The 220,769-nt window shown below is 71.9% G+C and carries 226 protein-coding genes, 4 tRNA genes, 2 pseudogenes and 1 riboswitch (2 of these 233 cut by a window edge); of the genes and pseudogenes, 103 read left to right on the top strand and 129 right to left on the bottom strand.

Going from position 1 to position 220,769, the window contains the following annotated elements; translation table 11 throughout:
* From ACEN8D_RS17260 to ACEN8D_RS17240, 5 genes are all read right to left on the bottom strand, one after another.
* Positions 1-162, bottom strand: partial view of a carbohydrate ABC transporter permease gene (locus tag ACEN8D_RS17260; protein ID WP_070418381.1) — the 5' end (the start) only. 678 nt of this gene lie to the left of the window's left edge; the window shows 162 of its 840 coding nt (coding positions 1-162); it begins with the start codon at positions 160-162; the stop codon falls past the left edge of the window.
* Positions 155-1,150, bottom strand: a complete 996-nt coding sequence (locus ACEN8D_RS17255; protein WP_092386365.1) for a carbohydrate ABC transporter permease — start codon at positions 1,148-1,150, stop codon at positions 155-157. Before ACEN8D_RS17255 ends, ACEN8D_RS17260 begins: the two co-directional genes overlap by 8 nt.
* A gap of 216 nt (positions 1,151-1,366) precedes the next feature.
* The gene (locus ACEN8D_RS17250; protein ID WP_070418380.1) at positions 1,367-2,668 is read right to left on the bottom strand and encodes an ABC transporter substrate-binding protein; all 1,302 of its coding nucleotides are present in this window, start codon (positions 2,666-2,668) and stop codon (positions 1,367-1,369) included.
* Between the two features lie 92 nt (positions 2,669-2,760).
* Positions 2,761-3,918 carry a Gfo/Idh/MocA family protein gene (locus ACEN8D_RS17245; protein ID WP_413398450.1) on the bottom strand — a complete coding sequence of 386 codons (1,158 nt, stop codon included), beginning with the start codon at positions 3,916-3,918 and terminating at the stop codon, positions 2,761-2,763.
* Positions 3,915-4,661, bottom strand: coding sequence for a sugar phosphate isomerase/epimerase family protein (locus tag ACEN8D_RS17240; protein WP_092386363.1), 747 nt, complete (start codon positions 4,659-4,661; stop codon positions 3,915-3,917). The genes ACEN8D_RS17245 and ACEN8D_RS17240 overlap by 4 nt, the downstream gene beginning before the upstream one ends.
* Positions 4,662-4,806: 145 nt before the next feature.
* On the opposite strand from ACEN8D_RS17240, the gene ACEN8D_RS17235 reads away from it, so the two are divergent.
* Together ACEN8D_RS17235 and ACEN8D_RS17230 are read left to right on the top strand one after the other, a co-directional pair.
* A complete protein-coding gene (locus tag ACEN8D_RS17235; protein WP_071302604.1) occupies positions 4,807-6,018 on the top strand; it encodes an ROK family transcriptional regulator in 1,212 nt (403 codons plus the stop codon).
* Between the two features lie 110 nt (positions 6,019-6,128).
* Positions 6,129-6,818 carry a YqaJ viral recombinase family protein gene (locus ACEN8D_RS17230; protein ID WP_413398449.1) on the top strand — a complete coding sequence of 230 codons (690 nt, stop codon included), beginning with the start codon at positions 6,129-6,131 and terminating at the stop codon, positions 6,816-6,818.
* Here ACEN8D_RS17230 and ACEN8D_RS17225 read toward each other — a convergent pair.
* From ACEN8D_RS17225 to ACEN8D_RS17200, 6 genes are all read right to left on the bottom strand, one after another.
* Positions 6,815-7,423 (bottom strand): Pr6Pr family membrane protein, encoded by a 609-nt coding sequence (locus ACEN8D_RS17225; RefSeq protein ID WP_413398448.1) that lies wholly within the window; start codon positions 7,421-7,423, stop codon positions 6,815-6,817. The two genes, ACEN8D_RS17230 and ACEN8D_RS17225, sit on opposite strands and share 4 nt — an antisense overlap.
* Before the next feature lie 85 nt (positions 7,424-7,508).
* Positions 7,509-8,198, bottom strand: a complete 690-nt coding sequence (gene rplA, locus ACEN8D_RS17220; protein WP_070418374.1) for a 50S ribosomal protein L1 — start codon at positions 8,196-8,198, stop codon at positions 7,509-7,511.
* An 88-nt stretch (positions 8,199-8,286) separates the two neighbouring features.
* Positions 8,287-8,718 carry a 50S ribosomal protein L11 gene (gene rplK, locus ACEN8D_RS17215; protein WP_022906459.1) on the bottom strand — a complete coding sequence of 144 codons (432 nt, stop codon included), beginning with the start codon at positions 8,716-8,718 and terminating at the stop codon, positions 8,287-8,289.
* A 142-nt stretch (positions 8,719-8,860) separates the two neighbouring features.
* Positions 8,861-9,910 carry a transcription termination/antitermination protein NusG gene (nusG, locus tag ACEN8D_RS17210; RefSeq protein ID WP_413398447.1) on the bottom strand — a complete coding sequence of 350 codons (1,050 nt, stop codon included), beginning with the start codon at positions 9,908-9,910 and terminating at the stop codon, positions 8,861-8,863.
* A gap of 119 nt (positions 9,911-10,029) precedes the next feature.
* The gene (gene secE, locus ACEN8D_RS17205) at positions 10,030-10,293 is read right to left on the bottom strand and encodes a preprotein translocase subunit SecE (protein ID WP_370871658.1); all 264 of its coding nucleotides are present in this window, start codon (positions 10,291-10,293) and stop codon (positions 10,030-10,032) included.
* A gap of 35 nt (positions 10,294-10,328) precedes the next feature.
* A tRNA-Trp gene (locus tag ACEN8D_RS17200) sits at positions 10,329-10,401 on the bottom strand.
* Positions 10,402-10,582: 181 nt separating this feature from the next.
* Between ACEN8D_RS17200 and ACEN8D_RS17195 the strand changes: the two genes are divergently transcribed.
* On the top strand, positions 10,583-11,764 hold the full coding sequence (locus ACEN8D_RS17195) for a pyridoxal phosphate-dependent aminotransferase (protein WP_413398451.1): 1,182 nt from the start codon (positions 10,583-10,585) through the stop codon (positions 11,762-11,764).
* A gap of 76 nt (positions 11,765-11,840) precedes the next feature.
* Here the strand turns inward: ACEN8D_RS17195 and ACEN8D_RS17190 are convergent, their stop codons facing one another.
* The 3 genes from ACEN8D_RS17190 to ACEN8D_RS17180 are packed head-to-tail and all read right to left on the bottom strand — an operon-like array spanning position 11,841 to position 13,743.
* Positions 11,841-12,869: a UDP-N-acetylmuramate dehydrogenase gene (locus ACEN8D_RS17190; RefSeq protein ID WP_413461473.1), complete on the bottom strand. Its 1,029-nt coding sequence runs from the start codon at positions 12,867-12,869 to the stop codon at positions 11,841-11,843.
* 2 nt (positions 12,870-12,871) lie between these two features.
* A complete protein-coding gene (locus ACEN8D_RS17185) occupies positions 12,872-13,297 on the bottom strand; it encodes a MaoC/PaaZ C-terminal domain-containing protein (protein ID WP_071296734.1) in 426 nt (141 codons plus the stop codon).
* The gene (locus tag ACEN8D_RS17180) at positions 13,294-13,743 is read right to left on the bottom strand and encodes a MaoC family dehydratase N-terminal domain-containing protein (RefSeq protein ID WP_083295268.1); all 450 of its coding nucleotides are present in this window, start codon (positions 13,741-13,743) and stop codon (positions 13,294-13,296) included. Before ACEN8D_RS17180 ends, ACEN8D_RS17185 begins: the two co-directional genes overlap by 4 nt.
* Positions 13,744-13,860: 117 nt before the next feature.
* Between ACEN8D_RS17180 and ACEN8D_RS17175 the strand changes: the two genes are divergently transcribed.
* Positions 13,861-14,232: a hypothetical protein gene (locus tag ACEN8D_RS17175; RefSeq protein ID WP_413398445.1), complete on the top strand. Its 372-nt coding sequence runs from the start codon at positions 13,861-13,863 to the stop codon at positions 14,230-14,232.
* 721 nt (positions 14,233-14,953) lie between these two features.
* On the opposite strand, the gene ACEN8D_RS17170 is transcribed toward ACEN8D_RS17175, so the two are convergent.
* The 6 genes from ACEN8D_RS17170 to ACEN8D_RS17145 form a co-directional block, all read right to left on the bottom strand.
* Positions 14,954-15,027: transfer RNA gene (locus ACEN8D_RS17170), tRNA-Met, on the bottom strand.
* 32 nt (positions 15,028-15,059) lie between these two features.
* Positions 15,060-15,131 (bottom strand) — tRNA-Thr (locus ACEN8D_RS17165).
* A 91-nt stretch (positions 15,132-15,222) separates the two neighbouring features.
* Positions 15,223-15,891, bottom strand: a complete 669-nt coding sequence (locus tag ACEN8D_RS17160; protein ID WP_495601083.1) for a M23 family metallopeptidase — start codon at positions 15,889-15,891, stop codon at positions 15,223-15,225.
* Positions 15,888-16,475, bottom strand: coding sequence for a hypothetical protein (locus ACEN8D_RS17155; protein WP_495601082.1), 588 nt, complete (start codon positions 16,473-16,475; stop codon positions 15,888-15,890). The genes ACEN8D_RS17160 and ACEN8D_RS17155 overlap by 4 nt, the downstream gene beginning before the upstream one ends.
* 113 nt (positions 16,476-16,588) lie before the next feature.
* Positions 16,589-17,410, bottom strand: a complete 822-nt coding sequence (locus tag ACEN8D_RS17150; protein ID WP_413399820.1) for an inositol monophosphatase family protein — start codon at positions 17,408-17,410, stop codon at positions 16,589-16,591.
* Positions 17,411-17,467: 57 nt separating this feature from the next.
* Positions 17,468-17,552 (bottom strand) — tRNA-Tyr (locus ACEN8D_RS17145).
* A 139-nt stretch (positions 17,553-17,691) separates the two neighbouring features.
* On the opposite strand from ACEN8D_RS17145, the gene ACEN8D_RS17140 reads away from it, so the two are divergent.
* On the top strand, positions 17,692-18,180 hold the full coding sequence (locus tag ACEN8D_RS17140; RefSeq protein WP_069712130.1) for a YajQ family cyclic di-GMP-binding protein: 489 nt from the start codon (positions 17,692-17,694) through the stop codon (positions 18,178-18,180).
* A 16-nt stretch (positions 18,181-18,196) separates the two neighbouring features.
* The gene (cls, locus tag ACEN8D_RS17135; protein WP_070418368.1) at positions 18,197-19,657 is read left to right on the top strand and encodes a cardiolipin synthase; all 1,461 of its coding nucleotides are present in this window, start codon (positions 18,197-18,199) and stop codon (positions 19,655-19,657) included.
* Positions 19,658-19,832: 175 nt separating this feature from the next.
* Here the strand turns inward: cls and ACEN8D_RS17130 are convergent, their stop codons facing one another.
* From ACEN8D_RS17130 to ACEN8D_RS17115, 4 genes are all read right to left on the bottom strand, one after another.
* Positions 19,833-20,951, bottom strand: coding sequence for a heparan-alpha-glucosaminide N-acetyltransferase domain-containing protein (locus ACEN8D_RS17130; RefSeq protein WP_413399990.1), 1,119 nt, complete (start codon positions 20,949-20,951; stop codon positions 19,833-19,835).
* 19 nt (positions 20,952-20,970) lie between these two features.
* The gene (locus tag ACEN8D_RS17125; RefSeq protein ID WP_309780034.1) at positions 20,971-22,353 is read right to left on the bottom strand and encodes an FAD-dependent oxidoreductase; all 1,383 of its coding nucleotides are present in this window, start codon (positions 22,351-22,353) and stop codon (positions 20,971-20,973) included.
* Between the two features lie 82 nt (positions 22,354-22,435).
* Positions 22,436-23,515: a polyprenyl synthetase family protein gene (locus ACEN8D_RS17120; RefSeq protein WP_070418365.1), complete on the bottom strand. Its 1,080-nt coding sequence runs from the start codon at positions 23,513-23,515 to the stop codon at positions 22,436-22,438.
* A 33-nt stretch (positions 23,516-23,548) separates the two neighbouring features.
* The gene (locus ACEN8D_RS17115) at positions 23,549-24,340 is read right to left on the bottom strand and encodes a demethylmenaquinone methyltransferase (RefSeq protein WP_070419487.1); all 792 of its coding nucleotides are present in this window, start codon (positions 24,338-24,340) and stop codon (positions 23,549-23,551) included.
* A 59-nt stretch (positions 24,341-24,399) separates the two neighbouring features.
* Between ACEN8D_RS17115 and ACEN8D_RS17110 the strand changes: the two genes are divergently transcribed.
* On the top strand, positions 24,400-25,659 hold the full coding sequence (locus tag ACEN8D_RS17110; RefSeq protein WP_309780035.1) for an isochorismate synthase: 1,260 nt from the start codon (positions 24,400-24,402) through the stop codon (positions 25,657-25,659).
* Positions 25,660-25,715: 56 nt separating this feature from the next.
* Here ACEN8D_RS17110 and menD read toward each other — a convergent pair whose 3' ends face one another.
* Entirely contained in the window at positions 25,716-27,464 is a 1,749-nt protein-coding gene (menD, locus tag ACEN8D_RS17105; protein ID WP_309780457.1) for a 2-succinyl-5-enolpyruvyl-6-hydroxy-3-cyclohexene-1-carboxylic-acid synthase, read from the bottom strand.
* Positions 27,457-27,855 (bottom strand): PLDc N-terminal domain-containing protein, encoded by a 399-nt coding sequence (locus tag ACEN8D_RS17100; RefSeq protein WP_071296707.1) that lies wholly within the window; start codon positions 27,853-27,855, stop codon positions 27,457-27,459. The genes menD and ACEN8D_RS17100 overlap by 8 nt, the downstream gene beginning before the upstream one ends.
* 65 nt (positions 27,856-27,920) lie before the next feature.
* Here ACEN8D_RS17100 and ACEN8D_RS17095 point away from each other — a divergent pair, with 65 nt between their 5' ends.
* Entirely contained in the window at positions 27,921-28,247 is a 327-nt protein-coding gene (locus ACEN8D_RS17095; RefSeq protein WP_071296706.1) for a DUF4229 domain-containing protein, read from the top strand.
* 9 nt (positions 28,248-28,256) lie between these two features.
* Here the strand turns inward: ACEN8D_RS17095 and ACEN8D_RS17090 are convergent, their stop codons facing one another.
* The 4 genes from ACEN8D_RS17090 to ACEN8D_RS17075 all read right to left on the bottom strand — a co-directional run bounded on the left by ACEN8D_RS17090 (position 28,257) and on the right by ACEN8D_RS17075 (position 31,804).
* Entirely contained in the window at positions 28,257-29,252 is a 996-nt protein-coding gene (locus tag ACEN8D_RS17090; protein ID WP_254790973.1) for a 1,4-dihydroxy-2-naphthoate polyprenyltransferase, read from the bottom strand.
* 86 nt (positions 29,253-29,338) lie between these two features.
* A complete protein-coding gene (locus ACEN8D_RS17085) occupies positions 29,339-30,475 on the bottom strand; it encodes an AMP-binding protein (protein WP_495601081.1) in 1,137 nt (378 codons plus the stop codon).
* Complete coding sequence (locus ACEN8D_RS17080; protein ID WP_070418360.1) at positions 30,475-31,404, bottom strand: 1,4-dihydroxy-2-naphthoyl-CoA synthase; 930 nt, start codon at positions 31,402-31,404, stop codon at positions 30,475-30,477. The genes ACEN8D_RS17085 and ACEN8D_RS17080 overlap by 1 nt, the downstream gene beginning before the upstream one ends.
* Before the next feature lie 22 nt (positions 31,405-31,426).
* On the bottom strand, positions 31,427-31,804 hold the full coding sequence (locus ACEN8D_RS17075; protein WP_139219799.1) for a hypothetical protein: 378 nt from the start codon (positions 31,802-31,804) through the stop codon (positions 31,427-31,429).
* A 306-nt stretch (positions 31,805-32,110) separates the two neighbouring features.
* Here ACEN8D_RS17075 and ACEN8D_RS17070 point away from each other — a divergent pair, with 306 nt between their 5' ends.
* Positions 32,111-33,088, top strand: a complete 978-nt coding sequence (locus tag ACEN8D_RS17070) for an o-succinylbenzoate synthase (protein WP_495601080.1) — start codon at positions 32,111-32,113, stop codon at positions 33,086-33,088.
* Between the two features lie 274 nt (positions 33,089-33,362).
* On the opposite strand, the gene ccsB is transcribed toward ACEN8D_RS17070, so the two are convergent.
* From ccsB to ACEN8D_RS17040, 6 genes are all read right to left on the bottom strand, one after another.
* Positions 33,363-34,349: a c-type cytochrome biogenesis protein CcsB gene (gene ccsB, locus ACEN8D_RS17065; protein WP_071296730.1), complete on the bottom strand. Its 987-nt coding sequence runs from the start codon at positions 34,347-34,349 to the stop codon at positions 33,363-33,365.
* A gap of 5 nt (positions 34,350-34,354) precedes the next feature.
* On the bottom strand, positions 34,355-36,046 hold the full coding sequence (gene resB / locus ACEN8D_RS17060; protein WP_261647093.1) for a cytochrome c biogenesis protein ResB: 1,692 nt from the start codon (positions 36,044-36,046) through the stop codon (positions 34,355-34,357).
* Complete coding sequence (locus tag ACEN8D_RS17055) at positions 36,030-36,728, bottom strand: cytochrome c biogenesis CcdA family protein (RefSeq protein ID WP_071296728.1); 699 nt, start codon at positions 36,726-36,728, stop codon at positions 36,030-36,032. Before ACEN8D_RS17055 ends, resB begins: the two co-directional genes overlap by 17 nt.
* 45 nt (positions 36,729-36,773) lie before the next feature.
* Positions 36,774-37,391 carry a TlpA family protein disulfide reductase gene (locus ACEN8D_RS17050; protein ID WP_083403531.1) on the bottom strand — a complete coding sequence of 206 codons (618 nt, stop codon included), beginning with the start codon at positions 37,389-37,391 and terminating at the stop codon, positions 36,774-36,776.
* Positions 37,388-38,044, bottom strand: a complete 657-nt coding sequence (locus tag ACEN8D_RS17045; RefSeq protein WP_092386333.1) for a histidine phosphatase family protein — start codon at positions 38,042-38,044, stop codon at positions 37,388-37,390. Before ACEN8D_RS17045 ends, ACEN8D_RS17050 begins: the two co-directional genes overlap by 4 nt.
* A 68-nt stretch (positions 38,045-38,112) precedes the next feature.
* Entirely contained in the window at positions 38,113-39,603 is a 1,491-nt protein-coding gene (locus ACEN8D_RS17040; RefSeq protein ID WP_413398673.1) for a SulP family inorganic anion transporter, read from the bottom strand.
* Positions 39,604-39,656: 53 nt separating this feature from the next.
* Here ACEN8D_RS17040 and ACEN8D_RS17035 point away from each other — a divergent pair, with 53 nt between their 5' ends.
* Complete coding sequence (locus tag ACEN8D_RS17035) at positions 39,657-40,031, top strand: MerR family transcriptional regulator (protein ID WP_413398674.1); 375 nt, start codon at positions 39,657-39,659, stop codon at positions 40,029-40,031.
* 229 nt (positions 40,032-40,260) lie between these two features.
* A complete protein-coding gene (aspS, locus tag ACEN8D_RS17030) occupies positions 40,261-41,601 on the top strand; it encodes an aspartate--tRNA(Asn) ligase (protein WP_309780043.1) in 1,341 nt (446 codons plus the stop codon).
* A gap of 80 nt (positions 41,602-41,681) precedes the next feature.
* Here aspS and ACEN8D_RS17025 read toward each other — a convergent pair whose 3' ends face one another.
* The 5 genes from ACEN8D_RS17025 to ACEN8D_RS17005 all read right to left on the bottom strand — a co-directional run bounded on the left by ACEN8D_RS17025 (position 41,682) and on the right by ACEN8D_RS17005 (position 43,307).
* Positions 41,682-41,975 (bottom strand): Dabb family protein, encoded by a 294-nt coding sequence (locus ACEN8D_RS17025; protein WP_229086360.1) that lies wholly within the window; start codon positions 41,973-41,975, stop codon positions 41,682-41,684.
* Positions 41,972-42,226, bottom strand: coding sequence for a glutaredoxin family protein (locus ACEN8D_RS17020; protein WP_071296698.1), 255 nt, complete (start codon positions 42,224-42,226; stop codon positions 41,972-41,974). The genes ACEN8D_RS17025 and ACEN8D_RS17020 overlap by 4 nt, the downstream gene beginning before the upstream one ends.
* 72 nt (positions 42,227-42,298) lie before the next feature.
* On the bottom strand, positions 42,299-42,397 hold the full coding sequence (locus tag ACEN8D_RS17015; protein WP_003792170.1) for a 30S ribosomal protein bS22: 99 nt from the start codon (positions 42,395-42,397) through the stop codon (positions 42,299-42,301).
* A 118-nt stretch (positions 42,398-42,515) separates the two neighbouring features.
* The gene (locus ACEN8D_RS17010) at positions 42,516-42,710 is read right to left on the bottom strand and encodes a helix-turn-helix domain-containing protein (protein WP_022902482.1); all 195 of its coding nucleotides are present in this window, start codon (positions 42,708-42,710) and stop codon (positions 42,516-42,518) included.
* 81 nt (positions 42,711-42,791) lie between these two features.
* Positions 42,792-43,307 (bottom strand): ArsR/SmtB family transcription factor, encoded by a 516-nt coding sequence (locus ACEN8D_RS17005; RefSeq protein ID WP_309886360.1) that lies wholly within the window; start codon positions 43,305-43,307, stop codon positions 42,792-42,794.
* 72 nt (positions 43,308-43,379) lie between these two features.
* Here ACEN8D_RS17005 and ACEN8D_RS17000 point away from each other — a divergent pair, with 72 nt between their 5' ends.
* Positions 43,380-44,813, top strand: a complete 1,434-nt coding sequence (locus tag ACEN8D_RS17000) for a TrkH family potassium uptake protein (RefSeq protein ID WP_413398672.1) — start codon at positions 43,380-43,382, stop codon at positions 44,811-44,813.
* Positions 44,806-45,498: a potassium channel family protein gene (locus tag ACEN8D_RS16995; RefSeq protein WP_175473676.1), complete on the top strand. Its 693-nt coding sequence runs from the start codon at positions 44,806-44,808 to the stop codon at positions 45,496-45,498. Before ACEN8D_RS17000 ends, ACEN8D_RS16995 begins: the two co-directional genes overlap by 8 nt.
* A gap of 60 nt (positions 45,499-45,558) precedes the next feature.
* On the opposite strand, the gene ACEN8D_RS16990 is transcribed toward ACEN8D_RS16995, so the two are convergent.
* Complete coding sequence (locus ACEN8D_RS16990) at positions 45,559-46,146, bottom strand: TetR/AcrR family transcriptional regulator (protein ID WP_413461432.1); 588 nt, start codon at positions 46,144-46,146, stop codon at positions 45,559-45,561.
* Positions 46,147-46,197: 51 nt separating this feature from the next.
* Here ACEN8D_RS16990 and ACEN8D_RS16985 point away from each other — a divergent pair.
* Positions 46,198-47,433 (top strand): annotated as a pseudogene (locus ACEN8D_RS16985) (MFS transporter); the annotation flags it as partial.
* Between the two features lie 196 nt (positions 47,434-47,629).
* Here ACEN8D_RS16985 and proC read toward each other — a convergent pair.
* Entirely contained in the window at positions 47,630-48,460 is an 831-nt protein-coding gene (gene proC / locus ACEN8D_RS16980) for a pyrroline-5-carboxylate reductase (protein ID WP_413399702.1), read from the bottom strand.
* 64 nt (positions 48,461-48,524) lie between these two features.
* Between proC and ACEN8D_RS16975 the strand changes: the two genes are divergently transcribed.
* Positions 48,525-49,481, top strand: a complete 957-nt coding sequence (locus ACEN8D_RS16975) for a cation diffusion facilitator family transporter (RefSeq protein ID WP_309780047.1) — start codon at positions 48,525-48,527, stop codon at positions 49,479-49,481.
* A 48-nt stretch (positions 49,482-49,529) separates the two neighbouring features.
* Positions 49,530-49,907 (top strand): hypothetical protein, encoded by a 378-nt coding sequence (locus ACEN8D_RS16970; protein ID WP_071296693.1) that lies wholly within the window; start codon positions 49,530-49,532, stop codon positions 49,905-49,907.
* A 10-nt stretch (positions 49,908-49,917) separates the two neighbouring features.
* Here the strand turns inward: ACEN8D_RS16970 and ACEN8D_RS16965 are convergent, their stop codons facing one another.
* Positions 49,918-50,349, bottom strand: a complete 432-nt coding sequence (locus ACEN8D_RS16965) for a nucleoside deaminase (RefSeq protein ID WP_413461433.1) — start codon at positions 50,347-50,349, stop codon at positions 49,918-49,920.
* Between the two features lie 76 nt (positions 50,350-50,425).
* On the opposite strand from ACEN8D_RS16965, the gene upp reads away from it, so the two are divergent.
* The 5 genes from upp (at position 50,426) to ACEN8D_RS16940 (ending at position 55,887) form a co-directional block, all read left to right on the top strand.
* A complete protein-coding gene (gene upp / locus ACEN8D_RS16960) occupies positions 50,426-51,061 on the top strand; it encodes a uracil phosphoribosyltransferase (RefSeq protein ID WP_070418346.1) in 636 nt (211 codons plus the stop codon).
* Positions 51,062-51,533: 472 nt separating this feature from the next.
* Positions 51,534-52,304: a winged helix-turn-helix domain-containing protein gene (locus ACEN8D_RS16955; protein WP_070418345.1), complete on the top strand. Its 771-nt coding sequence runs from the start codon at positions 51,534-51,536 to the stop codon at positions 52,302-52,304.
* 282 nt (positions 52,305-52,586) lie between these two features.
* Positions 52,587-53,099, top strand: coding sequence for a MarR family winged helix-turn-helix transcriptional regulator (locus tag ACEN8D_RS16950; RefSeq protein WP_413399652.1), 513 nt, complete (start codon positions 52,587-52,589; stop codon positions 53,097-53,099).
* The gene (locus tag ACEN8D_RS16945; RefSeq protein WP_413399651.1) at positions 53,096-54,445 is read left to right on the top strand and encodes a cryptochrome/photolyase family protein; all 1,350 of its coding nucleotides are present in this window, start codon (positions 53,096-53,098) and stop codon (positions 54,443-54,445) included. Before ACEN8D_RS16950 ends, ACEN8D_RS16945 begins: the two co-directional genes overlap by 4 nt.
* Positions 54,442-55,887 (top strand): serine hydrolase domain-containing protein, encoded by a 1,446-nt coding sequence (locus ACEN8D_RS16940; protein WP_413461802.1) that lies wholly within the window; start codon positions 54,442-54,444, stop codon positions 55,885-55,887. Before ACEN8D_RS16945 ends, ACEN8D_RS16940 begins: the two co-directional genes overlap by 4 nt.
* A 51-nt stretch (positions 55,888-55,938) precedes the next feature.
* Here ACEN8D_RS16940 and ACEN8D_RS16935 read toward each other — a convergent pair whose 3' ends face one another.
* Positions 55,939-56,913: a carbohydrate kinase family protein gene (locus ACEN8D_RS16935; RefSeq protein WP_495601079.1), complete on the bottom strand. Its 975-nt coding sequence runs from the start codon at positions 56,911-56,913 to the stop codon at positions 55,939-55,941.
* Between the two features lie 161 nt (positions 56,914-57,074).
* Between ACEN8D_RS16935 and ACEN8D_RS16930 the strand changes: the two genes are divergently transcribed.
* Positions 57,075-57,650 (top strand): TetR/AcrR family transcriptional regulator, encoded by a 576-nt coding sequence (locus ACEN8D_RS16930; protein ID WP_309780054.1) that lies wholly within the window; start codon positions 57,075-57,077, stop codon positions 57,648-57,650.
* 100 nt (positions 57,651-57,750) lie between these two features.
* Here the strand turns inward: ACEN8D_RS16930 and ACEN8D_RS16925 are convergent, their stop codons facing one another.
* From ACEN8D_RS16925 to ACEN8D_RS16905, 5 genes are all read right to left on the bottom strand, one after another.
* On the bottom strand, positions 57,751-58,365 hold the full coding sequence (locus ACEN8D_RS16925) for a superoxide dismutase (protein ID WP_070418340.1): 615 nt from the start codon (positions 58,363-58,365) through the stop codon (positions 57,751-57,753).
* 44 nt (positions 58,366-58,409) lie between these two features.
* Positions 58,410-58,919 carry a flavin reductase family protein gene (locus ACEN8D_RS16920; protein ID WP_070418339.1) on the bottom strand — a complete coding sequence of 170 codons (510 nt, stop codon included), beginning with the start codon at positions 58,917-58,919 and terminating at the stop codon, positions 58,410-58,412.
* Between the two features lie 254 nt (positions 58,920-59,173).
* Positions 59,174-60,697, bottom strand: a complete 1,524-nt coding sequence (locus ACEN8D_RS16915; protein WP_413461623.1) for an MFS transporter — start codon at positions 60,695-60,697, stop codon at positions 59,174-59,176.
* A gap of 220 nt (positions 60,698-60,917) precedes the next feature.
* The gene (locus ACEN8D_RS16910) at positions 60,918-61,940 is read right to left on the bottom strand and encodes a LacI family DNA-binding transcriptional regulator (protein ID WP_071296384.1); all 1,023 of its coding nucleotides are present in this window, start codon (positions 61,938-61,940) and stop codon (positions 60,918-60,920) included.
* Positions 61,919-63,979 (bottom strand): aldo/keto reductase, encoded by a 2,061-nt coding sequence (locus ACEN8D_RS16905; RefSeq protein ID WP_413461731.1) that lies wholly within the window; start codon positions 63,977-63,979, stop codon positions 61,919-61,921. The genes ACEN8D_RS16910 and ACEN8D_RS16905 overlap by 22 nt, the downstream gene beginning before the upstream one ends.
* 183 nt (positions 63,980-64,162) lie before the next feature.
* Here ACEN8D_RS16905 and ACEN8D_RS16900 point away from each other — a divergent pair, with 183 nt between their 5' ends.
* The 5 genes from ACEN8D_RS16900 to ACEN8D_RS16880 all read left to right on the top strand — a co-directional run bounded on the left by ACEN8D_RS16900 (position 64,163) and on the right by ACEN8D_RS16880 (position 68,389).
* Positions 64,163-65,464 carry an ABC transporter substrate-binding protein gene (locus ACEN8D_RS16900; protein ID WP_070418335.1) on the top strand — a complete coding sequence of 434 codons (1,302 nt, stop codon included), beginning with the start codon at positions 64,163-64,165 and terminating at the stop codon, positions 65,462-65,464.
* On the top strand, positions 65,461-66,501 hold the full coding sequence (locus tag ACEN8D_RS16895; RefSeq protein ID WP_413399490.1) for a carbohydrate ABC transporter permease: 1,041 nt from the start codon (positions 65,461-65,463) through the stop codon (positions 66,499-66,501). The genes ACEN8D_RS16900 and ACEN8D_RS16895 overlap by 4 nt, the downstream gene beginning before the upstream one ends.
* On the top strand, positions 66,498-67,421 hold the full coding sequence (locus tag ACEN8D_RS16890) for a carbohydrate ABC transporter permease (protein ID WP_083295259.1): 924 nt from the start codon (positions 66,498-66,500) through the stop codon (positions 67,419-67,421). The genes ACEN8D_RS16895 and ACEN8D_RS16890 overlap by 4 nt, the downstream gene beginning before the upstream one ends.
* A gap of 182 nt (positions 67,422-67,603) precedes the next feature.
* Positions 67,604-68,152 (top strand): TetR/AcrR family transcriptional regulator, encoded by a 549-nt coding sequence (locus ACEN8D_RS16885; RefSeq protein ID WP_070418334.1) that lies wholly within the window; start codon positions 67,604-67,606, stop codon positions 68,150-68,152.
* A 66-nt stretch (positions 68,153-68,218) separates the two neighbouring features.
* Positions 68,219-68,389 (top strand): hypothetical protein, encoded by a 171-nt coding sequence (locus tag ACEN8D_RS16880; protein ID WP_156794867.1) that lies wholly within the window; start codon positions 68,219-68,221, stop codon positions 68,387-68,389.
* Between the two features lie 181 nt (positions 68,390-68,570).
* Here ACEN8D_RS16880 and ribH read toward each other — a convergent pair whose 3' ends face one another.
* The 7 genes from ribH to ACEN8D_RS16845 form a co-directional block, all read right to left on the bottom strand.
* Positions 68,571-69,050, bottom strand: a complete 480-nt coding sequence (gene ribH / locus ACEN8D_RS16875; protein ID WP_413461638.1) for a 6,7-dimethyl-8-ribityllumazine synthase — start codon at positions 69,048-69,050, stop codon at positions 68,571-68,573.
* On the bottom strand, positions 69,047-69,763 hold the full coding sequence (gene ribB / locus ACEN8D_RS16870) for a 3,4-dihydroxy-2-butanone-4-phosphate synthase (RefSeq protein WP_092386299.1): 717 nt from the start codon (positions 69,761-69,763) through the stop codon (positions 69,047-69,049). The genes ribH and ribB overlap by 4 nt, the downstream gene beginning before the upstream one ends.
* The gene (locus ACEN8D_RS16865; protein WP_413399330.1) at positions 69,763-70,464 is read right to left on the bottom strand and encodes a riboflavin synthase; all 702 of its coding nucleotides are present in this window, start codon (positions 70,462-70,464) and stop codon (positions 69,763-69,765) included. The genes ribB and ACEN8D_RS16865 overlap by 1 nt, the downstream gene beginning before the upstream one ends.
* A gap of 91 nt (positions 70,465-70,555) precedes the next feature.
* Positions 70,556-70,690, bottom strand: a riboswitch (FMN riboswitch).
* Between the two features lie 197 nt (positions 70,691-70,887).
* Entirely contained in the window at positions 70,888-73,311 is a 2,424-nt protein-coding gene (locus ACEN8D_RS16860; protein WP_413461637.1) for a bifunctional lysylphosphatidylglycerol flippase/synthetase MprF, read from the bottom strand.
* Positions 73,308-74,621: an alpha/beta hydrolase gene (locus ACEN8D_RS16855; protein ID WP_413399859.1), complete on the bottom strand. Its 1,314-nt coding sequence runs from the start codon at positions 74,619-74,621 to the stop codon at positions 73,308-73,310. Before ACEN8D_RS16855 ends, ACEN8D_RS16860 begins: the two co-directional genes overlap by 4 nt.
* 173 nt (positions 74,622-74,794) lie before the next feature.
* Complete coding sequence (locus ACEN8D_RS16850) at positions 74,795-76,624, bottom strand: beta strand repeat-containing protein (protein WP_495601078.1); 1,830 nt, start codon at positions 76,622-76,624, stop codon at positions 74,795-74,797.
* Between the two features lie 90 nt (positions 76,625-76,714).
* Positions 76,715-78,061, bottom strand: coding sequence for a hypothetical protein (locus ACEN8D_RS16845; RefSeq protein ID WP_495601077.1), 1,347 nt, complete (start codon positions 78,059-78,061; stop codon positions 76,715-76,717).
* A gap of 111 nt (positions 78,062-78,172) precedes the next feature.
* On the opposite strand from ACEN8D_RS16845, the gene ACEN8D_RS16840 reads away from it, so the two are divergent.
* The gene (locus ACEN8D_RS16840) at positions 78,173-78,604 is read left to right on the top strand and encodes a GNAT family N-acetyltransferase (RefSeq protein ID WP_070418328.1); all 432 of its coding nucleotides are present in this window, start codon (positions 78,173-78,175) and stop codon (positions 78,602-78,604) included.
* Position 78,605: 1 nt separating this feature from the next.
* On the opposite strand, the gene ACEN8D_RS16835 is transcribed toward ACEN8D_RS16840, so the two are convergent.
* Together ACEN8D_RS16835 and ACEN8D_RS16830 are read right to left on the bottom strand one after the other, a co-directional pair.
* Positions 78,606-79,133 carry an Lrp/AsnC family transcriptional regulator gene (locus ACEN8D_RS16835; RefSeq protein ID WP_070418327.1) on the bottom strand — a complete coding sequence of 176 codons (528 nt, stop codon included), beginning with the start codon at positions 79,131-79,133 and terminating at the stop codon, positions 78,606-78,608.
* Between the two features lie 9 nt (positions 79,134-79,142).
* Positions 79,143-79,709 carry a TetR/AcrR family transcriptional regulator gene (locus ACEN8D_RS16830; RefSeq protein ID WP_071296392.1) on the bottom strand — a complete coding sequence of 189 codons (567 nt, stop codon included), beginning with the start codon at positions 79,707-79,709 and terminating at the stop codon, positions 79,143-79,145.
* 110 nt (positions 79,710-79,819) lie between these two features.
* Between ACEN8D_RS16830 and ACEN8D_RS16825 the strand changes: the two genes are divergently transcribed.
* Both ACEN8D_RS16825 and ACEN8D_RS16820 read left to right on the top strand, forming a co-directional pair.
* Positions 79,820-81,295 carry an MFS transporter gene (locus ACEN8D_RS16825; protein ID WP_413399332.1) on the top strand — a complete coding sequence of 492 codons (1,476 nt, stop codon included), beginning with the start codon at positions 79,820-79,822 and terminating at the stop codon, positions 81,293-81,295.
* Between the two features lie 316 nt (positions 81,296-81,611).
* Positions 81,612-82,022 (top strand): phage holin family protein, encoded by a 411-nt coding sequence (locus ACEN8D_RS16820; RefSeq protein ID WP_413399413.1) that lies wholly within the window; start codon positions 81,612-81,614, stop codon positions 82,020-82,022.
* Here the strand turns inward: ACEN8D_RS16820 and ACEN8D_RS16815 are convergent, their stop codons facing one another.
* Together ACEN8D_RS16815 and ACEN8D_RS16810 are read right to left on the bottom strand one after the other, a co-directional pair.
* Complete coding sequence (locus ACEN8D_RS16815; protein WP_071296394.1) at positions 82,023-82,529, bottom strand: hypothetical protein; 507 nt, start codon at positions 82,527-82,529, stop codon at positions 82,023-82,025.
* A 37-nt stretch (positions 82,530-82,566) separates the two neighbouring features.
* Complete coding sequence (locus tag ACEN8D_RS16810) at positions 82,567-82,956, bottom strand: DUF5997 family protein (RefSeq protein ID WP_070418322.1); 390 nt, start codon at positions 82,954-82,956, stop codon at positions 82,567-82,569.
* A 33-nt stretch (positions 82,957-82,989) separates the two neighbouring features.
* On the opposite strand from ACEN8D_RS16810, the gene ACEN8D_RS16805 reads away from it, so the two are divergent.
* Both ACEN8D_RS16805 and ACEN8D_RS16800 read left to right on the top strand, forming a co-directional pair.
* Positions 82,990-83,751: a LysR family transcriptional regulator substrate-binding protein gene (locus ACEN8D_RS16805; protein WP_413399414.1), complete on the top strand. Its 762-nt coding sequence runs from the start codon at positions 82,990-82,992 to the stop codon at positions 83,749-83,751.
* Positions 83,748-84,218, top strand: a complete 471-nt coding sequence (locus tag ACEN8D_RS16800; protein ID WP_413399415.1) for a GNAT family N-acetyltransferase — start codon at positions 83,748-83,750, stop codon at positions 84,216-84,218. Before ACEN8D_RS16805 ends, ACEN8D_RS16800 begins: the two co-directional genes overlap by 4 nt.
* A gap of 1 nt (position 84,219) precedes the next feature.
* Here the strand turns inward: ACEN8D_RS16800 and ACEN8D_RS16795 are convergent, their stop codons facing one another.
* From ACEN8D_RS16795 to ACEN8D_RS16785, 3 genes are read right to left on the bottom strand one after another with little or no spacing between them, the layout of a single operon-like run.
* Positions 84,220-85,029 (bottom strand): DJ-1/PfpI family protein, encoded by an 810-nt coding sequence (locus ACEN8D_RS16795; RefSeq protein WP_229086308.1) that lies wholly within the window; start codon positions 85,027-85,029, stop codon positions 84,220-84,222.
* A 38-nt stretch (positions 85,030-85,067) separates the two neighbouring features.
* Positions 85,068-85,685: a DNA-3-methyladenine glycosylase I gene (locus ACEN8D_RS16790; protein WP_413399416.1), complete on the bottom strand. Its 618-nt coding sequence runs from the start codon at positions 85,683-85,685 to the stop codon at positions 85,068-85,070.
* A 52-nt stretch (positions 85,686-85,737) separates the two neighbouring features.
* Positions 85,738-86,154, bottom strand: a complete 417-nt coding sequence (locus ACEN8D_RS16785; protein WP_413399417.1) for a VOC family protein — start codon at positions 86,152-86,154, stop codon at positions 85,738-85,740.
* A gap of 96 nt (positions 86,155-86,250) precedes the next feature.
* On the opposite strand from ACEN8D_RS16785, the gene ACEN8D_RS16780 reads away from it, so the two are divergent.
* The gene (locus tag ACEN8D_RS16780; RefSeq protein ID WP_402736695.1) at positions 86,251-86,781 is read left to right on the top strand and encodes a DUF3800 domain-containing protein; all 531 of its coding nucleotides are present in this window, start codon (positions 86,251-86,253) and stop codon (positions 86,779-86,781) included.
* A gap of 196 nt (positions 86,782-86,977) precedes the next feature.
* On the opposite strand, the gene ACEN8D_RS16775 is transcribed toward ACEN8D_RS16780, so the two are convergent.
* The gene (locus ACEN8D_RS16775) at positions 86,978-87,307 is read right to left on the bottom strand and encodes a hypothetical protein (protein ID WP_071294543.1); all 330 of its coding nucleotides are present in this window, start codon (positions 87,305-87,307) and stop codon (positions 86,978-86,980) included.
* Positions 87,308-87,337: 30 nt separating this feature from the next.
* Positions 87,338-89,008, bottom strand: coding sequence for a sodium:solute symporter family protein (locus ACEN8D_RS16770; RefSeq protein ID WP_071294544.1), 1,671 nt, complete (start codon positions 89,006-89,008; stop codon positions 87,338-87,340).
* Between the two features lie 139 nt (positions 89,009-89,147).
* Here ACEN8D_RS16770 and aroQ point away from each other — a divergent pair, with 139 nt between their 5' ends.
* Positions 89,148-89,591 carry a type II 3-dehydroquinate dehydratase gene (aroQ, locus tag ACEN8D_RS16765; protein ID WP_070418316.1) on the top strand — a complete coding sequence of 148 codons (444 nt, stop codon included), beginning with the start codon at positions 89,148-89,150 and terminating at the stop codon, positions 89,589-89,591.
* 96 nt (positions 89,592-89,687) lie between these two features.
* Positions 89,688-90,740, top strand: a complete 1,053-nt coding sequence (locus ACEN8D_RS16760) for a Gfo/Idh/MocA family oxidoreductase (RefSeq protein ID WP_413398953.1) — start codon at positions 89,688-89,690, stop codon at positions 90,738-90,740.
* Between the two features lie 35 nt (positions 90,741-90,775).
* Here the strand turns inward: ACEN8D_RS16760 and ACEN8D_RS16755 are convergent, their stop codons facing one another.
* On the bottom strand, positions 90,776-91,372 hold the full coding sequence (locus ACEN8D_RS16755; RefSeq protein ID WP_309886340.1) for an NAD(P)H-dependent oxidoreductase: 597 nt from the start codon (positions 91,370-91,372) through the stop codon (positions 90,776-90,778).
* A gap of 88 nt (positions 91,373-91,460) precedes the next feature.
* On the opposite strand from ACEN8D_RS16755, the gene ACEN8D_RS16750 reads away from it, so the two are divergent.
* Positions 91,461-91,922 (top strand): MSMEG_6728 family protein, encoded by a 462-nt coding sequence (locus ACEN8D_RS16750; protein WP_413398954.1) that lies wholly within the window; start codon positions 91,461-91,463, stop codon positions 91,920-91,922.
* Positions 91,923-91,943: 21 nt separating this feature from the next.
* On the opposite strand, the gene ACEN8D_RS16745 is transcribed toward ACEN8D_RS16750, so the two are convergent.
* The 7 genes from ACEN8D_RS16745 to ACEN8D_RS16715 all read right to left on the bottom strand — a co-directional run bounded on the left by ACEN8D_RS16745 (position 91,944) and on the right by ACEN8D_RS16715 (position 98,467).
* Entirely contained in the window at positions 91,944-92,234 is a 291-nt protein-coding gene (locus ACEN8D_RS16745; RefSeq protein WP_413398955.1) for a hypothetical protein, read from the bottom strand.
* A 245-nt stretch (positions 92,235-92,479) separates the two neighbouring features.
* Entirely contained in the window at positions 92,480-92,746 is a 267-nt protein-coding gene (locus ACEN8D_RS16740) for a hypothetical protein (protein WP_070418313.1), read from the bottom strand.
* 90 nt (positions 92,747-92,836) lie between these two features.
* Positions 92,837-93,976, bottom strand: coding sequence for a cysteine desulfurase family protein (locus ACEN8D_RS16735; RefSeq protein WP_413398956.1), 1,140 nt, complete (start codon positions 93,974-93,976; stop codon positions 92,837-92,839).
* Between the two features lies 1 nt (position 93,977).
* On the bottom strand, positions 93,978-94,862 hold the full coding sequence (nadC, locus tag ACEN8D_RS16730; protein ID WP_070418311.1) for a carboxylating nicotinate-nucleotide diphosphorylase: 885 nt from the start codon (positions 94,860-94,862) through the stop codon (positions 93,978-93,980).
* Positions 94,859-96,478 carry an L-aspartate oxidase gene (gene nadB / locus ACEN8D_RS16725; protein ID WP_495601076.1) on the bottom strand — a complete coding sequence of 540 codons (1,620 nt, stop codon included), beginning with the start codon at positions 96,476-96,478 and terminating at the stop codon, positions 94,859-94,861. The genes nadC and nadB overlap by 4 nt, the downstream gene beginning before the upstream one ends.
* A 2-nt stretch (positions 96,479-96,480) precedes the next feature.
* Entirely contained in the window at positions 96,481-97,752 is a 1,272-nt protein-coding gene (nadA, locus tag ACEN8D_RS16720; RefSeq protein ID WP_071294552.1) for a quinolinate synthase NadA, read from the bottom strand.
* A gap of 16 nt (positions 97,753-97,768) precedes the next feature.
* On the bottom strand, positions 97,769-98,467 hold the full coding sequence (locus ACEN8D_RS16715; protein WP_070418308.1) for an NUDIX hydrolase: 699 nt from the start codon (positions 98,465-98,467) through the stop codon (positions 97,769-97,771).
* A 122-nt stretch (positions 98,468-98,589) separates the two neighbouring features.
* On the opposite strand from ACEN8D_RS16715, the gene ACEN8D_RS16710 reads away from it, so the two are divergent.
* The 3 genes from ACEN8D_RS16710 to ACEN8D_RS16700 all read left to right on the top strand — a co-directional run bounded on the left by ACEN8D_RS16710 (position 98,590) and on the right by ACEN8D_RS16700 (position 101,751).
* Entirely contained in the window at positions 98,590-98,853 is a 264-nt protein-coding gene (locus ACEN8D_RS16710; RefSeq protein WP_083403155.1) for an acylphosphatase, read from the top strand.
* A gap of 128 nt (positions 98,854-98,981) precedes the next feature.
* Entirely contained in the window at positions 98,982-100,460 is a 1,479-nt protein-coding gene (locus ACEN8D_RS16705; protein WP_083295252.1) for an MDR family MFS transporter, read from the top strand.
* A gap of 43 nt (positions 100,461-100,503) precedes the next feature.
* Positions 100,504-101,751: a D-arabinono-1,4-lactone oxidase gene (locus tag ACEN8D_RS16700; protein ID WP_413399559.1), complete on the top strand. Its 1,248-nt coding sequence runs from the start codon at positions 100,504-100,506 to the stop codon at positions 101,749-101,751.
* Positions 101,752-101,801: 50 nt separating this feature from the next.
* On the opposite strand, the gene ACEN8D_RS16695 is transcribed toward ACEN8D_RS16700, so the two are convergent.
* Positions 101,802-102,290 carry a 2'-5' RNA ligase family protein gene (locus ACEN8D_RS16695; RefSeq protein WP_413399558.1) on the bottom strand — a complete coding sequence of 163 codons (489 nt, stop codon included), beginning with the start codon at positions 102,288-102,290 and terminating at the stop codon, positions 101,802-101,804.
* Positions 102,291-102,433: 143 nt separating this feature from the next.
* On the opposite strand from ACEN8D_RS16695, the gene ACEN8D_RS16690 reads away from it, so the two are divergent.
* Genes ACEN8D_RS16690 through ACEN8D_RS16680 form a run of 3 tightly spaced genes read left to right on the top strand, consistent with a single transcriptional unit; the run spans position 102,434 to position 105,092 of the window.
* Complete coding sequence (locus tag ACEN8D_RS16690) at positions 102,434-103,384, top strand: MetQ/NlpA family ABC transporter substrate-binding protein (RefSeq protein ID WP_071294556.1); 951 nt, start codon at positions 102,434-102,436, stop codon at positions 103,382-103,384.
* Positions 103,384-104,424 carry a methionine ABC transporter ATP-binding protein gene (locus ACEN8D_RS16685; RefSeq protein ID WP_071294557.1) on the top strand — a complete coding sequence of 347 codons (1,041 nt, stop codon included), beginning with the start codon at positions 103,384-103,386 and terminating at the stop codon, positions 104,422-104,424. Before ACEN8D_RS16690 ends, ACEN8D_RS16685 begins: the two co-directional genes overlap by 1 nt.
* Entirely contained in the window at positions 104,421-105,092 is a 672-nt protein-coding gene (locus tag ACEN8D_RS16680; protein ID WP_217642545.1) for a methionine ABC transporter permease, read from the top strand. The genes ACEN8D_RS16685 and ACEN8D_RS16680 overlap by 4 nt, the downstream gene beginning before the upstream one ends.
* 358 nt (positions 105,093-105,450) lie before the next feature.
* Here ACEN8D_RS16680 and ACEN8D_RS16675 read toward each other — a convergent pair whose 3' ends face one another.
* Positions 105,451-106,227 carry an endonuclease/exonuclease/phosphatase family protein gene (locus ACEN8D_RS16675; RefSeq protein WP_083403156.1) on the bottom strand — a complete coding sequence of 259 codons (777 nt, stop codon included), beginning with the start codon at positions 106,225-106,227 and terminating at the stop codon, positions 105,451-105,453.
* 134 nt (positions 106,228-106,361) lie between these two features.
* Entirely contained in the window at positions 106,362-107,765 is a 1,404-nt protein-coding gene (locus tag ACEN8D_RS16670) for an MFS transporter (RefSeq protein WP_413399458.1), read from the bottom strand.
* 156 nt (positions 107,766-107,921) lie between these two features.
* Between ACEN8D_RS16670 and ACEN8D_RS16665 the strand changes: the two genes are divergently transcribed.
* The 5 genes from ACEN8D_RS16665 to ACEN8D_RS16645 are packed head-to-tail and all read left to right on the top strand — an operon-like array spanning position 107,922 to position 113,251.
* Entirely contained in the window at positions 107,922-109,145 is a 1,224-nt protein-coding gene (locus tag ACEN8D_RS16665; RefSeq protein ID WP_413399457.1) for an alanine racemase, read from the top strand.
* The gene (locus ACEN8D_RS16660; protein WP_413399456.1) at positions 109,145-109,987 is read left to right on the top strand and encodes an IclR family transcriptional regulator; all 843 of its coding nucleotides are present in this window, start codon (positions 109,145-109,147) and stop codon (positions 109,985-109,987) included. The genes ACEN8D_RS16665 and ACEN8D_RS16660 overlap by 1 nt, the downstream gene beginning before the upstream one ends.
* Positions 109,984-110,961 (top strand): sugar kinase, encoded by a 978-nt coding sequence (locus ACEN8D_RS16655; protein ID WP_229086882.1) that lies wholly within the window; start codon positions 109,984-109,986, stop codon positions 110,959-110,961. Before ACEN8D_RS16660 ends, ACEN8D_RS16655 begins: the two co-directional genes overlap by 4 nt.
* 17 nt (positions 110,962-110,978) lie before the next feature.
* A complete protein-coding gene (locus ACEN8D_RS16650) occupies positions 110,979-111,641 on the top strand; it encodes a bifunctional 4-hydroxy-2-oxoglutarate aldolase/2-dehydro-3-deoxy-phosphogluconate aldolase (protein ID WP_413461725.1) in 663 nt (220 codons plus the stop codon).
* Complete coding sequence (locus ACEN8D_RS16645) at positions 111,638-113,251, top strand: N-acyl-D-amino-acid deacylase family protein (RefSeq protein ID WP_413461726.1); 1,614 nt, start codon at positions 111,638-111,640, stop codon at positions 113,249-113,251. Before ACEN8D_RS16650 ends, ACEN8D_RS16645 begins: the two co-directional genes overlap by 4 nt.
* Before the next feature lie 47 nt (positions 113,252-113,298).
* On the opposite strand, the gene ACEN8D_RS16640 is transcribed toward ACEN8D_RS16645, so the two are convergent.
* The gene (locus tag ACEN8D_RS16640) at positions 113,299-113,688 is read right to left on the bottom strand and encodes a RidA family protein (protein ID WP_070418297.1); all 390 of its coding nucleotides are present in this window, start codon (positions 113,686-113,688) and stop codon (positions 113,299-113,301) included.
* Positions 113,689-113,937: 249 nt separating this feature from the next.
* Between ACEN8D_RS16640 and ACEN8D_RS16635 the strand changes: the two genes are divergently transcribed.
* Positions 113,938-115,182 (top strand): putative hexosyltransferase, encoded by a 1,245-nt coding sequence (locus ACEN8D_RS16635; protein ID WP_413399850.1) that lies wholly within the window; start codon positions 113,938-113,940, stop codon positions 115,180-115,182.
* A gap of 69 nt (positions 115,183-115,251) precedes the next feature.
* Here the strand turns inward: ACEN8D_RS16635 and ACEN8D_RS16630 are convergent, their stop codons facing one another.
* From ACEN8D_RS16630 to ACEN8D_RS16620, 3 genes are all read right to left on the bottom strand, one after another.
* The gene (locus tag ACEN8D_RS16630) at positions 115,252-115,743 is read right to left on the bottom strand and encodes a pyridoxamine 5'-phosphate oxidase family protein (protein WP_070418296.1); all 492 of its coding nucleotides are present in this window, start codon (positions 115,741-115,743) and stop codon (positions 115,252-115,254) included.
* Between the two features lie 348 nt (positions 115,744-116,091).
* Positions 116,092-116,715, bottom strand: coding sequence for a hypothetical protein (locus ACEN8D_RS16625; RefSeq protein ID WP_495601075.1), 624 nt, complete (start codon positions 116,713-116,715; stop codon positions 116,092-116,094).
* A 144-nt stretch (positions 116,716-116,859) separates the two neighbouring features.
* Positions 116,860-117,969, bottom strand: a complete 1,110-nt coding sequence (locus ACEN8D_RS16620; protein ID WP_083295248.1) for an LLM class flavin-dependent oxidoreductase — start codon at positions 117,967-117,969, stop codon at positions 116,860-116,862.
* A gap of 110 nt (positions 117,970-118,079) precedes the next feature.
* On the opposite strand from ACEN8D_RS16620, the gene ACEN8D_RS16615 reads away from it, so the two are divergent.
* Positions 118,080-118,988 (top strand): SDR family oxidoreductase, encoded by a 909-nt coding sequence (locus ACEN8D_RS16615; RefSeq protein WP_402716562.1) that lies wholly within the window; start codon positions 118,080-118,082, stop codon positions 118,986-118,988.
* A 48-nt stretch (positions 118,989-119,036) separates the two neighbouring features.
* Here ACEN8D_RS16615 and ACEN8D_RS16610 read toward each other — a convergent pair whose 3' ends face one another.
* Together ACEN8D_RS16610 and ACEN8D_RS16605 are read right to left on the bottom strand one after the other, a co-directional pair.
* Positions 119,037-119,747: an SGNH/GDSL hydrolase family protein gene (locus tag ACEN8D_RS16610; RefSeq protein ID WP_229086890.1), complete on the bottom strand. Its 711-nt coding sequence runs from the start codon at positions 119,745-119,747 to the stop codon at positions 119,037-119,039.
* Between the two features lie 59 nt (positions 119,748-119,806).
* Positions 119,807-120,595 carry an NRDE family protein gene (locus ACEN8D_RS16605; RefSeq protein ID WP_336697538.1) on the bottom strand — a complete coding sequence of 263 codons (789 nt, stop codon included), beginning with the start codon at positions 120,593-120,595 and terminating at the stop codon, positions 119,807-119,809.
* Between the two features lie 65 nt (positions 120,596-120,660).
* Between ACEN8D_RS16605 and ACEN8D_RS16600 the strand changes: the two genes are divergently transcribed.
* The 8 genes from ACEN8D_RS16600 (at position 120,661) to ACEN8D_RS16565 (ending at position 127,535) form a co-directional block, all read left to right on the top strand.
* Positions 120,661-122,007, top strand: a complete 1,347-nt coding sequence (locus ACEN8D_RS16600) for a bifunctional phosphopantothenoylcysteine decarboxylase/phosphopantothenate synthase (protein ID WP_495601247.1) — start codon at positions 120,661-120,663, stop codon at positions 122,005-122,007.
* Positions 122,008-122,066: 59 nt separating this feature from the next.
* The gene (locus ACEN8D_RS16595) at positions 122,067-122,465 is read left to right on the top strand and encodes a DoxX family protein (RefSeq protein ID WP_071294565.1); all 399 of its coding nucleotides are present in this window, start codon (positions 122,067-122,069) and stop codon (positions 122,463-122,465) included.
* Positions 122,462-123,307 (top strand): DUF2071 domain-containing protein, encoded by an 846-nt coding sequence (locus tag ACEN8D_RS16590; RefSeq protein ID WP_413399840.1) that lies wholly within the window; start codon positions 122,462-122,464, stop codon positions 123,305-123,307. Before ACEN8D_RS16595 ends, ACEN8D_RS16590 begins: the two co-directional genes overlap by 4 nt.
* The gene (locus ACEN8D_RS16585; RefSeq protein ID WP_092386230.1) at positions 123,304-123,768 is read left to right on the top strand and encodes a DUF1810 domain-containing protein; all 465 of its coding nucleotides are present in this window, start codon (positions 123,304-123,306) and stop codon (positions 123,766-123,768) included. The genes ACEN8D_RS16590 and ACEN8D_RS16585 overlap by 4 nt, the downstream gene beginning before the upstream one ends.
* 108 nt (positions 123,769-123,876) lie before the next feature.
* The gene (locus ACEN8D_RS16580) at positions 123,877-124,527 is read left to right on the top strand and encodes a GntR family transcriptional regulator (RefSeq protein WP_071294568.1); all 651 of its coding nucleotides are present in this window, start codon (positions 123,877-123,879) and stop codon (positions 124,525-124,527) included.
* Between the two features lie 175 nt (positions 124,528-124,702).
* Positions 124,703-125,164 (top strand): MarR family winged helix-turn-helix transcriptional regulator, encoded by a 462-nt coding sequence (locus ACEN8D_RS16575; RefSeq protein WP_070418288.1) that lies wholly within the window; start codon positions 124,703-124,705, stop codon positions 125,162-125,164.
* Between the two features lie 284 nt (positions 125,165-125,448).
* The gene (locus ACEN8D_RS16570; RefSeq protein WP_402716559.1) at positions 125,449-126,312 is read left to right on the top strand and encodes an aggregation-promoting factor C-terminal-like domain-containing protein; all 864 of its coding nucleotides are present in this window, start codon (positions 125,449-125,451) and stop codon (positions 126,310-126,312) included.
* A 74-nt stretch (positions 126,313-126,386) separates the two neighbouring features.
* A complete protein-coding gene (locus ACEN8D_RS16565; protein WP_229086900.1) occupies positions 126,387-127,535 on the top strand; it encodes a low temperature requirement protein A in 1,149 nt (382 codons plus the stop codon).
* Positions 127,536-127,636: 101 nt separating this feature from the next.
* Here ACEN8D_RS16565 and ACEN8D_RS16560 read toward each other — a convergent pair whose 3' ends face one another.
* Genes ACEN8D_RS16560 through ACEN8D_RS16545 form a run of 4 tightly spaced genes read right to left on the bottom strand, consistent with a single transcriptional unit; the run spans position 127,637 to position 129,343 of the window.
* Positions 127,637-127,945 (bottom strand): hypothetical protein, encoded by a 309-nt coding sequence (locus ACEN8D_RS16560; RefSeq protein ID WP_070418287.1) that lies wholly within the window; start codon positions 127,943-127,945, stop codon positions 127,637-127,639.
* A complete protein-coding gene (locus tag ACEN8D_RS16555; protein ID WP_071302884.1) occupies positions 127,942-128,574 on the bottom strand; it encodes an Asp23/Gls24 family envelope stress response protein in 633 nt (210 codons plus the stop codon). Before ACEN8D_RS16555 ends, ACEN8D_RS16560 begins: the two co-directional genes overlap by 4 nt.
* Positions 128,571-129,125 carry an RNA polymerase sigma factor gene (locus tag ACEN8D_RS16550; protein ID WP_413398914.1) on the bottom strand — a complete coding sequence of 185 codons (555 nt, stop codon included), beginning with the start codon at positions 129,123-129,125 and terminating at the stop codon, positions 128,571-128,573. Before ACEN8D_RS16550 ends, ACEN8D_RS16555 begins: the two co-directional genes overlap by 4 nt.
* A 56-nt stretch (positions 129,126-129,181) precedes the next feature.
* Entirely contained in the window at positions 129,182-129,343 is a 162-nt protein-coding gene (locus tag ACEN8D_RS16545) for a hypothetical protein (RefSeq protein ID WP_175473682.1), read from the bottom strand.
* Positions 129,344-129,439: 96 nt separating this feature from the next.
* On the opposite strand from ACEN8D_RS16545, the gene ACEN8D_RS16540 reads away from it, so the two are divergent.
* Positions 129,440-130,108: an MOSC domain-containing protein gene (locus ACEN8D_RS16540; RefSeq protein ID WP_413398913.1), complete on the top strand. Its 669-nt coding sequence runs from the start codon at positions 129,440-129,442 to the stop codon at positions 130,106-130,108.
* Positions 130,109-130,133: 25 nt separating this feature from the next.
* Here the strand turns inward: ACEN8D_RS16540 and ACEN8D_RS16535 are convergent, their stop codons facing one another.
* On the bottom strand, positions 130,134-130,517 hold the full coding sequence (locus ACEN8D_RS16535) for an MmcQ/YjbR family DNA-binding protein (RefSeq protein ID WP_071294602.1): 384 nt from the start codon (positions 130,515-130,517) through the stop codon (positions 130,134-130,136).
* 83 nt (positions 130,518-130,600) lie between these two features.
* Here ACEN8D_RS16535 and ACEN8D_RS16530 point away from each other — a divergent pair, with 83 nt between their 5' ends.
* The gene (locus ACEN8D_RS16530; protein WP_413398912.1) at positions 130,601-130,900 is read left to right on the top strand and encodes an excalibur calcium-binding domain-containing protein; all 300 of its coding nucleotides are present in this window, start codon (positions 130,601-130,603) and stop codon (positions 130,898-130,900) included.
* A 10-nt stretch (positions 130,901-130,910) separates the two neighbouring features.
* On the opposite strand, the gene epsC is transcribed toward ACEN8D_RS16530, so the two are convergent.
* Together epsC and cysK are read right to left on the bottom strand one after the other, a co-directional pair.
* On the bottom strand, positions 130,911-131,495 hold the full coding sequence (gene epsC / locus ACEN8D_RS16525; protein ID WP_229086908.1) for a serine O-acetyltransferase EpsC: 585 nt from the start codon (positions 131,493-131,495) through the stop codon (positions 130,911-130,913).
* Entirely contained in the window at positions 131,492-132,430 is a 939-nt protein-coding gene (gene cysK, locus ACEN8D_RS16520) for a cysteine synthase A (RefSeq protein ID WP_413398911.1), read from the bottom strand. The genes epsC and cysK overlap by 4 nt, the downstream gene beginning before the upstream one ends.
* A gap of 194 nt (positions 132,431-132,624) precedes the next feature.
* Here cysK and ACEN8D_RS16515 point away from each other — a divergent pair, with 194 nt between their 5' ends.
* A complete protein-coding gene (locus tag ACEN8D_RS16515) occupies positions 132,625-133,296 on the top strand; it encodes a DUF899 family protein (protein WP_413398909.1) in 672 nt (223 codons plus the stop codon).
* A gap of 12 nt (positions 133,297-133,308) precedes the next feature.
* On the opposite strand, the gene ACEN8D_RS16510 is transcribed toward ACEN8D_RS16515, so the two are convergent.
* Entirely contained in the window at positions 133,309-134,346 is a 1,038-nt protein-coding gene (locus ACEN8D_RS16510) for a dipeptidase (RefSeq protein ID WP_413398908.1), read from the bottom strand.
* 44 nt (positions 134,347-134,390) lie between these two features.
* Here ACEN8D_RS16510 and ACEN8D_RS16505 point away from each other — a divergent pair, with 44 nt between their 5' ends.
* Together ACEN8D_RS16505 and ACEN8D_RS16500 are read left to right on the top strand one after the other, a co-directional pair.
* A complete protein-coding gene (locus tag ACEN8D_RS16505) occupies positions 134,391-134,966 on the top strand; it encodes a GNAT family N-acetyltransferase (protein WP_413398907.1) in 576 nt (191 codons plus the stop codon).
* Positions 134,963-135,490, top strand: coding sequence for an SRPBCC family protein (locus ACEN8D_RS16500; protein WP_413461292.1), 528 nt, complete (start codon positions 134,963-134,965; stop codon positions 135,488-135,490). The genes ACEN8D_RS16505 and ACEN8D_RS16500 overlap by 4 nt, the downstream gene beginning before the upstream one ends.
* Here the strand turns inward: ACEN8D_RS16500 and ACEN8D_RS16495 are convergent.
* The 7 genes from ACEN8D_RS16495 to ACEN8D_RS16465 all read right to left on the bottom strand — a co-directional run bounded on the left by ACEN8D_RS16495 (position 135,457) and on the right by ACEN8D_RS16465 (position 143,482).
* Positions 135,457-136,290: a MurR/RpiR family transcriptional regulator gene (locus ACEN8D_RS16495; protein WP_070418280.1), complete on the bottom strand. Its 834-nt coding sequence runs from the start codon at positions 136,288-136,290 to the stop codon at positions 135,457-135,459. The two genes, ACEN8D_RS16500 and ACEN8D_RS16495, sit on opposite strands and share 34 nt — an antisense overlap.
* On the bottom strand, positions 136,287-137,546 hold the full coding sequence (locus tag ACEN8D_RS16490; protein ID WP_413461293.1) for an allantoate amidohydrolase: 1,260 nt from the start codon (positions 137,544-137,546) through the stop codon (positions 136,287-136,289). The genes ACEN8D_RS16495 and ACEN8D_RS16490 overlap by 4 nt, the downstream gene beginning before the upstream one ends.
* On the bottom strand, positions 137,543-138,784 hold the full coding sequence (locus ACEN8D_RS16485) for a pyridoxal-phosphate-dependent aminotransferase family protein (RefSeq protein WP_413461294.1): 1,242 nt from the start codon (positions 138,782-138,784) through the stop codon (positions 137,543-137,545). Before ACEN8D_RS16485 ends, ACEN8D_RS16490 begins: the two co-directional genes overlap by 4 nt.
* A gap of 43 nt (positions 138,785-138,827) precedes the next feature.
* On the bottom strand, positions 138,828-140,225 hold the full coding sequence (gene allB, locus ACEN8D_RS16480) for an allantoinase AllB (RefSeq protein WP_413461295.1): 1,398 nt from the start codon (positions 140,223-140,225) through the stop codon (positions 138,828-138,830).
* Positions 140,222-140,986, bottom strand: a complete 765-nt coding sequence (locus tag ACEN8D_RS16475; RefSeq protein ID WP_413398927.1) for an aspartate/glutamate racemase family protein — start codon at positions 140,984-140,986, stop codon at positions 140,222-140,224. The genes allB and ACEN8D_RS16475 overlap by 4 nt, the downstream gene beginning before the upstream one ends.
* 49 nt (positions 140,987-141,035) lie before the next feature.
* A complete protein-coding gene (locus ACEN8D_RS16470; protein WP_413398926.1) occupies positions 141,036-142,595 on the bottom strand; it encodes an NCS1 family nucleobase:cation symporter-1 in 1,560 nt (519 codons plus the stop codon).
* Positions 142,596-142,762: 167 nt separating this feature from the next.
* Positions 142,763-143,482 carry a VIT1/CCC1 transporter family protein gene (locus ACEN8D_RS16465; protein ID WP_413461296.1) on the bottom strand — a complete coding sequence of 240 codons (720 nt, stop codon included), beginning with the start codon at positions 143,480-143,482 and terminating at the stop codon, positions 142,763-142,765.
* A 179-nt stretch (positions 143,483-143,661) separates the two neighbouring features.
* Here ACEN8D_RS16465 and ACEN8D_RS16460 point away from each other — a divergent pair, with 179 nt between their 5' ends.
* On the top strand, positions 143,662-144,243 hold the full coding sequence (locus ACEN8D_RS16460) for a VOC family protein (RefSeq protein ID WP_413398924.1): 582 nt from the start codon (positions 143,662-143,664) through the stop codon (positions 144,241-144,243).
* Between the two features lie 4 nt (positions 144,244-144,247).
* Here ACEN8D_RS16460 and ACEN8D_RS16455 read toward each other — a convergent pair whose 3' ends face one another.
* The 9 genes from ACEN8D_RS16455 to ACEN8D_RS16415 all read right to left on the bottom strand — a co-directional run bounded on the left by ACEN8D_RS16455 (position 144,248) and on the right by ACEN8D_RS16415 (position 153,536).
* Positions 144,248-144,793, bottom strand: coding sequence for a GNAT family N-acetyltransferase (locus tag ACEN8D_RS16455; protein WP_413398923.1), 546 nt, complete (start codon positions 144,791-144,793; stop codon positions 144,248-144,250).
* A 4-nt stretch (positions 144,794-144,797) separates the two neighbouring features.
* Positions 144,798-146,201 (bottom strand): LLM class flavin-dependent oxidoreductase, encoded by a 1,404-nt coding sequence (locus tag ACEN8D_RS16450; RefSeq protein ID WP_413398922.1) that lies wholly within the window; start codon positions 146,199-146,201, stop codon positions 144,798-144,800.
* Between the two features lie 124 nt (positions 146,202-146,325).
* Complete coding sequence (sufU, locus tag ACEN8D_RS16445; RefSeq protein WP_092386206.1) at positions 146,326-146,775, bottom strand: Fe-S cluster assembly sulfur transfer protein SufU; 450 nt, start codon at positions 146,773-146,775, stop codon at positions 146,326-146,328.
* Complete coding sequence (locus ACEN8D_RS16440) at positions 146,772-148,064, bottom strand: SufS family cysteine desulfurase (protein WP_413461299.1); 1,293 nt, start codon at positions 148,062-148,064, stop codon at positions 146,772-146,774. Before ACEN8D_RS16440 ends, sufU begins: the two co-directional genes overlap by 4 nt.
* Before the next feature lie 121 nt (positions 148,065-148,185).
* Complete coding sequence (locus ACEN8D_RS16435) at positions 148,186-148,398, bottom strand: antitoxin (RefSeq protein ID WP_413398921.1); 213 nt, start codon at positions 148,396-148,398, stop codon at positions 148,186-148,188.
* Positions 148,399-148,495: 97 nt separating this feature from the next.
* Positions 148,496-149,788: a chloride channel protein gene (locus tag ACEN8D_RS16430; protein WP_495601074.1), complete on the bottom strand. Its 1,293-nt coding sequence runs from the start codon at positions 149,786-149,788 to the stop codon at positions 148,496-148,498.
* A gap of 98 nt (positions 149,789-149,886) precedes the next feature.
* On the bottom strand, positions 149,887-152,100 hold the full coding sequence (locus tag ACEN8D_RS16425; protein WP_495601073.1) for an alpha-galactosidase: 2,214 nt from the start codon (positions 152,098-152,100) through the stop codon (positions 149,887-149,889).
* Positions 152,101-152,181: 81 nt separating this feature from the next.
* Positions 152,182-153,165 carry a magnesium and cobalt transport protein CorA gene (locus ACEN8D_RS16420; RefSeq protein WP_413400276.1) on the bottom strand — a complete coding sequence of 328 codons (984 nt, stop codon included), beginning with the start codon at positions 153,163-153,165 and terminating at the stop codon, positions 152,182-152,184.
* Entirely contained in the window at positions 153,150-153,536 is a 387-nt protein-coding gene (locus ACEN8D_RS16415; RefSeq protein ID WP_495601072.1) for a hypothetical protein, read from the bottom strand. Before ACEN8D_RS16415 ends, ACEN8D_RS16420 begins: the two co-directional genes overlap by 16 nt.
* On the opposite strand from ACEN8D_RS16415, the pseudogene ACEN8D_RS16410 reads away from it, so the two are divergent.
* A pseudogene (locus ACEN8D_RS16410) lies at positions 153,451-154,023 on the top strand (TspO-related membrane protein); the annotation flags it as partial. The gene ACEN8D_RS16415 and the pseudogene ACEN8D_RS16410 sit on opposite strands and share 86 nt — an antisense overlap.
* Before the next feature lie 283 nt (positions 154,024-154,306).
* Here ACEN8D_RS16410 and ald read toward each other — a convergent pair.
* From ald to ACEN8D_RS16390, 4 genes are all read right to left on the bottom strand, one after another.
* On the bottom strand, positions 154,307-155,407 hold the full coding sequence (ald, locus tag ACEN8D_RS16405) for an alanine dehydrogenase (RefSeq protein WP_495601071.1): 1,101 nt from the start codon (positions 155,405-155,407) through the stop codon (positions 154,307-154,309).
* Positions 155,408-155,527: 120 nt separating this feature from the next.
* Positions 155,528-156,916, bottom strand: coding sequence for an FAD-binding oxidoreductase (locus tag ACEN8D_RS16400; protein WP_413399243.1), 1,389 nt, complete (start codon positions 156,914-156,916; stop codon positions 155,528-155,530).
* A 9-nt stretch (positions 156,917-156,925) separates the two neighbouring features.
* A complete protein-coding gene (locus ACEN8D_RS16395) occupies positions 156,926-157,912 on the bottom strand; it encodes an AraC family transcriptional regulator (RefSeq protein ID WP_413399244.1) in 987 nt (328 codons plus the stop codon).
* A 50-nt stretch (positions 157,913-157,962) separates the two neighbouring features.
* Positions 157,963-158,925, bottom strand: coding sequence for a sugar-binding transcriptional regulator (locus ACEN8D_RS16390; protein ID WP_022905765.1), 963 nt, complete (start codon positions 158,923-158,925; stop codon positions 157,963-157,965).
* A gap of 180 nt (positions 158,926-159,105) precedes the next feature.
* On the opposite strand from ACEN8D_RS16390, the gene ACEN8D_RS16385 reads away from it, so the two are divergent.
* On the top strand, positions 159,106-160,848 hold the full coding sequence (locus ACEN8D_RS16385; protein WP_309886304.1) for a glycerol-3-phosphate dehydrogenase/oxidase: 1,743 nt from the start codon (positions 159,106-159,108) through the stop codon (positions 160,846-160,848).
* 73 nt (positions 160,849-160,921) lie between these two features.
* Here ACEN8D_RS16385 and ACEN8D_RS16380 read toward each other — a convergent pair whose 3' ends face one another.
* Together ACEN8D_RS16380 and ykgO are read right to left on the bottom strand one after the other, a co-directional pair.
* Positions 160,922-161,578, bottom strand: a complete 657-nt coding sequence (locus tag ACEN8D_RS16380; protein ID WP_309886303.1) for a histidine phosphatase family protein — start codon at positions 161,576-161,578, stop codon at positions 160,922-160,924.
* 28 nt (positions 161,579-161,606) lie between these two features.
* The gene (ykgO, locus tag ACEN8D_RS16375) at positions 161,607-161,729 is read right to left on the bottom strand and encodes a type B 50S ribosomal protein L36 (protein ID WP_022905672.1); all 123 of its coding nucleotides are present in this window, start codon (positions 161,727-161,729) and stop codon (positions 161,607-161,609) included.
* 61 nt (positions 161,730-161,790) lie between these two features.
* Here ykgO and ACEN8D_RS16370 point away from each other — a divergent pair, with 61 nt between their 5' ends.
* Together ACEN8D_RS16370 and ACEN8D_RS16365 are read left to right on the top strand one after the other, a co-directional pair.
* Positions 161,791-162,813, top strand: coding sequence for a GTP-binding protein (locus ACEN8D_RS16370; protein ID WP_309886302.1), 1,023 nt, complete (start codon positions 161,791-161,793; stop codon positions 162,811-162,813).
* Between the two features lie 196 nt (positions 162,814-163,009).
* A complete protein-coding gene (locus tag ACEN8D_RS16365; RefSeq protein WP_309780133.1) occupies positions 163,010-163,534 on the top strand; it encodes a DinB family protein in 525 nt (174 codons plus the stop codon).
* A 72-nt stretch (positions 163,535-163,606) separates the two neighbouring features.
* On the opposite strand, the gene ACEN8D_RS16360 is transcribed toward ACEN8D_RS16365, so the two are convergent.
* The gene (locus ACEN8D_RS16360; RefSeq protein WP_070418254.1) at positions 163,607-164,569 is read right to left on the bottom strand and encodes a sugar-binding transcriptional regulator; all 963 of its coding nucleotides are present in this window, start codon (positions 164,567-164,569) and stop codon (positions 163,607-163,609) included.
* A 25-nt stretch (positions 164,570-164,594) separates the two neighbouring features.
* Positions 164,595-165,401 carry a GolD/DthD family dehydrogenase gene (locus ACEN8D_RS16355; RefSeq protein ID WP_413461431.1) on the bottom strand — a complete coding sequence of 269 codons (807 nt, stop codon included), beginning with the start codon at positions 165,399-165,401 and terminating at the stop codon, positions 164,595-164,597.
* 105 nt (positions 165,402-165,506) lie between these two features.
* Here ACEN8D_RS16355 and ACEN8D_RS16350 point away from each other — a divergent pair, with 105 nt between their 5' ends.
* From ACEN8D_RS16350 to ACEN8D_RS16335, 4 genes are all read left to right on the top strand, one after another.
* The gene (locus ACEN8D_RS16350; protein WP_309886300.1) at positions 165,507-166,643 is read left to right on the top strand and encodes a zinc-binding dehydrogenase; all 1,137 of its coding nucleotides are present in this window, start codon (positions 165,507-165,509) and stop codon (positions 166,641-166,643) included.
* 28 nt (positions 166,644-166,671) lie between these two features.
* Complete coding sequence (locus tag ACEN8D_RS16345) at positions 166,672-167,985, top strand: MFS transporter (protein ID WP_413399934.1); 1,314 nt, start codon at positions 166,672-166,674, stop codon at positions 167,983-167,985.
* 71 nt (positions 167,986-168,056) lie between these two features.
* Entirely contained in the window at positions 168,057-169,799 is a 1,743-nt protein-coding gene (locus ACEN8D_RS16340) for a dihydroxyacetone kinase family protein (protein WP_413398574.1), read from the top strand.
* Entirely contained in the window at positions 169,796-170,296 is a 501-nt protein-coding gene (locus ACEN8D_RS16335; RefSeq protein WP_413398572.1) for a ribose-5-phosphate isomerase, read from the top strand. The genes ACEN8D_RS16340 and ACEN8D_RS16335 overlap by 4 nt, the downstream gene beginning before the upstream one ends.
* 93 nt (positions 170,297-170,389) lie before the next feature.
* Here the strand turns inward: ACEN8D_RS16335 and ACEN8D_RS16330 are convergent, their stop codons facing one another.
* Positions 170,390-171,859 carry an FGGY-family carbohydrate kinase gene (locus tag ACEN8D_RS16330; protein WP_413398571.1) on the bottom strand — a complete coding sequence of 490 codons (1,470 nt, stop codon included), beginning with the start codon at positions 171,857-171,859 and terminating at the stop codon, positions 170,390-170,392.
* 122 nt (positions 171,860-171,981) lie between these two features.
* Between ACEN8D_RS16330 and ACEN8D_RS16325 the strand changes: the two genes are divergently transcribed.
* The 3 genes from ACEN8D_RS16325 to ACEN8D_RS16315 are packed head-to-tail and all read left to right on the top strand — an operon-like array spanning position 171,982 to position 174,876.
* Positions 171,982-173,052 carry a LolA family protein gene (locus tag ACEN8D_RS16325; protein WP_413398570.1) on the top strand — a complete coding sequence of 357 codons (1,071 nt, stop codon included), beginning with the start codon at positions 171,982-171,984 and terminating at the stop codon, positions 173,050-173,052.
* The gene (locus ACEN8D_RS16320; protein ID WP_413398569.1) at positions 173,049-173,999 is read left to right on the top strand and encodes an ABC transporter ATP-binding protein; all 951 of its coding nucleotides are present in this window, start codon (positions 173,049-173,051) and stop codon (positions 173,997-173,999) included. The genes ACEN8D_RS16325 and ACEN8D_RS16320 overlap by 4 nt, the downstream gene beginning before the upstream one ends.
* Positions 173,986-174,876, top strand: coding sequence for an ABC transporter permease (locus tag ACEN8D_RS16315; protein ID WP_413398568.1), 891 nt, complete (start codon positions 173,986-173,988; stop codon positions 174,874-174,876). The genes ACEN8D_RS16320 and ACEN8D_RS16315 overlap by 14 nt, the downstream gene beginning before the upstream one ends.
* Here ACEN8D_RS16315 and ACEN8D_RS16310 read toward each other — a convergent pair.
* The 4 genes from ACEN8D_RS16310 to ACEN8D_RS16295 all read right to left on the bottom strand — a co-directional run bounded on the left by ACEN8D_RS16310 (position 174,873) and on the right by ACEN8D_RS16295 (position 178,803).
* Positions 174,873-175,934, bottom strand: coding sequence for an NADP-dependent oxidoreductase (locus ACEN8D_RS16310; RefSeq protein ID WP_413398567.1), 1,062 nt, complete (start codon positions 175,932-175,934; stop codon positions 174,873-174,875). The two genes, ACEN8D_RS16315 and ACEN8D_RS16310, sit on opposite strands and share 4 nt — an antisense overlap.
* A 147-nt stretch (positions 175,935-176,081) precedes the next feature.
* The gene (locus ACEN8D_RS16305) at positions 176,082-176,996 is read right to left on the bottom strand and encodes a metallophosphoesterase (protein WP_413398566.1); all 915 of its coding nucleotides are present in this window, start codon (positions 176,994-176,996) and stop codon (positions 176,082-176,084) included.
* A 50-nt stretch (positions 176,997-177,046) separates the two neighbouring features.
* Positions 177,047-177,385: an L-rhamnose mutarotase gene (locus tag ACEN8D_RS16300; protein ID WP_413398564.1), complete on the bottom strand. Its 339-nt coding sequence runs from the start codon at positions 177,383-177,385 to the stop codon at positions 177,047-177,049.
* A 56-nt stretch (positions 177,386-177,441) separates the two neighbouring features.
* Positions 177,442-178,803: an MFS transporter gene (locus tag ACEN8D_RS16295; RefSeq protein ID WP_309780147.1), complete on the bottom strand. Its 1,362-nt coding sequence runs from the start codon at positions 178,801-178,803 to the stop codon at positions 177,442-177,444.
* A gap of 123 nt (positions 178,804-178,926) precedes the next feature.
* On the opposite strand from ACEN8D_RS16295, the gene ACEN8D_RS16290 reads away from it, so the two are divergent.
* The 10 genes from ACEN8D_RS16290 to ACEN8D_RS16245 all read left to right on the top strand — a co-directional run bounded on the left by ACEN8D_RS16290 (position 178,927) and on the right by ACEN8D_RS16245 (position 193,728).
* On the top strand, positions 178,927-179,937 hold the full coding sequence (locus ACEN8D_RS16290) for a LacI family DNA-binding transcriptional regulator (protein WP_413398561.1): 1,011 nt from the start codon (positions 178,927-178,929) through the stop codon (positions 179,935-179,937).
* A 352-nt stretch (positions 179,938-180,289) separates the two neighbouring features.
* A complete protein-coding gene (locus tag ACEN8D_RS16285; RefSeq protein WP_309780149.1) occupies positions 180,290-181,384 on the top strand; it encodes a LacI family DNA-binding transcriptional regulator in 1,095 nt (364 codons plus the stop codon).
* A 423-nt stretch (positions 181,385-181,807) separates the two neighbouring features.
* Positions 181,808-183,136, top strand: a complete 1,329-nt coding sequence (locus ACEN8D_RS16280; protein WP_413399409.1) for an ABC transporter substrate-binding protein — start codon at positions 181,808-181,810, stop codon at positions 183,134-183,136.
* Positions 183,137-183,140: 4 nt separating this feature from the next.
* On the top strand, positions 183,141-184,070 hold the full coding sequence (locus ACEN8D_RS16275; protein ID WP_309780152.1) for a carbohydrate ABC transporter permease: 930 nt from the start codon (positions 183,141-183,143) through the stop codon (positions 184,068-184,070).
* A 5-nt stretch (positions 184,071-184,075) separates the two neighbouring features.
* Positions 184,076-184,942 (top strand): carbohydrate ABC transporter permease, encoded by an 867-nt coding sequence (locus tag ACEN8D_RS16270; RefSeq protein WP_413399411.1) that lies wholly within the window; start codon positions 184,076-184,078, stop codon positions 184,940-184,942.
* 121 nt (positions 184,943-185,063) lie between these two features.
* Positions 185,064-187,379 (top strand): family 78 glycoside hydrolase catalytic domain, encoded by a 2,316-nt coding sequence (locus ACEN8D_RS16265; protein ID WP_413461755.1) that lies wholly within the window; start codon positions 185,064-185,066, stop codon positions 187,377-187,379.
* Positions 187,380-187,645: 266 nt separating this feature from the next.
* The gene (rhaI, locus tag ACEN8D_RS16260; RefSeq protein ID WP_413398784.1) at positions 187,646-188,815 is read left to right on the top strand and encodes an L-rhamnose isomerase; all 1,170 of its coding nucleotides are present in this window, start codon (positions 187,646-187,648) and stop codon (positions 188,813-188,815) included.
* Positions 188,816-188,820: 5 nt separating this feature from the next.
* Entirely contained in the window at positions 188,821-190,908 is a 2,088-nt protein-coding gene (locus tag ACEN8D_RS16255) for a bifunctional aldolase/short-chain dehydrogenase (protein ID WP_413398783.1), read from the top strand.
* A gap of 22 nt (positions 190,909-190,930) precedes the next feature.
* Positions 190,931-192,406: a rhamnulokinase gene (locus ACEN8D_RS16250; protein ID WP_413398782.1), complete on the top strand. Its 1,476-nt coding sequence runs from the start codon at positions 190,931-190,933 to the stop codon at positions 192,404-192,406.
* A 128-nt stretch (positions 192,407-192,534) separates the two neighbouring features.
* Positions 192,535-193,728: an alpha-hydroxy acid oxidase gene (locus ACEN8D_RS16245; protein ID WP_309886476.1), complete on the top strand. Its 1,194-nt coding sequence runs from the start codon at positions 192,535-192,537 to the stop codon at positions 193,726-193,728.
* 43 nt (positions 193,729-193,771) lie between these two features.
* Here the strand turns inward: ACEN8D_RS16245 and ACEN8D_RS16240 are convergent, their stop codons facing one another.
* Positions 193,772-195,937 (bottom strand): hypothetical protein, encoded by a 2,166-nt coding sequence (locus ACEN8D_RS16240; protein ID WP_413398781.1) that lies wholly within the window; start codon positions 195,935-195,937, stop codon positions 193,772-193,774.
* 350 nt (positions 195,938-196,287) lie between these two features.
* Here ACEN8D_RS16240 and ACEN8D_RS16235 point away from each other — a divergent pair, with 350 nt between their 5' ends.
* A complete protein-coding gene (locus ACEN8D_RS16235; RefSeq protein WP_413398780.1) occupies positions 196,288-196,701 on the top strand; it encodes a hypothetical protein in 414 nt (137 codons plus the stop codon).
* Positions 196,702-196,757: 56 nt separating this feature from the next.
* Here the strand turns inward: ACEN8D_RS16235 and ACEN8D_RS16230 are convergent, their stop codons facing one another.
* Genes ACEN8D_RS16230 through ACEN8D_RS16220 form a run of 3 tightly spaced genes read right to left on the bottom strand, consistent with a single transcriptional unit; the run spans position 196,758 to position 198,790 of the window.
* On the bottom strand, positions 196,758-197,546 hold the full coding sequence (locus ACEN8D_RS16230; protein WP_413398779.1) for a hypothetical protein: 789 nt from the start codon (positions 197,544-197,546) through the stop codon (positions 196,758-196,760).
* A complete protein-coding gene (locus tag ACEN8D_RS16225) occupies positions 197,536-198,075 on the bottom strand; it encodes an RNA polymerase sigma factor (RefSeq protein ID WP_413398778.1) in 540 nt (179 codons plus the stop codon). Before ACEN8D_RS16225 ends, ACEN8D_RS16230 begins: the two co-directional genes overlap by 11 nt.
* 43 nt (positions 198,076-198,118) lie before the next feature.
* Positions 198,119-198,790: an ROK family protein gene (locus ACEN8D_RS16220; protein ID WP_413461368.1), complete on the bottom strand. Its 672-nt coding sequence runs from the start codon at positions 198,788-198,790 to the stop codon at positions 198,119-198,121.
* A 638-nt stretch (positions 198,791-199,428) separates the two neighbouring features.
* On the opposite strand from ACEN8D_RS16220, the gene ACEN8D_RS16215 reads away from it, so the two are divergent.
* Genes ACEN8D_RS16215 through ACEN8D_RS16200 form a run of 4 tightly spaced genes read left to right on the top strand, consistent with a single transcriptional unit; the run spans position 199,429 to position 204,317 of the window.
* Positions 199,429-200,727, top strand: a complete 1,299-nt coding sequence (locus tag ACEN8D_RS16215; protein ID WP_309886280.1) for an ABC transporter substrate-binding protein — start codon at positions 199,429-199,431, stop codon at positions 200,725-200,727.
* 10 nt (positions 200,728-200,737) lie between these two features.
* The gene (locus tag ACEN8D_RS16210) at positions 200,738-201,706 is read left to right on the top strand and encodes a carbohydrate ABC transporter permease (protein ID WP_413399517.1); all 969 of its coding nucleotides are present in this window, start codon (positions 200,738-200,740) and stop codon (positions 201,704-201,706) included.
* The gene (locus ACEN8D_RS16205; RefSeq protein ID WP_413399518.1) at positions 201,706-202,611 is read left to right on the top strand and encodes a carbohydrate ABC transporter permease; all 906 of its coding nucleotides are present in this window, start codon (positions 201,706-201,708) and stop codon (positions 202,609-202,611) included. Before ACEN8D_RS16210 ends, ACEN8D_RS16205 begins: the two co-directional genes overlap by 1 nt.
* 35 nt (positions 202,612-202,646) lie before the next feature.
* On the top strand, positions 202,647-204,317 hold the full coding sequence (locus ACEN8D_RS16200) for a glycoside hydrolase family 13 protein (protein ID WP_413461369.1): 1,671 nt from the start codon (positions 202,647-202,649) through the stop codon (positions 204,315-204,317).
* Between the two features lie 101 nt (positions 204,318-204,418).
* Here ACEN8D_RS16200 and ACEN8D_RS16195 read toward each other — a convergent pair whose 3' ends face one another.
* Positions 204,419-205,084 (bottom strand): DUF6518 family protein, encoded by a 666-nt coding sequence (locus ACEN8D_RS16195; RefSeq protein WP_413398933.1) that lies wholly within the window; start codon positions 205,082-205,084, stop codon positions 204,419-204,421.
* A gap of 57 nt (positions 205,085-205,141) precedes the next feature.
* Between ACEN8D_RS16195 and ACEN8D_RS16190 the strand changes: the two genes are divergently transcribed.
* On the top strand, positions 205,142-206,089 hold the full coding sequence (locus ACEN8D_RS16190; protein ID WP_413398934.1) for an ABC transporter ATP-binding protein: 948 nt from the start codon (positions 205,142-205,144) through the stop codon (positions 206,087-206,089).
* Positions 206,086-207,306 (top strand): ABC transporter permease, encoded by a 1,221-nt coding sequence (locus tag ACEN8D_RS16185; RefSeq protein ID WP_413398935.1) that lies wholly within the window; start codon positions 206,086-206,088, stop codon positions 207,304-207,306. Before ACEN8D_RS16190 ends, ACEN8D_RS16185 begins: the two co-directional genes overlap by 4 nt.
* Positions 207,307-207,319: 13 nt before the next feature.
* On the opposite strand, the gene ACEN8D_RS16180 is transcribed toward ACEN8D_RS16185, so the two are convergent.
* Positions 207,320-207,952, bottom strand: coding sequence for a TetR/AcrR family transcriptional regulator (locus tag ACEN8D_RS16180; RefSeq protein ID WP_070418224.1), 633 nt, complete (start codon positions 207,950-207,952; stop codon positions 207,320-207,322).
* A gap of 56 nt (positions 207,953-208,008) precedes the next feature.
* Entirely contained in the window at positions 208,009-208,674 is a 666-nt protein-coding gene (gene pnuC / locus ACEN8D_RS16175; RefSeq protein ID WP_413398936.1) for a nicotinamide riboside transporter PnuC, read from the bottom strand.
* Between the two features lie 345 nt (positions 208,675-209,019).
* Between pnuC and ACEN8D_RS16170 the strand changes: the two genes are divergently transcribed.
* The 5 genes from ACEN8D_RS16170 to ACEN8D_RS16150 all read left to right on the top strand — a co-directional run bounded on the left by ACEN8D_RS16170 (position 209,020) and on the right by ACEN8D_RS16150 (position 212,366).
* Positions 209,020-209,574 (top strand): alternate-type signal peptide domain-containing protein, encoded by a 555-nt coding sequence (locus tag ACEN8D_RS16170; protein WP_070419449.1) that lies wholly within the window; start codon positions 209,020-209,022, stop codon positions 209,572-209,574.
* Between the two features lie 135 nt (positions 209,575-209,709).
* Positions 209,710-210,306 carry a TasA family protein gene (locus tag ACEN8D_RS16165; protein WP_413398937.1) on the top strand — a complete coding sequence of 199 codons (597 nt, stop codon included), beginning with the start codon at positions 209,710-209,712 and terminating at the stop codon, positions 210,304-210,306.
* A complete protein-coding gene (locus ACEN8D_RS16160; protein ID WP_413398938.1) occupies positions 210,303-211,196 on the top strand; it encodes a hypothetical protein in 894 nt (297 codons plus the stop codon). The genes ACEN8D_RS16165 and ACEN8D_RS16160 overlap by 4 nt, the downstream gene beginning before the upstream one ends.
* On the top strand, positions 211,193-211,837 hold the full coding sequence (locus tag ACEN8D_RS16155) for a signal peptidase I (RefSeq protein WP_495601070.1): 645 nt from the start codon (positions 211,193-211,195) through the stop codon (positions 211,835-211,837). The genes ACEN8D_RS16160 and ACEN8D_RS16155 overlap by 4 nt, the downstream gene beginning before the upstream one ends.
* Position 211,838: 1 nt before the next feature.
* On the top strand, positions 211,839-212,366 hold the full coding sequence (locus tag ACEN8D_RS16150; RefSeq protein WP_413399766.1) for a hypothetical protein: 528 nt from the start codon (positions 211,839-211,841) through the stop codon (positions 212,364-212,366).
* Between the two features lie 159 nt (positions 212,367-212,525).
* Here the strand turns inward: ACEN8D_RS16150 and ACEN8D_RS16145 are convergent, their stop codons facing one another.
* Complete coding sequence (locus ACEN8D_RS16145; protein WP_413399767.1) at positions 212,526-213,395, bottom strand: SDR family oxidoreductase; 870 nt, start codon at positions 213,393-213,395, stop codon at positions 212,526-212,528.
* 164 nt (positions 213,396-213,559) lie between these two features.
* Here ACEN8D_RS16145 and ACEN8D_RS16140 point away from each other — a divergent pair, with 164 nt between their 5' ends.
* A complete protein-coding gene (locus tag ACEN8D_RS16140) occupies positions 213,560-215,083 on the top strand; it encodes a cryptochrome/photolyase family protein (RefSeq protein ID WP_413399768.1) in 1,524 nt (507 codons plus the stop codon).
* A gap of 51 nt (positions 215,084-215,134) precedes the next feature.
* Here ACEN8D_RS16140 and ACEN8D_RS16135 read toward each other — a convergent pair whose 3' ends face one another.
* Complete coding sequence (locus ACEN8D_RS16135) at positions 215,135-216,064, bottom strand: NADP-dependent oxidoreductase (protein WP_413461469.1); 930 nt, start codon at positions 216,062-216,064, stop codon at positions 215,135-215,137.
* Between the two features lie 90 nt (positions 216,065-216,154).
* On the opposite strand from ACEN8D_RS16135, the gene ACEN8D_RS16130 reads away from it, so the two are divergent.
* From ACEN8D_RS16130 to ACEN8D_RS16105, 6 genes are all read left to right on the top strand, one after another.
* On the top strand, positions 216,155-216,649 hold the full coding sequence (locus ACEN8D_RS16130) for a MarR family winged helix-turn-helix transcriptional regulator (protein WP_413461468.1): 495 nt from the start codon (positions 216,155-216,157) through the stop codon (positions 216,647-216,649).
* 119 nt (positions 216,650-216,768) lie between these two features.
* The gene (locus ACEN8D_RS16125; RefSeq protein ID WP_413461467.1) at positions 216,769-218,088 is read left to right on the top strand and encodes a GNAT family N-acetyltransferase; all 1,320 of its coding nucleotides are present in this window, start codon (positions 216,769-216,771) and stop codon (positions 218,086-218,088) included.
* Complete coding sequence (locus tag ACEN8D_RS16120) at positions 218,088-218,543, top strand: DUF2087 domain-containing protein (protein ID WP_413461466.1); 456 nt, start codon at positions 218,088-218,090, stop codon at positions 218,541-218,543. Before ACEN8D_RS16125 ends, ACEN8D_RS16120 begins: the two co-directional genes overlap by 1 nt.
* 201 nt (positions 218,544-218,744) lie before the next feature.
* On the top strand, positions 218,745-219,704 hold the full coding sequence (locus ACEN8D_RS16115) for a prenyltransferase/squalene oxidase repeat-containing protein (RefSeq protein WP_413400132.1): 960 nt from the start codon (positions 218,745-218,747) through the stop codon (positions 219,702-219,704).
* A gap of 99 nt (positions 219,705-219,803) precedes the next feature.
* Positions 219,804-220,052: a hypothetical protein gene (locus ACEN8D_RS16110; RefSeq protein ID WP_413400131.1), complete on the top strand. Its 249-nt coding sequence runs from the start codon at positions 219,804-219,806 to the stop codon at positions 220,050-220,052.
* 29 nt (positions 220,053-220,081) lie between these two features.
* Positions 220,082-220,769: the 5' portion of a DUF4129 domain-containing protein gene (locus tag ACEN8D_RS16105; protein WP_413461465.1), read on the top strand. 101 nt of this gene lie beyond the right edge of the window; only the first 688 of its 789 coding nucleotides appear in the window; it begins with the start codon at positions 220,082-220,084; its stop codon lies beyond the right edge, outside the window.

Raw genomic sequence — 220,769 nt, 5'->3', positions numbered from 1 at the left:
CTGGATGGTGATGTTCGTCGGGATCCACGTGAAGTCGTTCTGCACGTCACCGAGCGGCTTGATGGCCGTCGTGATCATCACGTAGAGCGGGACGACCGTGAACAGGGTCAGGACGACCAGGGTCACGACCTTGAAGGACTTGGCGCCGAATGTCTCACGCACGGACGGACCTCCGGTTGGTCACGGCGAGGTAGATGCCGGTGACGATGAGCAGGAAGATGAGGAGCAGGACGCTCATCGCGGCACCGGAGCCGAAGTTCCAGGTGATGAAGGACGCGTTGTAGATGTGGAAGCTCAACAGGTCCGCCGCCGGGGGCTGGGCGGTCGAGCCGAACAGCACGAACGGTGTGTTGAAGTCGTTGAACGTCCAGAGGAACATCACGAGCACGAGCGTCACGTTGACCGGGCGCACCATCGGCAGCGTGATCGAGCGCCACTGCCGGAAGGGCTTCGCGCCGTCGACCGAGGCGGCCTCGTACACGTCGTTCGGCACGGACTGCAGGCCGGCCATGAGCATGAGGAACGCGAACGGCCAGGTCTTCCAGATCGCCACGACGACGACCGAGACGAAGGCGTTCGAGCCGATCAGCCAGAACGGCCCGGTGCCGTTGAACAGGTGCAGCTGGTCCACGAGGATGTGGTTGATCGCACCCGAGTCACGCTGGAACATGAACTTCCAGGTGATGATGCCGGCGTACATCGGCAGCGCGTACGGCACGAGGAAGAGCGTGCGGAACAGACCGCGCCCCTTGAACGGCTTCTGCAGCGCGACCGCGGCGGCCATGCCGAAGGTCCACGAGAGCCCGACCACGAGGACCGTGAAGCCGCACGTGATGAGGAACGAGTTCAGGACGCCCTTGCCGATCGCCTGGTCGAAGTCGATGACGACCGAGTAGTTGCGCAGCCCCGCGAACGGTGCGGCACCCCAGTTGGCGATGAAGTACTTGGTGAGCTGGATGAACGAGATCCAGATGCCGGTGAGCATCGGCACGATGTGGATCAGCAGCTCGAAGAGGATGGCGGGCGCGACGAGCGCGTAGGGCAGCCAGTGTCCCTTGCGCTTCCGACCGGGCGGACGGCCCGACGTGGTCGGGCCCTTCGTGTGGGTCAGGTCGATGCGCTCGGAGTCGGGCAGGACCGAGGTGGACATGAGCGGGGGCCTTTCGGCAGGAGGGGGATCGGGTGCTTCGCGCGGACCGTGGCAGCGGTCGGGAGGCGCGGCATGCGTGAGCCGATCGGCTCACCCCCGGCGTGTGGCCGGGTGCGGAACCGCAGGTCGCGGGCTCGACGTGGGCGGGGCCGTGGACCTGAGGGGTGGAGGCCCGGGGCGCGTCCTTGCGGACGCGACCCGGGCCTCCTGGGCGGATCAACCAGCGGCCTGGGACACCTGGTCCTGGGCGGTCTGGAGCGCCGACTTGATGTCGCTGTCCGAGACGGTGGAACCGGTCGCGATCTTGGCGAACATGTCGTTCATCGCCTTGCCGACCGTGGACTCGAACTGGTCCTCGGCGGGCACCAGCGGGAGCGGCTTCGCCTTGTTGTTGTAGATGTCGAGGAACGTCTTCGTCTGCTCGTCGGTGACCGAGTCAGCAGCCGCGGCGAGCACCGGCAGCGCCGAGTACGGCTTGTCGAGCGTCGTCTGCGTGTCCGCGCTCGTCATGTACTTGACGAACTTGAGCGCGCCGTCCTTGTTCTTCGTGTTCTTGAAGATCGACAGGTTGATGCCGGCCGGGAAGGACGCGATGTCCTGACCGTCAGCGGTGGTCGGGAACGGCACGACGCCGAACTCGTCCGTCTTCATGCCCTGCGACGTGATGGTCGCGTTCGCGTTGTTCTGCGTGAGCATCATCGCGGCCTTGCCGTTCGCGAAGTCCGAGACGGCCTGGGTGCCGTTGTCGTACTGCGCGTTCGACGGGTTGACGACCTTGTCGGACTGCATCAGGTCGAGGTAGCGCTTGATGCCGTCGACGTTCGCCTTCTGGGTGAAGGTCGGCTTGCCGTCCTTGTCGAACCACTCGCCGCCGTTCTGGGCGGAGGTGATGAACGCGAAGTGCGAGTTCTCGGTGTACGAGCCACCGGCGATGGTGAAGCCGTACTTGTCACCCGAGGTGAGCTTCTTCGCGTCGGCGGTGAGGTCCTCCCACGTGGTCGGCGCTTCGATGCCGGCGTCCGAGAACATCTTCTTGTTGTAGTACAGGCCGTAGGCGAGGCCGTAGAGCGGGACGCTCGTGACGGTCTTGCCGGGCGCGCCACCGGTCGAGAGTGCGACCTTGCCGAACTTGTCGGACCCGCCAATCGCCTTCATCTCCGAGTCACCGAACTCCTGGAAGGCGCCGGTGGCCTGGAGCGAGGTCGCCCAGGTGTTGCCGATGTTGACGACGTCCGGGCCCTGGCCCGAGGTGACGGCGGTCTGGATCTTGTTCTGCAGGTCGTTCCAGCCGATGACCTGGAGGTCGACCTTGATCCCGGTCTCCTTGGTGAACTTCTTGAGGACGGGGGTCAGCACCTCCTTGTCGTTCTGGAGCGACGTGCCCTGGTTGGACGCCCAGTAGGTGAGCGTCTTGGAGTCGCCGGACGAACCGGAGCCTCCGGAGGAGCAGGCTGCGAGGCCGGTCACGGTGAGTGCCGCGGCCGCGGTGATGGCCAGTGCGCGGATGGCAGTGCGCATGACTCTCTACTTTCTCGTCGTTGAGATGGTGCAGGGGGTGGTACTGGTCGTGCTGTCGGGTGCTGCTGTGTGTGCGGTGCCGCTCCGGCCGGTCAGGCCAGGGTCGACGCCGCGGGGTCCCAGCCCTCGGGGAGGGTCGGGGAGGGTGCGACGGTGCTCTCCACGAGCACCGCCTCACCACGTTCGGCTGCCTCGGCGATGGAGACCATCACGTCGAGGACGTGGAAGGCGAGGGCACCGGGGACCCGGTTCTCTTCTCCTGCACGGAGCGAGCGGGCCAGGTCGACCACGCCGGTGCCGCGCGAGTAGGTGGACCCCACGGCGGGGATCGTCTCGGGTTCCTCGGAACCGAGTGCGTACAGCTCGGTGTCGCCGTCGAAGTTGTTCGGGTCGGGGAACACGACCGTGCCGGTCTCGCCCGCGATCTCGACGAAGCCGGTGCGGCCGCGGTCGGACTCGAACGAGAAGACGCTCTGCGCGCTGCCGCCGTTCTCGAACTCGATGAGGGCCGAGTGGTTCGTCGGGACCTCGACCGGGAACTCGGTGCCCGCCTTCGGGCCGGAGCCGATGGTGCGGGTCGCGCGGGACTTCGACGCGGTCGCGGTGACCTTCTTCACCGGGCCGAACGCCTGCACGAGGGTCGTGATGTAGTACGGGCCGATGTCGAACAGCGGGCCGGCGCCGTACGCGAAGAGGAACTCGGGGCTCGGGTGCCACGACTCCGGGCCGGGGCTCTGGAAGAGCGTCAGGCCGTTGAGCGGGGTGCCGATGCGACCGTCGCGGACGGTGCGCAGCGCGGTCTGGAGCCCGGCGCCGAGGAACGTGTCCGGGGCGACGCTGACGGTCTTGCCGGCGGCACGGGCGGCGTCGCGCAGCTCGGCGGCGCTCGCACGGTCGAGGGCGTAGGGCTTCTCGCCCCAGACGTGCTTGCCGGCGGCGAGGGCCTGCAGGGCGACCTCGACGTGGGCGGCCGGGATCGTCAGGTTGACGACGATCTCGATGTCGTCGTTCGCGAGGAGCTCCTCGACCGTGCCGGATCCGGCGACGCCCCACTTCTCCGCCTGGGCTGCTGCGCGGGGCAGGTCGATGTCGGCGATGAAGTGCACCGTCACGTCGGGGAAGACCGTGAGGTTCGAGAGGTACTGGTCCGAGATGACCCCGGCGCCGATGACGCCGACGCCGACCGGGCCGGTGCGGGTGGTCTCGGTGGCGTCGACCTGCGTGTCGGTCGCGGTGGTGGTGTCGGTCATGCGCGGGCCCCCTCGAGGAACGTGTAGGAGTCGGTGACGGCCTGGAAGACGTCGCCCTCGTGGTCGTCGAGCTCGACGACGTGCAGCGCGTCCGGCGCCGCGGCGATGATCTCGCGGATCGGCATGACACCGTTGCCCACGGCGACCTGCTTCTTGTCGTCGTGCGAACCGTCGCCGTCCTTGACGTGCAGGAACTGGACCTTGTCGCCGTACTTGCCGATGATCGCCACCGGGTCGTCGCCGCCGACCTTCACCCAGTAGGTGTCGAGTTCGAGCACGACGTCGTCGGACAGCGCGTCGGCGAAGACCTCGTAGGCGGAGACGCCGTCGATGCGGTTCGAGAACTCGAACGCGTGGTTGTGGTAGCCGAGAGTGAGACCGTGGTCCGCTGCGCGCGGCGCGAGGGCGCTCAGCTCGCGGGCGATGGCCTCGACGTCCTCGCGGGTGGTCCAGCGGGCCTCGTCGATGTGCGGGTCGATCAGGGTCGTGAGGCCGACGGTGACGCTCGCGTGGAAGATCTGCTCGAGGTCCTGCTCGCCGGCGTCGAGGAGTCGGGCGTGACCGCTCGGGCTCTGCAGTCCGGCCGCGGCGAGGGCATCGCGCAGCGCCTCGGCACGGTCGACGAAGCCGAAGGCCTCGACGTTCGTGTAGCCGATGTCGGCGATGCGCTGCAGCGTGCCGGGCAGATCGGCAGCGAGGGCGTCGCGGACTGTGTAGAGCTGGACCGAGAGCGGTTGGGTCACCAGGGGTTCTCCTCGTCGAGATGGTGTGGTCGACGTCGACCGAGCGTCACACTATGACCACTTTTGTCGGCGGTCAAGCAGAAGTTCGTGGTTCTTCGACGAACTTCGTTGCGTGGCGCGTTCGATGTGTGCTTCACTCCCCCACATGGTCGACTTGAACCGGACGGCAGCGTCGCCTCCGGTCGGGACGAGCGAGCTCTTCCAGATCCTCCGCGACGGCGTGCCGCGGACCCGGGCCGAGCTCGCCAGCCTGACGGGACTCGCGCGCTCCACGATCGGCGTGCGCCTCGATGCCCTCATCGAGGTCGGGCTCGTCGGACCCGTGGACACCGCGGCGTCCACGGGCGGACGCCCGCCTGCGCAGGTGGCGCTCATGCCCCGCGCACGCCTGGTCATCGCCGCCGACCTCGGGGCCTCCCACGGCCGCGTCGCCGTCACCGACCTCGTCGCCGAGCCGCTCGCCACCCGCGAGGCACGCATCGACATCGCTGCCGGCCCGGTCCCCACCCTGACGTGGCTCGTCGAGACGATCGACGCGCTCCTCGACGAGGTCGGCCGCGCCCGGGACGACGTCATCGCGATCGGCATCGGCGTCCCGGGGCCGGTCGAGTTCTCCACCGGACGCCCCGCGAACCCGCCGATCATGCCGGGCTGGGACGGCTTCGACGTGCCGGGATGGCTGCGCGCGCACATCGCCGCCCACGTCCTGCTCGACAACGACGTGAACATCGCGGCCCTCGGGGAGCGCGAGCACGGCTGGCCCGGCGTCGACCACCTGCTCTTCGTCAAGGTCGCCACCGGCATCGGCTCCGGGATCGTCTCGGACGGCGAGCTCCAGCGCGGCGCGCAGGGCACCGCGGGTGACATCGGTCACGTCCGGGTCTCGAGCGCCGGCGACGTGCCGTGCCACTGCGGGAACACCGGGTGCCTCGAGGCCGTCGCCTCCGGTCCGGCCATCGCCCGACGACTCCGCGCGAAGGGGCACGACGTGCACTCCAGCGCGGACGTCCTCGAACTCGTCAACCGCTCGGACCTCGACGCCATCCAGGCGGTGCGCCAGGCCGGACGTGACATCGGCGAGGTCCTCGCCACGTGCGTCTCGCTCATGAACCCGTCGGTCATCGCGCTCGGCGGATCGATCACGCAGGCCGGGGAGCACCTCCTCGCCGGGGTCCGCGAGGTCGTCTACTCCCGCTCCATGCCCCTCGCCACGGAACACCTGGTGATCGCGCAGTCGCGGGCCGGGTCGCTCGCGGCGCTCCAGGGCGCGGCGGCGCTCGCCATCGGGTACGCGCTCTCCCCCGCGGGGGTCGACGAGCTGGTGACGTTCGCCGAGGGGCGCCAGCTGGTCTCCTGACCGGTGCGTCGCGTCCGTGCGTCCGCCGGTGCGTCTGCCGGTGCGTCGCGTCCGTGGGTCCGCCGGTGCGTCGGTTTCGTCTCGTCGGTGCGTGGGGAGACAATCGTCGGGTGACGATCGTGCAGCCCACCCTGTGGGGCGACCTGGACCCCGGCCTGGAGGCGCAACCCGCCCCCGGCACGCCGACGTCGGGACCCGTTGCGCACGACGCGTTCACCGCGCTCCGCGGGCACACCGAGCGCATCGTCGCGCACTCCTCCGACCGCGTCGCGTGGCTCCGCGCCCGCGCCATGGGCATCACCGCCACCGACGTCGCCCGGCTCGCCTCGCTGCGCGCCGTCGACGCGGTCGTCACCGACAAGCGGTACGGCTCGCGGTTCTCCGGCAACTCGTACACGGAGCACGGCAAGGAACGCGAACCGGTCATCGCCGCCTGGGTCGCCGCGACGCACGGCATCCAGCCGTCCGCACACCTGTTCCACGCCGCCACCAACCGCGCCCACCTCGCGACCCCGGACGGCGTCGGCGTCGACGGTTCGTCGCGGGTCGTCCTCGCCGAGATCAAGACCACCGGCAAGGGCTGGCGGAGCATCCCCCGGCACTACCTCCGCCAGATCTGGTGGCAGCAGTACGTGCTCGGTGCCGACCGCACCCTGTTCGTCTGGGAACGCCACGACGGCTTCGTGCCGGTCGCCGACGAGCCCGAGTGCCGGTGGGTCGACCGCGACGACGACCAGATCCGCGGGCTGATCCAGCTCGCCGACCTCGTGCTCGACCGGCTGCGCGACTTCCGGAGCTAGACCTTCACGATCCGCAGGCGACTCATCCCGATGACGAGCACGCCGAGCAGGACGATCGACACCGCCACCCCGAGGCAGTAGAGCGCCACGACGCCGTAGCCCAGGTCGGGGTTCAGGAACGGGTACGGCACCCATCCGTCCGTCGCGCCGCGGACCAGCACCACGATCGTCCAGATGGCCGGGTAGACGAGGAACCACCACACGTGGCGGAGCAGGAGCTTCGACCGGTCGGAGAACAGCAGCCAGTCCAGCACCGCGTACGCGGGGAGGACCTTGTGCAGGATGTCGTTCGACCACTGCACGTTCGCCGACACGTCGACCCCGGTGAGCAGGGTGTTGTAGACGATCCCCGTCGTCGCGATGTACACCGTCGCGGCGCCGCGGAACAGACTCACGCGCAGGTCCCCGCGCTTCCGGCGGGCCGCCGCGACGAGGGTCACGGCGAAGGCCAACGCGATGATGATGTTCGACTGGATCGTGAAGTAGCCGAAGAAGTTCCACGGGTTGTAGCTCGGGAGCTTCGAGCTGACCAGCCACTGCCCGACGATGGCGGCCACGACGGCGATGACCGCGAGCAGCCGGAGCGAGTTCACGAGGGTGCGCACCAGGCCACGCTACCGGCACACCGCGCCGGGTACGCGAAAGGACCCGCACCGGGAGCGGTGCGGGTCCTTCACTGGGTCAGATGACTCAGATGCTGTTGACGTCGAGCGGGATGCCCGGGCCGAAGGTCGTCGAGACGGCGCCCTTCATGATGTAGCGGCCCTTCGAGGCGCTCGGCTTGAGGCGGTTGATCTCCTCGAGCGCGGTCGAGATGTTCTCGTCGAGCTGCTCCGGCGTGAACGAGGCCTTGCCGACGACGAAGTGCACGTTGGCGTGCTTGTCGACGCGGAACTCGATCTTGCCGCCCTTGATGTCGTTGACGGCCTGCGCCACGTTCGGGGTCACGGTGCCGGTCTTCGGGTTCGGCATGAGGCCACGCGGGCCGAGCACCTTACCGAGACGACCGACCTTGCCCATGAGCTCCGGCGTCGCGACGGCGGAGTCGAAGGCGGTGTAGCCCTCGGCGACCTTCGCGATGAGCTCGTCGCCACCGACCTCGTCGGCGCCGGCGGCGATGGCGGCCTCAGCCGCTGCGCCGACCGCGAAGACGATGACGCGGGCGGTCTTGCCCGTGCCGTGCGGCAGGATGACCGTGCCACGGACCATCTGGTCCGCCTTGCGCGGGTCGACACCGAGCTTCAGGGCGACCTCGACGGTGGAGTCGGTCTTGGTGGAACCGGTCTCCTTCGCGAGGGCGACTGCCTCGGTGGGGGTGTAGAACTTGTCGGCCTCGATCTTCGCGGCCGCGGCCTGGTAGGCCTTGGACTTCTTCGCCATGGTGTTCTCCTTGGGAGCTACGTGGTTGACGAGCCGGCGCGGCTCTCCCACGGAAGGGTGTTCGGTTGTGTGCCTGAGCAGGTGGGGCTTACGCCTCGACCGTGATGCCCATCGAGCGAGCGGTACCGGCGATGATCTTCGCGGCCTGCTCGATGTCGTTGGCGTTCAGGTCGGCCTGCTTGGTCTCGGCGATCTGACGGACCTGGTCCATCGAGATCTTCGCGACCTTGACCGTGTGCGGGGTGGCGGAACCCTTCTGCACACCCGCGGCCTTCTTGATCAGCTCTGCCGCCGGCGGGGTCTTGAGGACGAACGTGAACGAACGGTCCTCGTAGACGGTGATCTCGACCGGCACGACGTTGCCACGCTGCGACTCGGTCGCCGCGTTGTACGCCTTGCAGAACTCCATGATGTTGACGCCGTGCTGACCGAGCGCCGGACCGATCGGCGGGGCCGGGTTGGCGGCGCCCGCGTTGATCTGCAGCTTGATCAGGCCCGTGACCTTCTTCTTCGGTGCCATGACTTGTCTTCCTCCTGGAATCGAACGCACGGGGATCCGTGCACTCTCCCGCTGGCCCGGCCGTTCCGGACCGCGGTGAAGCCCCGCACGCACGAAGCGTGCGGGGCCAAACTCGTTGAGTCTACCCGATGATCGGGGTGGACTACAGCTTGGTGACCTGGTCGAAGCTGAGCTCGACCGGGGTCTCGCGCTCGAACAGCGAGACGAGGACCGTGAGCTTGCCGCTCTCCGGCTTGATCTCGGAGATCGACCCCGGCAGACCCGCGAACGAGCCTTCCTTGATGGTGATCGTCTCGCCGATCTCGAAGTCGACCTCGGCCGCCGGCTGGGACTGTGCGCCGCCGGAGCCCTTCGCGCCACCCTTGGTCGGAGCGGCCTCGGCCACCTGGACCAGGGACTTCAGCATGCCGAACGCCTCGTCGAAGCGGAGCGGCGTCGGGTTGTGGGCGTTGCCGACGAAGCCGGTGACACCCGGGGTGTGCCGGACGACGGACCACGAGTCCTCGTTGAGGTCCATGCGGACGAGCACGTACGAGGGGATCCGGACGCGGGTGACCAGCTTGCGCTGCCCGTTCTTGATCTCGACGACGTCCTCCATCGGGACCTCGACCTGGTAGATGTAGTCCTCCATCGACATCGAGACCATGCGGTTCTCGATGTTCGACTTCACGCGGCGCTCGAAGCCCGCGTAGGAGTGGATGACGTACCACTTGCCCGGCTTCATCCGCAGCTCGGCCTTGAAGGCCTCGTACGGGTCGACCTCGGCCTCTTCTTCGGCTTCTTCAGCGTCGAGGGCCTCGTCGGCGGCGAGCGTCGCGTTGGCCTCGGCCGCGGTCTCCTCTTCCAGCTCGACCTCTTCTTCGTCCTCGACTGCCTCGACGGCGGCCTCGGCCTCGTGGGCGGTGTCGATCTCGAGCGCGTCGTCCACGACGGCGTCGGCCTCGGGGTCGCGCGACTCGGCCAGCGCGGTGAGCGCCTCGTCGATGCCGGCGTCGACGGTGCCATCGTCGGGCTCGTCGCTCAGGCCGAGGGACTCGTCGTTCTCGTCCTCGATCTCGATGGCTCGCTCTTCGGCGGACTCGGCCGAACGCTCCTCGCCGGTCTCGACGTCGCCTTCCTGGTTCTCCTCGACTTCGGAGGACTGCTCGGCAGCCGTGGCGAGGTCGATGTCGTCGCGGGAGTTGTCAGACACTGTCGAATCTTTCCGTTCGGTGATGCGGATCGGGTTGGCGGGCGGATCGGTTCACGACCGGCGCCGTCTCGGGCGACCGTACTCCTGTCCGCGAGCGGTCAGGACAGCCGGTGTCCGGCTCAGGCCGTCGGCCCGTTGCCGAACACGTACCCGACGCCGAGTCCGAACACGAAGTCGAGGACCGACACCAGGATCATCATCACGACGACGAAGACCAGGACGACGCCCGTGTAGCTGAAGAGCTCCTTGCGGGTCGGCGTGACCACCTTGCGGAGCTCGCCGAGGACCTGACGGATGAAGAGCACGATGGCAGCGAACGGACCACGGCGCTCGGCCCGGTCCTGCTTCGCCTTGGCGACGACGTCATCCGCCGTCGTCTCCATGTCTTTGCTCGCCAACTTCTACCCTTCCAGATGTGCAGGGCGGACAGGACTCGAACCTGCAACCTGCGGTTTTGGAGACCGCTGCTCTACCAATTGAGCCACCGCCCTTCGGACACGGTTCGTCACCGATCCGTGTTCCGGTGGTCGAGTGTACGGGAGTCCGTCACACGGTGTCCACTTGACGGATGCTCCGGCGTGCCGCGCCGGTAGGCTGGGCCCCGTGAGCACCGAAGCCCCAGGCCCCGAGTCCACCGCCCACCCCGCTGCCGCGACCACCGATCGGCCGCGCATCGCGTCCCGCATCGCCGCGATCGCCGAGTCCGCGACGCTCAAGGTCGATGCGAAGGCCAAGGCGCTCAAGGCCGCCGGTCGCCCGGTCATCTCGTTCGCCGCGGGCGAGCCGGACTTCGCCACGCCGCAGCACGTCGTCGACGCCGCCGTGCAGGCAGCGCAGGACCCGAAGAACCACCGGTACACGCCCGCGACCGGCCTGCCCGAGCTCAAGCAGGCGATCGCCGAGAAGACCGCCCGCGAGTCCGGCATCACCGTCGACCCCGCCCGGGTGATCGTCACGAACGGCGGCAAGCAGGCCGTCTACCAGGCGTTCCAGACGATCGTGGACGACGGCGACGAGGTCCTCCTGCCGGCGCCGTACTGGACCACCTACCCCGAGGCCATCCGGCTCGCCGGGGGCGTCCCCGTCGACGTCTTCGCCGGCAGCGACCAGGACTACCTCGTCACGGTCGACCAGCTCGAGGCCGCCCGCACCCCGAAGACCAAGGCGCTGCTGTTCTGCTCGCCGTCGAACCCGACCGGCTCGGTGTACACCGCCGAGCAGACGAAGGCCATCGGCGAGTGGGCGCTCGAGCACGGCATCTGGGTCATCAGCGACGAGATCTACCAGGACCTCGTGTACGACGGCGTGCGGTTCACCGGCATCCTCGAGGCGGTCCCGGCCCTCGCCGACACGACGATCCTCGTCAACGGCGTCGCGAAGACGTACGCGATGACCGGGTGGCGTGTCGGGTGGTTCATCGGACCGTCCGACGCGGTCAAGGCGGCGTCGAACCTGCAGTCGCACCTGTCGAGCAACGTGTCGAACGTGTCGCAGCGCGCCGCGATCGCCGCGCTGACCGGCCCGCAGGAACCCGTCACGACCATGCGCGAGGCCTTCGACCGCCGTCGTCAGGCGATCGTCGCGGGTCTGAACGCGATCCCGGGCTTCGTCACGCCGACCCCGCACGGCGCCTTCTACGTCTACCCCGACGTCACGGCGCTCCTCGGCCGCGAGTGGGCCGGCTCGACTCCGACCACGACGCTCGAGCTCGCCGACCTCATCCTCGAGCACGCCGAGGTCGCGGTCGTCCCTGGTGAGGCGTTCGGCCCCTCCGGCTACCTCCGCCTGTCGTACGCGCTCGGTGACGACGACATCGCCGAGGGCGTCGCGCGGCTCGCGAAGTTCTTCGCGTAGTCACCCGTTGATGCAGAACGGCCCACCTCGTCGAGGTGGGCCGTTCCGCGTCGCGGGCCAGGAGGCGCGGCTCGGCTCAGGCGAGCAGGTCGCCCACCACGACGGGTTCCGGCACGAGCGAGACACCGAAGCGGTTCAGGACGGTCACCTGGACGTAGCGGGCGAGTTCGGCCACCTGGGCGGCGGTCGCTCCCCCGCGGTTCGTCAGCGCGAGCGTGTGCTTCGACGAGATCGCGGCGCGGGACCCGGGGACGGCGTACCCGCGGTGGACGCCGGCGTGCTCGATGAGCCACGCGGCGCTGAGCTTGACGTCGTCGCCCGCCGGCCAGCGCGGCGCCTCGGCCGGCAGGGTCTCGGCGAAGGCGGCGGACACGATCGGGTTCGTGAAGAACGACCCCGCGCTCCACGTGTCGTGGTCGTCCGCGTCGAGGACCATGCCCTTGGACCCCCGGAGCCGCAGGACCTCGGACCGCACCGTCGCCGGCTCGACGAACGCCCCGAGCTCGACGCCGAGCGACCCGGCGAGCTGGGCGTAGCGGACCGGGACCCCGGCGCCCCGGACGGTGCCGAGCCGGAACTCGACCGTCAGCACGGCACCGCGCCGTCCGTGCTTGAGGGTCGAGGTTCGGTAGCCGAGCGCCAGCTCGGCCGCTGGGACCCACGCGCGCTTCCCCGTCGACGCGTCGAGGAACTCGATCCGGGTGAGCACGTCGGACAGCTCGACCCCGTAGGCGCCGATGTTCTGCACGGGGGCGGCGCCGACGGTACCCGGGATGCCGCTCAGCGCCTCCAGGCCCGTCCACCCGTTCTCGACCGTCGTGGCGACGAACGCGTCCCACGGCTCGCCGGCCGCGACGCGGACGGTGACGGTGACGCCGTCCGCGTCGTGCTCGATGCCCGTCGTGCGCACGAGCACGACGGTGCCGTCGAAGCCGTCGTCGGCGACGAGCAGGTTGCTGCCGCCACCGAGGACCAGCCACTCGTCGTCGTCCCACGCCGCGGTGACGTGCGCGACGAGCTCGTCGGTGGTCGACGCCGTGAGCAGCCGCGCCGCGGGACCACCGACGCGCAGCGTCGTGAGGTCGGCGAGCACCGGCTCCGTCACGGTCAGCGGAACGCCACCGTGACCTGCGCCTTGCCGAGCACGGTCTGCCCAGCGGCGGTCACGGTGAGGTCGATGCGCTGCGGACGGCCGTCGTCGTCGACGGTGCCGACCTTGGCGACGACGCCGACGGTGGCGCCCTGCTCCGGGTCGACGACCACGGGGCGGGTGAACCGGACGCCGTAGCGGACCACCCAGCCGCGGTCGCCGAGCCACTCGGAGACTGGCTGCACAGCCAGTCCCATCGTGAGCATGCCGTGCGCCAGGACACCGGGCAGGCCGACGGAGGCGGCGACGTCGTCGCGGTAGTGGATCGGGTTGAAGTCGCCGGACGCGCCGGCGTAGCGGACGAGCGAGTCGCGGGTGATGTGGACCTCGCGCTCGGCGACGACGGTGCCGACCTCGAGCGCGGTCACGGGTGCGGTGGTCATGCGTCGTCTCCTCGGACCACGAGGGTGGAGGTCGCCGTGACGACGTGCTCCCCCGCGGCGTCGTTCATCGTGCTCTCGGCGGTGACCATGGCGTTGCCGCCGAGGGTCTTCACGCTCGTCACGGTCAGGGTCGCGGTGAGTTCGTCCCCGGCGACGATCGGTCGCTCGTAGGCGAAGGCCTGCTCGCCGTGGACCACACGGGAGAAGTCGATGCCGGCGTCGGGCTCGGCGAGGAGCTGGGCCAGCGTTGCTTCCTGCACGACGACCGCGAAGGTCGGCGGGGCGACGACGTCGTCGTAGCCGGCGGCGCGGGCGGCCTCGGGCTCGTGGTGGATCGGGTTCGTCGCGAACACGGCGCGGGAGAACTCGCGCACCTTCTCGCGACCGACCAGGTAGGGCTGGGCCGGCGGGAACGTCCTGCCGACGAGCTCGGGGTTCACAGACACGTCCGGCAGTCTAGCGACGCCCGCTCGGGGGGCCTGTGTTCATGAGTATGCATCGGCTATGCTGACCCGACGCGGTTCGGGGGAACCGACACCGATCTCCGGGGATGGGGAGGAACGATGGACCACACGACAGAGTTCGCCGTGCACACGGGCGACCGCTGCACCGCGATGGAGGCCGCCGGCGCCGCACTGCAGCGGGCGGGGCACCACGTCGAGTCGACGGGCGGGACGCTCACCGCGACGACCGGCAACCGAGTGCTCACGATCCTGCTCGGGGCGCTCGTGCACCCGTCGCGGGAGTTCCGGCGGTACGAGCTCTCGACGACCGTCACGGGGACGTCGACCACGATCACGCTGCGGCACTCCGGGCACGGCACCGCGGTGTCGGGCGGGGAGATCGGTGCGAAGCGGCGGCACGATGCCGGGCGCAGCACGGCCGCGGTGATCGAGCGGGCGCTCCGTCAGGCGGGCGTGCTCAGCGCGCGGTAGCGCGCCGCGCGGGGGCGGCGCGGGGGGCGCGGGGGGGGCGCGGGGGGCGCGGGGCGGCGCGGGGGCGCGGGACGCGCCGCGGGCCGGGCGGGCCGGGCCGCCGGGCCGGCGGGCGCCTGCGGCCGGGCGCGAGCGCGTCGCCGGGCGCGGGCGCTGGCCGCACAACGCAAGTCGCTGCGAACCGCGTCTTCGCACGGTTCGGCGGGACTTGCGTTGTGCGCACGCACCCGGCGCTGCCGGCGCCCGGCGCTGCCGGCGCCCGGCGCTGCCGGCGCCCGGCGCGCGGCGCGCGGCGGCCGGGAACCAACCACGGAAACGACACGGAACCAGGTCCTGGGGCCGGTTCGACGTCGGGAACGTGGTTCGACGCAGCCCGCGGACCGCGACGGCGAGCGGTCGCCCGCGCCGGCACGCGCGCCGCACAACGCAAGGCACGGCGAACCGCGCACTCCCCAGGTTCGGGGCGACTTGCGTTGTGCGCAGGCACCCGACGCCGCGGGCGGGGCGGCCGCGGGCGGGGCGGCGCGTGCGCGGGCGCGGGGACGAACCACGGGAACGACACGGAACCAGGTCGTGGGGCCGGTTCGACGTCGGGAACGTGGTTCGACGCCGCAGCCCACACCGAGGCACCGACGCCGACGCGCCGACGCACACGCAAGACGCGCGCACGACACCGCCCGAGAACGACGAAAGCCCGGCGAACGGATCGCCGGGCTTGCGGTAGCGAGGGCGGGACTTGAACCCGCGACCCCACGATTATGAGTCGTGTGCTCTAACCAACTGAGCTACCCCGCCAAGGATCCGGCACGACTACCGCACCGGGTCGGAGCCCCGAGTCAGGATTGAACTGACGACCCCTTCCTTACCATGGAAGTGCTCTACCACTGAGCTATCGGGGCATGTGCCGCTCGGCGGCACCACACGAGGATAGCAGACCCGCGACGGTGGTCAGGAACCGGCCGTGACGCCCGGGCGTGCCGCGTGGAACCGCTAGTTCGCGTTGGCCTCGAGCCACGCCAGCGGGTCCACCGGGACACCGTCGACGTGCACCTCGAGGTGCAGGTGCGGACCGGTCGAGTTGCCGGTGCTGCCGACCAGACCGAGCTCGTCGCCGACCTCGACCTGCTGGCCCTTGACGACCTTGAAGGAGTTGTCCTCCATGTGGCCGTAGACGCTGACGAACTGCTTGCCGTCGACGTCGTGCTCGACCCAGACGTCGTTGCCGAAGCCGCCGTCGTTCGCCTGCACCTTGAGGACGGTGCCGGCGGCGATGACCCGGATCGGCGTGCCCTCACCCGGAGCGAAGTCGACGCCCATGTGGTTCGTCGAGCAGAAGGAGCATCCCTCGACCTGGCGTCCGCCGAACCCGGAGGTGATCGGCACACCGGTCAGGAACGGCCACTGGATCGTGCCGTTCGGGTCGTTCGTGAAGCTCGAGGAGTCGACGTTCTTGTACTGCGTCGCCGAGGACACCGAGTACTGGTCGCGGTTCGTCTCGGCGTCGGTCGCGCCGGCACCGACGCTGAGGGACTGCGTGTCACCCGAGGCCGTCGCCCGCGCCGACGTCGAGCCGGGCTCGGGGGTGTACAGCGCCTGTGCGGGCAGCGAGGTCGACACGACGAGCCCCGCGACGAACAGCAGCGCGCCGACGGCCGTCACCCGCGAGGCCGCCCGACGGAACGACGCACCCTGCGACCCCCGCGCGGCACGCGGCGCGACCGCGGCGACCGGAGTCCCTGCAGCGGGAGCCGTGCGAGCGATGTGGCGCGTGGCCCGGTCGGCCTGCACGGGGCGGTGACGGCACGCCCGGTCCGACGGGACGCCGGCACCTGCCCGAGGACACGGCGCACGGACGGCGCGGCCGACGTGGGGGCCGTGACCGCCGGGGCAGCAGCCACGACCGGCGACGAGGGCGCCGGCGGCGTCACGGGCGATGCGGTCGCCGCGGGCATCGCGGGCGAGGCCGGCGCGAGGTCGATGGGCGACACCGGCGCGGCCGGGGTCGCGGGTGTCCCCGGGCTCACCAGGTCGTCGAAGGTCGCGTCACCGAGGGCGGCCCGGGAGGCGCGGCTCGTCTCCGCCACGGCCGTCGCGTGCTCGACGCGCTCCGGTGCTCCCCCGGAGGACGCCGTCGCCGCCGCGCGTTCCGCCTCGATGCGGGCCCGTCGGGTCAGGTGGACGACCGGTGCGGGAGCGTCCGCGGAGCCGTCGGTGTGCACGGGCGTGAGGGGAGCGTGGGGCATGTGTTCGGCGTGGATCCTGATCGGGGCGAGACGCGCTCGTTGGTAACGAGCAGATAACGGGACCCGAGCACGCTAGCAGGAGCGTCCGGGAGACGCCAGTCCTCGGGATGTCCTCACCCGGCGAGCACGGCCTCCTCGAGGCGCCGTAGCAGGCCCTCGAGCTCGTCCGCCACCGCGGGTGCGGCGAAGAGGAACGACCGCGTGCCGCCGGCCTCCCAGATCCGGGTCTCGGCGCCGGCCTCACGGGCGACGATCGACCCGGCGGCCATGTCCCACGGGTTGATCCCGCGCTCGTAGTAGGCGTCCACGGTGCCGACCCCCACCGCGCAGCAGTCCAGCGAGGCCGCTCCCCCACGGCGGATGTCGCGGACCTCACCGATGAGTCCGGCGAGCACCGCGACCTGCTGCCGGCGGCGCTCGGCGGTGTACCCGAAGCCGGTGGCGACGAGCGTCTCGGCGAGCGAGGCCGGCGTCCCGACGTGCAGCGGCACCCCGTCGCGCGTGGCACCCTCGCCGGCGGCAGCGCGGAACACGACGCCGGTCGCGGGCTGGACGACCACGCCGGCGATCGGCTCCCACGAGGTCGGGTCGGCCGGCCCGCGCACCACGCCGATGCTCACGCCGTACTCGGCGCTGCCGTAGAGGTAGTTGACCGTGCCGTCGATCGGGTCGACCACCCACGTGATGCCCGAGGTCCCCGCGCCGGTGCCGGACTCCTCACCGAAGAACGCGTCGTCCGGCCGGGCCTCGGCGATCCGGGCCCGGACGAGTGCCTCGACCTCGCGGTCGGCAGCCGTGACCACGTCGACGATGCTCGACTTCCGGTCGGCGACCTCGACCCCCTCGACCCGTCGGCGTGCGGCGAGCGCTGCTGCCTCTCGGGCGATGGACTCGGCGAGGTCGGCGAACTGGACGGCGGTGAGGTCGGAGGGCATGCGTCCATCCTCGCGGAAACGGAACGGCCCCGTCCGATGAGGACGGGGCCGTTCCGTTGGTGGCAAGTGAGGGATTCGAACCCCCGAAGGCTACGCCGGCTGATTTACAGTCAGATCCCTTTGGCCGCTTGGGTAACTTGCCATGTGCGCACCCGGCTCGTGTAGTCACCAACCGAAGGCGCGCATGAAAGCATAGCCGATCCGAGACGGTGCTCGTGACCACCGTGGGCCGATCCACGGGTGCCGAACCGCGCCTCCCGTCCGCCGTTAGGCTGTCCCGCATGGCAGACAGTTCCTTCGACGTGGTCAGCAAGGTCGACAAGATGGAGGCGGAGAACGCCCTCAACCAGGCCGCCAAGGAGATCGAGCAGCGGTACGACTTCAAGGGCGCCGACGCATCGATCGCGTTCAGCGGTGAGGACGTCCTCATCAAGGCGAACTCGGAAGAGCGCGCGAAGGCCGTCCTCGACGTCCTGCAGAGCAAGGCGATCAAGCGGAACATCAGCCTCAAGAGCCTCGACGCGGGCGACCCGTACCCGTCGGGCAAGGAGTACCGCATCGAGGTGAAGTTCAAGAACGGCATCGAGCAGGACGTGGCGAAGAAGATCGGCGCGTTCCTCCGGGCCAACGCCCCGAAGACCGTGAAGAACCAGATCCAGGGCGACGAACTGCGCGTCTCCTCGAAGAGCCGCGACGACCTGCAGAACACGATCCAGCTCCTCAAGGGTGAAGAGTTCGACGTGCCGCTGCAGTTCATCAACTTCCGCTGACGCGCCGCCCGCCGCTGTGGAGCACTGGCTCACCGTCGCGATCACGGTCTTCCTGGTCCTGCTGGACCTGGCGATCCGCGTCTTCTCGATCATCTACGTCCCGATCAACCGGAAGCCGCAGACCGCGACGGCCTGGCTGCTGGCGATCTTCCTCATCCCCTACATCGGGTTCATCGTCTTCCTCGTCATCGGGTCGACGAAGCTCCCGCACGCCCGGCGTGAGAAGCAGACCGAGATCAACGCGTACATCCTCGAGCAGACCGAGGGGATCGAGCGCGTCCGTCGCGACCACCCGTGGCCGGCGTGGCTGGACAGCATCACCCGCCTGAACCGCGAACTCGGCGCCATGCCCCTGGTGGGCGGCAACTCCGCGGAGCTCTACCCCGACTACGACGAGTCGATCGCCGAGATGACCCGCGCGATCGACGGCTCGCGGCGGTTCGTGCACGTCGAGTTCTACATCGCGACCCTCGACGACACCACGCGGCCGTTCTTCGAGGCGCTCGCCCGCGCCCAGGCCCGCGGGGTCACCGTCCGGGTCCTGCTCGACCACTGGGCGAGCCGCGGCTACCCGGGGTACAAGGACACCCTCGCGTTCATGGACCGCGCGGGCATCGAGTGGCACCTCATGCTCCCGCTGCTGCCGCTGCAGGGGAAGTTCCAGCGCCCGGACCTCCGCAACCACCGGAAGATCGTGGTCATCGACGGGTCGATCGCGTTCACCGGGTCGCAGAACCTCATCGACAAGTCCTACGACCTGAAGTCCCACATCGACAAGGGCATGCAGTACAAGGACCTCTTCGCGCGGTTCGAGGGTCCCGTCGTCGCCGGCCTCAACGCCCTGTTCGTGACCGACTGGTACAGCGAGACCGACGAGCTGCTCCTCCGCGAGAGCGACCCCGTCCAGCGGGCCGACCGTGGTGACGCACTGGACTGCCAGGTCGTCCCGTCCGGCCCCGGGTTCGACGGCGAGAACAACCTGCGCCTCTTCAACGCCCTGCTCTACTCGGCCCAGCAGAAGGTGTCGATCACCTCGCCGTACTTCGTCCCCGACGACTCCATGCTCTACGCCATCACGACCACGGCGCAGCGCGGGGTCGAGGTCGAGCTGTTCGTCGGCGAGATGGGCGACCACGCGATGACGTGGCACGCGCAGCGCTCCTACTACGAGGGGCTGCTCCGGGCCGGCGTGAAGATCTGGCTGTACCGGGCGCCGACGATCCTGCACGCGAAGCACTTCACGATCGACGACGACGTGGCGGTGATCGGGTCGAGCAACATGGACATGCGGTCGTTCAGCCTCAACCTCGAGGTCTCCGTGATGGTCCGCGGCAGCCGCTTCGTCGATGCGCTGCGCGAGGTCCAGGACGCCTACAAGGAGCACAGCTTCGAGTTGACGCTCGACGCGTGGGTGGAGCGGCCGCGTCGGTCGCAGGTGCTCGACAACGTCGCGCGGCTCACGGCGGCGCTGCAGTAGCGGCCGGCCCAGGAGGCGCGGGTCGCGACCGGCGGGCAGGTGCTGACGGCGGGTGGTCGCGCGGGCGCGGGTGCGCGACGGCGGTGCCGCGCGCGCGGGTGCACGGGCACGGGCACGGGCACGGGCACGGGTGCGCGGGCACGGGTGTACGGGTGCGTGCGCGCGACGGCTGCGGTCAGCGCGGGTCCGGCACCAGGCGGGTGAGCCGGGCCGTCACGCGCTCGAGCGGTCCCCGCCCGAGGAACCACCTCCAGAGCATCGCGAACACGATCGACCCCAGCGCGAACCAGCCCCACGCCGCCGCCGAGTCCGGGTACGTCGGCAGCGCCGCGAGCACGACGAGGTGCCCCGCGTAGACCGTGAGCGGCATCGACCCCACGGCGGCCAACGGGTACCCGATGCGTCGGACGACCTCGCCCCGCCCGTCGAACACCAGCGTGCAGAGCGCGATGACGGCGACGGCCACCCCCGCGGTCCCCACGACGTCGACGATCGACGAGGAGTGGTCCCGCGGCGACAGGAACAGCTGCGCCGTGGCCTCGGCGGCGGTGCTCCCCTCGCCCGCGTACGGCACGCCGGGGAACGCGAACCCGGCGTCGGCGGGTACCGGCGCGACCGCGTTGCCGACGAGGTAGGCGAGGGCGGCGACCACCGCGCCGGACGCGAGGAGGACCACCTGGGTGCGCCGTCCCTCCAGTCCGGCACGGGCGATCGCGAGACCGACCAGCACGTACGCCAGGAAGGTGACCACGGGGTAGACGAGGCCGAGCTGGACCTCCCATATGCCGGCGTCCGCGTAGAGCGGGACGATGCCGAGGGCGACGACGGGCGACAGCACGGCGCACGCCGCAGCGAGGACCAGCAGCCAGCGCGCACGGACCCGGAGCACCGGGATCGCCAGCAGGAACAGCACGCCGTACGTCGGGAGGATGACGTAGACCGGGGTCTGCAGCGCCATGAGCAGCAAGCCGACCGCGACCACGACGAGCGCGCGGATCGCGAGCCGGCCACGGACCCGACCGATCCGCGGCGGGCCGGGCGGCGACGTCCGACCGCTCGTCAGACCGATCGAGACGCCGGCGAGCACCGCGAAGAGCGACGACGACCGGCCGTGGGCGACGGCGGCCCAGGTGCCGGGATCGGACCAGTCGACCTGGTCGGCGATGCCCCCGACGTGGGTCGCCATCATGCCGAGCAGCGCCAGCGCACGGGCGACATCGACGCCCTCGAGCCGGACCCCGGAGACGGACACGCCCCGCAGCGCGGTGGGCGGTGCGGGGCGTGCGGTCGTCATGGCGTTCGCGGGCTGCCGGTCAGCTCGTCGCCGAGCCCGTGCGGGCGTCGACCCGGCCGAGGGACACGTCGACCATGTCCTCGCGCGGGACGACCTTGATGCGCTCGCGGCCCTCGGCCTCGCCGAGGGCGAGCTCGTGGGTGTCGAGGTTGTGCCAACCGTCGAGGTCGGTGTACTCGACTCCGCGCTCGGCGAGCAGGGCCGGGATCGCCCCCTCGGACGGGTCGGCCGGGGTCCACCAGCTCGCCTGGTCGTTCACGATGTGCTGGACGGTCTCCATCGCGTCGGACTTGGTGTGGCCGATGAGCCCGACGGGGCCGCGCTTGATCCAGCCCGTCGCGTAGACGCCCGGGATCTGCTGGTTGTCGTCGTCGAGGACCTGGCCCTCGTGGTTCGGGATGACGCCGTGGCGCTCGTCGAACGGGACGCCGGGCAACGGCGAGCCGAAGTACCCGACCGCGCGGTAGGCGGCCTGGATCGGGATCTCGCGGATCTCCCCGGTGCCCTCGACGCCGCCCTGGCCGTTCGGCCGCGTGCGCTCGTACCGGATGGCGGTGAGCTTGCCGTCCTCGCCGACGAACTCGAGGGGCTTCGCGTAGAAGTGCAGGTGCAGTCGGCGGCTCGCCTGGCCGGTCTCACGGGTGCGCCACTGCTCGAGGACGCGGTTCATCACCATGACCTGCTTGTTCGTGGCGATGGCGGTCATCGAGGCCTCGTCGTGGTCGAAGTCCTCGTCGTAGACGATCATGTCGACGTCGCGGAGCTCGCCGAGCTCGCGGAGCTCGAGCGGGGTGAACTTCACCTGCGCCGGGCCGCGGCGGCCGAACACGTGCACGTCGGTGACCGGGGACGCCTTGAGCCCCTCGTACACGTTCGCGGGGATCTCGGTCGGCAGCAGGTCGTCGGCGTGCTTCGCGAGGATGCGCGAGACGTCGAGGGCGACGTTGCCGTTGCCGATCACCGCGACGCTCTCGGCCTCGAGCGGCCAGGTGCGCGGGACGTCGGGGTGGCCGTCGAACCAGCTGACGAACTCGGCGGCGCCGTACGACCCGTCGAGCTCGACACCGGGGACGTCGAGGTCGGCGTCCTTGATCGCACCCGTCGAGAACACGACCGCGTGGTAGTGCTGCCGGAGGTCGTCGAGGGTGATGTCCTCGCCGAAGCGGACGTTGCCGAACAGCCGCACGACACCGCGGTCGAGCACGTCGCGCAGCGCGTTGACGATGCCCTTGATGCGCGGGTGGTCCGGGGCGACGCCGTAGCGGACCAGGCCGTAGGGGGCGGGCAGCTGCTCGAACAGGTCGATCGACACGTCGTGGCCGTGGGCCTCGCGCAGCAGGATGTCGGCGGCGTAGATGCCGGCGGGGCCTGCGCCGACGATGGCGACTCGGAGGGTGGGCACTGATCGTCTCCAGTTCGTTCGGGTGGGGTGCTCCCGAGGGGGTTCGAGGGGCGGGACCGTCGGTCTCCGCGGCGGTCCGGCGCTAGCGGCTGCGTTCGACGACGGACTCGGCGAAGCGGACGAGTGCCCGCTTGACGGTGCCGTCCGGCAGGGGTGCGAGGGCGTCGACGGCGTCCGTCGCCCAGCGGACCGCGACGGCACGGGTCGCGGCGGTCGCCTCGTGCTCGCGCAGGGCGGCCACGGCGGACTGGTACGGCGCCGAGTCGACGACGTCGTCCGGTGCGGCGTTCACGTCGCGCTCGATGCGCCCGAGCAGGTCCACCGCGTCGGGGGCACCGGTCGCGGCGAGGCGCTTGAGCTGCAGCAGCGGCAGGGTGTCGACGCCGGCGCGCAGGTCGTTGCCGGCGATCTTGCCGGTCTTGGCCTTCGCGGGGGCGAGGTCGATCACGTCGTCGACGAGCTGGAAGGCCACGCCGACCTTCTCGCCGAACGTGCCGACGGCGTCGAGGTACGTGCGGTCGGCGCCCGAGAACATCACGCCGGCACGGGCAGCCGTCGCGATGAGCGAGCCGGTCTTGTCGCTGAGCACCTGGATGTAGTGCTCGACCGGGTCGTCCTCGGGCTGGGGGCCCGTCGTCTCGTGGAGCTGCCCCATGCAGAGCCGCTGGAAGGTCTCCGCCTGCATCCGGATGCCCTCGGTGCCGAGGTCGGCCGTGATGAGGCTGGCGCGCGCGAACAGCAGGTCGCCGGTGAGGATCGCCACGTTGTTGCCGTAGGTCACGTGGGCCGCGGGGACACCGCGTCGGACGGGCGCTTCGTCCATGACGTCGTCGTGGTAGAGCGACGCCAGGTGGGTCGTCTCGATGCTCACGGCGGCCTTCACGACCGCGTCGGTCACTCCGTCACCGAGCTGCGCGATGAGGAGCGTGAGCGTCGGCCGGATCCGCTTGCCCCCGGCCGACAGCAGGTACCGGCTCGTGGTGTCGGCGAGGGTGTCGGTGGAGCGCATGGCTTCCTCGAGCCCCTGCTCGACGAGCTCGAGGCCGTCGTCGACCGCGGCGATGAACCGGCGTTCCGCGGGCGTGGCGAACAGTCGCTCGCCGATGCCCAGCGATGCGCGGAGACTCGGTGCGCGACGTGCGACCGGGACGCTCGGATTCAAGTGCTGCTCCGTGTTCGGGGGTGGAGGGACCGGTCAGGCGTCGGTGGGGTCGACGCTCGGCTGCTCACCGGTGTGCTGGTGCTCGCGACGGGCCTTGGCACGCCGGGCGACGGACTCGCGGACCTCGCCCGCGACGGGCTTGCGACCGCGGTGCAGTGCGACGATACCCGCCGTGAGGTTCCGGTAGGCGACGACCGAGAACCCGACGCCGCGCAGCCACTGGCTGAGGACCTGCTGGTCGGGCCACGCCTCGATCGACTCGGCGAGGTAGCGGTAGGCCGCCGGGTTGCTGCTGGACAGCCGTGCCACGCCCGGGAGCACGCGCTTGAGGTACGTGCCGTAGCCGAAGCGGAGCAGGGCGAGCGGCGGCGTGGAGAACTCGCAGATGACGACACGACCGCCGGGCTTGAGGACCCGGAGCATCTCGCCGAGCGCCTGCATCGGGTCGTTCACGTTGCGCAGCCCGAACGAGATCGAGACGGCGTCGAAGGTGTCGTCGTCGAAGGGCAGCTGCTCGGCGTCGCCCTCGACGAAGGTGATCTCGGGGTGGCGTTCCCGGCCGACGGCGATCATGCCCGCGGAGAGGTCGAGCGCCGTGACCTCGGCACCCTTCTTCGCGAAGGCCGCCGCGCTCGTGCCCGTCCCCGCGGCGATGTCCAACACCTTCTCGCCGGGCTGGGGGTCGACCGCGCGGACCGTCGCGACACGCCACAGCGGAGCGTTGCCCGCCGAGAGGATGTCGTTCGTGAGGTCGTACTTCGCGGCGACGTCGTCGAACATGGCCGCCACCTCGTCCGGCCGCTTGTTCAGGTCCGCTCTGCTCACCCACAACATCCTAGAGGTCGTGCCCGGACGTTCCCCGCGCGGCGCGTACGATCTGTGGGGTGACCCGAACCACCACGGCGGCCCCACCGCTGACGGTCTCGACCCGGATCCTCGACGACCCGGGCGCCGTCCTCCGCCACACCCTCCGGGACAGCCCGCTCGCGTTCGTCCGCAACGGCGACGGGATCGTCGGCATCGGCGAGGCCGTGCGGTGGACGTTCACCGGCCCGGACCGGATGCGCGAGGCCTCGGCGGCCTGGCGGTCCCTGGTCCGCGACGCCGTGGTCGACGACCCCGTGCAGCTGCGCGGCACCGGGCTCGTCGCGTTCGGCTCGTTCGCGTTCGCCGACGACTCGACCGAGACGAGCGTGCTGATCGTCCCGCGCGTCGTGATCGGCCGCCGCCGCGGGAAGGCCTGGCTCACCGCCGTCGACACCACGCTCGACCCCGAACCCCTCACCTTCACGCGCACGTCGGTCCCGGTGCCGCGCGTCGGTCCGCACGTGTCCGTCGCGCTCCGTCCCGGTGCCATCGACGAGGACGCCTACGCCGCCACGGTCGCCGACGCCGTCCGGCGGATCACCGCCGGCGACGCCGAGAAGGTGGTGCTCGCGCGGGACCTCGTCGGGACCCTCCCCGACGGCGCCGACCAGCGAGCGATCCTGCTCGACCTCGCCGAGGCGTACCCGCAGTGCGTCACGTTCGCCGTCGACGGGATCGTCGGGGCGACGCCGGAGACCCTCGCCCGGACCGACGGCACCCGGCTCTCGGCGCGCGTGCTCGCGGGCAGTGCGGCGCGCGGGACCGACCCGGTGTCCGACCGCGCCGCCGCCGAGGCCCTCGCCGCGAGCGCGAAGGACGTCGAGGAGCACGGCTTCGCCATCCAGAGCCTGCTGGCCGCGCTCGCCCCGATCGCGTCCGACCTCCGCGCCGACCCGGAGCCGTTCCGGTTGCAGCTGCCGAACCTGTGGCACCTCGCGACCGACGTCCAGGCGACGCTGCCCGTCGGCACGACCTCGCTCGACGTCGCCGACGCCCTGCACCCGACCGCCGCGGTCGCGGGGACCCCGACCGACGTCGCCGTCCGGCTCGTCTCCGAGCTCGAGGGCGTCGACCGCGGGCGCTACGCCGGGCCGGTCGGGTGGCTCGGGGCGAACGGGGACGGTGAGTGGATGCTCGCGTTGCGGAGCGCGCGGATCACCGACGACGGCACCGTGCGGGCGTGGGCCGGCGCGGGCATCGTGGCCGGGTCCGACCCGGCGCGCGAGGTCGCCGAGACCGCCCTGAAGTTCCGTCCGGTCACCGACGCGCTCGCCTAGTCGACGGCCAGGAGGCGCGGTGCCGGCCCGGCGCGCCGGCAGCGGCCCGGTGCCGCTCAGTCGGCCAGCGGCACCTCGATGACGACGCGCTCGGCCGGGTCCGTCAGGACCCGCTCGAGGTCGCCCCAGGTCGCCGCGCGCCGGTACTCCCAGCCGAGCCCGGTCACCACCGGCTCGACGTCGACGTGCTGCGGCGTCGTCATCATGCGGCGCATGTCGGCCTCCGGTGTCGTCGCCGCGACCTCGAGCCCCCGGAAGATCGCTCCCCCGCCGTCGTTCCCGACGATGACCTGCACGCGGTGCGGGTGCTCCTCGGTGCCGGCCACGAGCGCCCCGAGGTCGTGCAGGAACGTGAGGTCGCCGAGCAGGACGCGTGTCGTGCCGACCGAGGCCGTGGAACGCTCGAGCGCGGCGGCGATCCCGAGCGCGGTCGAGATCGTCCCGTCGATGCCCGCGAGCCCGCGGTTCGCGTGCACGCGGATCGCCTTGCCCGCGACGTGCCCGTCGGCCACCCGGATGATCTGCGAGGCGCCGAGCACGAGGCGGTCGTGCGGCCAGGTCGCACCCCAGACGGCGTCCGCGAGCATCGTGCGGTCGACGGCGCGGCGGCGGAGCGCCACCTCGTCGCGGAGGAACTTGTTGCGCTCGGCGCGGTCGCTGGAGCGCTTCGCATCGAGGTCGGGGCCGGCGTCGCCACCGCCGAGCAGCGCGCGGCTCGTGGCGACCCACCGGCCGACCCAGGCGCGGTGCTCCGGCCGGGTGCGGCCCGTCACGCGGACGTCCGACACGAAGGTGGTCGCGGCGTCGGGCCGGGAGGCGCGGGCCGGGTCGTAGGGATCGGCTCCCGGTCCGCGGACCACGATCGTCTCGACGTCGGCGCGCTGGAGCAGGGCGGGGACCTCGCGGCTGAGGGTCGGGTGGCCGAGCACGACGGTGCGGCGGACCGCGCCGCCGAAGTCCGGGTCGCGCAGGAGCTCCCGGTAGGTGACGACCAGGTTCCGCCCGAACCGCGCACCACTCGACACCTCGGCGAGCAACGGCGCACCGAGCTCCCAGGCGATCCGCTCGGCGTCCGCCCCCGCGTCGTGTCCCGCGATGACGACCGTCGCGGGCTCGTCGTCCGGCGCGAGGTCGACGACCGGCAGACCGGAGTACACCCGCCGGGTGGCGAACGCGAGGTCGACCTCGTCGTCGGGCACCGGCTGGACCGCACCCGCGCCGAGCCCGGCGGACAGGGGTTCGCGGAACGCGACGTTGAGCTGCACCGGCCCGGGCTGCCCCGTGTGGCCGGCGGCCGCGGCGACGACTTCGCGCACGAGTTCCCGGACGGTGTCGGCGGTGTCGGCGTCGACACCGTGCGCGGTGGGCGCCTCGACGTCGCGGACGACGGCGACGGCCGGCCCGAAGAGCCCGGGCTGCACCGTGGTCTGGTTGCTGCCGATGCCGCGGAGCTCGTCGGGGCGGTCCGCGCTGACGACGATCATCGGCACACCGGAGTGGTGCGCTTCGAGCACGGCGGGGTGCAGGTTGGCGACCGCGGTGCCCGAGGTGGTCACGACCGCGGCGGGCCGACCGGACTCGACGGCGAGCCCGAGCGCGAAGAAGCCGGCGGTGCGCTCGTCGAGCCGGACGTGCACGCTGATGCCGCCCGCGCGCTCGACGGCGACGGCAGCGAGGGCGAGCGCCTGCGACCGGGAGCCGGGGCTCACCACGACGTCGGTCACACCGGCCCGGGCGAGCTCGGTCAGGAGCGCGACGGCGAAGTCGGTCGCCGGGCTACCGGAACCGGCCGAGCCGTCAGCGATCGGTGCGGCCGTCGTCGTCGCGGTGCTGGTCGCGGCGGTCTCGGTCGGCGCGTCGTTCTCGTTCGCGGAACTGCTGTTCGAGGTCTCGGAGGGTCTCGTCGTCCTGGTCCTTGTCCGTGCGGTGCTGCTCGGGGCCGCTGGGGCCGCCGAGGAAGTCCGGGTCGTCTTCGGGACCACGGTACCCGGAGCCACCGCCGGGACGGGTCGCCGGTGCCCGGCCGAGGACGAACCAGAGGACGCCGCCGAGCACGGGGAGCACGATCACGAGGAGGACCCACACGCCACGGCTGAGGGAACGGACACGCTCGCGGGGCATCGTGGCGCAGTCGATGGCCGCGTAGACCGTGAACGCCACGGCGGCCACGACGACGATCAGCCACAGTCGGATCATGGCCGGGAGTCTAGGTCGGCAGCCTGTGGGGTCCCTGCCGGTTGCGCATCCGTAGACTTGCGCAGGTGAAAGCGTGGCTCGTGTACACCCTGGCCCGCCTCGGCATCTTCGCCGCGGCGCTGGCACTGCTCCTGCTCCTGACGCCGATGCCCGGCTACTGGGCGACGATCGTCGCCGCGCTCGTGGCGCTGCTCATCTCGTACATCGCCCTGCCGAAGCTGCGCGGTCGCGTCACCGAGAGCCTGGCGAACCGTCGACCGGCGCCCGAGCACGACGTCGACACCGACTTCGAGGACGACTTCGTCGACGCGGCTGACAGCGACTCCCCGGTCGAGCAGCCGGTCTCCGACGCCGACCGCCACGCAGCGCGCCGCGAGCACCGCGACGACTGACCCGCCGGGCTACGGCTGGACGGCGAGCGTGATGCCGAGCACGACGCCGAACACGAGCGACGCGAACGACGACAGCTGGAGCGCCGTGATGAGTTCCCGCGGCTTCCGTGACGAGACGCCGATCGCGAGTGCCGGCAGCGCCAGCAGCAGCGAGAAGTACGTGAACCCGGTGCGGAAGTAGAGCAGCACGAACCAGAGCAGCACCACGTACGGCAGCATCAGGAACAGGCCGTAGAGCACCCGGGCGACCGGCCGTCCGACCACGACCGCGAGGGTGCGCTTGCCCGCGAGTCGGTCCTCGTCGATGTCGCGGATGTTGTTCACCATGAGCACCGCACAGGCGAAGAACCCGGCGGCGATCGCAGCGGCCCACCCGCTCGGGGTGACCCGGTCGATGAGGACGAACTGCGTGCCGAGGACGGCGACGAGTCCGAAGAACACGAACACGAAGACCTCGCCGAGGGCGTTGTACCCGTACGGCTTCTTGCCGCCGGTGTAGAACCACGCCGCGACGATGGCGGCAGCACCCACGAGCAGGAGCCACCACAGCTGGGTGAGCACCACGATGACGATGCCGGCGACGGCTGCGAGCCCGAAGAACGTCAGCGCGACGGTCAGCACGGTGCGGGGCTTCGCGAGCCCGGCTCCGGTGAGACGGGCCGGCCCGACGCGGAACTCGTCCGTGCCGCGCACCCCGTCGGAGTAGTCGTTGCTGTAGTTCACACCGATCTGCAGGAACAGCGCGACGAGCAGCGCCAGGATCGCGATGGGCAGGTGGTGACCCTTCGCGAGCCAGTCGCCGAAGTCACCGGCCTCACCGCTGTCCACGAACCCGACCGTCGTGCCCATCACGACGGGGACGACGCCGAGCGTCAGGGTGCGCAGGCGCGCCCCGCCGATCCAGTCGCCCGCGGTCGCACGGCGCTTCGTGCGCTGCGGTGCCGCGGCCTTGGCCGGGTTGCCGGAGCGGTTCCTGGACCGGTTCGTGTTCTTCGTGCGTGCCACGACCGTCCATCGTATCCGCGTCCGCCGTGCGTCCGGGACGTCGGCCCAGGAGGAACGGATCGCGATCGGCGGTCGACCCGCGTCCGTCAGGCGGTCGGGTCGGCGATCGCGCGGATCGCCCGGCGGTCCGGCTTGCCGGTCACGAGCATCGGGAGCCGCTCGACGACGACCACGTCGGCCGGCCGTGCGGCCCGCCCGAGGGCGTCGCCGACCGCGGCGCGGACCACGTCGAGGTCGAGCGGACGGTCGGTCACGACGACCGGGACCTCGCCCCACTCCCCCGACGCCCGGCGCGTGACGACCGCACCCTCCTGCCCGTCGAGCCCGCGGACGATCCGTTCGACGGCGCCGAGCGGGACCTTCTCGCCGCCCGAGATCACGACGTCGTCGAGCCGGCCGAGCACCCGCACGACACCGTCGACGACCTCGGCGGCGTCGCCCGTGCGGTACCAGCGGTGTCCGTCGCGCTCGGTGAAGGTCGCCGCCGTGCGGTCGGGGTCGTCCAGGTAGCCCTCGGCGAGCATGGGCCCGGACAGGAACAGCTCGCCGTCCACGAGCTCGGTGCGGACGGTGCCGAACGGGACGCCGTCGTAGACGCACCCGCCGCTCGTCTCGCTCGCGCCGTAGGTCGTCACGATCCGGACGCCGGCGGCGCGGGCCCGGTCACGGAGCGGTGCCGGGGTCGCCTGCCCGCCGACGAGCACGGCGTCGAACCCGGCGAGGGCACGGGTGGCCCGCTCGTCGTCGAGCACGCGGGCGAGCTGCACCGGGACGAGCGAGGTGTAGCGCCGCGGGGCCCCGGGACCGGTGACGAGCCGGTCGGCCGCGTCGGCGAACGCCCCCGCGTCGAAGTGCCCGGGAGCGACGACGACGGGCTCCGTCCCCGCGGTGATCGACCGGGTCAGGACGTTGAGCCCCGCGATGTAGTGCATCGGCAACGCGAGCACCCAGCCGCCGGGGCCCCCGAGTGCCGCGTCCGCCGCAGCGGCACCGGCGAGGAGCGCCTCCGACGAGAGCGCCACGCGCTTGCCGGTGCCGGTGGACCCGCTCGTCTCGACGACCAGGGCGACCCGCTGCGGGACGGTGGCCGGAGCAGGTGTCGGCAGCGCCGGGGCGCCGTCCGCGACCGGGAGCAGGGCGGGGCCGCCGGCGAGTGCCGCCTCCAGGCCCCGCAGCACGACCGACGGGTCCGACGTGCCGGTCGCGACCAGCGGACGGGCCATCAGTAGTGCCAGGGGAAGGACGTCCACTCGGGCGCGCGCTTCTCGAGGAAGGAGTCACGACCCTCGACCGCCTCGTCGGTGCCGTAGGCGAGCCTGGTGGCCTCACCGGCGAACACCTGCTGGCCGACCATGCCGTCGTCGACCGCGTTGAAGGCGTACTTGAGCATCCGGATCGCCGTCGGGGACTTGCCGAGCACGATCTCGCCCCAGCGGATCGCCTCGCGCTCGAGGTCCTCGTGCGGGACGACGGCGTTCACGGCGCCCATCTCGTACGCGCGCTGCGCCGAGTACTCCTGCGCGAGGAAGAAGACCTCACGCGCGAACTTCTGGCCGATCTGCTTGGCGTAGTAGGCGCTGCCGTACCCGCCGTCGAACGACCCCACGTCGGCGTCGGTCTGCTTGAACCTGCCGTGCTCGGCGCTCGCGATGGTGAGGTCGCAGATCGCGTGCAGCGAGTGGCCCCCACCCGCCGCCCACCCCGGGACGACGGCGATGACGACCTTCGGCATCATCCGGATGAGCCGCTGGACCTCGAGGATGTGCAGCCGCCCCATCGACGCCTGCGCCGCTGCCGGGTCGACACCCTCGGGCGGGGCGCCCTCGTCACCGACGTACTGGTAGCCGCTCCGGCCGCGGATGCGCTGGTCGCCGCCGGAGCAGAACGCCCAGCCGCCGTCCTTCGGGCTCGGTCCGTTGCCGGTGAGGAGCACGACGCCGACACGCGGGTCCTGCCGGGCGTCGTCGAGCGCGCGGTACAGCTCGTCGACGGTGCGCGGACGGAAGGCGTTCCGCACCTCGGGCCGGTCGAACGCGACCCGGACGATCCCGTGGGAGACGTGCTTGTGGTACGTGATGTCGGTGAACTGCTCCGCGATCGGAGCCGCGGTCCAGACGTCGGGGTCGAACAGGTCGGAGACGGGAGCAGCCATGCTCCAACGCTACCGCTGCGTGCTACAGCCCCGCGCCGTCCGTCGCGGCCGAACCGCCCATGTCGGTCAGCAGCTCGGGGGCGACGATCACGAGCAGCACGATGAGGATCACCGGGTTCGCGAAGAACGCCACGACGACCCCGACGGCGCCGTACCAGCGGCCGAACGACCCCACCGCTGCCACGAACCCGAGCACCGCGGCGATGAGCGTGAGGAAGACCACCACGAAGCAGATGCCGAAGGCGAAGTCGGTGTCGCCGCCCATGAAGACGGCGAAGGCGCTGGCGTCGACCGCGGCGGAGACGACCGCGAGCCCCAGGGCGATCTTGCCGACCACCGGGTTGCGCTTCTTGCGCCCCTTCTGGGCTTCCTGCCGGACGTCGACGGTGTTCCGCTGCATGAGCCGGGCGAACTCGCCCGTGTCGCGACCGGGGGCCTGCGCACGCGCACTCGGAGACTGCGCACGCGCGCCCGGGGCCTGCGCACGCGCCGAGGACGGTGCTGCGGATCGCTGCGACGCGCGCTGCTGCGGTTCCGGCGCCACAGGTCCTCCCTCGTCCTCGGTGCTGGTGCTGGTGTGCCGACCGTGGCCGACGTTCGTGCTGGGGTGCCGACCGTGGCCGACCGATGCAGACTAGTGCGCTGCCCTGGCGGTCCGCTCCGAGGAACCGTGGGGTGCCCTGGGTGCTCCTGGGATGATGGCCAGGTGCTCCCCGACCTCGACGATCTCCTCTCCGACGCACACGTGGTGGCGCTGCCCATGCGGGTGCGGTTCCGCGGCATCACGGTGCGCGAGGCCCTCGTCCTGCGCGGTCCGGCCGGGTGGACCGAGTTCTCCCCGTTCGTCGAGTACGACGACGCCGAGGCCGCCGCGTGGCTCCGGGCCGCGGTCGACTTCGGCTGGACGACGCACGAGCCCGCCGCGGACAGCGTCCCCGTGAACGCCACCGTGCCGGCGATCGCTCCGGACGGCGTCGCGGACCTCCTCGCGCGGTACCCGGGCTGCACGACCGCCAAGGTGAAGGTCGCCGAACCCGGCACCACGATCGACGACGACGTGGCCCGCGTCGCCGAGGTCCGACGGGTTATGGGCCCCTCCGCCGCGGTCCGCGTGGACGCGAACGGGCTCTGGAGCGTCGACTCCGCCGCAGAGGCCCTCGAGCGCCTCGCCCCGTTCGACCTGCAGTACGCCGAGCAGCCGTGCCGCACGGTGCCGGAACTCGCCGAGCTCCGGCTGCGGACCGCCGGACTCGGCGTGCCGATCGCCGCGGACGAGAGCGTCCGCAAGGCCTCGGACCCGCTCGCCGTCGCCCGGGCCGGTGCCGCCGACGTCCTCGTCGTGAAGGCGCAGCCCCTCGGCGGCATCACCGCCGCGCGTGCGGTCGTCGCCGACGCCGGGCTCCCCTGCGTGGTGTCGAGCGCGCTCGACACGTCGGTCGGGCTGGGGATGGGGGCGTTCCTCGCGGCCGAGGCGATTTCGCCCGGGTACGCCGCGGGGCTCGGCACCGCGGCGATGTTCACGTCGGACGTGTCGGCGGCGCCGCTGCTGCCGGTGGACGGGCGGGTGCCGGTGCGGCGGGTCGAGGTCGACCGGGACCTGCTCGAGCGGAACGCGGCGTCGCCGGAGCGTGCCGCGTGGTGGCTCGCGCGGCTCGAGCGGGTGCACGCGCTCCTCGCCGGCTGACCGCCCGCCCGGGCGCACGGCCGGCCCGGTCGCACGACCTGCCGCTCGCGTTCGCCGAGGTCGCACGTTCGGTCGCTCCGACGCGCGCCGGGCGACGGATTGCGCGACCTCGCGCTCGCGCCTGGGCTCGCGCCTGGGCTCGCACCGGGGCTCGGGCCTCGGGCTCGCGCCTCGGACTCGCGCCGACGACGGACGGGAGGCGCGGTGCCAGCTGGCACCGCGCCTCCCGTCCGGTGGTGGTCGCGACCTGGGCCGCATCAGCGACCCGTCCGGATCAGAGTCCGGAGTAGCTGTGCAGGCCCTTGAAGAACACGTTCACGACCGAGAAGTTGAACATCACCGCGGCGAAGCCGATGAGGGCCAGCCACGACGACCGCGCGCCACGCCACCCGCGGGTCGCACGCGCGTGGATGTACCCGGCGTAGACCACCCAGATGATGAAGGTCCAGACCTCCTTCGTGTCCCACCCCCAGTAGCGACCCCAGGCGCGCTCGGCCCAGATCGCACCGGCGATGAGCGTGAAGGTCCAGAGGACGAACCCGACGAGCAGGACACGGTAGGTGAGGACCTCGAGCCGGTCGGCGTCCGGCAGCGTCTCCATGAAGCGGAGCTTGCCCGAGGCGGTCCGACCCTGGCGGTAGGTCTGCACGAGCTGCGCCACGGCGAGTCCGGCACCCAGGGCGAAGAAGCCCGTGCCGGCGATGGCGACGAAGACGTGGATGACGAGCCAGTACGACTGCAGCGCGGGCTGCAGCGGCACGACGGGCACCCAGTAGTTCACGGTCGCGATGCCGAGCAGGATGATCGTCAGGCCGGTGATGAAGACGCCGAGGAACTTCAGGTTCTGCCAGAACTGCACGAGCAGGAAGATCAGGGTGATCAGCGCCGTGCCGGTCAGGGAGAACTCGAACATGTTGCCCCACGGCACGCGGTCGGCCGCGATCCCGCGCAGGACGACGGACGCGACGTGCAGCACGAGCGCGAGGATCGTCATCGCCATGCCGACCCGCTCGAACTTCGTCCCGCGGCGCCCGGCTCGTTCGTCGGTGACGGCGACCTGCTCGAGGACGACGGTGCCGCCCTGGACGGTCGCGACGGTCCGCTCCGCGCCGGCGGCGGGTGCCGCAGCGGCGTCGGACGCAGCCGTCACGTTGCCGGCCCGCTTCGCCATGTCGAGGGCGAACGCGATGAACGCGATGACGTAGACCGCCATGGCGGAGTACGTCAGCACGACCGAGTAGGTCGCGAGGTTCGTGGTCATGTCGTTCACTGGGGCATCCTAACTCCGAGGTCCGACGTGTGGCGCTTGGCGATGTCCGCCACGGCCCGTTCGAGGTTCGGGTCCTCGCCGCGTGCGAGGCCCGCGTACTCGAGGTCGTAGCCCGGCTCGGCGTCGGCGCTGCCGTCGCGGCGCGGCACGACCTTCACCCACACGCGACGGCGCGGGACGAAGAGCGACGTGAGGAGCCCGAGGACGGACAGCACGGCGAACCCGCCGACCCACAGCTGCGACGGGTCGTGGTGGACGTCGAGCGAGACGTAGCGCTTCACCCCGTCGAACGTGATCGACCCCGCGCCGTCCGGCAGGGTCTTGGTCTGCCCGGGCTTCAGCTCGACGCTGGCGGTCTTGGACTGGCGGCCCGCGATCTGCTGCAGGCCGCTGGTGTCGAGCGTGTAGACGCTCTGCGGGACGCCGTCGTCGAGCCCGAGGTCACCCGTGTAGACCTGCAGGGTCAGCAGCGGGTTCTGGTCGTCCGGGTAGGCGCTCGCGTACGCGCCGGTCGAGAGCTTCGACGCCGTCGGGTAGAAGAACCCGACCATGCCGAGCTGGTCCGGCAGCGCGTCCGGCACCTTGATGACGCCGGTCGACGTGTAGTTCGCGTCCTCGGGGAGGAACGGCACGGTGTCCTGGAACGCCACGTTGCCGTCGCCGTCGCGCACGGTGACGTCCATCGCGTAGCCGTTGCCGAGGAGGTAGACGTTGGTGCCGCCGACGCTCACCGGGTCGTTGACGCCGAGTCGGCTCGTCTGCTTGGAGCCGCCCTTCTCCTGCGTCGTGACCGTCGCCGAGTAGTCGAGCGCCTGGCCGAGGGCGTCGAGGTTCCGCTCCTCGTACTTGGTGACGAACTTGTCGAGCGTGAAGTTGTAGCCCTTGAGGTCGCTCTGCTGGAACCAGCGACCGGGGTTGAACGAGTCGTACGAGCCGAGCACGTTCGAGAACGTCTGGCCCTCGACGAGGAGCCGCTGACCGGTGTACCCGAACCCGCCGCCGACACCGACCGCGAGCAGCACGCCCACGAGCGCCGCGTGGAACACCAGGTTGCCGGTCTCGCGCAGGTAGCCGCGCTCGGCGCTCACCGAGTCGCCGAAGCGTTCGACGCGGTAGCCGGAGCGCTTGAGGATCGCCATCGCGCGGGTGACCGCGTGCTCCGGCGTGACGCCCTCGCCGTCGACGGCGACCGAGCGGTAGCCGGCCAGACGGCTCAGGCGGACCGGGGTCTTCGGGGGTCGGGTGCGCAGCGCCTGCCAGTGGTGCTTCGTGCGCGGGACGATGCAGCCGATCAGGGAGACGAAGAGCAGCAGGTAGATCGCCGAGAACCACACCGACGTGTAGGTGTCGAAGACCTGCAGCTTGTCGAGGACCGGGAAGAGCTGCGGGTGGTCGGCCTTGTACTGGACGACGCCGTTCGGGTCGGCCGTGCGCTGCGGGACCAGGGACCCCGGGATCGCCGCGAGTGCCAGCAGCATGAGGAGGAACAGCGCCGTGCGCATGCTCGTGAGCTGCCGCCAGAAGAAGCGGAGGTACCCGACGGCCCCGAGCTTCGGCTGGTTGACGCCGGAGTCGCCCGACCCGCCTGCTGCCGTCTCCGGGCCGGATCCGTCGACGTGGTCCGACGGTCGCTGCGGGTCCGCCGAGGTGTCGGTGGAGTCGATGTCGGGGTCAGACTGCGGGGACAAAGGTCTGGATCACCGCCCCGACGCTCGACATGACGGCCGACCAGATGCCGGTGACCATGAGCAGACCGATGACGATCAGGATCGCTCCTCCGATGATGTTGACGATGCGCATGTGGCGCTTCACGGCGCGGATCGCGCCCGTGGCCCAGCCGGCGCCGAGCGCGACGAGGACGAACGGGACGCCGAGGCCGAGGCAGTACGCGACACCGAGCCACATGCCCTGCCAGGCGCTGCCGGACTGGACGCTGAGCAGGTTGATCGCCGCGAGGGTCGGGCCGAGGCAGGGCGTCCAGCCGAGCCCGAACACGATGCCCAGCAGGGGCGCACCGACCAGGCCGGTCGCGGGCGTCCACCCGGGCTTGATCGTGCGCTGCAGGAAGGTGAAGCGGCCGACGAAGACGAGACCCATCGCGATGACGACGACGCCGAGGATCTGCGTGATGAGGTCACGCCACCGGACGAGCCAGAACCCGAGCGCGCCGAAGACCGTCGTGTACGCCACGAACACCGCGGTGAAGCCGAGGATGAACAGCAGCACCCCGAGCACCACGCGTCCGCGGCGCTGTCCACCCTCGGCGACGCCGCCGACGTAGCCGAGGTAGCCCGGCACGAGGGGCAGCACGCACGGGGACAGGAACGACACGAGCCCGGCGAGTGCCGCGACGGGGAGCGCCACGGCCATCTGCCCGCTGAGGATCGCGTCGGCGAAGGGGTTGCTGGACACGGGTCAGGAAGCCTTGCCCGACAACTCGTCGGAGACGAGCGTGTTCAGGATGCCCGGGCCGTCGACCGCACCGAGGACGCGGGCGGCGACGCGGCCCTGCTTGTCGAGCACGATCGTGGCGGGCACGGCGTTCGGGGCGATCTGCCCGGAGAGCGCGAGCTGCATCGCGCCGGTCTTCTGGTCGAGCACCGTCGGGTAGTCGACCTTGAAGGTGCGCTCGAACGCCTCGGCGGTGGCCTGCTCGTCACGGACGTTGACGCCGATGAACTGGACGTCGTCGTCGGCGAACTGGTCGTGGACCGTGTTGAGGTACTTCGCCTCGGCGCGGCACGGCGGGCAGCCGGCGTACCAGAAGTTGAGGACGACGACCTTGCCCTTGAGCTCCTTCGACGACAGGGTCTCGCCGTCGATGTCCTTCGCCTCGAAGTCGACCGCGTCGGTGCGCTTGTCGGCGGCGACCTCGGTCACGGCGCCGTCACCGGAGATGTAGTTCTGGGTCGTGCCGCTGCCGTACTGCTTCGACAGCGAGTCGTTGTCGGACGAGCACCCCGTCAGGACGAGGGCGGCGGTCACCGCCGTCGCCGCGAGCACCGCGAACCGCTTGCTCCTGCTGGTGATCACACTGCTCCTTCGTCGATGGCGGTCGCGCGCAGGGCCTGCGCCGGGTCCGCGTACCCGACTTCGGTGAACCGACCGGACGAGGTGGCGGGTACACGCTCGACGGTGGTGATGCTGGAGAGGTCGCAGCGTCGCTTGCGCGGGTCGTGCCAGAGCTGCTCGCCGGCGAGACGGCGGTGCACCATCCAGATCGGCAGCTGGTGGCTGACGAGGACGACGTCACCGTCGTCGACGCTCTCCCACGCCGTGGCGATCGCCGCGAGCATCCGGTTCGCGATGGACTCGTACGCCTCACCCCAGCTCGGCCGGAACGGGTTCGCGATCCAGGGCCACTCGGCCGGGCGTCCGAGCGAACGCTTGGTGAAGCCCGGGGGCTGCCCCTCGTATCGGTTGGTCGGCTCGATGAGCCGCTCGTCGAGGGCGACCTCGAGCCCGAAGGCCTCGGACCAGGGCGCCGCGGACTCCTGCGTGCGCTGCAACGGCGAGGCCACGATCCGCCGGACGTCGACGCCGGCGTCCTTCCACGCGGTCGCGGAGGCGAGGGCCATCTGCTTGCCGAGGTCGCTCAACCCGAAGCCGGGGAGCCGCCCGTAGAGGACACGGTCCGGGTTGTGCACCTCGCCGTGACGGACGAGGTGGATTCGGGACGCGGGCATGGGTTCCAGTGTAGGTCGCTCAGGGGTTCCCACCGCCCGCACAGGGGATTCACCGGATGCGGAACCACTCAGCCCAGTTCGCCGGAGAGCCGCCCGTGGAGCGCCGTGGACCCGGTGTCGAGGTGCACCACCTCGACCGTCGACCCGTGCTTGGCGAAGCGCTGCTCGACCCCGTCGAGGGCCGCGACCGTGCTGGCGTCGAACACGTGCGCGTCGGACATGTCGATGACGACGTGCTCGGGGTCCTCGGCGTAGGAGAAGCGGGTGACGAGGTCGTTCGACGAGGCGAAGAACAGCGCCCCGCGGACCCGGTAGCGGACCGTGTGCTCGTCGACGACCTCACGCGCGACGGTCACCACGTGGGCGGCTCGGCGGGCGAAGACGAGCGCGGCGACGACCACCCCGACGAGCACGCCGGTCGCGAGGTTGTCCGTGGCGACGACGACCACGACGGTGATCACCATCACCGCGGTCTCGCCGAGGGGCATCCGCCGGAGCGTGCGGGGGCGGATGCTGTGCCAGTCGAAGGTGGCGACGCAGACCATGATCATCACGGCGGTGAGCGCGGCCATCGGGATCTCGGCCACGAGGTCGTGCAGGACGATCGTCAGCACGAGCACCGACGCTCCGGCGGCGAACGTGGAGATGCGCGTCCGGGCCCCGGCCGTCTTCACGTTGATGACGGTCTGGCCGATCATCGCGCAGCCACCGGTGCCGCCGAAGAAGGCCGACGCGACGTTCGCGATGCCCTGGCCCCACGACTCCCGCCACTTGCTCGAACCGGTCTCGGTGATCGAGTCGACGAGCTGCGCGGTGAGGAGCGTCTCGATGAGCCCGACGATCGCGACGCCGAACGCGTACGGCGCGATGGTCTGCAGCGTGTCCAGCGAGAACGGCGTGGTGATGCCGCTGAACCCGGGCAGCGCGCTCGGCAGCGCACCCTCGTCGCCGACCGTGGGCACGGCGACGCCGAACAGGATCGTGATCGCGGTGATCACGACGACGGCGACGAGCGGTGCCGGGACCGCCTTCGTGACGAACGGGAACCCGATGATGACGGCGACGCCGAGCGCCGTCAGCGCCCAGACCACCGCCGGCACGTCCGGACCGAACAGGTTCGGCAGCTGCGCGGTGAAGATCAGGATGGCGAGGGCGTTCACGAACGCGACGTTCACGCTGCGCGGGATGAACCGCATCAGCCGGGCGACCCCGAGGAAGCCGAGCACGATCTGGATGAGGCCGCCGAGAACGATCGTCGGGACGAGGTACGCGATCCCGTGGTCGCGCACGAGCGGGGCGATCACGAGCGCCACGGACCCGGCAGCGGCGGAGATCATCGCCGGACGGCCGCCCACGATCGAGATCACGACGGCGATGACGACGCTCGAGAAGAGCCCCACCGCCGGGTCCACGCCGGCGACGACCGAGAAGGAGATCGCCTCGGGGATGAGGGCGAGCGCGGTGACGATCCCGGCGAGGACCTCGCGCGTGAGGAGGCGGGGCGAACGCAGGGCGCTGAGGACGCTCGGAGCGGTGGGAGCGTGGGTGGTCACGGACATCGCCCTGAACTCTACCCTCACGTGAGGGTAGAGTCGTCCCCGTGAGCACCACGATGCACATCGGCGAACTGGCCGACCGCGCCGGGATGTCCCTCCGCACGATCCGGCACTACGACGAGGTCGGGCTGCTCGTGCCGAGCGGACGGACGACCGGCGGGTTCCGCGTCTACACGGAACAGGACCTCGAACGGCTGCTCGTGATCCGGCGGATGAAGCCGCTCGGGTTCACGCTGGACGAGATGGCCGAGCTGCTCCGGGTCGTCGACGGTCTGGCCGCGAAGGAGCCCGCGGACGCGCCAGCGCTGGCCGCACGGCTCGACGAGTTCCTCGTGGACGCGCGGGCGCGGCACGCGAAGCTCGTCGAGCGGGCGGGCATGGCCGAGGAGTTCATCGGGACACTCGGCACCCTGCGCGCTTCACTCCCGTAATAACTCCCCCCGCCGCGGGCGGCCGGGCCGCGAGCCCCTCGACCCTTGCCGTCGTGCGGGGCCTCCCTCCAGCTCGCGACCCGGCCACGTCAGGAACGCTACGGAGCCATCGGACCTGGCCCGCGCCTCCAGGCCCACCCTGTGGACGATGCCGGACGCCAGCCGACCTGTGGAGGGACGAACGCACCCGACGACGGCGCCCGAGGCGCAACCGGTAGACTCGACCACCGTGATCGAACGCACCCGCATCGCCGACCTCGCCGCACGCCCCGACGGCCCCGTCTCCGTCGCCGGATGGGTGGAGACCGTCCGAGACCAGAAGAAGGTGCAGTTCGTCGTCCTCCGTGACGAGTCCGGCGCCGCACAGCTCGTCAACCCCGCCACGCGCGAAGCGGTCGAGGGCGACGACGCCTCCGCCGCCGCACTCGCGACGACCGAGGCGATCTCCGGCCTCGCGCACGGCACCTTCGTGCACGTGCAGGGCACCCTGAAGCACGACGAGCGCGTCAAGCTCGGCGGGCTCGAGGTCAAGGTCGGCGACCTGACCGTCATCAGCGCCGCCATCCCGGAGACGCCGATCGCGGACGACTCCTCGCTCGACAAGCGCCTCGACTGGCGTTTCCTCGACCTGCGCAACCGCAAGCAGAACCTCATCTTCCGCATCCAGACGACGATGGAGCACGCGTTCCGCACGTACTGGGTCGAGCGCGACTACATCGAGATCCACACCCCGAAGCTGATGGCCTCGGCGTCCGAGTCGCGTGCCGAGCTCTTCCAGCTCGAGTACTTCGAGACGACGGCGTACCTCGCGCAGTCGCCCCAGAACTTCAAGCAGATGGCGCAGCCGGCCGGCTTCGGCGCGGTCTTCGAGATCGCCGACGCCTTCCGTGCGGACCCGTCGTTCACGAGCCGCCACGCGACCGAGTTCACGAGCGTCGACGCCGAGATCTCGTGGGTCGAGTCGCACGAGGACGTCATGGCCATGCACGAGGAGCTCCTCGTCGCCGGCTTCACCGCCGTCAAGGAGAAGTACGGCGCCGAGATCGAAGCGGTCTTCGGCTTCGAGTTCGTCGTCCCGACCGCACCCTTCCCGCGCGTGACCCTGGCCGAGGCCCGGAAGATCGTCGCCGACAGCGGCTACGAGGTCGTCCGCGCCGACGGTGACCTCGACCCCGAGGGCGAGCGCCGCGTGAGCGCCTGGGCGAAGGAGACGCATGGTTCGGAGTTCGTCTTCGTCACCGACTACGACGCGTCGATCCGCCCCTACTACCACATGCGTCACGCCGACGACCCGACGCTCACGAACAGCTACGACCTGCTGTTCAACGGTGCCGAGATCTCGACCGGTGCACAGCGCGAGCACCGTGTCGACACCCTGACGGCACAGGCCGTCGAGAAGGGCCTCGACCCCGAGGAGCTCGGCTGGTACCTCGACTTCTTCCGCTACGGCGTGCCGCCGCACGGCGGGTTCGGCATGGGCCTGGCGCGCGTGCTCATGCTCGCGCTGCACGAGCCGTCCATCCGCGAGGTCACGTACCTGTTCCGCGGCCCGACGCGCCTCACCCCGTAGTCACCCGCTGCACGGAGAACGGCCCCTGTCCGAGGACGGGGGCCGTTCTGCGTGCGCCGGAGCGGGCCAGGAGGCGCGGCTCAGCTCTCCCAGTCGATGGCCGCCCGCCCCGTCACCAGGCCGCGGATCTCCGCTGCCGCGGCCTGGTGCTGCGGGTGCACCTGGTACTCGTCGAGGCCGGCGAGGTCGTCGAAGGTCGCCACGACGGCGACGTCCTGGTTCTTCCCCGGGTAGGCGACGTTCTCGACGACCTGCAGGGAACGGATCGAGCCGACGGTGCCGATCAGCCCGACGAGGAGCTCGCGGATCCGCTCGACGGACTGAGCGCGGTCGAGGTCCTCGCGCAGGGTCCAGGAGACGACGTGGTGGATCATGCGCGGGCCTCGGCCTTCTCGAGGGCACGGTGGAGCCGGTCGGCGTCGACGTGCCAGTTGCTGTGGACACGCCCGTCGACCAGGACGACCGGGATGTCCTCCGCGTACTCCAGGCGGAGGGCGTCGTCGTCGAGGATGGACAGCTCCTGCAGGGTCGTCCCCGGGTGTTCGGCCACGACGCGTTCGACGACCGGTCGGGCGTCGTCGCAGAGGTGGCAGCCGGGTTTGGTCAGCAGGGTCACGGCGGGCATGGGACCACCATATCCGCCCCCGGAAACGCGAAAGCCCCGGCGAACCGGGGCATGACGCTGCAGGCTCGGGGCCTACTTCTTGTTGCGACGCTGGTGGCGCGTCTTGCGAAGCAGCTTGCGGTGCTTCTTCTTCGCCATGCGCTTGCGACGCTTCTTGATGACAGAACCCATACGGACCTCACTCGGACTGATGTTGTGTGGACACCGGGCCAACGAGACCGCGGAAAAACAACCCCGCCGAGTCTAGCGGAGGCCTGACGCGATGTCGAACGGGCCGGTTCGGACCCGCCTAGCCGACGTCGGCGATGCCACCGCGCAGGACGTCCGCGACGGCGGACTCCGGGACGCGGAAGGACCGGCCGAAGCGGATGGCGGGGAGTTCCCCCGCGTGGACCATGCGGTAGACGGTCATCTTGGAGACGCGCATCATCTCGGCGACCTCAGCGACGGTGAGGAAGCGCACGTCGTCGAAACTGCCGGTCATGGTCCGCCTTCGGGAATCGGTGTGACCTGTGTGGTCACTGGCAACTGTAGGGGCGGGTGCGACCCGGTGTCCAGGTCCCGTTCAGTCCTCGTCGCCCCGACGCGTGAAGCGCTTCCGGCTGCGGTCGACGACCCGTTCCCAGCCCTGCTGCGCGCCGGACAGCGCCGCGGTCGCGCGGTAGGAGGCCTCGGCCATCACGCGGCCGAGCTCGGTGCCGACCTCGACCGTGGCCTTGCCCGCCGTGCCGGAGCGTCGGACCGAGACCGGTTGCCCGTCGAGCGTCCACGCCGTCGTGGCCGGGGTGCCGTCGGCGTCCACCGCGCCGGTGAACGGGAGGACCCACTCCTCGATGCCGAGGAGTGGCTCCGGGTCGAGGCGGTAGTAGCGGTGCTGCCCCTCTTCGCGGCTCGTCACGAGGCCGATGTCGCGGAGCACGCGCAGGTGCTTCGACACGGTCGGCTGGCTGACGCCGAGGCGTTCCACGAGCTGGCCGACGCTGAGCTCGCCGCCGGTGACGTCCGAGCCGTACGCGGACAGGAGCGTCCCGAGCAGCTCACGCCTGGTGGGGTCCGCCACGACGCTGAAGATGTCGGCCATGGGGCAAGGCTAGCCGGGGCGTCACGGATGTACCATGACGAACCGTCCCGCCCATGTCCACGGAGGCATACGATGCTCGACCGACACGAGCCGCCGTCCCGCTCGGCGGGAGCGCTCCGTCGACGGCCGTCCCGTTTCGGCACCGCCCTCCGCTCGTCGCCGTCCCGCTTGGCGATCGTCGTCTTCGTGGCGCTGATCTTCGTCTTCACGAGCCTGTTCATGACGCCGTGGGCCGCGGCGGACGGGCGCTCGACGCACTTCGCGGACGCCCTCTTCACCGCGGCGTCGGTGGTCTGCGTCACCGGGCTCGCCACCGTGGACATGGCGACGCACTGGTCGGTGTTCGGCAAGACCCTCGTGGTGATCGGCACGCAGATCGGGGCCGTGGGCGTCCTGACGTTCGCCTCGATCCTCGGCCTCTTCGTCACCCGGAAGCTCGGACTCCGCGCGAAGCTCATGGCGGCCGGCGACTCGAACCCCCTGCGGACCCACCACGGCGCCGTGCCCGAGGGCCAGGCCGTCCGTCTCGGCGAGGTCGGCACCCTGCTCGCGACGGTCGCGGTGAGCACCCTGTCGATCGAGATCGTCCTCGGGCTCCTCCTGTTGCCGTCCGTGCTCATCGCCGGGATGCCCTTCTGGACGGCGGTCGGGGACTCCTTCTACTACGCGGCGATGGCGTTCACGAACACCGGCTTCGCGCCGAACGCCAGCGGACTCACCCCGTTCGCGCACGACTACTGGTTCCTCTCGCTGCTCATGGTCGGCGTGGTCGCGGGCTCGATCGGCTTCCCGGTGATCCGTGCCCTGACGAAGCAGCTCCGCACGCCGCGCCGCTGGCCGATCCACGTCAAGCTCACGCTCGCGACGAGCGCGGTCCTGCTCGTCGGCGGCGCGGCCGTGTACATCGCGCTCGAGGCATCGAACCCGACCACCTTCGGCGAGGAGGGCGCTGGTCGCACGGCGTTCCAGGCCCTCTTCCTCTCCACGATGACCCGGTCCGGCGGCTTCTCCCTCGTCGACTTCGACCAGCTGAACGGGTCGAGCCTGCTCGTCACGGACATGCTCATGTTCATCGGCGGCGGCTCGGCCTCGACCGCCGGCGGCATCAAGGTCACGACGCTCGCGGTCCTGTTCCTCGCCGCCGTCGCCGAGGCGCGCGGGCGCCAGAGCATGGAGGCGTTCGGCCGGCGCATCCCGAGCGACGTCCTGCGCGTGGCCGTGGCGGTCGTGCTCTGGGGCGCCACCATCGTGGCCGTCGCGACCGTCGTGCTCCTGCAGATCACCCACGAGTCCCTCGACCGCGTGCTGTTCGAGGTCATCTCGGCGTTCGCGACGTGCGGGCTGTCCTCCGGGGTGTCCGCGAACCTGCCCGAGTCCGGCAAGTACGTGCTCGCGGCGACGATGTTCCTGGGCCGTGTCGGTACAGTGACCATCGCCGCTGCACTGGCCGCCAGCCAGAGCCGGCAACTGTTCCGCCGTCCCGAGGAGAGGCCGATCGTTGGCTGACCGCAACCGTCCGCACCCGCTCGGCGCCGTCAGCCACGATGCTCCGGTGCTCGTCATCGGCCTCGGACGGTTCGGTGCCGCCACCGCCGGGCAGCTCGAGCGGCAGGACCGCGAGGTCCTCGTCGTCGACACCGACGCCGGCCTCGTGCAGAAGTGGTCGGACCGCGTCACGCACGCGGTGCAGGCGGACGCGACCGACATCGACGCCCTGCGGCAGATCGGTGCGCAGGACTTCCCGATCGCCGTCGTCGGGACCGGCAGCGACCTCGAGTCCAGCGTGCTCATCACCGCGAACCTCGTCGACCTCGGCATCCCGCAGATCTGGGCGAAGGCGATCAGCAGGTCGCACGGCACGATCCTGTCCCGGATCGGCGCGAACCACGTCGTCTACCCCGAGCGCGAGGCCGGCGAGCGCACCGCACACCTGGTGTCCGGCCGGATGCTCGACTTCATCGAGTTCGACGACGACTTCGCCGTGGTCAAGATGTTCCCGCCGGCGTCGGTCCGCGGCAAGGACCTGGCGACCACGGTGATCCGCACGCGCTTCGGCCTGACCGTGCTCGGCATCAAGACCCCCGGCGAGGCCTTCGTCCCGGCGACGCCGGAGAGCGTGATCGGCCAGAACGACGTCATCATCGTCTCGGGGACCGAGAGCGCGCTGGAACGGTTCGCCGCCCTGGAGTGAGGACGGGACGGACAGGAGGCGCGGGGCGGGCCCGCACCGTCCCTCCAGTCCGTCAGCCGGTCACGTCGCGGACGCGACGCCGTCCCGGAGTGCGCGGAAGAGCCGTTCCAGCCCGGCGCGGTGCGCCGTGACGACGGTGTCCTCGTCCTCCCCCGCGAGGACGGCCCGTGCCGTCCCGACGAAGACCGTGGCGTAGCCGGCGACGAAGAGGGCTGCGAGGAGTCGGTCGCCGACGGCGTCCCCGAGCGCGCGCTGCGCCCCGGCCACGAGCTCGAGCGCGCGCGACTGCAGGGCGGACGAGCCGGCGACCGTCCGGAAGAACGCGTGCGCGCCGGGCGCCAGCCCGGAGACCGGCGCGCGCTCGTCGACCAGACGCAGTGCGAGCGCCTCGAGCGCGTCGAGCGCCTCGTCACGCGGAACGTCGTCGACGGCTGCGACGAACAGCGCGACCGTCTCGGCGGACCGGTCGAGGAACAGGTCCTCCTTGCGCGGGAAGTGCTTGAAGACCGTGACGCTCGAGACCCCGGCGGCCTTCGCGACCTGCGCGACGGTGACGCCGTCGAAGCCGTGCTCGGCGAACATCCCGGATGCGGTCTCGGCGATCCGCGCACGGGTCTCCGGCCCGCCGCGGGGCGCACTCCTGGGCATGCGGACTCCTTGTTGGTTGACTCACTCAGTTTACTGACTTAACATAGACGCATGAACGCCGTCCGGTCCCCCCACTCTCCCCGATCCCTGCGCGGATCGCGTGTCGCCCTCGCCGGGCTCGCCGCGGTCTTCCTGTTCGAGATGCTCGACAACTCCGTCCTGAACGTCGCGCTCCCCACGATCGGTCGTGAGCTGCAGGTCGGCGCGACCGGGCTGCAGTGGGTGACGACGGCGTACTCGGTGGTGTTCGGCGGGCTCATGCTCGCCGCGGGTGCCGTCGCGGACCGGTACGGTCGACGCCGGGTGATGCTCGTGGGGCTCGTGCTCCTCGGGCTGGCGAGCCTCGCGACCGCGTTCGTCACCACCGCCGACCAGCTGGTCGCCGTCCGGGTCGCCACCGGGATCGCGGCGGCGATGACGACCCCCGGGTCGATGGCCCTCGCGTTCCGGCTCTTCGACGACGACGAGCGGCGGGTCCGGGCGATCACGGTGATCTCCACCGTCGGGCTCGTCGGGCTCGCGGTGGGACCGACGGTGGGCGGACTCGTCCTCGCCGTCGCGCCTTGGCAGGTGCTCCTGCTCGTCAACGTCCCGATCGCCGCACTCGCGTTCGTGGGGATCCGCGTCGGCGTCACTGCGGACGATCCGGCGGGGCTGCACCGGGCTCCCGTGGACTGGACCGGAGCGGCACTGGGGACCGTGACGATCGTCCTCGCCCTCGTCGCGCCGACGCGGTTCGCCGACGGCGGGCTCGACGACTGGACGGCCTGGGCGGCCACGGCCGGCGCGATCGGCGGCGGCGTCTGGTTCGCCGTGCGACAGCGCCGCGTCGAGCACCCGCTGCTCGACCTCGCGCTCGTCGCCCGGCCGCTGGTCTCGAGCGGCCTCGCGTACAAGGCGGCCACGGGCCTCGCGGTCGCGGGACTGGGCTACCTGGTGACGCTGCACCTGCAGCTCGCCTGGGGGTGGCCGCCGGCCCTCGCCGCGATCGGCATGCTCCCGCAGGTGGCCGTGCTCGTGGCCGGGAGCGCGTTCGTCGGACCCTTCGTCCGGCGCGTCGGCCTCGGGCACGCCGCCTGGTCGAGCGCGGCCGCCGTGGTCGTCGGGCTCGCGGTGTACACGGTGCTCGGGCCGCTCGGCTACGGGTGGATCGCCCTGGCGCTCGTGCTCGTCGCCGCCGGCATGCGGGTCGTGGGGGTGGTCGCCGGCACGAACGTCCTGCGCGGGTTGCCGGAGGATCGCACGACGATCGGCGCCGCCCTCGTGGACACCTCGTCCGAGGTGGCCTCGGCCGTCGGGGTGGCGATCGCCGGCACGGTGCTCGGTGCCGTGTTCGCCGGGTCGCTCACCGCGACGCCGTGGACCCACGCCCAGGGGGTGGCGTTCGACCACGCGGTGACGATCGGCGGGTCGGTGCTCACCGTGCTCGCCGGGGTGCTCGTCGTCTGGGCGATGGTCCGGGCCGGACGTGCCGGGACGACCGCTAGCCCTTCGCCAGCTCCTCGGCGCGGGCGATCGCCGCGCGGGACGCCCGCTCGAACGTCCCCTCGAGATCGGCGTCCTGCAGCACCGCGACGGCACGCTCGGTGGTCCCCTTCGGACTCGTGACGGCCCTCCGCAGGTCGGCGGGCTCCTTGCCGGAGGCGGCGAGCAGTTCGACGGCACCGCGGAGCGTCCCCTGCACCATCGCCTCGGCCTGGTCGTGGGAGAACCCGAGCGACTCGGCGGCCTGCTGCCACTGCTCCACGAGGAGGAAGACGTAGGCGGGCCCGGAGCCCGAGACGGCGGAGAGCGCGTCGAGCTGGGACTCCGGCACCTCGATCACGACACCGGACGCGTCGAACACGGAGGACGCGAGCGCAACGGCGTCGGCGTCCGCGGAGGCTCCGGCGCTGATCCCGGTCACCCCGTGCCCGACGCCGATCGGCGTGTTCGGGAGCGCCCGGACGACCCGGACACCGGCCGGCACCTTCGCCTCCATGCTCGCGGTCGTCGTCCCCACGGCGACGCTCACGACGACGGTCCCCGGCTCGAGGTCCGCCGAGACCTCGTCGAGCAGGTCACCGATCGCGTAGGGCTTCACCCCGAGCACGACGAGCGACGCGCCGCGCACCGCTGCCCGGTTCGCGTCGGGGTCGGTGTCGGTGGCGGTGGCGTCCAGGCCACGCTCCCGGTGTGCCGCGGCGGACTGCTCCGACTTCGTCGTCAGGGTCACGGTGGCCCGGTCGAGACCGGCGGCGAGCAGGCCGTCGAGGACCGCGCCGGACATGGAGCCGACGCCGAGCAGGGCGGTGCGGGGCAGTTCGATCGTCATGCCCCAGACCCTACCGAGCACCCTCGCCTAGGATCGTCCAACAGATCGGGAGAAGGGGACAGCTGTGAGCGCTTCTGGAGGCACGAGGGCGATCCTCGCCGCACTCGGTGCGAACGTCGGGATCGCGATCGTGAAGTTCATCGCCGCGGCGATCAGCGGTTCCGCCTCGATGCTGGCCGAGGGCGTCCACTCGCTCGCCGACTCCGCCAACCAGCTCCTCCTGCTCCTCGGCGGCCGTCGTGCCCGGCGTGCCGCCGACGAGGAGCACCCGTTCGGCTACGGGCGTGAGCGCTACGTGTACGCGTTCGTCGTGTCGATCATCCTGTTCTCGGTCGGCGGGGTGTTCTCCCTCTACGAGGGCATCGAGAAGCTCACCCACCCACACCCGCTCGAGAACTGGTGGCTGCCGCTCGTGGTGCTCGTCATCGCGATCGGGCTCGAGGGCTTCTCCCTCCGCACCGCACTGAAGGAAGCACGACCGCAGAAGGGCCGGCAGAGCTGGGTGCAGTTCGTCCGCCGCGCCAAGGCCCCGGAGCTGCCCGTCGTGATGCTCGAGGACACCGCGGCGCTGCTCGGCCTCGTCTTCGCCCTGTTCGGCGTCGGCCTCACCGCGATCACGGGCAACGGCGTGTTCGACGCGATCGGCACGATCTGCATCGCCGCGCTGCTCATCGCCGTGGCGGTCGTGCTCGGCATCGAGACGAAGAGCCTCCTCGTCGGCGAGGGTGCCACCGCGGCCGACGTCGAGCGCATCAAGCACGCGGTGCTCGACGGGCCCGAGGTCGACTCGATCATCCACATCAAGACCCTGTACCTCGGCCCCGACGAGCTCATGGTCGGCGTGAAGGTCGCGGTGGACGGCGACCGACGGCTCGGCGACGTCGCCGCGGGCATCGACACGGTCGAGCACCGGGTGCGGCAGGCGGTGCCGATCGCACGCGTCATCTACGTCGAACCCGACGTGCTCCGGACGGGCCCCCGCCCGCCGACCGAGGCGATCGTGATCCGCGCCGCAGACTAAGGGGAACCTTGCTGGCGAGCGCCGTGGCCGGTCATCCACGATGGTCACATGTCGGCGCTCTTCAGCATCCTGCTCGTCCTCCACTTCCTCGGTCTCGCTGCCGTCATCGGTGCCTTCCTGGTGCAGGTCCGCCGCAAGGGCGGCTTCCAGACCTCCTGGCCGATCACCGGCCTCGTCGTGCAGCTCGTCACGGGCCTCGGGATGATGGGGATCATCGACGCGACGCAGGACGGCGGCGCGAACCACGTCAAGCTCGGCGTGAAGCTCGTCATCGCGGCGGTCGCGCTCGTGCTGGCGCTCGTCGCGCGGGCACGTCAGAAGCGGGCGGACGCCGGCACCGCGACGGCGAAGGCCGCCCTGCCGTTCTTCCACTCGGCCGGGGCGCTCGCGATCGTCAACGTGTTCGTCGCGGTCCTCTGGAAGTGACGCCCACCGGTCAGCGACGCTCGGCGAAGAACGCGTCGAGCAGCGCGGCGCACGCCCCCTCGAGCACCCCGCCGATCACCTCGGACCGGTGCGGCAGCCGGCGGTCCCGCGCGACGTCGTAGACGCTCCCGCTCGCGCCGGCCTTCGGGTCCCACGCGCCGAACACGATCCGCGGCACCCGGGCCGCCATGACCGCACCGGCGCACATCGGGCACGGCTCGAGCGTCACCACCAGGGTGTGCTCCTCGAGGTGCCAGTCGCCGATCGCCGCCGCGGCCGCCCGGAGCGCCAGGACCTCGGCGTGCGCCGTGGGGTCCTGTCGCGCCTCGCGCTCGTTCCGTCCCACGGCGATGACCGCGCCGTCCCGGTCGAGGACGACCGCCCCCACCGGGACGTCCCCGGTCGCGAGGCACGCGCGGGCCTCGTCGAGCGCGCGTTCCATCGCGGGGACGAACGGGCGGGCGGCGGGTGCTTCCACGGAACCTCCTGGCGGTCGGCAGCACGGTAGGCTCGACCCTATGCGAGTCCACGTCGCCGACCACCCGCTCATCACCCACAAGCTCTCGGTGCTCCGCGACCGTACGACGCCGTCCCCCACGTTCCGCGCCCTCACCGAGGAGCTCGTCACGCTCCTCGCGTACGAGGCCACGCGCAACGTCCGGGTCACCGCGACGCCGATCGACACCCCGGTGGCACACACCATGGGCGTCTCGATCGCGAAGCCGCGCCCGCTCGTCGTGCCGATCCTGCGTGCCGGGCTCGGCATGCTCGAGGGCATGGTCAAGCTCGTCCCCACGGCCGAGGTCGGCTTCCTCGGCATGGCGCGCAACGAGGAGACCCTCGAGCCGCAGACCTATGCCGAGCGCCTGCCCGACGACCTCTCCGGCCGGCAGTGCTTCGTCCTCGACCCGATGCTCGCCACGGGCGGCACCCTCGCGGCCGCGATCGACTTCCTGTTCGACCGCGGTGCGGAAGAGGTCACGTGTGTCTGCATCCTCGGCGCGCCCGAGGGGCTCGCCGCGGTCGAGGCCGCCGTGGGCGACCGCAACGTCTCGATCGTGCTCGGTGCGCTCGACGAGAAGCTTGACGAGAACGGCTACATCGTTCCAGGCCTCGGCGACGCGGGCGACCGCCTCTACGGTCTCGCCGAGTAGACACGACCACGTTCCGACAGGAGGCGCGGTGCCGGCTGGCACCGCGCCTCCTGTCCGTCTGCTGTCCGGTGCACGGCACCGTCCGTGCGGACGGTTGACACGACGTTGGTATCCCACCGATACTCGTCCCATGACTGCAACCGTGTCCACCCGCGTCCTCTCCGAGGCCCAGGGGACCGCCGGCATGATGATGCCGGCCACGGCCGTCATGCGTTGTCGAATGTGTGCCTGATCGGCACCCGTTCCAGCCGGATCCCCCGCGACACCACCCCCGTCGCGCGAGCGTGATCCCCGGGTGACGACCACGTCGACGACGCGCACCACGTCACGAGGTCTGTCTCCCGTACCCCCGGGTCGGCCCCGGTCCGCAGCAGGACCGCAGAGCCCACGGCACTCGCCGTACCCGGACCGACGCATTCGACACGGCCGCGGCACACCTCGACACCGCAGCCACATCGCCCGGAGAACCGCCATGTCGCTCACCATCGCTCAGCCCCGCACCGCCCTCCGCACCGCCGCACCCGCGCCGACCGACCTCGGCACCGTGACCCCGATCCGTCCGCGTCGCGAGCCCGTCGCGCCGCCCGTCGCCACCGGCGTGCCGACCAGCCCGGTCGTCGCCCCGCAGCGCAACCGTGCCCTGCCCGAGGGCACCGAGGCACGCGGCTTCGCCCTCTACGTCGGCATCGACGAGGCGAAGGCAGCGGCGGCGGGCACGACCCTCGCTGCGGTCGTCGAGCAGCTCAAGGCCCTGACCGCGCAGCTCGTCCCGACCTCGGAGACGTACGCCGCGGTGGCCGTCGCCGCCGAGGGCTCCGGCGGCCGTGACGTCGACGTCGTCCGGCTCGCCCTGCAGGACCGCTCCGCCGTGGCCGCCCGCAAGCAGGCGGAGAAGCCCGAGCCGGAGGAGACCGGGGTCGTCATCGACATCTCCCGGAAGCGCGTCACGCTCGACGGCGAGGCCGCTCCCCTGACGTACAAGGAGTTCGAGCTCCTGCAGTTCCTCGTCCTCCGCGAGGGCCAGACCGTCGACCGCTCGGCGATCATCGACGGCCTGTGGTCGGACGGCGAGGACGAGACCCCGAACGAGCGCACGATCGACGTCCACGTCCGTCGCCTCCGCTCGAAGCTCGGCGCGTTCGAGGAGATCGTCCGCACCGTGCGCGGTGTCGGCTACCGCTTCGACCGCCACGCGGACGTCGCCGTGCGCTACGCATCGACGCCGTCGCCGGACCTCTTCTGATCCTGATCGGTCGTTCTTGGTGAACTCGCAGCGAACGACCGCCGCGTCCGGTAGCGCGTCGTTACCCGTTCGTTATACAGTCGTGCGTGCAGACGGTGTTTGCTGTGGCACCGCCTGTGGAATGTGATTGCAGGACACTCTTGGTGCAAGGGAGAGGGCCGGTCATCCCCGTGATGACCGGCCCTCGTTGCGTCCCGGCGGACACGGCTGCGCGTCAGCAGCATCGCGTGTCCCAGGCCGTCGGTAGTGTGGCATGACCGTACGACCAGAGGGAGCGGGATCGTGAACGAGCCACGCCGCAGCGAGAAGGCGACCGCCGTCGCGGCCTGGGAAGCGCTCTTCCGCGCCCAGGTCACGGTGATGCGCGCGCTCAACGCCGACTTCCCGGGCGGCGAGATCTCGTTCAACGAGTACGACGTCTGCTTCAACCTCTCCACGCAGCCGGGCCGCCGATGCCGGATGCGCGAACTCACCGGTCACCTGCTCCTCACGCAGCCGAGCGTCAGCCGCCTGGTCGACCGGCTCTCCGCGCGCGGCATCGTCGAGAAGCAGCCGGACCCTGCCGACGCCCGCGGCGTGATCGTGGCCCTCACCGCGCACGGCTTCGACGTGTACCGCGCCGTCGCCGTCCAGCACGCGCAGACCATCGCCGACCAGGTCGGTGCCGGCCTCGACGACGCCGAGCTGCGCACGCTCACCGAACTCTGCACGAAGCTCCGGACCGCGGCCGGTGCGGCCTCACCCCGACGTGGCGCGACCCGGGCGGCGTCCGACGTCGACGCGGCAGCGGTGTGACCGGCGCCCTGGTCTGGCTCCGTGACGACCTCCGTCTCGCGGACAACCCGGCACTCCGAGCAGCGATCGACCACGGCGGCGACGTCACGGTCGCGTACGTCCTCGACGAGCAGTCCCCCGGCATCCGCCCGATCGGGGCTGCGGCACGGTGGTGGCTGCACCACTCGCTCGCCGCGCTCGACGGTGAACTCCGCGAACGCGGGTCCCGACTGGTCCTCCGCCGCGGGCCAGCTGCCGAGGCCGTCGACGCGCTCGTGTCCGACACCGGCGCCGACGCGGTGTTCTGGAACCGCCGGTACGGCCGAGCCGAGCGGGACCTCGACGCCGGCATCAAGTCGACGCTCACCGACGGCGGGACCGAGGCGCACAGCTTCGCCGCGAGCCTGCTCTGGGAACCGTGGACCGTCCTCACCGGACAGGGCGAGCCGTACAAGGTGTTCACGCCGTTCTGGCGTGCCGCCCAGGCGATGCCCGAGCCCCGCCACCCGCTGCCCAAGCCGCGTGACCTCCCCGCGGCGCCCCGGGTCGCGAGTGACGACCTCGACGACTGGGACCTGCTGCCGACGCACCCCGACTGGGCCGGCGGCCTCCGGGACGCCTGGGAACCCGGCGAGCAGGGCGCGCACCGGCGGATCGAACACTTCGTGCACCATGCGCTCGAGGACTACGACCAGCGCGACGAACCCGCGATGGCCGCCACGAGCGACCTCTCCCCGCACCTGCGGTGGGGCGAGGTCAGCCCGTACCAGGTCTGGCACCGCCTGCACGGCCAGCTCGAGCCCGAGCAGCGCAGGAACGCCTCAGCGTTCCTCCGGCAGCTGGCCTGGCGCGAGTTCAACTGGAACGAGTACTTCCACTGCGAGGACATCACCACGGTGAACGTCCGGCGCGAGTTCGACGCCTTCCCCTGGCGGGACGTCCCGGACGCCGAGGTCGACCGCTGGCGCACGGGGAGGACCGGGTTCGACCTCGTCGACGCGGGCATGCGGGAGCTCTGGCACTCGGGTGCGATGCACAACCGGGTCCGGCTCGCGACGGCCAGCTTCCTCGTGAAGAACATGCTCGTCGACTGGCGCGTGGGCGAGCAGTGGTTCTGGGACACCCTCGTCGACGCCGACTCCGCCAACAACGCGGCGAACTGGCAGTGGGTCGCCGGCTCCGGGTTCGACGCGGCGCCGTACTTCCGGGTGTTCAATCCGGACCGGCAGCTCGAGCGGTTCGACCCGCACCGCGAGTACGTGCACCGCTGGGTCCCCGCCGACGAAGACCGTCCGGAGCCCATGCTCGATCTCAAGGAGACCCGGCAGCGGGCACTCGACGCGTACGACCGGATGCGCCGGTCGTGAGCGGCACCGATCCGCAGGTGATCGCGGACGTCGACGCGCTGTTCCGCGAACGAGTCGAACGCGGCGTCGCACCGAGCAGCGTCTGGGGCGTGTTCGACCGCACCGGGCTCGTCGCCTCGGGCGGGCACGGCGACCGCGGCGACGGCGTCGCTCCCGACGCCGACACCGTGTACCGGATCGCCTCCTGCACGAAGAGCGTGACGGCGGCCACCCTGCTCGCCCTCGTCGCGGACGACCGTGTCCGGCTGGACGCCCCGATCACGGACTTCGTGCCCGCCTTCGCGGACGTCGTGCTGCCCACCGCCGACTCCCCCGTGCCGACGCTGCGCATGCTCCTCACCATGGCCGGCGGCTTCCCGACCGACGATCCGTGGGCCGACCGGCAGGAGTCGATCTCCGACGCCGAGTTCGACGACGTCCTGCGCGCCGGGCTCCTGTTCGACTCGGTCCCGGGCACCCGGTTCGCCTACTCGAACACCGGGTACGCGTTGCTCGGCAGGGCGATCGCCGTCGTGGCCGGCGGTCCCTTCCCCGAGGTCGCGACCGAGCTCGTCCTCGACCCCCTCGGCCTGCGCGACACCGTCTTCCGCGCCGACGACGCCCGCGGTCACGTGGTCACGGGCGTGCGCCCCGCCGCTGACGGGGCGGGCGTCGGCACGTGGGAGCCGCTGCCGATGTCGGGTCCCGGCGCGTTCTCGTCGATCGGCGGGCTCTTCTCGACGGTCACCGACCTGGCCCGCTGGGGTCGGCACCTCGCGTCGGCGTTCACCGAGGCGCCCGAACCCGGACCGGTCTCCCCCGCCGACCGCCGACTCATGCAGCAGGCGATGCGGGTCGTGCCCCGAGCGGTGGTGCCGACCTCGAGCCGCGCGACGGCCTACGGCTTCGGGCTGTTCGTCGAGCAGGACCCGGCAATCGGCGAGCTCGTCTCGCACTCCGGCGGGTACCCGGGGTTCTCGGCGCACATGCGGTGGTCGGTCCGGGACGGCCTCGGCGTCGTCGCCTTCGAGAACGCCACGCAGGCGAAGGTCTCGGCGGCGGCGGACCGGGCGCTCGACCTCGTGCTGACCGCCCGCGGGACCGCCGCGGCGGTCCGTGCACCCGGCACCGGGCCGACCGTGGACGCGACGCGGGCGGCGCAGGCTGCCGTGACGCGCCTCCTGGCCCACTGGGACGACGACCTCGCCGATGCGATCTGCACGCCGAACGTGGCGATGGACGTGCCGTACGAACGACGCCGCCGGGCCATCGCGGAGGCGGTGGCGGCCGTCGGTGCCGACCTCGACGCGGAACCGGTGGCCGACGAGTCCCTGGCCCCGTCGCACCTGCGCTGGTGGCTGCCGGGGACGGCCGGTCGTCTGCGGGTCGAGATCCGCTTGGCGCCGCTCGCGGCCGGCCTCGTGCAGACCCTGGTGGTCCGGGCCGAACCCAGCGAGCGCTGACGCCGCGACCAGTGGACCGGGCCGCACCCAGCGAGCGCTGACGCGCGAGCGTCAGACCGGCGGACGCCCGCCCACGAACCCGAGCGCCCGCGCCGCGACCCGCGCGCCCTCGCGCGCAGCCGCCGCGACCCGCACCGGATCGGTCGCCCACGCACGGAGGAACCCCGCCGCGAACGCGTCCCCGGCGCCGAGCGTGTCCACCACCGTCGCAGGCGTGATCGGCACCCGCTGCGGCGTCCGACCACGCCGCCCGAGCAGGACGCCCTCGGTCCCCATGGTCACCACGACCAGGGGCACGCGGTCGGCGAGCGACTCGATCGCCTCCGTGACGGTGGGTGCTCCGGTCAGCGCGAGGGCCTCGTCCTCGCTCGGGAAGAGGGCATCGAGGCCGGAGAGCGCCTCGAGGAACTCCGACGCACCGACCGCACGCACCACCGCGGCGGACGAGGGGTCGAGGGACACCCGGGCGGAACCGGACCGGGCCTGGGCGACGAGTGCCGCGATGCGGTCCGGACCGCCTCCGCCGAGCATCGCCGAGCCGGTCAGGTGCACGATGTCCGCGCGCGCCACGAGGTCGACCGGCAGGTCCTCCGCCGACAGCACCCCGCTCGCTGCGGGATCGGACATCGCGGTCCGACCGTTCCCGTTCCGCACGGACACGACGGCGCCGGTCGCGGTCCGGGCGTCGTAGCGGATGTGCGCGCGGACGCCGGCGTCGGCGAGCGATCGCTCGTGCCGGTAGACGTCGTCGACGCCGACCCGACCCACCAGGTCCACGTCGGCACCGAGCCAGCCGAGCCAGGTCGCGGTGTTGCCCGCGGCGCCGACCGGTCGGTGTCGGATGACCGCGGCCGGGTCGTGCGACCCCATGGACACCGCGGTGGTGTGCACGAGCACGCCGTCGAGGACGTCGCCGACCACGAGGAATCGCTTCCCCGCCCCGCGGCGGCGCCCTGCGACCGCCCGCCCGGCACGGGGTGCCTCGGGGCGCGACGGGGCCACAGGGCGCTCTGGAGGCATGGACATCAGGCCCATCCTACGTGGAATCGAGTAAAACTCCGCTTTTGCTGCTGAAAAAGCTCGCACATGCGATGGATTCCCGGCTGTCTCCCGGTGGCGCCCGGTAATATACTCTGTGATCGTATGTGAACTGTCGCGTACTGCCCATCACGCCCGCTGGAGACGCCATGCCCCGCAAGCCCGACCCGACACTCAAGCCGGCGATCATCGCGAAGGTGGCCGAGCACCTGCAGGACACCAAGCTCGAGGACGTCTCCGTCCGCAGCCTCGGCCGGGTGCTCGGGACGAGCGCCTACCCGATCGTGTACCACTTCGGCACGCGCGAAGCCCTGATCGACGCCGTGGTGGAACACCTGGCGGAATCCGTCTCCGACGTCACGCTCGACCCCGGCGCCGACGACCTCGGGCTGACCGACTACCTCATCGCGGTGTTCGGCGGGCTCGACGACCCCGAGCGCTCCCTCGCCGCCCGGCTCACCTTCGAGCTCGGATCGGTCGAGTCGCTCGACGGCCGTGATCGCGAGCGCACCTTCCACCGCGCGCAGGTGAGCGCGATCGCCGCCTGGTGCGCCGAACACGGCTACGGCGCGGTGGACGCCGAACGAGCGGCCCGCGGTGCCGTCCTCGCGGCTCGGGGCGTGCAGTGGGGCACAATCGTCGACCGCGAGCGCACGGCGCCCGACGCCGCGCTGCGCGCGATCGCGCACGAGCTGGTCGCCGGGGCCCACGTCCAGTCGGCCTGAGCGGTCGACGCGCACCGACGAACGACGGGAGGCGCGGTGCCAGCCGGCACCGCGCCTCCCGTCGTTCACCGGGTCACCACCGTGACCCGCTGCGCCCGTCTCAGAGGGTGACGAAGCTCTGCGACTTCGCGTTCGCGAAGCGCGCGGCGACGTTCTCCCAGTCGACGATGTTCCACACGGCCTTGACGTAGTCCGCCTTGACGTTGAGGTAGTCGAGGTAGAAGGCGTGCTCCCACATGTCGAGCATGAAGATCGGCACGAGACCGAACGGCACGTTGGCCTGCTGGTCGAACAGCTGGAACGTGGTCAGCTTCTGGCCGACGGTGTCCCAGGCGAGGACGGACCAGCCGGAGCCCTGGATGCCCGTGGCGACGGCGGTGAACTGGGCCTGGAACTTCTCGAACGAGCCGAAGAACTCGTCGATCGCCGCGGCGAGCTCGCCCTCGGGGACCTTCGTGTCCGGGCCGAGGTTGGTCCAGAAGATCGAGTGGTTGACGTGGCCACCGAGGTTGAACGCAAGGTCCTTCTCGAGCTTGTTGACGTTCGCCAGGTTGCCGGACTCACGGGCCTCGGCGAGCTGCTCGAGCGCGGTGTTCGCACCCGTCACGTAGGTCTGGTGGTGCTTGTCGTGGTGCAGCTGCATGATCTTGCCGCTGATGTGCGGCTCGAGTGCGGCGTAGTCGTACGGCAGCTCCGGCAGGGTGTACTCAGCCATGTGAGTTCCTTTCGATCAGTGGTGTGCGGATGGTGCTCCGCGGCTCACGAGAGCCGGGAACGATCGGTGAGGGAGTGGAATTCCCGGTTGTGGTAGACCAGCGGCTCGCCCCGCTCGAGGCCGACGACGATGTCGAGGACCTCGGCGACGACGACGGTCGACGAGCCGATCGGTGTGGTCGAGAGGGGCCGGCAGCGCAGGGCGCTCGCGGCACTCGGCAGGTAGCGGTCACCCGACGGCAGGGTGCCCCAGATCGGGTCGTCGGCCGCGGGGCTGCCGGTGGAGGCGAAGCGACGGGCGAGGGCGACGCCGAGCGAGTCGACGAGGTGCACCACGAAGATCGGGGCGCCGAGCACGACCCCGGCGGACCCGGAGTTCGTGGACAGCGAGAACACGAGCACGGGCGGGTCGATCGCCACGCTCGCGACGCTCGATGCGGTGAGGCCGGTCGGACCGTCGGGGCCTTCGGCGGTGATGACGGCGACACCGGCCGGGTGTCCCCGGAAGGCGGCCTTGTAGGCGTCCGCGATGTTCGCCGGTGCTGCGTCGGGCATGGGAGTCGTGGTCGTTCCTTCGATGGGGAGGGCCGCGGCTCCGCGGCCATGTCCCAACGTATGACCTGAACCACGGTTGAGGTCAACGATTCCCAGGTTCGGTCGATCCCGGGCGTGCCGTGTGACCCCGTGTGACGCGGGGTGCGGCGGTGCGAGCGCGACTTCGTGAGCAGAAATGGTCGGGTCCCTCGCGGCGACCCGACCATTTCTGCTCACCAAGCGGCGCCGCCCGGCGGCGCGGGCGCGGCGCGGGGCTACCGGCGCTTGAGCATGACGACGGCACCGGCGGCCGCGACCACCATCAGGAGCGCCGCCACCCCCGCCGTCACCGTGACGCCGGAGTCGAACGCGGCCCGCGCCGACTCAAGCAGCGCCTGCCCCGCCGACCCGCCGAGGGACGACGCCGCCGACACCGCTCCGCCGAGGGTCTCCTGGGCAGCGGTGTGCGCCGACGAGGACAGCCCGTCCGGCACCACGACGTGCGCCCGGTAGGCCGTGGCCAGGATCGTCCCGAGCACCGCGGTCCCCAGCACGGCACCGATCTCGTACGCCGTCTCGGACATCGCCGACGCCGCACCGGCCTTGTCCGCCGGCGCCGTCGAGATGATGAGGTCGTTCGTCACCGTCTCCGAGGCGCCGATCCCGATCCCGAGCAGCACGAACGCGAACGCCAGCGCCACGATCGAGGCGTGGTGCCCGAGGACCGCGACCATCGCGTACGCGGCCGCCGAGAACAGCAGCGACACGGCGACGACCCAGCGCGGAGCGACCCGGGCGACGATCGGCACGACGACGAGCCCCGCCACGATCGTGAGGACCGACCCCGGCACCAGCACCATGCCGGACGCGAAGGGGTCGAGGCCGGCGACGAGCTGCAGGTGCTGTGCGATGAAGAACAGGAACCCGGTCAGCGAGAACATCGCCGCCATGTTCATGAGCACGCTGCCGGTGAACGCGGTGCTCCGGAACAGCCGGAGGTCGAGCATCGGGGTCCGGGAGCGGAGCTGCCGACGGACGAACGCGATGCCGCACAGGACGCCGACGGCGAGCATCGCGATCGCGAAGCCGCGCCCCTCGGGGTGCACGACGGACTTGATCGCCCACGCGATCGGGGCGAGGGCACCCAGCGACAGGAACATGCTCGGCACGTCGACCGGCCCCGGGTTCGGGTCGCGGGACTCCGGAACGCAGAACGGCACGGCGACGAGCATCACGACGAGGATCGGCACCGCGACGAGGAACACCGCGCCCCAGTGGGAGTGCGCGAGCAGCACGCCGCCGACGAGTGGCCCGAGGGCGTTGCCCGCCGCGAACATGGTGGACCAGACGGCGAGCGCCATCCGCCGCTCCCCCGCGTGGACGAAGACGTTGCGGATGATCGAGAGGGTCGCCGGCATGAGCATCGCGCCGAACACGCCCATGACGATCCGTGCGGCGACGAGCATCCAGGCGTCGGTGGCGAAGGCCGCGGCGACGGAGAAGAGCGCGAAGCCGGTGGCACCGACGACGAGGATCCGACGGCGGCCGATGCGGTCACCGATGCTGCCCATCACGACGAGGAGGCCGGCGAGGACGAGCGGGTACGCGTCGACGATCCAGAGCTGCGTGGTGGCGTCCGGGTTCAGCGCGCGCGAGATCGACGGCAGCGCGAAGCTCAGGACGGTGTTGTCCACCGAGATGAGGAGGACGGGCAGCATGAGCACCGCGAGGGCGGCGAACCGGCGGGCGCGGCTGCCGGTGGCGGCAGTGGGGATCGGGCTGGTGAGCAGGGCGGACACGGTGACTCCAGGGACTTCGAGCCGGACCAGGTCGACGGCGGAACTGACGAACGGACCGGACGGGACGCGGGGTGTGCACGCATCCCGTCAGGACTCCGTTAGTGTACCGTCTGGACGGTAATGGTTGCAAATGCAACTGAAGACGCACGGGAGGCGCGGTGCGGGCCCGCACCGCGCCTCCCGTCCGTCGTCCGGTCGCGCTCTCTCGTGGGCCGCGTCGTCAGGCCGACTCGCGCAGGAGCAGGCGGTGCCGCACCGTGCGCTGCACCGCGTCACCCTGCCGCGGCAGCTCGCCGGCGAGCATGCCGAGGGCGAGGTCGAGCGCCTCACGCGCGACCTCGTCGAGGTCCACCGCCAACGTGGTGAGCGTCGGCGAGACGAGCGAGCCCAGCGGCAGGCCGTCGACGCCGACGACCCGGAGCTCCCGCGGGACGTCGACGCCCGCCCGCCGACAGGCCTGCAGGACACCGAGCGCCATCACGTCGTTGAAGGCGAGGATCGCGTCCTGCCGTCGGCGTCGCCGGAGGATCCGTGTCGTCTCCTCGGCGCCGCACTCCGCCGTGCCGTGCTCGGCGTGCACGAGCTCGGGCAGGTACCCGCGCCGCTGGAGGGCGTCCATCATGAGGATGCCGCGGACACTCGTGTGCTCCGGCGAGGAGTTGTCGAGCACGACCGGGTGCCGGACCCCGGTGGCGACGAGGTGGTCGGCGAGGACCTCGATCGCGTCGGCGGGGTCGATCCAGACGGCTGCGGTCGGTGGCTCCGAGTACGGGTCGAGCTCGACCATCGGCACGGTGCCGAGGAGCTCGCGCCACCGGTCGCGACGGGAGCCGAGGTACCCGATGACGACGTCCGTCTGCGACCCGAGCGCCTGCACCATCCGGTCGGCGTCGCTCGCGAGGTCGACGTCGGCGAGCATGACGTTCCAGCCCTGCTCGGCGGCGAGTCGGAAGACGGCCGAGGCCAGCTGCGGCGTGTAGGGGTTGCGCAGGTCGTTCACGACGAGGCCGAGCTGGTGGTCGCCACCCGTGACGAGCCCGCGACCGAAGCGCGACGGCCGGTAGTCGAGGCGCTCCGCGGCGGCGAGGACCCGTTCCTTCGTCGCCGCGCTGATGCCGGACATGCCGTTCATCGCCCGGGTGACGGTCTGTCGGGACACCCCGGCGGCCGCGGCGACGTCGATGATCGTCGCCCGGCCGCCGGGTGCGGGAACGGGTTCGGTCAGTCGCGGAGGTCCAGCCATGCCACCTGTTCCGGAGTGAGGTCGACGGAGAGGCCGGTCATGGACGACCGGGCTTCCGCGATCGTACGCGGTCCGAAGAGCGGGAACGTCGGGAACGGCTGGTGCAGCACGTAGGCCAGGGCGATCGCCGTCGCGGGGACGCCGAACCGCTCGCCGAGCTCCGACGCACGGCGCAGCCGCTCGAAGTTCTCGTCGCTGTAGTAGCAGCGCACGAGTTCGGCGTCGCTCGTGTCCTCCGGCTTGGCCCGGCCGGTGAAGAACCCACGCGCCTGCGAGGACCAGGGCAGCAGGGGCACCTGGCGCTCCTCGAGCCACTGCTTCGACGCCGCGTCGGTGGCGTGCTCGCAGCCGGCCCACGGCACGTCGTACGCCTCGGCCAGCCCGAAGTGGTTGCTCAGCACCTCGAACTCGTGCTTGCCGTTCGCGCGGGCGTAGGCGTTCGCCTCGTCGAACCGGGCAGGGGTCCAGTTCGAGCCGCCGTACACGCGGATGCGGCCGGCACGACGGTGCTCGTCGAGGACGTCGACGAACTCCCCCACCGGGATGTCCGTGTTGTCGCGGTGCATCATGTAGATGTCCGCGTAGTCGGTGCCCTGGCGCTCGAGGCTCTCGAGCAGCTGCCGGGTGAGGGACTCCGGGTCGCAGTACGGCGTGTGCGCGCCCTTGGTGATCACGACCACGTCCTCGCGGACGCCGCGGTTCTGGATCCACTTGCCGAGCCGGCCCTCGAGCACGCCCCCGCCGTAGATGTAGCCGGTGTCGAACACGTTGCCGCCCTGCTCCACGAACAGGTCGAAGATCGCGCTCGCGTGCGCGAGGTCGGGCTGGTTGTCGACGCCCATCACCAGTCGGGACATGCGCTTGCCGACACCCGCGACCTCGCCGTAGCGCATCGGGTTGTCGGCTCGGTCCGGCTCGTGCGCGGCGACCGTGAGGGGTCGGCCGCTGACGGTCGGGATGTCGGCGGTCTCGGCCTCGAACGGGAAGCGCAGACCGATCGCGGCACGCCACTTGTCGAGCGTCCGCGCGGTGGCGAGCGACTCGTCGAGGGTGAACTCGGGGGCGTCGACACGACCGGCCGCGAGGGCCGCCGTGGTGGCGTCGGCCTCGAGGGCGTAGGGGTGCGCGCCGGCGAAGGACAGCGTGCGCGGGTCCTCGTCCACCGTGCTGATCTCGATCGTGGGGTCGTCGCCGAGGGTCCACGGGTCGGTGAGCGTGATCTTCCCCGTGGTGCCGTGGACGACCACGGCGTTGTCGTCCTGCACGCGGACGCCCGTGCGGAGGTTCGCGGTGATCCCGCCGGTGTAGCTGAGCTGTGCCACCGTCCACTCGTCGACGCCGGTCGGGCCGACGGTCCCGGTGGCGGTGAGCTCGGTGGGCTCGGCGACGGCCACGCCGGTCACGGCCTGCACGATCGCGGCCGTCATGGTCACCGGGTAGCCGCCCACGTCGAGGATCCCGCCGCCGGCCGTGTCGACGTCGAAGAGCCGGCCGGACCGGCTGCCCGCCCGGAACGCGAACGAGGCGTCGACGTGCGTGACGGTACCGATCGCACCCTGCCGGACGAGGTCGAGCAGGGCCGCGGTCTGCGGGTGGAAGCGGTACATGTACGCCTCGACGAGGGGCAGGCCGGCCTGGCGTGCGGCGTCGGCGAGCGCCATGGACGTGCCGTGGTTCGGCGAGAGCGGCTTCTCGCAGAGGACCGCCTTGCCCGCCGCGAGCGCCGCGAGGACGAGCGCCGCGTGCCCGGTGTGGACCGTCGAGACGTAGACGGCGTCGACGCGCGGGTCGGCGAGCACCTCGTCGTAGGTGGCCGCGGCGACGTCGGCGAACCCGTGCTCGGCCGCCTCGGCAGCGAACGCTCCCGCTCGCTCCGCCGACGAGCTGCCGGCCGCGACGAGGGTGGCCCCGACGCCGCTCGAGGGCAGCTGGGAGAGGAAGCGGCGGGCGATCCCACCGGGGCCGAGGACGGCCCAGCCGGGGGTGTCGTGCCCCGTCGAGGAGGTGCTGCTGGCGGTGGTCGCGGTCTGCGCTGACATGCGGATCCCTATCGTGTCGTGAACCTTCACGGTCCCGACGACCGTACCCGTCCGTCTCCGCACCTGCAACGATGCAGATGCTTGACACGGCGTGTCGGCCGGGGCATGCTCTGACCACTTCGTGAGCGTTCACGGTCGAGCGCTCATCGGTTCCGCATCTCAACGACGAGAGCAGGCACACCAGTGACAGCAGCAACGCACAGTCTCAGCCGGCGGGGGTTCCTCGCCGGCGCAGGCGCCCTCGGCGCACTCGCCACCACGGCCCTCCTCGCCGGGTGTTCCACCGGTACCGCGATCTCCAAGGACCCGGACGAACTCGTCCTCTGGTACTGGAACCGGTCCCTCGACCCGAAGTTCCTGAAGCAGGCGGCCGGGGGCATCAGCGGCCACGAACCGATGCGGCTGCGGCCGGACCTCATCGGCGGTGCGTCGTACGACACCAAGTTCCGGACCGCCCTCGCCGGGAACGCGTTCATCCCCGACGTCCTCATGGTGAACTCGAACTGCTGGCTCTACTTCCCCGACGAGGACCTCTTCACCGACTTCGATCCCTCCGCCACCGAGAAGTCCGCCTACTACGACTGGAAGCTCTCGCTCGGCCGAACCCCGTCCGGGCGGCAGTGCTTCTGGCCCGTCGACACCGGCCCCACCGGCTTCTTCTACAACCAGGACGTCCTGCAGAAGGCCGACCTCCCCACCGACCCGGACGAGGTGAGCGCGGCGATCCAGACCTGGGCGGACTTCCGGACCTTCGGCAAGCAGATCAAGCAGAAGACCGGTGCCGCGACGATCATCACCGCGACGCAGCTCTTCAACCAGTTCGTCTCCGCGAGCCCCACGCGGTACTTCGACCGTGACGACCAGCCGCTCTACCACGACGACGACAGCTCGATCCGGAAGGCCTGGGAGAACGCGGTCGAGTCGATCCACGCCGGGATCACCGGGAACCTGCAGTCCGGGACCGACCAGAACGCCGGGTGGGTCGCGGGTCGGGTCGCTGGGCAGATCGAGGGGGCGTGGTGGACGCAGATCATCCACGACACGGCTCCGGACCTGTCCGGGAAGTGGCGGATCGCCCGGCAGCCCGAGCGACCGGGCAACAGCGGCGGCTCGTTCCTGGCCGTGCCCAAGACGTCGAAGAACCCGGAGGCCGCGGTGGCGTTCGCCAAGTGGATCACCGGCGCGGACGTGCAGTCCCACACCTACAACGACATCCAGCTCTTCCCGTCGACACCCGCGTCGTTCGAGAACGGCATCATGCGCAACCCCGGCGACTTCTTCGGGGACCAGAACCCGCTCGACTTCTTCAGCAAGGCCGCACCGGAGGTCCCCGTGACGTACATCTCGAACTCGGAGCGGTTCATCGGCGCCTTCGCGACCGAGATCACGAACGTGGAGTCCGGCGGCAAGGACCCGGAGCGCGCCTGGCAGGACGCCATCGACCAGACCGACCGCGTCCTGGCGAAGCGCGGGGTGTCGGCATGAGCGCGCCGATCCGCGAGAAGACCGCCACCACCGCGAACCCCGTCGTCGGGGGCGCCCCCACCGCGTCGATCTCCACCGCGGCGACCGGGCACCGCTTCAGCCTCCGCCGGTTCTGGCCGCAGTACGTGGCGATCGCGCCGTTCTACGTGCTGTTCCTCGTGTTCGGGCTGTTCCCGATCGTCTTCTCGATCGTGCTGTCGTTCACCGACTGGGACGGCGTCGGCTCCCCCGCGTTCGTCGGCCTCGCGCAGTACCAGTACCTGCTGACCGACCCGCGGTTCTGGAACGCCGTCTCGAACACCTTCATCATCTGGATCATCTCGACCATCCCGATGCTGTTCCTCGCCCTCGTGCTCGCGTTCCTGTTGCACGGCAACATCCGGGCGAAGGGCTTCTACCGGGTCGCGTTCTTCATCCCGAACGTGACGAGCATGGTCGCGATGGCCATCGTGTTCGGCTCGGTGTTCTCGGACGGGTTCGGGCTCGTCAACGCCGCGCTCCGAGCCGTCGGTGCCGACCCGGTCGGCTGGCTCTCGTCGTACTGGGGCATCAAGGTCACGATCGCGGTCATGGTCATCTGGCGCTGGACCGGGTACAACGCGATCATCTACCTCGCCGGCCTGCAGTCGATCTCGACCGAGCTGTACGACGCGGCGAAGGTGGACGGCGCGAACACCTGGCAGATCTTCACGCGGATCACGATCCCGATGCTGCGGCCGGTCATCCTGTTCACCGTCATCACGTCGACCATCGGTGGCCTCGGGCTCTTCACCGAGCCGCAGATCCTGTTCAACGGGCAGGCGGTCGGTGGCCCCGACGAGGCCGGCATGACGATCGTGCTCTACCAGTACGACCAGGCGTTCAACCAGTTCGACTTCGGGTACGGCTCGGCGATCGCCTGGGTGCTGTTCTTCTTCTCCGTGGTCTTCGCGATCATCAACTGGCGACTGCTCAGCGAGCGCGACGGGCTCAAGACCCCACGGCGACTGCGTACCCCGCGCACCGTCACGACCAGCGCGAAGGGACCCCGCGCATGAGCGCCGACACCGCACCCCGCACCACGAACACCGCCGCCGCCCTCGGACGGCCGAACGCCGTCACCGACGGGCCCGACGACCACCGCCGGGGGTTCAGGCACGGCTGGGTCGGACGGCTCGTCACGCACCTGTGCCTCATCGTCGGCGTCGTGCTGTCGATCTTCCCGTTCTACTGGCTGCTCGTCATGTCGACGTCGTCGAACGCGCAGATATTCGGCTACCCGCCGTCGCTGTGGTTCAGCGACCACACCATGCAGAACCTCGCCACGGTGTTCAGCAGCGTCGACATGCTGCGGGCGCTCGGCAACACCGTCATCGTCGCCGGCGGCACCGCGGTCCTGGTCATGCTGTTCGACTCGCTGGCCGCGTTCGCCTTCGCCAAGTACGAGTTCCCGTTCAAGCGCTCGCTGTTCACCGTCATGCTGGCGACGTTCCTCGTCCCCGGCAGCCTGTCGCTCGTGCCGAGCTTCGTGCTCATGGCGCACCTCGGGTGGATCGGTGGACTCCAGGCGCTCATCGTCCCCGGGGCGGCGAACGCGTTCGGCATCTTCCTCCTGCGGCAGTTCGCCACCGGGTCGATCCCGAACGAGGTCATCGACTCCGCGCGCGTGGACGGCGCCGGGTTCTTCCGGACCTGGTGGTCGATCGCGGTCCCGATGCTCCGCGGCGGACTCGCGTTCCTCGGCATCTTCACCTTCATCACGGCGTGGAACGACTACGTGTGGCCGTTGATCGTGCTGATCGACCCGAAGGGGCAGACGCTCCAGGTGGCACTCGCCTCGCTCAGCTCGGTGAACGCGACCGACCTCGGCTCGGTGATGGCCGGCGCCGTGATCAGCGTGTTCCCGCTCATCGGGGTGTTCATCATCGGCTCGAGGCACTTCATCGCGAACATCGCGGCGGGGGCGCTGAAGGGCTGACCGGACCCGCAGGCGCCGTGGAGGATGGCCCACGGCGCCTGCGCTGCGCCCGCTGTGTCGTCGGCACAGCGCCCGCTCCGCGCCTGCGCTGCGCCCGCCGTGTCCTCGGCACAGCGCCCGCTCCGCGCCTGCGCTGCGCCCGCCGGACGCGGCACGCCCGCGTCCCATGGCAGACTTCCGGCATGGCAAGCGCCCGCGATCGTGTCCTGGACAGCTTCGTCGCCATCGTGTGCGAGGAAGGAGAGCGTCCGGCGACCCTCGACGCCGTGGCTGCTCGGGCCGGGGTGTCCAAGGGCGGACTGCTCTACCACTTCGGCTCGAAGGCCGCCCTGGTCGAGGGACTCTGCGAGCGCCTGTCCGACCTCTCCGCCATCGACGTCGAGCGCATGCGTGACGCCGAGGACGGCGCCGCCCGCTACTTCGTGCGGAACTGCCAGTTCGTGGGCAGCGAGCTCGACCTCGCCCTCCTCGCGGCGAGCCGGCTGCAGCAGGCCGGCTACGAAGAGGCGGGCCGCACCCTCGACGAGACCGAGAACGCCTGGCTGGCCACGCTCGTCGACTCGCTCGGGGACGTCCCCACGGCGCAGGCGATCAAGCTCATGGGCGACGGGCTGTACCACGCGGCGTCCCTCGGCGCAGCCAGCGAGGTCCGACCGGACCGCGCCTCGGTCGACATGGAACCGCTCCTCGCCGTGGTCGACCGGCTGATCGCCACCCGCCCCGGCGCGTGAACCGAGTTCGTCGCTCCTGGGGATAGACTGGGTCCGATCCACCCGCCTGATTCCGGAGGTACCACTGTGGGCCGCGTCATCGCCGCTGTTTTCTCGATCCTGCTGCTGCTGGTTTCGATGTACCTGTTCGGCTTCGCGTTCCAGGTGAGCTCGGGTCAGGCGTTCATCTTCATGGGCGGTCTCGTGCTCATGTGCCTCTCCTTCTTCCTGCCGATCCACGTGTTCGGCAAGCGGTAGTCAGCACCACCGCACACGAACGGCCCCGCACCCGAAGAGGTGCGGGGCCGTTCGCACAACGGAAGTCACCCCGCACCACGTGATCGCGTGGCGCGGGGTGACTTCGGTTGTGCGAGCGCAGCAGCGACGCGCGGACGCGCTGACGCGCAGCGGGCCAGGCGGGCCAGGAGGCGCGGGTCGCCTACGCGAGCACGCGCAGCCGGCGCAGGGTCACCACGGTCGACACGGCGGCGTGCACGGCCTCGGCTCCCTTGTCCTCCTTCGAACCGGGCAGCCCGGCACGGTCGAGGCCCTGCCGCTCGTCGTCCAGCGTGAGCACCCCGAACCCGACGGGCTTGCCGGCGTCGATCGCGACCCGGGTGAGGCCGCTCGTCGCCGCGTCCGAGACGTACTCGAAGTGCGGTGTCCCACCGCGGATGATCACGCCGAGGGCGACCGCCGCGTCGAACCCGGCCTCGAGCGCGGCCTTCGCGACCACGGGCAGCTCGAAGCTCCCGGGGACGGGGATGACCTCCGCCGTGGCCCCGAGCCGCTCGACCTCGCGCTGCGCCCCGGCGAGGAGGCCCCCGGCGATCTCGTCGTGCCACTGCCCGGCGACGATCGCCACCCGGATGCCGCTGCCGTCGACGTGGTCGCGGTCCGCCGCGCCTGCTCCGCTCATCGTGCCGTTCCTTCCGTGGGCGCGGACTCCGCCGCTGCCCGGTCTGCCGCGTCGAGCCACTCGGCGAGCGCGGCGATGGTGATGACGGGCACGCCGGCGCGTGCCCCGAGTCCGAGGAGTCCCGGCAGACGCATCATGCCGCCGTCCTCGTCGACGATCTCGCAGATCGCCGCAGCGGGCCGGAGCCCTGCGGCGGTGACCAGGTCGATCGCGGCTTCGGTGTGGCCCGCACGCTCGCGGACCCCGCCCGGACGGGCCCGCAGGGGCACGACGTGTCCGGGCCGGTGCAGGTCGTCGCGCACGGACGCCGGGTCGGCGAGGACCCGCAACGTGTGCGCTCGGTCGTGGGCGCTGATGCCGGTGGTGACCCCGACGGCGGCGTCGACGGTCACGGTGTAGGCCGTCCCGCGGACGTCCTCGTTGTGGGCGACCATCGGCGGGAGGTCGAGTGCGTCGGCGATCTCGACGCTCACCGGTGCGCAGATGAACCCCGACGAGTGCGCCACCGTCCAGGCGATCCACTCGGGGGTGGCGAGTTCGGCGGAGAGGATGACGTCGCCCTCGTTCTCGCGGTCCTCGTCGTCGGCGACGATCACCGGGCGGCCGGCGGCGATGGCGGCGATGGCCTCGTCGACGCTCGACAACCCGAGCGATCCCGGGACGACCGCACCGGAGGCACCCGCCTGCGCGGCGGGACGTGCCCCGGCGACCATCACCGTGCCTCCTGGCCGAGCGTGGCACCCGCGAGCGGACGCGCGTCGCCCTCGAGCGGACGCGCATCGCCCTCGAGCGGCCGCACCGCGGCGTCGAGCCGCAGCATCCGCCGGACGTGCCGGGCCAGGACGTCGGTCTCGATGTTCACCCGGTCCCCCGGCACGCGGGCGCCGAGCGTGGTGGCCTCGAGCGTCTCGGGGATGAGGCTCACCTCGAACCAGGCGTCCGCGGCCGGGGTCTCCTCGGAGGACACGGCGCTGACCGTCAGCGAGACGCCGTCGATCGCGATCGAGCCCTTGTCGACGACCAGGGGGCTGAGGTCCGGCGCGAGCGAGAACCGGACGCGCCGCCAGCCGTCGCCGTCCGCGGTCTCGAGCACGGTGGCGGTGCCGTCGACGTGGCCCTGGACGATGTGCCCGCCGAGCCGGTCGCCGACCGAGGCCGCGCGTTCGAGGTTGAGCCGGTCGCCGACCGCGAGCGACCCGTGCGCGCTCATGTCGAGCGTCTGCTTCATGACGAAGGCCGTGAAGGTCTCCGGGGTCTGCTCGACGACGGTCAGGCAGACGCCGCTCGTCGCGATGGAGTCGCCGTGCCGGGCGTCCTGCACGACGACGGGCCCGCGGACGGTGAGCGCGACGGAGTCGCCGTGCTGCTCGACGGCGGTGACGGTGCCGAGTTCCTCGATGATGCCGGTGAACACTGGTGTCCTCTCAACGGGACTCCGGGGGCGTTCGACGATCGTCGGCATCGACGGACGGGTCGCACCCACGGATCGTGGGACGTCTCGTCCGCCAGCGCGCCTCCCATCCGGACTTTCACCGTCGGTCCCGGAGTTCCACCGGGTCAACCTCTGCCGGGTTCGCACCCGTCATCAGTTCGTGGACTGTCACCACCGGTTCGGACTTGCACCGACCCCGGAGCGCTTGCGTACCGGGAACGATACCCCACCCAGGTGACGGACACGTTGCGCCGGTTCCGTGGGCGTAACCGGACGTCGCGTGACCGCGCTGCGGTCCGGGAGGCGCGGTGCGGTCGACCCCGCGACCCGCGTCCGCCACCCGGTCCCGCCGGCCGCGGGGCGGAGGTGCGCCGCGCCTCCCGAACCGTCCGTCGGTCCGTCTGCTCAGCCGCGCCCGCGTGCCAACGCCACCGCCTGCCGGAGCGACAGGTCCGGCAGGTACGCGCGCACCACCGCGATCCCGATCGCCGGCAGCGCGACCGGGTCCGGGTAGGCGAGCACCAGCGGGTGCAGCTCGGGGCCGAACTTCTGCTTGAAGCGCAGCAGCGACCGGAACCCGTACACCGGCTCGAGGATCCCGCCGACCAGGTCCAGCAAGCTCTGCACGCCGTCGTTCGCCTGCGGGCCCTCGGCGGCCTGCGCGAGCGGGGCCGCGGACAGGCTGAGTCGCTCGACGCCGTCCTCGCGCATCCGGTCGGCCGCACTCGCGACGAGGAACTCCATCACGCCGTTCGGTGCCGCGGGCGTGCGTCGCATGACGTCGAGCGTCCAGGCGACGACCCGGCCGTCCCGGTACCCCGGCAACCAGCTGGTGACCGCGAGCACCGTGCCCTCGGGGTCCTGCGCGACGAGGGTGCGCACCGCGGGGTCGCGCATCTCGTCGACCCCGCCGAGGGTGAACCCCATCTCGGGCAGCTCGCGCTCGGCGACCCACTCCTCGGAGATCGCCTCGATCTGCCGGGTGGTGGACGCGGGAAGCTGCTGCCAGCTCGACCAGGTCGCGGTGAGGCCCTCGCGCGCCGCCTTGTTCACCGAGGTCCGGACGTCCTGCTTCTTCTTCCCGCTCGTCGTCCACGTCCGGGGGTCGAAGTCGGCGTCCTCGGCCACCGGGAGCGTCGCCCAGCCCTGCGCGGTGAGCACCCCGGCGGTCTCCGCGCCGATGCCGTAGAAGACCGCCGTCCAGCCGTTGTCGTCGCACCACCGGGCGAACGCGGTCATCGCCGCCGTGCGGGCGTCGGGCCAGCCGAAGGGCCCGCCGACCGTCACCGCGACGCGGCCGTTGCGGCGGAAGGCGACGCCGGCGCGACCGTCCTCGGCGAACCAGTAGGCGTTGCCCTGCCAGGTCGTCATCCAGCCGAACGCGTCCCCGCCACCGGCGACGAGCAGGGCGCGGGCGCGCTCGCGGTCGGCGTGTGCAGCGTCGGCGTCGGTGTCGGGTTCGACGGCACCGGTCGGCCGGACGGCGGCGATCGCCACGACCAGCCAGAGCACCGGTCCGCTCAGCCCGAGCACGAGCCGGAGCGCGTGGTCGAGCGACGGGAGCCGGTCCCAGAAGCTCACCGGTGCGAGCGGGCCCAGGGCGGCGAGCGCCAGCCGCAGGGGGTCCTCGACGTGGTGCGCCGAGGACGCGGCGACGACCAGCACCACGACGACGATGCCGACCGCGGCCGCACCGACGGTGACCGCGAAGGCGACGACGCGGCGGCGGCTGGTGAGCACCGTGAAGGACCGCCGCAGCACGACGAGGACGACCGCGGTCCCGAGCGGGACGACGATCGACGCGACGATGGACACGTCGGTGACGAACTGGTCCTCGAGGCCGTGCTGTGCGACGATGCGCCCCGGGACGAGGCCGTAGGTGATCGCGGCGGCGATCGCCGTCACCGTGTCGACGGCGACCACGAGCCACACCGCGAAGCGACTGCCGCGGAAGAGCCCGAGTCCGCCGACGACGAGCACGAGCAGGGGCGCGACGGCGAGCACGAGGGTCCACGGGTCGGTCGCACGGAAGGACAGGAGCCCGCGGAGGCACTCCCCCGCGACCGCGTCCGCACGGCAGCCCCGCACCGGGGTGACGGGGCCGGCGCCGACGACCGCGGCGATCGGTGCGAGGAGCCCCACCCGCGCGCGGGAGACCAGCGCGATGACGGGGCCGACGGCGGACACCAGCACCGCGGTGCCGAGCAGCACCCGGATCTCGCGGTGCGAGCTGCGCACCCAGCCCTGCCGCTTCGGTGTGCGGCGCAGGAGTTCGCCGAGCAGCCACCCGGCGGCCGCGGCGAGGACGGCGGACAGGTCGGAGACGTGCCCGGCGTAGAGCAGGAGGGCGGCGACCACGGCGAGGGCGTTCACCCGGATCCGCCGCCGCCACAGCGTCCCCGCGAAGGCGCTGGCGGTGACGACCGTGCCGACGATGGCGGTCCAGGGGTCGAAGCTCGTCGCCCGGCCGAGCACCATCGGCACGGCGCCCTTGCCGTCGAGGTCGACGAGCACGGCGAACGCGGCGATGCCCGTACCGACGACGGTCGTGACCACGAAGGCCAGTGCCGTGCGCCAGGACCCCATGAGCCGCTCCGACGCCCCGACGAGCACGACCACCCCGGCGAGCGTCAGCAGCAGGGCGAGCACGCCGGTCGACGCCGCGAAGACCCGGAACGGACCGAACACGGTCGCGTGCGCTCCGTGTTCCACCCGGAGCACGAACGCGAGCGTCGAGGTCGCCAGCACGAGCACGACGATCGCCGTGGTGACCGGGCGGGTGACGACGACCCGGCGGACCGTCGCCACTGCCGATGCGACGCCGCTCACAGCGGTCCGCTCGCGGGGAGCCCGAGGTGGTCGAGCAGCGGTGGGAGGCCGTGTGCGAGCACGTAGCGGACGGTGTTCCAGTCGTGCGCCGACCCCGGGGAGACGACCAGCTGCGTGGCGATGCCCTCCCGCTCGGCCGCCGCACGGAGCGTGGCGGTGGACGCCTTGTACGGGGCGTCGTCCCCGCCCACCCCGAACACGACGAGGTGGTCGGCGTACCGGCCGTGGGCGCGCATCTCGGCGACCGGCGTCGCGGCGTCGTAGGCGGAGCGGGAACCGCCGAAGCCGACGGCGATGGTGTGCTGCAGGCTGCCGTTCTTCGGGGCGATCTCGCTCGAGATCGCCAGCGCGGACCCGAAGACGTCGGGGTGGGCAGACGAGAACTGCATCGCGCAGGTGGCCCCCTCGGAGAAGCCGACCACGCCCCAGCCCGTCGGTGCCGTGGCGACCGCGAGGTGCTTCCGGATCCAGTCGACGGTGTCCGTCATGACGTAGGTCTCGCTGCGCCCGAGCCGCCTGGAGTCCACGCACATCGGGTTGCGGTTCGGGGCGCCGAGCTGGTCCGGGGCGACGACGATCGGGGCGAGGCCGTCGTGCGCTGCTGCATACCGGTCAAGGTAGTGGCCGATGTCGCCGGTCTGGAAGAGGTCGGCCGGTTCGCCGGGTTGCCCGGAGAGTGCGACGAGCACGGGCAGCGCCGGGGCGTTCCGGACCTGCGCGGCCGGCGGGAGCCACACCACGGCCTTCCGGGCGTGGAAGTGCGAGATCGTGCCGGGGATCGTCACGCTGAACGTCTCGCCCTCCTTCGGCATGTCCGCCGGGGCGTGCCAGTCGTGCAGGTCGACGAGCCGCTCGACCGCCGGATCCCGTTCCGCCAGGGTCCGCGTCTTGTACGGGTTCGTGGCGATGGCCTGCTCGACGTTCTTGTAGAAGCCGAAGTCGACGTTGATGCCGAGACCCGCTGCGAGCAGCAGGCTCGCGGCGGCGGCCCCGGCGACCACCCGGCCCGTCCAGCCGCCCTGCACGAGCAGCACGACCAGCAGCAGGATCCCGGCGCACGCCAGGGCGACCCACATCCGGGTCACCGAGGTGAACGCGACACCGAACGCGTCCTGGACGTCGCCGAACCACCAGACGAGCGCCAGCCCGGCGACCGCACCGACGCCGAGGGCGGCGATCCGGACGAGGACGCGGCCGAGCGACCGCGGCCGGGCGAGGAGCGCCCACACGACGAGGACGGCGGCGAGCACGTCGACCGGGACGAGGACGGTCGAGCCCGTGATGGGGATGCGCAGGAGGTCGTGGAGCACGCTCTCATCGTGGCGCTGCCCTGCTGCCGGGCGGCCTCGGAGGCGCTTCTGCTCCGCACAGGTTCGCCATGGTCGGCTCCCAGAGAGCCTTCGGCGTTCGTCCAGCGGACGGCGGATGCTGGGCACAGGTGCGAGGGGCACCGCGGCGCGGTGCCCCTCGAGCCCGTCGGACGTCAGTGCCGCTTGCGCAGCACCAGGGTGCCCGCTCCGGCGAGGAGCAGCAGCAGGGCGATGCCGGCGGGGACGACCGGCGAGGACGCTCCCGTGTAGGCGAGGGCCGGCTGGCTGCTCGACGCAGCCACCGTGCGGACGGCGGCCTGGACGACCGTCGAGGCGCCGGCGGTCGTCGCGACGACCGTCGCGGGCCGGGAGGCGCTGGTCGCCACGATCGCGCCGGCCCCAGTGGCCGGGGTGGTCACCGAGACGGGCGTGGTGCCGTCGCCGGCGCCGTTCCCGTCGCCGGGGTCGGTGCCGTCACCGGGGGTGGTGCCGTCACCGGGGTCCGTACCGTCGCCGGGGGTGGTGCCGTCGCCCGGGTCCGTGCCGTCGCCCGGGTCCGTGCCGTCGCCCGGGTCGGTGCCGCTACCGGGAGTGGTGCCGCCACCGGGCGTCGTCGTCGAGCTGGTGCCGTCGCCGACGATGCCGATCCCGTTGCCGCCGATGGTGATCGGGAGGCTGATCACGGGTGTGATCTGGCTGCCCGAGAGCAGTCCCCCGTCACCCGAGGTGGATCCGCCCGTGGTGGGGGTCGTGGTCCCGGTCGCCGGGGCCGTGGAACCGGTGCTCGTGCCGTCACCGACGAGGCCGATGCCGTTCCCACCGATCGTCACCGGAACCGACACCACCGGGGACACCTGCGTGCCCGAGGCCGTGCCGTCCGAACCGGAGGTCGAACCACCCGCGGCCGGCGTCGTGGTGCCGGTCGCCGGGGCCGTCGACCCCGAGCTGGCACCGTCACCGAGCAGCCCGATGCCGTTGCCCGACACCGTCACCGGGACGGACACCACCGGCGCGACCTGCGTGCCCGAGGCCGTGCCGTCCGACCCCGAGGTCGAACCACCCGCGGCCGGCGTCGTGGTCCCGGTCGCCGGGGCCGTCGACCCCGAGCTGGCACCGTCACCGAGCAGCCCGATGCCGTTGCCCGACACCGTCACCGGGACGGACACCACCGGCGCGACCTGCGTGCCCGAGGCCGTGCCGTCCGACCCCGAGGTCAAACCACCCGCGGCCGGCGTCGTGGTGCCGGTCGCCGGGGCCGTCGACCCCGAGCTGGCGCCGTCACCGAGCAGCCCGATACCGTTGCCCGACACCGTCACCGGCACGGACACCACGGGCGCGACCTGCGTGCCCGAGGCCGTGCCGTCCGACCCGGAGGTCGTCGGCGCAGCAGCCGGAGCAGCAGGCGTCGAGGCAGCGGGCGCCGTCGCAGCAGGAGTGGCGGCAGCGGACACGGCGTCGCCGCCGACCGCCACCGCGTTGCCCGTGGCGGAGACCGGCGCGGTCACCGCACCGGCGACCTGGGTCCCCGAGGCGATGCCGTCCGACCCGGAGGTCGTCGGCGCCGCAGCAGGCGCAGCAGCAGGTGCCGCCGGAGCAGCCGAAGCCGCCGGAGCCGGTGCGGATGCCGCGGCGGCGTCGCCACCGACCGCGATCGCGTTGCCCGAGACCTGCACGGGCGCCGCGACGTCGGGTACGACCTGCGTCCCCGAGGCGATGCCGTCGGCACCCGACGTGGACGGTGTCGCGGCCGGAGCCGAGGACGACGGTGCGGCCGGGGCCGCGGGCGCTGCGGGCCGGGTGATCGACGACACCGCGTCGCCGAGGACCCCGAGTGCGTTGCCGGTCGCGGACACCGGCGCGTCGATCGACGGCGCCACCTGTGTGCCCGAGGCGGTGCCGTCCGCTCCGGAGGTCGTCGCCGCGTTCGCCGCGACCGCACCCCCGAGCGTCAGACCGCCGACGAAGAGGGCGAACCAGAGCCCTCTCGAGACGTACTTGTTCATGATCGTTGCTCCCTGATCGAGATGAGATGTGGACCGACCGCGATGGCGGCCGGCGGTGCGTGCCTGCCGTGTCGGACAGGCGCACCGATCTCAGTCAGGGGCGACGTCGTGCTCGCCGACGATGGACGCGGGGACCGCGTCGTCGGCGATGGTGCCGCGTGACCCCGCGGCGAGGGAGACCTGGTCGTCGGAACCGACGATGCCGACGGCTGCTGCCGACCCGCCGGAACCGGCAGCGGTGCCGCCGAGGGCACCGGTGGCGGAACCGACCGCGGGGCCGCCGAACGTGACGCCGTGGCCCTCGGGGACGAGGAGTGCCCGGCCGCCGAACGTCGCGTCCTGCACGCCCGGTGCAGCGGCGGCGCTCCCACCTCCGGCGAGCACGGAGGCCCGCTCGGTGGCGACGGCGTCCGTCCGCTCGGCAGCGCTCCCCGGCGCCACGGTTGCCGGCGCGACAGCGCTGGCAGCGCCCGGGGACGTGAGCGACGGTGTCGACGCGACCGGGGCCGTGGACGTGCCGCCCACCGGAGCGGTGGGGAGGCCGACGACGGGATCCGTGCCTCCTGGCAGGACGCCGCCGACCGTCGGCGGCAGGCCGGTGAGCACGTCCGGCACCGATCCGACGACCGTGCCGACGCCGCCGAGGGTGTCGTCCACCAGCCCGCTGACCGGGTCGGTCACGGTGCCGAGGGTGTCGTCGCCGAGGACCGTGCCGACGACCGGGAGGCCGCCGACCACCTGGTCGAGCGAGTGCACGACGGTGGTCACGGGGCGAGCGTCGGTGAGGGTCTGGACGGCGCCGGTGACGGGACGGAGGACGGTCGCGACCGTGCCGGTGACGGGCCTGGAGGCGCTGCTCGCCTCCGCCGGTCCGGCCTGCGGTGCTGCGGGGGTCGCGCTGGTCGCTGCGGGTGCCGCCGCGGGGGCGGTCGCGGGCTGCGCTGCCGGTGCTGCAGGTGCAGCCGGGGCGGGCGCGGCGGGTGCCGGTGTGGACGGTGCCGGAGCGGCGCTCGACGGCTGCGTGTGGGCCGGAGCGGCGCTCGACGGGTGGGTCGGTGCCGGAGCTGCGGGGGCCGGCGCCGCCGGGGCCGCGGGTGCCGGGTGCGCTGCCGGGGCGCTCGGTGCGGGCGCGGCCGGGGCTGCCAGAGCGGCGGGGGCGACGGCCTTCCGGACCGGGGCGACGACGCCGTCGACGACGTGCCCGACCCCACCGGCGACGCCCTGGACGGTGTCGCCGAGGCCGTCGACGACCCCGCCGACCAGCCCGCGCTGCTGCGACGGGTGGGTCTGCAGCGTCTGCTGGGCGGGCGCGGGGGCCGCCGCGGCCGGACGAGCGCCGAGCACCAACGAGAGCAGCACGAGGGCAGCGGCGATGCCGACGCCGAACACGACGTACCGGATCATCGCGCGCCAGGGTGCGCGCAACGGCTGGTCCATGCGCTCACCTCCTGATCTCGGCTGCGCACGTAGAGTGGTTGTCCGGCAATGTACGCCGCTCCGTTCCGGAACGCACCCTGTTCCGGAAGAAATCGTCAGGAAAGGCCGGTCTTGGTCTCGATCTTCAACGCCCCGACGCGCAACCTGGACGTCGTCACCCTGCACGAGATCCTGCGACTCCGGCAGGACGTGTTCGTGGTCGAGCAGGCAGCCGCCTACCCGGACATCGACGGGCGCGACCTCGAGCCCGGCACGCTGCAGTTCTGGGCGGGGCAGGGCTCGGTCGACGCCACGCTCCGGCTCCTCCGCGAGGACGACGGCACCGAGCGCATCGGCCGCGTCGCCACGGCGAAGGCCGCCAGGGGGCAGGGGCTGTCGTCGCTGCTGATGGAGGCCGCGATCGCCGAGGCACGCTCCCCGCGCATCGCGATCGACGCCCAGGCGCACCTCGAGCAGTGGTACGCCCGGTTCGGGTTCGTGCGTTCGGGCGAGGACTTCAACGAGGACGGGATCCCCCACCTCCCGATGACCCGCACGCGCTGAGTCAGGCCCGCCAGCGCCGGAGCTCGTCGAACGACCGCCCCTGCTGTGCCCGGTCGGCGACGAGCCGTTCGAACACGATGTTCGTCTGCGTCGTCGCCACCGAGGGATCGCCGCTGAGCTCGTCGGCCACGAAGTCGCGGAGCTGCTCGGTGGACGTGCACGCGATGTGCACGAGGAAGTCCTTGTCGCCGGCCAGGAACGACACGTCCTGCACGACGGGCACCCGGAGCAGCCGCTTCGCGAAGTCGCGGAGCTCGTGGCGCGCTGCGGCGTGCACCCGGACCGAGACCATCGCCTCGATCGCGAAGCCGAGCCGTGCGACGTCCACGTCGGCCCGGTAGCCACGGATGACCCCGGCGTCCTCGAGTGCACGGACGCGCGTCAGGCACGTCGACGGGGCGATGCCGACCGCAGCGGCGAGGCGGTTGTTCGGGATCCGGGCGTCGGCGGCGAGGGTCCAGAGGATCCGCTCGTCGACCTCGTCGAGGCGCGGCGCGGGATCGGGGCGACGGACGTGGCGATCGGACACGGCTCGACGCTACCGCGGCCCGGCGAGGAGCTGCCGCAGGACCCCGGTGAGCGCGTCCGAGACCGCCTGGTGGTCGGCCGACGCGAGCGGCTCGACCTTCGTGGACGTCCGGAGCATGGTCATGCCGAGCACCACCGCCAGGGCGATCTCGGCGCGGAGGAGCAGGTCGTCGGTGACCTCGTCGTGGACGGCCCCGGCGAGTCGTTCGGCGTAGCGGCGCAGTGTCTCGCGGCGGATGGCGTCCGCGCCGTCGTCCCCCGAGGAGCGCAGCAGCAGCATGAGCTGGAGCGAGTCGTCGTCGGTCGGGGACCGGACGGCGTGCTCGATCATGCCGGCGAGGGACCGCTCGAGGTCCGGCACGGGCCGCTCCTCGGCGCCGAGGTCGCGGGCGACGCGGTCGAGACACTCCCGGAAGAGCCCCTCCTTCGACACGAAGTACCGGTTGATCAGGGCGACGTTCACGCCGGCGTCCGCGGCGATGTCGCGCACGGTGGTGGCCCGGTAGCCGTCGAAGGCGAACCGACGTCGCGCGGCCTGCACGAGCAGTCGGCGGGTTGCCTCGGCGTCCTTGCTCATGCTCCGAGCGTAGCGGTTCGGAGACGGATGTAAGCAAGTGTTGACATCCGCCTCGAACCGCGTACCCTCGTCAAGTCAGCAACTGTTTACATCCAAGCGTACGGAGCACGATGACCGAGACCATGGACACCCCGCGGACCGGGTCCCACCCCACCACCGGTGCGCGCCGACCGAACAGCACGGCGATCATCGTCTACCTGTCGCTCGGCGGCCTGTCCTTCGCCGTCCTGCAGTCGCTCGTCGCACCGGCGCTGTCGACCATCGGACAGGACCTCGGCGCCTCCACGAGCGCGACGAGCTGGGTGCTCACGGCGTACCTGCTCTCGGCGTCGGTGCTCACGCCGATCCTCGGACGGCTCGGGGACATGGTCGGCAAACGCAAGGTGCTCATCGTCGTCCTGTCGATCCTCCTCGTCGGCGCCGTCCTCGCCGCCCTCGCGCCGAACCTCGGCACGCTGATCGTCGGTCGCGCGCTCCAGGGCGCCGCCGGCGCCGTGATGCCGCTGTCGATCGGCATCGTCCGCGACGAGCTCCCGAAGGAGAAGGTCAGCGTCACGATCGGCCTGCTGTCGGCGATCTTCGGCATCGGCGCGGGCGTCGGGATCGTCGCCGCGGGCCCGATCGTCGAACACCTCTCGTGGCACTGGCTGTTCTGGCTCCCCGCCGTGCTCGTCGTCATCGCTCTGCTCGGCGCGGTCTTCGGCATGCCCGAGTCCCCGGTCCGGAAGCCCGGTCGCCTGGACATGCTCGGCACCGGTGTGCTCGCGGTCTCCCTGGTCGCGATCCTGCTGGCGATCAGCGAGGGCGAGACCTGGGGCTGGGGCGACGGCAAGACCGTCGGTCTGCTGATCCTCGGCGCGGTCGCACTCGTCGCCTTCGTGCTCGTCGAGCTCCGCGTCGCCGAACCGCTCATCGACGTCCGGCTGTTCGCGGTCCGCGGCGTCTGGACGGCCCACGTGGTCGCGCTCGTCTTCGGCTTCGCGATGTTCGGCACGTTCGTCCTCGTCCCGACGCTCCTCCAGCTCCCGACCGCCGTCGGGTACGGGTTCGGCAAGGACGTGACCGAAGCAGGGCTCTTCCTGCTCCCGACCGTCGTCATGATGATCATCGCCGGGCCGATCGCCGGCATCCTCGTCCGCAAGGTCGGCCCGAAGCCGCCGATGCTGCTCGGTGGGGTCGCCATCGTCGCCGCGTTCCTCATCCCCGCGATCTCGCACGCCGCGATCGCCGAGGTCGTCGTGTCCGGCGTCCTGACGGGCATCGGCATCGGCCTCGCCCTCGCCGCGTGCTCGAACGCGATCATCGAGAGCGTCCCCGCGAACCAGACCGGCGAGGCCATCAGCGCCAACACCGTCGTCCGCACGATCGGCTCCAGCGTCGGAACCGCGGTCATCGCGGCGCTGATCACGTCCCACACCACCGCGCGGGGGCTGCCGACCGACGACGCGTTCACGATCGGGTTCTGGGCGTGCACGGGCGTGGCCGTCCTCGCGGTCCTGGCCGCCGTCGCGGCACCGTCGATGCGGGCGCGGCGGGCCGCTGCCGCCGCACGCGGGATCGACGACCTCGACGAGATCGCGTCCTAGCGCACCACGGCGGTGGAGACCCGACCGTCTCCGGAGGCCCGGCCCGCGTCGTCGACGCGAGCCGGGCCTCCAGTGCGCCACCCGCTCGTCCCCGCGGCGGACGCGCCGAAGCCCGTGTTCTTCTCGGCGCGTGACCGTTCCGGTTCGCGATCCCCGGCATCCGCGAACCAGAACGGTCACGCGCCGGACGGAACCTGCTCGTCACCGCGGGTCCTGGGAACCCGCCTAGCATGCGCGTCGGACACGTGACGACTCCCGTCCCCGACGCGTCACCCTGGTGGGTGCGGACGACCGCGCCCGAGGAACAGGAGACACCATGAGCACCGACCACGACGACACCACGACCGGCAAGACGTCCTTCCGTGACACCGTCACCGCCGGGCTCGTGCAGAAGGCGCTCGAGCCGGTGCTCCGCGCCGTCCGCGACGAGGTCGCTTCCGCACGACGCGAGATCGGCGACCGCGTCAGCGGTGCGAAGACGGGCCTCGTGCTCACCGGTGTCGCGGTGGCGTTCGCGCTGACGACCCTCGTCCTGCTCGCCGGGTTCGTGGTGGTGCTGCTCGCGCTCGTGCTCCCGCTCTGGGCCGCGACCGGCATCACGCTCGTCGTGTTCGGCGTCGTCACCGCGGTCCTCGCGGCCGTCGGCATCGCCGGCATCCGTCGGGGTGTGCCGCCGGTGCCGTCCGACACGATCCACGAGGTGCAGGAGCGCGTGGCGAACCGCTGACTACATCGCGAGCGTCATGCCGACGACGGCGACCGTCATCGCGAAGACCTCGCCGCTCCGGACGGCACGCCGATCTTCTCGTGCCCACTCGTGGCGGAGCAGCCACCCGCTGAACGCGGCGTAGCCGATCACTCCGGCGCCGAGCACCGCGGTCAGGGCGATGCCGTGGCCCGCGTGTCCGTCGGCGATGCCCGTGGCGTGCCCCATCAGGAGCATCCCGGACATCACGACCGCGGACAGCGCCCGGTGGACGTCCATCGGCTCGGCACGGCGACCGTCGGCGCGGCGCCGCCGCATGACGGGCAGCGGCGCGAGGAGGAGGAGCACGGTGGCGGCGAGGAGCGTCCACACCGCTCCGGCGTGCACGACGGGCATGAGCATCGCGACGAGCATCACCGCCGCGGGGACGATCACGCCAGGGCGAGGCCGGTACCGGTCCCCCACGATGCAGCACACCGACGCGAACTGCGGCACGACGAGCATGGCATCGGCGACGGTCTCGTGCACGGGGTGTCCTCGGGCGGCGGGGTGGTGCGGGTCGGGGTCAGTCCTCGGTGCGGCCCGCGGCCTTCGCGGCACGCTCCTGCTTCACGCGGGCGTTCTCGGCGTGCACCGCGGCCTGCGTCGCGCGCTCGCGGACGAGCCACTCGGGCTTCTGCTCGAGCAGCGTCTTGATCTCCGCCGTGGTGAGCGGCTCGTCGATGCCCGCACGGGTCAGCCCCGAGATCGACACGCCGAGCTTCTGCGCCACGACGGGTCGCGGGTGCGGTCCGTCTCGACGGAGGTCCTCGAGCCAGGTCGGGGGTTCCGTGCGGAGTTCGTCGAACGCGGTCCGGCTGATCGGCGCGTCCCGGAAGGTCTCCGGGGCGGCCGCCAGCAGGATGCCGAGCTTCTTCGCGGCCGTCTCGGGCTTCATGGTCTGTTCCTGCGCCATGGACACAAGGGTACGGCCCCTATGCTCGGTTGCATGACCGCGGCACTCACCATCGCCTTCGTGCCGGGGGTGTCCCCCGCGAAGTGGGCCCGCGTCTGGCGCGAGCGCTTCCCCACGACCGAGCTCCGACTCCGCCCGATCGGAGCGGACGAGGTCGACGACGCACTCGCCGGCGAGGCCGACATGGTGTTCGCCCGGGTCCCCGTGTCGGACGCGCACAACGCCATCCCGCTCTGGACCGAGACCGCCGTCGTGGCGATGCCGAAGGACTCCCCGCTCGCGGACCTCGCCGAGGTCGACCTCGCCGCGACGGACGTGCACGTCGTGGAGCCCGGGCCGGTCCCGGACGACGTCGACGCAACGCTCGACCTGGTCGAGGCGAACGTCGGCGTGGCCGTCCTCCCCCAGTCCCTCTTCCGTGCCGCGAGCCGCAAGGAGCTCGTCAGCCGCACGCTCGCGGGCTCGCCCGGCACCCGGATCGTGCTCGTCTGGCGTTCCGAGGACGCCACCGAGACCACCGAGGAGTTCATCGGCGTGGTCCGCGGGCGCACCGCGAACAGTTCGCGGGGTGACCAGGACCAGCCAGGAGGCGCGGCTCCCGACCCGAAGGACGGGTCGCGTCCGGCGAAGGGCGGCGGCAAGGCCGCACCGTCGAACGCGAAGACGGTCGCCAAGCGCGGCGCCACCAAGGGCACCGGTGGCAAGAGCGGCGGCGGGAAGAACTCGACCGGTCGCGGGCGTGTGCAGCGCGGCATGAAGGGCAAGCCGAAGCGCGGGTCGAAGGGCAACCGGTGACGGACACGCACCTCGTCGCGATGCCGGCCGAACGACTGCCCGGGTGGATCGACCGCACGCTGGCGGAGTACGTCGAGTCACGCATCCGGGCGGGCGAGACGCGGGAGCGCGCCGAGGCGAACAAGCAGCAGTCCCTCGACAAGTGGTTCCCCGACGGAACGCCGCTGCCCGAGCACTTCGTCTGGGACGTCCTCGACGACGCCGACGCCGTGGTCGGGTACCTCTGGATCGGCCCGTTCGCACCGAGCAGCACCGACTGGTGGGTGTTCGACGTCGAGATCGACGAGCCGCACCGACGCAGGGGGCACGCCCGCCGAGCGCTCGAGCAGGCGCACGAGGTCGCCCGCGCGAACGGCGCCCGGACCATCGGCCTGAACGTGTTCGGGTACAACACGGGCGCGCAGGACCTCTACGAGCGACTCGGCTACGGCGTCACCGCGACGCAGATGCAGCTCCCGCTCGACTGACTCAGCGCATCACGGCCGCGGCCGCCCGCGCCACCCGGTCACCACGTGCCGCTTCCGCTGCGGCACGCGCCTCGGTCACGATCCGGGTGTCCGCCCGGACCGCCGAACCCGCGTCGAACGGGGGCTGCGGGTCGTACTCGATCTGGAGCTGGATCGCCTCGGCTGCAGGCTGCCCGGCCAGCTCGGCCGCGAGCCAGAGCGCCATGTCGATGCCGGCGCTCACCCCGGCCGCGGTGACGACGGCCCCGTCGTCCACGACACGGTCGTCGACCGGCTGCGCGCCGAACGCCGCGAGCATCGGCTTCGATGCCCAGTGCGTCGTCGCGCGCTTGCCGGCGAGCAACCCCGCCGCGCCGATGACGAACGCGCCGGTGCACACCGAGGTCACCCAGGTGGCGCGCTCGGCCTCACGCCGGACGAACGCGATCACCGCGGGGTCGAGCATCGCGTCGAAGGCGCCGTCGCCGCCGGGGACGACGAGCACGTCGGCCGGGCTGGCATCAGCGATGGTCGTGGTCGGCACGAGGGACAGCCCGCAGTCGCTCGGTACCGGGTCGAGCGTCGCCGCGACGTACTCGACGCGGGCCCCCGGGACGCGGGACAGCACCTGCGCCGGCCCGGTCAGGTCGAGCTGCGTCAGGCCGGGGAACAACAGGAACGCGATCCGGATCTCGGCCGGGTCGTGCTCGGGGGTGCCGGCACCGGGGTCGTCGGACGGCTCGGGCGTCGGCACCTCGGCGTCGAGGGGCACCTCCACCACCTCGGCCTCGACCGGGTGGACGGGGCGGACGCGCGGGTTCTCGGAGCTCATGCCGCGACCCTAGCCCTGCACCGTCGGCACCGGCGGGGTCAGCCCCAGACGCCGGAGGTCCCCCGGCGGTGGCTGCCGACGAGGTGCGTGTCGACGATGCCGAGCGCCTCCATCAGCGCGTACATCGTCGTGGGACCGACGAAGGCGAAACCCCGCTTCCGGAGCGCCTTCGACAGTGCGACGGACTCGTCCGACTTCGTCGGGACGTCGGCGTACGTGACCGGCTCGGGCGTCGTCGCCGGCCGGAACGACCACACGAAGTCGGCCAGGCCGCCGTCCTCGCGCAGGGCGATCGTGGCGTTCGCGTTGGTGATCGTCGCGAGGATCTTCGCCCGGTTCCGCACGATGCCGGCGTCGGCCATGAGCCGTGCGACGTCGTCCTCGCCGAACGCAGCGACCGTGTCGGCGTCGAAGTCCGCGAACGCTGCCCGGAACGCCGGACGCTTCGCGAGGATCGTCCGCCAGGACAGCCCGGACTGGAACGCCTCGAGCGACAGGCGTTCGAACACTCCGCGCTCGTCGCGCACGGGCATGCCCCACTCGGTGTCGTAGTAGTCGCGCAACAGCTCGTCACTCGATGCCCACACGGGCCGGGCGAGGCCGTCGTCACCCACGACGAGGTCGGACGGGGCAGCGGCGACGGACTCGGAGCTCATGGCACCATCCTGGCCGTCACCGCCGACACCCGTCGGCGACACCCTTCGTCGATCACTCGGCGGGCGGACCGTCCTGCGCTGCCTGCGGGTCCATCCACACGTACTCCCAGCGGTGCCCGTCGGGGTCGACGAAGCTCCGCTGGTACATGAACCCGAGGTCCATCTCGGGGCGGTCCTCGGAGCCACCGGCGGCGACCGCTGCGTCGACGATCCGGTGCACCTCGTCCCTGGAGTCGGCGCTGAGCGAGTTGATGACCTCGATCGTGTCGGCGTCGGCGATGGTCTTCGTGGTGAACTCCGCGAACTTGGCGTGGGTGAGCACCATGACGTAGATGGTGTCGCTCACCACGACGCACGCCGCGGTGTCGTCGCTGAACGCGGGGTTGATCGAGTAGCCGAGGGCCTCGTAGAACGCCTTCGAGCGCTCGATGTCGGCGACGGGCAGGTTGATGAAGACCATCGTGTCCATGGGGAGGATCCTTTCGTCGTGCTCAACCTGGCGCGCCCGGGATCGGAGCGCAACCGTTTCATCGGCGAAGCAACCGGTACGCAATATACTGGCTCGATGCAGACGGCGTACGTCGACGAGTCCGAGCCCGGCGGCGGTCGCGACCACACCGCGTACGTGATGGCCGCGGTGGTCGTGCACGACCGGGAGCGCGACGACGTCCGCGCCGGGATCCGAGCCGCGACGCCCCGTCGGATGCGGAAGCTGCACTGGTACGAAGCGCTGCACGCGCAGCGGATCTCGTGGCTCGAACTCCTGCGTCGCGCGGTCGCGGTCGTCGTCGTCCGCTACGACGGGGCGGCCGCGCGCGTCGAACGCCGACGGCGCCACTGTCTCGAACGACTGGTGTGGGAACTCGAACAACGCGGGGTCGGGGAGATCGTCATCGAGTCCCGCGGACGGGCCCACGACGACGCAGACCGATCGATGTTCGATGCGCTCCGACGTCGAGGGGTCGGGCGCTCGGTCCGCCACGAGCACGTGCGCCCGGACGACGAGCCGCTGGTCGCGCTGGCCGACCTGGCGTGCGGCGCACACGTCGCCGCGCTCGACCACGAGTTCGACGGATCGGTCGTCCGCGTGCCGTGACCCGAGCCGGACAGCGCAAAACCCCGGTCCCGCGCTGGCTGCAGGATGCTCCGGGGCTCACTTCCGACCGAGCAGCACGCGGTCGACATATCAATACTAGGACCGCCGCCGAACTGCCGTCAACCGGCACCGAGACGGACGGGAGGCGCGGTGCCAGCCGGCACCGCGCCTCCCGTCCGTCGGTCAGCTCACCTGGTCACGCGAGCTCGCGGCCCTCGCCGGCCGCCTTCTGGTGCTCCTCGGCCTCGGCCTGGCCGATGATGTCCTCCGCCGGGACGGGGTTCAGCCGGTCCCAGAGGAAGAAGAGCAGCCCGCCGACGAGCATCGACAGCCCGACCCACAGGTTGATGTGGATGCCACCGGTCTTCTCGGGGTCGGTGTTCCAGTGCACGATGCCGACGATGGTCACGATGACGCCGTACAGGACGAACAGGCCACCGAGGATGCGACGCAGGTCGAGTCGGCGGGTGGAGCGGACGAGGGCGGCCTTCTGCTCCTCGGTCATGGCGGTGTTGGTGTCGCTCATGGGAGATCTCCTTCGCGGGTCTTCGCGGGCCTAGAGGAACGGGAGGTACAGGACGACGCACAGGATCAGTGCGACGGTGCCGAGCAGCGCCGGGGAGCGGTACCAGGCGGTGTCGGTCGCGACGGAGTCGCTGTGCAGGTCGATCTTGCCGACGCCGTACACCAGCCCGCCGAGCTCCTTCTCGTCCTTCGGCTTCGTGACCATCGACACGACGAACCCGACGACGAGCACGGTGACGAACGAGATGATCGCGCCGTAGAGGGTCTCGGCGGTCGCGGTGGCGAACAGGTCCGGGTTGACGAGGTACGCGATCCACGTGATCGTCGGCGTCACGATGCCGAGGATGTAGCCCCACAGCGCGCCGGCGGTGGTCATCCGCTTCCAGAGCAGCCCGAGGATGAACACGGCGAACAGCGGCGCGTTGAAGAACGAGAACAGCGTCTGCATGTACGTCATGATGTTCGACGCCTGCGCGGCGATGAACGCGGTCGCGATGCCGACGAGCACGCCGACGACGGTGACCCAGCGCCCGGTCTTCAGGTAGTGCACGTCGGGCATGTTCGGCTTGATGTAGCGCTGCCAGATGTCGTACGTGAAGACGGTGTTGAACGACGACACGTTCGCCGCCATACCGGCCATGAACGAGGCGAGCAGGCCCGTGACCGCGACGCCGAGCACACCGGTCGGCAGGTACATCTGGATGAGCTTCGGGATCGCGTCGTTGTAGTCGAGGGCACCCGAGGCGAACTGGTTGCCCACGACGGCGGCGGCGATGAGGCCGGGGATGACGACGATCGCGGGGATGAAGAGCTTCGGGATCGCGGCGATGAGCGGGGTGCGGCGGGCGGCGGACATGTTCTTCGCCGAGAACGCGCGCTGCACCTCGGTGAAGTTCGTCGTCCAGTAGCCGAAGCCGAGGACGAACCCGAGGCCGAGCACGATCGCGAGCCAGTTCGCGCCGATCGGGTTCGTGACGTCGCCGAAGCCGGTGCCGGCCCACGCCTGCAGGTGCTGCACGCCCTGGGTCTCGGTGATGGCCTTCGAGAGGCCGCTCCAGCCACCGACGCGGTGCAGACCGACGATCGTCAGCGGGATGAGGCCGGCGATGATCACGAAGAACTGCATGACCTCGTTGTAGATCGCGCTGGAGAGCCCGCCGAGGGTGATGTAGACGAGCACGAAGCCCGCGGACACGATGATCGCGAGCCACTCCGGCCAGCCGAGCATCGCCTCGATGACGATGGCCATGGCGTAGAGGTTGATGCCGGCGATGAGCACGTTCGACACCGCGAACGCGATCGAGTTCACCAGGTGCGGGGCCTTGCCGAAGCGGCGGAGCATGAACTCCGGCACGCTGCGGACCTTGGACCCGTAGTAGAAGGGCATCATCACGAGCCCGAGGAACACCATGGCCGGCACGGCACCGACCAGGTAGTAGTGCAGGGTCGCCATGCCGATCTGGGCACCGTTGGCGGCCATGCCGAGGATCTCGGTCGCGCCGAGGTTCGCGGACACGAACGCGAGGCCCGTGATCCACGCGGGCATCGAGCGGCCCGACAGGAAGAAGTCCATGCTCGTCCGGACCTGCTTCCGGGCGGTGAAACCGATCCCGATGACGACCGCGAAGTACACGATGATCATCAGGTAGTCGACCCAGCCCAGATCGAGCCGGATCCCGTTGTTCGCTGCAGCGAGAACCATTCAAACTCCACGTCAGTGTGTTGCGATCGACAACTCCGCCGACCCGGACGGGAACGTTACACCGAATTGTGACCGTTCACATAGCCGAGGTATGCATCGCACCCGCAATGCGACTGCGGGCGCTCGGTAGGCTCCTGGCATGACCGAGCAGCCGCGCATCCTCGTCCTCAACGGCCCGAACCTGGACATCCTCGGACGGCGCGACCCGGACCAGTACGGCACGGTGACGCTCGCCGAGATCGAGGCGATCGTGCACACCGAGGCCGCGGTGCACGAGCTCGAGGCGGACTTCCGGCAGACGAACCGCGAGGGCGAGCTCGTCGAGTGGCTGCACGAGGCACTCGACGACTTCGTGGGCGTGGTGATCAACCCCGCCGCCTACGCGCACACCTCGGTCGCACTGCACGATGCGGTCGAGGCACTGTCGGTGCCGGTCGTCGAGGTGCACCTCTCGAACACGTGGAAGCGGGAGCCGTTCCGGCACGTCGACCACGTCGCGACGGCCGCGACGGCCGTCATCGCCGGCGCCGGTGCGGACGGCTACCGCCTGGCGGTCGCGCACGTCGCGTCCCTGCTCGGCTGAGTCAGTTCCAGGAGGCGCGGGTCGGGCCCGCACCGCGCCTCCCGTCCGAGCGCTGGAACGTTCCGTCCGTGCGCATCGCGCGCTATGTTCTTATGTATGGACAAAGTGCGCATCGGGCTCGTCGGCTACGGCATCGGCGGGCGGGCCTTCCACCGGCCGTTCCTGACGGACGCCGAGGGGACCGACCTGGTGGGCGTCGTGGCGCGCTCGTCCGACAAGCGGGAACAGCTCGCGTCCGACCTGCCCGGCGTCCCCATGCACGACTCGCTCGGCGACCTGCTGGCGGCCGGGCTCGACGCCGTCGTGATCACCACTCCCCCGTCGACCCGGCGCGACCTCGTGCTCGAAGCGGTCGCGGCCGGCGTCGCCGTGGTCGCGGACAAGCCGTTCGCACCCGATCCGTCGACCGCACGCGAGCTCCGCGACGCCGCCGCGCAGGCCGAGGTCGTCATCGCGCCCTTCCACAACCGCCGGTGGGACACCGACCTCGTGACGCTGCGCGGGGTCCTCGAGGACGGACGGGTCGGCACGCCGCTGCGGTTCTGGTCGCGGTTCGACCTGGTCGAACGCGAGGGCATCGCGACCGGCGTCGGGGGCGGCGTGCTCTCGGACATCGGGTCGCACCTGGTCGACCAGGCGGTGTCGCTGTTCGGACCGATCGTGCGGGTGTCGTGCACGCTCGACGTCCGGGACGCCCGCGCGCTCGGACGCGACCAGGACGGCGACATCGATGCCGGGTTCACCCTGACGGCGACGCACGGCTCCGGCGTGGAGTCCGTCCTGACGTCGAACAAGGCGGGCTGGCTGGGCACTCGTCGCCTGCGCGTGGACGGGGTCGACGGGACGTACGAGGCCTCGAGCACCGACGTGCAGGCGCAGGCCGCGGTCGCGGGGCACGCACCGGCCGACGACCGTGCCGGGTGGGGCGTCGAGCGGGCCGGCGGGACGCTCACGACGGCGGCGGGGTCGGTCGAGGTCCCGTCGTCGCAGAGCTCGTACACGGACTACTACGAGCGGTTCGCGCGTGCGGTCCGGGGACGCGGGCCGGTGCCGGTGCCCGCGGATGACGCCGTGCACGTGGTGGACGTCCTCGACGCGGCGCGTCGCTCGGCGGCATCGGGCGAGACGATCGCGGTCCCCACGCCCTGACGCGTGCGCTGCGCCGCCGCACGGCGGGCTCCGGGTCAGAAGTCGGCGGGGCGCCGGACCTCGGTGGTGGCAGCGGTGGCGAAGCCCCCGCGGATGATCGGGAGCGCCCGCTGCACGGCCTGGTCGATGCGGAGCTCGAGGTCGACGTTCGCGATGTCGTAGCCGCCCTCGCGCTTGGCGAAGTCCCGCTCGTTGCCGAAGACGCCGATCGGCAGCGTCGTCGACTGGAAGAAGCCGAACAGCGGCCGCATCTGGTGCTCGACGAGCAGGGCGTGCCGATCGCTCCCGCCGGTCGCGGTGAGCAGCACCGGGGTGTCGACGAGGTCGTACTGCCCGATCCAGTCGAAGAAGAGCTTGAACGCACCGGAGTACGCGGCACGGAACGCCGGGCTGCCGACGACGAGGACGTCCGCCGCCTCGACCGTCTCGAGTGCGCGTCGCGTGCGGTCCGACATCGCCTCGCGGGACGGTGCCGCGCCGAGGTCGGCGAGCAGCGGCCCGATCTCGACGGTCTCGGTGCGGGCGTCGTCGATCTCCTGTCCGAGGCGCGCCACCGTCGCAGCCACCAGGGTGGACGTCCGCGAGGGGTCCGAGGGGCTGCCACTGACGCCGACGACGAGTTCTCCGCTCATGTGCTCGATGCTCACACGCCGGGACTCCCGGCGGTCGGCGTGTGACGGCATGTGTCGGGTTCCAGCGCCGCCGCGTACCGTCCGCGCCATGCAGACGTTCTTGCCGTACCCGGACTTCCGCGCCTCGGCCGAGGTGCTCGACGACCGGCGGCTCGGCAAGCAACGGGTCGAGACGCTGCAGGTGATGCGGGCACTGACGCTGCCGGACTACGGCTGGCAGCACCACCCCGTCGTGGCGATGTGGCGTGGGTACCGACCGGCGCTGATGGCGTACCAGCAGGCCACGTGCCGCGCCTGGACCGAGCGCGGGTACGCCGACACCTGTCTGGAGAAGACCCTCGCCGACCTCGCGCTCGTCCCCGAGGACCTCGACGCGTACGAGCGGACCGACTACCCGGTGCCGTCGTGGAACGCGGACCCCGCCGTGCACCGCTCGCACCGGTCGAAGCTCGTGCAGAAGGCGCCGGAGCACTACCGGCCGCTGTTCCCCGACGTGCCGGACGACCTCGACTACGTGTGGCCGGGGACGGTCGCGTCCGTGCCGCGCTGACGACGCGTCCTCCTCGTCGCCTCAGGCGATCGGGGTCCATCGACCGCCGTCACGGCGGGTGACGACGACGGACCGCACCTCGGCCGTCGCTCGCAGCCCGGTGGCCGCGTGCTCGGCGACGGCTCCGGCCACGTCGTCCGACGGCGACTCGAACCGGACCACTGCGCACGGGACCCCGCGCAGCAGCCGGACGTCCCGCGCCTCGACCACCACGAGCTCGGCGACGAGCCGGGCGGCCTCGGGGAGCACGGCGTCCGGGGCGGTGCCGGGTGCGAGCGCTCCGACGGCGAGGGTCACACGGTAGGAGGGCACGGTCCCACGCTAGTGCGAGCGTCCGGGCTCGTGTGCGCGGAGCAGCGCACCGGGACCCGCCGTGGGCACAGGGGGTTCGGGCATCGCACAGGGGAAGCGACGCCCGCGCCCACGACGGGTCACAGGTGCTGCGGAGCACGACGAATCAGGGGGTGTCGTGCCCCGCGCCGGACGCAGGTCAGGGAACCTGGTCCGGCTCGTCGCACCGGCGAGTCCGCAGGGGTCGGACTCGACGGTGCTGGTCCTCAAGGGTGTTCGGTGTCCTCTCGGTACCGGTCCGTCTCGGTCGGTGCGGGCATCGACCGTCGGGCCGCGGCGGGCCGGACCATGGGGAGCAGGGCGCTCCCGATGGTCGCCAGTGCTCCGACGACGGCGATGAGCCCGAGCGGGGCGGTGCCGAGGTCGTGCTGCGCGGCCAGGACGAGCGCGAGGACGGTCGCGGGTGCGGGGAGGAGCTGGACCGCCCGGAAGTGGTCCTCCTGCCGGACCCGAGTCGTCATCGCGTTTGCCATGTGAACACTCTGGCGCACTTCGCCGGTCCGCAAAAGGGGGGACACGACCCCACTCATGGAGTAGAACGTCTAGTACACCCTCGTCGGGTGTCAGGCGAGCGCGCGGACCGTCGCGACGGCTGCGGCGACGGCATCGACGACCACCGGGACGTCCGCCGCGGTCAGGCCGGCGTCGAACGTCAGGCGCAGCGCCGTCCGGGCGACCTCGTCGGACAGACCGAGCGCCGTGACCACGTGCGAGGCCTCGGTGCTGCCGGCCGCGCAGGCGCTCCCGGACGACGACACGACGTCGCGCTCCTCGAGCTCGAGCAGGACCGTCTCGCCGTTCACCCCGGGGAAGCAGAACGACGCGTGGCCGGGCAGCCGCGAGGTCCGTGACCCGGTGACGAACGCCCCGGGCACCGACCGGAGCACCCCGTCGAGCACGGCCTCCCGGGTGGTGGTCGCGGTCCGGGCCGCGTCGTCCCGGCCCGCGGCGACGAGCGCGAAGGCCGTGGCGACGCCGACGGCACCCGCGACGTCCTCGGTGCCGGAGCGTCTCCCCCGCTCCTGTCCCCCACCGTGCAGCAGCGGTTCGAGCGCCACGCCGGACCGGACGGCGAGCACGCCGGTGCCCTTCGGTGCGCCGAGCTTGTGCCCGGACACCGACACCGCGTCGACGCCGAGCACGTCGAGCCCGACCGGGAGCCACGGCGCCGACTGGACGGCGTCGGTGTGGAACCGGGCCCCGACCGCGTGCGCGACCGCGGCGAGCGCCGGCACGTCCTGCACCGTCCCGATCTCGTTGTCGGCGTGTGCGATCGAGACGAGGGTGGTGTCGGGTCGGACTGCTGCCGCGAGGACGTCCGGGTCGACGACCCCGTCGCGGTCGACTGGCAGGACCGTGACGTCGAACCCGTGGAACCGTTCGAGGTACCGGCAGCTCTCGAGCACCGCCTCGTGTTCGATCGCGCTGGTGACGACGTGGCGACCGCGCGGGGACGCCAGGGCGATGCCCTTCACGGCGGTGTTCGCACCCTCGGTCCCGCCGGTGGTGAACACGACCTCGGCCGGGCGGCACCCGAGCACCGCGGCGACGGTGGCGCGGGCGTCGGCGAGGCCCCGGGCTGCGGCGTCGCCGACCCCGTGCGTGGAGGACGGGTTGCCGAAGGTCCCGGTGAGGTACGGCCACATCGCCTCGAGCACCTCGCGGCGCACGGGCGTCGTGGCCGCGCGGTCCAGGTAGAACACGTCAGACGCCGGCGCCGACGGCCACGTCGACGTCGAGCCCGAGGTCGAGTGCCCGTGCCGAGTGGGTGAGCGCCCCGACGGAGATCACGTCGACCCCGGTGGCGGCGATCGCGGCGACGGTGTCGAGGGACACCCCGCCGGAGGCCTCGACGAGGGCTCGCCCGGCGACGACCTGGATGCCGGCCTCGAGCTGGTCGGTGGTGAAGTTGTCGAGCATGATCGTGTCGACGCCGGCCGCCACGACGGGCTCGATCTGGTCGATGCGGTCCACCTCGACCTCGAGGTGGACGGTGTGCCCGAGCCGCTCGCGGGCCGCGACGATCGCGTCCCCGATGCCGATCCCGCCGGCGAGGAGCACGGCGAGGTGGTTGTCCTTCGCGAGCACGGCGTCGGACAGCGAGGTCCGGTGGTTGTGCCCGCCGCCGCACCGCACGGCGTACCGCTCCAGTGCCCGCAGACCGGGCGTGGTCTTGCGGGTGTCGACGATCCGGGCACGGGTGCCGGCGACGGCCGCCACGTAGGTCGCGGTCGCCGTGGCGATGCCGGACATCCGCTGCGCGAGGTTCAGTGCGACCCGCTCGGCACGGAGGACCGACCGGGCGGGACCGCTCACGGTCGCGAGGACGTCGCCCGCGGTGAACCGGCTGCCGTCCGGCACGTGCAGGACCGCGTCGATCGTCGGGTCGACCGCGTGCATCACGGCGACGAACACGTCGCCCCCGCTGAGGACGCCGGGCTCGCGCGCCGCCAGGGTCGCGGTCGCCGTGGCGTCTGCGGGGATGAGCGTCTCGCTCGTGACGTCGCCCCAGGGGGCGTCCTCCTCGAGCGCGGTGTCGATGACGCGTCGGAGGGCGTGCGGGGGGATCGTGCCGGGGTCGACGGTCATGCGGGTACCTCCTGCGGGACGGCGGTGTGCTGGGCGACCCACGCGGTCGAGGCGGGGGCTGCTGGATCGGTGTCGGGGTGGTCGGTGCGGGCGTGGGCACCGCGGGATTCGGTCCGGGCCTCGGCGGCGAGCGCCGTGACCCGGGCGAGGTCGAGCAGTGCCCGGTCCTCGAGGTCGCGGACGCCGGTCGGCTCGGGCGCGACGAGGGCGGCCAGGTCGCGTCGTGCGCTCGCGAGACCGCTCGCGTCGCGGAGGAGCCCGACCCGGTCCGTCATGACGGACTGGACCGCCTGGCGGACGTCGGCGGCGTCGGTGGGTCGAGCCGCGCCTCCTGGCAGCAGGGGACGGGAGGCGCGGATCACGTCGGTCGCACTCGGCACGCTGGTGACTGGGAGACCCGCGTCGCCGCGCAGGCGCAGTCTGCCGGGTCGCGGCACGTCGAGCGCGTCCGCTGCGCGGACCGCGAAGACGAGTCCTTCGAGCAGCGAGTTCGACGCGAGCCGGTTGGCGCCGTGGACGCCCGTGCAGGCGACCTCGCCGATCGCGAGGAGGCCGGGCAGGCTCGTCCGTCCCTCGGCGTCGGTGGCGACCCCGCCCATCGAGTAGTGCGCGGCCGGGGAGACGGGGACGCCCTCGCGGGTCCAGTCGAAGCCGGCGGACCGGGTCGCACGGGTGAGCCCGGGGAAGCGCCGGACGAGGAAGGCGGGGTCGAGGCCGGTCGCGTCGAGGAGCACGGGCCCTCCGTCCTGCTCCCGGACGGCGGCCGCGATGCCCCGGGCGACGACGTCGCGGGGGGCGAGCTCGGCGTCGGGGTGGACGTCCACCATGAAGCGGTGCCCTCGTGCGTCACGGAGCACCGCTCCCTCGCCGCGGACCGCCTCGGAGACGAGCCCGCCGCCGGGGGCCGCGAGGCGGGTCGGGTGGAACTGCACGAACTCGAGGTCGGCCAGCACGGCACCGGCACGCCAGGCGGCTGCCTGCCCGTCGCCCGTCGCGACGAGCGGGTTGGTGGTCTCGCGGAACAGGTGTCCGGCGCCACCGGACGCGAGCACGACGGCGTCCGCGTCGACCCGCCGGGGCTCGCCGAGGAGGTCGAGGACGTCGACCCCGACGACCGAGCCGTCCCGGACCACGAGGTCGACGAGGCAGGTCCGTTCGAGGATCGTGACGTGCCGGCGGTGCAGGGCGGCGATGAGGGTGCGCTCGATGGCGGCCCCGGTCGCGTCGCCGTCCGCGTGGACGACGCGCCACCGGCCGTGCGCCGCCTCGCGCCCGCGGGCCAGGTCGTCGCCGTACCGGTCGAGGCTCGTCGGGTCGGTGGTGCGGTCGAACGGGACGCCGAGCGACAGCAGGTCCCGCACCCGTGCGGGGCCGTCGGTGCAGAGCACCTCGACGGCGCGGGCGTCGGCGCTGCCCGCTGCCGCCACGTGGGTGTCCGCCTGGTGGAGCGACGCGGAGTCGTCGGCGCCGAGCGCGACGGCGACGCCTCCCTGCGCGTACGCCGTCGCGCCGTCGGCGAGCGCGCCCTTCGTCACCAGGGTGACGTCGTGACGGGCACTCGCGCGGATCGCTGCGGTGAGTCCGGCGATGCCGGAGCCGACGATGACGACGTGCACGGTCAGACCGTGGGTCGGGCGGCGAGCATGCGCTCGAGTGCGACCTTGGCGTCGGCCTGGACGTCGGCCGGCACGACGATCTCGTTGAGGACCTCGCCGCGCACGAGCGCCTCGAGGACCCAGGCGAGGTAGCCGGGGTGGATGCGGTACATCGTCGAGCAGGGGCACACCACCGGGTCGAGGCAGAAGATCGTGTGCTGCGGGTACTCGGCGGCGAGCCGGTTCACCATGTTGATCTCGGTGCCGATCGCGAACGTGGTCGGTTCGGTGGCGGCTGCGACGGTCTTCCGGATGAGGTCGGTGCTGCCGGCGTGGTCGGCGGCGTCGACGACGGCCATCGGGCACTCGGGGTGCACGATGACCTGCACGCCGGGGTGCTCGCGACGGGCCTGGTCGATCTGGTCGACGGTGAAGCGGCGGTGCACCGAGCAGAAGCCGTGCCAGAGGACGACCCTGGCGTCCTGCAGGGTCTGCTCGTCGTTGCCGCCGAGGGGCTTCCGCGGGTTCCACATCGGCATGAGGTCGGTGCTGATGCCCATCGCCTTGGCGGTGTTCCGGCCGAGGTGCTGATCGGGGAAGAAGAGCACGCGCTGCCCCCGCTCGAACGCCCACTCGAGGACGGTCGCGGCGTTCGACGACGTGCACACGATGCCGCCGTGCCGCCCGCAGAACGCCTTGAGGTCGGCGGCGGAGTTCATGTACGTGACGGGGATGACCGGCACGCGGCCGTCGGCGTCGGGCTCGGTGCCGTAGACCTGCTCGAGCTCGGCCCACGCCGCCTCGACGCTGTCGATGTCGGCCATGTCGGCCATCGAGCAGCCCGCGGCGAGGTTCGGCAGGATCACGCGCTGGTCGTCGCGGGCGAGGATGTCCGCGGTCTCGGCCATGAAGTGCACGCCGCAGAACACGATGGCCTCGGCGTCGGGCTTCGTCAGCGCGGCGTTCGCGAGCTGGAACGAGTCGCCGAGGAAGTCCGCGTGCCGCACGACCTCGTCGCGCTGGTAGAAGTGCCCGAGGACCACGACGCGGTCGCCGAGGGTGGCCTTCGCCCGCTCGATGCGTTCGTGCAGCTCGTCGTCCGGGGCGTTCCGGTACTCGTCCGGGATGACGCCCTGCCGGGGCGCCGAGGTCGGGATGACGTCCGACATCGACGAGCCGGGGCCGTAGCCGGGCCGGGAGTCGAAGTCCCACGTCGGCATCGCCAGGTCGGGCGTGCAGGTGCTGCCGGCGGCCTGACCGTTGGAGATCAGTTCGATGGTGGTGGCGATGGACACGGGTGTTCCTTCGGTTCTACGGCTTCTTGCCCTGCTGCAGCGGACCGTTGTCCGCGTAGGCCAGGTCGGGGTTCGAGCGGTACAGCCGGGCCGGCCGGTGCCGGTCCCCGCTCGTGGTCTCGTCCGTCGGCAGGATCGCGTCGGTCTTCTCGACCTGGCGACGGAAGTTCGCGGGGTCGAGCGCACGCCCGAGCACCGCCTCGTACACCCCGCGGAGTTCGGCGAGGGTGAACCGGTCCCCCAGGAACGCCTGGGCGATCCGGGAGTACGACATCTTGTTGCGGAGCCGCCAGAGCGCGTACGCGACGATCCGGTCGTGGTCGAAGGCGAGCGGCGGGTGTTCGTCGGCGAGGAACCACCGCACGTTCCAGTCGTCGGGGACCGAACTCGCCTCGTCCGGGTGGACGAGGGCCCAGTACACGATCGACACGACGCGGCTCGGCGAGCGGTCGACGTCGCCGAAGGCGTAGAGCTGCTCGAGGTAGCGCGGCTGCACGTTCGTGGTCTCGCGGAGGCGGGCCGCGGCGGAGTCCTCGAGCCCCTCGTCCGGCCGCACCCAACCGCCGGGGAGCGCCCACGCCCCCTCGTACGGTTCGGCCACCCGACGCACGAGCGGCATCCACAGCGCCGGTGCCCCGGTGTCCGGGTGCGGGCGCAGCGCCACGATCACGGTGGAGACCGCGACGCGGATGGGGAGCTCGGGAGTAAGTGTCATGATGACTCGAAGTGTTCGGGTTGGGATGACACTATCACCGGGTTTCACGAGACGGAAACAGCGTCGAAAACTCCTGGTCGGGCCGCGCGCCTACATTGAGCCGCATGACTACGGTGACGAGGATGCACGCCGTCGTGTCGGGGACGGTCCAGGGGGTCGGTTTCCGGTACTGGACCGCACGGAAGGCCGACGGGCTCGAACTCGCCGGGTACGCCCGGAACCTGTTCGACGGCACGGTGGAGGTCGAGGCCGAGGGTCCGGCCCCCGCGGTCGACGCCCTGATGACGTTCATCCGGACCGGCCCGCCGTCCGCCGAGGTCACCGACGTGACCTGCCGCGCGGTGGTGCCGCACGGCGACGTCGACGGCTTCGCGATCCTGCACTGACCCGGTCGCCGCCCGACGTCGACGGATGTCGGACCGAAGCGGAATAATCGAATCCACTCAGGCGGTTGCCCTGTCTGCGCCCATGGCGCCCCCTCGTTCCACCAGTCGTGATCCACCAGGAGCCCCGCATGACCCAGGCCGTCGATTCCGCACCCCGCACCGGGAGCGTCGCGCAGCCCTCCGCCGGCGAGACCCGACTCGTGATCGGGCTGCTGCTCGTCTCGGCGTTCGTCGTGATCCTCAACGAGACGATCATGGGCGTCGCGCTCCCGCGGCTCATGGACGACCTCGACATCAGCGCCGCGACCGGCCAGTGGCTCACCACGGGCTTCCTGCTCACCATGGCGGTCGTCATCCCGATCACCGGGTTCCTGCTGCAGCGCTTCAACACCCGGCCGGTGTTCGTCTGGGCGATGAGCCTGTTCTCGGCAGGCACCCTGATCGCGCTGCTCGCGCCCGGGTTCTCGATGCTGTTGCTCGGGCGCATCGTGCAGGCCAGCGGGACCGCGATCATGATGCCGCTGCTCATGACGACGGTCCTCACGCTCATCGAACCGGCGCACCGCGGCCGTGTGATGGGCAACATCTCGATCGTCATCTCCGTCGCCCCGGCGATCGGCCCGACCATCTCCGGGCTCATCCTCAACGCGTTCTCGTGGCGCTGGCTCTTCGGCTTCGTGCTGCCCATCGCCATCGCCGCGCTGATCCTCGGCATGGTCAAGGTCCGCAACGTGTCGACGCCCCGCAAGGCCCCGCTCGACGTGCTCTCGGTCGTGCTGTCCGCCTTCGCGTTCGGCGGCATCGTCTACGGCCTCTCGAGCATCGGCGAGGCCGGCACCACCGGGCCGCTCGTGCCGATCGTCTCCCTCGTCGTCGGCGCCCTCGCCCTCGCCCTGTTCGTGTTCCGACAGACCCGGCTGCAGCGTGCGGACCGCGCCCTGCTCGACCTCCGTACCTTCCAGACGAAGGGCTTCACCGTCCCGATCGTCGCGATGGGCCTGAGCTTCATGGCGATGTTCGGCACGCTGATCCTGCTGCCGATCTACCTCGAGCGGGTCCTCGGGCTCGACGTCCTGAACGTCGGCCTGCTCCTGCTGCCCGGTGGCCTCATCATGGGTCTGCTGTCCCCGATCGTCGGTCGCGTCTACGACCGCCGTGGTCCGCGGGTCCTGCTCATCCCGGGCTCGATCATCGTCAGCGCCGTCCTCTGGGCACTCTCGACCGTCGGCGTCGACACCAGCGTGTGGTTCGTCCTCGGCGCCCACGTCGTCCTGAGCATCGGGCTCGCCCTCACCTTCACGCCGCTGTTCACCGCGGCGCTCGGCGGGCTGCCCCCGAAGCTCTACTCGCACGGCAGCGCGGTCCTCGGCACGGCGCAGCAGCTGGCCGGAGCCGCCGGCACGGCGCTGTTCGTCACGCTCCTCACCATCGGCGCCTCGGGTGCGGCGGCCGGCAGCGGCGCCGCGGGCCTCGCCGAGGCCACGGCCTCCGGCGTGCGGACGGCGTTCCTCGTCGGCGCGGTGATCTCGCTGTTCGGGATCGTGATGTGCTCCCTCGTGCGTCGCCCGGCGACCCCGGACGGTGCCCCCGCGCCGTCGATGCACTGACGGGAACCGCACGCGCCGGGGTGCGCGTGGCATCGTGGGCGTCATGCGGTCGACGACGAGCGAGCTGAACTGGTCCGGCACGGTCACCTACACGGCCGAACGGGTCCTCCGCCCGTCGTCGATCGACGAGGCCGCCGAGATCGTCGCCCGGTCGCCCCGGGTGCACGGCCTCGGCACCCGGCACTCGTTCAACGACGCGCCGGACGCCCCCGGCGTGCTGCTCGACCTCACCGGGATCCCGACCGACCTCGCCGTCGACGCCGAGCGACGGACGGTCACGATGGGCGCCGGCACCCGCTACGGCGTCGTCGCGCCCGAGATCGACCGCGCCGGGTTCGCGCTGCACAACACGGGGTCGCTCCCCCACATCTCGATCGCCGGCGCGATCGCGACCGGGACACACGGTTCCGGCACCGCACTCGGGTCGCTGAGCACCGCGGTCCGGTCGTTCGAGGTGCTCGGGCCCGACGGGTCCGCACGGACGATCGCCCGCGACGACCCGGCGTTCGACGGCGCCGTGCTCCACCTCGGCCTGCTCGGTGTCCTCACCCGGGTCACGCTCGACGTCCAGCCGAGCTACCGGATGCGCCAGGACACCTACGGACCGATCCCGTGGGACACCTTCACCGCCCACGTCGCCGAGGTCCACGCCGCCGCGACGTCCGTCTGCTCGTACACGGTGTTCGGCGACACGGTGGGCGAGGTCCTGCTGAAGTCGCGCGTGCCGGACGGCGACGACGACGTGGCCGTCCCGGACGAGCTGTTCGGCGCGCCCCGGCTGCCCGGCTCGCCCGGCGACGGACACCACACCGCCCGGGACGGCTCGGTCGGGCCGTGGTGGGACCGGCTGCCGCACTTCCCGATCGACTCCGTGCCGAGCCACGGCTCCGAGGTGCAGAGCGAGCACTTCGTCCCGCTCCGGCACGCGGGTGCGGCGCTCGACGCCGTCCGGACCATGGCCGCCCGCATCCAGCCGCACCTACACGTCTGCGAGCTCCGCACGATGGCGGCGGACCCGTTCTGGTTGAGCCCGACGCAGGGCGAGGACGTGCTCTGCATCGCGTTCACGTGGCAGAAGCACCCGGCCGAGGTGGCAGCGTTGCTGCCGGACCTCGAGGCGCTCCTCGCACCGTTCGACGGACGACCGCACTGGGGCAAGATGAGCTCCCTCGACGCGGCCGCCATCGCCGGGCTGTACCCGCGGCTGGCCGACTTCCGCGACCTCGTCGCGGCGGCCGACCCGGAGCGGACGTTCGCGTCGTCGTTCGGCGAGCGGGTCCTGGGGACGTGAGCCGCGCCTCCTGGGCCATCGTCACGACGCGGACGTGAGCCGTGCCCGCTTCACCCGATCGACGTGACGGTCCTGGACTCTCCGTCCCAGAACCGCACGCCACCGACCACGAGCTCGGGGAGCGGGGTCCCGCGGAGCGCCGCGACGGCCGCACCGAGGTCCTCGTCCCGGACCCGTCGCGCGAACGTCAGGTGCGGCGACCACGCCCCCGGCGACGTGGTCTCGACGCCTCCCGGGGACGCCCGGTGCACTGCCTCGTGGAACGCGGCGAGCGCTGGGTCGACGACCACCGCCCGGGCGAGCACCGAGCGCCCGGGTCCCGCGGGGAACAGCAGGACGCCACCGAGCCGGAGCCGCGACGGCACCGGCACGTCGAACCCGCTCGGGATCCGGAGGTCGTCGCCGGCGGCCAGCGTGACGTGGGGGCTGTTGGTGTCCGACCGTCCGAGGCTCGGCAGGTCCGCACGGACCAGCGCGTCCCACGCGGCGCGCACGGCGGCGTCCGACGACGGATCGAGGACGAGTTCGAGACTGCGCACGTACCGAGTGAACCAATGAACCGTGTGACAGCGATGTAACACGGCGGAACGGAACTCGCACCGTGCCGGGCGGCCCGTCACACTCGACTGCACGCCGCGGACCACCGCGGACCCCCACAGCACTGCCCACGAGGAGCTCCGACATGTCCGCTGCACCCGCTCTGCCCGAGAAGCCGAAGGGCAAGCGCCCGATCGGCTGGATCATCGCCGCCGCGGTGGTCGTCGTCGCGATCGTCGTCGCCCTCATCGTCGGCGCCGTCCGCTCCGGCGGGTCCGACGACGGCGCTGCCGCCGGTGGTTCGCCGAAGACCGTCACGATCGGCGTCGCGGACAAGTCGCTCTCCTACTGGAGCACCTACACGAAGCTCGCGAAGTCGAAGCTCAACGTGACGGTCAAGCTGACCAACTTCTCGGACTACTCGCTGCCGAACCCGGCGCTCAAGGACAAGCAGCTGGACCTCAACCAGTTCCAGCACATCCAGTACCTGGCCGACTACAACGTCACCTCGAACGACGACCTGCAGCCGATCGGCTCGACGGCCGTCTACCCGCTGCCGCTCTACGCGACGAAGTACGACGACGTCGCCGACCTGCCCGAGGGCGCCAAGGTCGCGATCCCGGACGACTCGATCAACCAGGCCCGCGCGCTGCTCATCCTGCAGGCGGCGAAGCTCGTCACGCTCAAGGACGGCGGGTCGGCCTTCTCGACGACCACCGACATCGAGTCGTCGAAGGTCGACGTCCAGCCGCTCAACGCCTCGCAGACGGCGAACGCCCTGCAGCAGGGCTCGGTCGCGGCGGCCGTGGTGAACAACAACTACGCCACCGCAGCCGGCCTGCCGATCTCCGACGCGATCTACCAGGACGACCCCTCGAGCGCGAGCGCGGCACCGTACGTCAACGTCTTCGCCGTGCGCAACGCCGACAAGGACAACACGACCTACCTCGACCTCGCGAAGCTCTTCCAGGACGAGTCCGTGCAGAAGGTCTTCAAGAAGGACCTGCCCGAGGCAGTCAGCCGCGACGAGAGCGCGTCCTCCTTGCAAGAGGAACTCGCGAAGGTCGAGCAGGACGCGAAGGCGGCCAAGCAGTAGTGCCGGTCCTCGTCGAACTCCGCGGCGTCTCGAAGCACTACCGCCGCGCCGACACCGGCGAGACCGTGGTGGCCGTCGAGGACGTCTCCCTGGACGTGCACCAGGGAGAGGTCCTCGGCGTCATCGGGTACTCCGGTGCCGGCAAGTCCACGCTCGTCCGGCTCGTCAACGCACTCGAGCTGCCCTCGTCCGGGTCGGTGACCGTCGCCGGCAACGAGCTCACGGCGCTGCCCGAGCGGGACCGCCGGACGGCACGGCGCAACATCGGGATGATCTTCCAGCAGTTCAACCTCTTCCGGTCGCGCACCATCGCCGGCAACGTCGCGTACCCGCTCAAGGTCGCGGGCGTGCCGAAGGAGGAACGGGACCGCCGGGTCGCCGAGCTGCTCGACTTCGTCGGGCTCCTCGACCGCGCGTACGCCTACCCCGAACAGCTCTCCGGCGGGCAGAAGCAGCGCGTCGGGATCGCCCGGGCGCTCGCGGCGTCGCCCGACCTGCTCCTCGCCGACGAGGCGACCAGCGCGCTCGACCCCGAGACCACGTCCGAGGTCCTCGGGCTCCTCCGCCGGGTGAACAAGGAGCTCGGCGTCACGATCATCGTCATCACGCACGAGATGGACGCCGTCCGACAGATCGCCGACCGCGTCGCCGTCATGGAGCAGGGGCGCGTCGTCGAGGTCGGGGACGTCTACGACGTGTTCGCGAACCCGCAGACCGGCGCGGCCCAGCGATTCGTCCGGACCGCCCTGCACGACCGGCCCTCGGCGGAGACCGTCGCACGGCTGCGCGAACGGCACCCCGGTCGCCTCGTCACGGTCCAGATCACCGACGAGGCCGGGCTGCAGAACCGCATCGACCAGGTCTTCCGCTCCGCCGGGGTGACCGCCGAGCTCGTCTACGGCGGGGTCGGCGAGATCCGCGAGCGCCGGATCGGGTCGCTCACCTACGAGCTGACCGCGGCCCGTCCGTCCGAGATCGACGCGGCCGTCGCGGCCCTCCGTGCCGCGCGCATCACCACCGACGAGGAGGGCGCAGCGTGAACAACTCGTTCCAGAGCGTGATCGACACGTTCGACGTCTTCGTCGCGTCCATCCGCGACACGATCGTGATGTCCCTGGTGTCGCTCGTCATCGCCGGCATCATCGGCCTCGCGCTCGGCCTCGCGCTGTACGCCACCCGCCCGGGCAACCTGCTCGGCAACCGGGCCGCGTACACGATCATCAACGTGGTCGTGAACCTCGTCCGGCCGATCCCGTTCGTGATCTTCCTGGCGGCGATCGCCCCGCTCTCCCGCGTGGTCGTGCAGACCACGATCGGTGTCCCCGCGGTGACCTTCGCGATCTCGCTCGCGGCGTCGTTCGCGGTGTCCCGGATCGTCGAGCAGAACCTGCTGTCGGTGGACCCCGGCGTCGTCGAGGCGGCACGGGCATCGGGAGCGCACCCGCTGTCGATCCTGCTCACGGTCCTCATCCCCGAGGGCCTCGGACCGCTCATCCTCGGCTACACGTTCATCTACATCGGCATCGTCGACATGACGGCGCAGGGGGCGTTGATCGGTGGCGGTGGGCTCGGCGAGTACGCGATCACGTACGGGTCGCAGCGGTACGACTGGTGGATCGTGTACGTGTCGGTGGCGGCGATCGTCATCATCGTGCAGCTCGGCCAGTTCATCGGCAACCGGCTGGCGCGGGCGACCCTGCGTCGCTGACGCGCGGGGCACGCGCGCGCCCGCGCCCCGCGCGCCCCGCGCGCGCCCCGCGCGCCCCGCCCGCGCCCCGCGCGCCCCGCGCGCGCCGCGCGGGGCCGAGGTTGCACGAAGTGCCGCCGTCTGCACCGCGCAGCGGCACGTTGTGCGACCTCGGCGTCACGCTGGCGGCATGTCCTGCGACTGCGACGGCCTGGAGGCGCGGTGCCGGTCCACGAGACCGGCACCGCGCCTCCTGTGCGTGCGTCCGTCACCGCGCGGGCCGAGGTCGCACGTCCTGCCGTCCCTGCATCGAGCGCGCGGCAGTTCGTGAGACCTCGGCGACCCACGTGCGGCGTGTCGCGCGACCTCGGCGGGCGCGTCAGGCGGCCGGGGACTCCACGGTAGCGACGGTGCCCGTCGCGCCCGGGTGCTCGTAGTGCGCACGAACCAGGATCGGCCGGTGGTCGGAGATGCCCGCGGGCAGGGTCTCCACGCCGGCGATGTGCAGCCCCACGCTCGTGGCGAAGTCGAAGTGCCCCGTGAACTTGCGGTAGCGCAGGTACGTCGGCTGGTCGGAGAGCGACAGCGCGAACCCGTGCTGCTCGATCTTCCGGCGCAGGTTCGTCTGGAACCAGGGGTAGTTGAAGTCGCCGACCATGATCGCCGGGGCGTCGTTCGAGAGCTCGCGGACGAACTGGTGCGCAGCCTCGATCTGCTTGCGGCGCAGCGAGTTCGTGGCGGTGAGGGGTGAGGCGTGGAAGGACGCCACGATGACCTCGGCGTCGACCTCCTTGTCGCGCAGGTGCATCGCGATCAGGCGCTCGTGCGCGGGCGCGAGGACCCGGTCGTGCAGCGACTTCTGCAGGGAGTGGATGCTGAAGTCCTCGACCTCGAACCGGTCGTCGCGCTTGTAGATCGCGAGGCCGAGCCGGTTCGCCTTGGTCGACGCGGCGAGGGAGAGGCCGGCGATCGAGGGGGCGAGGTCGTTGCTGTCGCACTCCTGCACGCAGATGACGTCGGCCTGGGACGCTTCAGCCAGGGAGGCGAGCTCGCCGTTCGCGGTGTGCTCGCGGAGGTTGTAGCTGACGACGCGCAACCCGGTCGGTTCCACGGCCGTCTCGGCTGTGATCGTCCCCTGCTGCTCTGGCGCGGCCATGCTGCCTTCCTGTTCCGGGCGTTTCCGGTCGCCCTGCCGCGGCAACCGTACTCGGCGTTCGCGGACTGTTGCTGAGACTGTAGCGCGGCCTCGGTTTCGTGCGTGTGACCGCGGGGAAAACGGACGATGCGCGCTCAGGCCCGGACGCGACGGGCGGGGCGGACGGTCTCACCGGCTGTACGGCTCATCAGGACGCCCTCGACGCAGGCGACGACGAGCAGGGCGGCGATGACCCAGAACGCGGCGTCGTACGGACCGGATCCGCCGAGGCCCGACGCGGCCCGGATGACCACGGCGCCGACCGCGACACCGAACCCGGCGGCGGTCTGCTGCAGGGTCGACGAGAGCGTGTTCGCCGGGGTCATGTCCGCCTGCTCGACGTCGGCGAACGCGATCGTGTTGTAGGCCGTGAAGCCCACCGACCGCGCCGCACCGCTGACGACGAGGAGCACGGCGAGGAGCCAGAACGGGGTGCCCTCGGTCATGAACACCATCGCGACGACGCTCAGCGCCGCGACCGCGCTCGACACGACGATCACCGGCCGGTACCCGAACCAGCGGAGGAACGGCGTCGTCATGGGCTTGATGCCGAGGTTGCCGACGAAGACCCACAGCACGGCGGACCCGGCGAGCACGGCGCTCCACCCCCACGCGTCCTGGAACAGCAGCGGCAGGACGAACGGCACGGCGGAGACGGCCAGGCGGAACAGGCTGCCGCCGGCGTGCGACACCCGGAAGGTTTCGAGCCGGAACGAGTCGAGCCCCATGATCGGGTGCGGTGCCCGGCGGAAGTGCCAGATCGCCAGCCAGCAGCCGACCGCCCCGACGACGCCGGAGAGCACGACCGCCAGGACGGGCACGCGATCGAGGGCGAGCAGGGACGCCATGACCACGAGCGACCCGAGGCCGAAGCAGGCGAGCAACGACCCGAACCAGTCGAACGGCACCCGCTCGGACGCCCGCTCCTGCGGCACGAGGACGAGCGCGGCGACGAACGCGATGACCCCGAGCGGGATGTTGATGAGGAAGATCCAGTGCCACGTCAGGGTGTCGACGAGCACGCCGCCCACGAACGGCGCGATGATCGGCGCGGCGAGGGCCGGCCAGGTCAGGATCGCGATGGCCGTGACGAGCTGCTCGCGTCCGGCGCTCCGCAGGACGACGAGCCGCCCGACGGGGACCATCAGCGCGCCGCCGAGCCCCTGCACGATGCGCCAGATCGTCAGGTCGACGAGCCCGGTGGAGAGGGCGCACAGCCCCGACGCCACGGTGAACAGGACGATCGCGCCGGCGAACACCGTCCGCGAGCCGATCCGGTCGGTCAGCCATCCGCTCACGGGGATGAACACCGCGAGGGTGACCAGGTACGCCGTGATCGCCACGCCGATGGCCGCCGAGTCGACGCCGAGGTCCCGACCCATCGCAGGAGCGGCCGTGGCCAGGATGGTGCCGTCGAGGAGCTCCATGAAGAAGGTCCCTGCGACGAGCACGGCCACCGCGGTGCTCCCCCGTCGTCGTGTCGTCATCGTCGTCGTCATGGCAGGACAAATGCTATGCCCGATCGGTTTCCGTGACGTCCGGGGACGGCGCTGACGCGATGGTGTTCTGCACCGCAGAATGAGGCGGACGAGCGCGTTGCCCCCGACACCCGGCCACCGGGAGCGTGGAGGCACCGCAGACGCACAGGAGGATCGATGACGACCACACCCGGCACGGTCACCACGAAGGGCGCGCCCGACCCGGCAGCACCGGCGCGCCGGCACGTCCTCGAGCACGCGTACCTGCCGGTGATGACCCTCCGCGAGTCGGCCCTGGCGAACAACACCGCCGTGATGCAGGCGTACGTCGAGCGGCACGGGCTGCTCTTCGCGCCGCACATGAAGACGCACATGGCCCCGGCACTCGCCGCACGGCAGATCGCCGCCGGCGCCTGGGGCGTCACGGTCGCCTCGGTCCAGCAGGCGATGGTCGCGTGGGAGCACGGCATCCACCGGATCGTCGTCGCGAACGAGGTCCTCGACCCCACCGGTCTCGCCTGGCTCGCCTCCCGCCGCGCCGCCGACCCGGACGCCGACGTCCTCTGCTGGGTCGACTCCCCCGCCGGGGTCGAGGCCGGCCGCGCGGCGCAGGACGCGGTCGACGGCGACCTGCACGTGGTCGTCGAGGTCGGCTTCCCCGGCGGTCGCACCGGCGTCCGCACCGCACAGCAGGCACGGGACCTCGCACAGCTCGCCCACGACCGGGGGCTCTCGCTCCGAGGCGTCGCCGGGTACGAGGGCGGCCTGCCCGACGTGCGCGCCGCCCGCGCCTACGTCGAGGGGGTGCTCGCCGTCTCGGCGGCCGTCCGCCCGCTGGTCGAGGCCCCGCGCGCCCTGCTCAGCATGGGCGGCAGCGCCTGGTTCGACGGCGTGGTCGACGCGGTCGCCACCCGCCCCGACGACCTCGACGTGCTGCTCCGGTCCGGCGCGTCCCTCACCCACGACGACGGCTTCTACGCCGAGCGCACCCCCTTCGGCCGCCACCCCGACGAGGGCTCGCTCCTGGCCGCGATCGAGGTCTGGGGACGCGTCACGTCGTGCCCCGAGCCCGGGCTCGCGCTCGTCGCGGTCGGCAAGCGGGACATCTCGTTCGACGAGGGGCTGCCGGTGGTCCGTTCCGTCCGTTCCGTCCGGCACGTCGGCCCCGGAGGCGCGGCTGGCGTCGTCCCCGTCGCACCCGACCCCGGGGCGGTCACCGTCACCCGCCTCGACGACCAGCACTGCTACCTCGCGCTGGCGGACGGGGCACCCGGGCTCACGCCCGGCGACGTCGTCGTGTTCGGCATCTCGCACCCGTGCACCGTCTTCGACAAGTGGCGCCAGGTGACCGTCATCGACGACGACGAGACCGTCCTCGACACGATCGCGACGCGGTTCTGATGCGCGCCACCACCCCCGTCGCCCCCTCCACCGAGGACGCTCCGGCACGGAACGCCGCCCTGTCGCTCCGACGCGGGCTGCGGCTGCTCGACCGCATCGCCGACCGCACCCGGAACGGCGAGCCGTCGGTGTCGCTGACGGTGCTCGCCGCGGAGCTCGGCACCTCGAAGTCGACCGTGCTCCGGCTGACCGCCCCGATGCTCGAGAACGACCTGCTGCGCCGCACCCCGGACGCCGGCTTCACCCTCGGGCTCGGGGCGCTGCTGCTCGGGCAGAGCTACCTCGAGGGCATCGACCTCCGCGCCGCCGCAGCGCCGTTCCTCCGGCGGACCGCGGAACGCACGGGGCTCACCTGCCACCTCGTCGTCGCGGACGGCACCGACATCGTCTACGTCGACAAGGTCGAGACGCGGGGCACGGTCCGGATGGGGTCGCGGATCGGCAACCGACTGCCGATGCGGAACACGGCCTCGGGCAAGGCGATGGTGGCGTTCGGCGAGCCGGAGCTGCTCGACCGGGTGCTCGCGGAACCGGCCACGGCGATGACCGAGCACTCCATCGTGGACGACGACCGCTGGCGCGCCGAGATCGACCGGACGCACGGCCGTGGCTACGGCATCGACGACCGCGAGAACGAGCCCGACATCCGCTGCGTCGCCGCGCCCGTGCTCGACCACGCGAACCAGGTCGTCGGCGCGATGAGCATCTCGGGGCTCGCCTCCCGGTTCCCCGCCGCGGCCGTCCGCGAACTCGGCGACGGCGTCGTCCGGACCGCGCTCGAGATCTCGGTCGCGCTCGGCTCCTCCTCCGCCCAGCTCGCCCTGGCGAAGGGCACCCGGTGACCGGCCGCGTCCTGACCTTCGGGGAGACGATGCTGCTCCTCACCGGCGGGGACACAGGGGCGGTCCCCGACCTCGAGCACATGCGGGTCGACACCGGCGGAGCCGAGAGCAACGTCGCGATCGGCCTCGTGCGCGCCGGTGTCCCGACGACGTGGATCGGCCGCGTCGGCACCGACCCCGCCGGGGACCGCGTGACGCGCGACGTCCGGAGCGCGGGCGTCGACGTCGTCGCGGTGCCGGACCCGGACCGCTCGACGGGCATCATGATGAAGGAGCGCCTGGCCGACGGACGCACGCGGGTGACCTACCACCGCCGGGGTTCGGCGGGATCGGCGCTGCGGGCGAGCGACCTGCCGGCGAGCGCCGTCGAACGCGCCGCGCTCCTGCACGTCACGGGCATCACCCTCGCCCTCTCCGAGGACGCCAGGGCCACGGTCGAGGCCGCGCTCGACCGCGCGGACGCCGCCGGGGTCCCGGTGTCCTTCGACGTGAACCACCGGCCCAAGCTCATCGACGCCGAGACCGCCCGCGCCCGCTACCGGGCCGTCGCCGCACGGTCGTCGATCGTGTTCGCCGGCGACGACGAGGCCCGACTCGTGCTCGGACTCGGCGACGACGAGGGCGACGACGAGACGCTCGCGCACGAGCTCGCCGCCCTCGGCCGGGGTCGTGCCGTCGTCAAGCTCGGCTCCCGGGGCGCGGTGGCGTCGGTGGACGGTGCGTTCCTGCGGCGCCCGGCGACCCCGGTGCGCGTCGTCGACCCCGTCGGTGCCGGTGACGCCTTCGTCGCGGGCTGGCTCGCGGCGACCCTCGGCGGAGCCACGACGGCCGAGGCGCTCGACCGTGCCGCCGACGCCGGTGCGCTCGCCTGCACGGTCGAGAGCGACTGGCGCCGCCCGGACCCGGCCGCGTTGCACGACCCGACCACCCCCACGGACGTCGACCACGCCGTCCACGACCGCGTCGACCGCTGAGGCGAGGAACGAAGACCATGACGAACACCACCAGCACCGACCCGTCCGCCGCTCCCCGCGTCCGCCACCGGCACGCCGCTGGCCCGGCGATCGCGATCCTGCGCGGCGGGACGGGTGACCACGTCGAGGACGTCGTCGCGACACTGGTCGAGGCCGGGGTCCGAGCGATCGAGATCACGACCAACACGCCCCGTTGGCGGGAGGGCATCGCCTGGGCCGCCGAGCGCTACGGCACGGGCGCGTCGATCGGCGTCGGCACGGTCCTCGAACCACGACAGCTCGACGAGGCCGCCGCCGCGGGTGCCGTGTTCGCGGTGAGCCCGCACCTCGACGCGGACATCGGGGAACGGGCGCACGAGCGTGGTCTGGGCTGGTACCCGGGCGCCGCCACCCCGACCGAGATCGTCCGCGCATGGCAGCTCGGGGCGCGCGCGGTCAAGGTGTTCCCGGCCGCACAGCTCGGCGGCCCCGCGTTCCTCAAGCAGGTCCTCGCCCCGCTCGACTTCGTCGACGTCATCCCCACGGGCGGCATCGGCGTCGAGGACGCGTCCGAGTACCTGGCGGCCGGCGCCGTCGCCGTCGGCCTGGGTTCGCCGCTCGTCGGTGACGCCCTGACGACCGGCGACCTGGACGGCCTCCGCACCCGCGCCGAGCGACTCGTCGCGGGGCTCGCACGGTGACGTCCGAAGTCCTGCTCACCGGCGGCTCCGTCGTCGACACCGACGGCACGGCCCACCGGTCGGACGTCCTCGTCCGCGACGGAGTGGTCGCCGAGCGAGGCGGGCCGCGCGAGCGCCTCCGGGCCGGGGCCGACGCCACGGTGGTCGACTGCACCGGCCGGCTCGTCATGCCGGGGTTCGTCGATGCGCACTCCCACGCCGGGTCCCTCGTGTTCGACGAGACCGTGCAGCTCGCCCTCCTCCGGCAGGGCGTCACGACGATCGTCACCGGACAGGACGGCGTCGGTCCGGCACCGGGCGACGGCTCCTACGCCGCACGGTACTTCGCGGCGATCGACGGTCCCCACCCGACGTACGGCGGCGGCGGCATCGCGGGGCTGCTCGCGACGTACGACGGCACGACCGCGCTGAACGTCGCCACCCTCGTGCCGGCCGGCACCGTCCGGCACGAGGTCACGGGCGACGACCCGGCCCCGGCCGACCCCGGTCAGCTCGACGCCATGCGCGTCCTCGTGCGGCAGGGCATGACGGACGGCGCCGTGGGGCTCGCGACCGGCCTCGACTACGTCCCCGGACTCCACGCCGGCACCGCGGAGATCGCCGCCCTCGCCGCCGAGTCCGCGGCCGCCGGCGGCACCTACGTGACCCACATGCGCGGCGGCTACGAGACGAACGCCGGCGCCGGAATCGAGGAGGTCGTCCGGATCGTGCGCGCCGGCGGGGGCCGCGCCCACGTCTCGCACCTCCACGCTCCCGTCGACCTCGCGCTGGCGGAGCTCGCCCACGCCGAGGCCCAGGGCGCCCCGCTGTCGTTCGACGCCTACCCGTACTCGCGCGGCTGCACGATCCTGTCGATGCTGCTCCTGCCCGCGGGCCTGGCCCGGCCGGGCACCGACGACCTCGCCCGGGCGCTCGCAGTGGACGGCGGGCGCGCTGCCGTCCGCGCCGCGGTGCTCGAACGGGTCCTCGGGCGCGCCGACCTCGGACCGGGCTGGGCCGAGCAGATCACGCTGTCGCACGTCCCCGCGCCCGAGTTCCACGCGCTGCAGGGCCGCACCCTCGCCGAGGCCGCCACGGCCACCGGGACGGACGCGGTCGACCTCGCGCTCGACGTCCTGGTCGACTCGGACCTGCAGGTCACGGTCGTGATGCGGGTGCCGCACCCGCGGACGCCCGAGCAGCTGGCGGAGCTGTTCCGGTCCGGCGGGCACACCGGCGGGTCCGACGGCATCTTCGTCGGGACGCACCCGCACCCCCGTGCGTACGGCACCTTCGCGCGGTACCTCGGGGACTACGCGCGGCCCGGGCTGCTCACGTGGTGGGAGGCCCAGCAGCACCTGTCGACGCTGCCCGCCGAGCGCTTCGGACTCGGGCACCGCGGCGCCGTCGCGCCCGGGTGGATCGCCGACCTCGTCGTCGTCGACCCCGGGCGCGTCCGAGCCCGGTCGACGTACGCCGAGCCGATGCTGCTGGCCGAGGGCGTCGACGACGTCTTCGTCGCGGGCGTCCCGGTGCTCACCGACGGCGTCCTGACGCACGCGACCCCCGGTGCCGGCATCCGCCGGACGACGTGGAGCCGTCCGGGCGGTGCGCGCACCGAGGGTCGATGAGGCTTCGCTCAGCGAGCACGACGAGCGATCACGCCGGGCCGGCCGGGTCACTCCGCCGTCGGGAGCACCGCCACGACGTCGATCTCGACGAGGATGTTCGCCAGGTGCGACTGCACCGTGGTTCGGACCGGGTACGGCTGCGAGAAGTGCTTGGCGTACTCCTCGTTGAAGGCGGGGAAGTCGCGGTCGGAGTGCTCGAGGTGGACGGTCGACTTCACGACGTCGTCGAGCGTGGCGCCGTGCTCGGCCAGGACGGCGGCGACGTTCGCGAGCACCTGGGCGGTCTGACCGGCGACGTCGTCGGCGATCTCGCCCGTGGCCGGGTCCTGCGGGCCGAAGCCGGCGGTGTAGAGGAAACCGTTCGCGACGATCCCCTGGCTGTACGGGCCGGCGGGCTTCGGCGCGTTGTCGGTCACGATGGCGGTCTTGTTCGGCACGGTGCTCCTCGGTGTCGATCGGGGTCGGTCGGACGTCGCCCACGGCACCGACCGCGCCGTCGCGGCCGGAGGACGACGCTCCCAGGCTAGGTGAGCGCCCCGCGCCGGACGCGGCCGTCCGTCGGGCTCGTTCCGGTCTGCAGAACGCGAGTCGCGCCTCCCGAGCCGAGCCGTGAGGAACACCCAGGCAATCGCCGTCTACGCTCGTACCGTGCCCTCTGCCATGCCCGAACACCGCGGAGCGCCGCGGTGAGCCGCCTGGACGGGACCCTGACGGAGTCGATCGCGAGCGGACGCCGCCGTGTCCTCGACCTCGCGACCGCCCTGCCGGCGTGGGCCGCCGTGCTCCTGGTGTGGACCGGCGGGCGCATCGTGTCGACGTTCTGGTTGGCGCTCGCGTTCCCGCTCATCGGGCGCGCCCTGCCGGAGAACGCGATCTGGGGCAACGACCACGGCTTCCTCAACTTCCTGACGGCGTGGGACGGGCAGTACTACGAGCAGATCTCGGTGCACGGGTACCCGACGACCCTGCCGCTCGACGCCGCGGGCCACGTCGCGCAGAACGCGTGGGCGTTCCTCCCGGCGTTCCCCTTCACGATCCGGATGCTGACCGCGTCGACCGGTGTCCCGTTCGACGTCGGCGCCCCGGCGATCGCGCTCCTCGCCGGGCTGCTCGCCACCTACCTGCTGCACCGGCTCGTCCGCGACCGTGCGGGGACGGCGGCGGCCATGTGGGCGGTCTTCTTCTTCACGTGCGGTCCGCTGTCGTTCCTGCTGCAGGTCGGGTACGCCGAGAGCATGTTCCTCGCCCTCGTGTTCGGGGCGCTCCTCGCGCTCGACCGTCGGCGGTACGGGCTCCTCACGGTGCTCGGGGTCGTCGCCGCGTTCACCCGGCCCGGAGCCCTGGCGATCCCGCTCGTCCTCGGGGTCGTCGCACTGGTGCGGTGGATCCGGGCGCGTCGGACCGAGGGGGTCCGGTCGCTCGACGCGTTCCCCGTGGCGGAGCGCGTGCGGGTCGTGGCCGCCGGCGTCGTGATGGTCGTCGCCGGGTTCGCGTGGCCGCTCATCGCCGCGCACGTGACCGGGTCGCCGAACGCCTACCTCGAGACCGAGATGTCCTGGTGGGTGAACTTCATCGGGCGGGTGGACTTCATGCCGCTCACGCCGTGGTTCCTCATCGCCGGCCGGTGGCTGGGCGTGGGCGGGATCCTCATCGTGGTGTTCCTGCTCGTGTCGTACCCGGTCTGGCTGCTGCGTCGGTCGACCCGGCGCCTCGGGTTCACGACCGTGGTCTTCTCGGCCTCGTACGCGCTCTACGTCTTCGCGGTGTCGTTGCCGATGGCCTCGACGCCCCGGCTCCTGATGCCGCTCGCGCCGCTGTTCGGGTCGCCGGAGCTCGTGGCGAAGCCGTGGATGCGGTGGACCCTGGTGGTCTGCGCGGTGCTCGGGCAGCCGGTGCTCGTCGCCGTGCTCTGGCTGCTCGGCCCGCCGTGACCGCACGGACGACGCCCGGCACCCGCGGTGTGCGGGACCGGGCGTGGTGCCGGGCGTCCGTCTTCGGCGCTAGAGCTCGATCGTGCCGTGGTCGCCGGTGTCCGGCTGACTCTGCTTGCCGATGGCGGCCTTGAGGGTCTGCACGAGGCTGCCGACCGGGCCGGTGTCCTGCGTCCAGTACTCGACCGAGTCGCCCTCGACCGTGAGGAGTCGGATCGAGGGGTCCTCGCGGCCGTCCGGGAACCAGGCCTCGGCGAACGGGGACCACAGCTCGTCGATGACGGAGTCGTCCTGGCTGACCGTCGCGGTGCCGGCGATCGACAGGTACCCGCCCTGCGACTCGATCGCGACGTTGACGTGCGGGTTCCGGGCGATGTCCTCGACCTTCTCGCTCCCGTCCTGAACGAGGAAGCGGAGTGTGCCGTGGAACGCCTTGTCCTGCACGGCGAGGGGCCGTGCGTGGAGCTGCCCGTCCTCGCTCACGGTCGTCAGGAGTGCCGTGTGGGCTCCGTGGACGATGTCCGAGATGGCTGCGCGCTGGTCTGCCTCTGTGTCGGTCATGGTGCTCCTCTCGCGTCGTGCGCCCCGTTGTGCTCGACGTGCGGCCGGCCCTCGGGGCGCTGTCCGTTCCGGCCAGTCTGCCCCTCGACGCTGAGCGCGTCCGGCGGACGGGGCCGCGGGGCCGTGCGGGCGCGGTCGCGGGCGGGAGTGGGCGGGAGTGGGAGTGGGAGTGAGCGGGAGTGTGCGGGAGTTGGCGACAACACCGATGTCGTACGACCTCGACGATGTCGCCGCCGCGCGCGTGCAACTGTTGCGCCCGCACGGAGCGACAACACCGACGTCGTACGACGGCGACGATGTCGTTCCGGCTCGCCCCGACCGCCCGCCCGCCCGGACGCCCGCCGCGCCTCAGACCGGCTCGCGGATGGTCGTCTCGACGTCGACGACCTGCGGGATCCGCGGCATCGAGGCGACCCCGAACGCCACCGGCGGGTCGAGCGGCGCCAACGCCCCGAGCGACTCCCCCGCCCAGGTCCCCCGCACGCCCGTGACGTCGTGTGCCCCGGTCACGCCGTAGTACTCGCGACGCCCGTTGCCCGCCGACCCCGCGGTCCCCGACCCGGGAGCGACGAGCCGTGCGACCGGGTCGATCGCGGCGAGCCACCGGGGGTCGCGGGCGATCTGCTTGGGGACGATGCGGAGCACCCTCCCCAGCGGGGAGATCGTGCCGACGTCGATGGAGGCCTCGAGGGCGCCCGCCGACAGCTCGAGTCCCCTGGCGGTCCGGCGAGCCGAGACGTCGACGACCGAGACCGTGTCGAACCGGTAGGTCCCGGAGACGTACGCGGCCACGATCTCGTCGGGTGCGAGGAGCACCGACGAGCCGTCCGGCAGCTCGAGGAAGACGTCCGTGAAGGAACCGAACGGCGAGCGCTCCCACATGCCGACCACGATGCGGATGCCCGAGGTCGTGCCGACGCCCATGATCCGACCACGGAACCGACGTTCGAGTGCAGCGGGGCGTGACGACATGCCCTGGACCGTACCCGGCGACCCCGTGAGCGGCGCGGACGGGCCGAGCCGCGCCTCCAGGCCCGCCGGACGGACCCGGACGGACCCGGCCGACCCGGCCGCGCCGCCGCGGCCGCGGCCGACCCGCCGCGGTCGACCCGGCGCCTACGCGACCGGCACCGGCGCCGCGAGCAGCTCGCGCACCCGCGGCGCGACCTGCGTGCCGTAGAGCTCGATCGACCGCATCATGTCCTCGTGCGGCAGACGCCCCGTCGCGTACCGCATGTCGAACCGCGAGACGCCGAGGATCCGCATGTTCCGCGCGATCTTCCGGGCGACCGTCTCCGGCGACCCGACGTAGAGCGACCCGCCCGCGGACAGCCCGGCACGGTAGCCGGCGACGTCCAGGGGCGGCCAGCCGCGCTCCCGACCGAGCTGGTCGGTGACGGCCTTGTGGTACGGCCAGTAGCGCTCGGCCGCCTCTTCGTCGGTGGCGGCGACGAACCCGGGCGAGTGCATCGCGATCGGCTGCTGCGGCAGGTCGAGCTGCGTGAGCGCCTGGCGGTACAGGCGCGAGAACGGCGCGAACTGCGCGGGCTGTCCGCCGATGATCGCGAGGAACAGCGGCAGACCGTACGACGCCGCACGGATGACGGACTGCGGGGACCCGCCGACGCCGATCCACGTCGGGATGGGACCGTGCTCGAGCTTCGGGTAGACGTCCTGGTCGACGAGCGAGGCGCGCTTCGTGCCGGACCAGGTGACCGCGTCGCCGCCGCGGAGGGCCGCCCAGAGCTGGAGCTTCTCCTCGAAGAGGACCTCGTAGTCGGAGAGCTCGTACCCGAAGAGCGGGAAGGACTCGGTGAAGGACCCGCGGCCGAGGATGACCTCGGCACGGCCGTCGGAGATCGCGTCGACGGTGGCGAAGCGCTCGTACACCCGCACCGGGTCGTCGGACGAGAGCACGGTGACGGCGGACCCGATCCGGATCGAGGAGGTCCGGGCGGCGATCGCGGCGAGGACGACCTCGGGGGCGCTCACGATGAAGTCGGCGCGGTGGTGCTCGCCGACGCCGATGAAGTCGAGGCCGACCTGGTCGGCGAGGACTGCCTGGTCGACGACGTCGCGGATGCTCTGGGCGTCCGACTTGACGCTGCCGTCGGGCAGCTCGGTGACGTCGCCGAAGGTGTCGAGGCCGAGCTGGACGGGGCCGATCCGTTCGGGTGCGGGCGGTGGCACGTCCGAGGGGCGGTCGGTGCCGAATGCGTTGCTCATGGTGTCCTGTCCTCCCGACCGCACGTCCATGCACCTGCATGTTCATGCGTTCGCATCAATCTAGCACCCTCGCACCGGATCCGCACCCCCGGCGGAGTACGGTCACGCCCATGCCGCAGATCCCCGACCAGACCGGCCGCCGCATCGTCGTCACCGGCGCGAACAGCGGAACCGGCAAGGAGACCGCCACGCGCCTGGCCGCAGCCGGCGCGTCCGTCGTCCTCGCCGTCCGCACGATCGCGAAGGGCGACCAGGCCGCAGCCGACATCCGTGCCGCGCACCCCGGTGCCGACGTCGAGGTGCGGGAGCTCGACCTCGCCGACCTCGCGAGCGTGCGGCGCTTCGCCGCGGGCATCGCCGCGGACGACCGGACGCTCGACGTCCTCGTCAACAACGCCGGGGTGATGGCGCCGCCGAAGCGGTTCGAGACGGTCGACGGCTTCGAGCTGCAGTTCGGCACGAACTTCCTCGGCCCGTTCGCCCTGACGAACCTGCTGCTCCCGACACTGCTGCGCTCACCAGACGCGCGGGTCGCCACGATGTCGAGCCTCGCGGCGATCCCCGGCCGGATCCGCTTCGACGACCTCCAGTGGGAGCGCGGCTACAACGGCTGGCGGGCGTACGCGCAGTCGAAGCTCGCCGACCTCCTGCTGGCGCTGCACCTGCACCGGCTGTCGGTCGAGCTCGACTGGCCGCTCGTGAGCACCGCCGCGCACCCCGGCTACACCCGGACGAACCTGCAGTCGGCGGGGCGGTCGCTCGGTCGGTCGAAGCCGGTCCGGTCCTCGAACCGCGCGCTGCCCTTCACGCAGGACGTCGAGCAGGGCTCCGAGCCGCTGCTGTACGCCGCGGTCGGGCCGAACGCGGTCGGCGGGGCGTACTACGGACCGTCTGGGCCGTTCGGGCTCGTCGGGCCGACCACGACCGTGTCGATCCCCGGGTCGGCACGGAAGGCCGATCTGGCGCGTTCCCTCTGGGCGGTCGCCGAGGACCTCACCGGGACCACCCCGCCCGTCTGAGTCGGTCGGACGGTCCAGGAGGCGCGGCTCGTCCCCGCCCGTCCGCCGTCAGAACCGCACGTGGTCGCGCTCGAACGCGGCCGTCACCGCCGCAGCGATGGCCCGCTGTCCGCGCACGGTCGGGTGCACGTCGTCGGACTGCATCCACGTCGGGTGCCCCCGCAGCGGCTCGCCGATGTCGACGTAGGTGCCGCCCTCGCGGGCGAGGGCGTGCCGGAGCGCCCCCGAGATGGACGCGAGCTGCGCGGGCGGGGCGTCCTGGTTCCAGATGGCGCTGAGGCCGATGAGCCGCGCGTGCGGCAGCCGACGGTGCACCTCGTCGACGACCTGGTCGGTGGCGCTCCGGACCTCGGCGGTGTCGAGTCCGAGGTCGTTCGAGCTCGCCTGCACGAGGACGACCTCGGGTCTGAGGTCGACCGCACGCCCGACGATGGTCGCGTAGTCGCTCGCGCAGTCGTCGTCGTCACCGAGGGCGGCCACGCCTGCGCCGTCGCACGACAGGTTCGTGAGCGACCAGCCCTGGGCGTCCGCGACGATGGCCGGCCACGCCTCGGCGGTGGTGAGGCCGTGCCCGCCGCTGATCGAGTCGCCGACGACCACCACGCCGACACCCGCGGCGTGGTCCCAGGGGCGGGTCGTCGCCGTCGGGTGGGGCGTCGCGTCGGCAGCGGCCGGCGGGCTCGAGGCGCACGCCCCGAGGGAGACGGCCACGACGACCGCCGTGAGGACGGCGAGCACGCTCCGGGTTGCGGTGGTCACGAACGGTGAAGGTACGCGCTCCGGCCATGCCCGGCCGCGGGTGCGCGCTGCGGGTGCGCTCAGGCGCGGTGCAGCTCGACCGAGCCGTCCAACCGGCCCGGTTCGGTCAGCCGCGCGTGCTGCAGGACGGTGCGCCCGGGGCCGACCGCCGCGGCCACGATCGACAGCGTCGCGAAGTGCCCGTCCGGCTCGTGCGCGTCCCGGAGGATCGCGTCCGGGTCGTCCGCCGGCAGCGACGCCGACCCGGCGAGCAGTCCGAACCAGCCGCCCCACCCGTCGCCGGCGTCAGCACCGGCGTCGGCCGCCCGCAGCTCGTCGAAGGGGCCGAGCACCGGCGGCCCGACCGGAGCGTCGACGGCACGGAAGGCGTCGAGCCACCGCCCGATGCGCGGCGCCGCGGGGTCGTCCGGTTCGCCGTGCGTGACCATGTGCACGCCGGGGCCGAGCGCGGTCGTCCGGACCTCGGTGCCGTCCCACGTCGTGACCTCGGCGCCGTCGGCCGTCGCCCGCACGAGGTTGAACGCGCGCGTCGTGGGCAGGGTGCCGTCGTGGCCGGGGAGCGCCCCGGTGACCGCGTCGAGCGGGACGACCCCGCGGGTGGTCCACGTGCCGTCGTCGCTCGGCACCGGTTCGCCCCGGTTGAGCACGACCGCGAGCCCGGCACCGTCCGACGCCGCGAGCCACGCCCCGCCCGCCGAACGGTCGCGGACGCCGCGGATCGACGGGTCGCGCTCGGGCCACCAGGCTGCCGGCGGGTCCCACGGCCGCTCCGGCGACTCGTCGCGCATGGCGAGCATCGTGACGGGCCACTCGGACCCGGGGTCGACGCGGACGACGACGGTGCACATGGGATCGATCCTCGCACGACGTGCCGGGTAGCGTGACCGGTGTGAACGCAGCAGCAGAGCGCCGTCTGACCGTCGTCGTCGGGATCACCGGGGGCATCGCCGCGTACAAGGCCGTCGGCGTGGTCCGCGACCTCGTCAAGCGGGGACACGACGTGCACGTCGTCCCGACCGAGGGCGCGCTCCGCTTCGTCGGGCTGCCGACCCTCGAGGCGCTCAGCCGCAACCCGGTCACCACGAGCGTGTTCGAGGACGTCGCCGAGGTGCGCCACGTCTCGCTCGGGCGCCGGGCGGACCTCGTGGTCGTCGCCCCCGCCACCGCGGACGCGCTCGCTCGGATGACCGCGGGGCTCGCCGGGGACCTGCTCGGCACGACGCTGCTCGCGACCGAGGCACCCGTCGTCGTGGCTCCCGCGATGCACCCGCAGATGTGGGAGCACCCGGCGACCCGGGCGAACGTCCAGACCCTGCGGGAGCGCGGCGTCCGGTTCGTCGGCCCGGTGGTCGGGGCCCTGACGGGCGACGACGCGGGGATCGGCCGGATGGCGGAGCCCGAGGACATCGTCGCCGGCGCCCTCGCGGTGCTGGACGACCCGGCACCGGCCGGCCGGACCGGCCCGGACCACCCGACGGACGCGGGTCGCGGCGACGGGGACGACCCGCGCCTCCCGACCGACACCGCCCTCCCGCCGACCGCAGCCGCCGCCGAGAAGGCGGGGACCACCGGCGCCCGCGGTGAGCTCGGCGACCTCGCCGGCGTCCGCGTCGTCGTGAGCGCCGGCGGCACGCGCGAGCCCTTCGACCCGGTCCGGTTCGTCGGCAACCGTTCGAGCGGTCGTCAGGGCGTCGCGATCGCCGCCGACGCGGCCCGGCGCGGCGCAGCCGTGACGCTCGTGAGCGCGAACGTGGACGCGTCGCTGACCGCCGGGCTCGACGCGACCGTCGTGCCGGTGGGGTCCGCCCTGGAGCTCGCCGATGCCGTCCACGCCGCAGCAGCCGATGCCGACGTCGTCGTGATGACCGCGGCCGTGGCCGACTACCGGCCCGCCGAGGTGCGTGCCGACAAGCTCAAGAAGGAGGCGCAGGGCGACACCATGACGCTGGAGCTGGTGCGGAACCCCGACGTCCTCGCCGACCTCGTCGCGTCCCGCCGGACCGGCCAGATCATCGTCGGCTTCGCCGCGGAGACCGAACCCGACCGTGCCGCACGCATCGAGCTCGGACGCGCCAAGATCGCCCGCAAGCCGGCGGACATGCTCGTCGTGAACCACGTCGGCTGGTCCGCGGGGTTCGAACGCGAGGAGAACGCCGTCGAGGTGCTCGTCCCCGGCGGCGAGGTGGTCCGCGAGGCCTCCGGCAGCAAGGCCGACGTCGCGACGGTCGTCCTCGACCTCGTCGCGACCGCACTGGCCTGAGCTGAGCGGACCTGGGGACTCTCCGTGCGTCCCGAGCGCGCCGCGGGCACCATGGACGCATGCGACGACGCGAGCGCGCACGACGCGCCACCCGGACCGCCACCCTCCTCGCCGTCGTGCTGGGCGGGGCCGGCGTCACCCACTTCCTGCGGCCGAGGGGCTACGACCGGATCGTCCCGGACGCCCTCCCGCCGCGCCTGACCACCCTGGCGTCCGGCGCCGCCGAGCTCGGCATCGCGACCGGTCTGGCGATCCCGGCCACCCGCCGTGCCGCGGGCTGGGCCGCCGCCGCGCTGTTCCTCGCCGTCTTCCCCGCGAACGTGAAGATGGCGAACGACCTGCTCGACAGCCCGCGGTCGACGCGGGCGATGCGGCTCGTCTCGGTGCTCCGCCTGCCGCTGCAGGCACCACTCGTCGCCTGGGCCGTGCGCGTCGGCCGGCACGCGCCACGACGGTGACCGAGCCCGCGCGGGACCGAGCCGCGGTCCCCCTGCTGCACCGACCGGTGACGGTGCACGCCTGGGAGGACATCGTCTTCGCGCACTGGCGCCACGACCCCGAGTCGCTCGCGCGTCTGGTGCCGCGCGGGACCCGCCCCGACGTCGTCGACGGGAGCGCGTGGGCCGGCCTCACGGCGTACGTCTTCCGCGAGACCCGGGTGCCGCCGTTCCCGCCGTCCGGACGCCTCGGCTCGATGACCGAGGTGACGATCGAGGTGCTCACCGTCGACGACCGCGGTCGCCGCGGGGTCGCCTACCGCACGGTCGACACCGCGAACGTGCCCGCGATCGTGGCGGCGCACGCCCTGCTCGGGGTGCCGTACACGTTCGCGCACGCGCGGGCGCGACGTCGTGGGGACACGCTGTCCTACCGGTCGGTGCGGCATCCGGCACGCTCCCTCCACCCGGTCCGCTGGCTCCGCGGACGCCGGGGCGGACCAGGGTCCGGTGCGGCGTGGCCCGGCGGTCCGGTCTGGCCGGGCAGCACGGGTGGGCCAGGAGGCGCGGTGCGACCCCGCCACGACGCCACCGTCCGGGTCGTGTCCGGTGACGTCGTCGACGACCGACTGGCGACGGACCTCACCACCCGACAGGGCATCCACGCCCGGCACCTCGCGCAGACGCTGTTCTGGCAGCGCCAGCACCCGCCGCTGACGATCCGGTCGGCACGGCTCGAGCGGCTCGGCGGCGACCTGCCCGACGCCGTCGGGATGCCCGGGCTCCTCGACCGCGAACCCGACTCGCTGCTCGTCGTGGACGGCACGACCGTCCGCTACGCCTGGGGGGACGTGGTCCGGTGAGCGACGATCCGCACGACACCGACCAGCACGGCACGGACCGGTTCGACCTCGACCGGTTCGTCCGCGCGCAGCAGGGTGTGCACGACACCGCGCTCGCCGAGCTGCGGCGCGGCCGGAAGTCGTCGCACTGGATGTGGTTCGTGTTCCCCCAGCTCGCCGGGCTCGGCCGCTCGCCCACCGCGCAGCGGTACGCACTCGACGGCCTCGACGAGACCCGGGCGTACCTCGACCACCCCGTCCTCGGCCCGCGGCTGCTCGAGGCGACCCGTGCGGCGGAGTCCGCCCCGGCCCGGACCGCCGACGACCTGCTCGGGGGCATCGACGCGCTGAAGCTCCGGTCGTCCATGACCCTGTTCGCCGCGGCCGCCGCCGACCCGGAGCCGTTCCGGGCCGTCCTCGACCGCTGGTACGACGGCACCGAGGACCCGGTGACCCTCCGGCTGCTCCACCCCCACGACTGACACGCTCCGAGCCGACAGGGACACCGTTCACATATCAGGTACGGTGAACCGTGCGTCCGCACCGACCGGTGGGACGCCCGCCGACGCCACGATCCCGGAGGAACCCGCATGCCGGTCCCCAGCAGTGCACCGACCGAGCACCAGCTGCTCCGCGACACCGTCCGGCTCAAGATCCACGCCGCGATCATGGACGGCACGCTCGAGCCCGGCGAGCGGCTCAACGACGACGAGCTCATCGCCTGGCTCGGCGTCTCCCGCACGCCGATCCGCGAAGCACTGAGCCAGCTCGCACGCGCCGGCCTGATCGAGATGGCGCCGAACCGCTACACCCGCGTCACCACGCCGGACCCGACCGAGGTGGTCGAGGCGCTCCAGACCCTGGGCGTCCTGTTCGGCGGGGTCGTGCGGCTGGCGGTCCCGCGCCTCGGTGCGAGCGCGAAGAAGAAGATCCTCGCCCAGCTCGACGCCACGATCGCGGACTACGAGTCGCACGACGTCGCCGCGGTGAACCGTGACGCCCTCGCCGTGTTCGCCCGCTACGTCGAGGAGTGCGGCAACGAGAACCTCCAGCGCGTCTGCCGGGACACCATGGACGGCCTCGCGTTCCGACTGCGGCTGCCGAACCTCGACGAGCTCGTCGACTGGGACCAGATGACGGCCGACTTCCGTCGTCTGCGTGAGGCCACCGCGTCCGGGGACAACATCGAGGCGGAGCTCGCGACCGAGGCGATCCACCTGCTCCCCGGCGAGAAACGCTGACTCCGCCTGAACTCCCGTACAGGAAAACGCCCGTCTCGCCCTCGCGAGGCGGGCATGCTCCGTCCGCCACGACGGTGGGCGACAGCGCGGCGACCCGCGCGACGCTCCCAGTCACACCGTCCGACGAGCCGGTAGCATCGCCCCGACCACCCCGTCGAGCGACCCGGAGCACCGTATGAGCCACCGCCAGCCGGACCGTACCGAGATCGCCGCGCGCCTCGCCGCGGCGGTCGGCCGGATCAACCGGCGGGCCCGCACGGACTCGGCCTCGCTCGGGTACGGCATCGTCTCGGCGCTGGCGACGATCCAACGCGAGGGACCCCTGCGGCCGGGCGACCTGTCGCGGATCGAGGTCGTCACGAAGCCGACGATGACCCGCATCCTGACCGAGCTCGAGCAGCGCGGGTTCATCGAGCGCGAGGCGGACCCCCGGGACGGTCGGGCGTTCATGGTGACGGCCACCCCCGAGGGCATCGCAGCGGTCGAGCGAGCCCGTTCCACCCGCACCGGCATCGTCGCCGAGCTCATCGCCGAACTGCCCGACACCGACGTCGACGCCATCGCCGCCGCGCTCGACGCCCTCGAACGCGTCGCGCAGGGTGAGCGCACCCAGGAAGCTCACACCTCCCGAGCCTGATCCGCCCGTTACCGAACCGTTACCAACGGGTGGACGGACGGTTCTGCCAGACAAACTGGACGGTGCACCCAGCAACACCGGTCATCGTGGCGGCTTCGCCCAGCGGCGGCCACCCCACGGTCGCCCGTCGGCGGACGGACGGGCCCCACACCACCGTCCGGTCCTCCCCCGGCTCGCGAACTCCTGACGACGGACGTCTCGTTCATCCGCACTCCTGCGCGCTCCCCCACCCCGCGTGCAGCGTCACGAGTCACGCACCACGAGCCGGCCGACCACCGGAATCGATGACAGGACGCAACACCGACCTCCCCACCACCACCGCCTCGACCCGACGTGAGGCCCTGAACTCCCCCAACCGGCGCCTCCGCCGCGCGCTCCGCCGCCCCACCACGCTCATCGTGGGCGGGGCCGCAGTCCTCGCGGTCGCCGGAGGCATCGCCACCGTCGGCACGCAGCCCGCGATCGGCGAGGCCCTCGGCATGCCGACCGCCAGCGCGACCGCGGCACCGGCACTCGCCGGGACCGCGCTCGACCGCGCCCAGGCCGCGGCGACCATCGCCACGGCGGAGACGATCGCCGACTCGGCGAACGAGAAGACCGACACCGGCGTCCTCGAGCGCCGCATCGACGCGCTCGACGACTACCGGACGCTCTCCGGCGCGGCACTGACCTCGCGGATCTCCTCGACGGTCGACGCCACGACGGCGGTCGCGGACGCCAGCGCCGCGCAGGACAAGCAGGACGCCGACGCGAAGGCCGCCGCTGCCGCCGCAGCGAAGCGCGCCGCTGCCGAACGGGCAGCAGCCGCCGAGGCCGCGCGCAAGCAGGCCGCCGCGAACACGGTCGAGGGCGCCAAGGCGACCGCGAGCTCGCTCGCCTCGTCGAAGTACGGCTGGGGTTCCGACCAGTTCCAGTGCCTCGACAACCTGTGGACCAAGGAGTCCGGCTGGAACTACCAGGCCGTCAACGCGAACGGCGGCGCGACCGGCATCCCGCAGGCGCTCCCCGGGTCGAAGATGGCCACGATCGCGTCCGACTGGCGGACGAACGCGACCACCCAGATCACCTGGGGCCTGCAGTACATCAGCGACGCGTACGGCACCCCGTGCGCCGCGTGGTCGCACTCGCAGGCGTCGAACTTCTACTGAGCCGACGCCAGGCACGCACGACGAACGACCCCGGGTCCTGCACCCGGGGTCGTTCGTCGTGTAGGCATACGCAGGTGACCACCATCGGACTCCGCCGCATGGCACCCCGCGACCCCACCGAGGCACACCGCGCGGCCAGCCCCCTCGAGCTCCTCTTCGACCTCGTCTTCGTGGTCGCCGTCGGGTTCGCCGCGACGAACCTGCACGAGATCGAGGTCGAGGGGCACGTCTCGTCGGCCGTCCTCGCGTACGCCTTCGTCTTCTTCGCGATCTGGTGGGCGTGGCTCAACTTCACCTGGTTCGCCACCTCGTTCGACACCGACGACTGGCTCTACCGCGTGATGACCTTCGTGCAGATGGCGGGGGTGCTCGTGCTCGCCGCCGGGGTGCACGCCGCGATGGTCGAGGGGTCGACCACGGTCGTCGTGCTCGGCTACGTCATCATGCGGCTCGCCCTCGTCGGGCAGTGGCTCCGGGTCGCCGCGTCGTCGTCGGAGTACCGGCGGACCGCACTCCGGTACGCCGGCGGCATCGTCGTCGTGCAGGTGCTCTGGGTGCTCGCGCTCCTGCTGCCGGACGGCGTCTCGTGGGGTGTGATCCCCGTGCTCATCCTGCTCGAGGTCCTCGTCCCGCCGTTCGCGGAGGCCGGCACGCAGACCACCCCGTGGCACACCCGGCACATCGCGGAGCGGTACTCCCTCTTCACGCTGATCGTCCTCGGCGAGGGGCTCGTGGCCTCGGCGAACGCGGTCATCGACGGCATCGCGCACGCCGACCACCTCGGGTCGCTCCTCGTGCTGGCGGCGTGCGGGCTCGTGATCGTCGCCGGGCTGTGGTGGATCTACTTCTCCCGCGAGCAGCACGACCACATCCGGTCCCTGCCGACCGCGCTCCTGTTCGGCTACGGCCACTACCTCGTCTTCGCCGCCGCCGGGGCACTCCCGGCGGGGATCGAGGTCGCGGTGAGCGCCGACGCGGGCGAGGCCGACCTGTCGCACGCGACCGTCGCCGCCACGATCGCCGTGCCGGTCGCGTTGTTCGTGCTGTCGATCTGGGCGCTGGCGCTCCGGCCGTCGCTCAGCCTCGGCTGGAACGTCGTCGTCGTGGCACTCGCGCTCGCGGTGCTCGCGAGCACCGCCGTGCCGTCGGTGTCCCTCGTGGCGACGGCACTGCTCGTCGCCGCCGTGGTCGTCGTGCTGGAGGTCGCCGACCGGCGACCGTGACCCGCGGGCTGACGTGAGCGGGGCCCGTGACGGTGACCGGCTGACGGACGGGAGGCGCGGCGCGGGCCCGCACCGTCCCTCCCGAACCGCAGGCGGGTGCGTCAGCCGACGCGCGCGATCCGCACGTCGACCCGGCTGAGCGGCAGGCCGTGCTCGGTCGCTGCGGCGAGCGCCGCGAGGTGTGCCGCGCGTGCCGTCTCGGGTGCCGGGACGGAACCGTCGGTCCCGATCACGATGCGGAGGACGTCGTCGTCGAGCACCACGCGCGCGACCGTGGTGCGGGTCGCGAGGTTCTTCGCTGCGCCGACCGCGCTGCCGAGCGTCGGGCGTGCCCGGTAGAGCTCGGCGACCCCGGGGACCGCGACGACCGCTGCCTCGATCGCAGCGAAGGTCTCGTCGTGGCTGCTCATGCTCGTTCCTCCTCGGCGTCGGGGTCCGGCTCGTCGTCGGACGGTGGCAGCAGGTCGCGCACCACGACGTCCACGGACTCGACGAGCAGGTCGGTCTCGGTCGCGAGGACCTCGGCGACGGTCTCGCGGATGTCCGACGCCACACGCTGGATCGTCGACCCGGCGCGGACGGCGATCTCGACGACGATGCGCACCGGGGCACCGAGCTCGGTGACGTCGCCCTCGAGCGTGCACCGCGCGATGAGGGCGTCGGGCACCGCGTCGCCGGCGGTCCGGACGAGCGAGCGGATGGCGCCCTCGGTCATGACCGGGCGTTCGGTGGGCGCCGCCGGGCGGAGCGGGACGTCACGGCCGGCGCGTGCCTCGAGCGAGATGTTCGCGAGCACGCCGCTGATCCACGACTCGTCGGCGGGTGCTTCCTGTTCGGCAGCGGCCTCGAGCGAGCCGAGCGAGGACTGCCGGAGCCGCACGATGGCGGCGAGGGCGTTCTGGCACGCGGCGGAGTGGTCGATGCTCGGGTCGGCCGGCTGCATGCCGGCGTCGAGGTAGTCGGCCAGCTCGTCGATCGTGTGGCCGTCGAGGTCGTCGGGTTCGAGGGAGTCGAGCCGGACGGGATCGGGTTCGGTCATCGCCATCCCTCCATGAGACGGATCATGTTCTTGCGCGCCCGGGACAGCAGTCCCCGGACGGTCGAGGTCGGGAGGTCCAGTTCCTCCGCGATGGCCTCGTACGAGTACTCGAGCACTTCCTTCATCACCCACGTGCGGCGCTGCGCCTCGGGCAGTTCGGCGAGCGCCGTCTCGACCGCTTCCTCGCGGGAGCGGGCCTCGGCGACGCGTTCGGGTGCGTCGTCCGCCGGTGCCTCGACCTCGAGCTCGGTGACGTCGTCGTGGAACCGCCGGGCCCGGATGCGGTCGATGCACTTCCGGCTGAGGATGCGCATGAGCCACGCCTTGACCCGGGTGCCGTCCTGGAGCGTGTCGAGCTGGTTCCAGGCGGTGATGAACGTCTCCTGCACGACGTCGTCGAGTTCGTCGGTCGAGCCGAGGGTCCGGCGGGCGTAGGCACGGAGCAGGGGGGTGTGGCGCCGGATGAGGACCTCGAACGCCCGGACGTCGCCGTCGGACGATCGACCAGCGAGGACGGCGTCGTCGAGGTCGATGAGGGGCTGGTGGTGCACGCTTTCCTTCTACTGGTGTGGGGTCGGGGGTTCCTGAGTGCGGTGCCGTCGTGCCGCTAGGCCGTGTGGGCCGGGTGTCCGTGCGTGCGGCGGACCTTCATCGGGCCGACGGGCCGCGCGGACAGCGACCGGACGCGTGCCTGCGCCAGGACGTGCTCGTGCCCGACGCGGACGAGCGCGGTGGTCGCGAGGTGTGCTGCGGGTGCGGTGTCGGTCATGACGGGGTCCTCCATCGGGGTGCTCACCGATGGGACGGAACGAACAGCCGGATCGTCACACTTCTGCGTTCGCGGGTTCTGCGGCAGGCTGGGGGCATGTCCCTCGTCACCGCCGTCTGCCGCGTCGACCGCCTGCTGCCCGACTCCGGCACCATCGGGGTCACCGCGATCGACAAGCACCCCGTCGACGGCCCCGTCCGGGTCCGTCCGCTCGGGCTGTACGCCGACGTGCAGGCGGACCGGAAGCACCACGGCGGCGAGGACCAGGCGGTGTACGCCTACGCGGACGAGGACGCGGCGTACTTCGCGGACCTGCTCGACCGGGACGTCCCGCCGGGGCTGTTCGGCGAGAACCTGCGCACGACGGGCGTCGACGTCACCGGGGCCGTGACGGGGGAACGCTGGCGGATCGGCGAGACCCTCGAGCTCGAGGTCACGATCCCGCGGATCCCCTGCGGCACCTTCGCCCGCCGGATGCGGGTGGACAAGTGGGTCAAGCGGTTCACGGAGGAGGGCCGCCCCGGCGCCTACCTCCGCGTGGTGCGGTCCGGGCCCGTGTCCGCCGGCGACCCGGTCGTCGTCACCCACCGACCGGACCACGGCGTCACGATCGGCCAGCTCTTCACGGGCCTGACGCCCGAGCAGGCGCAGGCCGTGCTGTCGTCGGGGCGCGGGACGGGTCCCGGTGGCCCGGGGACGGGTGGGCTCGCGCCGAAGGTCGTCCGGGACGTGTCGAAGGTCCTGGCGCGCGCGGCGACCACCTGAGTGCGGGCGGTCCGCCGTGCCGTGGTCAGTCCTGCTGCGTCCGGCGCACCGGGTCGATCGGGCGCTTCGCCTGCGGCAGCTTCGCGACGACGAGGTCGTACGCGTTGCCGACGAGGTCCTCGACCAGGGTCTCGTCGATGCCGTCCCCGGGCGACAGCGTGATCCAGTGCTGCTTGTTCATGTGCCAGCCCGGGGTGATCTCGGCGTGGTCGCGCACCAGGGCGGCACCGTGGGGCGGCGCGCACTTGAGGTTCACGATCGGCACGCCACGGAGCTCGGACGTCATCACGAACATCTTGCCGACGACCTTGTAGACGAACGCGCCTTCACCGAAGGGCTGGGTCTCCGCCACCGCGGGCAGGGCCATCGCGGTGCGGATCGCGACCTCGTGCAGCGTCTCGCCGTCCATGTGCTCCAGCATGCACCGGACCGCCGACGGTGCACCTCGTTCTGGGGTGCGTGCAGACCCCGGTTCCGAACTATCCTCAGGCCGTGCACATCACCCGAACCCTCAGCATCGCCGCCGCCACCGCCGTGCTCGCCGCCACCGCCGTCGTCGGCGGCGCCTCGACCACGCAGGCCGCCCCCACCGTCTACAAGAACTGCACCGCCGTGCAGAAGGTGTACTCGGGCGGGATCGCGAAGAAGTCCGTCACGAAGAACCGCGTCACCTCGAAAGGCAAGGTCACGTACCGGGCGCTCAAGGGCACGGTGAAGAAGGACGACGCGCTGTACGCGGCGAACAAGAAGATGGACGCCGACGGCGACGGGATCGCCTGCGAGAAGAGCTGACCCCGACCCGTCAGAGGGGCGGGACGCCCTCGTGTCCCGAGCGCGGGCGCGCCGTCCCGGCGACACCCGTCACGACCGACCCCGGTGGGACGTCCTTCGTCACCACCGTGTTCGCGCCGACGACGGAGTCCGCGCCGACCGTGATCGCGCCGATGAGCGACGACCCGGCACCGAGCACGACGCGGTCCCCCACCGCCGGGTGCCGACGAGCTCCGGGCCCGTGGTCGCCCCCGCGGCCGCCGAGGGTCACCCCGTGGAAGAGCACGACGTCGTCGCCGACCACCGCGGTCTCCCCGATGACGACCCCCATGCCGTGGTCGATGAAGAACCGGCGGCCGATGCGGGCACCGGGGTGGATCTCGATGCCGGTGACCGACCGGGCGACCTGCGCGAGGACCCGGGCCGCGAACCGCGACCCCGGCAGGCCCTCGGCGATCCAGAGCCGGTGCGTCAGTCGGTGGGTCCAGACGGCGTGCAGTCCCGAGTAGACGATCGCGTTCTCGAGGTCGCCACGGGACGCGGGGTCACCGCGGCGTGCTGCGGCCAGGTCCTCCCGGACGGTCCGCAGCACGCCTCGTCGGGCGGGACGACTCACGCAGTGAGTCCCTCGAAGAGGACCGTCGACAGGTAGCGCTCACCGGTGTCGCACACGATCGCGACGACCCGCTTGCCCGCGTTCTCCGGGCGTGCGGCGATCTCGATCGCTGCGTGGATGATCGCGCCGGACGAGATGCCCGCGAGGATGCCCTCCTGCGTGCCGAGGTCGCGGGCGACCCGGAGCGCGTCGTCCAGCTCGACGTCGAACACCTCGTCGATGACCGACTGGTCGAGGACCTCGGGGATGAAGTTCGCGCCGATGCCCTGGATCTTGTGCGGTCCCGCCTTGCCCTCGGTCAGCAGCGGCGAGTCCTTCGGCTCCACCGCGACGATCTGCACACCGGGCACGCGCTCCTTGAGGACCTGGCCGACACCGGTGATCGTGCCGCCCGTGCCGACGCCCGCGACGAACACGTCGACGTGCTCCTCGGTGTCGCGGAGGATCTCCTCCGCCGTCGTCTTCCGGTGGATGGCCGCGTTCGCCGGCGTCTCGAACTGGTGGGCGAGGATCGCGCCGGGCGTCTCGGCGACGATCTGCTCCGCCGTCGACACCGCGCCCTTCATGCCCTCCGGCCCCGGGGTGAGGACGATCTCGGCACCGTACGCGCGGATGAGGGCACGACGCTCGACGCTCATCGTCTCGGGCATCGTGATGACGACCCGGTACCCGCGAGCAGCACCGACCAGTGCGAGCGCGATGCCCGTGTTGCCGGAGGACCCCTCGACGATCGTCCCGCCGGCCTGCAGCTCGCCGGACTCCTCGGCCGCGTCGATGATCGCGACGCCGAGCCGGTCCTTCACGCTCGCACCCGGGTTGTAGAACTCGAGCTTCGCCAGGACCTCGGCGCCGCCCTCCTTCGGGAGGCGGTTCAGCCGGACCAGCGGCGTGTTCCCGAACGCCTGCGAGATGTTGTCGTGGATCGTGCCGCTCATCGGTACCGTCCTCTTCGGGTCAGGTCGCGTGCCTCCGCCCTGGAGGCACGGCGTGCGCTGCGATCCTAGCGATCCGACCCCGGATGGTGCTGCCTCGTGACGCGTGCTCCGCACCGGGCGCTCGCCGCGCCTCCCGTCCGTCACGCCGCGACCGCGACGCGCGTACCGTGCGCCGCAACGACGAGGAGGTCGCCATGTCCAAGGAGCAGCAACCCGACGTCACGCCACCCGTCGTCGACCGCGCAGCGTTCGACACGGCGCTCGCCGCGCAGGTGCGCGACGAGAAGGAACTCACCCGCCACGGCGACCGCGTCTCGGCCGCGCGCCGACGGCTCCCGATGGTCCGCGTCGACGACTACGAGTTCACGGGTCCCGACGGTCCCCTGCGACTGACGGAGCTGTTCGCCGGGAAGTACCTGCTCCTCGTGCAGAACGTCATGTACGGACGGGACTGGGACGCCGGCTGCCCGAGCTGCACGGGGGCCGTCGACAACCTGCCCGCCGACATGGGCCGGCTCGACGACGAGGGGATCGCGTTCGCGATGGTCTCCGAGGGGCCGATCGAGCGGCTCGAGGCCTGGCGGCAGCAGCACGGGTGGCCGCACACGTGGGTGTCGTCCGGCGCGACGAGCTACCACGACGACTGGGGCTGGACCGTGCACAGCGACGACTGGGACGGCCCGGTGCCCGGGTACTCGTACTACCTGCTGCGCGACGGTGTGCCGTACCTGACCTACACGACCGGTGCGCGCGGGACGGAGGCGATCCTGCCGGTGCCGCACATCATGGACCGCACGGTGTACGGGCGGCAGCAGGACTGGGAGGACAGTCCCGAGGGCTGGCCGCAGTACCCCACCTACCGCTGACCGGACCGCCGGTCAGCGCACGTGCGCCGTCCGCGCGAACCGCTCGTCCGTCGCCGCGAGCACCCGCAGCACGTTGCCCCCGGCCAGGGCACGCAGGTCCTCCGGGCCCCAGCCACGACGCTGCAGTTCCGCCGCCAGCACCGGGTACCGCGACACGTCCCGCAGGTCCGGCGGCAGCACGGGCGTCCCGTCGTAGTCGCCGCCGAGCCCGATGTGCGCCGCACCGGCCACCTCGCGCGCGTGCTCGACGTGGTCCGCCACGTCGGACACCGTGACGAGCGGGGGCTCCCCCGCCGAACCGGCGCCCTCCCACTCGGCCCACGCCCGGGACACGAACTTCGGCACGAAGGTGATCATCACGACACCGCCGTTGTCGCGCAGGCGGGCGAGCACGTCGTCCGGGACGTTCCGCGGGTGGTCGTTCACCGCGATCGTCGACGAGTGGCTGAACACCACGGGCTGCGTGGCGACGTCGAGGGTGTCGCGCATGGTCTCCGGCGACGTGTGCGACAGGTCGACGAGCATCCCGATCCGCTCCATCTCGGCCACGACCTCGCCCCCGCGGTCGGTCAGCCCGCCGTGCGGGTGGGAGCCGGTGGCCGAGTCGGCCCAGGGTGTGTCGTCGTTGTGCGTGAGGGTCATGTACCGGACCCCGAGCCGGGCGAGGTCGCGGAGCACCGCCAGGTCGTCGCCGATCGAGTGGCCGCCCTCGGCACCGAGGAGCGACGCGGTCCGCCCGGCGTCGACGGCCGCGACGACCTCGGCCGCGGTACGGGCGAGGGTGAGCGACTCCGGGTACCGCTCGATGATCCGGTGTGCGAGGTCGACCTGCTGCAGCGTCGCGCGGACGGGATCGGGGACGTCCGTGGGGACGAACACCGACCAGAACTGCCCGACCACCCCGCCGGCACGGAGCTTCGGCAGGTCGGTGTGCAGGGACCCCTGCTCGGAGTCGATGCCCTCGACCCCGGAGTCGTGGGTCTCGCGCCGCTCCCAGGGCAGGTCGTTGTGTCCGTCGATGACCGGGAACGGGAGCGCGTCGAACGTCATGCCACCGACGCTACCGCGACGACCGCCGTCGCTAGGCTCGCCCCATGGACCCCGTCACGCTGCGGACCGAGCGGCTGGTCCTCTCGGTCCCCGAGCTCACCGATGCCGACGACGTCGTCGCCTACGCGACCGATCCCGACGTGGTGGCGTTCATCCCGATGCCCGAACCGTACGGTCACGCCGAGGCCCGCCACTGGCTCACGGCCGTGGTGCAGGACGGCTGGGCGTCGGACACCCGCTACGAGTTCGCCCTCCGCCGTGCCGACGACCCACGGCTGCTCGGTACCGTCGGGCTCTTCGGGTTCGCCGGCGGCGGCGCGGAGATCGGGTACGCGACCCACCCGGACGCCCGCGGGCACGGCTTCGTGACCGAGGCGGCGGACCGCGTGCTGCAGTGGGCGTTCGCGCCGGCTCCCGACGGGCTCGGCCTCGCGCGCGTGCAGTGGCGGGCGATGGCGGAGAACCTCGCGTCGATCGCCGTCGCGCAGCGGCTCGGCATGCGGTTCGAAGGGCGTCAGCGGTCCGCGGTGCTCCAGCACGGCCGCCGCCACGACCAGCTGCTGGCGGCCGTCCTGCGCGACGACGACCGATCCGTCCGACCGGTCTGGCCGACGTCGTGACCGTCGCGTTCCGGGTCGTCACCGACCTCGCCGCCCCGCCGGAGCGCGCGTTCGCGCTGTCGCTCGACATCGGCGCGCACGAGCGGTCCATGGCCGCCACGGACGAGCGCGCGGTCGCGGGCACCACGGCCGGCACGATCGGGCTCGGTGAGTCCGTCACGTGGCGCGCGCGGCACTTCGGGATCGTGTGGCGGATGACGAGTCGGATCACAGCCCTGGAGGCGCCCCACCGGTTCGTCGACGAGCAGGTGCGTGGACCGTTCGCCCGGTTCCGGCACGAGCACCGGTTCGAGCCGTCGGCCGGCGGCACGCGGATGGTCGACGAGATCGAGTTCCGCGCGCCGTTCGGGGTGCTCGGGGTCGTCGCCGAGCGGCTCGCGCTGGCTCGGTACCTGCCGCGGCTGATCCGGGAGCGCAACGCCTCGCTGGCGGCCGAACTCGCCGGCGAGCGCGGCGGTGCCGGCGACGACGAGCGCGGCGACGGCACGGGTCAGGGCGCGGCGAGCTCCCCCAGCGCGTCGTAGGCCTGCGCCACCGCGTCCACGCGCGCGCGGCCGCCCGGGCCGGATGCCTCGTACACGTCGTTCGCGACCGCGGCGACGACGGCGAACAGCGCCGCCATCGAGTCGAACGCCGACGGGGAGTCCACCGGGCAGAGGATCGCCGTGGCCGCCGGGGCCGCGATGACCGCCGCGGTCGGGTCGCCCAGGACGACGACGTCCGCGCCGCTGGCGACGCAGTGCCGCACGAGCTTGCCGATGCCGGCGGCGTGGCGGCGCACCGTGACGATGATCACGAGGTCGCGTCGGTCGAGGTCGGCCACCTCTTCGCCGAGGCGCTGTCCCGGGGCCGGGCCGATGCGGACGTCCGGTCGGACCTGCGCGAGCTGGGCGCGCAGCTGGAGGGCGATCGGGTACGCCCCGCGCTCCCCCGCCACGAGCACCCGGCGCGCGCGGACGATCCGCCGGGCGAGACGGGGACGGTCGGCCCGCGCGAGCGAGGCGAACGCGGCGTCGAGGTTGCGCGACTCGACGGCGCGCTGGTCGACGTGCGCCGCGTCCTCGGCGGCCCACGGCAGGCCGGAGCCCCGTGCCGACATCAGGTTCTGCCGGACCTCGGCGGCGTCCTGGAAGCCGAGCGACCGGACGAGCCGGGAGACCGTGGCCTTCGAGGTGCCCGACTCGGCGGCGAGCTCGGCCGAGGTCCCGACGAGCAGGAGTTCGGGGTCGTGGCGCACCATCGCGGCGACGCGGCGCTCGGCCGGGGACAGCTGCTCCCACACCGAGTCGATGCGCGCCCGGACGTCGGGGCCCGCGGTGCTCACGCTGCGGCCACCCGTCCGACCGCGACCGCGAGCGCGTCGAGCCCGAGGGCGATGTCCTCGGTGGAGACGAACTCGTCGGGGTGGTGGCTGATGCCGTCCGGGTTGCGGAGGAAGAGCATCGCGACGTCGGTCACGAGCCCGAGCGACATGGCGTCGTGTCCCGCGCGGGAGAACAGCTCGATCGGACGGGGCTCCCCCGTCGACTCGATGCCCGCCCGGACGGCGTCCATCAGGCGCGGTGCGCAGAACACCGCCGGCGCACGGTGGACCTCGGTCGGCTCGACGCTGACGCCACGGCGCTCCCCGATGAACGCGAACGCCTTGGTGATCTCGTCCCACACGGCGTCGCGTCCCTCGTCGAACTCCCCGCGCAGGTCGACCGAGAACCGTGCCAGCCCCGGGACGACGTTCACGGCTCCGGGCTGGACGGTCATGGTGCCGACCGTGCCGACGTGCTGCGACGCCCGGCAGATCCGTTCGACGGCGAGCGCGGCCTCTGCGGCGGCGAGCAGGGCGTCGTGCCGTCGGTCGTAGGGGGTACCGCCGGCGTGCCGCGCCTCGCCGACGGCCTCGACGGTGAACCGCCGCGCGCTCGCGATGCTCGTGACGACGCCGAGCGCCTGACCGGCCTGTTCGAGGTACGGCCCCTGCTCGATGTGCGCCTCAAGGTAGCCGGCGAGCACCGACGGTTCGACCGCGGCCTCGTGCACGCGCGACGGGTCGAGCCCGAAGCGGGTGAAGGCGTCGCGGAGGGTGACCCCGTCGCCGTCGGCGAGGTCCCACCAGGACTCGTCCCAGACACCGGCGACCGCGGAGGACCCGAGCAGCGCCTTGCCGAAACGGGTGCCCTCCTCGTCGGAGAACGCGATGACCTCGAGCGCGACGGGGAGCGGGCCGTCGGCGGTCACCCGCGCCACCGTCCGGATGGCCATGAGGACCCCGACGATCCCGTCGTACCGGCCGGCGTCCACCACGGTGTCGAGGTGCGATCCGAGCAGCAGCACGGGGGCGTCGGGGGTCGCACCGTCGACGCGGCCGTGCAGGTTGCCCGCCGCGTCCTGCCAGGTGCTGAGGCCGGCGTCGCGCATCCAGCCGGCGACGATCGCGTTGACCCGTGCGTGCTCCGGCGAGAGGTAGACGCGGGTGATCCGGCCGGGCTCCTCGGTGACGGTCGCGAGTTCGTCGCACCACCCGGCGATCAGCGTCGCGTCGGCGGTGGCGGTCGCGGAGGCCCGGACCGCGGACGGCGCGCTCACGACGACACCCCGGCAGCGACGACGCCTGCACCGGCGTAGACGTCGAGCGCCGCGTCCACGCCACCGCCGGACGGCACCGCGTGCCCGGCCCGGCGCAGGGCGTGCTCGAGCGCGGCGAGGGTCGTCACGACGGTGTCCTTGCGCGCGTTGTAGCCCATGGTGCCGATCCGCCAGACCCGTCCGTGCAGCGGCCCGAACGACGTGCCGATCTCGATGCCGTGGTCGTCGAGCATCGCGGCACGGACCTGGTCGCCGACGACGTCCGACGGGATCTCGACCGCGACGACGTTGTGCATCTTGTGCCCGAGGTCGCCGAAGACGCCGAGCCCGAGTGCCTGCACCCCGGCGGTCATCGCGCGGCCGGCGGTCTCGTGGCGTGCGACCACGGCGTCGCGGCCCTCCTCCAGCAGGATCCGGGCGCACTCGTTCGCGGCGTAGAGCATCGACGCGGCCTCGGTGTGGTGGTTGAGCCGTCGCGGGCCCCAGTAGTCGAGGATCATCGCGAGGTCGAGGTAGTTCGACCGGATGGGTTCATCGGCGACCTCGTCCCCGGGTTCGCGGATGCCCGCCTCGACGCTGCGCCGCTGGTCGAGCACGGCGACGGCCCGCGGCGAGACGGTGAGCGGCGCGCTGCCGGACGGTCCGCCCAGGCACTTCTGCAGCCCCGCGCTCACGGCGTCGATGCCCCATGCGTCGACCTCGAGCGGGTTGCCCCCGACGGTGGCGGTCGCGTCGGTGTAGAACAGCACGCCGTACCGTTCGCAGATCGCTCCGAGCTCGTCGAGCGGCTGGTTCATCGTGGTCGAGGTGTCGCCCTGCACGATCGCCAGGACCTTCGGGCGCACCTGCGCGATCGCGTCCTCGATCGCCGACGGGGTGAACACCTGCCCCCACTCGGTCTCGATCGTGTGGACCTCGGCCCCGGCACGCCCGGCGATCTCGGCGAGCAGGTGCCCGAAGCGCCCGAACACCGGCACGAGCACGCGGTCCCCCGGGGCGAGCAGGGACACGAGCGCCGCCTCGATGCCGGCGCGGGAGGTCCCGTCGACGAGGACGGTCGCCTCGTTCGTGGTGCCGAACACCCGCCGGTACAGCTCCTGCGTCTCGTTCATCGTGGTGGTCATCCACGGGTCGTACTGCCCGACGAGCGGTGTCGACAGGGCACGGAGCACCCGCGGGTCGGCGGTGATCGGCCCCGGTCCCATGAGCAGACGGGCGGGTGGGTTCACAGGGAGCATGTTCGGTCCTCTCGTTCCGGTGGAGATCGTATCGGAACGATCGTTACAGCGGTGTTCCCGCGAGCACGGGTCGGTCGACGAGCGCCCCCCTGACGGACGTGACGCCGCCGTCCGCGGTCGCGACCAGCCGCCCGCGCAACCAGGTCTCGGTGACGCTGCCCCGCGCCTCCAGGCCGGCGAACGCCGAGACGGGGTTGCGGTGCGCGAGCCCGGCCACGTCGACGACCGCCGAGGCGGACGGGTCGAACACCGCGAAGTGCGCGAGTGCGCCCGGCGCGATGCGCCCGCGGTCGGCGAAGCCGGCGAGCCCCGCCGGGCCGGTCGTGAAGTGCGGCAGCAGCTGCTCGAGCGCGACACCGCGGCGCTGGGCCTCCGTCCACACGGCACGGAAGCCGACCTGCAGCCCGGCGATCCCACCCCAGGCGGTCCCCCAGTCGTCGGTCTTGAGGTCCGCGGTGGAGGGCGAGTGGTCGGACACGATCATGTCGATCGTCCCGTCCAGGACCCCGGCCCAGAGCGCGTCGCGGTTGGCGTCGTCGCGGATCGGCGGGCAGCACTTGAACTCGGTCGCCCCGTCGGGGATCGTGCCGGCCTCGAAGGCGAGGTAGTGCGGGCAGGTCTCGACCGTGAGCCGCACGCCGTCGTCCTTCGCGGCGCGGATCATCGGCAGCGCGCCGGCGTCCGACAGGTGCAGGACGTGCACGCGAGCGCCCGTCTCGCGGGCACCCTCGACCACTCGGGCGATCGCGGACCGCTCGGCGTCGACCGGGCGGGTGGCGAGGAAGTCCTCGTAGTGTCCGCCGAGCGCCGCGTGGTCGACCAGGAACTCGGGGTCCTCGGCGTGCACGATGAGCAGGGCGTCGATGCGGGCGACCTCCTCGATCGCCGCGCGCAGCTGCGGTGCGTCGAGGTGTGGGAACTCGTCGACCCCGGACGGCGCGGTGAAGCACTTGAAGCCGAACACGCCGGCGTCGTGCAGACCGTCGAGCGACCCGAGGTTCGCCGGGACGGCACCGCCCCAGAACCCGACGTCGACGGCGACGCGGCCCGCGGCGCTCGCGCGCTTGACCTCGAGCGCCTCGACGGTCGTCGTCGCGGGGATCGAGTTGAGCGGCATGTCGATGATCGTGGTGACGCCACCGAGTGCGGCTGCACGGGTCGCCGAGGCGAAGCCCTCCCACTCGGTGCGGCCGGGCTCGTTCACGTGCACGTGCGTGTCGACCAGGCCCGGGAGCAGGACGTGCGCATCGGGCACGGCGCGGTCCTCGACGGCGTCGACGGGCTCGTCCACGGCCACGACGGCGTCGACCCGCCCGTCGCGGACGACGACGGCTGCGGGTCGGAAGGCGCCGTCGATCCAGGCGCGGCCGGCGCGCAGGACCAGGTCAGCGGGCGCGGGTGCGGCCGTCGTGTCGCCGGCGGGGCCCTGGAGGCGCGTCATGCGCCCGCCCCGACCGTCGCGCCCGCCATCGGCCGGCGTTCGAACCCCGCGAGCAGTCCCGACATCGGCTTGGCCGGGGGTGGCGCGTACTCGCCGCGTCGCCCGGTCGTGAGCCCGAGGCGCACGAGGGACTCGGCGAGCACCGTGGCCGCCGCGACACCGTCGACGACCGGCGCCCCGACGGCGCGGGACACCTCGGTGCAGAAGTCCGCCATGCCGGCGCAGCCGAGCACCACGGCGTCGGCGCCGCCGGCGAGCACGGCCCGGCACTCCTCCACGACGAGTGCCCGGGCGTCGGAGTCCGGGTCCTCCAGGCGGAGCACGGGGACCTCGCACGCCCGGACCTCGGTCACGAGCGACGCGAACCCGTACCGTTCGGCGAGCTCGTGCGCACGGCCCGTGGTCCGGCTCAGGGTGGTCACCACGCCGAACCGGCGCCCGAGCATCGCGGCGGCGTGGAAGGCCGCCTCCGCGATGCCGATGACGGGTCCGGACGCGACCTCGCGTGCCGCATCGAGCCCGGGGTCCCCGAAGCATGCGACCACGTAGGCGTCGACACCGTCCTGCTCGCCGAGCGCGATCTGCTCGAGGAGCCCGGGGACGGCCAGCGCCTCCTCGTAGTGGCTCTCGATCGACGCCGGCCCCATGGTGGGGTTGACGGCTTCGACGATCGTCCCGGGCCCGGCGACCGCGGCGGCGGCGCTGCCGATCGCCGCGGTCATCGAGGAGGTGGTGTTGGGGTTGACGACGCGGATGCGCATCGGGTTCCTTCCGGTGGTGCGGGTGGTGCGGGTGGGACGGCTCGGTCGGTCAGGCCCGGCCGACCGCGGCGCCGTCGTCGACGGACGGGTCGTCGGCGGCCAGCACGGGCATGCTCGGACGCAGGCGCTCCATCCCGACGAAGACGACGAGGCCGAGGGCGCACCCGATGAACCAGCTGTAGTTCGACAGCCACGGGACGACGCCGAGCGCCGACGGCAGGACCGCACTGGCGACCGACACCGCACCGGTGACGACGAGCGTCCAGATGGCGTTCGGGTTGAAACCCTTGACGTACCAGTACCGGGCCGCGGGGTCCTTCGTGTACATGTCGTCGACCGCGATGCGCTGCTTCGCGACGATGTAGTAGCCGGCGATGAGGATCCCGAACAGCGGGCCGATCAGGGCGCCGAGGACCCCCAGCGTGTACAGGATCGCCTGGTCGTTGCCGTACCAGTTCCACGGGGTGAGGAGGACGGACCCGACGGCCGCGATCATGCCGCCCGCCCGCCAGCTGATCTTGCGCGGGGCCACGTTCGAGAAGTCGAACGCGGGGCTGATGAAGTTCGCGACGATGTTGATGCCGACGGTCGCGGTGACGAAGGTCAGCCCGCCGAGGAGGATCGCGAACGGCGCCCCGATCGCCTGCACGGTCTCGATCGGGTCGGTGATGAGCTTGCCGAACACCGGCACCGTGGCACTGGCACAGAGGACGGTGAGCACCGAGAAGAACAGGAAGTTGATCGGCAGGCCCCAGAGGTTGCCGCGCTTCACCGCGTCGAACGACTTCGCGTAGCGGGAGAAGTCGCCGAAGTTCAGCATCGGGCCGGAGAAGTAGCTCACCACGAGGGCGATCGCGGACAGCATCACCGGGATGCTCGCGCCGAACGACAGCGGCGCACCGGCGGACAGTGTGAACGAGATGTTCCCGATGCCGGCACGGCTGACGAGGTAGATCGCGAGGGCGATCATGATGACGTAGACCGCGGGGCCGGCCCAGTCGATGAACCGCCGGATCGCGTCCATGCCCATCCAGAAGAGGGCGCCCTGTGCGACCCACAGGATGGCGTACGAGATCCAGCCGAGCGCGGAGAGCCCGAGGAACGAGTGCTCGAGGAGTCCCGCCGAGGCGGGGATGAACTTGAGGAAGACGATGTTGAGCGACTGGGCGGCGAGGAAGGTCTGCACGCCGTACCAGGCCATCGCGATGAGCCCGCGGATGATGGCGGGCACGTTCGCCCCGAGCACGCCGAACACCGCGCGGTTGATCACCGGGTACGGCACACCGGTGCGCTGGGACGGCTTGGCGACGAGGTTCGCGAACACCTGCACGATGAGGATGCCGACCACCAGGGCGATGAGCACCTGCCAGCTGGCGATGCCCAGGGCGAAGAGCGACCCGGCGGTGACGTAGCCGCCGACCGAGTGCACGTCCGACATCCAGAACGCGAAGATGTTGTAGCTCGTCCAGGTCTGCTTGCGGAGCGGAGCGAGGTCCTCGTTGGTGAGCGCCGGGTCGTACCCGGGGCGGACGACGCCGGCACCGGCGGGTGCTGGTGTCGTGCGGGGGGCGTGGGGCGCGGCGACCGGGGGCTGGATCTCTGTTGCCATGGCGTCCTCCGAAGGAGCGGGAAGGGCGAGCGGTGCCCGCCTCTGCCACGACGCTACGGAGACACTGCGCCCGGCCCGTTACCCCCGTGTAACGGTCGTGTGTCGTGACGCCTGTCCTGGAACGATCGTTCCGACACGGACACCGACACCGATCGCCGTCCGCCCGCTCAGAGCGCGTGCGCCCCGAGGACCGCCCCGGCCGCGTACGTCGCGGCCAGGGCCAGCGCTCCACCGGTCACGACACGGATCGTCGCCCGCGTGCGCGGCGCACCACCGAGCGTGGCACCGGTCGTCCCGGTGGCGGCGAGCGCGACGAGGACCGCGACGACCGTCACCGCCACGCGGGCGGGCTCGGGGCTGAGGAGCATCGCGAGGAAGGGCAGCGCGGCACCGGTCGTGAAGGTCGCCGCCGACACCCACGCGGCACGCCACGGGCTCACCACCTCGTCCTCGGCATCGCGGAGCGCGACCGCTGCCCGTCGACGGCGCACCTCGGGTCGGACGAGCTCGTCGGCGACGGCGCTCGCGACGGCCGGGTCGACGCCGAGGCTCCGGTAGTGGGCGGCGATCGTGCCGGCGTCCTCCGACTCCGCCTCGAGCTCGGCCTGGTGTGCGGCCTGGCCGGTGCGCTGGGCGTCACGGGCACCGCTGACGGACACGTACTCGCCGAGGGCCATCGAGACCGCACCGCCGACGAGGGCCGCGGTGCCCGCAGCGATGACCGGACCGGTCCCCGCGCCGGCTCCGGCGACGCCGACGAGCACCGCCGCGACCGAGACGATGCCGTCGTTGGCCCCGAGCAGGCCGGCGCGCAGCCAGTTGAGCCGGGCGGCGCTCGTGGCGTCGTGGTCCGTGGAGGGCAGGACGAGGTCCGCAGCGGTCGACATGCGAGTCAGGATGCCACTCGGCGCGGGTCGGCGCCAGCATGGTGAGGCTACCCTGATCAGGGGTTTTCCGGTGAGGGCAGCCTCACCTCACCGGTCTGCGGCGTGCGGGAAGCCGCATCGGCACCGCACCCTCGGCACCCGGGCGGAACGTGCGGGCGCCCGGATGTCAGGATCGGCCCATGAGCGCGGGAATCAGGATCGACCACGTGGGCGTCACGGTGCCGGACATCGATGCCGCCACGGCGTTCTTCGAGGCGGCGTTCGACGCCGTCGTGCTGTACGACATGCGCTGCCGCACCGAGGAACCGAACGCGACGGCCGAGGCGCACCGCTACCTGGGGATCCCGTCGACGATGGCTCAGGGCGCGATGCGGATGCTCGCGCTGCCGGACGGACCGGGGCTCGAGCTGTTCGAGTACCTCGGACCGGACCAGCACCGTCCCGTGCACCCCGCGGACCTCGGGTGGCAGCACCTCGCGATGTACACGGACGACCTCGACGGCACGCTCGCCCGCATCGAGGCAGCCGGGGGCACCCGCAACTCGGATCCTCGGGACCTCCGCGGCCTCGAGGTCGGCGAGGGGAACCGGTTCGTGTACACCCGGACCCCGTGGGGCTCGACGCTCGAACTCGTCAGCTACCCGACGCCGCAGCCGTACCTGCTCGTCGCACCACGGGCGAAGTGGGCGCCGTGGCCGAGCGCGGCGGACGCGCTGCCCGTTCCCCAGCCGGAGCCGGAGCCGGAGCCCCAGCCGTCCTGACGGGTCAGTCGTCGGCAGCGACGACACCCTCGGCAGCGTCGACGCCGTCGGTGACCCAGACCCGGGTCGGCCGACCGCTCAGTGCGTGCGCGAAGGGGTCGCCCACGGGACGGAACCCCGCGCTGCGGTACAGCCGGAGCGCCGGCGCGTTGTCGTCCAGCGCGTGCAGCAGGGCTCGGCGGTGGCCCGCGGCTCCGGCCTCGGCGACGGCTCCCAGCAGCAGGGACCGTCCGAGTCCGTGCCCCTGGGCCCGCGGGTCGACGGCGAGGAGCGAGAGGTAGGCCGCGTCCTCCGGATCCCCCGGACGCCCCGTCCCCGGAGCGGTGACGAGCGCGAACCCGGCGATCGCCGCGGCCGCACCACGGTCCGGCTCCGTCGACGCCACGACGAGCGCGACGCGGGGCACCGCGAACTTCGACCGAGCGCGTTCCCGCACCGCGTCCGACTCGGGCACGCCGTCACGGGTGGCGACGGCGCGCGTCCACAGGTCGACGCACGCGGTGGCCTCGTCCTCGACGGCGGCACGCACGACGAACGACGACCCGATCACCCGTTCAGCGTACGGCTGCGGACTGCCCCACCCGGAACGACGCCCCGCGGTGCTCCGCCGGCAGCCGGTCACCGCGACCGTGCAGCTTGTGCCGCAGCGACCCGGGCTCGTAGCCCTCGGGGTAGACGCCGCGGGCACGGAGCTCCGGCACGACGAACTCGATGACGTCCTCCCACGTCCCCGGGGTCACCGCGTAGGCGAGGTTGAACCCGTCGACGTCCGTCTGCTCCTGGATCTCGACGAGCCGGTCGGCGATGGTCGCCCCGCCGCCGACCGCGACCGGGCCGAGGCCGCCGATCGCCGTGTGCCGCGCGAGGTCCCGGATCGTCCACTTCGACCCGTCGGACCCGGTGGCCGCCGCGATGTTCGCCGCCGCGGACTGGATCGCGTTCGACTCGACGTCGCCGAGCGGCTCGTCGAGGTCCCACTGCGACAGGTCGACGCCCATCCAGCCGGAGTTGAGCACGAGCGCGCCGAGCTCCGAGGCGTAGGACAGGTAGTCCTCGTACTTGGCCTGGGCGAGCTCGTCGGTGGCGTCGGTGATGACGGTGAGCAACGTGTAGACGCGGGCGGCGTACCGGTCGCGACCAGCAGCCTCCAGGGCGTCACGGACCTTCCGGACGGTCGACGCGAGCTGCTCGACGGTCGGTGCGCCCACGAACACCGCCTCGGCGTTCTCGGCCGCGAACCGGATGCCGCGCGGCGAGGCCCCGGCCTGGTAGATCACGGGCGACCGCTGGACCGACGGCTCGGACAGGTGGATGCCCGGGACGTCGAAGTGCGTGCCGTGGTGCTCGATCGGGTGGACCTTCGCGGGGTCGGTGAAGACGCCGGTCTCGCGGTCCTCGACCACGGCGTCGTCCTCCCACGAGCCCTCCCACAGCTTGTAGAGGACCTCGAGGTACTCGTCGGCGACGTCGTACCGGTCGTCGTGCGAGAGCTGGTCGGTCTGCCCCATGTTCCGCGCGGCACTCGGCAGGTACCCGGTCACGACGTTCCAGCCGATGCGGCCCTTCGTGAGGTGGTCGAGCGTCGAGATGCGCCGGGCGAACGAGTACGGGTGCTCGTACGCGGTCCCCGCCGTGATCCCGAAGCCGAGGTGTTCGGTCACCGACGCCATCGCCGACACGAGCAGGATCGGGTCGTTCACGGGGACCTGCGACCCGGTGCGGAGCGCGGCCTCGTTGGAGTCGCCGTAGACGTCGTACGTCCCGAGCACGTCGGCGATGAAGATCCCGTCGAAGTTGCCCCGCTCGAGCAGCTGCGCGAGGTCGGTCCAGTACGACAGGTCGTTGTAGTGCCGGGACCGGTCCCGCGGGTGCCGCCAGAGCCCGGAGGACTGGTGCGCCACGCAGTTCATGTCGAAGGCGTTGAACCGGATCTGTCGGTGCTCGCTGCTCGTGCTCACGAGCGTGACGGTACGTGCCGTCCCGGGGCGGACGGCGGAAGGTGACGAACCGTGACGTGGGACTGCGGGCCGGGAGGGACGGTGCGGGCCCGCACCGCGCCTCCGGGACCGCAGACCGGTCGCGTCAGGAGCGCGTGGTCGCCTCGCGCGCGGCGGCCTCGGCCGCGACCCACGCGAGCATCCCGCACTTGACCCGCATGACGAACTTCGAGACGCCGTGGAACGCGACGAGGTCCTCGAGCACGTCCTCGTCGGGTTCGCCGGCGCCGCGGGACCGCATCATCGTGCGGAACTCCTCGGTGAGCGCGAGCAGCTCGGGCACCGTGCGACCGACCGCCATGTCCGTGAGGACCGACGCCGACGCCATCGAGATCGAGCAGCCGTCACCCTGCCACGCGAGACCGGCGATGCGGTCGGTGCCGGGCTCGAGGCGCACGCGCACGGTGATCTCGTCGCCGCAGGTGGGGTTGCGCTCGAAGTGCTCGGCGTCGGCGTCGGGCAGCTCGCCGTCGCCGTGCCGGGCCTTCGCGTGGTCGAGGATGACCTGCTGGTAGAGGGAGTCGAGGGCGCTCATGCGGTCGCTCCGAAGTAGTCGCGGACCTCGCCGACGGCCGTGAGGAACCGGTCGACGTCCTGCTCGGTCGTGTAGACGTACGTGCTCGCACGGCTGGTGGCGACGAGGCCGAGCCGACGGTGCAGCGGTTGGGCGCAGTGGTGGCCGGAGCGCACCGCGATGCCCTGCGCGTCGAGGTACTGCGAGACGTCGTGGGCGTGCACGCCGTCGACGTCGAACGACACGAGACCGGACCGCGGCACCCCGGCGGGCGGACCGACGACGCGGATGCCCGGGATCGCGGCGAGTCCGGTGAGCATGCGCTCGGCCAGGTGCTCCTCGTGCGCGCGGACCCGCTCCATGCCGATGCCCTGCAGGTAGCGGACCGCCTCGGCGAGCGCCACGGCCTGCGACACGGGCTGGGTGCCGGCCTCGAACCGCTCGGGTGCCGGCATGAAGTCGGTGTGCTCCATCGTCACCGTGGTGATCATCGAGCCGCCGGTCCGGAACGGAGGCAGGGCGTCGAGCAGTTCGTGGCGGCCCCAGAGCACGCCGATGCCGTTCGGCCCGAGCATCTTGTGCCCGGAGAACGCCGCGAAGTCGACGCCGAGCGCCTGCACGTCGAGCGGCCGGTGCGGTGCGGACTGGCAGGCGTCGAGGACGACGAGGGCACCGTGCGCGTGGGCGGCCGCGACGACGGCGGACACCGGGGCGACCATGCCGGTGACGTTCGAGACGTGGGCGAAGGCGACGACCTTCGTGCGGTCGGAGACCAGGGCGACGGCGTCCTCGGCCGTCCAGGTGCCGTCGTCCGCGACGGGGACCCAGCGGAGCGTCGCACCGGTCAGCGCGGCGAGCTCCTGCCACGGGACGAGGTTGGCGTGGTGCTCGGCCTCGGTGACGAGGACCTCGTCGCCGGGTCCGATGCGGAAGCGCTCGGCGTCCGGTCCCCCACGGCCGCGGCTGGCGTTCGCGATGCCGTACGCCACGAGGTTGAGGGCGTCGGTGGCGTTCGCGGTCCACACGACCTCGGACGGTGACGCGGCCCCGACGAACCCGGCGACGGTGGCCCGGGCATCCTCGTACGCGTCGGTGCTCAGCGCGGCGAGGGTGTGCGCGCCGCGGTGCACGGCGGCGTTGTCGTGCTCGAGGAAGCGTCGTTCGGCGTCGAGCACCTGGCGGGGTCGTTCGGCGGTGGCCCCGGAGTCGAGGTAGGCGAGGGGGAACCCGTTCACCTCCTGCTGGAGGATCGGGAAGTCCCGTTTGATCGCCTCGACCTCGGACTCGGTGAGCGGTTGGTTGGGCGCCACGACAGTCACCACACAATGGTGGTCTGCTCGCGGCCCGGAGTCCAGTCGGACGGGTACCGCTGACGGCGAACGGCCCCGGACACGTGGTCCGGGGCCGTCCGTGCGGTGCGCGGGAACCGCGTCACTCGTTGCCGATCTGCTTGTCCGCGGCGTCACGGGCGCCGTCGATCTTGTCGTCGTACTTGCCACCCGTGGCCTTCTTGACGGCGTCGGCGACACCGCCGAGCACCTTGTCGCTGATGTCCTCGGCCTTCTCGCTCTTCAGGACGTCCTGGACCTTGTTGTCCTGCAGGAAGTCCTGGGCCTTCTTCGTGATGTCGTCGAACCCCGCCATCGGTTGCTCCTCGTCGCCGGTACGGGGCCCGGTGCCCCGTCGTGCGGCCGATCGTAGGCCGGTGGCACGCCGGGTGTGCCGGATCGTGACGAAGTGTTCACACCATCTGCGCGCTGCGTCGGCGGGCGAGCACGTAGGCGACGGCGACCGACCCGGACACCGCCAGGAGCGAGGGGATGAGGATGTCGGTCCCCTGCTGGGTGAACTCGACGACGAGCACGAGGGCCGTGAAGGGCGCCCGCATCGTCGTCGCGAGGAAGGCCGCGGCGCCGATGAACGCGAACGCCGTGAGGCTCGGCCCGTCGGTCGGCCAGAGCAGCAGCCAGAGGCCACCGAGTCCACCGCCGACCGCGGAGCCGATCGCGATCGACGGGGTGAGCGTGCCGCCGACGGCCCCGGCACCGATCGTGGCCGAGGTCGTGATCGTGCGGATGACCCCGAGCGCGAGCAGGAACAGGATCGGCGAGAGCCCGGCGACGGAGCCGTCCTCGAGCGAGGTGTTCATCGCGAGGACACCGAGCGCCCGCCCGTTGCCGAGGATCTCGGGGAAGGGCACGGCGATGAGTCCGACCATGGCGAAGACGACCGGCAGCACGACGATGAGCCGCCACCCCTTCGGCGCGAGGCCCTGCAGCCGGTTCGTGAGCTTCACGAAGCCGACGCCCGCGAACCCCAGGACCGGCCCGACGATCACCGCCCAGACGAGCAGCGACGGCGAGAGGTGCATCGCCGGCACGTGGTAGAGCACCTCGTCCGGGATCACGAGACGTGCGACGAACGCCGCGACCGCGCTCGTCGCGAAGGCCGGCAGCGCGGTCGCGAAGGTGAGCTCGCCGAGCAGCACCTCGACCGCGAACAGGGCGCCCCCGAGCGGGACGTCGTACACCGCGGCGAGGCCGGCGGCGGCACCGCAGGCGACGAGGATCTTCGTCTCGCGGGCGGTCAGCCCGGCCCGTGCGGTCACGAGCTGGGACAGCCACGCCCCGATCTCGCGCGGCGCCACCTCCTTGCCGATCGAGGCGCCGAGCCCCACGGCCAGGATCTGCACGCCCGCGTTCGCCACCGTCGCGAGGGCGGGCATCCGCTTCCCGCCGACGGCCGCGGGCACGGAGACGACCGGGCGGCCCCAGCGTCGGAGCGCCCACCAGGCGACGCCGGTCAGGAGGCCGGCGGCGACGAGGGCGAGGAAGCGGTTCAGGGCACTCGGTGCGTCTGCGGCCTCGAGGTGGCCGCCGAACGGGTACCCGAACGCGACGAACTGGATGAGCTGCAGCGCGAGCCACACCGAGATGCCGGCGATGCCGCCTGCCACCCCCACCAGTCCGGTGACGACGGCGAGCTTGAGTGCCCAGACCGGGGTCGCACGTGTCGCGTGTCCAGGGTGCGGCATGACCGGAAGCCTATCGGCACGTCGGCACCGCCCCCGCGACCGGGCGGACGCTGCCGGGCCGAGCCGCGCCTCCTGGGCGGTGGCCGCACCCGCTGCCGTCAGACGGCCGTGAGCCGGTACGGCACCACGCAGTCGGCCGGCACGAGCGGCGGCTGCAGGCCGACCGTCTCGAGCGCGCGCCCGCGGAAGACCCGGTCCCCCGACCACCACGGCGGCGGCACGATGCCGTGCCCGTCGCCGACCACGACCGGGTCGACCCGGTACGCGGTGTCCGGGTCGAGGTCGCGGAAGGTGACGCGGCCGGTTCCCGACACCTCGGACCGGCCGGTGCTGACGAAGAAGAACAGCGCCTGCTGCTTGTCGGCGGCGACCGTGCCGGACACGAGCCGGGTCTCGTCGACCTCGTCGACGCGCACGAGGTCGCCGCCGTGCAGCAGGCCCCGCCACTCCTTGTGGAGCGCGATCCACTCGGCGAGCGCGGTCTCCTCGGCGTCCGTCGCCTGCGCGAGGTCCCACTCGATGCCGAAGTGCCCGACGATCGCGGTCCCGGCACGGAACGCGAGGTCGTGCACCCGGCCGGTCGTGTGGTTCCGGCCGCTCGCGACGTGGGAGCCGAGCAGTTCCGGGGGCAGGAGCTGCTGCGTCCACCGGTGCATCTGCTGCCGCTCGAGCGGATCGATGTCGTCCGACACCCAGACGCGGTCGGTGTGCTCGATCACGCCGAGGTCGACGCGGGCGCCACCCGACGAGCACGACTCGATCTCGAGCGCCGGGAACCGTTCCTTCAGCGTCGCCATGAGCCGGTACGCCGCCAGGGTCTGCTCGTGGACCGCTGCGCCGCCGCCGGGGCGCCCCGCCTCGACGAGGTCGCGGTTGTGGTCCCACTTGACGTAGTCGACGCCGTACTCGCCGATGACCGCGGTCATCCGCTCGAGCAGGTACGCGAACGCCTCGGGGATCGCGAGGTTCAGCACCTGCTGGTCTCGGGACCGCACCGGCAGGCGACCGTCCGCCTGCAGGATCCACTCCGGGTGGGCTCGGGCGAGGTCGCTGTCCTCGTTGACCATCTCGGGCTCGAACCACAGCCCGAACTGCATGCCGAGCGTCCGCACCCGGTCGACGATCGGACCGAGGCCGTCCGGCCAGACGTCCTCGTCCACGTACCAGTCGCCGAGGCCCGCGTGGTCGTCACGACGGTGCCGGAACCACCCGTCGTCGAGCACGTAGCGCTCGACCCCGAGCCGTGCGGCGCGCTCGGCGAGGTCGGTCAGTCGGGCGAGGTCGTGGTCGAAGTAGACCGCCTCCCAGACGTTGAGCGTCACCGGGCGGGGCGTCCTCGGGTGCTGCGGGCGGCTGCGGAGCCACCGGTGGAATCGGCGGGCCTGATCGTCGAGGCCGTCCCCGTACGCGGCGTACACCCACGGCCCCTCGTAGCTGTCCCCGGTGCCGAGGCGCACCTCGCCGGGGAGCAGGAGTTCGCCGCCCCCGACGACCTGGCGGCCGGTGGCGAGGCGTTCCGCGAAGTGCCGGTGGTTGCCGCTCCACGCCGTGTGCACGCCCCAGACCTCGCCGTGGGCGAAGCCGAACCCGGGGACGCCGACGCTCAGGACCGTGGCGGCGTCGGCGCCCGTCCGGCCCTTCCGGCCCTCGCGCTCGTGGGTGCCGACGACGAGCTCGCGGCGCTGCGGGGTGCGTTCCTTGCCCCAGCGGCCGGCGAAGTCGAGGACCTCGCGGGCGTGCGACGGGACCGGGAGGGCCAGGGTGAGGTCGTCGACGGTGTAGGTGCCGGCGGCCGTGTTGGTGACGGCGGCGCGGGTGCGGACGAGGCCCGAGGGGAGCATCTCGACGGTGAGGCGCAGGGCGAGGCCGGCGGTGGCGTCCACGGCGTGGGCGGTGACGGTGCCGGGGGCGGGGGTGCCCGAGTCGGCGGCGCCGGCGGCCTCGGCGGGGTCGGTGCGGGTGCGGGCCGTGTCGGCGGCGCCGGCGGTGCCCGCGGTGCCGGCGGCGCCGGTCACCTCGAGCTCGGTGACCGTGAACGCCGGGGACCAGTCGCGCCCGTCCCGGTGCCCGGACAGCCCCGGTCGCCCGGTCCACCCCCGGTGCGGCTCGGGCAGGATCGCCAGCCGGACCGGCACGTCCGCCTCGTTCGGCGCGACCGGTGCCACGTCCGCCTCGGCCAGGGCAGCGAGCTCCGCGGCGTCGAGCGGACCGAGCGCCGCGCCCCAGTGCACAACCGCGGGCAGGGCACGGTCGCGGCAGTCGAGGACGAGGGAGACGCCCCCGGCGGTCAGGTGGACGAGGTCGTGCGGCATCGGTGCTCCAGTCGGCGGGGACGTCCCGAGCCTGGCGGGTCCGGGTGTCCGTCCGCAAGCCGGGGCGCGCGGTCGAACACGTCAGAACCAGCGCTTGACCTTGAACACCACCCACAGGACCGCCGCGAACACGATCATCGCGACGATCGCGAGCGGGTACCCCCACGTCCAGGAGAGCTCGGGCATGTGCGTGAAGTTCATGCCGTAGATCGCCGCGATGAGCGTCGGGGCGAAGAGGATCGCTGCCCAGCCCGAGATCTTCTTCGTGTCGTCGTTCTGCTTCTGCGCCGCGAGGGTCGAGTCGACCGTCAGCGCGTTCTGCAGCAGCTGCCGGAACGTGTCGAGGCGCTCCACCGTGCGGATCGCGTGGTCGAGCACGTCGCGGAACCGGCGCTGCATCTCCACCGGGAGGTGGTACTTCTCCGCCCCGCGGTGCAGGTTCTCGATGATGTGGATGAGCGGTCGGGCGGCGCGCTGGAAGTCCACGACCTCGCCGAACAGCTCGTAGATGCGACGGGAGACCCCGGCCTCGCCCGCGAAGAGCTGATCCTCGATCTGGTTGATGTCCTCCTCGAGGCCGTCGATCACCGGCACGTACCCGTCGACGATCGAGTCCATCAGGGCCCAGAGCTGCGCCTGCGGGCCCACCGTCACGAGTCCCGGCTTGCCGCTCATCCGCTGGAGTGCCCGCGGGACGGTCTGCTTGCCGCGGGGGTCGGCCTTCACGACAACGAGGAAGAAGTCCTCCCCGACGAAGGCGTGCACCTCGCCGAACGCGACCTCCTCCTGCTGGTCGTTGTACAGCGCGGGCTTGAGGACCACGAAGAGCGTCGAGCCGTAGCGCTCGAGCTTCGGCCGCTGGTGCCCCTCAGCGGAGTCCTCGACCGCGAGTTCGTGCAGGCCGAGGGCGACCGCGACGTCGCCGAGCTCCTCGGCGTCGGGCTGGTGGAGCACGATGCACGCGCTCGCTCCCTGGTCCTCGAGCATGCGGAAGGTGTCGTCGAGCGAGGGACTCGGGATCGGGGCGATCCGGTCGACGTAGACGGTGTTCAGTTCGACAGACACGTCACCACCGTACGCAGGGCGAGCGTGCGGGGGTCGGACGCGACCGACGTGCGGGCCAGGAGGCGCGGGTCGGGCCCGCACCGCGCCTCCAGTCCGGCCCGTCCCCCGTCTGCTGGACGTGCGCTGCGCGCCGGGCCCGGCCACGCGCCTACGGTGCAGGTCATCAGCATGCTGACGAAAGGGGCTGACATGAAGAGGATCTGGAAGCGGATCGCAGTCGCGATGAGCGCGGTCGTCGCGGTGGTCGGCGCGTTCGTCGGCTCGGGAGCTGCCGGCGGGACGCCGATCCAGGACGCTGCCGGTGGAGCACTGTCGGCCTCGTCGACGGCGATCGCGCCGGACGGGCCGGCGTTCTCGATCTGGAGCGTCATCTACGTCGGGCTGCTCGCCTACGCGATCCGCCAGTGCTTCCGCACCGCCGACGACGACCGGCACGCGCGGCTGACGGTGCCGGCGGTGCTCTCGCTCCTGCTCAACGCGGCGTGGATCCTGAGCGTGCAGTTCGGGTTCCTGTGGCTGAGCGAGCCGATCATCGTCGCGCTGCTCGCCGTGCTGGTGTGGACGTTCGTGCTGCTGCGGCGGTCGGGGCCGTCCGGGATCGTCGAGGCGATCATCACGGACGGGACGTTCGGGCTCTACCTCGGGTGGGTGTGCGTCGCGACGGCGGCGAACACGGCCGCGGTGCTGACGGCCGCGGGCTTCCGGGGCTTCGGGCTGTCGCTGGACGTCTGGGGTGTGGTGATCGCGCTCGTGGCCGGGCTCGTCGGGGTACTCCTCGCGGTGTGGGGCCGGGGGCGCCTGGCGCCGACGGCGTCGCTCGCGTGGGGGTTGGCGTGGGTCGCGGTCGCTCGGCTCGACGGGCCGCTCGTGTCGACGCCGACCGCCGGCGCGGCGGTGGTGGCCGCGGCTGCGGCGGTCGTCGTGACGCTCGTGGTGCGGGCTCGCGGGGGTGGCGCGGCGCGGCTGCGCCGGCGCGCGTCGCGGCCGCCTGAGCGGCGTACGGCTGCGAAGTGCGCGGGGCAGCCGAGACTCGGCTGGGCGGACACCTTCGCGGGCTGGGCGCCGCGAAACCGTCCGTCGGGCCGAGTCTCGGCGAAGCGGCGCGCCGCGCGCGGCGCGCGGCGCAGCGGCGCGCCCGCGCTCAGCGCGCCGCGGCCGCCAGGCCGTGCGCCGCCGCCACGGCGGCGTTCACGACCTGCCCCGCGTGCACGTTCACCCCGAGCGCCAGGGCCGGGTCGGCAGCGGTCGCCGCCTCCCACCCCTGGTTCGCGATCGCCACGGCGTAGGGCAGCGTCGCGTTCGTCAGCGAGATCGTCGAGGTGCGCGGCACCGCTCCCGGCATGTTCGCCACGCAGTAGAAGACGGTGTCGTGCACGGGGAACGTCGGGTCGTCGTGGGTGGTCGGGTGCGATCCCTCGAAGCACCCGCCCTGGTCGATCGCGATGTCGACGAGCACCGACCCCGGCTGCATGTCCGCCACCATCGCATCGGTCACGAGCTTCGGCGCCGAGGCCCCGGGGATGAGCACCGACCCGATGACGAGGTCGGCCTCGCGCAGGGCCGAGGCGATCGCGTGCGCGGAGGACCGCAGCGTCGTGATGCGTCCGTCGAACCGGGCGTCCAGCGCCCGCAGGCGCGGCAGGCTGATGTCGAACACGGTGACCTCGGCGCCGAGGCCGAGCGCCATCGTCGCCGCGTGCTCGCCCGCGACCCCGCCGCCGATCACGACGACGCGGCCCTTCGGGGTGCCGGGCACGCCGCCGAGCAGGAGCCCGCGCCCACCGTTCGCCCGCATCAGGTGGTTCGCGCCGACCTGCGCCGACAACCGCCCGGCGATCTCGGACATCGGCGACAGCAGGGGCAGCGACCGGTCCGGCAGCTGCACAGTCTCGTACGCGATCGCCGTCGCTCCGGACTCGACGAGCGCATCGGTCAGCGGCCGGTCCGCGGCGAGGTGCAGGTAGGTGAACAGGACCTGCCCGGGTCGGATCGAGGCGTACTCGGCGGCGACCGGCTCCTTGACCTTCAGGATCATCTCGGCGCGCGCCCAGACCTCGGCGGCCGTCGGGACGATGGCGGCCCCGGCCGCGGCGTACTCGGCGTCCGGGAAGGACGACCCGTCACCGGCGCCCGACTGCACGAGCACCTCGTGTCCGTGCAGCGCCAGCTCGGCGACACCGGCGGGTGTCGCGGCGACGCGGAACTCGTTGTTCTTGACTTCGGTGGGGACGCCGATCAGCATCACTGACTCCTTCGTGGGCGGTGCGCGTTCGACACCCACGATGCGCCGAGGTTCGTTACAGGACTGTTTCGGCCGAACATCTGAGCAATGTGGCCCGGTTCCGTGTGCCGAGATTCGGCGTCAGAACACCTTGCCCGGGTTGAGGATCCCCGCGGGGTCGAACACCCGTCGGATTCCCCGCTGCAGCTCGAGCACGTCGTCACCGAGCTCGTCGCCGATCCACCGCCGCTTGAGCACCCCCACGCCGTGCTCCCCCGTCAGCGTCCCGCCGAGCTCGATCGCCGCCCGGAACATCGCGTCGGCCGCGTCCCACACGTGCTGCGGCACCTCATCGCCCTCGAACACGAAGTTCGGGTGCAGGTTGCCGTCCCCGGCGTGCGCGACGGTGGGGATCGCGATGCCGTACTGCTGCCCGATGGCCTCGACACGCGCGAACATCTCGGCGAGCCGACTGCGCGGCACCGCGACGTCCTCGATGAGGACCCGGCCACGCGCCTCCATGGCCGGGTGGAACGATCGACGGATCGTCAGCAGGCGGTCGCGTTCCGCCGCCGACCCGGCCAGGTGCACGGTCCCGCCCTCGGCCTGGAGGCGCGGCACGGCTCCCAGCGCCGCCTCCGTCGCACCCGGCCCGTCGTACTCCACGAGGAGGAACACCCCGCCCGCCGCGGTGCTCCCCACCGTCTCCGCGAGCACCTGCGGCCCGAGGTGGGCCGCGATCCCCTCGAGTGCTGCGGCGTCGAGCAGCTCGACCGTGGACGGACGCTCCGCCCCGGCGACGACGGACGCCGCGGCGCGGGCGGCGGCCTCGACGGTCGGGTACACCGCGCCGAGGGTGGCCGGCTCCCCCGCCGGGATCGGCACGAGCCGGACGGTCGCGCCGACGATCACCCCGAGCGTGCCCTCCGACCCGACGAGCAGCGCCGTGAGGTCGAGGCCGGTGACGCCCTTGACCGTGCGGTGCCCGGTGGCGACGAGCCGCCCGTCCGCGAGGACGACGTCGAGGCCGAGCACTGCCTCCCTCGTGACGCCGTACTTCACGCACCGCAGGCCGCCGGCGTTGGTCGCGATGTTCCCGCCGACGCTCGCGATGGCCGCACTCGCCGGGTCGGGCGCGAACCGCAGGCCGTGTTCGGCGACGGCCGCGTTCAGGTCGCCGTTCAGCAAGCCGGGCTCCACCACCGCGTACTCGTCCTCCGTCGAGACCGAGACGATGCGGTCCATGCGCGCCACGCTCAGGACGACGGTGCCCTCGGTGCCGTTCGCCCCGCCCGCGAGCCCGGTGCCGGCGCCACGCGGGACGACCGGGACGCCGAGCCCGGAACACGTCCGGAGGGTCGCCTGCACGTGCTCGACCGTCCGGGCCTCGACCACGGCGACGGGCCCACCCGGGGCGATCCAGCCGGACTTGTCCGTCCGTGCCGCGTCGAGCACAACACGCTCCGTCCGGACGACCACGCCGTCAGGGTCGGCGAGGGCGGAACGGAGGGCGGTGACGACAGTGTCCATCCCGCCACGCTACCGAGCGCGGAGGGACTCGCTCGGCAGTTCCCCAAACCGTGCCCGGTACGTGGCCGAGAAACGCCCGAGGTGCCCGAAGCCCCACGCCCGGGCGATGTCGGCGACCGAGGTGTCGTCACGGTCGCCGCGCAGCAGGTCGGCACGGGCACCGTCGAGCCGGACGCCGCGCAGCAGGTCGCCCGGCGTCTGGTCGAGGTGCCGGCGGAGGGACTGCTGCAGGCCGCGCGGGCTGAGCCCAGCCGCCGCGGCGATCTCCGGCGTCCCGATCGCGTCGCGCGCGTGCTCGTGGACGTACTCGAGCGCACGGCGGACCCGCTCGTGCTCGGGCCCGATGCCGGTGACCGTCGTGCGCCAGCGGCTCCGCTCGGGGAAGGCCGCGACCGCCGCTTTCGCGAACGCCTCGGCGATGTCACGCTGCGTCACCGCACTGAGCTCGTGCCCGACGTCCAGCCAGGTCGACGAGTGCGCCCGAACCACCGACTGCCACGCCCGCATGCCGTCGGCGGTCGGTCGGCGGAGCGCTTCGAAGGCGAAGTCGTCCTCGCCGACGATCGAGCGCACGAACGCGGCGTCGAGGTGCACCAGGTTGAGGCCGATGTCGCGGTGGTGCAGTTCGTACGTGTCGGCGAAGGGCAGCACGACCGGGACGCCCGGTTCGAGCTCGTGGGAGCTCCCGCCGTACGTGATCGTGCTCGACCCGCTGCGCATCCAGGCGACCAGGAACGCGTCGTCGACACGGCTGTCGCTCCGCAGGTCGACCAGGAAGCGCGAGGACCGGAGCGACAACAGCTCGTCGCCCACGCCGGCGAAGTCCCAGCGGGTGTCGCGGTGGGTCCGTCGAACCGCGGGCGAGCGGAAGTCGTAGTCCCCGGTGAAGAAGGCGAGCGCCTGGTCGACGTCGGTGCCGGCGATCCGCCGCGAGTACCGCGTGTCCCCGACGCTGCAGGCGTCACCGGAGTGGCGGGTGTCCATCGTGGCAACCATGGTCGAGAACCTACGGGGCACCACCGACAAACCGGACCGCGCCCCCGGGGTCAGGGCTGCAGGATCGCCTGCCCGACGCTCTCGTCGAGGATGAGGTCGGTGATCAACCCGGCGGCGAGGGCGCCCTTCAGCGACGCGGCCTTCGAGCGTCCTGCCACGACGCAGACCCGGCGCGGCGCACGCTTGATCGTGTCGAGGTCCGGAGCCCCGGCGCGGGCGTTCACCCCGATGTCCTTCCACGAGCCGTCCGCGCGGTAGAACACCGTCGAGACGTCACCGACGACCTGGGCCTTGGTCAGCTCGTCGCGGTCGGACGGGTCGAGGTACCCGCCGGAGTACACGTGCGAGGGGACCGGGGCCTGGGGCGCTCCGACACCGAACACGACGAGGTCCATGCGCTCGTGCAGGTCGAGCACCCGGCGGATCGAACGCTCCCGGAAGAGCGCCTGCTTCGTGGCCGGGTCGTCGAAGAACGCCGGGACCGGGAACTGCTGCACGAACGCGCCGTACGCCTCGCCGAACCGCCGCAAGATCTCGGACGCGTAGACGATGCCCGTCGTCCGGGTGTTCGCGGCGCCGTTGATCTGCACCACCGTGGAGCCGTGCGTGGTCTTCGGCACGAGGTAACGGCTCACCGCGCTGACGGTCGAGCCCCACGAGATCCCGATCACCATGTTCGACTCGACGTACTGCGTCAGGATGCGCGCAGCGGACAGGGCGACGCGTTCGAGTCGGTCGACGTCACTCGTGTGGTCCGGCACCGGCACGACGTGCGCGTGCACCCCGAAGCGGGATCGGATGCTCCGGCTGAGCGCCGCGGCCTGGTCGAGGGGCGAGCGGATCTGGATGTCGACGAGTCCGGTGTCCCGCGCGTACTTCAGCAGGCGGGAGACCGACGACCGCGAGGTGCCGAGTTCGTCGGCGATCGCGTCCATCGTCAGGTCCTGCAGGTAGTACAGATGCGCGGCGCGCAGCGCCTGCTGCGTGCGCATGGGCTGCGCTGCGTCACTCATGGGAACCGAGCATGCACGGACGTGCACGGCCTCTGCAACCCCTGTCGCGCCTCCCGACCCTCGATCGGCCCGGCCGGACACGTGTGCTGCACGTTCGTGCACGCGAGTTGCCCGCCTTCTCACGGAGGCGCACGATCGATGTCGAACCACCACGGAACCCACGAAGGAAGCGACGCAGCAATGTCGAAGAAGACGCAGCCCCGGAACACGGTGAACGCGCTCACGGAGCGCCCGAACGCACAGGTCCTCGTGGTCGGTGGCGGCATCAACGGCATCGCCACCTTCCGCGACCTCGCCCTGCAGGGGGTCGACGTGGCCCTCGTCGAGCGCGGCGACTACGCCTCGGGCGCGTCCGCCGCGTCGAGCCACATGATCCACGGCGGCATCCGGTACCTCGAGAACGGCGAGTTCCGCCTCGTCCGCGAGAGCGTGCAGGAGCGCAACGGCCTCATCCGCATCGCCCCGCACTACGTCAAGCCGCTGCAGACCACGATGCCGATCTTCTCGACGTTCTCGGGCATCATGAACGCCCCGCTGCGGATGCTCACGCACAAGCAGCGCTCGACGAAGGAGCGCGGTGCCGCGCTCATCAAGATCGGCATGACGATCTACGACTCCTTCTCGCGCGACGGCGGTTCGGTCCCGAAGCACCGCTTCCTCACGAAGAAGGCCGCGCTCGCGGACATGCCGGCGCTCAACAAGGACCTCAAGTACACGGGCACCTACTACGACGCCTCGGTGCACGAGCCGGAGCGCCTGGCGCTCGACGTGCTCAAGGACGGCCTCGCCGCGGGGACGGGCGAGGGCGCGGCGTCGACCGCCCGTGCGGTGAACTACGTCGAGGCCGCCGGGACCCGCGACGGTGGCGTCCTGCTCCGCGACCGTGAGACCGGCGAGGAGTTCGTCTTCACGGCGGACGTCGTCGTGAACGCGTCCGGCCCCTGGACCGACCTCACGAACCAGGCGTTCGGCGGCGAGACGAAGTTCATGGGCGGCACGAAGGGCTCCCACATCGTCGTCGACAACCCCGAGCTGCTCGAAGCGACGAAGGGCCGCGAGCTGTTCTTCGAGAACAACGACGGCCGCATCGTGCTCATCTACCCGCTCAAGGGCCGGGTGCTCATCGGCACGACGGACATCGACGCCGACCCGGCGAAGCCCGTCACCACCACCGACGAGGAGATCGACTACTTCTTCGGCCTGGTGGCGCACGTCTTCCCGCAGATCGCGCTCACCCGCGACCACATCGTCTACAGCTACTCCGGCATCCGCCCGCTCCCCCGGCACGAGGACACCGCCCCCGGCTTCGTCTCGCGTGACTACCGGATCGTGGACACCCCGATCGCCGGGCTGCCGCGGACCACGGTGCTGTCGCTCGTCGGCGGCAAGTGGACCACGTTCCGCGCCCTCGCCGCGCACCTCTCCACCGACGTCACGACGAAGCTCGGCATCACCCGGACGGTCGACACGACCGGCATGGCGATCGGCGGCGGCAAGGACTTCCCGACCACGGACGCCCAGCGCGCCCTCTGGATCAAATCGCACCGCGACGGTCTCGACGCATCCGTCGTCGAGGGACTGCTCGAGCGCTACGGCACCCGTGCCGCCGAGGTCGTCGACGTCCTGGTCGACGGACCGGTCGAGCCCCTCGAGTCGGACCCGGCGCTGACCCGCGCCGAGGTCGCGTACTTCGCGGAGCACGAGCAGGCCGTGCACCTGGTCGACGTGGTGCTGCGCCGCACGAACCTCGCGTTCGTGGGCGGCGTCACGATCGACCTGCTCGACGAGCTGGCCGACGTGCTCGCCGGGTCGCTCGGCTGGACGCCCGAGGAGCGTGCGGACGAGGTCCAGCAGACGCTCGACGTCCTGCGCGAAGCGCACCGGGTGATCGTGCCGCTGACGTCCGCCTCGCAGCTCGCGTAGTCCGCGCGACCGACCACGGACGGGAGGCGCGGTGCCAGCTGGCACCGCGCCTCCCGTCTGTCTGCTGGTCGCGTCAGAACCGCTCGCCGGTCGGGTCCTGCGCCGTCCGGTCGATGAGCTGCTCGCCGCCGACGGGCTCGCCCTCCCAGTCGACGAGGCGCCAGCCGTCGTCGAACGACCCCTCGAGCTCGACGATCCCGGTGTTCTCGAGGTGGCGCTTCGTGCCGAAGTGGTCCGGCGTGTTGTGGGCCGCGGCACTCGCCCACGTCCGGATGGCGGCTCCGTGGCTGACCGCGGCCGCCACGTCGACACCGGTCTCGAGGATCTGCCGGACCGCGTCGTCGTAGCGCGCGAAGAACTCGGTCCCGCTCTCGGCTCCGGGCATCCGGGTGGTGCGGTCCCCGAGCGACCAGCCGTGCACGGTCGAGATGTACGTCTGCACGGACACCTGGTCGCGCTTGCCCTGGGTGTCGCCGGCCTCGATCTCGCGGAGGCCCGGCAGCACAACCGGCTCGAGGCCGAGCGACGTGGCGAGGGGCGCCGCGGTGATCTGCGTGCGGACCATCGTCGAGACGAACAGCCGCTCGATCCCCCGGTCGGCGAGCGCTGCCGGCAGGGCATCGGCCTGCTGCTGCCCGAGTTCGGTCAGGCCCGGTCCGGGGACGACGGCGTCGAGCACGCCGTTCACGTTCGCTGGGGTCTGGCCGTGGCGGATGAGCAGCAGTCGCATGGAGCCACCCTACGGAACGCCGGTGACGTCACCCCTGCCGGGTGTTCCACCGGGGGTTCTGCTTGTTGATGACGTAGACACGGCCGCGGCGGCGGACCACCTGCGACCCCGGGATCTTCTTGAGCGCCTTGAGCGAGTTGCGGACCTTCACGAGCGACCTCCTGCGTCAGTGTCCTCATTGTTGAGAACGATGATCATGTACATTAGCCGACATGCGTCCCGCCGCCATCACCCTCGTCTCCGCCCTGCACGACGTCGACGCCGACCGCGTGGCCGTCCGGCTCACGACCGGTCACCGGATGCACGCGCCCGCGAACGCCGTCGCCGCGGTCCGGGCCGTCGCCGACCGCGCCGAGCACCTCGACCGGGTCTGCGGGCCGGATGCCGACCATGGACTCGTCGTCACGCTCCCGCCGGGCGCCGACACCCGGGCGGTGGGGATGATGCTCGCCAACGCCGCGCGCGCGGAGACGGGCGACGACCGGGTGCTCCGCCACGTGGTGAGCGTGCTGCGCGCCGACGACGTGGCGCACCTGCTCTGGTCCGAGGTCGACGACGCGTTCGTCGCGGCCGACCGCGTGGCGTCGCTCGTCGAGTACGCCACGGTGATCGTCCTCGACCGGGTCGGCCCGGTGCCGCTGGAGCGCCGCCGCGGTCTGCTCGCGCTGCTCCACCGGTTGGCCCCGCAGGCGGTCGTCGTGGCGCTCTCGTCGATCCGGAGCGCGGCCGACCTGCCCGCGTCGAACGGCGGGGCGGCGCGGGTCCTCGCCCAGGGAGCGGGATGGATGCGGGCGCTCTCGGGCTCGGTCGGACGGGACCCGCGGGACGGCCTGGTCGCGCTGCGCTACCGGGAGCCGCTGCCCTTCCACCCCGGCCGCCTGGCGTCGGTGATCGAGCGGGAGCTGGCCGCGGGGCGGAACGGCCGGGTGCTGCGGTCCCGGGGGTTCTTCCGGCTCGCCTCCCGGCCGGACCACGTCGGGTCGTGGTCGAGCTTCGGGGCGATGCTGGCGCTCGACCCGACGGCGAACCCGTCGTGGGACGCGGACGCGCCGATCGGTCAGGCGCTCTGGTTCGTCGGCGAGCGGTTGGACGTGCCGGCGATCGAGCGGGCGCTGGACGGGGCGCTCCTCACGCCGGACGAGCTGCTCGCGGGGCCGGAGGTGTGGCGCACGTGGGCCGACCCGTTCCCGGTGTGGCCGGCGCTCGACCCGTCGGAGGAGCACCGGCACGAGTGACGCCGCTGCGTCCGACCCCGAACGACATCCTCGACGTCGTACGACGACCGCGATGTCGTTCCCACCTCCGTGCAACGACCGGCGCGTGCAACGAACGACGAGGTCGACGTCGTACGACATCGACCTCGTCGTTCCGCGTCGACGGACGCGGGGACGCGGATCAAGACGGACCGCGACCAGGCCGTACGATCCAGTCATGGCGATCGAACCCGAGACGAAGAACTGGACGTGGGTCATCGAGTCCGCGTGCCCCGAGTGCGGCTACGACGGCAGCACGGTCACGATCCGCGACGTCCCGGGGATCATCGACGCGAACACCTCGGCGTGGCCGGCGGTCCTCGACCGTGCGGACGTGCGTGACCGCCCCGACGACCACACCTGGTCACCGCTCGAGTACGCCGCGCACGTGCGTGACGTCCACCGGAAGATGGCGGAGCGGTTGACGCTCATGCTCACCGAGGACGCCCCGACCTTCCCGAACTGGGACCAGGACGCCACGGCTGTCGAGGACCGCTACGGCGAGCAGGACCCCGCCACCGTCGTGCGGGAGCTCGGCGAGGCCGCGCACCGTGCTGCCCGGGCATTCGACGACGTCCGGGAGGACCAGCTGGGACGCACCGGCCTCCGGTCGGACGGCAGCGCGTTCACCGTCGCCACGCTCGCCACCTACTACGCGCACGACCCGGTGCACCATCTGTGGGACGTGCGGCGCACGCAGTAGACGCACCACCTGTGGGCCTGGAGGCGCGGTGCGGGCTGGCACCGCGCCTCCGGGCCCACAGGTGGGAACCGCTCAGGCGAGCGCGTCCAGCAGGGCGCGCGCCGTGGCCGCGTCGGTGACCAACTCGTTGACGAGACGCCCGCGGACGGCCCCGACGATGCTCGACACCTTCGCGGCACCGACCGCGACGCCGATCGCGTGCGGGACGGCGGAGAGGACCTCGCGGGAGGTGCGCACCATCCGGTCGCTGCCCGGGAACTCGATCGCCGAGCCGTCCGCGGCGTAGAAGTTGAGGCAGACGTCACCCGCCGCCTGGTCGAAGACGGCGTCCTCGACCGGGACGCCCCGCGCGAGTGCGTCCCGGGTCGGGGTCGGCGCGCCGATGCCGAGGATGGCGCCCTTCGCCCGACCCCACAGGCCGACGACGTGCTGGAACGCGGGGTCCTCGTCGAGCGAGGACCGCATCGCCGGTGACGGCAGGGCCTGCGCGAACAGGAACGCCGGGATCGCGCCGGAGTGCTCGGCGGCGGCGCGGGTGATCTCGTTCGTCTGGAACCACGGCATCGGGTCGGCCTGCCCGCCGACCGTCGGGACGAGCTGCACGCCCGGCAGCTGCGGCATGCCGGCGTGGGCGACGTCGTAGACCGTCCGACCCGACGACATGAGCACGGCGTCGCCCGGCACGAGCCCCATCCCCTCGACCGCGGCGGCGAGCGGGGCGGCGAGGTCGGCGCCGAGCGTGGCGGTGTGCGTCACCGCGGCGAGGTGCACGGCACGGAGTCCGAGCACCACCTGCAGCCGTTCGGCGAGCGCGACGGTCTCGTCCTGGAACGGGTCGACGACCTCGATCCGGACCAGGCCGGCCTTCCGCGCCTCGGCGACGAGCCGGCTGACCGTCGGACGGGACACCCCGAGGCGCGAGGCGATCTCGACCTGGGTGGCGTCCTCGAGGTAGTACATCCGCGCGGCCTGGTAGACGGTGTCGAGCGGGAAGCGGGTCCGGGCACCCTCGGCGGCGGGGTTCTCGGCGGACATGGGGCGATCGTAGCCCTGGCACGCGTCAGCGGATCGTGAACCCGCCGTCCACGCGGAGGTCGGCGCCGTTCACCATGGCGCTCGACTCCCCGGCGAGGAACAGGACGGCGGCGGCGATCTCGTCGGGTGTCGCGAACCGTCCGGTGGGGATCTCGTCTTGGTGGCGCAGGCCCTGCTCGTTCGCCCACGCCCCGCGGCCGAGGTCGGTCAGCACGACGGTCGGCGACACGGTGTTGACGGTGACGCCCCGTCCGCCCCACTCGAGCGCGAGCACGCGGGTGAGCCCGATGACGCCGGCCTTCGACGCGCAGTACGCCGCGTGGCCGTCGATGCCGACGTGCGCTGCCTGCGAGGCGATGTTCACGATCCGGCCGTACCCGGCGGCGAGCATGTGCCGCCCGACGGCCTGGGCGACACGGTGGGTGCCGGTGAGGTTGACGTCGATGGTCGTGGCCCAGGCGCCGGGGTCGAGGTCCTCGGCGGGGGCGAGCAGCGCGACGCCGGCGCAGTTCACGAGGACGTCGATCCTGCCGGCGGCACCGGTGACGGCGGCGACCGCGCGGGCCACCGACGTCTCGTCCGTGACGTCGCAGCCGAGGCCGAGGTGGGCCGGTGCGCCGGCGGTCGGCAGCGCTGCCGCGGCGGCTGCTGCGCCGTCCGCCCGCACGTCGACGATGGCGACCCGGGCGCCGCGGGACGCGAGGACCACGGAGATCGCGTTGCCGATGCCGGACGCCCCGCCCGTGACCACCGCCGTGCGGCCGCTGAAGTCGTTCGTCAGGTCGATCGTGTCCGGGCCCGGTCGGAGGGCTGCGGCGAAGTCGGTGGTCATGTTCGCTCCCTTGCGTTGCGCCGACCGTACCAGAAATTGTGTTCTGGACAAACGTTCCGCGGGGTGTACAGTCGTCGCCGAAGCACCCCGACGAAGGAGCAGCTCATGTCGACGACGACCGAGAACGCGACCACCACGGCCGCGACGCCCACCGAGATCCCGACCACGATGCGCGCCGTCGTGGTCCACGGTCCCGAGGACTACCGCCTCGAGACCCGCCCCGTGCCGACCCCCGGACCCGGCGAACTCCTGCTCCGCACCGACGCCGTCGGCATCTGCGCGAGCGACCTGAAGTGCTACCACGGCGCCGCGAAGTTCTGGGGCGACGAGAACCGCCCGGCCTGGGCCGACACCGACCGGATCCCCGGACACGAGTTCGTCGGCACGATCGTCGCCGGTGACGACGCTGCCCTCGCCAAGCGCGGGGTGTCCGTGGGCGACCGGATCGCCTGCGAGCAGATCGTGCCGTGCTGGGAGTGCCGCTACTGCCTCGAGGGCGCGTACTGGATGTGCAACGTGCACGACATGTTCGGCTTCAAGGGATACGACGGCGCGATGGCCGAGTACGTCCTGGTGCCGGCGAAGGCCCTGACCCACCCGGTGTCGAGCGCCCTCCCCGGGCAGGTCGCCGCCTTCGCCGAGCCGCTCTCGTGCGCGTTCCACGCCGTCGAGCGGGGCGACATCAAGTTCGGCGACACCGTGGTGATCGCCGGTGCCGGGCCGATCGGGCTCTCCGCGATCGCCGGTGCCCGCCAGAAGAACCCGCTGCGGATCATCGCGCTCGACGTCGTCGAGGACAAGCTCGAACTCGCCCGCAAGGTCGGTGCCGACATCACGATCAACATCGCCCAGGACGACGCGGTCGCCCGGGTCAAGGAACTCACCGACGGGTACGGCGCCGACGTCTACATCGAGGCGACCGGGCACCCGTCCGCGGTCCCGCAGGGACTCAACCTGCTCCGCAAGCTCGGCACGTTCGTCGAGTACTCGGTCTTCAAGGACAACGTGTCCGTCGACTGGTCGATCATCTCGGACGACAAGGAGCTCGACGTCCGCGGTGCCCACCTCGGCCCGCACACCTGGCCGGCGGCGATCAAGCTGCTCGAGGCCGAGACCCTGCCGATGTCGGAGATCTGCACGCACCAGTTCCCGCTCGAGCGCTTCCAGGAGGCCCTCGACCTCGTCGGCGACTCCGCGGGCGCGAGCGTCAAGGTCTCGATCATCCCGTCCCTGCAGGCCTGAGCCGCAGCCACCACAGGAGTCAGCAAGCATGTCAACGACGACACAGCGCACCACCGGTGCGCCGACGATGCCCCGCCCCGAGGGCCGGCTCGACAAGATGGGCATCCCCCGCCCGCTCGCCCTCGGCTTCCTCGCCGTCCTGGTCTTCATGACCGGCAACGGCGTCGAGTCGAACTTCATCACGCCGCACATGGTCGCGGTCCTCGGCTCCCCCGAGGCCACGGTCGCGACGATCGTCACGTTCTACAGCCTCGCCGCCCTGGTGGGGAGCTACGTCTCCGGTGCTCTCGCCGACCTGATCGGTCCGCGACGGGTGATGATCCTCGGGTTCGCCGTCTGGGTCGTGTTCGAGGTCCTGTTCCTCATCGCCCTCGGGCTCGGCAGCGTGCCGTTCGCCGCCGTCGCCTACGCGATCCGCGGCTTCGGGTACCCGCTGTTCGCCTTCGCGTTCCTGGTCTGGGTGAACATCACGACGCCCGTGGAGCGCAACGGCTCGGCCGTCGGCTGGTTCTACGTCGCCTTCACCGGCGGCCTGCCCACGCTCGGCTCGCTCTTCGCGATCGGCGCCATCCCGGTGTTCGGCGGCGGCACGGTCGGTGAGACCGGCGCGATGATCGCCTCGATCGGCCTCGTCGTGATCGGGTTCCTCATCCTGCTGTTCGGAGTGCGCCTGCCGAACGGGTTCTCCCGCATCGCGCCGGAGGGCGAGAGCGCCTGGCGCGTGCTGACGAGCGGCATCCGCCTGACGGCCACGCGACCGAAGATCCTGATGGGCTTCCTCGTCCGCCTGATCAACACCGCGCCGGAGTTCGGCATGTTCGTCATCCTCCCGGCCGTGATCGCGAACGAGCGCGGCTGGGGCCAGAGCCGGTGGCTGCTCATGACGGTGTGCGTCTACGCGACGAACATCCTCGTGAACGCCCTGTTCGGCTGGGTCGGCGACAAGATCGGTTGGCAGCGCACCGTCAAGTGGTTCGGCATCGTCGGGTCCGCCCTCGGGCTCATCGCCTGGTGGTACGTCCCGCAGCTCGTCCCCGCCGGGTCCGACTGGGGCTACGTGCTCTCCGTCGTCGCCGGCTGCGTGTTTGGCTGCCTGCTCGCGGGCTTCGTCCCGATGGGCGCGATCATGCCGGCGCTCGCCCCCGAGCACAAGGGCGCCGCGATGGCGATGTACACCACCGCCGCCGGCGGAGCCGCGTTCCTCGGCACGGGCGTCGTCGCCGCGGTGCTCGCCCTGGGCGGCGGCGGCCAGGCCGTGACCTGGACGTTCGTCGGCCTGTACGCCTGCGCGTTCGTGATGATCCACTTCCTCAAGGTCCCGCAGGGAGACCGAGGACACTGAACCCCGGGCGACGGCGGCCGTCCCGCCGTCGCCCGGTGCACCACCCCCACTCGATGCGAAGGACAAGCACCATGACCACGATCCACGACGACCCGGAGGAGTTCGCCGAGGACCAGCTCGCGGGCTGGCTCGCCCTCTACGCCGACCGGGTCCGCGGTGTCCACGGCGGCGTCGTCGCCCTGCCGACGGAGGGCGCCGAGCCGCAGGTCGCGGTCGTCGTCGGCGGCGGTTCCGGCCACTACCCCGCGTTCTGCGGCGTGGTCGGGCCGGGGTTCGCCACCGGGGCCGTCGTCGGCAACATCTTCACGTCGCCGTCCACGGCGCAGGTCTACTCGGTCGCCAAGGCGGCGGACCAGGGGAAGGGCGTCGTGCTGTCGTTCGGCAACTACGCCGGCGACACGATGAACTTCGGGCTCGCGGCCGAGCGGCTCAACGCCGAGGGCATCGACACCCGCATCGTGGTCGTCACCGACGACATCGCGAGCGCCGACGAGGAGTCGAAGCGCCGCGGCATCGCCGGTGACTTCTCGGTCTTCAAGGCCATGGGTGCCGCGGCGGCCGCCGGAGCCGACCTCGACGAGGTCGAGCGCATCGGCACCGCATCCAACCGGGCGACCCGCACCATCGGCGTCGCGTTCTCCGGCTGCACGATGCCCGGCGCGACCGAGCCGCTCTTCACCGTCCCCGAGGGCCACCTCGGCCTCGGGCTCGGCATCCACGGCGAGCCGGGCATCGAGGACGTCCCGCTCCTCCGTGCGACCGAACTCGCGTCGCTCCTCGTCGAGCGGCTGCTCGCGGACCGCCCGGACGCCGCCGGCACCCGGGTCGCGCCGATCCTGAACGGTCTCGGCGACACCAAGTACGAGGAGCTCTTCCTGCTCTGGGGCCGTGTGCTCCCGCTCCTGCAGGACGCCGGGATCGAGGTCGTCGAGCCCGAGGTCGGCGAACTCGTCACGAGCCTCGACATGGGCGGCTGCTCGCTCACCCTGCAGTGGCTCGACGACGAGCTCGAGACGCTGTGGAGGGCCGACGCGTACACGCCCGCGTACCGCAAGGTGGCGGCGCCGGTCGCGGCGCTCGTGCCGGCCGACGCCGTGGACGCTGCCGAGGACGAGGCGACGGTCGTGCCGGACGCGAGTGGTGCCTCCAGGCAGGCCGCGCAGACGGCACGCGCCGCGATCGAGGCGGTCGACGCGCTCCTGCGGGAGCACGAGGAGGAGCTCGGCCGCATCGACGCGGTCGCCGGGGACGGCGACCACGGACGCGGCATGGTGAAGGGGATCGGTGCGGCCCGCAAGGCGGTCGACCGGGCGGGCCAGGAGGCAGGGGTCGCCTTCGTCCTCGGACGCGCCGGTGACGCGTGGGCCGAGTTCGCGGGCGGCACCTCCGGGGTCCTGTGGGGTGCGGCGCTCGAGGCGTTCGGCCGGTCGCTCCGCGACGACCGCTCCGCGTACGAGGCGTCCGACGTCGTCGAGGCGGCGCAGGCGTTCGCGGACTCGATCGTGCACCTCGGCGGGGCGTCCCGCGGGGACAAGACGCTGCTCGACGCGCTGCTCCCGTTCGTCGACGAGCTGCGGAGCGGCGTCGAGGCTGGCACGCCGCTCACCGAGGCGTGGCAGGCTGCCGCGCAGGTCTCGGTCACGGAAGCCGCTGCGACCGCAGACCTCAAGCCGAAGGTCGGGCGTGCCCGGCCGCTGGCGGAGAAGAGCCTGGGGACACCCGACGCGGGTGCCACCTCGATGGGGATGATCCTCACGCGGGTCGGCGAGGTCCTCGCCACCCGTGCAGCAGACAAGGAAGGGACACACGCATGACGTACCGTCTCGTGGTCGGTTCGGACGACGCAGGGTTCGACTACAAGGAGATCATCAAGGCCGACCTGCTCGCCGATCCGCGGGTGGAGTCCGTGGTGGACGTGGGGGTCGACGCGGACGGGCACACCGCCTACCCGCACGTCGCCGTCGACGCCGCACGGCTCGTCGCGAACGGTGACGCGGACCGGGCGATCCTGATCTGCGGCACCGGTCTCGGCGTCGCGATCAGCGCGAACAAGGTCCCGGGCATCCGGGCCGTCACGGCGCACGACTCGTTCAGCGTCGAGCGCTCGATCCTGTCGAACGACGCCCAGGTCCTCTGCATGGGCCAGCGGGTCGTCGGCGTCGAGGTCGCCCGGCGCATGGCGAAGGAGTGGCTCGGCTACGAGTTCGACCGCTCGTCCGCGAGCGCGGAGAAGGTGCAGGCGATCTGCGAGTACGACGGCTCCGCGCCGGCGGGCGTGGACGCGTCCGCGTCCGCTTCCGCGTCCGCGTAGGGCCGCCGCGCTCCGCACAACCAAAGTGGGCCCGAACCGCGTCTTTCCGCGGTTTGGGCCCACTTTCGTTGTGCCGCAGCGACCGGCACCACGTCAGCCGCGCGCGGCCAACCGGTGCACGACGGCCTTCGTCGCCTCGTACAGCTCGCGGTAGTCGCGGTAGCCCGGCTCGTACGCCGCCGTCGCCGCGGGATCGGGCTCGATGCGCGCGGCCGGGGGGTTCCACGCGGTGACGTCCACGTCCTCGACGAGCCCGGCTGCGAGGAACGCCGACCCGTAGCACGCACCGATCGTCACGCTCGGGACCGTCTGCGGCAGCCCGGTGACGTCCGAGACGATCGTCGGCCAGAGCCGTCCGAGCAGTCCGCCGCCGGCGCCGACGAGCTCGTGGACCTCCACCCCGGCCTCGCGCAGCACCTCGACGTTGTGCCGCACCGCGTAGGCCGTCGCCTCGAGCGTCGCCCGGTACAGGTCACCGCGGGTGTGCCGCACCGTGAGGCCCGCGATCACCCCGCGTGCGTCCGGGTCCGCGATCGGGGTCCGCTCCCCCGCGAAGTACGGCAGCATCAGCAGGCCGTTCGCCCCGATGCCGGCGCAGCGGGCCTCCTCGAGCATCGTCGACCACTCGCCGTCGACGAGCCGCCGGAGCCAGTCGGTGATCGCCCCGGAGGTCGCCATCCCACCGGCGACGCTCGGCTGCCCCGGACGGGTGCCGACGGTGGTCCACATCCCGGGCACCGAGACCGGCTCGTCGGTCGGCGCGATCATGAACATCGTCGTCCCGTACTGCAGGAACATCCGCCCGGGCACGGCGGCTCCGACGCTCACGCCCTCGGCCCAGGCGTCGATGGTCCCGGCCGTCACGGGGATGCCGACCGGGAGGCCCGTGGCCGCAGCCGCCGCGGCCGTCACGGTGCCGGCCCGGTCACCCGACCAGACCAGTCGCGGCATGGCGAGCCCCGGCGCGAGCCGTTCGCACCACGCGTCGATCCACGTGCCCTCGTGCACGTCGTAGAGCGGCGTGCACTGGCTCGCCGAGTGGTGGTCGAGCACGTACTCCCCCGTCAGCAGCTCCACCACACGCGACGACGGCATCGTGAACCGCGCCGCGCGGGCCCACACGACGGGTTCGTGCCGGGCGACCCAGGCGAGCTTCACCCCGGCCGCCTGCGTGCTGAGGGCGGAGCCGCACCGGGAACGGATCGCGTCCTCGCCGCCGAGCTCGGCCGTCACGGCGGGGAGCATCTCGGCCGTCCGGGTGTCGACGCCGTACAGGATCGCGGGCCGCAGCGGTTCCCCGGCGTCGTCGGTGAGGAGCACGCACGGGCCGATGCCGCTCACGCCGACGGCCTCGACCTCGGCGTCCGGCACCCGCTCGAGGAGCTCACGGGTCAGGGCGGTGAACTCGTCCCACCACACCGCGGTGTCCATCTCGACGAGCCCCTGCTCCGGCCGGTCGACCTCGTGCCGTCGTCCGACCTCGGCGATCACCGTGCCGTCGAACCGCGTGAGCAGCGCCTTCGTGCTCGACGTCCCGATGTCCAGACCGAGCACCGCCCGCATGCCGCCTCCTTCGCCGCCACCGACCCGCGTCGGTCGCCCCCGAGTCTACGAACGCCCAGCCCACTGTCGGCGGGCCGACGTACCGTACTGCCGACTCCGAATGCTCCACCGAGGGGAAACCGATGAAGAAGTCAGCCTGGCTGCCCGCCGTCATCGCACCGGTCGTCGTCGCCGGCGCCGTCGCAGCGCCGATGATCGCGAACGCGTCGAGCGACCCGGTCGCGGGGACGGACCCGAGCGCGGCGGACGTCATCGCCAGCATCGCGGGGTCGTCCGACGCGAAGTACTCTGGCAAGCTCGTGCAGACGAGCGACCTCGGCCTGCCGGAGCTCCCGACCGGGTCCGGCGGCTCCTCGCTCGAGGGCGACGCCTCGGACGCGCTCGGCCTCCTCACCTCGTCGCACACCGCCCGCGTCTACGTCGACGGCCCCGACAAGCAGCGCGTCCAGCTGACGCAGCAGCTCGCCGAGCAGGACCTCGTCCGCAACGGCTCCGACGTCTGGACCTGGGACTCGAAGGAGCGCACGGCGACGCACGTCACCCTCCCGAAGGACGCCCGGACGCCGGAGTCCAGCGCCGCGACGCCGTCCGACATCGCCAAGCAGGCGATCGACGCGATCACGCCGAGCACCACGGTGTCGAAGCCGAAGGACGTCCGGGTCGCCGGCCACGACGCCTGGCAGATCACCCTCACGCCGAAGTCGACGGGCACGCTCGTCGGGTCCGTGCGCCTGGCGGTCGACCAGCAGACCGGCCTCCCGCTGCGCGCCACGATCGCGGCGAAGGGCCAGTCCGACCCCGCCGTCGAGGTCGGCTTCACGAGCCTGCAGTACGGAGCGCCGGCCGCACGCCTGTTCGACTTCACGCCGCCCACGGGCGCGACGGTCGAGACGAAGGACCTCTCCGACGCGGCAGCCCACGGCACGGGCGACGCGCAGCACCGACACGGACGCGCCGGCGACGAGCCGACGTTCACGGGGACGGGCTGGAGCACCATCGCCGAACTGCCGAAGGGCTCGGTCGACCAGACCGCGCTCGGCGACGACGCCAGTGGACTGCTCGACCAGCTGACCCGTTCGGTCGACGGCGGCCGCGCGGTGCAGACCTCGCTCGTCTCGGTCTACCTCACCGACGACGGCCGGGTCCTCGCGGGCGCGGTCCCGGTGTCGGCGCTGGTCGCCGCAGCCGAGTGAGCACGCCCGACGCAGCCCTCGCGATCCGCACCACCGGACTGGCGAAGGTCTTCCGCAAGCAGCGCGCGGTCGACGGGATCGACCTCGCCGTCCCGCTCGGCGCGGTGTTCGGCTTCCTCGGTCCGAACGGCTCCGGCAAGACGACGACGATCCGCATGCTCCTCGGGCTCTCCAGCGCGACGGGCGGCACGATCGAGGTGCTCGGCGAACCGATGCCGAAGGCCCTCCACGACGTGCTGCCGCGCGTCGGTGCACTCGTCGAGGGTCCGGCGTTCTACCCGTACCTCTCCGGCCGCGCGAACCTGTTCCGGTTCGACGCCGCCGACCCCACCTCCGACCCACGGACCCGCAAGACCCGGGTGGCGAGCGCCCTCGACCGCGTCGGGCTCGCGCACGCGGCCGACAAGAAGGCGCACGCGTACTCGCTCGGCATGAAGCAGCGGCTCGGGCTCGCGAACGCCCTGCTCGCCCCGCGGGACCTCCTCGTGCTCGACGAACCGACGAACGGCCTCGACCCCCAGGGCACGCGCGAGGTCCGCAACCTCATCCGCTCCCTCGCCGACGACGGCACCACGGTGTTCGTCTCGAGCCACCTGCTCGCCGAGATCGAGCAGGTGTGCACGCACGCCGCCGTGATGCGGACCGGCAAGCTCGTCGCGCAGGGGCCGCTCGACGAGCTCCGCGCCGCCGGTGCCCGGACGGTCACGGTCCGGACGCCCGACCTCGGGCAGGCCGGCACCGTGCTGAGCCGTCTCGGTCTGACCCCGCGGCACGAGGGCGGCGCCGACGTCCTCGTGGCCGACCTGCCACCAGAGGTCCTGCCCGAGACCATCACGACCGAGCTCGTCCGCGCCGACGTCCGGGTGCGCGGGCTCACCGTCGGCGGCGGCACCCTCGAAGACCTCTTCGTCGCCCTCACCGGAGAGGGCTTCGATGTCGCAGCCTGACGCCGCCACCGTGCCGACGGACGACCCGCAGTCGCACGACGTCCGCGCCTCCCCGCGTCCCCGCCAGCGCCCCTTCGCACTCCTCGGCTCCGAGCTCGCCCTCGTCTTCCGACGCCGCCGCACGTGGGCGATGCTCGGGGCGCTCGCCCTCGTGCCGATCCTCATCGCCGTCGCCGTCCGGCTGACGACCGGCGACGACTCCGGCGGCCCCGCGTTCCTCGGCGACATCACGAACAACGGGCTGTTCGTGGCGTTCACCGCGCTGACCGTGTCGATCCCGCTGTTCCTGCCGCTCACCGTGGGCGTGGTCGCGGGTGACACCGTCGCGGGCGAGGCCAGCCACGGCACCATCCGCTACCTGCTCGTGGCCCCGACCGGGCGCGTGCGGTTCATCCTCGTCAAGTACGCGGGGGCGGTGGCGTTCTGCCTCGCCGCGACGCTCCTCATCGTCCTGGTCGGGGCCGCGATCGGCGCCGTGCTGTTCCCGATCGGCCCGGTGACCCTGCTCTCGGGCACGCAAGTCGACGGCTGGTCCTACGCCGGCCGGGCCGTGCTGCTCGCGCTCTACGTGACGCTGTCGATGCTCGGGCTGTCGGCGATCGGGCTGTTCGCCTCGACGCTGACGAGCGTGCCGGTGGGTGCGATGGCCGCGACGGTGGTGCTCGCCGGGGCGTCCCAGGTGCTCGACCAGCTGCCGCAGCTCGACTGGTTGCACCCGTACCTGTTCTCGCACGAGTGGCTCGGGTTCGGCGACCTGCTCCGCGACCCGATCGCGTTCGACTCGTTCGGGTCGAACGCCGTGCTCCAGCTCGGCTACGTCGTCGTCTTCGGCGCGCTGGCGTACAGCCGGTTCACCACGAAGGACGTCCTGAGCTAGGCGCTCGGGCTCGCCGACCCGCCCGCCATCGTCTCGGAGTCGCTCCCCCGCGCGTCGGCGTACCGGTCGCGCAGGTCCCGGGCCTTCTCCGAGCGGTACCAGTCCATCCGTGCACCGGTCTCGACGGTCTGCATCCCGATCACGACCTTGCCGCGGGACTTCATCTCGGCGAGGTCCTCGTACGCCTCGACGATGTACTCGAACGGGTAGAACCCGGAGATGAGCACCTGCACGCGACGGTCCTGCACGGCCTTCGCCAGGAGGGTCAGGAGCTCCCGGGTCTCCTCGTCCTCCGCCGGCGCCCGCAGGAACCGGATCTCGATGTCGCGCCGCGCCTCGGACGACACGAACCGCCCCGATGCGACGCCGAGGCGTTCCGCGAGTTCCTCGGCCCGGCTCTCCCCGTGGTTGTCGATGAACGCGGTGATCGGGCGACCGTCCGCGATCGCACGGATGCGTTCCTCCTCGCCCTCGCCGTACACGACGGGCAGGGTGCCGATCTGGCGGAGGTAGTCGTGGTTGCGCGCACTGCCGAGCGCGATGACGGTCGCCCCGGCGTCGTGCGCGAGCTGGCACTCGATGTGCCCGACGCCGCCGGCCGCGGCGGTGATGACGACGGTGTCCTCCGGTCCGAGCTTGAGGCTGCGGACGACCGACACCGCGGTGCACCCGGCCAGGTAGAGGCCGCCGGCGACCTCCCAGCCGACGTGCTCCGGCTTCTTGATGACGGCAGCGCGCGGCACGACGAGCCAGGTGGCGTGCGACCCGCCGTTCGGTGCGTGCCCCATCACCTCGTCGCCGACGCGCAGGTCCTTGACCCCGTCGCCGCGTGCCCGGACGATGCCGGCGAAGTCGACACCCTGACGAGCCGGGAACGTGAGCTCGATGTGGTCCTGGAGCTTGCCCTCCCGCAGGAACCGTTCGATGTGGTTGAGCCCCGCCGCGACGATCTCGACGACGATCTCGCCGGGACCCGCTTCCGGGCGTTCCTGCGGGACGAGCTCGACGACGTCGAAGTCGCCGTACCGGTCGTACTGCACTGCACTGCCGATCCGCATGGGGTGCTCCTTCGCTCCAGGTGTGCCACCGGCCTACTCGGAGTTCCCGACTGCAACCCGAACGCGCGGGGTACCGGCGTCCGCACGCGACGGACGGGAGGGACGGTGCGGGCCCGCACCGTCCCTCCCGTCCGACGAACGGTGCGTCTACTGCCCGGTGGACGCCTCGATGACGCGCGCCACGGTGTCCGCGTCGAGCGCGAACGCGAGCGGATCCGCGTCCGGCCGCGGCACGCGGACCGGTGTCGACCAGACCGAGCCGTCCTCGGCGACGTCGACGACGAGCGCTCCGGAGTCGACGTACGCGGACTCCTCCTCGTAGGCGCCGGTGACGTCGGTGTCGTTCGCGACACCGGGCGCGACGAGCACGGGCACGCCCGCGAGGTTCCCGGCGAAGTGGTGGTGGTAGTGCCCCGCGAGCACGACCCGGACGTCGGAGCCGCGGATCGCGTCAGCGAGCGCCTCCGGGTTGCGGAGTCGCAGGGCTTCGTGCAGCGCGGTCGGTGCCGGCAACGGCGGGTGGTGCAGCACGATGACGGTGCCGTGCGGCGCGTGGTCGCCGGCGAGCGCGGCGCGGAGTCGTTCGAGCGACGCCTCGGCGATCTCGCCGTAGCCGACCCCCGGGACGCTCGTGTCGACCGTGACGATCCGCCGACCCGCGACGATTGACTGCCCCCAGACCGGCACGGTCGGCGGGTGGTACTCCATGGTGTGCATGAGCGGCCGGCCGCCCTCGCCGAGGACGTGGCCGTTCGCGAGGACCTGGCGGAACCCCTCGCGGAGGTCGTGGTTGCCCGGGACGGTGACGAGCGCCGCACCGTGGCGTTCCGCCCAGCCGCCGACGCGCTCGAGCACTGCGGCGTACGACTCCGGAGTGCCGTCCTCGGAGACGTCGCCGGACACCACCACGAGCCCGATCCCCGGGACGCCGTCGACCCGGGCGAGCACGCCCTCGAGCGCGGCGGTCGTGTCGACGGACCCCTGGTGCAGGGCACCTTCGCCCGTGAGGTGGGTGTCGGACAGGTGGAGGACGCGGAGGGTCCCGGCTGCGGGCTGCTGCATGGCCCCACGGTAGCGAGGGTGCCTTGCAGTCCCGGGTACCCGTGGGCGGGTCAGGTCGCGGCGGCGAGCTGGTCCTCGAGGTTGAAGACCTCCGGCAGCACGCGCGCCGCCTGGTCCGCCCGCCCGGTCGCGCCGTCGAACAGGTCCTGCATGTGCGCCTCCCACGCGGCGGCCACCTCCGACGCGGCGAGCGACGCGTCAGCATCCGCCACCGAGTCCGTCTCGTAGTACCCGATGAGCAGGCCGTCGTCGTCGAGGAACAGCGAGTAGTTCCGACGTCCGGCGGCCGCGATCGCCCGCAGCATCGCCGGCCAGACCGCGGCGTGCCGCTCGCGGTAGGCGTCGAGGTGCTCGGTCCCCACCTGCAGACGGAAGCAGACGCGGGTCACGTGATCCGCGCCTCCAGTGCCGTCCAGGGGGCGCGGATCACGCTGGTCCGCGTCGCTCACCGTGGCGTCCGCTCGTCTCGCGCACCCCGCAGCGCCTGCTGGCGCGCGGCGTGCTCCTCGGGCGTGCGGACCGTGCCGGTCGCGCTGGTGACGGTGCCGTAGCGTTCGGCCTCGATCTCCTCGAGGGTCTTGCCCTGCGTCCGCGGTGCCCAGATCGTCCCGACCAGGAACGACAGCGCGAGCAGGCCGAGGATGAGCCCGCCGAGTGCACGGAGCCCGATGTCGGAGAGCAGGAGCGGGAACCAGATGCTCAGCAGGCCGACCATGACCCGCGCGGCGAGGAACAGGACGCCCTGCGCGCTCGCCCGGTACCGGGTCGCGAACAGCTCGCTCGTCCAGAGCCCGTAGAACGCCTGCGCGCCGATGCCCGACGAGATGCCCCACGCGATCGCGAAGAACAGGAGCGTGCCGAGGTTCGCGGGCGCGTAGATGAGGACGGCCCATGCGACGACCGCGAGCGCGGCGCCGATCGCGTAGAGCAGCCTCCGGCTCATCCGGTCGGCGAAGCGCATGAACCCGAAGTACGTCGCGGCGACGGTGCAGCCCCACACGAGGATCTGCAGCCCGTACTGCTCGGTGACGCTCGTCACGCCGGTGGCGGAGTAGACGCGGGGCTGGAAGATGCCGGCCTGCCCGGCCACGGTGTTCCAGAGCGCGTAGACGCCGAACAGGAACAGCATCGCGGTGAGGTTCTTGCGGCGGCTGAACAGCTGGGTGAAGCCGTGGAAGAAGTTCGCGGACCCGGTGGCCGCGCGCTCGTCCTTCCAGATCGTGGACTCGGGCAGGCCGCGCCGCAGCCACCACACGATCGCGGCGACGACGAACAGGTGCGCGAAGATCAGGCGGCTGCCGAGGAGCCCGAGCGGCGCGGCGGCGATGGCCAGGGCGAAGCCGACCATCGGGCCGATCGACCAGGCGAGCTGCGCGGTGCCGACGTGGGCCGCGCGCTTGTCGGCCGGGGCCTGTTCGGCGATGTAGGTCCAGCTCGCGGGGACGCCCGCGCCGACCGCGATGCCGGTGAGGATGAACCCGACGAGGAGCATGCCGTAGCTGCCGGCGAACACCGCGAGCAGGATCCCGAGCATGTACAGCAGCAGGTCGTAGGTGTAGATGAACTTCCGGCCGTAGCGGTCGCACAGGGGGCCGCCGATGATGGCGCCGGCCGCTGCGCCGAACGCGTTCGCGGACAGGCTGGCGAGGAGCCCGACCTGCAGGTCCCCGACGTGGAACTGCGCCTGCCAGAGGCTGAGGCTCGTGGCGATCGCGATGATCGACCCCGACTCGATGTAGTTCGACATGGCGACCGAGATCGTCGCCTTCCAGCCCGTGGTGTTGCGGGCTCCGATACGGACCGCCATTGGTCCTCCGTTCGCGTGTTCGACTGTGAATCGTTTCAACGGTGCTGCGGAGACGGTACTCGTCGTTCGGCCGGAGGGCAAGTCGCTCCACCGGAACGGCCACCCCGATGTCAGGATGACCCCATGGCAGTGAGCGTTCGGGACGTCGCAGCGCTCGCCGGCGTGTCACTCGGCACCGTCTCGAACGTGCTGAACCGTCCCGACAAGGTGGCACCGGGGACCGTCGAACGCGTGCAGTCCGCGATCGCCGAACTCGGGTTCGTCCGCAACGACTCCGCCCGCCAGCTCCGCGCCGGCCGCAGCTCGACCGTCGGGCTCATCGTGCTCGACGGCGGCAACCCGTTCTTCACCGACGTCGCGCGCGGCGCCGAGGACGCGGCCATGCAGAAGGGCCTGGCCGTCCTCGTCGGGAACTCCGACGAGTCGGTCGACCGCGAGCACACCTACGTCGACCTCTTCGAGGAGCGCCGCGTCGCCGGACTCCTCATCTCCCCCGCCGGGGACGACCTCGGCCGCCTCGAGCGACTGCGCGACCAGGGCACCGCCGTGGTCCTCGTGGACCGCCGTGCCGACGACGAGCACTTCGCGTCCGTCTCCGTCGACGACGTCGCCGGGGGCCGCATCGCCGTCACGCACCTCACCGCGATCGGACGCCGGCGGATCGCCTTCGTCGGCGGCCCGTTCGGCATCCGGCAGGTCACCGACCGCCACACCGGCGCGGTCGCCGCGGCCGAGGCGGCGGGTGCGGCACTCGAGGTGATCCCGACCACGTCGCTCTCCGTCCTCGAGGGTCGGCGCGTCGGCGAGGAGATCCAGGCCCGCCCGGCCGCCGACCGCCCAGACGCGGTGTTCGCGGCGAACGACTTGCTCGCCGTCGGCCTCGAACAGGCGTTCATCATGCGCGGGTCGATCCGGGTGCCGGAGGAGATCGCGATCGTCGGGTACGACGACATCGCGTTCGCCGAGGCCGCGGTCGTCCCGCTCACCTCGGTGCGGCAGCCGGCGCAGGACCTCGGGCGGCGAGCGATCGAACTGCTGCTCGCCCAGGTGGACCAGGGGCTGGGCACGGACCAGCTGCACGTGGAGTTCACGCCCGAGCTCGTCGTGCGGCAGTCCACCGTCGCCGAGCGCTGAGGGGCGCTGCGCGCTTCGCCGCGCGTCCGTGGTCGTGCCCGTGACCATGCCGCCGGAGCGACAGGACACAGGCATGCCGTGGCGTCCGTGACGGCAGAGCGACAGACCCCCGGCAACCGTTCGCGGCACACCGTTGCTTTCGCGAACGGGGCGGCGAGCCGCGTCGGACGGGAGGCGCGGGTCGGCGCCGCACCGTCCCTCCAGTCACGGCCGTCGCCCCGCTGGCGCGGTGCGCCGGAACCGGCTGGTGGGGCCCACCTCCCGTCCGACGGATGGCCGGGTGGACGCGTCGGTGCGCCGGCCTGTCCGGCGGATGGCCGGGAGGGAGCGCCGGTCCGCCTACGATCGGAGCATGGTGCATGTCCCCCGGCGCGACGGACCGCCGAGCGTGCACCACGTCGCCGCTCGGGCGGGCGTCTCGCTCGCGACGGTCTCGAACGTGCTGAACCACCCGGAACGCGTGGCCGACGCGACCGCAGCACGGGTCCGTGCCGCGATCACCGACCTCGGGTACACGCCGAACCGCAACGCGCGGGCACTCGTCTCGGGGAGCACGCGGGCGATCGGGCTCGTCGTGACCTCGCTGCGGAACTCGCTCTTCACGGACATGGTGAGCGGGGCGCAGACAACGGCGCGGGCGCGGGGCAACACCCTGCTCGTGACGAACAGCGACAACGACCTCGACGCGCAGGCAGAGCACCTCGCGTTCCTGGAGAGCACACGGGTGTCGGGGATCCTGCTGGCGTCGATGACGACCTCGAAGGAACAGGTCGAGACCGTCCGCAAGCACGGGCTGCCCGTCGTGTACGTCAACTACGAACCCGCCGAGGTCGACGCCTGCTCGGTCGTGGTCGACAACGAGCAGGCAGGGTACGTCGCGACGACGCACCTCATCGAGCAGGGGTGCCGGCGGATCGGGTTCGTGAGTGCTCGTCCGGACCTCCAGCCCGTGGCGCGTCGACGGCAGGGGCTGCTGCGGGCGATCGCGGAGCACCCAGGGGTCGAACTCGTGGACGTCGACGCCGGTGACATCGACCCGCCGGGAGGCACCGACGCCGGCGCCCGGATCGCGGCGATGTCGGCGGAGTCGCGGCCGGACGGGGTGCTCGGGGTGACGGACCTCCTCGCGATGGCGGTGGTGACGGAGCTGCGGGCGGCGGGGTTGCGCGTGCCGGAGGACATCCCGGTCACGGGCTGCGACCACAACTCGATCGCCTGGGGTGGTGCCGTGCCGCTGACCTCGGTGACGATGCACGGGTCGGAGATGGGCTCGGTGGCGGTCGACCTCCTGCTGGCCGAGCTCGACGAGGACCCCGCGGAGCACGTGCACCGGACGGTGGTGCTCGGGAGCGAGCTCGTGCCGCGCGAGAGCACGCTCGGGCGGGCGCGGGCGGCCGAGGTGGCTGCGCGGACGGCGCCGAGCGACCCGAGGCGTACCGAGGCCTGACGCGGCGCGCTCGGCGCTCGGCGTTCCCGAGTCTCGCCTCGGCGGACACTTTCGCGGGCGCGGAGCCGCGAAAGTGCCCGCCGAGGCGAGTCTCGCGCGGCCGTCCGGGCGCGTGAGGTTTCGCGCTGGGCGACACCTCACGCGCCGCCGGCCCCGTGAACTGTCGGCCAGCGCGAAACCTCGCGACCACCCCACCCAGCGCACCCCGCCCGCCGGGGCGGACCCGCGCCTCCCGGCTCCCGCGGGCGGCGGGACCGCGCACTTGCGTAACGAATCAGGATCGGTGATTGACACGCTTCAATCCGCATGGTTCCATTCCGATTGAAACGTTCTAAACAGCACCACCGGGAACCGCATCGGCGCGGTGACCGGGTCCGTTTCACCCGGGTTCCCCCAGTCCCGGGCCTTACGAGGAGGTAAGGAATGTCAGCTCGTCCCCTGACCACCAGGTTGCTCGCCATCGGCGGCGCCGCGGTCCTCATCGGCAGCCTGGCCGCGTGCTCGTCGGGCGGCTCCGCCGACACCGGCAGCGGCGGCGGCGGCGGCAAGGTCACGATCACGTACCTCGCCGACAACGCCGAGGCCACCGCCGCCACCGCGAAGCCGCTCATCGCCGCGTTCGAGAAGGCGAACCCCGACATCACCGTCAAGTTCGACACGAAGCCGCAGGGCACCGACGGCGACAACCTGGTGAAGACCCGGCTGTCGACCGGCGAGATGGCCGACGTCTTCAACTACAACTCCGGCTCGCTCATGCAGGCGCTCAACCCGGACAACACGCTCGTCGACCTCTCGAAGGAGAGCTGGGCGAAGGACGTCGACCCGCAGTTCACTAAGGTCGTCAGCACCGACAAGGGCATGTACGGCGCACCGTTCGGCACCAGCTTCGGCGGCGCCGTCCTCTACAACAAGAAGGTCTACGCGGACCTCGGCCTGAGCGTCCCGACCACGTGGGCGGACTTCATCAGCAACAGCGAGAAGATCAAGGACGCCGGCATCGCGCCGATCATCCAGACCTACGGCGACACCTGGACCAGCCAGCTGTTCGTCCTCGGCGACTTCGCGAACATCACCGCGCAGCAGAAGAACTGGGCGACGCAGTACACGAAGCACAAGGAGTCCTACGCGGAGCAGCCCGCACTCGCCGGGTTCCAGCACCTCCAGGAGGGCAAGGACAAGGACCTCTACAACGAGGACTACGCCTCGGCCACGCAGGCGAACGGCCTGAAGATGCTCGCCGAGGGCAAGGGTGCCCAGTACCCGATGCTGACCAACGCGATCTCGGCGATCCAGCAGGACTCGCCCGACGCGGTGAACGACATCGGTGCCTTCGCGTTGCCGGCGGAGAACGCGGACGACACGAACCTCACCATCTGGGAGCCGAACGGCCTCTACATCCCGAAGACGACCACGGGTGACAAGCTCGCGGCCGCCAAGAAGTTCGTCGCCTTCGCGAACTCGTCCGAGGGCTGCAAGGTGCAGAACGACACCGGCACCCCCGGTGGCCCGTACGTCATCTCGACCTGCACCCTGCCCGACTCGGTCCCGCCGATGATCGGCGACCTGCAGAAGTACCTCGACGACGGCAAGGCGAGCCCGGCACTCGAGTTCCTCTCCCCGATCAAGGGCCCGAACCTCGAGAAGATCTGCGTGCAGGTCGGCTCCGGGATCTCCTCCGCCTCCGTGGGTGCGAAGCAGTACGACGACGACGTCGTCCAGCAGGCCCAGCAGCTCGGCATCAAGGGCTGGTGATCCGGTGACCGCGACACTCACGACGGCGGTGGCCCCGCCGCAGACCACGAAGACGGGCCCCGGCCCGGCCCGCAGGCGGATGCGTTCGTTCTACCCGGCCTGGTTCTTCATCCCGGCGATCGCGCTCTACGTCGTGTTCTTCGCGGTCCCGACCTTCGCGGGGTTCTACTTCTCACTCACCCGCTGGACGCTGTTCGACCAGACCTTCATCGGCTTCGACAACTTCGTCCGGTTCTTCCAGGACCCGCAGCTCGTCTCCGGGTTCGTGCACACGTTCGAGTACGGGTTCGTGACGAGCGCGGCGAAGGTGGTCCTCGGACTCGCCCTCGCCCTGCTCCTCACGAGCCCCGTGCTCGGGCGCGGGTACCTCCGAGCGGTGGTGTTCTTCCCCGTGCTGGTGTCGACCATCGGCATCGGCATCACGTTCAAGGCGCTGATGGACCCCTTCCACGGGATCATCAACGGCGCCCTCGGGGCGGTCGGCCTCCCCACACCTGGATGGCTGACCGACCCGGCCCTCGCCCTCTGGAGCGTCGCCGCGGTGGACGTCTGGAAGGGCGTCGGCATCGCGACGCTCATCTTCATCGCCGGCATCGTGGCGATCCCCCAGGAGTACTTCGAGGCCGCCCGGGTGGACGGCGCCAGCGCGTGGACGATCTTCACGAACATCACGCTGCCGCTGTCCCGCCCGGCGATGGGGACGGTCATCATCCTGTCGCTCATCGGCGGCCTGCGGTCGTTCGACCTCATCTGGGCGATGACCGGCGGCGGACCCGGCTTCACGAGCGACGTCATCGCGAGCGTGATCTACAAGCAGTACCAGGCCGGGTTCTACGGACTGTCGACCGCCGGCAACGTCGTTTTGTTCATCGTGGTGACGGCGATCATGGTCCCGATCTCCTGGCTCATCAACCGCAAGGAGGCGGACCTGTGACCGCGATCACCAGCCAGCGGCTGACCCCCACACGAGCCCGGAGCCGCAACACCGCACGCAAGTGGGTCATCGGCATCGTCGCGATCATCGTCAGCTTCGTGGTCTTCCTCGTGCCGTTCGTCTTCGTCCTGCTGCAGGCCGCGAAGAGCCCGGCCGAGGCCAACCAGCTCGGCTTCAGCCTGCCGACCCAGTGGCAGCTGTGGCAGAACCTCGTGGCGGTCATGCAGACCGGCGACGGCGGGATCCTGCGCTCGTTCCTGAACAGCGCCGTGCTCACCGTGGGGAGCGTCATCATCATGGTGGTGTTCTCCGCGATGGTCGGCTACGTCCTGCAACGGCGGCCGAGCAAGTGGAACGGCCTGATCAACTTCTTCGTCCTGGCCGGCCTCATCGTCCCGCCCGCGATCGTCCCGACGATCTGGGTGCTGCAGGGGCTCAACCTGTTCAAGACCATGGGCGGGATGATCCTCATCGAGGCGACCTTCGGCCTCTCGTTCTGCATCCTGCTCTTCCGGGCGTTCGTCGCGACGATCCCCAAGGAGCTCGACGAGGCAGCCGTGCTCGACGGCGCCGGTCCGATCCGCCTGTTCTTCGGGGTCGTCCTGCCGCTGCTCAAGCCGGTCATCATCACGGTCGTGCTCGTGCAGTCGGTGACGGTGTTCAACGACTTCACGAACCCGCTGTACTTCCTGCCGGGTTCCGAGAACGCGACGGTGCAGCAGACGCTGTACACGTTCCAGAGCCAGTCGGTCAGCCAGCTGAACCTGCTGTTCACGGACGTGCTGCTCATCACGATCCCGCCGCTGATCCTCTACATCTTCTTCAACCGTCAGATCGTCGCCGGCATGACGAGCGGCGCCGTCAAGGGCTGACGCCCGATCCACGGCCTGGAGGCGCGACCCGCCTCCACCACCCCGCCCCCGCGGGCGGGTGGCCGGGCCCACGACCCCCGCACCGGTCGACGACGACCGGTCGCGTGAAAGGACACACCACATGACCGCCTGGACAGCACCGTTCATCGCGAGCGACGCCGACCTCGGGAGCGCACCGATCCTGCGCCGGGAGTTCACCCTCGACGACGGCCACGGCGCCGTGACGAGCGCGACCCTCGACGTCAGCGCCCTCGGCGTCCTCGAGGCCTGGCTCGGCGGGCAGCGCGTCTCCGACCACCTGCTCGAACCGGGGTGGACGAGCTACGAGTGGCGCGTCCGCGTCGTCTCGCACGACGTCACGGCACACCTCACCGACGCCGATCCGGGTGGCGCCGCCGTCCTCGCGCTCGTCCTCGGCAAGGGCTGGGCCGCCGGACGCCTCGCCTGGGGCGGCGGTGGCGGCTGGTACGCCGACGAGGTCGCCGGGTTCGCCGAACTCCTCGTCACCTTCGCCGACGGCCACGAGCAGCTCGTCGCGACCGACACCGACTGGCAGGCGCTGTCGAGTGCGATCACGGCCGACCAGCTCTACGACGGCGAGGACGTCGACGCCCGCCTGCGCGACGGATCCTTCCTCACGCCCGGTGACGTGACGGTGCCGAGCGTGGACGGACACGAGGGCCGCACGAGCACGGTGCACACGGTGGACCTCGGGGAGCGCGAGCTCGTCGCCGACACCGTGCCGCCCGTCCGACCGCTCGCCGAGATCGCCCCGGTCGAGGTCTGGACGAGCCCCGCCGGCGCCACGCTGGTCGACTTCGGCGTGAACCTCGTCGGCTGGATCCGGGTGACCGCGTCCGGCCCGGCGGGGACGGCCCTGACCCTGCAGCACGCCGAGGTCCTCGAGCACGACGAGCTCGGCACGCGCCCCCTGCGCACCGCGAAGGCCACCGACCACTTCACCCTCAGCGGGGACGGCCAGGACGTCTTCGAGCCGCGCTTCACGTTCCACGGCTTCCGGTACGCCCAGGTCGACGGGTGGCCCGGCACGCTCGACGAGCTCCGCACCGCCCTCACCGCGGTGCAGGTCGGGTCGGACCTCCCCCGCACCGGCACGTTCGAGTCGAGCCACGAGCTGCTGAACACCTTCCACGACAACGTGGTGCGCGGCATGCAGGGGAACTTCCTCAGCGTGCCGACCGACTGCCCGCAGCGCGACGAACGACTCGGGTGGACCGGCGACATCGCGGCGTTCGCGCCGACGGCCTCGTACCTGTTCGACACGCGGGCGTTCCTCGGCGACTGGCTCCGCGACGTGTGGCTCGAGCAGCAGCACGCCGACGGCATCATCCCCTTCGTCGTGCCGGACGTGCTGAAGTACTCCCCCGCCGAGGACTTCGGCAAGCCCGACGCCACCGCAGTCTGGTCGGACGCCGGGGTGTGGGTGCCCTGGACGCTCTACCAGGCGTACGGCGACACCGCGGTGCTCGAGGAGCAGTTCCCGTCCATGGCCGCGCACCTCCGGCGGGTCCGCGACCACCTGTCCCCCGAGGACCTGTGGGACACCGTGTTCCAGTTCGGCGACTGGCTGGACCCGGACGCCCCGCCGGAGGACCCCGCGGCGGCGAAGGCCGACAAGGGCGTCGTCGCGACGATCTGCGCGTACCGGTCAGCCACCATCGCGGCGGACGCGGCCGAGCTGTTGGGCGGCCACGAGGCGGAGGCGAGCGAGTTCCGGGAACTCGCGTCGCGCCTCCAGGCCGGCTTCCGGACCCACTACCTGCTGGACGACGGTCGGATCCTGTCCGACTGCACGACCGTGTACACGCTCGCGATCGTCTTCGGGATCCTGTCCGAGGCGGAGCAGGCAACGGCCGGCGACCGTCTGGCGGAGCTCGTCGAGCAGTCCGGGTACCGGATCTCGACGGGCTTCGCCGGGACGCCGTTCATCACGGATGCGCTGACGCAGACCGGACACCTCGAGGACGCGTACCGGCTGCTGCTGCAGACCGAGTGCCCGTCGTGGCTGTACCCGGTGACGATGGGCGCGACGACGGTGTGGGAGCGGTGGGACTCGATGCTGCCGGACGGCACCATCAACCCGGGCCAGATGACGTCGTTCAACCACTACGCGCTCGGTGCCGTGGCGGACTGGATGCACCGCGTGGTCGGTGGTCTCGCGCCGTTGACGCCCGGGTACGAGTCGGTGCTCGTGGCACCGCAGCCCGGAGGTGGTCTCACGTGGGCGTCGACCTCGCTCGACACCGTGCACGGGCACGTCGCCGTGCGGTGGGAGCTCGTCGACGGGGAGCTGCTCGTGCGGGTGACCGTGCCCGAGGGCGTCACCGCGGTGGTGCGGCTGCCCGGTGCTGCGGAGCAGCGCGTGTCGGGAGGCACGCACGAGCTGCGCGCGTCGGCCGCGGTCCCCGCGGGGTAGCGGCGGCCGCGCGGCGGGCGGCGGGCGCCACCGCCCGCCGCCCGGCCCGCTCCCGGCTGGCTCCGCCGCCCGCTCCCGCCGCGGCGGCCGCGGCGGCGCACAACCAAAGTCACGTTGCGCCGCGCGATCGCGCGGTTCGAACGCACTGTGGTTGTGCAGCACCGCCCCGAACCGCCACCACGGAGCGCGACCAGACCCCGGCTTGCGCGAACCTCGCGCAGCACGTACCGTATGAAACGATTCAATCGACACGAGGAAGTGACACGATGACATCAGCGAGCTTCAGCTCCGTCGCCGACCAGCTGGCCCGGCAGGCGATCGAGCTCCCGAGCTGGGCGTTCGGCAACTCCGGCACCCGCTTCAAGGTGTTCGGGACCCCCGGCACCCCGCGCGACCCCTACGAGAAGATCGCCGACGCCGCCCAGGTCCACCGGTACACCGGGCTCGCACCGACCGTCGCGCTCCACATCCCGTGGGACCTCGTCGACGACTTCGCCGACCTGAAGCGCCACGCGGAGGAGCACGGTGTCTCCCTCGGCACCGTGAACTCGAACACCTTCCAGGACGACGACTACAAGTTCGGCGCCCTGACCCACGTCGACGAGACGATCCGGCAGAAGGCGATCGACCACCACCTGCGCTGCATCGACGTGATGGACGCCACCGGTTCCCGTGACCTGAAGATCTGGCTCGCCGAGGGCTCGAACTACCCCGGCCAGGAGGACATGCGCTCCCGCCAGGACCGCCTCCACGACTCGCTGACCACGATCTACGACCGCCTCGGCCCGGACCAGCGCCTCGTGCTCGAGTACAAGTTCTTCGAGCCGTCGTTCTACCACACGGACGTCCCGGACTGGGGCACGAGCTACGTGCAGACGGCCGCGCTCGGCGACAAGGCGATGGTCTGCCTCGACACCGGCCACCACGCTCCCGGCACGAACATCGAGTTCATCGTCATGCAGCTCCTGCGCCTCGGCAAGCTCGGCAGCTTCGACTTCAACTCGCGCTTCTACGCCGACGACGACCTCATCGTGGGCGCGGCCGACCCGTTCCAGCTGTTCCGCATCCTCGTCGAGGTCATCCGCGGCGGCGGCTACGACAACCCCGACGTCGCGTTCATGCTCGACCAGTGCCACAACATCGAGGACAAGATCCCCGGGCAGATCCGCTCGGTGCTCAACGTCCAGGAGATGACGGCCCGCGCACTGCTGCTCGACCGCGTCGCCCTCACCGCCGCACAGGAGGCGCACGACGTCCTCGGCGCGAACGAGATCTTCATGGACGCGTACCAGACCGACGTCCGGGCCGACCTCGCCGCATGGCGCGAGTCCCGCGGGCTCCCCGCGAACCCGATGCGCGCCTACCTCGAATCCGGTTACCAGCGGCAGATCGCCGAGGACCGGGTCGGCGGCGTCCAGGCCGGCTGGGGCGCGTAGACATCATGACAAGCACAGGACTGGAGGCACGGGTGGACCCCGCAACGCACGGCACCGACGCAGACAAGACGATCAGTGCGCTCATCGCACGTTCGAACGCGCTCGGCTCGGATCCGCGGATCACGAACTACGCGGGCGGCAACACCTCCGCCAAGGGCACCGACACCGACCCGGTCACGGGCGAACCGGTGGAGCTGCTCTGGGTGAAGGGCTCCGGGGGCGACCTCGGCACCCTCACCCCGGCGGGCCTCGCAGTCCTGCGCGTCGACCGCGTCCGCGCGCTGCAGGACGTCTACCCCGGCGTGGAGCGCGAGGACGAGATGGTCGCCGCGTTCGACCACACCCTGTTCGGTCGCGGTGGGGCGGCACCCTCCATCGACACCGCGATGCACGCCCTCGTCGACGCCGCGCACGTCGACCACCTGCACCCGGACGCCGGCATCGCCATCGCGACCGCCGCCGACGGCCCGGCCCTGACCGAGCAGGTCTTCGGCGACAAGGTGGTCTGGGTGCCGTGGCGCCGACCGGGGTTCCAGCTCGGGCTCGACATCGCGGCGGTCAAGCGGGACCACCCCGCGGCGATCGGCACGATCCTCGGCGGCCACGGCATCACCGCCTGGGGCGACACCAGCGCCGAGGCCGAGGCGAACTCCCGCTGGATCATCGACACGGCAGAGGCCTTCATCGCCGAGCACGGGAAGGACCAGCCGTTCGGCCCCGTCCGCCGCGGCTTCGAGGCGCTGCCGACGGACGAACGCCGCGCGCGCGCCGCAGCCCTCGCCCCGACGATCCGGGGCATCGCCGGGCACGACAAGCCGGTGGTGGGTCACTTCACCGACAGCGACGTCGTGCTCGACTTCCTCGCGTCGGCACGGGCAGAGGAGCTCGCGGCTCTCGGGACAAGCTGCCCGGACCACTTCCTCCGCACCAAGGTGAAGCCGCTCATCCTCGACTTGCCCGCCACGGCAGCGGTCGAGGAGCAGACCGCCCGCCTGCACGAGCTCCACGAGCAGTACCGCGTCGACTACCAGGCGTACTACGACCGGCACGCCGACGAGACGAGCCCGGCGATCCGCGGCGCCGACCCACTCATCGTGCTCGTCCCGGGCATCGGGATGTTCTCCTACGGCAAGGACGCCCAGACCGCCCGCGTCGCCGGCGAGTTCTACGTGAACGCCATCAACGTCATGCGCGGCGCGGAGTCCCTCAGCACCTACGCCCCCATCGACGAGGCCGAGAAGTTCCGCATCGAGTACTGGGCCCTCGAGGAGGCGAAGCTCCAGCGGATGCCCGCACCGAAGAAGCTCGCCACGCGCATCGCCCTCGTCACCGGAGCCGCGAGCGGCATCGGCAAGGCCATCGCGAAGCGCCTGGCGGCCGAGGGCGCCGCGGTCGTCATCGCGGACCTCGACCTCGCCAAGGCGCAGGAAACCGCCGCCGAGATCGGGAACACCGACACGGCGATCGGCGTCGCCGCGAACGTGACGGACGCCGACGCGATCGACCACGCGGTCCAGCAGACGCTCCTGCACTTCGGCGGCCTCGACCTCGTCGTGAACAACGCCGGGCTGAGCCTCAGCAAGAGCCTGCTCGAGACCACCGAGCAGGACTGGGACCTGCAACACGACGTCATGGCGAAGGGCTCGTTCCTGGTGTCGAAGGCGGCCGCGAAGGTCCTCATCGAGCAGGGCCTCGGCGGCGACATCGTGTACATCTCGTCGAAGAACTCGGTGTTCGCCGGCCCGAACAACATCGCGTACTCGGCGACCAAGGCCGACCAGGCGCACCAGGTCCGACTGCTGGCGGCCGAACTCGGTGAGCACGGGGTGCGCGTCAACGGCATCAACCCCGACGGCGTCGTCCGTGGCTCGGGCATCTTCGCGTCCGGCTGGGGTGCGAACCGGGCGAAGACGTACGGCATCGAGGAGCAGGACCTCGGCAAGTTCTACGCCCAGCGCACGATCCTCAAGCGCGAGGTCGTGCCCGAGAACGTCGCCAACGCCGTGTACGCCATCTGCACCGACGACTTCTCGCACACGACCGGCCTGCACGTCCCCGTGGACGCCGGGGTCGCGGCAGCGTTCCTGCGCTGATGTCCGGGACAGGGGCAGCAGCGTGACGAACAGCGGCAGCGTCGCCGCCGTCGACCTCGGCGCCACGAGCGGGCGGGTGATCGTCGGCCACGTCGACACCGACGGCGTCCGGATGGAGCACGTCGCCCGGTTCCCCAACGGCCCGGTCGCGCTCCACGAGGGCGACCGCGAAGCCCTGCACTGGGACGTCGTCGAGCTGTACCGGCAGGTCACCGCGGGCCTCGGCGACGCCTTCGCCCGGAACCCGGACATCGCCAGCCTCGGCATCGACTCGTGGGCGGTCGACTACGGGCTGCTCCGTGGTGGGCGGCTGCTCGGGCTGCCGTCCCACTACCGCGACGCACGACACGACGGCGGCGTCGCGACCGTGCACGAGCGACTCTCCGCCGCCGAGCTGTACGCCCGGAACGGCCTGCAGCACCTGCCGTTCAACACCCTGTTCCAGTTCGCCGCCGATCCGTCCCTGCAGCTCGCGCAACGGGCGCTCCTCGTGCCCGACCTGCTCGGCTACTGGCTGACCGGCGTCGAGGCGGCCGAGCGCACGAACGCCTCGACGACCGGAGCCCTGAACGCGACCACCCGCGGGTGGGACCCGGCGTTGCGGGCTGCTGCGCGCCTCCCGAGCGGACTCCTGCCCACCCTGCGCGACCCGGGCGACCGACTCGGACCCCTGCTGCCCGCCGTCGCCGAGGCGGTCGGCGGCACCGCGCCGGTCACGCTCGTCGGCTCCCACGACACGGCCTCGGCCGTGGTGGCGGTACCGGCCACCGACCCGGACTTCGCGTACATCTCGTCCGGCACCTGGTCGCTCGTCGGCGTCGAGCTCGACGCACCCGTCCTGTCGGACGCGGCTCGCGAGGCCAACTGCACCAACGAGGGCGGCGTCGACGGACGCGTCCGGTTCCTGAAGAACGTGTCCGGGCTGTGGCTGCTCTCCGAGAGCGTGCGCACCTGGGAGCGTGGTGGCGAGCGCGTCGACCTGGAGGCGCTGCTCGCCTCCGCAGCGGACGTCACCGCCCCGGTCCCCGTCTTCGACGTCGCGGACGACACCTTCACCACGCCGGGTGACATGCCGGCACGGATCGCCGCCTGGTGCGGTGCACACGGACTCGCCGCCCCGGCATCGCGGGCCGAGATAGTGCGGTCGATCCTCGAGTCGCTCGCCTCGGCGTACGCCTCGACCCTCGAGACGATCGTCGCCGTCACGGGCCGAGACGTCCGACAGGTGCACGTCGTCGGCGGAGGATCGCAGAACCGGCTCCTCTGCCAGCTCACCGCCGACCGCACCGGGCTCCCCGTGCTGGCCGGGCCGGTCGAGGCGACCGCGCTCGGCAACGTCCTCGTGCAGGCGCGGGCCGTCGGGCTCGGTGGCCTCGGTGGCGCTTCGCTCGAGGCCCTGCGCTCGACGATCGCCCGTTCCGTCGAACCTGTTCGCTACACCCCGCGAGCCGATCACTCCACCCACCGATCCACCCCGAGACGTAGGATGTCTGTATGACCTCGACCGACGACCAGCACCGCGTCGACCCCGCGACGGGCGCTCCGGCAGCGACCCCCGGGGCGCCGTCGGCCCGGCGCACACCGATCAAGCGGCAGCTGCCGACCGTGCGCGACCTCGCGCCGCTCATGCAGTTCAAGAAGCCGTCGCTGCCGGGTCGGCGACAGCGTCTCGAGTCGGCGCTGACGATCTGGGACCTGCGCGACATCGCCGCCCGGCGCACGCCGAAGGCCGCGTTCGACTACACCGAGGGCGCCGCCGAGGCCGAGATCTCCCTCGCCCGCGCCCGTCAGGCGTTCGAGGACATCGAGTTCACGCCCGCGATCCTGCGGGACGTCTCCAAGGTCGACACGTCGCGCGACGTGCTCGGCGCGCCCGTCGCGTACCCGTTCGGCATCGCCCCGACCGGGTTCACGCGCATGATGCAGACCGAGGGCGAGCGCGCCGGAGCCCGGGCAGCGGGCCGTGCCGGCATCCCGTTCTCGCTCTCGACGATGGGGACCACCGCGATCGAGGACGTCCGCGACGCCAACCCGTCGGGCCGCAACTGGTTCCAGCTCTACATGTGGAAGGACCGCGAGAAGTCGATGGCGCTCGTCTCCCGCGCCGAGAAGGCCGGGTTCGACACGCTGCTCGTCACCGTGGACGTGCCCGTCGCCGGTGCCCGGCTGCGTGACAAGCGCAACGGGTTCTCCATCCCGCCGCAGCTGAGCGCCCGCACCGTGCTGAACGCGATCCCGCGGCCCTGGTGGTGGTTCGACTTCCTCACCACCGAGCCGTTGGCGTTCGCGTCGCTCGACCGCTGGTCCGGCACCGTCGGCGAGCTCCTCGACCACATGTTCGACCCGACCGTCACCTACGAGGACCTCGAGTGGATCCGGTCGCAGTGGAAGGGCAAGGTCGTCGTCAAGGGCGTGCAGTCACTGGCGGACGCGAAGCGTCTGGCGGACATGGGCGTCGACGGGATCACGCTGTCGAACCACGGCGGCCGGCAGCTCGACCGCGCTCCCGTCCCGTTCCACCTGCTCCCCTCCGTCGTCCGCGAGGTCGGCAAGGACACCGAGGTGCACCTCGACACGGGCATCATGTCCGGCGCCGACATCGTCGCCGCGGTGGCCCTCGGCGCGAAGTTCACGATGGTCGGTCGGGCGTACCTGTACGGCCTAATGGCGGGTGGCGAGGCCGGTGTCGACCGGATGATCCAGATCCTGTCCGAGCAGATCGAGCGGACGATGCGGCTGCTCGGGGTGGCCTCGCTCGACGAGCTCGAGCCAGGGCACGTGACGCAGTTGCAGCGGTTGACGCCGGTCGCGCGGGGCTGACCGGCGCGCGGCGGTCGCCCAACCTGGGCGACCGCCTCGCGCGTCACAACAGGGCTCGAAGCTCCTGGTGCTTCAAAACGACTTTTAGCAGCGGCTGAAGTGCGCGAACTGGATCATCGCCGCGGAGCGAGTTCCACGAGAGCCCGTATTGGCCCATCAACTCGAGATTGAGCCGATACAAGCTTCCCTCCTTCGTCACAAGCTGAAGCGCTTGCAACGCCGCAAAAGTCGCCGCGAAGACGGGATTCGCACCGATTACGACCCTGTCGACCTTATCGACGAACACACTAGGGTTATCCTTCATGCTCGCGCGGAACGACCCTAGGACCCGTCGGATCCCCAGCACTACTTGTGCCGCGGTATCTCTCCTCACAGAGAGTTCCCGATCGTCGACAAATGTAACCTTGTACGGGTCCCATTGGTACCAGGGGTCACTCCAGGATATTCCAAAAGATGCTCCCGTGGAGACCGAAACCTTAAGTTCTGCCGGATGATCCATTGATTCCACAGAAATCATAGCCCAACTCGGGCTGTCCTGCTCTCGCCCGCTAGCAATCACAGCGACACTTCTAGCATTGATTTCCCCCTCCTGAGCCACAAGTGAAACATCCGGCCCAATCTGCAGGTGGCCGTCTACACCATTCAAGGATATATCTTGATCCGTGACAATGACGGCACGGGCGATCGGGCTGTTCAACGTGAGCACTCCGGAAAGCTCACCAACCTCAAAAGCGAGCTCGCTTTTGGAACTCGTGTCCTCTTCCCTTTCATCTCGAAGGAGGAGGGCGGCCAGGTCGCCTCGCTGAACGTAAAACGATTGTGCCGCTTCCACACTCATCGCGTGTGAGCGAATCGCGTCATCCACGAGCGCTTCTGGCAAATAGCTTACTCCGGCCTCCCCAATACGCTGAGCGTGAACGAAATGCGCGAAGAAAGCTCCGACGCGAGGCAGAGTAGCAAGGAACGCGTCACGACGACTCGTGAAAAGTTCGCTCTGCGGAGAAGCAATTGCCCAAGCCCTGACGTAATCGCTGAACACCGAATTTGCAAACTCACCTCCTCGAAGGAACGGGTGATCGAGCACGAAGCTCTCGATCTTCGCCTCGTACTCCGCACGATCGTGCGGATCGAGTACTGCAGGATGACTCAGTTCCACGCCCGCAGTGCCCGTAACGTTAAGAAGCCGAGCGATCTGCTCATCTCGCCCGTAGAGTGTTGCCCTTTCTTCCCCATCTTCGCGAATGGCTAACGCCTCCCCGACCCGATCGCGCACCTTGACGCTTTCGCGGTCTAAAATCTGCTCCAGAACTTCGGTCAGCAGCTCTCCACGAAGCCGGGGGCGCGTTGAGGAGCCTCGTTCCTGGAGGAGAACGCTGGAAGCTGCGGCAAAATTCTCGACCGCAAGCCGTTGCGCGATAGCCACCACAACCGGGGGATAGCCCAGAAATTCTTCGGCATCCACCCAATCCGCGGTGGAAAATCCAAGATGAAGGGCGTTACCGAGGTCCGTCAGGAGTCGATCTCGATACTCCGCAAAAGGCGCCGAATGCCGGCGATGCGCATCATAGAACTCGTCACCCTCCTTCCGACGATCCAAAGTCCGTGAAATAAGATCGCTCGCTTGAGCATGCGACAGGGGCGCAACTCGATAGAGGGGCGAGTTTATACCACAATCAAGGAGGCCGAGGTAAGTGGTTTCGATAGCATCCCGCCTGCCAAGAATGACAACTTGCCTAGCACCCTCAGCATCAGCCACCAACCAAGCGAGGTCGGCGAGAAATGCCTCGAAGTTTTCTCGCCCGACGGCGAGCTGCGCCTCATCTACACTGTCCAGAACAAGAGCAGCGCGACCAGCCTTCAGCTCACGCACAAAAGTGGCCGTACCGTCGAATCCAAGGGATTTTGAAAGCTCGCCTGTAAGTGATCCGGATCCCACGCGCACATCTGCAAGGTCAATGTAGGGCATCCCCATGCTGTAAGCGATAGCTTTCGCCGCGGCAGATTTCCCCATCGCCCCCGGAGCGGTAATCAGTAGGATTGGGCTTTTGAGGTCGCCACCATCGCCATCAACCTCCACGTCTGGCCAGATGTAGTCATCACTGATAAGATCAACAACTTGGATTATGTCCCCCCTTATGGGACCTAGCGTAGACATGAATTTTGGGTTATTAGGGAGTTCGGCAACCATCTCCGTGAGCGCTTCTCGCATCTGAACAAGCTATCGCGGAAATAGCCGTCGTAGGAGGAGGGCCGCAATGTTTCAGACGCGCACGCGCTCGCCGGCACGTTTCGCGTGACTGTTCTCAGTAGCCTCCGGCCGTCACAGCGGGCATCTGCGGACCCGAGTGACAAGGTCGCAATGCCGTACTCACCATTGACGCGTTTACGCCCGCGTCGTTCCGACCAGGGGCGGCAGCGGTCCGGTGCCCGACACGCGGCCCAACTGCGGTCCGACGCAAGTCAGGGCACAAATTGCACGACGGTCGACGCGAGATCTTGATCTGCGGGTCCCACCGGTCGTGGTGGAATGACCGCATGCGGCGGGGACAGGGTCGTGCGGTGACGGGGATGGTCGTGGCGCTGCTGGTCGGGGCGGCGCTGTCTGGCTGCGCCGTACAGGGCGGGGCGTCCGCGTCCTGCGCCGGGACCTCGATCGACCTCGGCGACTCGGACCTGCGCCCCGGCGGCACGGTCGACCTGCACGTCGACTGGCTCTCCCGCGACTGCGAGGACGGTGGCGGCACGTTCCGCGCTCCCGACGACGTCACGGTGACCATCACGCCCGCGTCGACCGGTGACCCGGTGCTGCTCGGGCGGCCGACCCCGCAGGGCGAGCAGTTCACCGTCGCCGGGCGCTTCGACCTGCCCGACGACCTGCCGGTGGGCGACGCCGTCCTCGCGGTGACCAGCCATGACGGCGAGGGGTCCGGCGCGAGCCTGCCGGTGACGATCAGTGCGGACGGCGCCAGGTGACCGAGGAGCGCCGGTGGACGTGCGTGTCGTGGTTCCAGTGCCCGGTCACCTCCGTCTCACCGCCACGTCTGCCGGACCAGCACCTCGAGCAGCCCGTCCGTGGGCGTGTTGGTCTGCGTCACCGAGATCCACGTGTCCCCCCGGACGAAGAACGTGTGGGTGGTCTCCAACGGGTCGCCGTAGTAGTCCGACGACTCGCTGTGCTGACAGGCCCGCCCACCGAGCCGATCGGTGCACGACCAACCCGCCTGCTCGTGTGCGCTGAGTCGCTCGTCGAGGGTCCCTTCCGCGGTCGACCCCATCGCGAGGAAGAGGTTGTCCGATTCTTCCGGGCTCCCGGTCTGGGACCACCGGCAGACGAGGGCCGCGTCGGCGACGAACGGCTCGTCCGGGTCGACCCAGTAGTCCGATCCGACTCCGCCGGGTGCGACGGGTCGGATCTGCTCGACCTTCCGCTGGCCGAACAGCCGCGCGGAATCGGCTGACGGCACCGCCGCGGCGCACGAGTCCGGGATCGATGCCGCGACACCACCGGACGTCGGCGAGGACGGCCGGGTGGTCGGGCGGATGGGAGCCGACGAGGCCGTCCGGTCCGGCCGGGGCTCGGCCGCGGGACTCGAAGCGCTCGGAGCCGGCGGCGCGGCGATCGGACTCGGGATCATCCCGAGCGCGACCGCTCCACTCGCGGTGCCGACACCGAGCAGCGCCACGATCGCGACGGCGATCCCGACACGCTTGCGGACGGAGACCCGACGGGGTTCGGCGTCGAGGTGTGCGACGAAGCGCTGGCGCATGCCGACGATCATCTGCTGCAGGTCGTCTCCGACGGGAGGTTCAGAGCTCATCGTGCGTCACCGCCTTCTTGATCCGGGCCCGCGATCGCGCGACCCGCTGTCTGACCGCTCCGACGCTCAACCCGAGCGCGGTCGCGGCTTCGGCGTACGAACGGCCGTCGATGAGGCACAGCTCGCACACCTGCCGGTCGATCGGCGAGAGCGCGTCGATCTCGGCTCTGACCCAGCGCAGCCGGTCGCGGGCGTCGTCGTCCTCGACCGGTGCCGGCAGGTCGTCCGGCAGTTCGTCGCCCTGGTGCCGCTGGTGCGTGCGCCGGAGGTTCGCCGCGTGGTTGCGGCTGACCACCAGCAGCCACGGCAGGATCGACTCGTCGGGGAGCTCGATGGAAGCCGCCCGTCGCCAGAGCGTCACGAACGTGTCCTGGACGACCTCCTCGACGTCCTGGCGCGACGGGACGAGCGCCCAGGCGTACCGGGTCAGCGTCGCCACGTAGCGGTCGAAGAGCGCGACGCCCGCTGCCCGGTCGCCGTTCCCCGCCGCCCGGACCAGTGCTGTGTCCGGTTCTCGTGATCGATCCATGACCACCCCCTTCACCCCAGCAGTGTCCGGACCGGTCCGATCGTCACGGCGCGGGGACAGCCGGGCGTGTCGTCAGGGCGAAGGACAACGGCGCCGCCCGGACCGCGTCGACCGCGTGCGCGACCGCACCGAGCACGACGACGTCGGCACCCAGCGTCGACGCGACGATCTCGGGCACCGGGTCGAACCCCGCGCCGTCGAGCCACGCGCGGGCCCGGTCGATCACGGCACCGGCGGGCTCGGCGATGGCCCCCGCGACGACCACGCGGTCGATGTCGAGCAGGCTGACGAGCAGGACGCAGACGCGGGCCAACCGGTCCCCCAGGCGGTCGACGATGCCGAGGGCGACCGGGTCCCCGTCGTGCGCCGCGCGGAACAGGACGGAGGCGTCGGCGTCCGCGGCGAGGGGGCTGTCCGGCGGGACGTCGCCCGCGGCGAGCGCCTCGGCGACGAGCCGGCGGGCGGTGGCACCGATGCCGTCGGACGACCCGACGCCCTCGACGAGGTCGAGCACGCGCATCTCCCCCGCGCCGCCGTGGGCGCCCCGGAGCAGGACCCCGTCGACGACGAGCCCGCTGCCGAACCGCTCGCCGGAGAGCAGGGCCGCGAACGAGGCGTCTCCCGAGGAGGGCCGTTCGGCGAGCGCGGCGAGGTTGGCGTCGTTCTCGACCACGACCCGGTGACCCGGGACGGCGTCGGCGAAGCCCGGGTTCATCCGGTCCCAGAACCCGCCGTGGGCCGGGCGCCGCGCCGCCGACGTCCACGGGGGCGGGGATGCCGACGACGGAGACGAGCACCCGCAGCGGGTCGACCCCGGCGTCGAGGAGTGCGGCGGCGACGGTCTCGCCGACGACCCCGAGCCGGACCGGGACGTCGAGACCGGAGTCGCCGAGGGCCCCTTCGGCGCGGCCGAGCACGGTGCCGCGCAGATCGGCGACGAGCACGGTCACCCGGTGCTGCCCGGCGTCGATGCCGACGACCACGCCGCCGGCGGTGTCGAGCTCGTACCGGCGCGCCGGTCGGCCGATGCGGTACTCCCCCGCGGCCCGGGCGTCGTCGAGTTCGCGGACCCAGCCGAGGCGGACGAGCTCCTCGCACGCGGCCAGGACGGTGGAACGGGTCAGGCCGGTCGTGTCGATCGCCTCGGTCGCGGTGAACGCGCGCACGGAGAAGGCGTACGCGAGCAGCGTCTCTGCGCTCGTTCCACGGGGCGGCGGCATGCCCGCACACTACCGCGGAAACAGTTCCTTGCAGAATTAGATTTTGTCGCTATATTTAGTTCTGCGGGCGGCAGTGGAGCCGGACCGCGAACCGGAACGGCAGGGACGCCGGGTCCGGACGGACGGAGACGACGTGCAGACACACGCCACCACCAGGAACGCCGCCGCGCTCAGCCGCCGCGGGTTCCTGCTCGGGGCGGGCGGCATCGGAGCGGGCCTGGCCCTCGCCGGCTGTGCCCCGCTCGGTTCCTCGAGCAGCCGCCCCGAGACGATCACCTTCTACGTGTCGAAGCCCGAGGTCATCGGGTACTTCGACGAGGTCATCGCGAAGTTCCACGACAGCCAGTCGAGGATCCGCGTCATCCGCGACTCGACGTCCAACATGTCCGCCAACTTCGTCCGGAACCGACCGCCGGACCTCGGCTGCCTGAACTACAACTACGCGATGGTCTCGTTCGTCGAGCACGGCGCCCTCTCCGACCTGTCGGACCTGCCGGAGAAGGACACGATCAACCCTGACCTGTGGCCGCTCATGAAGCAGACCGCGGACTACCCGGGTCGGACGAGCGTGCTGCCGTACTCGGTGACCGCAGCGTCGGTGATCTACAACAAGCAGATCTTCGCCGACCAGGGCATCGACGTGCCGACCACGTGGAGCGAGTTCCGCGACGTCTGCGAACGACTCACCAAGGCCGGCATCACGCCGATGTACGGCACCTACAAGGACAACTGGACGATCGCCCAGGGCATGTTCGACTACTCGGTGGGCGGGATGCTCGACCTGCAGCAGACGTTCGCGGCACTCGACCGCGAGGGCACCAAGGTGGGCAAGAGCTCGAGCGTCTCGTTCGAGAAGGACTTCGCCGCCCCCGTCGACCGCATGGTGGACCTCCTGCAGTGGCACCAGAAGGGCGCGGCGAGCCGCGGGTACGGCGATGGCAACCTCGCGTTCGCGCAGGGGAAGGCCGCGATGTACCTGCAGGGGCCGTGGGCGCTCGGTGAGATCGCGAAGTCGAACAAGGACATCGACCTCGGCACGTTCCCGTTCCCGGCGACCGACGACGCCGCCGACAACAAGGTGCGCGTGAACGTCGACCTCGGCTTGTGGATCCCGGAGGCGTCCCGCAAGAAGGAGGCGGCGCGCGAGTTCCTGTCGTTCCTGATGAGCCCCGCCGTGAACGACAAGTACAACGCCGACAACAACGGTTTCGGCGTCCGGAAGGACTCGCCACCCGCATCGAACCCCGCGCTCCGCGGCATGCAGGACTCCTACGACCAGGCGAAGTTCTCCCTGGGCGCCTCGCAGCTCATCCCCGCCGAGATCCCGGTGGCGAACTACCTGCAGTCCATCGCCTTCGGCGGTGCCCCCGCTCCCCAACTCCGCACCCTCGACGGCGACTGGGCGCGTCTCGCGCTCCGTACGGCCGCGTAAGGAGACGACCTTGGCCACCACGACCACAGAATCCGTCACGACGGCGGGCAGCCGCCGACGGGGTGGAGCCGCACCGCGCCTCCAGTCCGGACGACGGGGCGGAGCTGGACTGCGCACGAAGCGCAGCCGGACCGACCCGCTCTTCCTGGTCTTCCTGATCCCCACCCTCCTGCTCTTCACCCTGGCGATCACGCTCCCCGCCGTGATGGGCATCGTGCTGAGTTTCACCGACTCCGTCGGCTTCGGCGACTTCCGGTTCATCGGCCTGACGAACTACGTCGCCGTGTTCAGCGACCCGGCGATCCTGCAGGCGTACCTGTTCACGATCGGGTTCTCGCTCGTCACGGTCCTCGTCGTGAACGCGGTCGCGTTCCTGCTCGCCATCGCCCTGACCTCGAAGATCCGCGGCAAGATCACCCTCCGAGCCGTGTTCGTGCTGCCCATGGTGATCTCGGGCATCGTCATCGCCTACGTGTTCTCGTTCCTGTTCGCGAACAGCCTGCCGGCGCTCGCGACCACGCTCGGCTTCGCGCCGCTCGAGCAGAGCATCCTCGCGAACCCGGACCTGGCGTGGATCGCGATCGTGGTCGTGACCGCGTGGCAGGCGATCCCGTCGACACTGCTCATCTACATCGCCGGCGTGCTCTCGATCCCGGCCGAGGTGTACGAGGCGTCGGCGCTCGACGGCGCGAGCGCCTGGCGGCAGCTCGTGTCGATCACGGCACCGCTCACGGCGGGCTACATCCTCATCAACCTCGTGATCGGGTTCAAGAACTTCCTGAACTCGTACGACATCATCGTCGGCCTCACCGACGGTGGCCCCGGCACCTCGACCACCAGCGTGGCGATGTCGATCTTCAAGGGCTTCAACGGCGGCGACTACGCCTACCAGATGGCGAACGCCACGATCTTCTTCGTCATCGCGGTCGTCATCGCCGTGATCCAGCTGCGGGCGACCCGCGGGAAGGCAGCGCTCTGATGACCATCCAGGCACCCCTCCAGCCGGGGACCACCGCGACCGGCACCATCCGCTCCGTCGACGCCGATCGGAACGCCGGCCGTCGTGGCGAGCGCTTCAACTGGCCGGTCACGGTCGTCCTCGCCCTCTGCACCCTGTCCGTCCTCGTCCCGCTGTACGTGACGATCACGATGGCGTTCAAGACGACGAGCCAGGCGGTCGACGGCAACGCGTTCTCCCTCCCGGCGCCGTTCAGCGTCGACGGCTTCATGCAGGCCTGGCAGCTGACGGACTTCCCGCGCGCGTTCGGCGTCTCGGTGCTCGTGGCCGCGATCACCGTCGTCGGCACGATCCTGCTCGCCTCGTTCACGGCGTACGCGATCGCCCGGAACTGGGACCGCCGGCTCTTCCGCTGGTCGTTCTTCTACCTGCTCGCCGCGATGTTCCTGCCGTTCCCGGTGCTCGCCCTGTCGCAGGTCAAGCTCACCGGCCTGGCGCACCTCGACAACCCGTTCGGCGTCGCGATCCTGCACGTCATGTTCCAGCTGTCGTTCAGCGTGCTGCTCTTCACCGCGTTCCTGCGGTCGATCCCGGCCGAACTGGAGGAGAGTGCCCGCATCGACGGTGCGAGCACGGGGCAGGTGTTCTGGCGACTCGTGTTCCCGCTGCTGGCACCGATGAGCGCCACCGTCGGCATCTTCGCGTTCCTCGCGTCCTGGAACGACTTCGTGATGCCGTCGCTGATCACCTCGAACCCGGCGCTGCAGACCCTGCCCGTGCTGCAGCAGATGTTCCAGACGCAGTTCAGCAACAACTACAACGTGTCGTTCGCCTCGTACCTGATGGCGATGGCGCCGGCGATCATCGTCTACCTGTTCACGCAGCGCTGGGTGATGGCCGGGGTCACGCAGGGCGCGATCAAGTGACGACCACCGACTCCGCAACCGAGAGGACCCCCACCATGACCGACGTCGTCGAGACCGCCGCCGCACCCGCGACCGAGGACGGGAGCAGCACCTGGTGGCGCCAGGCAAGCGTCTACCAGATCTACCCGCGGTCCTTCGCCGACGCGAACGGCGACGGCATCGGCGACCTGCCCGGTGTCACCGCGAAGGTGCCGTACCTGGCGTCCCTCGGGATCGAGGCCGTCTGGCTCAGCCCGTTCTACCCGTCCGCCCTCGCCGACGGCGGCTACGACGTGGACGACTACCGTGACGTCGACCCGCGCCTCGGCACGCTCGAGGACTTCGACGAGATGGTCGCGGCGCTGCACGGTGCCGGGATCCGCGTGATCGTCGACGTCGTCCCGAACCACACGAGCGACCGGCACGAGTGGTTCCGCGAGGCCCTGGCGTCCCCGAAGGGCAGCCCGGCACGCGACCGGTACGTGTTCCGGGACGGCACCGGTCCCGACGGGGCGGAAGCGCCCGCCGACTGGGTGTCGATCTTCGGCGGCCCGGCCTGGACCGCGGTCGGCGACGGCCAGTGGTACCTGCACAACTTCGCCAAGGAACAGCCCGACCTCAACTGGGCGAACCGCGAGGTCCGCGACGACTTCCTGCACACCCTCCGCTTCTGGTCCGACCGCGGTGTGGACGGCTTCCGCATCGACGTCGCGCACGGCCTGGCGAAGGACCTGCCGTCCGGCCCGCTCCCGACGTGGGCCGAGGTCCTCGCGTCGCCGAAGGACGGCTCGCACATCCTCTGGGACCGCGACGACGTCCACGAGATCTACGCCGAGTGGCGGAAGGTCTTCGACGAGTACACGCCCGCACGCACGGCCGTCGCCGAGGCGTGGGTCGCCGCCGACCGCCGCGCCCGGTACGCCAGCGCCGAGGGGCTCGGGCAGGCGTTCAACTTCGACCTGCTCGAGGCCGACTTCGACGCCGGGCAGTTCCGGAGCATCATCGAGTTCAACCTCGGGCTCGCCGAGGAGTCCGGCTCGTCGACCACGTGGGTCTTCTCGAACCACGACGTCGTCCGGCACGCCACCCGCTACGCACTGCCGGCGCGCAACGGCGCCGAGGAGAAGCAGGGCAGCGCGTGGCTGCTCGCCGGCGGCTCGCCGGACGCGCTCGACCGCTCGCTCGGACTGCGCCGTGCCACCGCGGCGACGCTGCTCGAACTCGCGCTGCCCGGCTCGGCCTACCTCTACCAGGGCGAGGAGCTCGGCCTGCAGGAGGTCGGCGACATCCCCGACGCCGACCGCCAGGACCCGGCGTTCTTCCGGAACCCGGGCGTCGACGTCGGCCGTGACGGCTGCCGCGTGCCACTCCCCTGGACCCGGAGCGGCAGGAGCTTCGGGTTCGGCGACGGCGGCGCGCACCTGCCGCAGCCGGCGTGGTTCGCCGACGTGTCGGTCGAGACCGAGGACGCCGACCCCGACTCGACGCTGAACCTGTACCGGAAGGCGCTCGGCCTGCGCGGCCAGCTGCAGTCCGAGGAACACCTCGAGTGGCTCGAGACCGGCCGCGACGACGTGCTCGCGTTCCGCCGGCCGAACGGCTGGACGAGCGTGACGGTGTTCGGCGACGAGCCGTACGAGCTCCCCGCAGGCGAGCTGCTGCTCGCCTCCGCGCCGGTGGCAGACGGCGCACTGTCGGGTGTGGGGACGGCCTGGTTGCGTTCCTGACGGAGGGTGCGCTTCGCGGACGCGACCAGGTGACGGACGGGAGGCGCGGTGCGGGCAGGCACCGCGCCTCCAGTCCGTCAGGCGGTCACGCCCGAGCGCCGTCAGCGCGCGGAGAAGGCGGCCTCGAGGAGCGGCCCGATCAGCCAGACGCTCGCCGCCCAAGCAGCGAGTCCGAGGACGATCGTCAGCCCGACGCGGAGCGCTCGCTCCGCACGCGTCCCCCGCAGGAGCACCCCGACGGCGAGTGCCACCACCATCACGGAGATCCCGTCCGGCACGTTGCGCCCCTCGTAGTGCTCGTCGGTGCGGAGGGCGTACTCGAGTCCGGTGCCGAACGCGAACGCCGGCAGCAGGCTGATCGCCACGGTGCGCGCCCATCGTCGCTCGCTGCGGCACCACCAGCCGACCGCACCGCACACGATCCCCGCGACGAGTCCGGCGCCGAGCCAGACGGTGTCGAAGCGGTTCCACCACTCCGTGTGCGTGTCGGAGAGTTCGTAGTAGCCGAAGACGAGTCCCCATTCCGCGAGGACCCCGCCGACCAGCGCGCACCAGAGTCGAGGGGCGAGGGCTCCCGCGACGACCGCGAACAGCGCCCACGGCGCCGGCGAGTTCGCCCAGAGACTCAGCCACTGCGGCAGGACCCCCTGTGCCCAGAAGGTCACGGCTCCCCCGACGACGCCGGCGGCGAACCCGCTGGCGAGGAACTGGACGGGCCGCGCGAGGTCGATCCGGATCTGCGGTGCGGCTCGGTGTGTGCGTCGCATGGTGCCTGCATACCACATGCAGGCGGCGCCGTCAGGCGCTGCCGGTAGGGTCGCGGCATGAGCGGGGCGACCATCAGCGTGCGGGACTTCGTGATGCGGTTCGGGGACCGGAACGTGGTCGACGGGCTGTCGTTCGACATCGCCCCCGGCGAGACCTTCGGCCTGCTCGGCAGCAACGGCTCGGGCAAGACCACGACCATCCGTGCGCTGCTCGGCATCACCACCCCGACCGCCGGCACCCTCACGATCGACGGGCAGCCCTACCGACCTGCCACCGGCGGGATCGGCTACCTGCCCGAGGAACGCGGCCTGTACCGCAAGGAGTCGGTCATCGACGTGATGACGTACTTCGGGCGGCTCCGCGGCCTGCGCGGGCCCGAGGCGACGGCGTGGAGCATGGACTACCTCGCCCGCGTCGGCCTGGCGGACCGGGCGAAGCTCCGGGTGGACAAGCTCTCCGGCGGCCAGCAGCAGAAGGTCCAGCTCGGCATCACGATCATGGACCGGCCCCGGCTGCTCATCCTCGACGAGCCGACGAAGGGCCTCGACCCGGTCAACCGTCGGTTGCTGCTCGACCTCGTCGACGAGCGGAAGGCCGACGGTGCCACGGTCGTCCTCGTCACCCACCACATGGACGAGGTCGAGCGGCTCTGCGACCGCATCCTGCTCCTGAAGGACGGCACCGCGGCCGCGTACGGCACCATCCCGGATGTGCAGGACGCCTTCGGGGGCGCGGTCGCCAGGGTCGGCCTCGACGGGCCGGTACCGCCGTCGCCGCTGTACCGCCTCGCCCGGCACGAGGGGCACGTCGCCTACCTCGTGCCGATGCCCGCGGCCGCGGCCGACGGGTCGGACATCCTCGCGTCGCTCGTCTCGGCCGGCGTGCACGTCACCGGGTTCGAGATGCGGCGCATCCCGCTCGACGAGATCTTCGTCCAGGTGTACGGCCACGACGCCGGAGCCGACGCGGCCGCCGACACCGCACGGGCCGGAGCCGCCGCGTGAGCCGCCTCGGAACCGTCATCCGGTTCGAGTTCGTGCGTGCGGTGAAGAAGCCCGCGTTCTGGATCGGCACGCTGGCGCTGCCGGTCGTCATCGTCGTGGTGTCGCTCCTCGTCGGGGTCGGGCAGTCCGCCGGGACGGACTCGGTGGTGTCCAGCTCGTCCGCGACGAAGACGCCCTTCCGGTACGTGGACGACTCCGGGCTGGTGTCCGAGAGCGTCGCCGCGAAGTGGGGCGGGTCGCCGTCGGCCGACCCAGCCGCCGACCGGGCCGCGGTGCGCTCCGGAACCCTCGACGCGTTCATCACCTTCCCCGAGTCGCCGTCGACGTCGCCGATCCGGGTCCAGGCGGCCGACCGCGGGCTCTTCGGGAACGGCGGGTACTCGTCGCTGGCGGAGCGGGTCCTCGAGCAGAGCGTCGCCGCGACCGTCGACGACCCGGAGTCCGTCGAACTCCTCCGGAACCCGCCGGACACCGACCTGACGACCTACGCGGACGGCCGGGTGGCGCCGGGCTGGTTGTCGATCGTGCCGCCGTTCCTCTACGTCGCCGCGTTCTTCGGGCTCGTCATCCTGCTCGCCACCCGCATGGTCACGGTGGTGGTCGAGGAGAAGGAGAACCGTATCTCCGAGATGATCCTCACGACCGTCACGGCCGGCGACCTCATCCGCGGCAAGGTCATCGCGATGCTGCTCGTCGGGTTCGTCCAGGTCGGGGTGTTCGTCGTCCCAGGGCTGATCGGGCTGCTCGCCGCGCTCCCCCTCGTGGCGTCACGACTCGGCGGGCTGACCATCGACCCCTGGCGGATGGTGGTCGGTGCGCTGCTCCTCGTCGGCGGGGTCCTGCTGGCGTCGGCGCTGTTCGTCGCGGTCGGGGCCGCCGTGCCCTCGATCAAGGACGCCTCGGCGCTGCAGTCGGTGGCGATCTTCTCGCTGATCATCCCGCTCTACGCGGCGTTCTTCGTGATGACGACGCCGACCTCGCCGGTGGCGTCGTTCTTCACGTACTTCCCGACGTTCACACCGATCACCGCGATGGTCCGGAACGCGGTCGGGTCGCTCACCGTCACCGAGTCGGTGGTCTGCATCGTCGAGGTGTTCGTGGTCGCGGCCGTGCTGCTGTGGTTCGCCGAGTACCTGTTCCGGCACTCCGTCGCGCAGTACGGCTCGAAGGTGACGCTCCGGCAGATCGTGTCGTGGCGTCGTCGGTCGCGGGCCTGACCGGCCCGACCGGCTAGCTGGTGAGGACGACCTCGTCGAGGTCCCACGCCCGCACCTCGCGCTCGCGCCACCCCTGACGGAGGGTGCGGACGGCACGGTCGAACTCCACGAGGACGTCGATGTGCGGGCGCACGAGCATCTGGATCTGCAGCCCCTCGTACACTGCGAGCAGCTGCGTCGCGGCCTGGTACGCGGGGATCGCCAGGCGCTCGGACCCGGACTCGACGTCGCGCTCGAGCCCGGACGAGAGCTGCTCGGCGTACTCCTCGAAGCGCTTGCGGAAGAGCTCGGCGAAGCCGGTGTCGGCCGCCGCGATCGTGATGGCACCGGCGAGCACCCGCACGAGGCCGGGGTCGGCGACGTCCTCGGCGAGGGTCATCCGGACGTGCTCGATCGTGCACGTCGGCGGGTTCCTCCGACGCGTCCCGCGCAGCTGCGTCCACCGGTCGTAGGTCACGAGCAGCAGCGCGTCCCACGTCGGGAAGAGCCGCTCCACCGTGGTCACCTCGATGCCGGCGACCTCGGCGACCACCTCGGCGTCGACGCTGTCGAACGGGTGCAGTCGGTAGGCGCGGATCGCGGCGCGGACGATCCGTTCGGCCAGGGACTGTTCGTCCTCGAAGGCCGCGTCGTGGTGGTGTGCCATCCGACCATCACACACTGTTCCCGAGGGTTTGTCTCGTCCCAGAGCGGGGGCCTCGGTCAGCCGACCGTGACCGGGGCCGCCGAGGGCTTCGTGCGCTGGCGCATCCAGACGAAGAACCCGGTCAGGGTGAAGACGCCGTAGACCACGTACATGAGCCCGGAGGCGTAGTACCCGGCCGAGAACAGGAGCGGCACACCGACCAGGTCGACCGCGACCCAGATCAGCCAGAACTCCACCCAGCCCTTGGCCATGCCGTAGGTGGCGAGCAGCGAGCCGACGAAGATCCAGGCGTCGCTCCACACGGGCTCGTACGAGCCGAGGGCGCGGAACACCGGGGTCAGGACGGCGGTGCCGCCCACCATGACGAGGACCATCAGTCCACGGGCCTTCCAGGAGGCCCAGCGCGGCTCGATCACGGTCGTCGCGTCGTCGGGACGGTGCGTCCAGCGGTACCAGCCGTAGACGCTCACGATGATGAACATCACCTGGCGTCCGGCCTGACCGAGCAGGTTCACGGGGTTGGGGGTGTCGAAGAGCGCTCCCATGAAGACCGTGAAGAGCAGGGCGTTGCCGACGATGCCGACCGGCCAGGCCCACACCTTGCGGCGCATCCCACCGAGGGCGCTGAGCAGGCCGAACACGTTGCCGATCACCTCGCGCCAGAGCACGGTCTGGTCGCCGATGACGAGCTGCGCGTCGAACAGCCACCGCACGATGCCCATGGGCCCTCCTCGTTTCCGGACGGTGCAACGGTACGGGGGTGGTCGGCATTCCTTGCACGACCGAGACCGATCGGGGTACAAACCGTGTCGGCACTCTCGGGGACGAAAATGACCCCTGTACTGGGTCCATTCAGACGCATGTTCCCTCTTGTCCGCACTTTTGGGGACCGGTAGCGTCGACACCAGAGCGAGTCCAGCCCGCCCGCGACGTGTCACGTCGCGGAGCCCGGCGACAGCTCTCCGGCACAGGTCAGCCGCGACCCGCACGAACCTCGGGTCGATGACATCGTCCCGTCGGCACTGCCGATGGTCGCAGCGCGCCCGAACGCGCAGAACGGACCCCTCATGCACAAGATCGTGACCGGTGCCATCGCCGGCGCCGCCGGTGTCGCCCTCCTCCTCGGCGGCGCGGGCACCTTCGCCCTGTGGAACGCCAGCGCCAGCACGGCGGCCTCCTCGGTGAGCTCGGGATCGCTGACCCTCAGCGCGAACAACGACGGCGTCTGGACGGACATCACGAACGGCCGTTCCGCGACGATCAACCCGGCGAGCGCCCTCATGGTGCCGGGCAACTCGTACCAGTTCACGCAGACCCTGACGATCGGTGCAACCGGCCAGGACCTCAAGGCGAACCTCACCTACGCGAGCCAGAGCATCACCGGTGACAGCGCCCTGCTCGCCGCGACGACGAAGACCCTCGCGGTGACCTCGTCGAGCGCCTCGGTCGTGCAGTCGACCGCGAACGCGAACACCTTCGTGGTCTCCCCCTCGGCCGCGACCTCGACCGTCAAGGTCGTCTTCACGATCACCCTGCCGTCGTCGGCCACCACGGGCCAGGGCGGCACGCTCAACGTCGGCGCGCTCGCGTTCACGCTGACCCAGACCGCGATCGGTTCCTGACCCGCGGAAGCAACCCGGGCCGTTGAGCCCGTGGTCTCGATGGGTCCCTGATCCGCCGATCGCGACCACGCGCCTCCTGGCCCACCCGCACCGCCGGACGGCGGTGCACACCACCACGACGACCAGGGGACGGACATGACCAGCACACCGAGGACGAGCGGACGCCACGCGGCGCCGCGTCGTCACCGGTGGATCTGGCCCACTGCCCTCGCCCTGGTCGTCGCGGTCGTGACGGCGCTGCTCGGCACGGGCGGCACCTACGCGCTCTGGAACGGCACCGCCAGCACCTCGGCCTCGACGGTGCGGTCCGCGACCGCCACCATCGCCACCGGCCCGCTCTCCGCGATGAACACGTCCGTCCTCGGGCCTGGTGGCGGCGTCACCGGCACGTTCACGGTCCGCAACACCGGCTCGATCCCGCTCACCATGCGGGTCGCCACCACCTCGACGAACGTCGCCTACGCCACGAACGCGACCCCGACTGCGGTGCTCGGTGAACTGAGCCTGCGCCTCGCGGTGGTCGGCAGCACCACCGACTGCCGCACCGGGCTGTCCGGCGCGAGTGGACGGCTCGCTGCCTTCGACACCGGCAGCGGCTCGTTCACCCTCGCGGCCGGCGCGAGCGCGGTCGGGTGCGTCGAGATGGACCTCGACGCCGACGCACCGCAGACCGTCGCCGGGGCCGTCACCGACTTCACCCTGACCGTGACCGGGACGCAGGTCAGCGCATGAGCCGCCGACTCCGCACCGTGCTCGCCGGGCTGCTCGCGCTGGCGTTCGTCGTCGGCGGGTCGTCCGCCGCGTGGGCGCTCTGGAGCGCGACCGGCACGACGGCCTCGAGCGTGACCATCGGGAAGACCGGGGCGTCCCTCACCGGCACGAGCGACATGACGACCACGTTCTCCTCGAGCGTGACGAGCACGACGAAGCCGCTCACCCTGACCAACGCGGGGTCGCTCGCCGGCACCGCCACCACCACCGTCTCCGTCGTGTCCGGCAGCTCGACCGTTCTCGCACAGGCCGTGAGCGTCGTCGCGTGGCCCGTGACCGGGACCGCGGCCTGCACGGCGTCGACCTCGGTCGGCACCGGCTCCGTCTCCGGCACCTGGGCGTCGCTGCCGAGCCTGACCACGAAGCTCGCCGCCGGCGCCAGTGCTGTCTGGTGCACCCGCAGCACGCCGTCCTCGTCCGCGCCGGCCTCGAGCACCGCGAACGTGAACGTGAACCTCACGGTGACGGCCGGCACGTGGAGCTCGGGCGTCGTGTCCGGAGGCTTCTACTTGAACACCTCCGCCGCCACGCCCGCCCTCACGTGCACGGACCACAGCGGCAACTACGTCGAGGTCGCCTGGGCCACCTCGTCCCGTCCGAAGGACACCTGGTACGGCGCCTACGCCGGGCGCGATGCGTCCACGATGGTCGCCCCGAAGCAGCAGGACTACTACGGCCGCTTCACCATCGCGCCGAGCCAGATCCCCGCGAGCGTCGCCACGAGCGGCCCGGTGCTGATCACCGTGAAGATCCTCGACAGCGCGGGCAACCCCACGAGCACCGTGGTCGGGACCGGGCAGATCACCCTCTTCACCCAGAACGACGGGGCGGCCGTCCGGTGCGGCGCATGAGCGCGGCCACCGACGGCGCTGCCCGGCGCGCCCGGCGCCCGCCGCGCACCGGCTGGCGTGCGGTCGTCCACGCCCTCGCGCTCGGGCTGAGCACGGGGCTGCTCGTCATCGTCGCCGGGCTCGCCGTCGTGCTCATCGTCGTGCCGAAGGCGACCGGGTCCACGCCGCTCACCGTGCTCACGCAGTCGATGGACCCGACGCTGCCGCCCGGCACGCTCCTCGTCGTCCGGCCGACGCCCGTCGAGGACATCCGCATCGGCGACGTCGTGACCTACCAGATCACGTCCGGGCAGCCGGCGGTCATCAGCCACCGGGTGGTCTCGGTCGCGTCGTCGTCGGACGGGTCCCGGACGTTCACGCTCAGGGGCGACAACAACGCGCTCGCCGATCCCGCACCGGTGACGGCTGCCCAGGTACGCGGCGTCGTCTGGTACAGCCTGCCGGACATCGGCCTGGTGAACCAGCTCGTCAACGGGTCGCGCTCGTGGCTCGTGCCCGCGATCGCCGGGGTCCTGCTGGCGTACGGCGCGGTGATGGTCACGATCGGCACCGTGTCGGCCGTGCGCCGCCGACGCGCCGCGGGCGACGCCGACGGACGGGGGCCACGCGGTCGCGGCACCCACCGGGCTACGCTCGGGTGACGTGACGGACGGCGTGGAACGGGCGAGGGCGCTGCTCGACGACGCGGCGCGACGGCTCCGCGACGCCGACGTCCCGGACGAGGCGCTCGGCGAGTACGTCGAGCCGAAGGCCGTACTCGGCATCCGGCGCGAGCCCACCATCCGATCGCTCGGCCGGGTGTGGCGGGTCGGCGCGCTGCTGCTCGGGTCCTCCCCCGAGACCGACGGCCGGGTCTGGGCGACCGGACGGAGCACGCGCGTCACCGAACCCGGGCGGTCGCAGTTCGTGTCCGTCTCCGCCGAGGTCCGTCGGGCCTACCGGGCAGCGGCGCAGAAGGGCCACTTCGAGCCCGGGGACACCGTGAACCACGGCGCGACGCCGATCCCGGTCGACGGGTCGCTCGTCGGCTCGGACGGCGTGTTGTTCGTCGAGGACGGGGGCCCGTTCGTCCGCTGGTCCCCCACTGCGGGCGCCGCCGTCCCGCTCGAGGCGTACCTGGCGGACCGCGTCGGGCTGCTGGTCGATCCCCCGCGCGGCGCGACCGACTGACCACGGCGCGACCACGCGGCGTCACCACGCGTCCGCGCGCGCCGTCGCGGTTGACGCGACCCGTCGCGGTGGACAGGACCCGTCGACGGACGGGAGGCGCGGTGCCGGCCCGCACCGCGCCTCCCGTCCGACCGTGGCTCGGTCAGGACCGTGGTCACGTCACAGACTGAAGCCGCCGTCCGACGTGAGGACCTGCCCGACGACCCAACTGCCGGAGGACGACGCGAGCCACCCGATGAGCTCGGCCGGGTCCTGCGGCGTCCCGACGCGACCGAACGGCGTGCTCGCCAGGTACTCGTCGAGGCCGTCGAGCGACCGGTCCGTGGTCTCCGGGTCCATGTAGCCCGTGTTCACCGGCCCCGGGTTGACGGTGTTGAGCACGATGCCGAGCTCGAGCAGCTCCTTCGCGACCGTGGCGGTCACCCCGGCGAGCGCGGCCTTGCTCGCGGCGTACGCGACCTCGCCGATCATCGCCCCGTGGATCTGCCCCGAGGTCATCCAGATCACGTGCCCCTGCGCCTCGGCGTACGGGCCGGTCCCCACGATCCGGTCCCCCGGCCGTCGTGGCTCGTCCGTCCGCGGTGCGCGGCGCCGGGCGAACTCGGCGGTCAGCAGCATCGTCGCGCGAGTGTTGACCTCCCAGAAGGCGGTGAGCCGCTCCGGGGTCATGTCGAGGATGCTGCCGTCGTCCCCGCTCTTGGCGTGGTTGCACACGAGGACGTCGAGGCGGCCGGTGAGTGCCGTCGCGGTGTCGATCAGCTCCGGGATCACGGAGGGATCGGACAGGTCGCCGGGGACGTCTGCGAACCGGGCGCCCTCGGTGAGGTGTGCGCGCAGTCCGTCGCGGACGGCGTCGAGGTCGTCGCCGCCCCACGGCAGGTCGATGTCGTGCGGGCGGTGGTGGTGCACGACGATGCTCGCGCCGAGGTCGGCGAGCTTCGACGCGACGGCGAACCCGATGCCACGGCGTCGTGAGACACCGGTGACGAGGGCGGTCTTGCCGGCGAGGGGCAGGGTGGATGCGGGCATGCTGAACCTTTCGACGGCCCCGACGGGGCGCTGGAGGGAGTCGGAAGCGGGTTCAGCGGCACTGCATGCCCGCCACCCTACACAGGGCGGCGCGCTCGCGGAACCGTCGTGGAGTCGGGGGACGTCCCGGGCCCGCACCCGCGTGCTCGCGTACCGTCCGGGGCATGACGGACGCGCGCACCGCCCCGGCCGACCGACGCTCCGAGCGGCGCCGGCGCCTCATCCTGCCGGGACAGTACGGCCCGGACTTCGACGACGGCGGCCCGCTCCTCGTGGTCGAGGCCCGCGAGTTCTTCACCGCGCGTCCCGTGCACCGTGCGAAGGCGCACCTGTGGCTGAGTGCGCTCCGGCATCTGGTCCGCGACCTCCGCGACCGGGGCGAGGGCGACCGCGTCGAGCACGTGCAGGTCGACACGGTCCGCCAGGCGCTGGTCGGCCGGGACGACCTCGAGGTCGTCGACCCGCCGTCGCGGACGCTCCGCGCACAGGTGCGGCACTGGGGCAGGGGCACCGAGGTGCTGCCGAGCCGCGGCTTCGTGACCGACGAGGACGAGTTCGCCGAGTGGGCCGCGCAGGGCACCGGTCGCTTCCGGATGGAGACGTTCTACGAGCGGGTCCGCCGTCGCGAGGGCTGGCTGATGCGCTCGGACGCGCCCGTCGGCGGGAAGTTCAGCCTCGACGAGCAGAACCGGGAGTCGCCGCCGAAGGGTGCGACCACGCTCGGACTCCCGGAACCGTGGTGGCCCGAGGAGGACGAGGTCGACGAGGAGGTCCGGCTCGACCTCGACCGCTGGGAGCGGGACGGCCTCGCCCGCTTCGTCGGTGCGGACGACCGTCGGCGCTTCGCGGTCACGCCTGACGAGGCCCAGCGCGCCCTCGACGACTTCGTGCGCACCCGGCTGAACGACTTCGGCCCGTTCGAGGACGCCACGCTCACGAACGACTGGACCATGGCGCACTCGCTGCTCAGCGTCCCGATGAACCTCGGTGTCCTCGACCCGCGCGATGCGATCGAGGCGGCACTCGTGGCCCACCGCGACGACGACGCCCCGCTCGCGAGCGTCGAGGGGTTCGTCCGGCAGATCGCCGGGTGGCGCGACTACGTCTGGCACCTCTACTGGTGGTTCGGCGACGACTACGGGGCGTCGGAGAACGCCCTCGGAGCGCACGAGCGGCTCCCCCGGTGGTGGCGGGAGCTCGACGCGTCCCGGGTCGAGGCCGCCTGCCTCCGCACCGCGATCGAGGGCCTGCACGACCACGGCTGGCTCCACCACATCCAACGGCTCATGGTGCTCGGCAACTGGGCGCTGCAGCGCGGGTACGACCCCGTGCACCTCACCGAGTGGTTCACGGACGTGTTCGTCGACGGGACCGACTGGGTGATGCCCGCGAACATCATCGGGATGTCGCAGCACGCCGACGGCGGGATGGTCGCGACGAAGCCGTACGCGTCCGGTGGTCGGTACATCGACCGGATGTCGGACCACTGCGGCGGGTGCCGCTACGACCCGACGAAGCGGCTCGGCGAGGACGCCTGCCCGTTCACCGCCGGCTACTGGGCCTTCCTCGCGCGGACGGAGCCCGCCCTGCGGGACAACAACCGGATGGCCCGTCCGCTCCAGCAGATGCGGCAGCTGGCGGACGTCGACGAGGTGATGGCCCAGGAGGCGCGGCGCGGCTCCCCCTGACGCGCCCGGCCCGGTGGTGGGTCACGATCCCCCCACCGGGTCGCTGGTCGCTCAGACGAGGACGACGACCTTGCCGGCGATCCGTCCGGCGGCGCCCTCGGTGTGCAGCGCCTGCAGCTCGGTCAGCGGGATGCGCCGCGTCACCTCGACCGTGAGCTCCCCGGCGTCGACGAGCCGGACGAGCTCGGCCAGCCGTTCGCGGTTCCGCAGCACGAACACCGTCGCAGCACGGACCCCGCGGGACTCGTCCCCCGGGGTCGCCATGAACGCCGTCGTGCTCACGACCGCACCCCCGTCGCGGACCGCGGCCACGAACGAGGCGAACTGCTCCGGCTCGATCGGGGCGAGGTTGAGCAGGACGTCGACCTGCCCGTCGACCGCCTGCAGCACGTCGGTCGTGGTGTGGTCGACGACCTGGTCGGCACCGGCGGCACGGACGGCGTCGGCGCTGCGCGGGCTGGCCGTGGCGATGACCTCGACACCGGCGCGCTTCGCGAGCTGGATCGCGTACTTCCCGACCACACCGCCCGCGCCGACGACGAGCACGCGCTGCCCGGCCCCGAGCCGACCGTCGTCGAAGAGCGCCTGCCACGCCGTGAGCGCCACGGACGGCAGCGCAGCCGCGTCGGCCAGCGGGATGCTCGTCGGGGCGGCGACGAGCGCGTCCGCCGGAGCGACGACGTACTCGGCCGCTCCCCCGTCGCGTTCCATCGGCAGGAAGCCGATCACGGCGTCGCCGACCGCCAGGTCCGTGACGTCGTCCCCGAGGGACGCGACCGTTCCGGAGACGTCGTACCCGGGGACGTGGGGCAGGACGACCGGGATGGGCAGGAAGCCGGCGCGCATGCCGTTGTCCGCCGCGTTGTACGCCGATGCCGTGACCCGGACGAGGACCTCGCCCGGGCCGGGGGTGGGCTGGTCGACGTCGCCGTAGGTGAGGACCTCGGGACCGCCGACCTCGTGGAACTGCACTGCCTTCATGATGACTCCTCCGTCATTTGCTTCGAATTCGAAGCGATTGATGGAACCGTAACACTGCTTCGAACTCGAAGCAACAGGTAGGATCGGATCATGTCCGAAACCCCCTCGTCCCTGACGCCGACGCAGCTGCGCGCCTACCTGTCGTTCACCGAGGTCAGTGCGCTCCTGCGCCCCTCGGTCGAGCAGCAGCTCAAGGACGTGGGCGGGCTGTCGTACGTGCAGTTCCAGCTGCTGGCACGACTCGGGGACTCCCCCGACGGGCACCTGCGGATGACGGACCTCGCCGACGGGGTGGTCTACAGCCGCAGCGGGCTGACCTACCAGGCGCAGTTGCTCGAGCAGCGCGGACTCGTCACGCGCGGCCCCTCTCCGGACGACGAGCGCAGCACCGTGGTGTCGCTGACCGACGACGGGCGAGCCGTGCTCGCCGCGGTGTTCCCGGGGCACATCGGCACGGTGCACGGCCTGCTGTTCGCACCGATCACGGACGATGACGCCGCGGAGCTCGACCGGATCCTCGGCCGGATCAGCGAGCACCTCCGGAAGAACCCGCCCCGATCGGCGTCCCGCCGCGCCGCGAGGTGAGCCGACGCGCGAGGGCGTGACCCGAGCCCTCGTGCGGCGCGTGGCGGGGCCGACCCGCGCCTCCTGGCCCGCTCGTCGCGCCTGTCGTTCCGTCACCGGACCCCGATAGGGTCGGGAACGTGAGCAACGAGGCATTCGACGACCGCTACGAGCTGCGCGCCTTCGCGCCCGGGACGGACGAGCAGGGGGCACCGAACGCCGAGACCGAGGCCTGGATGCAGGCGGTCGGACTCGGGTTCCACGAACCGCACCCCGGCGACGAGGTAGCCGCGCGCATGGTCGCGCACTTCATCGAGGACGACGAGACCTGGCTCGGCGCGTACGTCCGCCGACCCGCACCCGGCTCCGTCGACGAGACCTGGCCGGCCGGTACCTTCGCCTGGTTCGGCAAGGAGCTGAGTTGGGGCGACGGTTCGTCGATCGACACCCAGGCCATCTCCGCCGTGACCGTCCGACCGACCGAGCGTCGCCGCGGGATCCTCCGCGCGATGATGACGCACGCCCTCGCGCGCGGTGTCGCCGAGGGCTACGCCATGGCCTCGCTGACCGCGTCGGAGGGCACCATCTACCGCCGCTTCGGCTTCGGCAGCGCGATCCGCGAGCGGGCTGTCCGGGTCCGCCGCGAGCGTGCGCTCCCACTCCTCGCACCGACCACCGGTGTCGTCAGCGTCGTCACGCCCGAGTGGCTCGCCGGCGGTCCCGGCCGTGCCGTCTTCGACCGGTTCAACGCGCGGACGCCGGGCTCCATGGTGCGCAACACCGGCACCTGGCCCATCGTGTTCGGGCTGCGCAACGGCGACGGTGAGCAGGCGAAGGACGTCCGCGCAGCCGTGCACCGCCCGGACGACTCCGACGAGCTCGACGGCTACGTGACCTGGCGCGTCAAGGAGAGCCGCGACGGCGACACCACGCTCGAGGTCGTCGACCTGGTCTACGCGACCGACGACGCCTACCTGTCGCTCTGGGAGTTCCTGCTCTCGATCGACCTCAACGACGTCGTCAGGTACAACCGGTCGCGGCTCGACGACCCGATCGTCGCCGCGCTCGGCGACAACCGCGCGTACGACGTCGACCACGAGGAGGACCACGTCTGGCTGCGCGTCCTCGACGTCGAGCGGGTGCTCGCATCGCGTCCGTACGCCGTCGACGGTTCGCTGACGCTCGCCGTGACGGATGCGCTCGGGTTCGCCTCCGGCACGTACCGGCTGGACGTCCAGGAGGCGCGGGGCACCGTGACGAAGACCGCCGACGACGCCGACGCGGCCGGGTCCGACCTCCAGCTCGACGTCGCGGACCTCGGTGCGTTGCTCATCGGGTCGGTGTCGCCGACGACGCTCGCGGCGGCCGGGCTCCTCCGCGCGGCGGACCCGGCGGCGCCGGCACTCCTGCGGGCGATGCTGACTCCGCCGCGGACGCCGCACGGCATCACGTACTTCTGATGCCCCTCCGCGAGTCGGTCGCACGGGCTCGCCAGGCCGTCGCGGTGCTGGCGAGCCCGTCGCTCCGGTCCGCGATCGTCGGCGGCGCAGCCCTCGACGAGCGGACGACTGCTGCCGTCGCGGCCTTCGACTGGATCGGCGACGACGGACCCGACACGGCGCTCCTCGGGCGGACGGCGCAGGAGCTGCAGCGGCTGCAGGGGCCGGCGGCGCTGCTCGAGTTCGACCGGATCGCCCGGATGCCGGTGCCGGTCGACCAGCGCCACCCGCTGTCCGTGCGCATCGTCGAGCTCGTGTTCGCACGGCTCGGCACGGTCAGACCGGTCCCCGAGCCGGTGCTCAACGCCGCGATCGCCATGTTCGCCGAGGACGTCGCGATCGTGCGGCGGGACGCGGTGGACCTCGGCGTGCTCGTGCGGACGGACGACGGGGCGTCGTACCGCTCCGTCGGCTGACGCGCGGGGGCGCGGGGGCGCGGCAGGGCGCTGCGCTGCCGCGCGAGTCGCGTCGGGCGCGGTTCGACGCGGTTCGGCGCGGTGGCGCACAACCGAAGTGCGCGCGAACCACGGGAACGCACGGCTCCGATCGACTTCCGTTGTGCGGACCCGGCCGCGCGCAGGCGCCCGCGCGCCGTGGTCGGCGTAGTCTGGCGCGCCATGGACGACACGGCGGTCGACTGGCTCCTCGACTCGGACCCGGCCCTGCGGTGGCAGGTGGAACGGGACATCGTCGGCGCGCCGGCACCGACCTGGCAGGCCACGCGTGCACGGGTCGCGACCGAGGGCCTCGGCGCCGCACTCCTCGCCCACCAGGACCCCGACGGACAGTGGGCAGGCGGCGCGTACTTCCCCGCCGAACCCGAGCCCGAGGGACCCGGGCAGCCGTACACCGCGACGACCTGGTCCCTCAACGCCCTACGCGAGTGGGGGTTGGACGCCGCGGTCCTCGGCGACACCGCCGCACGGCTCGACGCGAACAGCCGATGGGAGTACGACGACCTGCCGTACTGGGGCGGCGAGGTCGACTGCTGCATCAACGCCTTCACCCTCGCGAACGGCGCGTGGCTCGGCGCCGACGTCGACGGCATCGCCGACTGGGTGCTCGAACACCAGCAGCCCGACGGCGGGTGGAACTGCGAGTGGGTCGAGGGCTCGACGGTCTCGTCGTTCCACTCGACCCTCAACGTGCTCGAGGGGCTCCTGCAGCACGAGGTCCTGACCGACGGACGGCATCCCCGCGCGGCCGAGCTCCGGGACGCCCGCCACCGAGGCGCCGACTACCTCCTCGACCGACGACTGCTCCACCGGAAGTCCGACGGAGCACTCGTCGGCCCCTGGGCCACGGAGTTCGCGTACCCGTTCCGCTGGAAGTACAGCGTGCTCCGCGCGACCGACCACTTCCGGGCCGCGGCGCTCCGGGACGAGGCGGAACCGGACCCCCGCGCCGCCGAGGCGATCGAGGTGGTCCGCGCTGCCCGTGGTGCTGACGGACGGTGGCTCCAGGGCGTCCGCCCGCCGGGCCGGCAGTGGTTCGAGGTGGACGTGCCGGCCGGTGAGCCGTCCCGCTGGCTCACGCTCGTGGGCACGCGCGTGCTGCGGTGGTGGGACGGCGACTGAGCCCTCGACGGCCGCGTCCTGTTGCACGATCGAGACCGATGGGCCGCCCGGACCGTGCGAGCCTGGTCGTCACTGATGACGTCGGGGACGGAGCGGGTCGTGGAGCGAGTGGTGGGGTGGAGCACGGTCGCCGTCATCGTGGCCGTGACGGTGCTGTGGTTGGTCCTGGTCCAGGTGTCCAGCTGCTCCGATGCCGCGCCCGGCCAGGGCACGAGCTCCTGCGAGACCGAACCCGTGCTCGGGGTCGCCGGATCGTGGATCGCCGGGGCCGCTGGGGCCGCCGTCGTCGCCCTCGCGGTCTGGCAGGTCGTCCGGGCTGCACGGTCCGCCGAGCCGGTCGACGGCTGAGCCCGCTCGACCCGGGGTAGCGTGACGGCATGGCGAACGACGACGGTCCGCACCGCGGCGGCTTCCCGTTCGTCCCCGTCGCTGCCTTCACCCTCGGCGCGCTGGTCGTCATCGCCGCCGGACTCGGAGCGCGCCCCGTCCTGACCGGCGCCCGCTGGTCCCCCGCGATCGCCCCGGCCCGCGCACCGGTCGTCGAGCCGACCGCCTCGCCGCCCACCACCGACGAGCCGCGGACGCTCGGAGCGCCGGCCGCCCAGCACGCCGACACATCGTGGGTCCTCGTCGTCCTGGTGCTGATCGGCACCGCCCTCCTCGTGCTCGTGGTCCTGCACCTCGTGAGGAAGCGACGCCGTCGCACGCGCCCGGGTGCGATCGAGGTGGCCGGCCTCGCGGTCGAGGTGCCGGCCGATCCCTCGACCGAGGTCGGACGCCAGCACCTGCGTCGCGGGATCGGTCGTGCCCTCGAGGTGCTGTCCGGACCCCGCGACCCGTCCGACGCCGTCACCGCGGCGTGGCTCGGCCTGCAGGAGTCGGCAGAGGACGCCGGGTTCCGTCGGGAGGCCGCGGAGACGCCGACCGAGTTCACGACGCGGATCCTGCGACGGCTCGACGTCGACGAGACCGCCCTCGGCACCCTTCGTCGCTGCTACCTCGCGGTGCGTTTCGGCGGGACCCCGGCGACCGATGCCGACGTCGCCGACGTCCGTGCCGCGCTGC

The organism is Curtobacterium sp. Curtsp22, assembly GCF_059492135.1.
This window is presented reverse-complemented; position numbering and strand designations above follow the sequence as displayed.

What these genes read in the sequence shown, in the direction of transcription:
- ACEN8D_RS17255 (WP_092386365.1), bottom strand. Translation starts at nt 1,150, where the DNA reads ATGTCCACCTCGGTCCTGCCCGACTCCGAGCGCATCGACCTGACCCAC.
- ACEN8D_RS17250 (WP_070418380.1), bottom strand. Translation starts at nt 2,668, where the DNA reads ATGCGCACTGCCATCCGCGCACTGGCCATCACCGCGGCCGCGGCACTC.
- ACEN8D_RS17245 (WP_413398450.1), bottom strand. Translation starts at nt 3,918, where the DNA reads ATGACCGACACCACCACCGCGACCGACACGCAGGTCGACGCCACCGAG.
- ACEN8D_RS17235 (WP_071302604.1), top strand. Translation starts at nt 4,807, where the DNA reads ATGGTCGACTTGAACCGGACGGCAGCGTCGCCTCCGGTCGGGACGAGC.
- rplA (WP_070418374.1), bottom strand. Translation starts at nt 8,198, where the DNA reads ATGGCGAAGAAGTCCAAGGCCTACCAGGCCGCGGCCGCGAAGATCGAG.
- rplK (WP_022906459.1), bottom strand. Translation starts at nt 8,718, where the DNA reads ATGGCACCGAAGAAGAAGGTCACGGGCCTGATCAAGCTGCAGATCAAC.
- secE (WP_370871658.1), bottom strand. Translation starts at nt 10,293, where the DNA reads ATGGAGACGACGGCGGATGACGTCGTCGCCAAGGCGAAGCAGGACCGG.
- ACEN8D_RS17185 (WP_071296734.1), bottom strand. Translation starts at nt 13,297, where the DNA reads ATGACCACCGCACCCGTGACCGCGCTCGAGGTCGGCACCGTCGTCGCC.
- ACEN8D_RS17175 (WP_413398445.1), top strand. Translation starts at nt 13,861, where the DNA reads ATGGACCACACGACAGAGTTCGCCGTGCACACGGGCGACCGCTGCACC.
- ACEN8D_RS17155 (WP_495601082.1), bottom strand. Translation starts at nt 16,475, where the DNA reads ATGCCCCACGCTCCCCTCACGCCCGTGCACACCGACGGCTCCGCGGAC.
- ACEN8D_RS17150 (WP_413399820.1), bottom strand. Translation starts at nt 17,410, where the DNA reads ATGCCCTCCGACCTCACCGCCGTCCAGTTCGCCGACCTCGCCGAGTCC.
- ACEN8D_RS17140 (WP_069712130.1), top strand. Translation starts at nt 17,692, where the DNA reads ATGGCAGACAGTTCCTTCGACGTGGTCAGCAAGGTCGACAAGATGGAG.
- ACEN8D_RS17130 (WP_413399990.1), bottom strand. Translation starts at nt 20,951, where the DNA reads ATGACGACCGCACGCCCCGCACCGCCCACCGCGCTGCGGGGCGTGTCC.
- ACEN8D_RS17100 (WP_071296707.1), bottom strand. Translation starts at nt 27,855, where the DNA reads ATGATCCGACTGTGGCTGATCGTCGTCGTGGCCGCCGTGGCGTTCACG.
- ACEN8D_RS17085 (WP_495601081.1), bottom strand. Translation starts at nt 30,475, where the DNA reads ATGGCCCGTCCGCTGGTCGCGACCGGCACGTCGGACCCGTCGGTCGTG.
- ACEN8D_RS17080 (WP_070418360.1), bottom strand. Translation starts at nt 31,404, where the DNA reads ATGGCTGCTCCCGTCTCCGACCTGTTCGACCCCGACGTCTGGACCGCG.
- ACEN8D_RS17075 (WP_139219799.1), bottom strand. Translation starts at nt 31,804, where the DNA reads ATGCAGCGGAACACCGTCGACGTCCGGCAGGAAGCCCAGAAGGGGCGC.
- ccsB (WP_071296730.1), bottom strand. Translation starts at nt 34,349, where the DNA reads ATGACCACGAACCTCGCGACCTACTCGGTCGTGCTGACGTACTCCGCC.
- ACEN8D_RS17055 (WP_071296728.1), bottom strand. Translation starts at nt 36,728, where the DNA reads ATGGCCGTGGCGCTCCCCGTCGCGGCACTCGCCGGGCTCGTGTCGTTC.
- ACEN8D_RS17045 (WP_092386333.1), bottom strand. Translation starts at nt 38,044, where the DNA reads ATGCCCGCGTCCCGAATCCACCTCGTCCGTCACGGCGAGGTGCACAAC.
- ACEN8D_RS17040 (WP_413398673.1), bottom strand. Translation starts at nt 39,603, where the DNA reads ATGTCCGTGACCACCCACGCTCCCACCGCTCCGAGCGTCCTCAGCGCC.
- ACEN8D_RS17035 (WP_413398674.1), top strand. Translation starts at nt 39,657, where the DNA reads ATGCACATCGGCGAACTGGCCGACCGCGCCGGGATGTCCCTCCGCACG.
- ACEN8D_RS17025 (WP_229086360.1), bottom strand. Translation starts at nt 41,975, where the DNA reads ATGATCCACCACGTCGTCTCCTGGACCCTGCGCGAGGACCTCGACCGC.
- ACEN8D_RS17020 (WP_071296698.1), bottom strand. Translation starts at nt 42,226, where the DNA reads ATGCCCGCCGTGACCCTGCTGACCAAACCCGGCTGCCACCTCTGCGAC.
- ACEN8D_RS17015 (WP_003792170.1), bottom strand. Translation starts at nt 42,397, where the DNA reads ATGGGTTCTGTCATCAAGAAGCGTCGCAAGCGCATGGCGAAGAAGAAG.
- ACEN8D_RS17010 (WP_022902482.1), bottom strand. Translation starts at nt 42,710, where the DNA reads ATGACCGGCAGTTTCGACGACGTGCGCTTCCTCACCGTCGCTGAGGTC.
- ACEN8D_RS17005 (WP_309886360.1), bottom strand. Translation starts at nt 43,307, where the DNA reads ATGGCCGACATCTTCAGCGTCGTGGCGGACCCCACCAGGCGTGAGCTG.
- ACEN8D_RS17000 (WP_413398672.1), top strand. Translation starts at nt 43,380, where the DNA reads ATGCTCGACCGACACGAGCCGCCGTCCCGCTCGGCGGGAGCGCTCCGT.
- ACEN8D_RS16990 (WP_413461432.1), bottom strand. Translation starts at nt 46,146, where the DNA reads ATGCCCAGGAGTGCGCCCCGCGGCGGGCCGGAGACCCGTGCGCGGATC.
- proC (WP_413399702.1), bottom strand. Translation starts at nt 48,460, where the DNA reads ATGACGATCGAACTGCCCCGCACCGCCCTGCTCGGCGTCGGCTCCATG.
- ACEN8D_RS16970 (WP_071296693.1), top strand. Translation starts at nt 49,530, where the DNA reads ATGTCGGCGCTCTTCAGCATCCTGCTCGTCCTCCACTTCCTCGGTCTC.
- ACEN8D_RS16965 (WP_413461433.1), bottom strand. Translation starts at nt 50,349, where the DNA reads ATGGAACGCGCGCTCGACGAGGCCCGCGCGTGCCTCGCGACCGGGGAC.
- upp (WP_070418346.1), top strand. Translation starts at nt 50,426, where the DNA reads ATGCGAGTCCACGTCGCCGACCACCCGCTCATCACCCACAAGCTCTCG.
- ACEN8D_RS16955 (WP_070418345.1), top strand. Translation starts at nt 51,534, where the DNA reads ATGTCGCTCACCATCGCTCAGCCCCGCACCGCCCTCCGCACCGCCGCA.
- ACEN8D_RS16935 (WP_495601079.1), bottom strand. Translation starts at nt 56,913, where the DNA reads ATGTCCATGCCTCCAGAGCGCCCTGTGGCCCCGTCGCGCCCCGAGGCA.
- ACEN8D_RS16930 (WP_309780054.1), top strand. Translation starts at nt 57,075, where the DNA reads ATGCCCCGCAAGCCCGACCCGACACTCAAGCCGGCGATCATCGCGAAG.
- ACEN8D_RS16925 (WP_070418340.1), bottom strand. Translation starts at nt 58,365, where the DNA reads ATGGCTGAGTACACCCTGCCGGAGCTGCCGTACGACTACGCCGCACTC.
- ACEN8D_RS16920 (WP_070418339.1), bottom strand. Translation starts at nt 58,919, where the DNA reads ATGCCCGACGCAGCACCGGCGAACATCGCGGACGCCTACAAGGCCGCC.
- ACEN8D_RS16910 (WP_071296384.1), bottom strand. Translation starts at nt 61,940, where the DNA reads ATGGCTGGACCTCCGCGACTGACCGAACCCGTTCCCGCACCCGGCGGC.
- ACEN8D_RS16905 (WP_413461731.1), bottom strand. Translation starts at nt 63,979, where the DNA reads ATGTCAGCGCAGACCGCGACCACCGCCAGCAGCACCTCCTCGACGGGG.
- ACEN8D_RS16895 (WP_413399490.1), top strand. Translation starts at nt 65,461, where the DNA reads ATGAGCGCGCCGATCCGCGAGAAGACCGCCACCACCGCGAACCCCGTC.
- ACEN8D_RS16890 (WP_083295259.1), top strand. Translation starts at nt 66,498, where the DNA reads ATGAGCGCCGACACCGCACCCCGCACCACGAACACCGCCGCCGCCCTC.
- ACEN8D_RS16885 (WP_070418334.1), top strand. Translation starts at nt 67,604, where the DNA reads ATGGCAAGCGCCCGCGATCGTGTCCTGGACAGCTTCGTCGCCATCGTG.
- ribH (WP_413461638.1), bottom strand. Translation starts at nt 69,050, where the DNA reads ATGAGCGGAGCAGGCGCGGCGGACCGCGACCACGTCGACGGCAGCGGC.
- ribB (WP_092386299.1), bottom strand. Translation starts at nt 69,763, where the DNA reads ATGGTCGCCGGGGCACGTCCCGCCGCGCAGGCGGGTGCCTCCGGTGCG.
- ACEN8D_RS16850 (WP_495601078.1), bottom strand. Translation starts at nt 76,624, where the DNA reads ATGAACAAGTACGTCTCGAGAGGGCTCTGGTTCGCCCTCTTCGTCGGC.
- ACEN8D_RS16845 (WP_495601077.1), bottom strand. Translation starts at nt 78,061, where the DNA reads ATGGACCAGCCGTTGCGCGCACCCTGGCGCGCGATGATCCGGTACGTC.
- ACEN8D_RS16830 (WP_071296392.1), bottom strand. Translation starts at nt 79,709, where the DNA reads ATGAGCAAGGACGCCGAGGCAACCCGCCGACTGCTCGTGCAGGCCGCG.
- ACEN8D_RS16825 (WP_413399332.1), top strand. Translation starts at nt 79,820, where the DNA reads ATGACCGAGACCATGGACACCCCGCGGACCGGGTCCCACCCCACCACC.
- ACEN8D_RS16820 (WP_413399413.1), top strand. Translation starts at nt 81,612, where the DNA reads ATGAGCACCGACCACGACGACACCACGACCGGCAAGACGTCCTTCCGT.
- ACEN8D_RS16810 (WP_070418322.1), bottom strand. Translation starts at nt 82,956, where the DNA reads ATGGCGCAGGAACAGACCATGAAGCCCGAGACGGCCGCGAAGAAGCTC.
- ACEN8D_RS16805 (WP_413399414.1), top strand. Translation starts at nt 82,990, where the DNA reads ATGACCGCGGCACTCACCATCGCCTTCGTGCCGGGGGTGTCCCCCGCG.
- ACEN8D_RS16795 (WP_229086308.1), bottom strand. Translation starts at nt 85,029, where the DNA reads ATGAGCTCCGAGAACCCGCGCGTCCGCCCCGTCCACCCGGTCGAGGCC.
- ACEN8D_RS16790 (WP_413399416.1), bottom strand. Translation starts at nt 85,685, where the DNA reads ATGAGCTCCGAGTCCGTCGCCGCTGCCCCGTCCGACCTCGTCGTGGGT.
- ACEN8D_RS16785 (WP_413399417.1), bottom strand. Translation starts at nt 86,154, where the DNA reads ATGGACACGATGGTCTTCATCAACCTGCCCGTCGCCGACATCGAGCGC.
- ACEN8D_RS16780 (WP_402736695.1), top strand. Translation starts at nt 86,251, where the DNA reads ATGCAGACGGCGTACGTCGACGAGTCCGAGCCCGGCGGCGGTCGCGAC.
- ACEN8D_RS16775 (WP_071294543.1), bottom strand. Translation starts at nt 87,307, where the DNA reads ATGAGCGACACCAACACCGCCATGACCGAGGAGCAGAAGGCCGCCCTC.
- ACEN8D_RS16770 (WP_071294544.1), bottom strand. Translation starts at nt 89,008, where the DNA reads ATGGTTCTCGCTGCAGCGAACAACGGGATCCGGCTCGATCTGGGCTGG.
- aroQ (WP_070418316.1), top strand. Translation starts at nt 89,148, where the DNA reads ATGACCGAGCAGCCGCGCATCCTCGTCCTCAACGGCCCGAACCTGGAC.
- ACEN8D_RS16760 (WP_413398953.1), top strand. Translation starts at nt 89,688, where the DNA reads ATGGACAAAGTGCGCATCGGGCTCGTCGGCTACGGCATCGGCGGGCGG.
- ACEN8D_RS16755 (WP_309886340.1), bottom strand. Translation starts at nt 91,372, where the DNA reads ATGAGCGGAGAACTCGTCGTCGGCGTCAGTGGCAGCCCCTCGGACCCC.
- ACEN8D_RS16750 (WP_413398954.1), top strand. Translation starts at nt 91,461, where the DNA reads ATGCAGACGTTCTTGCCGTACCCGGACTTCCGCGCCTCGGCCGAGGTG.
- ACEN8D_RS16740 (WP_070418313.1), bottom strand. Translation starts at nt 92,746, where the DNA reads ATGGCAAACGCGATGACGACTCGGGTCCGGCAGGAGGACCACTTCCGG.
- nadC (WP_070418311.1), bottom strand. Translation starts at nt 94,862, where the DNA reads ATGACCGTCGACCCCGGCACGATCCCCCCGCACGCCCTCCGACGCGTC.
- ACEN8D_RS16715 (WP_070418308.1), bottom strand. Translation starts at nt 98,467, where the DNA reads ATGACACTTACTCCCGAGCTCCCCATCCGCGTCGCGGTCTCCACCGTG.
- ACEN8D_RS16710 (WP_083403155.1), top strand. Translation starts at nt 98,590, where the DNA reads ATGCACGCCGTCGTGTCGGGGACGGTCCAGGGGGTCGGTTTCCGGTAC.
- ACEN8D_RS16705 (WP_083295252.1), top strand. Translation starts at nt 98,982, where the DNA reads ATGACCCAGGCCGTCGATTCCGCACCCCGCACCGGGAGCGTCGCGCAG.
- ACEN8D_RS16700 (WP_413399559.1), top strand. Translation starts at nt 100,504, where the DNA reads ATGCGGTCGACGACGAGCGAGCTGAACTGGTCCGGCACGGTCACCTAC.
- ACEN8D_RS16690 (WP_071294556.1), top strand. Translation starts at nt 102,434, where the DNA reads ATGTCCGCTGCACCCGCTCTGCCCGAGAAGCCGAAGGGCAAGCGCCCG.
- ACEN8D_RS16675 (WP_083403156.1), bottom strand. Translation starts at nt 106,227, where the DNA reads ATGGCCGCGCCAGAGCAGCAGGGGACGATCACAGCCGAGACGGCCGTG.
- ACEN8D_RS16670 (WP_413399458.1), bottom strand. Translation starts at nt 107,765, where the DNA reads ATGACGACGACGATGACGACACGACGACGGGGGAGCACCGCGGTGGCC.
- ACEN8D_RS16665 (WP_413399457.1), top strand. Translation starts at nt 107,922, where the DNA reads ATGACGACCACACCCGGCACGGTCACCACGAAGGGCGCGCCCGACCCG.
- ACEN8D_RS16660 (WP_413399456.1), top strand. Translation starts at nt 109,145, where the DNA reads ATGCGCGCCACCACCCCCGTCGCCCCCTCCACCGAGGACGCTCCGGCA.
- ACEN8D_RS16650 (WP_413461725.1), top strand. Translation starts at nt 110,979, where the DNA reads ATGACGAACACCACCAGCACCGACCCGTCCGCCGCTCCCCGCGTCCGC.
- ACEN8D_RS16630 (WP_070418296.1), bottom strand. Translation starts at nt 115,743, where the DNA reads ATGACCGACACAGAGGCAGACCAGCGCGCAGCCATCTCGGACATCGTC.
- ACEN8D_RS16625 (WP_495601075.1), bottom strand. Translation starts at nt 116,715, where the DNA reads ATGTCGTCACGCCCCGCTGCACTCGAACGTCGGTTCCGTGGTCGGATC.
- ACEN8D_RS16620 (WP_083295248.1), bottom strand. Translation starts at nt 117,969, where the DNA reads ATGAGCAACGCATTCGGCACCGACCGCCCCTCGGACGTGCCACCGCCC.
- ACEN8D_RS16615 (WP_402716562.1), top strand. Translation starts at nt 118,080, where the DNA reads ATGCCGCAGATCCCCGACCAGACCGGCCGCCGCATCGTCGTCACCGGC.
- ACEN8D_RS16605 (WP_336697538.1), bottom strand. Translation starts at nt 120,595, where the DNA reads ATGTGCACCGTCGTCGTCCGCGTCGACCCCGGGTCCGAGTGGCCCGTC.
- ACEN8D_RS16595 (WP_071294565.1), top strand. Translation starts at nt 122,067, where the DNA reads ATGCGACGACGCGAGCGCGCACGACGCGCCACCCGGACCGCCACCCTC.
- ACEN8D_RS16580 (WP_071294568.1), top strand. Translation starts at nt 123,877, where the DNA reads ATGCCGGTCCCCAGCAGTGCACCGACCGAGCACCAGCTGCTCCGCGAC.
- ACEN8D_RS16575 (WP_070418288.1), top strand. Translation starts at nt 124,703, where the DNA reads ATGAGCCACCGCCAGCCGGACCGTACCGAGATCGCCGCGCGCCTCGCC.
- ACEN8D_RS16570 (WP_402716559.1), top strand. Translation starts at nt 125,449, where the DNA reads ATGACAGGACGCAACACCGACCTCCCCACCACCACCGCCTCGACCCGA.
- ACEN8D_RS16560 (WP_070418287.1), bottom strand. Translation starts at nt 127,945, where the DNA reads ATGAGCAGCCACGACGAGACCTTCGCTGCGATCGAGGCAGCGGTCGTC.
- ACEN8D_RS16555 (WP_071302884.1), bottom strand. Translation starts at nt 128,574, where the DNA reads ATGACCGAACCCGATCCCGTCCGGCTCGACTCCCTCGAACCCGACGAC.
- ACEN8D_RS16545 (WP_175473682.1), bottom strand. Translation starts at nt 129,343, where the DNA reads ATGACCGACACCGCACCCGCAGCACACCTCGCGACCACCGCGCTCGTC.
- ACEN8D_RS16540 (WP_413398913.1), top strand. Translation starts at nt 129,440, where the DNA reads ATGTCCCTCGTCACCGCCGTCTGCCGCGTCGACCGCCTGCTGCCCGAC.
- ACEN8D_RS16535 (WP_071294602.1), bottom strand. Translation starts at nt 130,517, where the DNA reads ATGGACGGCGAGACGCTGCACGAGGTCGCGATCCGCACCGCGATGGCC.
- cysK (WP_413398911.1), bottom strand. Translation starts at nt 132,430, where the DNA reads ATGAGCGGCACGATCCACGACAACATCTCGCAGGCGTTCGGGAACACG.
- ACEN8D_RS16515 (WP_413398909.1), top strand. Translation starts at nt 132,625, where the DNA reads ATGTCCAAGGAGCAGCAACCCGACGTCACGCCACCCGTCGTCGACCGC.
- ACEN8D_RS16510 (WP_413398908.1), bottom strand. Translation starts at nt 134,346, where the DNA reads ATGACGTTCGACGCGCTCCCGTTCCCGGTCATCGACGGACACAACGAC.
- ACEN8D_RS16505 (WP_413398907.1), top strand. Translation starts at nt 134,391, where the DNA reads ATGGACCCCGTCACGCTGCGGACCGAGCGGCTGGTCCTCTCGGTCCCC.
- ACEN8D_RS16485 (WP_413461294.1), bottom strand. Translation starts at nt 138,784, where the DNA reads ATGCTCCCTGTGAACCCACCCGCCCGTCTGCTCATGGGACCGGGGCCG.
- allB (WP_413461295.1), bottom strand. Translation starts at nt 140,225, where the DNA reads ATGACGCGCCTCCAGGGCCCCGCCGGCGACACGACGGCCGCACCCGCG.
- ACEN8D_RS16475 (WP_413398927.1), bottom strand. Translation starts at nt 140,986, where the DNA reads ATGCGCATCCGCGTCGTCAACCCCAACACCACCTCCTCGATGACCGCG.
- ACEN8D_RS16470 (WP_413398926.1), bottom strand. Translation starts at nt 142,595, where the DNA reads ATGGCAACAGAGATCCAGCCCCCGGTCGCCGCGCCCCACGCCCCCCGC.
- ACEN8D_RS16465 (WP_413461296.1), bottom strand. Translation starts at nt 143,482, where the DNA reads ATGTCGACCGCTGCGGACCTCGTCCTGCCCTCCACGGACCACGACGCC.
- ACEN8D_RS16460 (WP_413398924.1), top strand. Translation starts at nt 143,662, where the DNA reads ATGAGCGCGGGAATCAGGATCGACCACGTGGGCGTCACGGTGCCGGAC.
- sufU (WP_092386206.1), bottom strand. Translation starts at nt 146,775, where the DNA reads ATGAGCGCCCTCGACTCCCTCTACCAGCAGGTCATCCTCGACCACGCG.
- ACEN8D_RS16435 (WP_413398921.1), bottom strand. Translation starts at nt 148,398, where the DNA reads ATGGCGGGGTTCGACGACATCACGAAGAAGGCCCAGGACTTCCTGCAG.
- ACEN8D_RS16430 (WP_495601074.1), bottom strand. Translation starts at nt 149,788, where the DNA reads ATGCCGCACCCTGGACACGCGACACGTGCGACCCCGGTCTGGGCACTC.
- ACEN8D_RS16425 (WP_495601073.1), bottom strand. Translation starts at nt 152,100, where the DNA reads ATGCCGCACGACCTCGTCCACCTGACCGCCGGGGGCGTCTCCCTCGTC.
- ACEN8D_RS16415 (WP_495601072.1), bottom strand. Translation starts at nt 153,536, where the DNA reads ATGACGCTCCAGATCGAGAACGCCGGCCCGTCCGGCGCGATCGCCGTC.
- ald (WP_495601071.1), bottom strand. Translation starts at nt 155,407, where the DNA reads ATGCTGATCGGCGTCCCCACCGAAGTCAAGAACAACGAGTTCCGCGTC.
- ACEN8D_RS16400 (WP_413399243.1), bottom strand. Translation starts at nt 156,916, where the DNA reads ATGGACACTGTCGTCACCGCCCTCCGTTCCGCCCTCGCCGACCCTGAC.
- ACEN8D_RS16395 (WP_413399244.1), bottom strand. Translation starts at nt 157,912, where the DNA reads ATGGTTGCCACGATGGACACCCGCCACTCCGGTGACGCCTGCAGCGTC.
- ACEN8D_RS16390 (WP_022905765.1), bottom strand. Translation starts at nt 158,925, where the DNA reads ATGAGTGACGCAGCGCAGCCCATGCGCACGCAGCAGGCGCTGCGCGCC.
- ACEN8D_RS16385 (WP_309886304.1), top strand. Translation starts at nt 159,106, where the DNA reads ATGTCGAAGAAGACGCAGCCCCGGAACACGGTGAACGCGCTCACGGAG.
- ACEN8D_RS16380 (WP_309886303.1), bottom strand. Translation starts at nt 161,578, where the DNA reads ATGCGACTGCTGCTCATCCGCCACGGCCAGACCCCAGCGAACGTGAAC.
- ACEN8D_RS16370 (WP_309886302.1), top strand. Translation starts at nt 161,791, where the DNA reads ATGCGTCCCGCCGCCATCACCCTCGTCTCCGCCCTGCACGACGTCGAC.
- ACEN8D_RS16365 (WP_309780133.1), top strand. Translation starts at nt 163,010, where the DNA reads ATGGCGATCGAACCCGAGACGAAGAACTGGACGTGGGTCATCGAGTCC.
- ACEN8D_RS16360 (WP_070418254.1), bottom strand. Translation starts at nt 164,569, where the DNA reads ATGTCCGCCGAGAACCCCGCCGCCGAGGGTGCCCGGACCCGCTTCCCG.
- ACEN8D_RS16355 (WP_413461431.1), bottom strand. Translation starts at nt 165,401, where the DNA reads ATGACCACCGACTTCGCCGCAGCCCTCCGACCGGGCCCGGACACGATC.
- ACEN8D_RS16350 (WP_309886300.1), top strand. Translation starts at nt 165,507, where the DNA reads ATGTCGACGACGACCGAGAACGCGACCACCACGGCCGCGACGCCCACC.
- ACEN8D_RS16345 (WP_413399934.1), top strand. Translation starts at nt 166,672, where the DNA reads ATGTCAACGACGACACAGCGCACCACCGGTGCGCCGACGATGCCCCGC.
- ACEN8D_RS16340 (WP_413398574.1), top strand. Translation starts at nt 168,057, where the DNA reads ATGACCACGATCCACGACGACCCGGAGGAGTTCGCCGAGGACCAGCTC.
- ACEN8D_RS16335 (WP_413398572.1), top strand. Translation starts at nt 169,796, where the DNA reads ATGACGTACCGTCTCGTGGTCGGTTCGGACGACGCAGGGTTCGACTAC.
- ACEN8D_RS16330 (WP_413398571.1), bottom strand. Translation starts at nt 171,859, where the DNA reads ATGCGGGCGGTGCTCGGTCTGGACATCGGGACGTCGAGCACGAAGGCG.
- ACEN8D_RS16325 (WP_413398570.1), top strand. Translation starts at nt 171,982, where the DNA reads ATGAAGAAGTCAGCCTGGCTGCCCGCCGTCATCGCACCGGTCGTCGTC.
- ACEN8D_RS16315 (WP_413398568.1), top strand. Translation starts at nt 173,986, where the DNA reads ATGTCGCAGCCTGACGCCGCCACCGTGCCGACGGACGACCCGCAGTCG.
- ACEN8D_RS16310 (WP_413398567.1), bottom strand. Translation starts at nt 175,934, where the DNA reads ATGCGGATCGGCAGTGCAGTGCAGTACGACCGGTACGGCGACTTCGAC.
- ACEN8D_RS16305 (WP_413398566.1), bottom strand. Translation starts at nt 176,996, where the DNA reads ATGCAGCAGCCCGCAGCCGGGACCCTCCGCGTCCTCCACCTGTCCGAC.
- ACEN8D_RS16295 (WP_309780147.1), bottom strand. Translation starts at nt 178,803, where the DNA reads ATGGCGGTCCGTATCGGAGCCCGCAACACCACGGGCTGGAAGGCGACG.
- ACEN8D_RS16290 (WP_413398561.1), top strand. Translation starts at nt 178,927, where the DNA reads ATGGCAGTGAGCGTTCGGGACGTCGCAGCGCTCGCCGGCGTGTCACTC.
- ACEN8D_RS16285 (WP_309780149.1), top strand. Translation starts at nt 180,290, where the DNA reads ATGGTGCATGTCCCCCGGCGCGACGGACCGCCGAGCGTGCACCACGTC.
- ACEN8D_RS16280 (WP_413399409.1), top strand. Translation starts at nt 181,808, where the DNA reads ATGTCAGCTCGTCCCCTGACCACCAGGTTGCTCGCCATCGGCGGCGCC.
- ACEN8D_RS16265 (WP_413461755.1), top strand. Translation starts at nt 185,064, where the DNA reads ATGACCGCCTGGACAGCACCGTTCATCGCGAGCGACGCCGACCTCGGG.
- rhaI (WP_413398784.1), top strand. Translation starts at nt 187,646, where the DNA reads ATGACATCAGCGAGCTTCAGCTCCGTCGCCGACCAGCTGGCCCGGCAG.
- ACEN8D_RS16255 (WP_413398783.1), top strand. Translation starts at nt 188,821, where the DNA reads ATGACAAGCACAGGACTGGAGGCACGGGTGGACCCCGCAACGCACGGC.
- ACEN8D_RS16245 (WP_309886476.1), top strand. Translation starts at nt 192,535, where the DNA reads ATGCAGTTCAAGAAGCCGTCGCTGCCGGGTCGGCGACAGCGTCTCGAG.
- ACEN8D_RS16240 (WP_413398781.1), bottom strand. Translation starts at nt 195,937, where the DNA reads ATGCGAGAAGCGCTCACGGAGATGGTTGCCGAACTCCCTAATAACCCA.
- ACEN8D_RS16230 (WP_413398779.1), bottom strand. Translation starts at nt 197,546, where the DNA reads ATGAGCTCTGAACCTCCCGTCGGAGACGACCTGCAGCAGATGATCGTC.
- ACEN8D_RS16225 (WP_413398778.1), bottom strand. Translation starts at nt 198,075, where the DNA reads ATGGATCGATCACGAGAACCGGACACAGCACTGGTCCGGGCGGCGGGG.
- ACEN8D_RS16220 (WP_413461368.1), bottom strand. Translation starts at nt 198,790, where the DNA reads ATGAACCCGGGCTTCGCCGACGCCGTCCCGGGTCACCGGGTCGTGGTC.
- ACEN8D_RS16205 (WP_413399518.1), top strand. Translation starts at nt 201,706, where the DNA reads ATGACCATCCAGGCACCCCTCCAGCCGGGGACCACCGCGACCGGCACC.
- ACEN8D_RS16200 (WP_413461369.1), top strand. Translation starts at nt 202,647, where the DNA reads ATGACCGACGTCGTCGAGACCGCCGCCGCACCCGCGACCGAGGACGGG.
- ACEN8D_RS16195 (WP_413398933.1), bottom strand. Translation starts at nt 205,084, where the DNA reads ATGCGACGCACACACCGAGCCGCACCGCAGATCCGGATCGACCTCGCG.
- ACEN8D_RS16190 (WP_413398934.1), top strand. Translation starts at nt 205,142, where the DNA reads ATGAGCGGGGCGACCATCAGCGTGCGGGACTTCGTGATGCGGTTCGGG.
- ACEN8D_RS16180 (WP_070418224.1), bottom strand. Translation starts at nt 207,952, where the DNA reads ATGGCACACCACCACGACGCGGCCTTCGAGGACGAACAGTCCCTGGCC.
- pnuC (WP_413398936.1), bottom strand. Translation starts at nt 208,674, where the DNA reads ATGGGCATCGTGCGGTGGCTGTTCGACGCGCAGCTCGTCATCGGCGAC.
- ACEN8D_RS16170 (WP_070419449.1), top strand. Translation starts at nt 209,020, where the DNA reads ATGCACAAGATCGTGACCGGTGCCATCGCCGGCGCCGCCGGTGTCGCC.
- ACEN8D_RS16165 (WP_413398937.1), top strand. Translation starts at nt 209,710, where the DNA reads ATGACCAGCACACCGAGGACGAGCGGACGCCACGCGGCGCCGCGTCGT.
- ACEN8D_RS16160 (WP_413398938.1), top strand. Translation starts at nt 210,303, where the DNA reads ATGAGCCGCCGACTCCGCACCGTGCTCGCCGGGCTGCTCGCGCTGGCG.
- ACEN8D_RS16155 (WP_495601070.1), top strand. Translation starts at nt 211,193, where the DNA reads ATGAGCGCGGCCACCGACGGCGCTGCCCGGCGCGCCCGGCGCCCGCCG.
- ACEN8D_RS16145 (WP_413399767.1), bottom strand. Translation starts at nt 213,395, where the DNA reads ATGCCCGCATCCACCCTGCCCCTCGCCGGCAAGACCGCCCTCGTCACC.
- ACEN8D_RS16140 (WP_413399768.1), top strand. Translation starts at nt 213,560, where the DNA reads ATGACGGACGCGCGCACCGCCCCGGCCGACCGACGCTCCGAGCGGCGC.
- ACEN8D_RS16135 (WP_413461469.1), bottom strand. Translation starts at nt 216,064, where the DNA reads ATGAAGGCAGTGCAGTTCCACGAGGTCGGCGGTCCCGAGGTCCTCACC.
- ACEN8D_RS16130 (WP_413461468.1), top strand. Translation starts at nt 216,155, where the DNA reads ATGTCCGAAACCCCCTCGTCCCTGACGCCGACGCAGCTGCGCGCCTAC.
- ACEN8D_RS16120 (WP_413461466.1), top strand. Translation starts at nt 218,088, where the DNA reads ATGCCCCTCCGCGAGTCGGTCGCACGGGCTCGCCAGGCCGTCGCGGTG.
- ACEN8D_RS16115 (WP_413400132.1), top strand. Translation starts at nt 218,745, where the DNA reads ATGGACGACACGGCGGTCGACTGGCTCCTCGACTCGGACCCGGCCCTG.